This window comes from Bradyrhizobium sp. USDA 4472, assembly GCF_054058595.1.
Map to the genome: position 1 here is coordinate 4,197,555 of NZ_JBSSAM010000001.1, position 224,566 is coordinate 4,422,120.

The window sequence follows — 224,566 nt, forward strand, 5'->3', positions numbered from 1 at the left end:
AGTATCAGCCGCTGACCAAGCGCATGTTCACCGCGCTCCGCGACGAGATCGACCCTACCATTGCCGCGATCTCGACGCTGATGACCGCTGCGTCCTTCATGCTGGTGCTGCTGGCGAGCGCGCGACGGAAGAAGAGTGGGTGAGGGGCTTGATGTCGACCCGGCCTGGTGCGCAATTCGCGCGGGGCCGCGACGCATACTCTGCTTCACAGGTTGTTGCGCCGATCCGCGCCAGATGAGATCAGGCCCCGCGTCCGCGCGGCCGGCTTCGGAGCTGGCGATGATTGCTGCACTGGCAAGAGCAAAATCCGCGCGACGGGAACCAATGTCGACATCGAACCCCCTGTAGATCGTCGTGATCTTCTCGGGCGCGGGCCTGCTGGCCTCCTTCGTGGCCGCGATGATCCACGGACAGGCTCTCAACGCGCTCTGTTCCGAGCGCCGCGATCCGTCATGCCACCGGGTCCCTCGCACGATCCGCACGCGTCCGGTTCTCCGGCGCCTGTGCTGGCGCGGGTCTGACCGGCTCGTTCTCGCGAGGTGCGGAGGCGTCGCCCGAGCCGGGCTTGACCGCAGCCGGGCCGGTGTCGCGATAGGCGACGATCCAGATCAGAAAGCCCAGGAGCGCGAGTCCGGCGCCGACGGGGCCGGTGGAGGTCCAGCCCAGCCCCTGGCGAATGGCGAGGCCGCCGAGGAACGGGCCGAGCGCATTGGCGGTGTTGAATGCCGAATGGTTGAGCGCGGCCGCGAGCGCCTGTGCGTGCCCCGCGACATCCATCAGGCGCGTTTGCAGGATGGCACCGAGTGCGACGCTGGCGCCGATGGCGAAAATATCGATCGCCAGCAGCCAGGGATTGCCGGCGACGAGCGGAAACACCAGCAGCGCCACGGCCGCAAACAGCAGGATGCCTCCCGCCGTCGGCATCAGCGCGCGATCGGCGAAGCGCGGCACGAACAGATTGCCGAGCGTGGCGCCGACGCCGAAGATCGCGAGGAAGAACGGGATGACCTCGGTGCTGACCTTGGTGACCTCGATCAACGTCGTCGCCAGATAGGTATAGACGGCGAACATGCCGCCGAAGCCGATGGCGCTGATCGCGAGCGTGATCCAGACGCGGCGGCTTTTGAGCGCGCCGAGTTCGCGCAGCGGATCCGACCGGCCGGCCTGGTCGCGCGGCGCAAACAGCGCGCACAGGAGCATCGTGAGCAAGGCCAGTCCCGACACGAGGCCGAAACTCGCGCGCCAGCCGGCCATCTGGCCGATCAGATTGGCCATCGGCACGCCGATGATGGTGGCGACGGTCAGGCCCAGCATCACCTGGCCGACTGCCTGCGAGCGGCGATGTTGCGGAACGAGCGAGGCCGCGACCAGCGCAGCGATACCGAAATAGGCGCCGTGGGGCAGGCCTGACAGGAAACGGGCCGCGATCATCGCGCCAAAGCCCGGCGCCAGCGCGGTGAGGGCGTTGCCGAGCGCGAAAATGGCCATCAGCGCCAGTAGCTGCGTGCGTCGTGCGAACCGTGCGCCGATCACGGCAATCAGCGGCGCGCCCAGCACCACGCCGAGCGCGTAAGCGCTGATCGCGTGTCCGGCCGTCGGCTCGTCGATATGAAGGTCGGCCGCGAAGAACGGCAGCAGGCTCATCGATGCGAATTCGGTGGTTCCGATCGCAAAGCCGCCCATCGCGAGCGAGAACAGGACGATGGCGAGATGAGGGGGCGTTGAATTGCGCGGCGAGGTCGCGTGAGGCGAGGTCGTCATGTGTCCTGCTTAGGTGACGGCAACGGGAACCAGCCCAGCAAACGTCGCCATCCCTGCAGTCTTTGTCCCACCTACTTAAACGCGTCAGGATTCGCGTCAACACCGCAGGCCCACGTAAAGCGGTCCGCATATCAGCGTCCCGGTTTGCTCAGGGCATCCGCGTCAATCTGTCTCGTGACATCCACTCAAGAACGTCTCCAGCCGCTTGCACGGCTGGAGACGTCCAAGACACAAATGACCGATCAGAACTGCACCTCGCCGGGAACGTCGATATGGTGCCGCTCAATGAAGGCCTGCGCTATCGCGGTCAGTGTACGACCAACACCGGCACGCTTCCGTCGGCCAGGACCTCCGATGTTTGACTTCCCAGGAATAGCTTCTTGAGCCCCCGGCGCCCATGAGAGCCCATAACGATCAAGTCGCAGCCTCCTGACTTTGCTGTTTCGATAATCGCGGTGGCCGGGTGCGCATTCGGAACGTGCAGGAGTTCCGCGGTTATCCCGGCTTGCTCTGCCATGGCTCGCGCTTCGTCGAGGACTTTGCGCGCACGCTCCCTGCAGGCCGCATCGAAGCTGTCGATTTCCTGCTGCGACGGGATCCATCCCGGGGCGTGTCCGCTCCCGTAGTCGATTGGCAGTGACTCCGTCACGGCAATGACGGTCGCTTTGGCCTTCAAGGCCTTTGCCAAGGCAATCCCATGCCTGATGCCGTTTCTTGCGACGTCCGATCCGTCCGTGCTGAGGAGAATCCGGGTGTACATTTGGCGGCCTCCTTTCTCGACAACCCGTCGCCATCTCCCGGTGCGGTTGTTTGACCTTAACAGGCGCCTCCCATTCAAGGACAGACCAGGACGGGGGTCTTTGCGTGTGTAAGCACCTTGTTCGTCACGCTCCCGATGAGAAGCGCGGTAAGTCCGCTGTGCCCATGCGACGACATGACGATGAGATCGCAGCCCTTCTCCGCGGCGGCTGCGATGATGGCCTGATGGGGTTGCCCGCTCTCCGCTTGAATCGTCTCGCAGGAAACACCGGCCGTCCTGGCCGCCTTTGCCGCGCCGTTCAATACGCTGGCGGCCTGTTCCTTGCGCAACTCGGCATATGTTGCGACCGCTTCGAGGAACCGGCCTGAGACTTCGGAAAACGCTTCCACAACGAAGATGAAGGATACGGTGGCCCCGAGGGATTTCGCCAGCGCCAATCCGTGCGCAACCCCACGCTCCGCTAGCTTAGACCCATCTGTCGGAATGAGAATGTGCCGGTACATGCTCTACCTCCCGATTGTCCGGACGTATCGCTGCCTTGCAAGGCCAGGTTAGCTCGCGTTGCGACTGCAGTCTTGAGATAAGTCAACCTGTTGGTTCATCCTATCGTGATCCAGATGTCCGCAATTGGCACAGGGTGTCTCTGCAAGCGAGAGCCGCTGTGCGGAGAGAACCCTCACCCGGCGCGTCGTGCCGACCTATCCCGCAAGCAAGCGGGAGAGGCCAGGTGCCCGTAGCTGGTCGATTCAGCTGCTTCAGACCGCCGGTCTAGAACTGCACTTCGCTCGGGATGTCCTCGGCGCTGAGGCCGACGGTTTCATAGGCCTTCAGCAGCCATTCGCGGGTCTGGCCGAGCGAACGGTTGTAGTCGGCCCAGGCGCTGAGGAAATCCTTGTAGCGGCGATCGGATTCGGCACGGATGCCGAGGTTCGTCGGCAGGGTCAGCAGCGGCCGCGGGATCGCGAGATCGCCAAGCGTCGGATTCTTCTTCAGCGTGAAGACCGACAGCACCGCCAGCGAGACGTTGCAGTCGGCGCGGCCGGTCGACACCGCGAGGATCGCCTCGTCGCGCGTCTTGAAGCCGAGGATGGTTGCCTTCGGGCAATAGTGGCGCGCGATGGTCTCGTGGGTCGAGCCGATGTCGACGGCGATCTTGACCTCGGGCTTGTTGAGCTCGGCCCAGCTCTGCGGCTTGGCAAAGCCCTTCTTTGTGATGACGGTGAAGGAGTGCACCAGGATCGGCGTTGAGAAGTCGATCACCAGCGCGCGCTCTGGCGTCGGGTTCACGGCAAAGGCGAGATCGATCTTGTCGGCCTGAAGATCCAGGATCTGGTTGCCCCAGGTCGATTCCAGCGTCTCGACCTTGGCCCCTAACTTGCCGGCGATGTCGTTCGCCATGTCGATACACGCGCCTGACCATTGATTGGTCGCGAGGTCCTTGTGGAAATAGGGATCCTGGCCGGCGATCACAGCGATCCGCAGCACACCGCTCTTCTTGATGCGATCGAGCGTTGAGGCCGGCGCGGTGTCGGCCCGGGCCGAGGCGGTCGCGGCCATTGCGGCGCCTGCCAGCGCGACGGTGGTGAGTGCGTCCCTACGGTTCATGGTCAGTGCTCCCTGGGAATGATCAGCAGCTCCGGCTGGGCACTATTTCTGTATTCAGGGTATAATGCAATATGGTATTACAGTCTTGCCGGGAGTTGTGCGATGAAGCAGGTTAGAGCCTAGTCCTCTGGCAAAGCGAGAGAAAATTGCGTCAGAGGAGGAAGTCTGTGCGCGCTGTTTTCGTCGATGCCAACGACACGCTGGCAGCGGTCACCGAGAAGCTGCTGGGCGGGACCAAGCTGCCTGTTGGCATCAACCGCAATCCTTCCATCAAGTCGGACGATCTGCCCGACCTGCTCGGCGATGCCGAGATCATGATCGTCGACCATACGGCCGTGCCATCAGCGATCGCGGAGAAGTGCGCGAAGCTGAAGCACGTCATCTTTCTCGGCACCGGGGCGCGCAGCTACATGAATCCGGAGGAGCTCGCTGCGCGTGGAATCGCCGTCCATACCATCAAGGGCTATGGCGACACCGCGGTGGCCGAATGCGCGATCGCGCTGATGTGGGCCTCGGCCAAGAATTTTGGCGAGATGGACCGCGGCATGCGTGAGGGCAACTGGCTGCGGCGTGATGCCGTGCAGCTCACCGGCAAGACGCTCGGCCTGATCGGCTTCGGCGGCTCGCGGCCGAAGCCGCGCGCATGGCGGCCGGCTGCGGCATGACGGTGATCGCCTGGAACAGGACGCCGAAGACGCATCCCGGCGTCGAGTTCGTCTCGCTGGAGAAGCTGCTGGCGGAGAGCCACGTCGTCTCGCTGCATCTCTTGCTCAACGACGAAACCAAGGGTTTCCTATCGCGCGAGCGTATCGCCCGGATGCGCAAGGGCAGCATCCTGATCAACACGGCGCGCGGCGCTGTCGTCGACGAAGAAGCAATGCTGGATGCGTTGCGCTCGGGCCATATCGCGCATGCCGGCCTCGACGTCTTCACCGTCGAGCCGCTCCCCGCAGGCCACGCGCTGACAAAGCTGCCGAACGTGACGCTGTCGGCGCATTCGGCGTTTCGTACGCCCGAGGCCAGCGACAATCTCATCGGCGCGGCGCTCGATCACTGCCGCCGCGTCATCGCGACCGGCACGTAAAGGACATCCATGTCTGATATCACGCGCATCGACCAGAACGCCCGTCGCAGCCGCGCTTCCGTGTTCGGTGATCTCGTTTTCCTCGCCGGCCAGGTAGCGGATACCAAGACCGCTGACATCGCCCAGCAGACCCGCGAAGCATTGGCGAAGGTCGATGACATGCTGGCCCGCGCCGACACCGACAAGTCGCGCCTGCTCAGCGTTCAGGTCTGGCTGAAAACCATGGACGATTTCGACGCGATGAACGCGGTGTATGATGCCTGGGTCGTTCCGGGCAACGCACCGACGCGTGCCTGCGGCAAGGTCGAGCTCGCCGATCCGGCCTACCGCATCGAGGTGATCGCGATTGCCGCGCGCCGCTGACATGCGCGCCGCTGCCCTCTGAACCGTTTGCATCGGCCTTGCGCGTTGTTTCCGCCTGTCCTACGCCACCTCGGAACAAAAACGCATTCGCTAAAGCCTGCAGGGAGCTGTCAATGACCATCAGAAACACCCGCACCGGGGGCCAGATCCTGATCGACCAGCTGGTCGCGCAGGGCGTCGACCGCGTCACCTGCGTGCCCGGCGAGAGCTACTTGGCGGCGCTCGATGCGCTGCATGACAGCCCGATCGACGTCGTGATCTGCCGCGCCGAAGGTGGCGCGGCGATGATGGCCGAAGCCTATGGCAAGCTCACCGGCCGGCCCGGTGTCTGCTTCGTCACCCGGGGTCCCGGCGCGACCAATGCCAGCCATGGCGTCCATATCGCGATGCAGGATTCGACGCCGATGATCCTGTTCGTCGGCCAGGTCGATACCGGCATGCGCGAGCGCGAGGCGTTCCAGGAACTCGACTACAGGGCGGTGTTCGGCTCAATGGCGAAATGGGCGGTCGAGATTGATCGTCCCGACCGCATTCCCGAACTGGTCGCGCGCGCCTTCCGCGTCGCGATGCAGGGCCGCCCCGGTCCCGTCGTGATCGCGCTGCCCGAGAACATGCTGACCGAGACCGCCGCTGTCGCCGATGCCATGCGCATCGAGCCGGCGGTGAGCTGGCCGGCGCCATCAGATCTCGAGCAGGTCGGTGCAATGCTGGCGAGCGCCAAGGCGCCGCTGGTCATCCTCGGCGGTTCGCGCTGGACCGATGAGGCGACCAAGAGCGTCGCGCGTTTCGCCGAGCGCTTCGACCTGCCGGTCGCGACCTCGTTCCGCCGGGCCTCGCTGATCGATGCCGACCATTCGCACTATGCCGGCGACCTCGGCATCGGACCGAGCCCGAGTCTCAAGGCCCGCGTCGACAATGCCGATGTCATCCTTCTCGTCGGCGGCCGCATGTCGGAGATGCCGTCGTCGTCTTACACGCTGCTCGACATTCCCGCGCCGAAGCAGAAGCTGATCCATGTGCACCCAGGCTCGGAAGAGCTCGGCCGCATCTATCAGCCTGATCTCGCGATCCAGGCGACGCCGGCCGCATTCGCCGCCGCCGTCCAGGCGCTGAAGCCTTCAGGCGCGGTTGCCTGGAAGGGCGAAGCCGCCAAGGCGCATGCCGACTATCTCGCCTGGACCGACAAGGCGCGTGAGCTGCCGGGCACGTTCCAGTACGGCCAAGTCATGACCTGGCTGCGTGATCGGCTGCCGAAGGACGCGATCGTCTGCAACGGCGCCGGCAATTATGCCGGCTGGATCCATCGCCATCACCGCTTCCACAGCTTTGCGTCTCAGCTCGCGCCGACCTCGGGGTCGATGGGGCTATGGCGTGCCGGCGGGCGTGCTCGCCAAGCGGCAGTACCCGGATCGTGTCGTCGTCGCCTTCGCCGGTGACGGCTGCTTCCTGATGAACGGCCAGGAATTCGCGACCGCCGTGCAGTATGACGCGCCGCTGATCGTGATCGTCGTCGATAACTCGCAATACGGCACCATCCGCATGCATCAGGAGCGCGACTATCCCGGCCGCGTCGTCGGCACCCAGCTCAAGAACCCTGATTTTGCGATGTATGCGAAGGCGTTCGGCGGTCATGGTGAGCGCGTCGAGCGCACCGAAGAATTCGCGCCGGCGTTCGAGCGCGCGCTGGCCTCGGGCAAGCCGTCGATCCTCCACTGCATCATCGATCCCCGGGCGATCTCGGTCGGCAAGGACTTTACGCCCGCGATAAAGGCTTAGGCGATGTCGGAGAGCCGTCACGTCGCCATCATCGGAGCCGGCGCGATCGGCGTGATCAGCGCCATCGAGGCACTGCGCGAGGGACATCGCGTTACACTGATCGATGCCGGCGCGCCCGGTGGCGAACAGGCCGCCAGCTACGGCAACGCCGGCTGGCTCTCCTCGCATTCGGTGATCCCGCCGGCCGAGCCGGGCACCTGGAAGAAGGTGCCTGGGTATCTCATGGATCCGCTCGGCCCGCTCGCGATCCGCTGGTCGTATTTGCCGAAGGCGCTGCCCTGGCTGCTCAAGTATCTCCTTTCGGGCTGGACCGAGGCGCGCGTCGAGAAGACGGCGCTTGTGCTGCGCGATCTCCTGAAGGACGCGCCGCTGTTGCACCGGAAGCTCGCGGAAGAGGCAGGCGTTCCCGAACTGATCGAGCGCAACGGCGTGATGCACGTCTTCCCGTCGCGCGGCAATTTCGATGACGATCTCGGCTGGCGGCTGCGCAGGAAGGTCGGCATCGAATGGCTGGAGCTCAATGCCGACGAGATGCGTCAGCGCGAGCCGGATCTGCATCCGCGCTACACTTTCGGTGTGGTGGTGGAGGAAGCCGGACGCTGCCGCGATCCCGGCGCATACGTTGCGGCGCTCGCCCGGCATGCGCTGGCGAACGGTGCCAAGCTGGTGCATGCGAAAGCCACGGGGCTCAAGCTTGCGGGCAACAAGGTCGTCGCCGTCTTTACCGAGACCGGTGAGATTGCTTGCGATGCCGCGGTGGTCGCAGCCGGCGCGCGTTCAAAAAAACTCACCGCATCGGTCGGCGATCCGCTGCCGCTCGAAACTGAGCGCGGCTATCACGTCATGATCGAGAATCCGGAAACGGGACCACGCAGCTCGATGATGGCGTCCGACGCCAAGATGGTGGTGAACTGGACCAACAAGGGCCTGCGAGCCGCCGGCACGGTCGAGATCGCGGGCCTGGAGGCCGCGCCGAACTGGAAGCGCGCCGAGATCCTGCGCAACCACCTTCTCAGCATGTTTCCGAAGCTGCCGAGGGACATTCCGGCGTCGCGTATCAAGACCTGGTTCGGTCATCGCCCCAGCATGCCTGATGGTATTCCCTGCATCGGCCATGCGCGCGCCTCGCGCGATATCGTCTATGCCTTCGGCCATGGCCATATCGGGCTGGTCGGCTCGGCCCGTACCGGCCGTCTTGTCGCCCAGCTCCTGAGCGGCAAGCAGCCGGAAATTCCGCTCGCACCGTTCTCGCCCAATCGCTTCCTCTGAGATCGCACCATGACTCAAGCAGCCAGCTCATCTTCCCGCATCGCCCGTGGCGGCAAGGCCATCTACGGCGCACCTCTCGGCATCCTGATGCTGGAAGCGCGCTTCCCCCGCATCCCCGGCGACATGGGCAATGGCACGACCTGGCCGTTTCCCGTGCTGTATCGCGTGGTGAGCGGCGCATCGCCGGAGAAGGTGGTGCTGAAAGGCGCCGCCGGCCTGCTGCCCGATTTCATCGATGCTGCCAAGGATCTGGTGCGGCTCGGGGCCGAAGCCATCACCACCAATTGCGGCTTCCTCTCGCTGTTCCAGAAGGAGATCGCGTCGGCTGTCGGCGTTCCCGTTGCGACCTCCTCGCTGATGCAGGTGCCGTGGGTACAGGCGACCTTGCCGCCGGGCAAGCGCGTCGGCCTCGTCACGGTGTCGGGCTCGACCCTGACGCCGGCCCATCTCGAAGGCGCAGGCGTGCCGCTCGATACACCGCTGGTCGGCACCGAGCACGGCAAGGAATTTTTCCGGGTTCTGATCAAGGCCGAGAAGGACGACATGGATGTGGCCCAGGCCGAGCGTGATGTCGTCGAGGCGGGAAAGCAGCTGGTTGCGAAGAATCCGGACGTGGGCGCCATTGTGCTCGAATGCACCAACATGCCGCCTTATGCGGCCGCGTTGCGGGCCGAGGTGGGGTTGCCGGTCTACGACATCTATTCCATGATCACCTGGTTTCATGCGGGGCTGCGCCCGCGCGCCTTCAGCTGATTCTGGATGTCACCCTTCACGACCTCCACTTTCGTTTGCATTGCAATCATTCCTGCAGCCCCAGTATATTGGCTGTGTTCGAGCATGAATGCTGCTGATGATGAGTAACGTGGAACTGGCTTCCGACAGTATCGTCGATCGCGTCTATGAACAACTCAAGGCGATGGCCGTGAGCTACGAGTTCAAGCCGGGCGAACGGCTCAACGAGGGTGAGCTGGCCAAGCGGCTTGGCGTCAGCCGCACGCCGCTGCGCGAAGCCCTCAACCGTCTCAACACCGAAGGTTTCCTGCGCTTCACGCCAGGCAAGGGCTTCTTCTGCCGCGAACTCGACGCGCACGAGATCTTCGATCTCTACGAGCTGCGCAAATCGATCGAGGTCGCCTCGGTCCGCCTCGCCATCAGGCGCGCCAGGGACGAGGACATCGACTCGCTCCTGAAATTCCTCGAAGCCACTGGCCCCGATCCCGGCGAGCGCTCTTCCGTGGAGTTGGTCGAACTCGACGAGACGTTCCACGAGCGGCTGATGGCCATGTCGAACAATGCCGAGATGCTGCGTGTCTTGCGCAACGTCAATGCCCGCATCCGCTTCGTGCGCTGGATCGACATGGACAGCATCAACCGCTCCAACACCCAGGCCGAGCACCGCGCCGTCCTCGAAGGCCTGAAGGCGCGCAACGAAGAGGTCTGCGTGTCCGTGCTGGAGAAGCACATCGATCGCCGCCTGGATCGCATCACGTCGGCGATCAAGGAAGGCTACGCGCAGATCTACATGCCGGCCGCGGTGAGGTCGGCGGCGAATTGAGGTTCTCACCTCGTCCGGGGTGGGGAGAACGCATCTGTAATTCACCAGAGGGAGGCGGTCGGTGGCTCCATGCTCCCAGCTATACAATCCCTCGATACCTGATCGTCCCAGACAGTCAGAGCTTTCGTTCGCAAACATCGCTAGCATCTCTCCTGAAATTCACGGAGACTCAGGTGCAAAGCCCCAAGCCCCATCCCGAAATCGACTGGCCATCCGAGCTCTATCGCGTCCTGAAGACGGCCGACGTCAAGCAGATGTCCTACGTGCCGGATGCCGGCCACAGCCAGCTGATCCGCTTGTTCTCCGCCGACGCTGACGTCACCACCAATGTGCTGACGACCGAAGAGGAAGGCATTGCGATCGCCGCGGGCGCCTGGCTTGGCGGTCAGCGCAGCGTGCTGCTGATGCAGTCGAGCGGGGTCGGCAATTGCATCAACATGCTGTCGCTGTCCGCGATTGGCCGCTTTCCGCTCTTGATGCTGGTGACGATGCGCGGCGAATGGGCCGAGTTCAATCCCTGGCAGGTGCCGATGAGCCGGGCGACGCAGCCTTCGCTGGAGGCGATCGGCCTGAAGGTGATGCGCGCCGAGACGGCAGGGGACTTGGTCGAGACAGTCGAATCCGCGGCAGCGCTCGCCTACGAATCCGACCAGCAGATCGCTGTTCTGATCGGGCAACGCCTGATTGGCAAGAAGAAGTGGTGATACCGATGAGCGTTCCCTCCGAACTCGATCGTCGTGCAGCGGTTGCGGCCCTTCTCAAGAATCGCAAGGACACGTTGGTTGTCGCTGGCCTCGGCTCGCCGACCTACGATCTGCACGCGGCCGGCGACCGCGACGACAATTTCTATCTCTGGGGCGCCATGGGCGGCGCCGCGCTGATCGGCCTTGGTCTTGCCCAGGCGCAACCTTCCAGGCGCGTCCTCGCGTTGACCGGCGACGGTGAGCAGTTGATGGGCCTCGGCGGCATCGCCACCATCGGCGTCGCCCGGCCGCGCAATCTCGCCATCGTCGTGATCGACAACCAGCATTTTGGCGAGACCGGAATGCAGGCGAGCCACACCGGGCGCGGTGTCGATCTCACGGCGATCGCAACCGCCTGCGGTTTTGTCGCAACGGCGACCGTTCGGACGTTGGAGGAGGTGCGAGGCCTGGCCGCTGACATCGCCGAACCGGCCGACGGCCCGCGGCTTTTTGTCGTCAAGGTCAGGGCCGAAAATCCGCCGCGCTCGCTGCCGTCCCGCGATGCCGTCTTTATCAAGAACCGGTTCCGGGCTCATCTCGGATTTGCGACGGCCTGATGGCGGGCGATTGCTCCTAACTACACTGTGCCGGTGAAGGACGAGTAGGTCTCGCCGGTGCATCTCAGTCGTCATGCCCGGCTCGACGCGGGCATCCGCGTGCTTTGGCAATTGTGGCGCTGCGTGGATGGCCGGGACAAGCCGCCATGACGGCCTACTCCGCCGCCAAGGTCATCCCATAACCGAGCCGCTTCGAGATGCCGCCGGCACAATCGCGCAAGGCATGCGCGATGGGGCTATCCCAGCGCGCATCGAACGTCCCTTCCGGCCCCATCGCGGTGATGACAAGCGCGACATGGCCGGAATGATCGAATACCGGCGCGGAGAACGCATTGACACCGGGCAGGGGATCGCCGAGCGCGCGGGCGAGACCGTGCTTGCGGACCTCGGTGAGCATGTCGGCGACCTTGGCGCCTTTCACGGCGCGCTTCGGATTGTAGCCGACGCCCTGGCGATCGAGGCCGCTTTCGAGCGCGGCATTGATCGTCTTCTCCGGCAGGAAGGCCGCGAAGGCGCGGCCGGTGGCGGTCTCCAGCAGCGCCATCACCGAGCCCGCGCGCATCACGACGTGCACGGGCTGGCCGGGCTCTTCCAGCTGCACCACGGTCGGGCCGTACGTGCCCCACACCGCGAGCGAGACGGCGTGACCGACCTGGCTCGCGAGCGCGGCAATCTTCGGCTGCGCGATGCGGACGCCGGAGAGGCGGCGCAGGCTGATCAGGCCGAGCTCCAGCGCCAGCGCGCCGATCTCGTAGCGGCCGGTGGTTTCGTCCTGTTCAATCAGGCCGATGCGCGAGAAGCTGGCGAGATAAGGATGCGCCTTGGCGGGCGTCATGCCGGCCTCGCGCGCGAGATCGCGCAGCATCATCGGCTCGCCGCTCCTGGCGAGCGCACGGAGCAATTCTCCGCCGACCTCGATGGACTGGATGCCGCGGCTTTCTCTCTTCATGCGCCTCCGATGCGCTTCGCTTAGGCCGCGTCGCGCTTGGCGGCGCTGTCGGCGAGATGACGGCCGGCAATGTAGCCGAAGGTCAACGCTGGCCCAAGCGTGATTCCGGCGCCGGGATAATTGCCGCCCATGATGCTCGCCATGTCGTTGCCGGCCGCGTAGAGCCCGGGAATCACCCGGCCCTCGGAATCCAGCGCGCGGGCGTTCTCGTCGGTGACGATGCCGGCATAGGTGCCGAGGTCGCCGATGACCATCTTGATGGCATAGAACGGCCCGTTCTCGATGGGCGCGATGCAGGGATTCGGACCATGCATGGCGTCGCCCTGATAGCGGTTATAGGCTTTTGATCCCTTGCCGAAGGCAGCGTCGTGACCCAGCGGCGCAGTTGCGTTGAATTGCTTGATCGTCTCGGTGAACGCCTTGGCATCGATGCCGGCTTTCGCCGCCAGCGCCTCCAGCGTCTCGCCGCGCATGAGGTAGCCGGTCGCGAGATGATGACCGAGCGGCATCGGGAACGGCGGCACGCAGCCAAGTCCGTATTTGCGCAGCGTTGGGTGATCGCAGACGAGATAGGCCGCGATCTCCTCGCCGGGCTTTGCCGCCTTGATCATGGCCTGGACGAAGTCGTGATAGGAGTTGCCTTCATTGGTGAAACGCTTGCCGTCGCGCATGACCGCGATCACCCCGGGCTTGGCGCGATCGATGAAATGCGGCATCACGCCCTTCGAGCCGTCTCTGCGCGTCGTCAGCGACACGGGCACCCAGGCCGCCGCGTTCGGCAGCCGATCCTCGACATGTCCGCCGGCGCTTTCCGCGAGGCGCAGACCGTCGCCGGTGTTGCCGGTCGGGCCGGGCGAAAAATGCTCATGACCGGTCGGTGCGTGCGGAAACAGCTTTTTGCGGCGCTCGACATCGTGCGGAAAGCCGCCGCAGGCGAGCACGACGCCCCGCCGCGCGCGGACGCGCACGTCGCGGCCGTCGCGCGAGACGATCGCGCCGATCACCGCGCCGTTCTCGACGCTCAGCTTGCGTACCGGCGATGACAGCCACATCGGAATCTTCAGATCCTGCGCGGATTTGGCGAGACGCCCCGCGAGCGCATTGCCGTTGGTCAAGGTCATGCCGCGGCCGTAGCGCAGCACGTCCATCAGATGCCGAGACAGCCGCTTGGCGACGTAGACCGCCGATGTCAGCGACTTCGTTACGCGCATGAAGTGGATGATCTCTTTGCCGCTTCCGAGCATCATGCCGAACACGGTGAGCTCCGGCAGCGGCATGCCCAGCGTCGTGATCTGGTCGCCGAGTTCGCGGCCGTCGAACGGCCGCGTCACCATCGAGCGACCGCCTTGCGCGCCGCCTGGCGCCTCGGCGTGATAGTCCGGGAACACCAGCGGCATGTCGAAACGCAGCGCGGTCTTGGTGGTGAAGAAATCGACAGCCTCAGGGCCAGCGCTCAAGAACGCATCGACGCGCGCGGCGTCAAAATTGTTGCCGGCCTCGTGCCGCAGATAGGTGCGAGCCTGCTCCGGCGTCTCCGCGATGCCGTAGGCCTTCGCCAGCGAGGTCCCGGGGATCCACAACCAGCCGCCGGAGCGCGCCGTGGTGCCGCCGAAGCGCGGCTCCTTCTCGACGATCAGCACCTCGAGGCCGCGATATCGTGCGGTGATCGCGGCCGACATGCCCGAGCAGCCCGATCCGGCCACGAGCACATCGCACTCGTAACTCTCAATTGCGTTGTGCGCGTTGCCGGTCATGTCTCACCTCAGTTCTTCAGAAGCGGACATTTGGATTCGGAGACCGGGCGGAAGGCGTCCTCGCCCTTCACAGTCTTGATGATGTCGAGATAATCCCAGGGTTCCTTCGACTGCTCGGGCGACTTCACCTTGGCCAGATACATGTCGCGGACGACGCGGCCGTCCTCTCGCAACTTGCCGCCGTGAACGAAGGTGTCCTCGATCGGCAGCTCGCGCATCTTGGCCATGACCTTGGCCGGATCGTCGGTGCCGGCGGCCTTGATGGCTTTGAGATAGTGCAGCACCGAGCCGTAGACGCCGGTATGGATCATGGTCGGCATCACATTGGTGCGGGCGAAGAATTTTTTCGACCAGGCGCGGGTCGCCTCGTCCATGTTCCAATACGACGCCGTCGTCATGTAGGTGCCCTGCGCGGCCTTGAGGCCGACCGCGTGCACGTCGGTGTCGAACATCAGGAGACCGACGAGCTTCTGGCCGCCCTGGACCAGACCGAACTCGCCGGACTGCTTGATGGCGTTGTCGGTGTCCTGGCCGGCATTGGCGAACGCGACGACGTCAGCCTTGGAACTCTGCGCCTGCAGCGCGAACGAGGAGAAGTCGGCCGTGTTGGTCGGATGCCGGACGCCGCCGAGCACCTTGCCGCCCATCTCGTTGATGAAGCGCGTGGCGTCCTTCTCGAGTTGCTGGCCGAAGGCGTAATCCGCGGTGATGAAGTACCAGGATTTGCCGCCTTCCCTGATCACGGCGGACGCTGTGACCTTGGACAGTGCGTAGGTGTCGTACGTGAAGTGCACGGTGTTCGGGCTGCACAGCTCGTCGGTGAGCGAGCTCGCGCCGGGGCCGGAGAGCAGGGCGATCTTGTTGCGCTCGCGCACCATGTTGTGCACGGCGATCGCGATGCCGGAATTGGGGATGTCGGCGACGGCGTCGACCTTGCCGTTGTCGAACCAGCCGCGCACGATGTTGACGCCGACGTCGGTCTTCATCTGGTGGTCGGCGCTGATGATCTCGATCGGCTTGCCGAGCACGGTCGGGCCGAATTCCTCGACCGCCATCTTGGCCGCCTCGACGGATCCCGGCCCCGAGTTGTCACGGCCCCAGCTCGACAGGTCGGTCAGCACGCCGATGCGCACCACGTCGTCGGAGACTTGCGCGCTCACGACCGTGGTCATGGCAGCAGACATCATGGCGGCGAGCATGGCGCAGGCCAAAAGCCCTCTCATGTCATTCCCTCTCTTTCATGGCCGCTCGGCGCGGCGGGTTGTTTTGATCCAAATTAAATAAAGACGAATGAGTTTGTCAATAACGAATAACGAGGCGGGATCGGTCGAATGCGCCGCACGTTGCAGCCCCGACCGTGTTTGGCCATGATGCCCTCCGGAATTGTGGGGCGGATGGCAATGACGGCAGCAGCGGGAGTCTCCGGCGCAACGGAGCGATCGACGACGGCCCATGTGGTGTGGGCGAGCGCGCTCGGCACCGCGATCGAGTGGTACGACTTTCTGATCTATGGCACGGCCGCCGCACTCGTGCTCAACAAGCTGTTCTTCCCGGGCTTCGATCCCTTCGTCGGCACGCTCGCGGCATTCTCGACCTACGCGGTCGGCTTCGTGGCACGGCCGATCGGCGGTGCCATCATCGGGCACTATGGCGACCGGCTCGGCCGCAAGACAATGCTGGTCGCGACCATGATCGCGATGGGGCTCGGCACGTTCCTGATCGGCTGCTTGCCGGCCTACAGCCAGATCGGCGTGTGGGCGCCGATCCTGCTCGTCGCGCTGCGCTTTATTCAGGGCATCGGTCTCGGAGGCGAATGGAGCGGCGCTGTGGTCATGGTGGTCGAGCACGCCGGCAGCAGGCGCGGCTTTTACGGCAGCCTGGTGCAAATAGGCTTTCCGGTTGGCGTTGCCGCTTCCACCGGCATCTTCGGGCTGATGACGCAATTGCCCGAAGCGGATTTTCTGAGCTGGGGCTGGCGTGTGCCGTTCCTGATCAGCGTCGTGCTGGTCGGCATCGGCTTCATCGTACGTCTCAAGCTCGCGGAGACGCCGCACTTCAAGAAGGTCGTCGAACGCAAGGAAGTCTTGGCGCAGCCGGTCTGGGACGTGCTGCGCCGCGACTGGCGAAGCTTTCTGCTGGCGATCGGCATCACGGTGTCGGAAGTCGGGCTTGCGTATCTCCTCACCGTTTTCGTCGTGGTCTATGCCACGGCAACGCTCGGCTTGCCGCGCCAGGTGATCCTGAATGCAGTCGTCTACGCCGCGATCGTCGAGTTCGCGACGCTGCCGCTGGCCGGCTGGCTATCGGATATCTTCGGCCGCAAGGCGTTGTATCTCGCCGGCGGCGTGTTCTCGGTGGCGCTGGCGTTTCCGCTGTTCTGGTTCCTCGATACCAGGGATCCGGTGCTGATCACGTTCGCACTCGTCGTCACCATGACCCTGACACATGCGCTGCTGTTCGGACCGAAAGCCGCGTTCATGCCGGAGCTGTTCCGCACGCAAGTGCGCTACAGCGGCGCCTCGCTGGGTGCCAATGTCGCAGCCGCACTGAGCGGCGGCTTCTCGCCGTTGATCGCAACCGCGTTGCTCGCCTGGGCCGGCACTTACTGGCCGGTGTCGCTCTACATCATCGCGTTGTCGATCATCACCATCACCGCGACGCTGATGACGCCGGAGACGGCGCGCGAGACGCTCAAGTCCTGACAGGACTCGTCGTCAGCTCCGCTGTGTGAACGGGCGGGCGAGCCCCATTGCCGCGCCTATTCTGCACGGTCTGGCGCCTTCTTATGCGCTTCTGCCAAAAGCAAATGCAGCGGGCCGATCCATTAGCCGCGTTTATGCGGCGAATTTTTACTTCCAATTTTACTTCGCAAAATCTCAGCCATAGCCTCACGCGCAACTGATCCCATCTGCAGCCGGTCAATGGCGATCGGTGCGAGCGTTCATCGTAGCCAACGAGGGTTGCCATGTCTGACGAGACGAAGGGGAATTTCACGTCCGATCCGGCGGGAACGGCAGCGAAGCCCGTGAAAAAGCTGAGCCGGCGCACGCTATTGAAGGGGGCGGCCGCGGTTGCGGGCGCAGCCGCAGGATCGGATGCGATCCGCGGATTCCCGACCATCTGGGCGCAGGAGATCAAGGACATCGAGTTGCGCCATGTCGGCGTGTCCTATTCGGTGGTGAAGGCGATCGGTGACCAGGCCGCCAAGGATCTCGGCTTCAAGGTGACGATGCAGAACCTCGACACCTCCGCTGCCATCAACCGCTTCATAAGCCAGCCTAATACGGTCGATATCGCCGATCTCGAGGGCTGGCAGGCCAAGCTCGCCGCGAAGCGAGCCGTCATCCAGGGCATCGAAGTCAAGAAGATCAAGGAGTTCGACAACATCCTGCCGATCTTCACCAAGGGCGAGATCGACGGCCACAAGATCCCGCGCCAGGGAATCTCGCCCTATGAGGCCATGTACATCGCCAAGCCCGACGCGACCGATTTGAATGACGGCGTCACCGAATGGGCGACGTTCCTGCCGCAGGTCTACAACGCCGACTCCATCGGTTATCGCCCCGACCTCGTCGGCCACGAAGTGACCGAATGGAAGGATCTGATCGATCCCAAGTTCAAGGGCAAGGCCGCGATCCTCGACGTGCCCGCGATCGGCATCATGGATGCCGCGCTCTGCTTCGAAAGTGCCGGGCTGATCAAGTACGGCAACAAGGGCAACATGACCAAGGAGGAGATCGACTTCACCTGCAACAAGCTGATCGAGCTGAAGAAGCAGGGCCAGTTCCGCGCGACCTGGACCACCTTCGACCAGTCGGTGCAACTGATGGCCGCGGGCGAAGTGGTGATCCAGTCGATGTGGTCGCCCGCGGTCGCTGCCGTCCGCGTCAAGGAGATTCCCTGCGTCTACGCGCCTGTTAACGTCAAGGACGGCAAGGAAGGCTATCGCGGCTGGTGCAACGGCATGGGCCTGATGAAGCATCTCTCCGGCAAGAAGCTGGAGGCGGCTTACGAATATCTCAACTGGTATCTCTCAGGCTGGCAGGGCGGCTTCGTCGCGCGCTACGGCTATTACAGCCCGGTGCCTTCGACCGCGAAGAAATTCCTCACCCCGGCCGAATGGGCGTTCTGGTACGAGGGCCAACCCTCGCCTGAAGTCGTCAACGATCCCTATGGCGTTGCGATGGAGAAGGCCGGCACCAGGCGCGACGGCGGCTCGTTCCTCGATCGCGTCAAGAACATCTCGTGCTGGAACACGCTGATGGACGAGGCGGCGTACATGAACAAGCGCTGGAACGACTTCAAGGTGGCCTGAGGCCTGCATTCCCTGACGTCAACGAAGCACCGGCGCCGTGACGCGCCGGTGCTGATAAGACCGCCATCGAGGCCATTGGTCATATGCAGCCGAGTCCAGGTCCATTTCCATCACGCTCCAATCTCGCCGGCTGGCTCTATGTTTCGCCGCTGGTCATGGTTCTCGTGCCGTTCTTCGTGGCGCCGATCCTGGTCGTGCTGGCTGCGAGCTTCTTCGCCACCGACGGCTTTGGCGGGCTGACCCCGGGCTTTACGCTGGCAAGCTATGTCGAAGTGCTGCATTCGGCGCTGACGTTGAAGCTGTATCTGGCGACGATCAAGTTCACCGCGCTGACGTGGGTCCTCACGCTGGTCATCGGCTTCCTCGTCGCCTATTTCCTCGTCTTCCACGTTCGAAACCAGCTCTTGGCGATCGGCCTTTTCCTGCTCTGCACCGTTCCGTTCTGGACCTCGAACATCATCCGGATGATTTCCTGGATCCCGTTGCTCGGCAAGGAGGGCCTGATCAACCAGGCGCTGCTGGCGATGGGTTTGATCCATCAGCCGCTCGAGGTGTTGCTGTTCTCCGATCTCGCCGTCGTCATCGCCTATGTTCACCAGCTCACGATCTTCATGATCGTGCCGATCTTCAATTCCATGGCCCGGATCGACAAGAAGCTGATCGAAGCCGCGATCGATGCCGGCGCCAGCCGGTTCGACATCATGCGCCTGATCGTGGTGCCGATGTCCAAGAGCGGTATCGCGCTCGGCACCATCTTCGTGGTCTCGATCGTGATGGGCGACTTCTTCGTGGTCAAGGTGATGTCCGGCGGCGGCTCGGCCTCGGTCGTCAGCGCGTTCTACGAGGACGTCGGCGTGCTGCAATATCCGACCGCCGCGGCAAGCGCCGTGCTGCTGACGCTGGTCCTGGTTGCGATCGTCTCGCTGATCCTGCGCACCGTCGACATCAGGCAGGAGATCACGCGATGAGCGCTGTCATTGCCGACATGCCCGAAACGGTCACGCCCGCGACGACCAAGGCGATCGCGCCCAGCAAGGGCGGCCGGCCCTGGACGTTCTACGTGCTGGCGACGCTGTTCGCCTTCTACGTCATCGCGCTCTACGGCCCGATGTTCTGCATCTACGTCCTGTCGTTCCAGGACATCCGCGGCGGCCTGGTGTTTCCGATGAAAGGCTATTCGCTGCACTGGTTCGTTGATCTCTTCACCCAGGTGCGGACCGGCGACGTCAAGGGCTCGTTTGATCGCTCGATCAAGCTCGCCGTCGTCGTCACCATCATCACCGTGGTGGTCTCGTTTCTTGCAGGCCTCGGCTTCCGCAGGCGCTTTCGCGGCGACACTTTTGTCTTCTACATGATGATCGGCAGCCTGGTGGCGCCCGGGCTCGTGCTCGGCCTCGGCACGGGTCTTCTGTTCCAGGCGCTCGGTCTGAACGCAAGCTGGTACACCTCGGCGCTGGGGGCGCAGCTGTCCTGGACGCTGCCGTTCGGCGTGCTCGTGATGTTCGCGGTGATGTCGCGCTTCGACCACGCCTGGGAGGAGGCGGCCTACGATCTCGGCGCCAGTCGCTGGCAGTCGATCCGGCTGGTGATGATCCCCGTGCTGGCGCCCGGCCTCGTCGCAGTCGCATTGTTCGGCTTCACGCTGTCCTACGACGAGTTCGCGCGCAGCCTTCAGACCGCGGGTTCGCTGAACACGCTGCCGCTGGAAATCTGGAGCATGACGCTGAACGTCACCTCGCCCTCGCTCTATTCGCTCGGCACGGTGACCACCGTCGTTTCCTTCATCGTCATCGGCGCAAGCCTCGGCAGCATCGTGTTGATCCAGAAGAGACGCGGCAGCCAGGCCAAAGGTTGAGCAAGGGTTGAGACGGGAATGAAATGCGATCGTGGCGATATCGAACTTGCAGGCGTCTGCAAGAGCTTTGACGGCATCACCAACGTGGTCGACGGCGTCAATCTCAGGATCGCAGATGGCGCCTATTGCTGCTTCATCGGCCCGTCCGGCTGCGGCAAGACCACGATCCTGCGCATGATCGCCGGTCACGAGGATCCGACCTCAGGCGAAATCGTCATCGGAGGCCAGAATGTCGTCGGGCTCGCGCCCGTGCAGCGCCGCACCGCCATGATGTTCCAGTCCTACGCGCTATTCCCGCATCTGACGGTGCGCGAGAACATCGCCTTTGCATTGCGGGTCCGCGGTCAGTCGAAGGCTGATCGCCTGCGGGCGGCCGACGCCATGATCGAGAAGGTGCGGCTGACGCAGTTCGCCGACCGTCTGCCGGCCCAGCTCTCCGGCGGCCAGCAGCAGCGCGTTGCGCTGGCGCGGGCGGCGATCACCGAACCAAGGGTGCTGCTGCTCGACGAGCCGCTGTCCGCGCTCGACGAGCAGCTTCGCGTGCAGATGCGCCAGGAGCTCCGGCGCATGCAGCAGGAGCTCGGCATCACCTTCATCCATGTCACCCACACCCAGCTCGAGGCGATCGCGCTCGCCGATCTCGTGGTGGTGATGGAGCACGGCAAGATCAAGCAGGCTGGTGCGGCGCGCGACGTCTACGCGCATCCGCACGATCGTTATGTCGCCGAGTTCATGGGCGGGCAGAACGTGCTGTCCGGTCGGGTCGAGAAGGTCAACGGTGCAAGCTTCACCCTCTCGCAGGCCGCACCTGATGGCATCGAGGTGCCGCTGCAGGCGCGCGCGACCGTCGCCATCGGTGACATCGTCGATATCGCGGTCCGCCGCGACGACGTTGCTCTTGTCAGGCCGGGCAGGGACCTGCCGCCAGGTTGCACCACGTCGCTGCCGAGCCGCGTGCTCGCGATCGAGTACCAGGGCTATTTCGTCAAGGTGATGCTCGACACCGTGCCCGACGACGAGTTCGTCGCCTACGTGCCGGAAAAAACCTTCTTCGCAGATCCCTTCACCGTCGGCGATGTCGTGATGGCCACATGGGCCACCGGCAGCGCGTTGCCTCTCGCCTGAAGACCCCTGCGCACAGGAGCATGACCGTGCAGATATCCTTCACACTCAACGGCCGGCCCATCACTGTCGAGGTCGAACCGGCAACGCTGGTCGCCGAGCTGCTGCGGGAGCAGCTCAACCTCACCGGCACCCATATCGGCTGCGACACCAGCCAGTGCGGCGCCTGCGTGGTCCATCTCGACGGACTGCCCGTGAAGAGCTGCACGTTGCTGGCGCCCGCGCTCGACGGAGCGACGCTGCTCACCATCGAGGGTCTGGAAGGCGCGCCCGGCTCGAACCAGATGCATCCGATGCAGGAGGCGTTTCGCGAGCATCATGGTCTGCAATGCGGCTTCTGCACGCCCGGCATGCTGATGACCGCGGTCGCGCTCGCGACCGAGAAGAGGGATCTGACCGAGGCCGATGTCCGTCACGGCCTCGAAGGCAATATCTGCCGCTGCACCGGCTACCAGAATATCGTCGTTTCGGTCATGGCCGGCGCTGCCGCCATGAGCGCCGCCAAGGGAGAATGACCATGGCCAATGTGATCGGCATCGGCGCCGCACCGAAGCGAAAAGAAGACCAGCGTTTCCTCACCGGCCGCGGCAATTACGTCTCGGACATCAAACGTCCCGGCATGACCGCGGGTGTGTTCGTGCGCTCGCCGCATGGACACGCGATACTGCGCGGCATCGACAAGGCTGCGGCGCTGGCATCGCCTGGCGTGATCGCGGTCCTCACCGGCGATGACGTCAAGGCCGACGGCCTCGGCTCACTGCCCTGCGGCTGGGGCATTTCGGATGCCAAGGGCGTGCCGATGAAGGAACCGCCGTTCCCGATGCTGGCGCAAGGCAAGGTGCGCTTCGTCGGCGATATGGTGGCTTTTGTCATCGCGGAGACGCCGGAGCAGGCGAACGCCGGCGCTGAGCTGCTGAGGATCGATTACGAGGTGCTGCCCTCCGTGATTGGCGTGCTCGAAGCGGTCAGGCCGAATGCGCCGCAACTGTTCGACGATATCCCAAACAATATCTGCTGTGACTGGGAGCTCGGCGACAGGGCTGCGGTGGAATCCGCGTTTCGCAGGGCCACCCATGTCGCCAGGCTCAGCCTCGTCAACAACCGCCTGATCGGCAATCCCATGGAGCCGCGCGCGGCGATCGCGGAATACGAGCCCGGCACCGATCGCTTCACGCTGTGGACCACCAGCCAATTCCCGCATGTCGTGCGCTTCCTGATGGGCGCGCTGGTGCTGAACATCCCGCAGCACAAGCTGCGCGTGGTTGCCCCCGATGTTGGCGGCGGCTTCGGCGTCAAGCAGTTCCACTACGGCGAAGAGGCCGTGGTCACCTGGGCTGCCAAGCGCGTGAAGCGGCCGGTGAAATGGGTGGCGAGCCGCTCGGAGGGGTACGTCTCCGATCGCCACGGCCGCGATCACGTCACCGAGGCCGAACTGGCGCTGGACGAGACCGGAAAATTCCTCGCCTTCCGCGTCAACACGCTCGCCAATATGGGCGGCTATCTCTCGACCTTCGGGCCGAACATTCCGACCAATCTCTACGGTCCGCTGCTTGGCGGCGTCTACACCACGCCCGCGATCTATTGCAACGTGAAGGTGGTCTTCACCAACACCGTGCCTGTCGACGCTTATCGCGGCGCCGGCCGCCCCGAAGCGACCTTCGTGCTGGAGCGCATCGTCGATGTCGCAGCCGCCGAGATGGGAATCGACCGCGTCGAGATCCGCCGCCGCAACATGATCCCGAAGGAAGCCTATCCCTATCAGACGCCAGTGCTGGTGCAGTACGATTCCGGTGATCCCATGGGCTGCCTCGACGGCGCGCTTGTCGCCGCCGACGTCAAGAATTTCGGCGTGCGCAAGGCGGCCTCCGCCAGCAAGGGCAAATTCCGCGGGCTCGGCTATTCCACCTATGTCGAAGCCTGCGGCCTCGCGCCGTCGCGGTTCGCGGGACGGCTCGGGGCGCGCGGGGGCCTCTATGAGAGTGCCACCGTGCGCGTGCATCCCACCGGCCAGGTGACGGTCATGATCGGCACCCACAATCACGGCCAGGGCCACGAGACGACCTTTGCGCAGATCGTCTCCGACAAGCTCGGCGTCGCCTTCGAGAATGTCGACATCGTGTTCGGCGATACCGATCGGGTGCAGTTCGGCATGGGCACCTATGGCTCGCGCTCACTCGTGGTCGGGGGTGCCGCGCTGTCCAAGGCGACCGACAAGGTGATCGCCAAAGGCAAGAAAATCGCCTCGCACCTGCTCGAGGCGGCCGAAGCGGATATCCAGTTCGAGAGCGGAAAATTTTCGGTGGCCGGCACCGACCGTATGAAGACGTTCGAGGAGATCGCGGGCGCGGCTTATGTGCCGCACGATTATCCGCTCGAGGTGCTGGAGCCGGGCCTGGAGGAGCAGGCCTATTACGATCCTGTCAACTTCACCTATCCCGGCGGCTGCCATATCGCCGAGGTCGAGGTCGATCCGGAGACGGGCACGGTGACATTGGTCAGTTACACGGCAGTCGACGATGTCGGCACTGTCATCAATCCGATGATCGTCGAGGGGCAGTTGCACGGAGGTATCGTGCAGGGCGTCGGCCAGGCCCTGTTCGAAAACGCGGTCTATGACGAGGGCACCGGTCAGCTCTTGTCGGGCTCGCTGATGGACTATTGCATGCCGCGCGCCGACCATATGCCGATGATGAAAGTTGCGACCCACTCGACGCTCTGCACGCATACGCCGATGGGCGTGAAGGGTTGCGGAGAGGTCGGCACCATCGGTTCGCCCGCCGCCGTGATCAACGCGGTGGTCGATGCGCTGTCGCATCTCGGCGTCACCCATGTCGACATGCCCGCGACGCCCAACCGGATCTGGCGCCTGCTGCAAAATGCGTCGCTGCCGGTCGCCGCGGAATAGGGAGGACAACAATGAAGCCATTTGCCTATCATCAGCCCGTCCAAATTCCCGATGCGGCCAAGCTGTTGACCTCGATCGAGGACAGCAAGCTCCTCGCTGGCGGCATGACGCTGATCCCGACGCTCAAGCAGCGGCTGGCCAATCCGCCCGCGCTGGTCGATCTGTCGAAGCTTGGATCCCTCAAGGGCATCACCGACGACGGTGAGACCATCACCATCGGCGCGATGACGCCGCATGCGGTGGTTGCAGCCTCGAAACTGGTGCAGGCGAAAATCCCCGGGCTCACGGCATTGGCCTCGATGATCGGTGATCCTGCCGTGCGCAGCCGCGGCACCCTCGGCGGCTCAGTCGCCAACAACGATCCGGCCGCGGACTATCCCGCCGGCGTTCTCGGTCTCGGCGCCACCATCATCACCAGCATGCGTGAGATCGCGGCGGACAAGTTCTTCCTCGGCTTGTTCGAGACCGCTCTGGAAGCGGGCGAGATCATCACCGCGATCCGTTTTCCGGTGCCGCTCAAGGCGGGCTACGCAAAGTTCAAGGCGCCGGCCTCGCGCTATGCGCTGGTCGGCGTGTTCGTCGCGAAGTTCGCCGATGGTGTTCGCGTCGCGGTCACGGGCGCGGGGCCGGGTGTGTTCCGCGTGCCCCCGATGGAAGCGGCGCTGTCGCAAAATTTCGATCCATCCGCGATCGCGGCGATCAAGATCGACACCGACGGTCTCACATCCGACATCCATGCCGAAGCCGATTACCGGGCGCATCTCGTCACTGTCATGGCCAAGCGCGCCGTCGACGCGGCGCTCGTCTAGTTCCGTAGGGTTGATGATGACTGATGGTTCCGGCCGAACGGCCCTCCCGCCGGCGCCGACTGGCCTTGGCGCGCTTTCCGCAACCGAGATCATGGCCGGCTACCGGCGCAAGGCATTCACGCCGCGCGATGTCGTTGACGACACCATCGCCGCGCTGGAGGCGACGAACGAGACCTGCAACGTGGTGGTGACGCCGATGTACGAGCAGGCGCGAGCGGAGGCCGATCGCCTCACGAAGACAATGCACGCGGGCGAAGACCAGGGACCGCTCGCCGGCGTGCCTGTCACGATCAAGGACCTCATCTTCGTCGCGGGCGTGCCGGCCTATGCCGGCTCGCCGATGAACGCAGGCTTTGTTCCTGAAGCCGATGCTGCCGTGGTGTCGGCGCTGAAGGCAGCAGGCGCGATCATCACCTGCAAGACCACCACTTGCGAGTCCGGGTACAAGTTGACGGCGGACAGCCCGGTCACCGGCATCACGCGCAATCCCTGGAATCCTGGTCGCACCAGTGGTGGATCGAGCGGCGGTGCGGCAGCGGGCGTCGCTGCCGGCTGTGGCCCGATCGCAATCGGCACCGACGGCGTCGGCTCGATCCGTGTGCCTTCCTCCTTTTGCGGTGTGTTTGGCCTGAAGCCGACTTTCGGTCTCGTGCCACGCTCGCCCGGCTTCTCGCCGCCGTCCTGGGCCTCGCTCGCGCATACCGGGCCGATCACGCGGACCGTTGCCGATGCCGCGCTGACGCTGGAGATCATCGCTGCTTACGATCTGCGCGATGCCGCAAGCCTTCGCGTGTCCGCGCGCCGCTTCGATACGACTGCAGGGCGCCTGGATGGTATTCGTGTCGGCGCCAGCGCCGATCTCGGCTATGCCGCCGTCAGTTCCGACGTATGCGCAGCTTTCGGCAGGGCGCTCGCGATTCTCGATTCGTGCGGCGCGCGAGTCACCATGGATGAGCCGGGTCTCGATCCTGATATCCTCGAGCATACGTTGAAGCCGATCGCATTTACCGAGCAGGCGGCCGCGGTCTCGACCAAGACGCGGGCCGATCTCGCGGACTCCGAAGCGCACTATCGCGATGTCGTCAGCGCCGGCCGGCGCTACAGCGGTACGGATTACATCGAAGCGAGCTATCGCCGCGGCCAGGTGCGCAATGCCTTCATCAAGCTGTTCGAACGCGTCGATGTGCTGGTGACGCCGACGGTTGCCGTGACCGCGTTCGGGGCCGCCAAGATCGGCGTCGACACCATCGACGGCAGCAAGGTCGATCCGCATCTCGGCTGGTCGCCGTTCACCTGGCCGATCAACCTCGCCGGGCTTCCGGCCGCGACACTGCCCTGCGGTCTCGATCGTGACGGCATGCCGATCGGGCTTCAGATCATCGCGCCCTGGCTCGACGAGCCCACGATCTTCCGGATCGCCGCCGCGTTCGAGCAGACGCAGCCCTGGGCGAAGTTCTGGCCGCAGGTGGCACTGCGTGGACGGCCCAAGGCGTAGGGCTGGAACCGGCCCGGCCTCTCGTCTGCCGGGATTCGAAAATTTTTCGAGGCGACCTCTTGAAATCGACAGCGGTTTTTATAAGTCGTTTTTCGCCGCGAGAGCGGTGTGCCGGGTGCCAGATCGGGCCCGGCGCGGGCGCCGGACCGGTCATCGGACCCGTCTGATACCTGTCTTGCGCTCCTTCGTATCCATCTTGCTCTTTGGAGGACTTGGTTATGAGGACCAGTTTCGACTTCGCGCCGCTGTGGCGCTCCACCATCGGCTTCGATCACCTGGCCGACCTCGTCGACAGCACGTTGCGCCAGGCGAACGAGGACAACTATCCCCCCTACAATATCGAACGTTCCGGTGAAGACCATTACCGGATCAGCCTTGCCGTGGCAGGTTTCGGTCCCAGCGATATCAACGTGACGGCCGAGCAGAACGCGCTCACCATCGAGGGCAAGAAGCCCGAGACCGCTGCGCGCGAATACCTGTATCAGGGCATCGCCGCCAGGCCATTCCGGCGCGTGTTCAACCTCGCCGACTATGTCCAGGTGAAGCAGGCCTCGTTCCAGGACGGGCTCCTGATCGTCGACCTCGTCCGGGAGGTTCCGGAAGCCATGAAGCCGCGCCGGATTCCGATCGCGGGCGGCACTCCTGCGGCATCGCAGATCGAGCAGAAGAAAGCAGCCTAAGCGCTCGATCGGTTCAGTGGCGGAACGCGGCGTGCGAATGCGCGCCGCGCTCCCGATGCATCAAGGAGAGAACAATGGCTTTTCGTGATCTCATTCCCTGGTCGAAAAACCAGGAGCTCGCGCAATCGCGCGACAATTTCGACCCCTTCCTGACGCTTCACCGCGAGATGAATCGCCTGTTCGAGGACGTCTTCCGCGGCTTCGGCGGGACCAGCCTGTCGCCGCTGATGGAAGGCCGTTTCGGCTGGCCCAAGGTCGAGCTCAGCGAGACCGACAAGACATTGACGGTCTCGGCCGAGCTTCCCGGCCTCAACGAGAAGGACGTCCAGGTGGAGATCGCCAACGGCGTCCTGACCGTGCGCGGCGAGAAGAAGGCTGAGCGCAACGGCGATGGCCGGTACTTCACCGAGCGCTATTATGGCGCCTTCGAACGGCAGATCCCGCTGGATGGCGTCGAGGAGGACAAGGCAGAGGCTTCGTTCAAGGACGGCGTCCTGACCGTATCGCTGCCGAAGTCCGAGAAGGCGCGGGAAGGCGTCAAGCGCATCCCGATCAACACGCATTAGCGTCAACCCGGACGGCGGCGATCGACGCCGCCGTCCCCGTCAACAGACCCTCGATTTGAAAGGAGTATGAGGGAGGCACCGCCAATGACCAACGTGAATGCCAATTCCGGCGATCTCAATCCGCTGTTTCATCCCGCAGCCCATTACGATTCGCCTGCCGAGGTCCTGAATGCGCAGGAGCTCTCCACCCCGGAGAAGCGGATCATCCTGTCGTCCTGGGCGTCCGACATGTACACCGTGGAATCCTGTCCCGCCTTGCGCGAAATCCCCGGCATGAACCACGCGGTCCGGCTCGCCGATATCCTGGCCGCCCTGCGCAAGCTCGGCGGTGACAACGACAATGACGACCCGCCGCGCGGCGGCGGCGTACCGATGCGGCTGCGGCGGCCACGGGCCGCCGCAGAGGGGCAAAGCACATGATGCTCACGCAGACTGTTCTCGGGCTCGTGCTGCTCGGTCAGGCCTCGGCGGTCTGCGTCGTTCCGTTTCTCGCTCTGCAAGGCCTCATCACTGCGCCCCGGGCTGGCTAGCTAAATCCCCGATGTTGGGTGTCGAGGGCTTTGCGAAACGCTGGCGAGCATCACTGAATCGCAGGAGTTACGACAGCTCGATCGGCGTGCCGCGGCCGCTGAGCTCGTCGTCGAGCCGCAGATAGTGCGCGAGATAGTCGTGCAGCGCGGTCGCGGCCTTCGAGGTGGCGCCGTTGGATTTGTACAGCAGCAGCTCGATCTTCGGCAGCGGGGGCAACCCTTCATTCGGCCCGATCTCGCGCATCGCCGGCACCAGGGCGCTGCGGCCGAGCACGGTGACGGCCATGCCGGCGAAGGCGGCGGCTTGCAGTCCGCCGACGCTTTCGCTGACGCAGGCGACGCGCCAGCGCAGGTTTGCGCGTTCCAGCGTATCGATGGCGTAGTCGCGATAGATGTTGCCCGGCGGCAGCAGTGCAAGCGGGATCGGTCGCTCCTGATGCGCCGTGGACTGCTCGCCCGTCATCCACACCAGCTGCTCGCGCCGCACCACCTGACCGCCGGTGAAATCGTTCATGCGGGTGACGAGTGCGATGTCGACATCGCCGCGCTTGACGAGGCCGACGAGCGGCGTCGACAGCGCACAGTTAAGCTCGACCTGAACGCGCGGGAAAGATTTCCGGAACACGCTGAGGATCTGCGGCAGCATGAACGCCGCGTAGAGGTCGGGCGTGCCGAGCACGACCTGGCCCTCGATCTCCTGCCAAGCCAGCTGCGAGATCAGCTCGTCATGCAACCTCAGGATAGACTTGGCGTAGGTGAGGACGACAGTGCCGTCGTCGGTCAGCGTCAGCCTGCGGCCGGCATGGTCGAACAATTGCTTGCCGGTGAGCTCCTCCAGCCGCTGCAATTGCAGCGTGATCGCCGGCTGGGTGCGGCCCAGCCGTCGCGCAGTCTCGGTGATGCTGCCGGTCTCGACCACCGAGATCAGCGACCGGAGCATGCGGATATCGAGACTGATGAGGTTCATGCGGCGTCCATGTCGCCCAGAATCTATGCAAGTTCCATGCTAGCACATTTGGGCGGACCGGCCTGGGTGGATCTGGAGCGCCGCCGAGCAGATCGCAAAGTCGTCGGAAGCGTTCGAGCTGAAGGCCGGCGACATCATCTATTCCGGCACGCCGGAGCATGTCGGCCCCGTGGTGAAGAGCGACGCGCTCGGTGCAAGCCCGAGGCTTGCCGGACATGTCGCTCAACGTCGTCTGATGATCTTGCCGCGTGGCGGCATTTCCGTCGAACATGGCCGCATGCGTGGTACATCTACCTGACGGGGGCGTTCAGGTCTATGTACCGAGCTTCAAGTCAACAGCGCGAGCAGGGCGATCAGGGAGATCAACACCGATGGATTTCGCGCTCACCGATCAGCAGGAAGCCATTCGCGACGCCATCGCAAAGATCTGCGAAGGCTTTCCCGATGCCTACTGGCTGAAGAAGGACCACGACGGCGGCTTCCCGCACGACTTCCACAAGGCGCTGGCCGACGCGGGCTGGCTCGGCATCTGCGTGCCGGAAGCCTATGGCGGCTCCGGGCTCGGGATCACTGAAGCCGCGATCATGATGCGCACCATCGCGGAGTCAGGCGCCGGCATGTCCGGCGCCTCTGCGGTGCACATCAACGTGTTCGGCCTCAATCCGGTGGTCGTGTTCGGCACCGAGGAGCAGCGCAAGCGCATGCTGCCGCCGATGGTCGAGGGCCGCGAGAAGGCGTGCTTTGCCGTCACGGAGCCCAACACCGGCCTCAACACCACGCAGCTCAAGACCCGCGCGGTCGCCAAGAACGACCGCTACATCGTCAATGGCCAGAAGGTATGGATCTCGACCGCGCAGGTCGCGCACAAGATCCTGCTGCTGGCGCGGACCACGCCGCTCGAAGACGTGGGCTCGCCGACCCACGGTCTCAGCCTGTTCTACACGGACTTCGACCGCAACAAGATCAAGGTCCACGAGATCGAGAAGATGGGCCGCAAGATCGTCGATTCCAACGAACTGTTCTTCGAGGACTTTGAAATTCCCATGGAGGACCGCATCGGCGAAGAGGGCAAGGGTTTCGAGTACATCCTCGAAGGCATGAATCCCGAGCGTATCTTGATCGCGGCGGAGGCCGTCGGCCTCGGCAAGCTCGCACTGTCGCGCGCGACCGAATACGCCAAGACGCGCGTCGTGTTCAATCGCCCGATCGGCAAAAATCAAGGCATCCAGCATCCGCTCGCCGTGAACTGGGTCGAGCTCGAGGCGGCATGGCTGATGGTGATGTCGGCGGCCTGGCAATACGACAAGGGCATGCCCTGCGGCGCCGCGGCCAACGCTGCGAAATATCTCGCCGGCGAAGCCGGCTTCTCGGCGTGCGAGCAGGCGGTGATGACCCATGGCGGCTTTGGCTATGCCAAGGAATTTCACGTCGAGCGCTATTTGCGCGAGGTGCTGATCCCCCGCATCGCGCCGGTCAGTCCGCAGCTCGCGCTCAGCTTCATCGCGGAGAAGGTGCTGGGCCTCGCCAAATCGTACTGAGCAGGTTGCTCTGAAGGTTTCTATTCGGCGGCGATCCGTTCCATCGCCATGGCGCGGAGTTTTGCGCGCTGGATCTTGACGCCATTGGCGCTGTCGGTGACCGGGAAGGCATCCACGACATAGATGCGTGCCGGCACCTTGTAGCCGGCGAGCCGCTCACGCAGGCGCGCGACCAAGGTTTCCTGCTGCGGCGGTCGACCAGTAGGGATCACGAAGGCGACGCAGCGCGCCTGGCCTTTCAGATCGACAGCGACCGCCTGGGCGTCGGCGACACCGGCACAGGACTTGAGCTCGTCCTCGATCTCGCCAGGCGCGACCAGAAAGCCGCCGAGGCGCATGGCGTCGCCGGCGCGGGTCTCATAGACGAAGGCGCCGTTGCCGCGGAGACGGCCGATATCGCCGGTCCGGAAGAAGCCGTCCGCGGTGATGGCCTCGCGCGTCGCTTCCGGGTTGTTGAAATAGCCGAGGAAGCGCGATGGCGCGCTGATCTCGATCTCGCCGGAGACGCCGGGAGCGGTGAGCTCGCCGCTCTCGGTATCGCGCACGCGCACCTTCGCCTCTGATGACATCGGCCAGCCGCCGCCCTCGATGCGATCGGCGAAAGCGTCGCCGTGGCGGCCGATCGAGAACAACGCCTGCACCTCGCTCGAGCCGTAGAGGCCGAACAGCGGCAGGCCGCGCGTCTCGGCCTCTGCAGCCAGCTCGCGCCAGCCGGGCTGGAACGCGGCATAGCCGCAGACTTCGAGATGCGGGAACGGCCGCGGCGCGTGGGTCAGTGCGAGGATGCGGCGAAACATCTCGTCGGAGCCGAAGGCGTGTGTGATTTGCTGCTTGCTGAGGATGTTCAAAGCCGGTGCCGCCTCAAAAGCGTCGAGCACGTGGACGGTCGCGCCCGCCGCGATGAAGCCCAGCAGGCTCGTCATGCCGAAGGTGCCGCAGAATGGCAGCATCGCCAGTAGAGCGTGACGCTGCGGCGAGAGCTGGAGTGCCTTGGCAACGGCTTTCGCGTGGCTTGCGAGCGTTCGCTGCGAATGCGCCACCAGCTTCGGGCCTTTTGTCGTGCCCGATGTGGTGTAGAGCAGTACGGGCAGGTCGATGTCTTCTTGGGCGGGAGTCAGCGGATAGGGCTTATCGAACGCATCGAAGCGCGTGCAGGACCATTTTGCGGCGATCGCATCCGCGCCGACCGTCGCGACCTTCTGCAGGGCCGGCACCTCTTCGCCGGCGATGTCGGCGAGAATGGAAGCGAAATCGATCGAGCGAAACGCGGCCTCGACCACCAGAAGCTTGGCGCCGGACAGTTTCAGAAGATGCACCACCTCCGCGCTGCGATACCGCGTGTTGACGGCGGCGACGATCGCACCCAGCCTGGCGGCGGCGAACAGCAGCGCGATCCATTCGACCCGGTTGACCAGCCAGACCGCGACGACGTCGCCCTTGTCGATGCCCTGCGCGGCAAGCCAGGCAGCGGTCTGCTCGACCTTCATCGAAAATTCCGTGCGCGACACGGACGTGCCGTCGAACACGAAGGCGGGCTCGGCTGATGTCTCCGATTCGATCAGCGATTGCAGCGAAACATCGTCGGCGTGCATGGCCACCGGAGTAGCCCGATCGCGCAAACCTGTCTACTTGGTGCCGAACATCCGGTCGCCGGCATCGCCCAGGCCCGGCACGATATAGCCGTGGTCGTTGAGCCGCTCATCGATCGCGGCGGTCCAGACCGGCACGTCCGGATGTTCGTCCTGGAACTTCGCAACGCCTTCCGGCGCTGCCAGCAGGCAGACGAAACGGATGTCGCGGGCGCCGCGGTCTTTCAGCAGCGAGGCGCCGGCGCAGGCCGAATTGCCGGTCGCCAGCATGGGGTCCATCAGGATCACGGTGCGGTCCGACAGGTCCTGTGGTGCCTTGAAATAATATTCCACGGCCTGCAGCGTCTCGGGGTCGCGGTAGAGCCCGATATGGGCGATGCGGGCCGAAGGCATCAGCGCCAGCATGCCGTCGAGGAAGCCGACGCCGGCGCGCAGGATCGGCGCCAGCGTGAGCTTCTTGCCGGCGATCTTCGGCGCCTGCATCGGCGAGATCGGCGTCTCGATCCCGACCAGCTCCAGCGGCAGGTCGCGCGTCACCTCGTAGCCGAGCAGCATCCCGATCTCGTTCAGGATCTCGCGAAAGCTCTTGGTCGAGCGATCCTTCTCCCGCATCAGGGAAAGCTTGTGCTGGACCAGGGGGTGGGCGACGACGTTGACGCTGCTTGTGCTCATGCAGCCCGTCTAACACGGTTCCGTGAAACTGCGCCAGATCGGCCGGGCGTTTTCCGCAAGGACCGGGGCGGCCTGTCCGTCATCGCGATCGCCGTTCTTGCCCGGTTGCTCGCCTGATGGGCAGCCTTGGTCACTTCGCGGTCGGCCCGCGGAAGTGATCGAAGGCTCTAGACCCCGAGCCCACGCGCTGCGAGCGTGATCACGATCGTCAGGACCGCCCCCCAGATCAGGCTCAGCGTCATGGTCAGGATGGTCGTGGTGACCGCGTGCTCGAGAGGTCCCCTGAAGAGCGGCATATGCTAGCTGTCCGCGGTGGGCACCGCGGTGAGGCGAGCCAGCAGCCGCCTGGCTCGTTCGGCCAGCACGATCAGCGGATTGCCGCGGTTCTCGATGTCGAGCTCGAAGGTCTCGGCGGGAAACACCAGCGCACACCGTGCCGGCGCGCTCTGGCGGTTGGCGAAATCGACGGCCGAGCTCTTGAACAGGAACAGGCCGCCGATGCGTCCGCGCGCCTCGCGGACGACCCAGAGGCCGACCTTGTTGCGGCCGATGAAAAAGGCGGGAATGGCGGCGCTGACGACGTCGGGATCGAGCGGCGTCAATTCCGCCGCAGGCCGCTGCCGCGGCTGGCGATCAACAGCTTGAAGAGCAATCGCGGCCATGGCGGCCTCCTCACACGTCTGCAAGGTCATCATAGCGCCCTCAGGCGTGGAGGTGCCAGACGTGGATGGCGGTCTTCAGCACGATGAGCGCCGTGAGCACGCTGCCCATCGTGAGCACCGCAAGTGCACGCCGCGCGACGCGCTTGAGCTCGGCCCTGCGTTCCCTGGCCGGGCCTTCGGCCCAGCGGAAGGGGCGTTGAAAGCCCTGTGTCAGCATCGACATATGGAAGTCCTTGTCTCTCGGGCGACGAGACAGTCGCCCTATCTGGCTTCTGATAGTGAGCATCGCAGCATAGGAATGCGAGACGGGTGTGGGTGTTGTCGTATAGGAGCGCTATAGGCGCGCTCTCTAAGCGCCGATGCTGTCGATCAGCTCCTCGTCGGTAATCGCCATGAAGGCTCTCCGGACCTCGGCCCGAGCCAGATCATCCAGCGGCACGATCGGCAGCCTTGTCGCGGGCGACATCAGGCCCAGCGTGCTCAGTGCGTATTTGAGTGCAGCCGGGCTTTCGCGGGACAGGCAGGCGATGAGCGGCACGAGGCGCTTGTGCAGGTAGCGCGCCGTTTGCAGGCGACCCTGCCGGATTTGTGAGAAGATCGTGCGGCATAGATCTGGCGCGATGTTGGAAACCTCCGAGATTGCGCCGTCGCCGCCGCCGGCGAGGGTGCCGAATGTGGAGACGTCGTCGCCCGATAGCAGGCGAAAGCCAGATGGCAGCAGCCGGCTCAGGCGCATCGGGCGGGTGCTGTCACCGCTCCCATCGCGCAGGCCCACGAACTGGCGGGCTTCGACCAGACGCAGCAATGTCTCGTCGGCGAGCGGACGCAGCGTGCGGGAGGGGACGTCGTGCAGGATCACGGGCAGGCCGATCGCGCCGGCTATGGCGCGGAAATGCGCGAGCATCCCCTCCTGCATCGGCTTGTTGTAGGCGGGCACCACCGACATGACGGCATCGGCACCGGCTGCCTCTGCGCGCCGCGCAAGCTCGACAGCGCGGCCGGTCGCATTCGACATCGCACCCGCGATGACCCGCGCCCGCCCGCGGGCAACTTCGACCGCGGTGCGAATGACGAGTTCCTGCTCGGCGGCCGAAAGCGTCGGCGCTTCGCCCGCCGTCTCGCAAACCACGATCGCAGGCACGCCGGCTGCAACCTGGCGCTCACACAGTGCGGCGAACGCCCTGAGGTCGATCGTGTCGGCTGCGTCGAACGGCGTCGGCAGATCCGGGATGAAACCGGTGAACCAGGCTGAAGGAGGAATGAACATGGCTTGCTTGCCCGGATGCGCGGCGCTCAGGCCGCGCGCTGCGAGAGGTCGGGGTGTTTACCCATGTCGAGCTCGATCTCGCGCGGCAGTTCGACGATGGTCTCGGGATGATGTCCGTTCTCGAACAGCACGTATTTGATCGCCTGGGCGCGGCGGACGAACAGGCCGCCATAGAGGCCGTGCTGCTCCTGCGCAATCCATTGTCCGCGATGGTTCCGGCCGATGAAGACGATGCTGGAGAGCGAGCTGCACGAGGGAGGTTCGACGAGTTTCACGGATGAAGTCCTTCCAATTGACGCGAGGGGCGGAATTTCGTCCCGCAACCTCCCGATCAATATCTTTCTCGATGGATAGGATTTCGAGAGAGGGCGCTCGGCGATCTCATAGGAACGCCATAAGGCTTCGCGCTCAGTTGAAATTCTCGCAAGCCGCCGGCTCGTAGAGCGCATCCGCAGCGGGACGCACGCTGGGAACGCTCGGCCGCGAAGTTTCGACGGCCAGTGCCTGTATCTCCACGAAAGCCGACATCAGCGCGACCGCGAGGTCGCCATGGCATCCCTCGACCGCCGCGTCGAGCCAGTCCGGCAGTTCGCGTTCGCGCGACAGTGCGCAGTGCCATTCGCCCTCATCGTAGGCGATGCGGCGGACCTGCCACAGCGGCAGTTCGAGTTCCATCAGCGCCAGCGCGGCATCGGTCCACGCCTCGGCATCGATCAGGCGCATGACGCGCGCGGTGCGCTCGGTCTGTCCGAGAGAAGGGAAGCGGCGGCAGGCCTTGTCCATGATTTCGAGCATCAACGGCCGCGTCATGCCTTGCGCGTTGCGGAGGCGGTCGGTGAGGGCCGGTGGATCATAGTGTTGGAAAGCGACGGTCATATCAGGCCTCCTGGAGCGGGCGTCGGTCCGTCGGCCGGCCTGTTCAGGATGGCGGGAAGAGCATTGGAAAACGAGACGGGAAGGGGTTGGGAGATATAGGAATCTCATAAGCAATGGCCCCATCCGCGCGGGATGCAACGCGTCGCCGGCGCGCCGTCCTTTATGAGATTCCTATAACTTCGCCAGAGCCCACGTCTCGAAAACCTATGTGCGTGGTGGCACGTGAAGGCGGTGAAAGTCCCGGCCGGCAACTGCTGCACATGCGTTGCACTTGATTCAACGCAAGCTGCCTGCCGGGGAAGTGAGACACAGTTGCCTCCGCCACGGAGCGCAACGAGGAGTTTTCCCATGATGGACATTCTCATGCTGGCGCTGGGCTTCGGCTTCTTTGCCCTAGCGATCGGCTACACCTACGCCTGCGAACGGCTGTGACGGAGCGGATCATGATGTTCGATTATGCGCTCGCCGGTGCCGTCTCGTTCGGCCTTCTGGTCTATCTCACCTATGCGCTGCTGCGGCCGGAACGGTTCTGAGCCGTGCGGCTGCCGCTGTTGCGGCGGACAAAATGCCTGAAGGGTTGATTCCATGACTGTGATCGGTTGGCTCCAGATCATTCTTTTCTGCGTCGTCATCGTCGCGCTGACAAAACCGCTCGGCTGGTACATGACGCGTGTGTTCAGTGGCGAGACAACGTTTCTCTCGCCGGTGCTGCGTCCGATCGAGGCCGGCATCTACTGGATCTCAGGCGTTGACGAGAAGCGCGAGCAGCACTGGCTGACCTATACGGTTTCCATGCTGCTGTTCCATGTCGGCGGCTTCCTGATCATTTACGGTGTGATGCGCCTGCAGGCGGTGCTGCCCTTCAATCCGGCCGGGCAGACCGCGGTTGCCGAGGATCTGTCCTTTAACACCGCGATCTCCTTCATCACCAATACCAACTGGCAGAACTACGGTGGCGAGAGCACGATTTCGTATCTCGTGCAGATGGTCGGCCTGACGCACCAGAACTTCCTGTCGGCCGCGACCGGCATCGCGCTCGCCGTGGCGCTGATCCGCGGCTTCTCGCGCGCCTCGATGCGCACGGTCGGCAATTTCTGGGTCGACGTGACCCGCTGCACCCTTTATGTGCTGCTGCCGATCTGCGTGGTCTATACGCTGTTCCTGGTCTCGCAGGGCATGCCGCAGACGCTCGGCGACTATGTCGAGGCCACGACGCTCGAAGGCGCCAAGCAGACCATCGCTGTCGGGCCGGTGGCCTCGCAGGTCGCGATCAAGATGCTCGGCACCAATGGCGGTGGCTTCTTCAATGCCAATGCGGCGCACCCCTTCGAGAATCCGACCGCGCTGTCGAACTTCGTGCAGATGCTGTCGATCTTCGCGCTGGGCGCCGCGCTGACCAATGTGTTCGGCCGCATGGTCGGCAACCAGCGCCAGGGCTTCGCGATCCTCGCCGTGATGGGCGTCCTGTTCGTCGCCGGCGTCGCGATCACCTATTGGGCGGAAGCCAACGGCACTTCGATGCTTCAGGCGCTCGGCCTGACCGGCGGCAACATGGAGGGCAAGGAAGTTCGCTTCGGCATCGTTGCGTCCTCGCTGTTCGCCGTGATCACCACGGCGGCGTCCTGCGGCGCGGTGAACGCCATGCATGATAGTTTTACCGCGCTCGGCGGCATGATCCCGCTGATCAACATGCAGCTAGGGGAGATCATCATCGGCGGCGTCGGGGCCGGCCTCTACGGCATGCTGCTGTTCGTCGTGCTCGCGATCTTCGTCGCGGGCCTGATGGTCGGCCGCACGCCGGAATATGTCGGCAAGAAGATCGAGGCGCGCGAGGTCAAGATGGCGATGCTCGCGATCCTGGTGCTGCCGCTGATGTATCTGGGCTGGACCTCGGTCGGCGTGGTCTATCCCGCGGCGGTGGCCTCCATGGCCAATGCCGGCCCCCACGGCTTCACCGAGGTGCTCTACGCCTATACGTCGGCGACCGGCAACAACGGCTCGGCGTTCGCGGGCCTCACCGGCAACACGCTGTTCTACAATCTCACCCTCGCCAGCGCGATGTTCGTCGGCCGCTTCTTCATGATCGTGCCGGCCATGGCGATCGCGGGCTCGCTCGCCGCCAAAAAATCCATTCCGCCGTCGGCGGGCACGTTCCCGACCACCGGCGGCCTCTTCGTCGGCCTCGTCGTCGGCGTAATCCTGATCATCGGCGGCCTCACCTTCTTCCCGGCGCTCGCACTCGGCCCCATCGTCGAGCATCTCGCGATGAATGCAGGCCAAGTGTTCTGATCGAACCTCTTCTGATTGTCTGGAGTGACCTCCATGGAAACCATGAAACTGCAGAAGCGCGCGTCCGTCTCGGCGATGCTCGATCCCAAGATCGTCGTGCCGGCGATCCGCGCTTCCGTCACCAAGCTCGACCCGCGGCTGATGATCAGGAACCCCATAATGTTCGTGGTCGAAATCGTGGCCGCGCTCACCACGGTGATCTTCCTGCGCGATCTCGTCACTGAGGGCACCAATCTCGGCTTTACCTTCCAGATCATCGTCTGGCTCTGGTTCACAGTGCTGTTCGCGAACTTCGCTGAGGCGGTGGCCGAAGGCCGTGGCAAGGCGCAGGCCGATTCGCTGCGCAAGACCCGCAGCGAGAGCCAGGCCAAGCTGCTGAGCGGCGCGGGTAAGGACTTCAAGCTGGTGCCGGGCACGAGCCTCAAGGTCGGCGACATCGTGCTGGTCGAGGCGGGTGACACCATCCCGTCCGACGGTGAGGTGATCGAAGGCGTCGCGTCCGTCAACGAGGCCGCCATAACAGGCGAATCCGCACCCGTGATCCGCGAGTCCGGGGGCGACCGCTCCGCGGTGACAGGCGGAACCCAGGTGCTATCCGACTGGATCCGCGTCCGCATCACGGCGGCGCAGGGCTCGACCTTCATCGATCGCATGATCAAGCTGGTCGAGGGGGCCGAGCGCGCGAAGACGCCGAACGAGATCGCGCTGAACATCCTGCTCGCGGGCCTCACCATCATCTTCGTGTTCGCGACCGTCACCATTCCGAGCTATGCGGCCTATGCGGGCGGCTCGATCTCGGTGATCGTGCTGGTCGCGCTGTTTGTGACGCTGATTCCGACCACGATCGGCGCGCTGCTCTCGGCCATCGGCATCGCCGGCATGGACCGCCTGGTGCGCTTCAACGTGCTCGCGATGTCCGGCCGCGCGGTCGAGGCGGCCGGCGACGTCGACACGCTGCTGCTCGACAAGACCGGCACCATTACGCTCGGGAACCGCCAAGCCACCGCGTTCCGACCGGTGCGCGGTGTCGGCGAGCAGGAGCTGGCGGACGCCGCTCAGCTCGCCTCGCTTGCCGACGAGACCCCCGAGGGCCGCTCCATCGTCGTTCTCGCGAAGGAGAAATACGGCATCCGCGGCCGCGACATGGCCGAGCTCGGGGCGACTTTCATCCCGTTCACGGCTCAGACCCGCATGAGCGGTGTCGATGCCGGCGGCTCTTCGGTGCGCAAGGGCGCGGTTGATGCCATGCTCAACTATGCCGGCGGCGGCGCGCCGATGGCCGTGGCGTCGGGCAATACGGCGCGCGCCATCCAGCCTGCACCACTGTCCGAGATCGGCCGCGAGATCCAGACCATTGCAGACGACATCTCGAAAGCCGGCGGGACGCCGTTGGCCGTCGCCAGGGACGGTAAGCTGCTCGGCGTCATCCAGCTCAAGGACATCGTCAAGGGCGGCATCCGCGAGCGCTTTGCCGAGCTGCGCCGCATGGGTATCCGCACCGTCATGATCACTGGCGACAACCCGATGACGGCGGCGGCGATCGCCGCGGAAGCCGGTGTCGACGACTTCCTGGCGCAGGCAACGCCCGAGGACAAGCTCAAGCTGATCCGCGACGAGCAGGCCAAAGGCAAGCTGGTGGCCATGTGCGGCGACGGCACCAACGACGCGCCGGCGCTCGCCCAGGCCGACGTCGGTGTCGCCATGAACACAGGCACGCAGGCTGCGCGCGAGGCCGGCAACATGGTCGACCTCGATTCCAATCCCACCAAGCTGATCGAGGTGGTCGAGATCGGCAAGCAGCTCTTGATGACGCGCGGCGCGCTGACGACCTTCTCGATCGCCAACGACGTCGCAAAATATTTTGCGATCATCCCGGCCATGTTTCTGGCGTTCTACCCACAGCTCAACGTGCTGAACGTCATGAACCTGTCGAGCCCGCAGAGCGCCATCCTGTCGGCGATCATCTTTAACGCGCTCATCATCATCGGCCTGATCCCCCTGGCGCTGAAGGGCGTCGCCTATCGCGCCGTCGGTGCCGGCGCGTTGCTTCGGCGCAACCTCCTGATCTACGGGCTCGGTGGCATCATCATTCCCTTCATCGGCATCAAGGCGATCGACCTCGTCGTCGTTGCCCTGCACCTCGCCTAAAGGAGCCCCAACATGCTCAGAGAAATCCGCCCCGCCATCGTCCTCCTGCTGGTGCTCACCGCCATCACGGGCCTCGCCTATCCGCTCGCCATGACCGGCATTGCCGGCGCGATCTTTCCCGCCAAGGCGCAAGGCAGCCTGATCGAGAAGGACGGCAAGGTGATCGGCTCCGCCCTCATCGGGCAGGAATTCAAGGACGACAAATATTTCCACGGCCGTCCCTCGGCGACGCTGGCGCCGGACCCCAATGATTCGAGCAAGACGGTCCCGGCGCCCTACAACGCCGCCAATTCCGGAGGCTCCAATCTCGGCCCGACCAGCAAGGCGCTGGCCGACCGGCTGAAGGAGGACGTGGAGAGGCTTAAGGCCGAGAACCCGAATGCCGCGGTGCCGGTCGATCTTGTCACGACCTCGGCCAGCGGACTTGATCCTGATATCTCCCCTGCGGCGGCGGAATTCCAGGTCGCGCGCGTCGCCAAGGCGCGGAGCATGTCGGAGGACCAACTGAAGCAGCTTGTCGCCGCCAACACCCAGGGCCGTCTGTTCGGCCTGCTTGGCGAACCCAGGGTTAACGTTCTGGCGCTGAATCTCGCGCTGGATCGTGCTTCCACGAAGTAGCGCTCTATGCCGGGAATATCTGGATGATTATATTGGCCTGATGGTTCAACAGCGCCGCGATCCCGAACAACGACCGTCGCCGGAGGCGCTGCTGGAAGCCGCGCGCCGGGAGGAGAGCGCGAACGGCAAGCTGAAGATCTTCGTCGGCGCCGCCCCCGGTGTCGGCAAGACCTACGAGATGCTGCAAAGCGCCCATGCCAGGCGCAAGGCCGGCATCGATGTCGTGGTCGGCTTTGTCGAGACCCATGGCCGGGCCGAGACTGAGGCGCTGGTTCGCGGGCTTGAGGTGGTCCCGCGCAAGCGGCTCGACTATCGCGGCCAGATCGTGGAGGAAATGGACCTCGATGCCGTGATCGCGCGGCGACCGAAGATCGCGCTGGTGGACGAGCTCGCCCACACCAATGCCGCCGGCAGCCGTCATCCCAAGCGTTATCTCGACGTCGAGGAGCTGCTCTCCCACGGCATCGACGTCTACACCGCCGTCAACATCCAGCACATCGAGAGCCTGAACGACGTCGTCGCCCAGATCACCCATGTGCGGGTCCGGGAGACCGTGCCGGATTCGATCTTCGACCGCGCCGACGCGATCGAGCTGATCGACCTCACGCCCGACGACCTGATCCAGCGCCTGCGTGAAGGCAAGGTCTATGTCCCCAAGCAGGCCGAGCGGGCGCTCGAGCATTACTTCTCGCCGGGCAATCTGACCGCGCTGCGCGAGCTCGCGCTGCGGCGCACGGCCGAGCGGGTCGACGAGCAGCTGCTCACTCACATGCAGGCAAACGCCATCGCCGGTCCCTGGGCCGCGGGCGAGCGCATCCTGGTCTGCGTCAGCGAGGATCCCCGCGCGGCAGGCCTGGTGCGCTACACCAAGCGGCTGGCCGACCGGCTGCATGCACAGTTCACGGCGATCTCGATCGAGACGCGACGCTCGCTCCAGCTCTCGGACCAGGAGCGTGACCGGCTGGCGGACACGCTGCGGCTCGCGGAATCGCTCGGCGGCGAGGCGCTGACCATTCCCGCCGTCGGTCGCCGCATCGCCGACGACGTCATCAATTTCGCGCAAGGCAACAACGTCACCCAGATCGTGATCGGAAAATCGACCCGCTCGCGCTGGTTCGAGATGACGCGCGGGTCTGTCGTGCACGACCTGGTGCGGCGCGCCGGCAATATCAGCGTTCACGTCATTCCCGGCGACGAGCTGACGGACGAGGCGGTGCCGAAGACGGCGGTGCAGACCGCGGCGCGGGCCGAGCCGTTCAATCCGCTGCCCTATCTGAAATCGCTCGGCGTCGTGCTGGTCGGCCTTGGCGCCGCAGAGTTGCTCCAGCCTCGCTTCGGCATCGAGAACGTCGACCTCGTGCTGCTCACGGCCGTGGTTGCGGTCGCAGTGCGCTACGGCCTTTGGCCGTCGCTGCTCGCGAGCCTGGCGGCCTCGCTCGCCTATAATTTTTTCTTCCTGCCGCCGGTCTACACCTTCACCATCACCGATCCGACCAACGTCGCGGCGTTCTTCTTCTTCATGCTGATCGCGATCCTGGTCTCGAACGTCGCCGCACGCGTGCGCACGCAGGCCGACACCGCGATCGGCCGCATCAGGACCACCGAGCAGCTCTATGCCTTCAGCCGCAAGCTTGCCGGCACGGCGACGCTCGATGACGTGCTGTGGGCCTCGGCCTATCAGATCGCGCTGATGCTGAAGGTCCGCGTCGTCCTGTTGCTGCCGGAGGACGGGCTTTTGACCGTGAAGTCAGGCTATCCGCCGGAAGATCAGCTCGACCAGGCCGACCTCGCCGCCGCCAACTGGGCCTGGAGCAATGACCGCTCCGCCGGCCGCGGTTCGGATACGCTGCCGGGCGCCAAGCGCCTGTTCCTGCCGATGCGCACCGGGCGCGGCCCGATCGGCGTCATCGGTATCGACGACGACCGTACTGGCCCTTTGCTGACACCGGACCAGCGCCGGCTGCTGGATGCGCTGGTCGACCAAGGCGCTCTCGCGATCGAGCGCGTGCTGCTGGTCGAGGACATGGATCGCGTCAAACGCACGGTGGAATCCGAACGCCTGCGCTCGGCGCTGCTGACCTCGATCTCACACGATCTGAAGACGCCACTTGCTTCCGTGCTGGGCGCGGCCTCGACCATGCGCGATCTCGCCGGCGCACTGTCCGACACCGAGAAGCGCGATCTGCTCGCGACCGTGATCGACGAGTCCGAGCGCCTCAACCGCTTCATCGCCAATCTGCTCGACATGACCAAGCTCGAATCCGGTGCCATCGTGCCCAACACGGCGCTGCACGATCTCGGCGAGATCGTGGGCAGCGCTCTGCGGCGGGCGTCCAAGATATTGGCCGCGCACAAGGTCGAGCTGGTCCTCGCCGCCGATCTTCCCATGCTCGAGCTCGATGCCGTGCTGTTCGAGCAGGTGCTGTTCAACCTGCTCGACAATGCGGCAAAGTATTCGCCGCCCGAAACCATGATTGCGATCAAGAGCCGGCGCGAGCACGATCAGGTGGTGCTTGAGATCGCCGACGAAGGCGCCGGCATCCCGGCCGACGAGGTCGAGAGCGTGTTCGACAAGTTCTACCGCGTGCAGAAGGGCGACCATGTTCGCCCCGGCACCGGGCTTGGGCTTGCGATCTCCCGCGGCTTCGTCGAGGCGATGCGCGGCACGATCACGGCAGCCAATCGCAGCGATCGCAGCGGTGCGGTTCTCACCATCCGTCTGCCGGTCCCAGCACAGACCCAAGCATTGGATACCGCCGCATGAGCGCTGCCCCGATCAAGGTCCTGGTGATCGACGACGAGCCGCCGATCCGCAAATTGCTGCGGATGGGGCTTTCAACGCAGGGCTACGAGATCCTGGAGGCATCGAACGGCAAGATCGCGCTGGAGAAGCTCGCCGAGGAGCCCGCGCTGATCATCCTCGATCTCGGCCTGCCCGACATTCAAGGCCATGAGTTGCTGCGCACCATCCGTGCCCGCCATGACAGTGTGCCGATAGTCGTGCTGTCGAGCCGCGGCGACGAGGCCGGCAAGGTCCAGGCGCTCGACCTCGGCGCCGATGATTATCTGACCAAGCCATTCGGGATGGACGAGCTTTTGGCGCGCCTGCGCGCCGCGCTGCGGCACCAGCTTCAGGTGCAGGGCGAGCGGCCGGTGTTCCGCACCGGCGATCTCTCGGTCGATCTCGTTCGTCGCATCGTCAAGCTCGGCGAGCGCGAGGTCAAGCTGTCGCCGAAGGAATACGACCTGCTGCGCGTGCTGGTGCAGCACGCCGGCAAGGTGCTGACCCATCGCTTCCTGCTCAAGGAGCTCTGGGACGAACTGACGGATGCGCAATATCTGCGCGTCTATGTTCGCCAACTGCGCCAGAAGATCGAAGCCGATCCGGAGCGGCCGCAATACGTGCTGACCGAGACGGGAATCGGGTACCGGCTGAAGGCGGCGGATTGACGTTCCTATCGGGAGCGATGCTCTATCCACATCGTGATTGTGAGCGCAGCGAGGCAATCCAGGGTCCCTCGTCTGGATTGCCTCGCTGCGCTCGCGATGATGCGGAGCTACCCGGCCTTCCTGTGCCGCGCCGTGGAACGATGCGCCTTCTTCGCAGGACGGTGCCGCCCGGTCGCACGCCGCGGATGCGACTTCGCCGTCGTCTTCTTCGCAGCCCGCCCCTTCAGGCTCTGCTTCAGCGCGTCCATCAGGCTGACGACATTGCTGGGGCGTTGCTCCGGCTCCGGCAGCTCGATCGTCTTGCCGCTCGCCTTGCGCTTCACCAATGACTTCAGGGCGGTCTCGTATTCGTCCTTGAACTCGCTCGGATCGAAATGCGCGGCCTTGGTGTGCAGGATGTGGCCGGCGAGCTCGACCATGTCCTTGGTGATCTTCGGGTTCTTGATGTCGCCAAAAAATTCGTGCTCGTCGCGCAGCTCATATGGGAAGCGCAGTGTGGTGCCGAGCAGGCCCTTGCCGAGCGGTTCGATCGCGATGATGTGCTCGCGGTTCGTCAGCACGATCTTGGCGAGCGCGACGCGATCCTGGTCCTTCATGGCGTCGCGGATCACGGCAAAGGCGTCGATCGCGGCCTTGCCGTCGGGCGCGATGTAATAGGGGTGATTGAGATAGCGCTGGTCGATCTCCTCGCTCGGCACGAAGCTCTCGATGTCGATGGTGTGGTTGCTCTCGATTTGCACCGCCTCGAGCTCCTCCGGCTCGATCTCGACATATTTGCCCTTGGAGAGCTCATAGCCGCGGCCCTTCTGGTCACTCTCCACGACGTCGCCGGTCTCGGAGTCGATCATCTGCTGCTTGAGGCGGTTGCCGGTCTCGCGGTTGATCAGGTGAAACCGCGTCTTCTCGGCCGCCGTCGTGGCCGGATAAAGCACGACCGGGCAGCTGACCAGCGACAGCTTCAACGTCCCCTTCCAATAGGCGCGCGGAGCCATTCCATTCTCCAGTGATTTCAAGGCCTTTCAGGAACTCCAACCGACCTCCGGGGTTTTGGTTCCGGGCGGGACTTTGGCCGTGATAGGCTGAATGCCGAAAGTGAAGCGGGACGGGTCGTGCTGCAAAAACTCTCCACCTATCGAAAGAAGCGTGATTTCGAAAAGACGCCCGAGCCGTCGGGCAAGGCGGCAGTTGCGCCGTCAGAACAGCGGCGTTTCGTGATCCAGAAACATGATGCAACCCGGCTGCACTACGACCTCAGGCTTGAGTTCGACGGCGTCTTCAAGTCCTGGGCGGTGACGAAGGGTCCATCGCTCAATCCGCAGGACAAGCGACTGGCGGTGGAAGTCGAGGACCATCCCCTCGACTATGGCGATTTCGAAGGCACCATTCCGGAAGGACAATATGGCGGCGGCACGGTGATGCTGTGGGACCGCGGCACCTGGGAGTCCGATGATCCCGAAGCCGGCTTCAGGAAGGGCGACCTCAAGTTCACCCTGCATGGCGAAAAGCTGCATGGCAGCTGGGTGCTGGTGCGCATGCGTAACCGCGGCAGCGAGAAACGCACCAACTGGCTCCTGATCAAGCACCGCGACGACTATGCCAGCGAGGACGAGGATATCCTGGCCGAGGACAAGTCCGTGGCCTCCGGGCGCGCCATGGACCAGATCGCCGGGGGCAAGGGGCGGGCGCCCAAGCCGTTCATGCTGGCAAAGGGAACGAAGGGCAAGGCCGATGCGGTCTGGCAATCCAATCGCGCCGAGGAGACCAAGGGGCGCACGCTCAAGCCGGCGCCGCGGGCCGCTTTGAAGAGCGCCAAGACCTCGAATACGAAGGCGACGACCGCGACAACGGCCAAGAAAGTCTCGGAGATGCCGGACTTCGTCGCGCCGCAGCTCTGCACCTCGGTCGAGCGGCCGCCTGCAGCCGATGGCTGGTGCCATGAGATCAAATTCGACGGCTACCGTGTGCAGCTCCGCGTCGAGGACGGAGAGGCGACGCTGAAGACCCGCAAGGGCCTCGACTGGACCGATAAGTTCGCGTCGATCGCGAAGGAGGCGGGCGCGCTGCCGGATGTGCTCATCGACGGCGAGATCGTCGCGCTCGACCACAACGGCGCGCCGAACTTCTCCTCGCTCCAGGCCGCGTTGTCCGACGGCAAGACCGAGAACCTGATTTTCTTCGCCTTCGATCTGCTGTTTGCCGAGGGCCTCGACTATCGCCGTCTGCCGCTCAGCGACCGCAAGGACCGGCTGAAGGAATTGCTGGAGGCGCGCAGGAAGAAGTCGAGCCAGATCCGCTATGTCGAGCATTTCGAGAGCGGCGGCGATGCGGTGCTGCAATCGGCCTGCAAGCTCGAACTCGAAGGCGTGGTGTCGAAGAAGCTCGACGCACCCTACCGTTCGGGCCGCACGGAGAGCTGGACCAAGGCGAAATGCCGCGCGGGCCATGAGGTCGTGATCGGCGGCTACAAGACCACCAACGGAAAATTCCGTTCGCTGATGGCGGGTGTGCATCGTGGCGACCATCTCGCCTTTGTCGGCATGGTCGGGACTGGTTTTGGCGCCGACAAGGTCGCTCGGATCATGCCGTCGCTGAAGGCCGTGGAGGCCAAGGAAAGTCCCTTCGGCGGCAAGAATGCGCCGAAAAAGACCCGCGACGTGCACTGGCTCAAGCCGGAGCTCGTGGCCGAGATCGAATTCGCCGGTTTCACCGCCGACGGCAATATCCGCCAGGCAGCCTTCAAGGGCCTGCGGCAGGACAAGCCGGCCGAGGAGGTCCAGGCGGAGACGCCTGCCGATACCAAGCTGGCAAAGCCCTCCGCCCGGAAGCGCGTCGCGCCGCAGGCTGACAAGTCATCGAAGACGACCGGCACCGCCGAAGTGATGGGCGTCGTTATTTCCAAGCCTGACAAGGAGCTCTGGCCTGACGACGGAGAGGGGGCTCCGGTCACCAAGCTCGACCTTGCGCGCTATCTCGAGGCCGTCGGCGAATGGATGATCGTGCACCTCAAGGGCCGGCCATGCTCGCTGATCCGTGCGCCCGATGGCATCAAAGGAGAGTGCTTCTTCCAGCGCCATGCCATGCAGGGCACGTCGAACCTGCTCGAGCTCGCAAGAGTCTCGGGCGATCGCAAGCCTTACCTGCAGATCGATCGCGTCGAGGGGCTCGCCGCGGTCGCACAGATCGGCGGCGTCGAGCTGCATCCCTGGAATTGTGCACCCGACGCTTATGACACGCCGGGCCGACTGGTGTTCGATCTCGATCCCGCGCCGGACGTCAAGTTTACCGAGGTCGTGGACGCCGCCAAGGAGATGCGCCAGCGGCTGGTCGATGTCGGGATGGAGAGTTTTTGCAAGACCACCGGCGGCAAGGGGCTACACCTGGTGGTTCCGCTGCTTCACGGCGCGCGCGACAAGGTGAGCTGGAAAGAGGCGAAGGCGTTCGCACAAGGCGTCTGCCAGTGGATGGCCGATGACGATCCCGAGCGCTATCTGCTCAACATGTCCAAGAAGCTGCGCAACGGGAAGATCTTCCTCGACTACCTGCGCAATGATCGGATGTCGACGGCGGTGGCGCCGCTATCTCCGCGTGCGCGTGCCGGTGCCACGGTGTCGATGCCATTGACCTGGGCGCAGGTGAAGAGCGATCTCGATCCGAAGCGATATACGGTGCGGACGGTGCCGGGCCTGCTGGCGCGCTCGAAAGCCTGGGAGGGCTATGACGATGCGGCCACCTCGATCAAGGCGGCGATGAAGAAGCTGGCGGGGACGAAATAGGTGCTTTCCAAAAGGTCATCCCGGGCTGCGCCGAGCGCAAACCCGGAATCCAGAGATTTGTGGTGCGAGATTCCGGGTTCACGCTTGTGCGCGCTCCGGAAATGACGGCCTGCCTAGATTCGTCCCATCAGCAGCAGGATCAGCAGAATGATGATGACGAGCCCAAGGCCGCCGCCGCCGTAATAGCCGGTGCCGTAGAACGGGCCGCCGCCGATGCCACTGAAGCCGCCGAGCAGCGCGATGACCAAAATGATCAGAATGATTGTACCGATAGACATGCGAATCTCCTCCAGCCCTTTGTTGAAAGGGTCGTTGCATCTGTCCGATATGCGGGGGGCAACTTGCCGCAGGTTCTAAAGTTCCAGATTTGAAACGCGACGACAGGTTCAACTTGCATGGAACCTTTGACCGTCCGGCCGGCATGACTATGTGAGGATCCGTCACCACAGGGCAGAGGCCATGTCAGCACCACTTGTCGTCTCCATTCCGCATCGTCTCGGCCGCGAGGAGGCGGTGCGCCGGCTCAAGACCGGGCTCGGTCGTGCCGCGGCCAGCATTCCCGTGATGCAGGTCGAGGAGGAGCGCTGGAACGGCGACACCATGAATTTTCGCATCCGCGCGCTCGGGCAGATCGCGAGCGGGCAGGTCGATGTCACCGACGACCATGTCGCGGTGCAGGTCGTGTTGCCGTGGCTGCTGCAGCGCTTTGCCGAGATGGCGCAGGCGACCATCCGCAAGCGCGGGCAGTTGCTGTTGACCAAGGACGACGGGAAGTGAGGGTCAGGCGAGGGCGCGCTGGCGGAGCGATTTGGCCTGGCTTTTGGTGCGGGCTTCGATGATGCCCGCGGGTAGATCGCGAAAAACCTGAGCCACGGGCAATTCGTTGCCGGCAAGGCCCGGCGCCTGGTAACCGCTGATGTCGACAGTAGCGTCGAAGCTGTCAAACGCAGGCCATTCCCGACCTGCTTGCGTGAAGGGCGCGAACTGCCGCCCGACCACGACGATCACCGCATCACGGCCGTGCTGGCGGGCGAAGGCGATGACATGGCCGGCGTGCGCGCCGCGCACCTCCAGCGGCTGGTAGTCGCCTTGCGCGAAGACGTCTGCGCGCGCGTTGCGCAGCTTGAGCAGGTGCCGTGTCCAGGCCAGCTTGAGCTCGCCATCCGGCCAGCTCTTGATCAGTCTATTCCAGTCCGGCGCGTCCAGCGACGTCAATGCCGCGCTGCGCGCGACAAAATCCACGGGGCGGCGATTGTCGGGATCAACCAGCGAGAGGTCCCAATATTCGGTGCCCTGGTAAAAATCGGGAACGCCGGGGAGCGTCGCCTTCAGCGTGAGCTGGCTCAGCGAGTTCAGCGCACCGAGCTGTGCGACGCGGCGGCCAAGCGTCTGCAGCGCATCCAGGAATTCACCTGACAGCGCCGGATCGAGAATCTTCTCGATAAAGCTTTTCACCCCGTTCTCATACGCCTCATGCGGATTGAGCCAGCTCGTCTCCTCCTTGCCCTCGCGCGCCGCCTTGAGCGCATAGGCCTGGATTCGCTCGACGAAGCTCGCATTCGGGCCTTGCAGCGGCCAGGCGCCGAGCAGGGTCTGGTAGAGCATGTATTCGAACGTCGTCGACGGCGCGCGCAGATTGCCGTTGAGGGCAAGGTGCGACGCGTTCAGCACCTTCCAGCGCGCCACCGCGCTGGTCCACTCGCCGGGGATTTCGCTGAGCGCCGCGATGCGCGCACGCGCATCCTCGCCGCGCTTGGTGTCGTGGGTCGCGGTCGCCGTCATCCCTTGCGGCCATTCCTTGGCGCGGGCGCGCATCGCTGCGTGGAAGGCGGGAATTGCGAGGCCTTTGCTGGCAGGATCGCCGCCGACCTCGTTCAGCGCCAGCAGCCGGTGGAATTGGTAGAATGCGGTGTCCTCCAGCGACTTCGCCATGACGGGCCCGGTGAACTGCTGCACCTTCAGCGCAAAGCGGCGCACGCGGGGAGCGCTGTGTGGCGGGCGGCCGGGCTTGAGCAGGTCCATGGTCAGGGCATCATGCAGGAACTCGAAGATGCCTTCATCGGCGGCGAACCACTCCGCGCGGGCGCGTTCGATGGTGTCATCGATCAGCTTTCGGTCGAGCACCGTCGGGCCGCTGTGCGTCAGATAAGTGCGGTAAACCGGAAAATGCAGCACGTACAATTCGAGTGCCTGCCGCAAACTGTCGGCGGAGAAGTCGCGGGTCGAATAATGGCCGTTGGCGATGCGTGCGAGCAGGCGCGTCAGCACGGTGAATTCGCTGGTGAGCAGCGTCTCCAGCACGCGCCGCTTGGCCTCCTTGACGTAGGGTCCGAGCTGCGGCGAGCGGTTGCTGATCTGCCGCCAGGTCTCGTCCAGCGCCTCCAGCCCCTTCGCATCCACCAGCACCTGGGTGATGGCATTCATCCACTCGTATCCGGTGGTGCCCTGGACGCCGGCGAAGTGCGGCAGTTTTTCGTGCTCGCACAGGATTTTTTCGATCACCGTGTAGAATGGCTTGGTGTTGCCTTGCGCATCGCGCACCAGCCGGCGCAATCGTTGGCAATATTGAGCGGGGTCGCGCAGGCCATCGATGTGATCGAGGCGGATGCCCTGCAGCTTTCCCTCGGCGACGAGCTGCTTCACCAGCCGGTGCGTGGCGGCAAACGTGCTCGCGTCCTCGACGCGCAGGCCTGCGAGCCCGTTGACGTCGAAGAAGCGGCGATAGTTGATGTCGCTCGAGGCGAGCCGCCAATGGCCGAGCTTGTAATGCTGCCGCTCGAGCAGATGATGAAGCGCCAGCGTTTGCGCCGGGCGGTCCTTGGCCGCACGATATGCCGCTAGGCCGTGGGTGATGATGTCGGCGCTGCCAGCGATCTCCTTCAGTTCCGCCTTGAAGGCGGGCGCTTCCTTGCGGTTGGGACGGCGCAAGCCCGTGTAGTGTGCGGCGAGCGAGAGCAGGCGTTTGCCGGCGACCGTATCGGCAGCGTCCGCTTCCTTCACGATCATCCGCAAGATCTCGCCATAGCGCTCCGGCGCGATCGGCAGGCGGTGCTCGAAATACCAGGCGGAAAGGCTGCCCTCATCGGGATCGTAGCGTAGCTCGATCTCGCCGCGCTCGAGTGCCTCGCCGTAAGACGAGCCGAGGATCGGCAGCAGCACGCCGCCGCGGGCACGGAAGGCCAGCTGATCCCAATCGATATCGAATGAGGCCGCGTGGGGCGAGGCCTGGCCCCATTCCAGCACGTCGAGCCACCAAGGATTGTCTGCAAAGTGCACGCCGACATGGTTCGGCACGAAATCGATGATGAGGCCGAGGTCGTGCTGGGCCAGCGCCTCGCTCAGCCGTGCAAAGCCGGCCTCGCCGCCGAGCTCGGGATTGAACTGGCTGTGATCGACCGTGTCGTAGCCGTGAGTCGAGCCCTTGCGGGCCTTCATCAACGGCGAGGCATAGAGGTGTGTGATCCCCAGCGCCTTCAGGTAAGGCACCACCGCGGCGGCCTTGTCGAAGTCGAAGTCCGCAGTCAGCTGGAGCCGGTAAGTTGCGAGCGGAATCGCCGAAGGCATATCAACCTCCGAGATGCCAGACCACCGACCAGGGCGGAAGCCGGTCACCGGTCGCGCCGCCCCAGATCGGCGTGCCAGCATTGTCGTTGGAAAGCGCGATAGCCTTGTCCGACAGATTTGCGGTGAGCCGCAGCGTCGTGCCATCGCCCATGCGCCAATGCGCGGTGAGGAGGCCGCTGTCTGCTGCCTCGGCAGCACCGAAGCTTGCCCCGTTCAGCCGCGGCATGATTTCCTTGCGGCGAACTGCGAGCAGGTCGCGCACGCGCGCGAGCCGCGCGTCCTGGTCCGGGGTGTGGCCGGTCCAATCAAGCACGGCCGATTGCGCTGTGGCCGGATCGAGCGGGTCGGGCACTTCCTCGCCGTATTTCTCATAGGCCCAGGCATATTCCTTCTTGCGCCCCTTGCGCACGGCGTCCGCGAGGCCGCCCTGAAAATCGCAGAAAAACGGGAAGGGCACCTTCGAGCCCCATTCCTCGCCCTGAAACAGCATCGGCACCATCGGTGCGAGCAGCGTCACCGCGAGCGCGGCGTCGATTTGCTCGGGCGAGGCCAGGCTCTCCAGCCGGTCGCCGAACGGGCGGTTGCCGATCTGGTCGTGGTTTTGCAGGAAATTGACGAAGGTTGCCGGCGGCAGATCGCCGCTCGGCTCGCCGCGCGGCTTCTTCCCCCAGAATTCCGAGATCTCGCCCTGATAGACGAAGCCGGACGCGAGCGTGCGCGCCAGATCCATGCGCGGCGTCTGGTAGTCGGCATAGTAGCCGTTGTGCTCGCCGGTCAGCATGACGTGCCAAACGTGGTGATAGTCGTCGTTCCACTGCGCGCGATATTTACCGTTTGGCGGCTCCTGCGCGGCATCGAGCAGGCTGGCGCGGTTGTCGCCATTCTCCAGCACGAGATGGATGTGGCGGCCGGTGGCCTTGGCGAGCTCGCCGGCGGCGACGCTGAGGTCCTGCAGCATCGACGACTGCTCGCCGGGGACCGCCATGATGTGGTTCGCGGCATCGAGCCTTAAGCCGTCAAAGCGATAATCGGTGAGCCAGGAGAGTGCATTCTCGACGGCAAAGGCCCGCACCTGCGGCACGCGGTAGTCGATGATGCTGCCCCAGGGCGTGTGTGCGTCGGTGAAGAAATCGGGCGCATAGCGGCCGAGATAATTCCCCTCGGGGCCGAAATGATTATAGACGACGTCGAGGAAGACCATCAGCCCGCGCTGATGCGCCTCGTCGATCAGCGTCTTCAGCTCCTCGGGGCGGCCATAGGCGCTGTCGGGCGCGTACCAGAGCACTCCGTCATAGCCCCAGCCGCGACGCCCGGCGAAGTCGGCGAGCGGCATCAGCTCCAGCGCCGTGATGCCGGTCCTCACGAGATGATCGAGCTTGTCGATCATGGCGCGATAGGTGCCATCGCGCGTGAAGGTGCCGACATGGGCCTCGATCAGCACCGTCTCTTCCCAGGGGCGACCGCGCCAATCCTTGGCGCGCCACGCAAAGGCGTCGTGGTCGATCACCTCGCTCGGGCCGGAGACGTCCTCGGGCTGGAAGGCGGAGGCCGGATCCGGCACATCGATCTCGTCGTCGATCCTGAACTTGTAGGAGCTGCCAGCAGGAAGGCCCGCAATCTCAGCGACATACCAGCCATCCTGCCGGCGCTGCATGGCATGTCGCCCCTCGAGCAGCAGATCGACGCGACGCGCGCCGGGCGCCCACAAACGGAACGACACGCCGTCGTTGGTCGGCTTCGCCCCGAAGGATGGTCTCATAGCGCCCCCGTAAAGGCGAGCACGGAACGCGGCGGCGCCTTGCTGTCGCTCCCGGGCAGGAAGTCAGTGCTGTTCAGCTTGGCATCGGTCGTGTTCAGGATTTGCTGCCAGCTCTTGTATTCGGGCATCTTTGGCAATTTGAATGCGATCTCTTCGGGGGCGGCGTTCAGTACGATAAAGATCGCCGCGCTGCCCGGTTCCACGGGGCCCACCACATAAGAGAGGAAGCGCCCGTCCGGGAAGGTCCAGTCGCTTTCCGTCATCTCGTTGCCTTCAGGCGTCAGCCATAAAGCACCATAGGAGATGCCATCCTTCGGCCGACCGTCGAGCCAGCGATGGCTGCGGAGCTGGGAGAAACGGTTGCGGATGCCGGTCAGATGGGAGACGAAGTCGATCATGTCGTCGCCGTCCTTGCCGAGATTGTCCCAGCCGACCCAGCCGATCTCGTTGTCCTGACAATAGGCATTGTTGTTGCCGGATTGCGTGTTGCCGACCTCGTCGCCGGCGAGGATCAGCGGGATGCCCTGCGCCAGCATCAGGCAGGCCAGCACGTTCTTGCGCAGCTGCCGCCGCAGCGCGAGGATGGCGGGATCGTCGGTCGGGCCCTCGACGCCGCAATTGTTGCTGTGGTTGTCGTTGGAGCCGTCGCGATTGTCCTCGCCATTGGCCTCGTTGTGCTTCTCATTGTAGCTGAAGAGGTCGGCGAGGGTGAAACCGTCGTGCACGGTGATGTGGTTGATGCTGGCGCGGGGCCGCCGACCGTCATGGTTGAACAGGTCGGAGGACGCCGTCATGCGGCTGGAGATATCGCCGATCAGGCTGCCTTCGCCGCTCCAGTAGCGGCGCATCGCGCTGCGATAGCGATCATTCCATTCCGACCATTGCGATGGGAATGCGCCGACCTGATAGCCGCCGAGGCCCAGGTCCCACGGTTCTGCGACGAGCTTGACGGTGGCGAGCACCGGGTCCTGCCGGATCGCAGTCAGGAACGAGATGCCGCGATCATATCCGTTGGGCCCGCGCGCAAGCGTGGTTGCGAGGTCGAAGCGGAAGCCGTCGACGTGGCAGACCTCGACCCAGTAGCGTAGCGAATCCATCACCATCTGCAGCACGCGCGGATGGGTGAGGTTCACGGACGACCCGCAGCCGGTGAAGTCGTCGTAGTAGCGCGGGTTCTCGCGGCTCAGCCAGTAATAGGAGGCGTTGTCGATGCCACGATAGCACAGCGTCGGCCCGAGGTGATTGCCCTCGGCGGTGTGGTTGTAGACGACGTCGAGCATGACCTCGATGCCGGCATCGTGGAGCCGCGCCACCGTGGTGCGGAAGGAATCGAGCGCGTTGTCCTGGGCGTAGCGCTGCTCCGGCGCGAAGAAGGACAACGTGTTGTAGCCCCAGTAATTGGCGAGCTTCTTCTCGACCAGGATGCGATCGTCGACGAAGCTGTGGATGGGCAGCAGCTCGATCGTGGTGACGCCGAGCTTCTTCAGGTGCTCGATCATCGCCGGCGACGACAGCCCGCCATAGGTGCCGCGTAGATTCGGCGGCACGTCGTCGCGCTTCTGCGTCAGGCCCTTGACGTGGGCTTCGTAGATGATCGTGTCTTCCCAGGCGACGTGGGGCCGGATCTCGCGCCGGCCCCAGTTGAATGTCTCGTCGACCACGACCGCCTTGGGCATGCCGCGCGCATTGTCGCGGCGGTCGAACGACAGGTCCTCCCGCGCCGAGCCGGTGCGATAGGCGAAATGCGCATCGCTCCAGACCAGGCGTCCGGCGAGCCGCTTGGCGTAGGGGTCGAGCAGCAGCTTGTTGGCATTGAAGCGGTGGCCGTGCTCTGGCTCGTAGGGGCCGTGCACGCGGTAGCCGTAGAGCTGTCCCGGCGAGACGTCGTTGAGATAGCCATGCCAGACGTCCTCGGTTCTTTCAGGCAGCTCGATGCGTTCGAGCTCACGGCGCCCCTGCGCATCGAACAGGCAGAGCTCGACCTTCTGCGCATTGGCGGAGAACAACGCGAAATTGGTGCCGCGTCCGTCCCAGCTTGCGCCGAGGCGTGCGGGCGATCCAGCAGTCAGGCGCATCGGTCAGCCTTCCGGAACGAGGAAGATCGCGGCGAGCGGCGGAATGGTGAGGCGAAGCTCGGGTGCCTTGCCTTCGAGGGTTTGCACCTCGCCGACGTTCCCGACATTGGTTCCGCCGTAATGGGCGGAGTCCGAATTGAACACTTCCTTCCACTTGCCGGCGAAGGGTACCGGAACGCGATAGTTGCGATAAACGTTGGGCGAGAAGTTCGTGACCACGAGACATCGCGCGTGCTCGTCAAAGCCCTTGCGCAGCCAGGCAAAGACGTTGCGGTTGGCATCATCGGTGATCAGCCATTCGAAGCCGGCATGGTCGCAATCCATCTGGTGCAGCGCCGGCACCGCGCGGTAGAGCCGGTTGAGGTCGCGGATCAGGGATTGGATGCCGGAATGGTACTTGTATTCGAGCAGGTGCCAGTCGAGTGACTGGTCGTGATTCCACTCCCGGCTCTGAGCGATCTCGCCGCCCATGAAAAGCAGCTTCTTGCCGGGATGACCGAACATGAAGCTGTAATAGGCGCGCAAATTGGCAAAGCGCTGCCATTCGTCGCCGGGCATGCGGCCGAGCAGCGAGCGTTTGCCGTGCACGACCTCGTCATGCGACAGCGGCAAGATGAAGTTTTCGGAGAACGCGTAGTGCAGGCCGAACAGGATGTCGCCGTGATGATGCTTGCGGTGGATGGGATCCTTGCTGATGTAGTTCAGCGTGTCGTGCATCCAGCCCATGTTCCACTTGTAGCCGAAGCCGAGCCCGCCGAATTCGACCGGGCGCGAGACCTGCGGCCACGCCGTGGATTCTTCCGCCGCCGTGGTCGCCTGCGGAAAGCGTGCGAACAGCTCGGTGTTGAAGCGGCGCAGGAAGTTGATCGCCTCGATGTTCTCGCGGCCGCCATACTGGTTCGGAATCCAGGCACCGGGCGGCCGACTGTAGTCGAGATAGAGCATGGACGCGACCGCATCGACGCGCAGGCCGTCGATGGCGTAGCGCTCCAGCCAGAACAGCGCATTCGACACCAGGAAATTCGTCACTTCGGTCCGGCCGTAATTGTAGATCAGCGTGCCCCAGTCGAGGTGGCGGCCCTGCAGGGGATTGGCGTGCTCGTAGAGCGACGTGCCGTCGAAGCTGCCGAGCCCATGCGGATCGTCAGGGAAGTGACCCGGCACCCAGTCGAGCAGCACGCCGATGCCCTCGCGGTGGCAGGCATCGATCAGCGCGGCGAAATCCTCCGGCTTGCCGAAGCGGCTGGTCGGCGCATACAGGCCGGTCGGTTGATAGCCCCAGGAGCCGTCGAACGGATGCTCGCTCACGGGCAGGAATTCGAGGTGGGTAAAGCCCATGTCGCGGGCATAGGCCGGGAGCTGCTCGGCGAGCTCGCGATAGGTCAGCCATTCATTGCCGTCCTTGCGCCGCCATGAGCCGAGATGAACCTCGTAGATCGACATCGGCGCCGACAGCGCATTGATGCCGTCAGGCGCCGGGCGCGGCCGCGGCAAATGCGCCTCGTCGAACACGATGGAAGCCGTCTTCGGCCGCAGCTCGCTCGCGAATGCCATGGGATCGGATTTCAGCGGCAGCAGATGGCCGTGCGGGCCGATGATCTCGAACTTGTAGTGATCGCCGGGCTTGGCGTGCGGAATGAACAATTCCCAATAACCGGCGCCGCGCACCCGCATCGGATGGCGCCGGCCGTCCCAGAAGTTGAAATCGCCGACCACCGACACGCGCCGCGCGTTCGGCGCCAGCACGACGAAGCCGATGCCGTCGATGCCCTGCAGCCGCATCGGATGCGCGCCGAGCTTGTCGTAAAGGCGCTGGTGCGTGCCTTCGCCGAGCAAATAGAGGTCGAAATCGCTCAGGATCGGCGGAAAGCGGTAGGCGTCCTCGAATTCGACGACGTTGTCGCCGAACTTGGCGCGGAGCTGGTAGTGCTTGGAGCCATTGGGCAGGGGGCCGATGAACAGACCGGAAGCGTGGACGCGATCGAGCTTTGCGACCTCGCCGTGCTCGCCGACCGCTTCGACATTGGAAGCATCGGGCAGGAAGGCCCGCACCACGCTCTTGTCGCCCTCCGGATGCAGCCCGAGATAGTGGAAGGGGTCGGAATGGCGGCCCTCGATGATCGCGTAGGCCTCGGCTGGCAGTTTAGGCATGGGCTTCGCTCTCATTGGACAAAATGCGAAGCAGCCCGGTCAGCGCCCCATTGAGCCCCTCCGGCCGGTGGGACAGCTCGTACTCTACTTCGTCGAACGCTTGATCAAGCAGGAAATACCTTAACATGTTTTCCGCAGCGTGCCTCTGTTGCGGCCAGATCCGGCGATCGGTCATGGCCTCGCGGTAGGCGGTCAAGAAGGTCGAGGTGGCATGTTCGCGCCATTCGCGGAGCGCGGCGGCAAGCCGGCCCTGTTCGTCACTGGCACCCGACAGGGCGCGGTGAAGCGCCGCGTTAACCGAAAGATCAATCGAGCGGACCAGGCCGGCGACGTCGCGCGCGGCAGGCAGCTTGCGGCGCCTGTCGGCCAACGTAACATGCGGATCGCCGTCGAAATCGATGATGAAGATGTCGTCCTTCACAATCAGAGTTTGCCCGAGCCGGAAGTCGCCATGATGACGGATGTTCAACCCGCCGATGCCGGATGGCAAGAGCGCGTTGATATGGTTCGGCACGGTCGCGCGCACCGCCACCAGCCGGTCGATCAGGGGCCGGTCGCCCTCGCGCAGGCCGTCCCTGATGTCGGCAAGGCGCTCGAACACCCGCTCGGCGCGTCCCTTGAGCTCGGATGTCCAACGCTTGACATCCGCAGGGCCGATCGTTTCGGGGGCGAGGTCGGTCGTCTTGGCGGCCGCGAGCGCCATGTGCAGTTCGGCGAGACGCCGGCCGATCTGCGCCATGAAGTGCAGATAGGGCGCCTGCTCCTGGGTCACCCGGGGCATCTCGCCCACCGGCCCTAACCGCTGCTCATCGATGTAGCGGTCCAGATAGCCCGTCGTCACTGCCCAGCCGTCGCCCTGGTTCTCGACATAGGCATGCAGAACGCCGATCGCGCTGTGGGTATCGCCTTCGACCAGCTCGACGCTGCCGAGCAGCGCCGGCGCGTTGGCAAAGCGGGCAACTTCAGTGAGGTAGTGACCGATCTCGATCTCGGGATTGATGCCGCTCTCGAGCCGGCGATGGATCTTGGCCACATACTGATTGTCGACCAGCGCCGTGCTGTTCGACTGCTCGACGGCGCGGATGCGGGCGGGCTCCTTGATGGTGTATTCGGCGAACCGGCTGGTGGCCTTGAATTCGAGCCGCAGATTGTTCTCGTCCACGACCAGGTTCTGCGACAAGCCTCGCAGGAACAGGCCAATGAAGATCTGGTCGGTCGCGACGTCGAGCAGCGTGCCTTCGCGCGCACCCTGGCGCACGGCGGCGAGCGCCTTCGGGTTGAAGCGCTCGCGGTCGAACCGTACCCACTCGATCTGCATCGGTAGCACATAACGCGCCGTGATGTCGGCCTGCGCCGTCTCGAAGAACGCGATCCAGGGCCTGTTGTCGCCGATGTCGCTGAACGGCACCGCCGAGGTCAGCGTTGCCTTGATGTGCTTGGGATTGTGCTCGGGATACCAGCGTGTCCGCGACAGGAAACCCGGCAGAACGTCACGCTCGAACACGCCGCGCTCGCGGGCGAGCGAAACCCAGTTCGAGTTGACGGGGACCACCAGCGTCTCGAATTCCGGCACCGCCCGCGGCACGACCGGCTCGGACTTGTCACGCTCCTGGAGCTGGAACCAGTAGAAGCCGTAGGGTCCCAGCGTGATCATGTATGGCACCTCCCCGATCGCGGGGAAGCGGGTGCGGCCGAGCATCTCCTGAGGGATGCGATCTTTCCACGGCGACAGGTCGAGCTCGGTGGCTTGCGCCGCGCGCGACAGATTGGCGACGCAGAGGATCACCTCGTCGCCATATTGCCGGACATAGGCCAGCACGGCGCGGTTGGCCGGGCGGATGAAGGTCATGGTGCCGCGGCCGAAGGCGAGCGTCGACTTGCGCACGGAAATCAGCCGCTTGGTGGCGCTGAGCAGCGACGACAGGCTGCGCGACTGCGCCTCCACGTTGACCGAATCGTAGCCGTAGACCGGATCCATGATCGGCGGCGCATAGAGGCGGGCCGGATCGGCGCGGGAGAATCCGCCGTTGCGGTCGGGGCTCCACTGCATCGGCGTGCGCACGCCGTTGCGGTCGCCGAGATAGATGTTGTCGCCCATCCCGATCTCGTCGCCGTAATAGATGATCGGCGTGCCGGGAAATGACAGCAGCAGCGAATTCATCAGCTCGATCTTGCGGCGGTCGTTGTCCATCAGCGGCGCAAGCCGCCGGCGAATGCCGACATTGATGCGGGCGCGGGGATCGTTGGCGTAGGTGGTCCAGAGATAATCGCGCTCGACGTCGGTGACCATCTCCAGCGTCAGCTCGTCATGGTTGCGCAGGAACAGCGCCCACTGGCAGCTCGCGGGAATGTCCGGCGTCTGGCGCAGGATGTCGGTGATCGGGAAGCGGTCCTCCTGCGCGATCGCCATGTAGATGCGCGGCATCAGCGGGAAGTGGTAGGCCATCTGGCATTCGTCGCCGCGGCCGAAATATTCCTGCACGTCTTCGGGCCATTGATTGGCCTCGGCCAGCAACAGCTTGCCCTTGGAATAGGCGTCGAGTTCCTGGCGCAGGCGCTTGATGATCGCATGCGTCTCGGGCAGGTTCTCGTTGGAGGTGCCCTCGCGCTCGCAGAGATAGGGAATGGCGTCCAGGCGGAAGCCGTCGACGCCGGCGTCGAGCCAGCGCTTCATCACCTGGATGATTGCGCTGACGACGCGAGGATTGTCGAAATTGAGATCGGGCTGGTGCGAGAAGAAGCGGTGCCAGTAGAACGCGCCGGCCTCGGGATCCCAGGTCCAGTTCGACTTTTCGGTGTCGGTGAAGATGATCCGCGTGCCCTGGTATTTCTGGTCGGTGTCGCTCCAGACGTACCAGTTGCGGGCGCTCGAGCCTGCGGGGCTGCGGCGCGCGCGCTTGAACCAGTTATGCTGGTCGGAGGTGTGGTTGATGACGAGCTCGGTGATGACGCGCAGGCCGCGCTTCTGCGCTTCCTGGATGAAGCGCTTGAAATCCTTCATCGTCCCGAAATCGGGATTGATGGAGCCGTAGTCGCCGATGTCGTAGCCGTCGTCGCGGCCGGGCGAGGGGTAGAATGGCAGCAGCCACAGCGCGGTCACGCCGAGGTCCTGCAGATAGGGCAGCTTCTCGGTCAGCCCGACGAAATCGCCGATGCCGTCATTGTTGCTGTCGGCAAAGGCCTTGACGTGGAGCTGGTAGATGATCGCATCCTTGTACCACAGCTCATCCACGACCTCGGCGGCCTCGGCTTTCTGGGTGTCGACGGAAGACAGTACATTCATGGCGTGATCCTTACGCCAGGCAGCGGAATAGCAGTGCCGGATCGCAGTCGGGATCGATACGCAACCTGATCCCGCCCCATTCGATGCGGGACTGTTCGCCTGTCATGAGATTTTCGAGTGCGGAGATGCGGCGGCGTTCGCCGCCGACGTCGATGGTGAGCTCGCCGAGCGACAACCAGACTTCGCGCACGGGGCGCGAGAGGGCGATGGCCACGACGACGATGTTGGCCGGCTCGGTCGCTTCCTTCACGAAAGCGATCGTCTCGCCGTCCTCGATGCCAAGGAAGCGCAGATCAGTGGTCTGCTGGAGCGCGGCGTTGTCGTGACGGATGCGGTTGAGCGCGGTGATGTAGGCCTTGATGTTGCCGGGCTTGTCCCAGTCGCGCTGGCGGATCTGGTACTTTTCGGAATCCTGATATTCTTCATGGCCGGGGATGGCCGCGTGCTCGAGCAGCTCGAAGCCGCTGTACAGGCCATAATTGCCCGACAGCGTGGCCGCCAGCGCGACGCGCGACTTGAACATCCAGGCTTCGCCGCCTTGGAGATGGTAGGGCAGCAAATCCGGCGTGTTGACGAACAGGTTCGGCCGAATGAAGTCCCGTTCCGGATATCGCGTCAGTTCGCCGAGATATTGCTCGAGCTCCCATTTCCCGGTGCGCCAGGGGAAATAGCTGAAAGACTGCGCGAAGCCGAGCTTGGCGAGGCCCCTCATCAGCTTCGGCCGCGCAAACGTCTTCGAGAACAGGATCACCTCGGGATGGCGCGAGCGAATGTCGCGGATCAGCCACTCCCAGAACGGTAGTGGCGCGGTGTCGTGATTATCGATCGCGAAGATGGTCACGCCGTGGTCGATCCAGAACAGCATGGCGTCGCGAAATGCGTTCCACAATCCAACCCGGTCGACGGAGGCGAAATCGGGGATGACGATATCCGAATAAGCACCGTCCGCCGTCCGCACCGAGCGGTCCGGCCGCCATTTGAACCATTCCGGATGCTGCGTCAGCCAGGGATGATCCGGTGAGCATTGCACGGCGAAATCGAGCGCGATTTCGAGGCCATATTCCAGACAGGTCGCGACCAGCGCGCGGAAATCCTCGATGGTGCCGAGTTCTGGATGTAGCGCATCATGGCCGCCCTCGGCCGCGCCGATCGCGTAGGGCGAGCCGGGCTCGCCGTCGCTCGCGACCGGTGAATTGTTGCGACCCTTGCGCCGGGTTTTGCCGATCGGGTGGACAGGCGTGAAATAGAGCACGTCAAAGCCCATCGCCGCGATGTCGGGCACCCGCGCGATGCAGTCGCGCAGCGTGCCGTGCTGGCCGGCGACCGCGCTCTGACTTCGTGGCATCATCTGATACCAGGCGCCGAAGCGCGCTCTGTCACGGTCGACGACAAGCGGGAAGTTCGGCGATCGCGTGAGGTCGGGCCGCGCCTGGCTTTCCGCCATGGCCTCGCCAAGTTCGGTGGCGAGCAGCGGCGTGACATCGCCGCTGCCGAGATAGTCCTCGCATTGCCTGAGGATGACAGCCGCCGCGTCCTGCCGCGCTCCTTGCGCCTTGGTCAGGAGGCCGGCGCCTTCGATCGCATCGAGCGTGATGTCGCTGCCTGACAACTGCTTGCGCTCGACGCCGTGCCGCCAGGTGGCGAATTCGTCGGTCCAGGCTTCGATGGCATAGACATAGAGGCCGGGCTCGGGCGGAACAAATGCGCCGGACCAGCGGTCATCGCCATGATGGATCATGCTCTCTCGCCGCCATTCTCGCTCCTGCTCGCCGCGCCAGATCAACGCGGCGCTGATCGTGGCGTCGCCGTGGCGATAGATGTCGGCCCACACCTCGACCCGATCGCCCGCGATCCGCTTCACGGCGAAGCGGCCGCCGTCGATCAGGGGATAGACGTCTTCGATCAGGAAAGCGCTGCCGGCCGCGGCACTCTCGACAGTTTGAATTGTCTTGTTCACGGTGATGCCATTGACAAGAAAGCAGGAGCCCGTTTCCCTTGCCGGGGATCCACGCTTGGTACCAGTATAGAAAGCCGGTTGTGTGGCATTGGTTCCCTCGGAACAGCAGGCGCAGTTTGCGAGTTAAGCGTGACTAACCTCTTCCACGACCTCATTAAAATCGATGACCCCGGCCTGACAATGGCCTGCAAGCTGCGTGCCGAATGGATCTTTTAGCTCAAGCCCGGATCAAGGGCGTTCAGTCCGAATTCATCGACGCCCTTGGAAAGCTGCGGGTCACCGCGCCCGAGGCGCTCAAATCCATCCTCGATGCCCTGCCGGAAAAGCGGGTCTACCGCTTCGTCAGCGGGCCGGTCGTGGTGCGCGCGCTGGGCAGTCCGCGCACCGAACTCGCTTCCGTCGGCGCGGTGCCGCTGCAATGGAAGATCACCGGCAACGGCGATTTGATCGCACAAGGTGAGACGCGCGAGCCCGTGATCGCCTGGCCCGCCGGCCTGCCGCTCGGCTATCACCGCCTGACCCTGACCGATGCGGCAGGTGCGACGGAAGAGGTGCCGATGATCGTGGCACCGGAGCGTGCCTTTGGTGGTGATTTCGACCGCGGCTGGTTGCTCGCCGTACAGCTCTACAGCGTCCGTTCGGACCGCAATTGGGGCATCGGCGATTTCACCGATCTGGCGGGGCTCGTCCGGCTCGCCAAACAGCTGGGTGCCGATGGCGTCGGGCTCAATCCGCTGCATGTGCTGTTCGACGATCACCCGGCCGATTGCAGTCCCTATTCGCCAAATAGCCGGCTTTTTCTCAATCCGCTTTATATCGATGTCGAGGCCATCCCGGAATTTTCTCCGGACCTCATTCCGAACGCGGCCGCGACCGCTGCGCGGCTGCGCGAAGGCGATCGTGTCCCTTACGCCGACACGGCGGCGCTGAAATGGCTGGGCCTGCGCGCGGCCTTTGACACTTTCGTGAAGTCGGCGAGCGGTGTACGCCGCAACCAGTTCGATGCCTTCCGCGCCGAGCGTGCGCCGCTGTTGTCGCGCTTTGCCTGCTTCGAGGTGCTGCGGCATCGTTTCGCCGCGCCGTGGTGGGAATGGCCGCCGGAATGGCAGCAACCCGATGATGCCAAATGCGCCGGCTTGCGCAACGGCCCTGACAAGCACGAGGTCGAATTCGTCGAGTTCGTGCAATGGACGGCCGACGCACAATTGCGCGCCGCCAAGGATCTGTCAGCGGAACTGGGCATGCGCGTCGGCCTCTATCTCGATGTTGCCGTCGGCGTGCAGTCGAACGGTTTCGATGCCTGGAACGAGCAGACCGCGATCTCGCGTCACCTCGCGGTTGGCGCGCCGCCCGACGTGCTCAACACGGTTGGGCAGGATTGGGGCCTCGCGGGATTCAACGCCGGCGGCCTGGAGGCGCAATCCTTCGTGCCGTTCGCCGACATGGTGGCCGCCTCCATGCGGCATGCCGGCGCGATCAGGCTCGATCACGTACTCGGACTGAAGCGGCTGTACCTGGTGCCGCGCGGCTTCAAGCCCGACAACGGCGCCTATGTGCAGATGCCGCTCGAGGCGCTGCTGGCCGCGGTGGTCAGGGAGAGCGTCACCCATAAATGCATCGTGATCGGCGAAGACCTCGGCACCGTGCCGGAAGGTTTCCGCGAGACCATGCAGGATTTCGGCATCTGGTCCTATCTCGTCATGATGTTCGAGCGCGACGATGCCGGCCATTTCCGCAATATCGACCATTACCGGCCCAACGCACTGGTCACGCTGAACACACATGACCTCTGCACCTATGCGGGCTGGCGCTCGTTCAGCGATCTCAGGATGAAGCGCTCGCTCGGGCTCGATCCAGGCGAGGACGATCAGGCGCGCTGGAACGCGCTCGGCGGGCTCGACGCGATCCTGCGCCAGAACGGCATCAACGCCAACGATCTCTACTCGGTGCTCACCTTCCTGTCGCGCACGCCGTCGCGGCTGCTCGCGGTGTCGATGGAGGACCTGCTCGGCGTGATCGACCAGCCCAATATTCCCGGCACCATCGACGAGCATCCGAACTGGCGCCAGCGCTTGCCCGTTGCGCTCGACAAGATCGCCGCCAAGATCGATCTCGCGGCTTTGAAGGCGGCGACGCGGGAACGTTCGCTGCCCGGCGGGAGTTGATCCGGCGGGATTTCCAAGGTTCGGAAAGCCAGGGCTCGCACGACATTGTCACAGAGGATCGAGGACTATGCGTTGATCGGCGACTGCGAGACCGCAGCGCTGGTCGGGCGCAACGGCTCGATCGACTGGCTGTGCTGGCCTGCCTTCGATTCCGACGCCTGCTTTGCCGCCATCCTCGGTACGCCCGGGAACGGCCGCTGGCTGATTGCGCCGAGCGAGGACGTCACCACGATCTCACGCCGTTATCTCGGCGACACCCTCATCCTGGAAACACGCTTTGAGACCAAAGGCGGCACCGTGTCGCTGGTCGACTTCATGCCGCCGCGCGGCAAGGCCTCCGACATCGTGCGGCTGGTGCGCGGCGTCACGGGCACGGTGAAGATGCGGATGGAGCTGGTGATCCGCTTCGGCTTCGGCGTGAACATTCCCTGGGTGCGGCGGATCGACCACTCGCTGCTGGCGGTCGCGGGCCAGGACATGACGGTGCTGCGCACGCCGGTCGAGACGCGCGGCGAGGATCTGACCACGGTCGCGGAGTTCGAGGTCAGGGACGGCGAGACCGTGCCGTTCGTGCTGACCTACGGTCCGTCGCATCTCGATCCGCCCCAGGCGATCGACCCCGAGATCGCGCTCCGGGAGACCGAGAAATTCTGGAAGCAGTGGAGTGAGCGCTGTGATCGCGAGGGCGATTACCAGAATCTCGTCATGCGCTCGCTGATCACGTTGAAGGCGCTGACCTTCGCCCCCACCGGCGGCATCGTCGCGGCGCCGACCACGTCGCTGCCGGAAAAGCTCGGCGGCGCCAGGAATTGGGACTATCGCTTCTGCTGGCTGCGCGACGCCACCTTCACGCTGCTGGCGCTGATGAACGCCGGATATACTGAGGAGGCCTCGGCCTGGCACAGCTGGCTCCTGCGCGCCGCGGCCGGCTCGCCCGAAAACATGCAGATCATGTACGGCATCTGGGGCCAGCGGCGCCTCCTGGAATGGGAGGCGGGCTGGCTCGGCGGCTATGAGGGCGCGCAGCCGGTGCGCGTCGGCAATGCCGCCCATGCGCAGCTCCAGCTCGACGTCTACGGCGAGTTGATCGATGCCTTCCATCAGTCGCGGATGGCCAAGCTCAAGCTCGATGATGAAGCGACCTGGGCGCTGGAATGCGCGGTGCTCCAGCATCTCGCCGAGGTCTGGGACCAGCCCGATCATGGCATCTGGGAGCGGCGCGGCCAGCCCAGGCACTACGTCTTTTCCAAGGTGATGACCTGGGTCGCCTTCGATCGTGCCATCAAGAGCGCCGAGACATTCGGCTTCAAGGCACCGCTGCTGCACTGGCGCACCTTGCGCGAGGCCATTCACCACGACGTCTGCAACAAGGGTTTCGACGCGGAGGAGAACGCCTTCGTCGAATGCTACGGCTCGAAAATGCTCGATGCCAGCGTGCTGCTGCTCTCCGGCGTCGGCTTTCTGCCGGCAGACGATCCGCGCATCCGCGGCACCGTCACTGCCATTGAAAAGCACATGATGCGCGACGGTTTCGTGCTCCGACACGATCCGCGCGAGATGTCCGGGGAGACCCAGCCAATCGAGGGCGCGTTCCTGGCCTGCACCCTGTGGCTTGCCGATGCCCATGTGCTGGCCGGCGACACCGACAAGGCGCAGCTGCTGTTCGATCGCGTGGCCGCTCTCGCCAACGATGTCGGATTGTTGGCCGAGGAGTATGATTCGATCGCGCGTCGCCAGACGGGCAATTTCCCGCAGGCGCTGACCCACATCGCGCTGATCAACACCGCGCACAATCTGTCAGCCGCGCGGCACGCGAGCGCGAAGCCGGCGATGCAGCGATCGAAGTAAAGGTTCGATTTGGTTGCTTCCACGAAAGTGGTGCGCCCCTTCTCCCGCGAGCGGGAGAGGTTAAGAGAGCCCGCGGCTCGATCGACCCGCTCGATGCAATTTCGCCTCAACCAGCCCCGTTCCGCTTCAAGATCATCTCCATCGCCTCCGCAAAACCGTCCTGCTCGTTGGTCGCGGTGACGTTTGTGGCCTGGTCCTTGACGTTGTCGGTGGCATTGCCCATTGCAATCGAGACGCCGCTGACGCGGAACATGGCGAGGTCGTTCTGCATGTCGCCGATGGTGGCGACCGCATCCAGGGAGATGCCCAGGCGCTTGGCCATGGCCTGCACGAAGGTGCCCTTGTTGAAGCCGGGCGGGGTGATGTCGAGATAATAGGTCTGCGAACGGACGGCGGTCGCCTCACTGCCGAGCGCTTCCTGCATCACCTTTTCGCAACGCTCGAGACCTGCCGCATCGGCACTGGCACCGACGATCTTGCAGGCGCTGGCAAGATACGGCGTAAAGTCCGTCACGATGGTCGGATCGGCGCGGATCGTGTGCTGCTCATGGGCGACATATTTACCGCTCGGATTGTCGATCAGCCATTTGTCCGCGGTGAAGATCCAGATATCGGCGCCGAAATCGCGCAGGATCTGCAGCGATGTCTCGGCCGCGCTTGCCGGGATGAGATGCTGCTCGACCGGATTCATCTCGGGATCGATGATGGAGGAGCCGTTGAACGGACCGACCGGCAGCCACAGCGCCAGTGGCTCGATCAGGAAGCGCATGCCGATCGCAGGCCGGCTGGAGGTGATGGTGAAGGCGACCCCGGCCTGGTGCAACCGCTGCACCGCGGACCGCGCGCGGTCCGTCAATGTCTTGTCCTTGGTCAGCAGCGTGCCGTCGACGTCGGAAACGACCAAAGAGATTTTCGTCATGGTTGAGCCTTGGTTTCCTTGGCCTTGCCTGTCGCGCCGTCGATCTTCAGCTGTCGCATGATGCCGTCGACGATCTCTTCGACGGATTCGTCGATCGACGCCGTGATGACGTGCTCGTCCGCGTCCGGGGGCTCCAGCGTGTTGAACTGGCTGGCGAGAAGCCCGGGCGGCATGAAGTGACCCTTGCGGTGCGCGAGCCGGTCGGCGATCAGCTCCTGCGTGCCCTTGAGGAAGACGAAGCGGACGTCGTCGCGGCCGCGCAGCAGCACGTCACGATAGCTGTGCTTGAGCGCCGAGCAGGCGATGATGACGTGCTCGCCCTTGTTGCAGACCCGCGCGACTTCGTCGGCAATGGCGTTGAGCCAGGGCCAGCGGTCCTCGTCGGTCAGCGGATGGCCGGCTCTCATCTTCTCGACGTTGCTGACGGGGTGAAAGCTGTCGCCATCCTCGAATCGCCAGCCGAGACGCTCGCTGAGCGCCTCTGCAATTGTACTTTTGCCCGAACCCGACACGCCCATCACGATCAACGCACAAGGTGCTTTAACGCCCGCCACGAATCCCCTCCGGAAGCGCGGCCTGGTCGACCAGCCAGACGGTCTCACCATTCGAGCGCGCGCGTACAGCCGGCAGATTCTCGCCATTGAGCAGGCGCGTCAAGATCGCCTGCTTGTCATGGCCTGCAATCTCGAACAGCATTTCACGGCAGGCGGCCAATGCAGGCAGCGTCAACGAGATCCGCGGCACGAAGGGCGCGACATTGGCTTTGGGGACGCCGACGACCCAGCGCGCGGTCTCCTCGACCGCGGGATAGCCGGGAAAGAGCGAGGCGGTGTGCCCGTCGGGTCCGGCGCCCATGAGGACGACGTCAAACAGCGGTCGGGCCGGGTCGAGCTGGTCCGCCCCATAAAAGGCCTTCAACTCGCGCGCATAGGCCTCGGCGCCAACCTCGGGGCTCTCGGCCGCGGTCGGGATCGGATGGATGTGGTCAGACGGCGCGTTGCGATCCAGAAACGTGGCGCGAGCCGCCGCCATGTTGTTGAGGGGATCGCTCTCGGCGACAAAACGCTCGTCGCCAATGAACCAGTGCACGCGGTCCCAAGGGATCCTGCCGCGCCAGGCATCACTGCCCAGCAACTGGTAGAGCTTCTTCGGGCTGGAGCCGCCCGTGAGGCAGATCGCAATGCGGCCGGGATTGGCTGATATCCGGGCCATCACGCGTTCGGCTGCGGCTTGCGCGAGGGCCTCGGCGTCGGCGACGACGATCAGGTTTGGCTTCCCGGCCGCCGCCATCACGTGAACTTCCGCCAGCTGCGGCCGTCGCGTCGCAGCAACTCGTCGGCGCAGGCCGGACCGTCGCTGCCGGCCTCGTAGGTCTCGATACCGTTGGTGCCGGCGTTCTTCCAGGCATCGAGGAACGGCTGCACCGCCTGCCATCCGGCCTCGATGCCGTCGGCGCGCTGGAACAGGATGTTGTCGCCGATCATGCAGTCATAGATCAGCGTTTCGTAGCCGGTCGACGGATCGGCCTGAAAATAGTCGCCGTACTTGAATTTCATCTCGACGCCGTCGATCGTGATGCTCGGTCCCGGAATCTTGGCGTTGAACTGAAGCTCGATCGTCTCGGTCGGCGCGATGCCGATGGTGAGGAAGTTCTGCGAGAGACGGTCGACCGCCGTGCCTGAGAACATCGACAGCGGCGCTTGCTTGAACTTGATCGCGACCTCGGTGCGCTTGTGGGCCAGCGCCTTGCCGGTGCGCAAATAGAACGGCACGCCGGCCCAGCGCCAATTGTCGATCATCAGCTTCAGCGCGACAAAGGTCTCGGTGGTGCTGCCGGGCTTGACATCGCAGGTCTTCCGGTAGTCCGGGATCTGGTCGTCGCCGATGCGGCCTGCGAGATACTGCGCACGAACCGAGCTCCTGACCGCTTCTTCCTGGTTCGGCTGCTGCACCGCGCTGAGGACCTCGGCCTTCTCGGAGCGCACGGAATGCGCGTCGAAGCGCGCCGGCGGCTCCATCGCCACCAGCGACATCAGCTGGAACAGATGGTTCGGCACCATGTCGCGGAGCGCGCCGGTGGCGTCGTAGAAGCCGCCGCGATGGCCGACGCCGAGCTTCTCCTCAACCGTGATCTGGACGTGGTCGATATGGTTGCGATTCCAGATCGGCTCGAACATGCCGTTGGCGAAGCGCAGCACCAGGATGTTCTGCACGGTCTCCTTGCCGAGATAATGATCGATCCGGTAGATCTGGTGCTCGTCCATGATCTTCAGCAGTTCGGCGTTGAGCGCGCGTGCCGAGGCGAGGTCGGTGCCGAAAGGCTTTTCGATCACCAGCCGGCGCCAGGTGCCGTTCTCCTTCATCATGCCCGTGCGGCCGAGCTCGCGCGCGGTCGGTGCGAACGCAGCCGGGGGGGTCGCGAGGTAGAACAGCCTGTTACCGCCGGTGTCCTGCGCGCAGTCCAGCGCATCCAGATGCTCGCGCAGCCGGTCGAACGATGGCGGATCCTTTGCATCGGCCTCGACGAAGCTCACGCGCTCCAGCAGTCTCCTGGCGACGACATCGTCCACCGGACGGGTCGCGAACTCGCGCAGTCCCTTCAACAGGCTCTCGCGCAATTCCTCGTCGGACATGGCGCTGCGGCCAACGCCGACCACGCAGAATTTCTCCGGCAGCAGATGTTCGGCGGCAAGATTGTAAAGCGACGGGATCACGAGACGGTGTGTGAGATCGCCGGTGGCACCGAAAATGACGAAAGCGCAATTTTCCGGCTTGCGCTTGGCTTGCTGGTCTTTTGTCACGAACGAGCGGCCTTCGCTTGATGGTGTCTCTTATTTGATCTTCGAGGCATCGGGCTGCGTCGGCTCCTTGTGGCCACCGAAACCCGCGCGCATCGCGGAGAGAATTTTTTCGGCGAAAGTGTGTTCCCGACGCGAACGGAAACGAGTGTAGAGCGCTGCAGTCAGGACTTCGGCCGGCACGGCCTCGTCGATCGCCGCATTCACGGTCCAGCGGCCCTCGCCCGAATCCTCCACGAAGCCGGAATATTCTGCGAGCTGCGGGCTGTCGGCGAGCGCGGTCGAGGTGAGGTCGAGCAGCCAGGACGGGATCACTGAGCCTCGCCGCCACACTTCGGCGATGTCGGCGAGGTCGAAATCATAGCGATGATCGGCCGGCAACGCGTCGATATTGGCGTTCTTGAGGATGTCGAAGCCTTCGGCATAGGCCTGCATCAGGCCGTATTCGATGCCGTTGTGGATCATCTTGACGAAATGGCCCGCGCCGACCGGGCCGGCATGGATGTAGCCCTGCTCGATGCGGGCGTCGCGGCCGTCGCGTCCCTTGGTGCGCGGAATGTCGCCGGCGCCGGGCGCAAGCGCTGCGAAGATCGGATCGAGCCGGTCGACCACCTGCTTCTCGCCGCCGATCATCATGCAGTAGCCGCGCTCGAGCCCCCAGACGCCGCCCGACGTACCGACGTCGACATAGTGGATGCCGCGCGCCTTCAGCGCCTTGCCGCGGCGGACGTCATCCTGCCAGAAGGTGTTGCCGCCGTCGATGATGACGTCGCCCTCCTGCATCACGCCTGCGATGGTGTCGATGGTCTCCTCGGTGATGCGGCCTGCAGGCAGCATCACCCAGACCGTGCGCGGCCGCTCGAGTTTCGAGACGAACTCTTCCAGCGTTGCCGAACCGGCCGCGCCCTCCGCAGCGAGGCCGGCGACGGCCTTGCTGTCCTTGTCATAGACCACCGTCGAATGTCCCTGGCGCATCAGCCGGCGAACGATGTTGCCGCCCATCCGGCCGAGGCCGATCATGCCGAGTTGCATTGAGATATTCCCTTAGTTCAGTGCGTCGTTGAGCGCCGCATTGAGCGCCGCGAGACCTTTCTCGAGCGGACCCTTCAGGTGCACCCGAAGTGCGCGCCGGCCCCGCTCGGTGAGCACATCGAAGTCGCCGCGCGCCTGCGCTGCCTTGATCACGCCGAAGCTCGCCTTCTGGCCCGGCACCGCCAGGTCCTTGGCGTCATCTGCGGTGATCTGGAGGAACAGGCCGCTGTCGGGGCCGCCCTTGTAGGCTTGTCCGGTGGAGTGCAGGAAGCGCGGCCCGAATTCGGCGCAAGTTGCGACATGCCGTTTCTCGCGCACCTCGAGACGCATGGCCTGAAGCGCGTCGACATTGGCCTTGTCGCGTTCGATGTAGCCGAGCAGGGCGACATAATCGCCGCGGTTGGAACGCGACAGATGCGCCTTCAGCCAGGAGGTGAGGTCGCCATCGGCGCCGGCTGCGCGCAGCGCCTTGGCGTTGGCGGCGTCGGTGTAGAGATCGGCTTCCTTGGTGCTGACGACAGGCTCTTCGGCCGGCAGCGCGCCGGTCTTCTCATAGGCTGACGTCAGTTCGCGGGTCTTGATCTTGGCGGCTTCCACGTCCGGCTGGTCGAACGGGTTGATGCCGAGGATCGCGCCCGCAACGGCAGTTGCCATCTCGAAGCGGAAAAATTCCTGGCCGAGATGCTCGATCGACTTCATGACGATGCGCACGACCGGATGGCCGGCGGCCTCGATTCCGGCCAGGGCCGAGTCGTGGGCAGCGTCGGTCTCTCCTTCGGTACGGATATCGATGAAGAAGCGGTCGTTGCCGTAGAGAGAGGACTCGCCGAGCGGCTCGCCGGCGATCGGGATCAGGCCCTTGCCTTCCTTGCCGGTCGATTCCGCGATGAGCTGCTCGGCCCAGGCACCGAAATCGGCGATCTTCTTCGACGACAGGATCGTCACCTTGTCGCGGCCTTCGAGGCCGGCAAGTCCCATGGCGAGGCCGAGCTGCACGCCCGGATTCTCGGCTGGCGGCACGTCCGGTCCGCAGGAGCGCGCCATCGAGAGGGCATGCTTGAGGAAGGTCTTGACGTCGATGCCGGCCGTGGCCGCCGGCACAAGGCCGAACGGCGACAGCACCGAATAGCGGCCGCCGATCGACGGCTCGCCGTGGAAGATGCGGGCGTAATTCAGCTTCTTGGCGGCCTTTTCCAGCGAGGAGCCGGGATCGGTCACCGCGATGAAGCGGAAGCCGGTCTTGGCCTTGGGGCCGAGCGCCTGCGCGACCCGCTCGTGGAAATAATCCTTCATCGCGTTCGGCTCGGTGGTGCCGCCGGATTTGCTCGAGACGATGAAGACGGTATTGGCGATGTCGATCTTGGCCTCCATCGCCCGCACCTCGGCCGGGTCCGTGGAGTCAAGCACGTGCAGCTTCGGGAAGCCCGGCTTCCGCGCAAAGGTCTCGGCCAGCACCTCCGGACCCAAGCTCGATCCGCCCATGCCCAGCACGACGGCGTCGGAGAATTTCTGGCCCTTCACGCGGTTGGCATAGTCCTCATAATCGGCGACGTCGGCCTTCGCCGCGCTGTCGAGCCAGCCGAGCCATTTGTCCTCGTCCGTCCCGGTCCAGACCGACTTGTCGCGCTGCCACAGCCTGCGGATCTTGGCCGAGGCGCGCCACTCTTCGGTGCTCTTGGCCACCGCCTTGGCGAGGCTGTCACCCAGCGAGAGCTGCTGGCGGTCGATTGCCGGCCCGAGCACGGTTGCGCGCTTGTGGGCGACTGCGCCGTAGAGCTTGTCGGCGGCATCCGCGAACTGCTTGACGCCGTCCCTGACGAGCTCCTCGGTGATCGCGTCGAGCGAGATGCCGGAGCGCTCCAGCTCTTCCAGCACGCGGCGGGCGTCATCGACGTTCTCTTCCAGGCTGTCGCGCGCTTTGCCGTGGTCGCGGAAAGCATCGAGCGTCGCCGGCGGCACGGTGTTGATGGTGTCGGGGCCGATCAGCTCCTCGACATAAAGGACATCGCTGTAATCCTTGTTCTTGGTGCCGGTGGAGGCCCACAGCATGCGCTGCGGCCTGGCGCCCCTGGCGGCGAGCTTCTCCCAGCGCGGACCGGAGAACAGCCGCTTGTAGTCCTGATAGGCGAGCTTGGCGTTGGCGATCGCGACCTTGCCCTTCAGGGCGGCGAGCCGCTCCTTTTCAGATGGGTCGTTGGCGCGGGCAATCTTCTCGTCGAGCTGCTTGTCGACGACGGAGTCGATCCGGCTGACGAAGAAGCTCGCCACGCTCGCGACATGGGAGGGGTCGCCGCCGCCGGCAACGTATTTTTCGAGACCCGCGAGATAGGCCTCGGCCACCTTCAGGTAGACCGCTCTGGAGAACAACAGCGTGATGTTGATGCTGATGCCCTCGCCGATCAGCGTTTCGATCGCCGGCAGCCCCTCAGGCGTCGCCGGCACTTTCACCATCAGGTTCTTGCGGTCGACGTCCTTCCAGAGCCGCCGCGCCTCGGCCACCGTGCCGGATGTGTCCATTGCGAGATAGGGCGAGACCTCGAGGCTGACATAGCCGTCATGGCCCTTGAGCCTGTCATAGACCGGGCGCAGCACGTCGGCGGCGTTCTGGATGTCCTCGACCGCGACCGCCTCGAACAGGTCGGCCACGGTCCGGTCTCCCCGCTTCAGCGCTTTGCCGATCGAGGCGTCGTACTCGTCCGAGCTGCCGATCGCCTTCTCGAAAATCGCGGGATTGGAGGTGATGCCCTTGACGCCGTCGGAGTCGATCAGCCGCTTCAGGTCGCCCTTGCCGATGAAGCCGCGGGCGAGGAAGTCCAGCCAGACGGCTTGTCCGTGCTTTTCCAGTTCTTTGACGGGATTCATGATGCTCTTATCTCCAAGCCTGCGGGCGGAGGGGGTTTCCGCGACGGTCCTGACGCGCTATCCTTTAGCTCACATGCTCCCGGGAGGGAACCAATCAAGGGTACAGGCGTCATACTCCAGGTGTAACTCCGTCACGATCATGGCGATCCAGGCGGCGGTCGCCGTTTTGCGTAATAAAAGATTTGGCCGGATGGTCTGGCTGGATTGCTGCGTGAGATTGATCTGTCGTGCCGCTGAGTGTCATCGGCGGATAGCGCCGACAGTCATTGGCTCGGTCGCGAATGGCCATGCTGGGGGAAAGCATACATGCTTGTCCTGATGGTATTGCCGTCGCCGATAGCCGGGCATCGATTGCGCCGGCCGGCTGTGTGGGTGCATCCCATGATCTCGAAATCGGTCCATGCGTCACGCGTCTGCGGCCGGGGTCGCTGTGAGCCTCGTCGCGACGCTGCTGAGCGCGAGCTTGGCCTTGGAATGGCGGGGTGACTCAGCTCTCACGATGCGACGGTCGGCTATGCCGGGGTCGCGCTGTTCGCCCGGTGACGGACTGTCTTGCACCAGGAAGATGAACGCGACACCCAAGGCATCGCCCTACAAGCGTCATAAGTTCGCCGCGCGCAGATCGTTCTATGTTGCAGTGCCGGATGGAGCGATCCCCGGTATTTGCCCGGATGTGGCGAGCCAGTGACAATTTCTGGAAATGAGCCAAGATAGACGAAGATTCGCACAAATTACAGGCAAGTGCCTGTTCGTAATTCAGCGAGTGCCTACCTTGTGCATTGCGTCGTGTTGGCAGCCGGGTGTCCAATGATCGTCATGTGCTCACGCTGATTCGAAACGCGGCCTGAGGAACGGTCCAGCAACTGCTTTCGTTTCAGCTTGTAGCGGAACTCACGCGGAGAGGGATCATGTACAACGATTCTCTATTCAACGCTTTCGCTCGGTCGTTCGAGGCGAGAAGCCAGCACGACATGTCGATGGCGGAATATCTGGAATCGTGTCGAAGCGATCCCATGAAATACGCGAATGCGGCCGAACGGTTACTAGCGGCGATCGGCGAGCCTCAGACGATTGACACGGCCAAGGACCCACGCCTTGGCCGTATTTTTTTGAACCGCACCATCCGTACCTATCCGGCCTTTGCCGGCTTCTACGGCATGGAAGAAACCATCGAGCGCATCGTCGGCTTCTTCCGCCATGCGGCGCAAGGACTAGAGGAGCGCAAGCAGATTCTGTATCTGCTCGGGCCTGTCGGCGGCGGCAAATCCTCTCTCGCCGAGCGGCTGAAGTCGCTGATGGAAGTGCATCCGATCTACGTGCTCAAGGCCGGCGATGAACTCTCGCCGGTGTTCGAGAGCCCCCTCAGCCTGTTCGATCCCGATCATCTCGGTCCGATGCTGGAAGAGAAGTATGGCATTCCGCGCCGGCGTCTCACCGGTCTGATGAGTCCGTGGTGCTACAAGCGGCTCGAAGCTTTCGGCGGCGACATTTCTCAGTTTAGAGTCGCAAAAATCCAGCCGTCGCGGTTGCGCCAGATCGCAATCTCCAAGACCGAGCCCGGTGACGAGAACAACCAGGACATCTCCTCGCTCGTCGGCAAGGTCGATATCCGCAAGCTCGAGACCTACGCTCAGAACGATCCCGACGCCTACAGCTATTCGGGCGGCCTCAACCGCGCCAATCAGGGCGTGCTGGAGTTCGTCGAGATGTTCAAGGCGCCGATCAAGATGCTGCACCCGTTGCTGACCGCAACGCAGGAAGGTAACTATATCGGCACCGAGAATATCGGCGCGATCCCGTTCACCGGCGTCATCCTCGCGCACTCCAACGAGGCGGAATGGGCGAGCTTCAAGTCCAACAAGAACAACGAAGCCTTCATCGACCGCATCTGCGTCATCAAGGTGCCGTACTGCCTGCGCGTCACCGAAGAGCAGAAGATCTACGAGAAACTGATCCAGGGCTCCGAGCTCGCGTCCGCCCCCTGCGCGCCCTCGACCTTGGAGACGCTGGCGCGATTCTCGGTGATGTCGCGCCTGCGCAAGCACGAGAACTCGACGCTGTTCGGCAAGATGCGGGTCTATGACGGCGAGAGCCTGAAGGAATCCGATCCCAAGGCGCGCAGCGTCCAGGAATATCGCGATGCCGCTGGCGTCGATGAGGGCATGGACGGCGTCTCCACCCGCTTTGCCTTCAAGATCCTGGCTGCGACATTCAATCACGATCCGCAGGAAGTCGCCGCCGACGCCGTGCATCTGATGTACGCGCTGGAGCAGTCGATCCGCAGGGAGCAGCTGCCCGAGGAAGTCGAAAAGCGCTACCTCGAATTCATCAAGGCCGAGCTCGCGCCGCGCTACGCCGAATTCATCGGCAACGAGATCCAGAAGGCCTATCTGGAATCCTACTCGGATTACGGCCAGAACCTGTTCGACCGTTACGTCGATTACGCCGACGCCTGGATCGAGGATCAGGACTTCAAGGACCCTGATACGGGCCAGCTGCTCGATCGCGAGCTTTTGAACCAGGAGCTGACGAAAATCGAGAAGCCGGCGGGCATCGCCAACCCCAAGGACTTCCGGAACGAGGTCGTCAAATTCTCGTTACGCTCCCGGGCCCAGAACGGCGGCAAGAATCCGACCTGGACCTCCTACGAGAAGATTCGCGATGTGATCGAAAAGCGGATATTCTCTCAGGTCGAGGACCTGCTTCCGGTCATCTCGTTCGGTTCGAAGAAGGACGGCGAGACGGAGAAGAAGCACGGCGAATTCGTCGCACGCATGGTGGAGCGTGGCTACACCGAGCGTCAGGTTCGCCGACTGGTCGAATGGTACATGCGCGTGAAGCAAGCCGGTTGAGGCGGATGAGAAAGTGGCCATTCACATCATCGACAGGCGCCTGAATCCAGGCGGCAAGAGCCTTGAGAACCGCCAGCGGTTCTTGCGTCGGGCCAAATCCCTGGTGCAGGGCGCCGTCAAGAAGACCTCGCAGGAACGCGAAATCAAGGACGTCCTGGAGGGTGGTGAGGTCACGATCCCGCTCGACGGGATGCACGAGCCGCGTTTCCGCCGTGAAGGCGGAACGCGGGACATGGTGCTGCCCGGCAACAAGAAGTTCATCGAGGGCGACTATCTCCAGCGCCAGGGCCAGGGCAGCGCCAAGGATTCCGGACCGGGTGAGGGCGACAGCGAAGATGCCTTCCGCTTCGTGCTGAGCCGCGATGAATTCGTCGATCTCTTCCTCGATGATCTCGAGCTGCCCGATTTGGCCAAGCGCAAGATCGCGCAGACCGAGAGCGAAGGCATCCAGCGCGCCGGCTACACCACGTCGGGTTCGCCCGCCAACATCTCGGTGAGCCGAACGGTGAAGCTTGCGCTTGCCCGCCGCATCGCGCTCAAGCGTCCGCGCAAGGACGAGGTCGAGGAGCTGGAAGCCGCGATTGAGGCCTGCACCGACGAGGACGAGCGCGCCGAGCTTGTCGCCCGGCTCGAAAAGCTGAAGGCCAAGACCAAGCGCATTCCCTTCATCGACCCGCTCGACATCCGCTACCGCCGCTACGAGAAGATGCCGCGGCCGGTCGCGCAGGCCGTGATGTTCTGCCTGATGGACGTGTCGGGCTCGATGTCCGAGCACATGAAGGATCTGGCAAAGCGCTTCTACATGCTGCTCTACGTGTTCCTCAAGCGGCGCTACAAGCATGTCGAGATCGTCTTCGTCCGCCATACCGATCGCGCCGAAGAGGTCGACGAGCAGACCTTCTTCTACGGTCCGGCCTCCGGCGGCACACTGGTCTCCAGCGCGCTGCAGGCGATGCACGAGATCGTGCGCGAGCGCTTCAATCCCTCGGACTGGAACATCTATGCCGCGCAAGCCTCCGACGGCGACAATTCCTATTCCGACGGCGAGCTCACCGGTCTCTTGCTGACCGAAAAGATCCTGCCGGCCTGCCAGTTCTTCGCCTATCTCGAGGTCGGGGAATCCGGCGGCAGCGCCTTCGATCTCTCCGATTCCTCGCTCTGGACCCTCTACGAGCGCCTCCGCAACTCCGGCGCACCGCTTTCGATGCGCAAGGTCTCTGAGCGCAGCGAGATCTTTCCGGTGTTCCACGACCTGTTCCAGCGCCGCGAAACTGCCCAGGAGAAAGCCGCTCCATGACGGAACGCTTGTTCGAAGGCGCCGATTGGGATTTCCACACCTTGCAGCGCATTACCGATGCGTGCGAGGAGGTGGCGCTGAAGGGTCTCGGTCTCGACGTCTACCCGAACCAGATCGAGGTCATCACCGCCGAGCAGATGCTGGATGCCTATTCCTCGGTCGGCATGCCGCTGTTCTACAAGCACTGGTCGTTCGGCAAGCACTTCGCGTATCACGAGGCCTCCTACCGCAAGGGCCTGATGGGCCTTGCCTATGAGATCGTGATCAACTCCTCGCCCTGCATCTCCTACCTCATGGAGGAGAACACGGCGACGATGCAGACGCTGGTGATCGCGCACGCGGCCTTCGGTCACAACCACTTCTTCAAGAACAATTATCTGTTCAAGCAGTGGACCGATGCCGAGGGCATTCTGGACTATCTGGATTTCGCCAAGAACTACGTCATGCAGTGCGAGGAGCGCTACGGCCGCACCGAGGTCGAGCGCACGCTGGATGCCGCGCACGCGCTGATGTCGCACGGCATCGACCGCTATCCCGGCAAGAAGCAGTTGGATCTGCGCGAGGAAGAAAAGCGGGCAGGGCGTCGCCGGCAGCACGAGCAGGAAGTCTTCAACGACCTCTGGCGCACGGTACCCAAGGGCGCCTCGAAGGCCCGGACCGCGATCTCGCTCGAACGACGCCGCAAGCTGCTCGGCCTGCCGCAGGAAAACCTGCTCTATTTCCTGGAGAAGAGCGCGCCAAGGCTGGCGCCCTGGCAGCGCGAGCTCCTGCGCATCGTCCGCCACATCGCGCAATATTTCTATCCGCAGAGCCAGACCAAGGTGATGAATGAGGGGACGGCGACCTACGTCCACTATCGCATCATGAGCCAGCTGCATCAGCAGGGCCGCATCACCGACGGCAACTTCCTCGAATTCCTGGGATCGCACACCAACGTGGTGTTCCAGCCCGAATTCGACGATCCGCGCTTCTCCGGCTTCAATCCCTATGCGCTCGGCTTCGCAATGATGCAGGACATCGAGCGCATCGTCACCAATCCGCAAGATGAGGACCGCGAGTGGTTCCCCGATATCGCCGGCAGGAACGACGTGATGGGCGTGCTGCGCGACGTCTGGGCCAATTATCGTGACGAGAGCTTCATCGGCCAATTCCTGAGTCCGAAGCTGATGCGGCACTTCCGCATGTTCCACCTGCACGACGATCCCGAGGAGCGCGCCGGCATCCGCGTCGATGCCATCCACGACGAGCGCGGCTTCCGCCGGGTTCGCCGCGAGCTGGCGCGGCAGCACGACGTCGGCTTCATCGATGCCAATATCGAGGTGGTCGACGTCGATCTCTCCGGCGACCGCCGGCTGATCCTGCATCACCGCGTCATCAAGGGTTCGCAGCTCAACGAGACCGATGCCAAGCGGGTGCTTCAGCATCTCGCCGATCTCTGGACCTACGACGTCTCGCTGATCGAGGTCGATTCCAGCGACAAGGTGCTGCGGGAGTATGTCGTCAGCCCGCGTCCGATCGCGGCGGCGGTGGCCTGAGGCGGGCGCGCGAAGCGACATGGCGGGATGTGCGTTGATGTGCCCTCGCCCCTTGCGGGAGAGGGCAGCGACGGCGGGAGACACAAGCTCGCTCGGGTGAGGGGTATTCCCGGCACACTTTGGTGTTCGTGGATACTCACATCCGGCGCTTCGCGCCACCTTCTCCCGCAAGGGGAGAAGGAAGGCGCCGTGGCTGCATGGCGTGCCTACGCCGGTCGCTTCTTCTTCGACCCATTCAGCTCCACGGCCGCGCGGATGAGCGCCTTCAAGGCTTTCTCGTTGATCTTCGCACCCTCGCCGATATCGATCGCGCGCCGCACATTCCCGTCGAGGCTGGAGTTGAACAGGCCGGCCGGATCGTCCAGCGCCGCGCCCCTGGCAAAGGTCAGCTTCACCACGGTCTTGTAGGTCTCGCCGGTGCAGATGATGCCGTCGTGCTCCCACACGGGAACGCCGCGCCATTTCCATTCCTCGACGACATCAGGATCGGCCTCCTTGATCAGCGCGCGGATTCGCTTCAACGTCTCGCCGCGCCAGTCGCCGAGCTCCTTGATCCGACCGTCGATCAGCTTTGACGGCGACGGCCCGTCCGTTTCTTTCTTGTTTGCGGTCACGGCCTTCTTCATCATCGCGCCTCGCTGGAGCGGCCGAGATAGGGCTGCGCGAACATATAGAGCCCGGTCGCGAGCAGCGGGATCAGCGGCACGAAAGCCAGCAGTCCGATCCATGTCGCCTGAATCTGCATGGTCAGCGCAACGATGTTGGCGATCACGGCAATCGTGAAGGCAATCGACAGCCAGCGATGGATCTGCCGGATCCACGTGTTCGAACTCATCTCAATCTCCTTCGGCAATGTGTGGGATGGACGGAATCAGCCGGACTATTCGGTCCGCGCCAGCAGCTCGTCCAGCTTGGTGAAAAACTGCTTCCAGCCGGCATGCGCTCCGCCATAGGCCTGCTTCTGGCTGGGACGGAAGCCTGCCTGCTCGACGCGCAGATGCGTGCCTGATCCCCGTGGGGTGAGTGTGAACGTCACGACGCTCTTGAGGTCGTAGGCCGCGTCCTCATGCGTGAAATTCCAGGTGTAGGCGAGCGAGCGTTGCGGTTCGATGGCGAGCACCTCGCAGTCCAGCACACCGCCCCATTCGCCGCGCAGATTGAAGCGATGACCGACCGATGGCTTGAAGTCGTTCTTCATCAGCCATTCCTCGATCAGATGCGGCTGCGTCAGCGCGCGCCACAGCCGCTCCGGGGGAAAGGCAAATTCCCGCTCGATCACCACGGAACGTGTTTCGGTCGCAGCTTCAGTCATTGGTCCATCCTCTTGAGGAGATCGTCGAGCGCATCGAGCCGGTTCTGCCAGAAGCCCGCCATCTGGCTGGTCCAGTCGATCAGTGGATCGAGCGCACCGGGCTGCGCGCTGTAATGGGTTTGGCGTCCTTCGTGGCGGTCACGCACCAGGCCCGCCTGCTTCAGCGCGCCCAGATGTTTTGAGACCGCCGGCTGGGAAACGCCTGATGTCGCCGTCAGTGCCCCGACCGTCTGCTCGCCCTCGCGGCAAAGCCGCTCGAAGATCGCCCGCCTTGTGGGGTCGGCGAGCGTCCGGAACAGGAGGTCGGGGGCGGCAGACATCGGGAATCCATAACTCAGAAGTTATGGATCAACCCATAACCGTGGAGTTATGGGTGTGTCAAGTGCGATCGAAGTGAGTAGGCGACTCTGCGGGCTCCGCCTTCCCTCGCCCGCTTGCGGGAGGGCTTTTTGCTCCGGGGGATTGTCCCGTCGCGGAGACACCCCCTCCCCCGCAAGCCGGGAGAGAGCGCGAATTCGCGGCAGCCGTTACGGCCGCAAATACAGATACCCCTGCGACTGAAGCTCAGCGAGATGAACCACGCCGCCCTTCTCCGCACTCACGAACCCCGGCAGCAGATCGGTCAGCTTGATGTTCTGCGCCTTCATGGTGTTGCCGCAGGCGGCGAGCTCGACGCCGTCCTTCGCGAAATTGCTGATCCGCCGGCTGACGTCGGGGTTGGCGTGCGCCCAGTGGAACGCCTTCAACGCCGGCCCGTGGATGACAAGCGCGAGCTTGACGTGGTCGGGACCGCCGACGCCGTCGATGTGGTTCTGGATGTTGCCGAGCACGAGATTGACCTTGTCGGCGTCAGCGAGGTGATAGACGACCTTCAGCTTGTCGGGCTTGGTGGGTTCAGCCGCCGCTTTGGCGCGCGAGGCCGCAAAGGTTGCGCCAAGCGCCGAGACGGTGCTCCACAACATGTTCCGGCGGTTCATGATGATCTCCTGATTTTGCCGGAGGCATATCACTTGTGGCGCAGCGCAGCGAGTTCCTTGCGGTCGGTCACCAACGCGGCGCACTCGCTGTTGTCGGTCCGATCGAGCCGGAAAATCCCGTCGTCCTGGCCTGCGACCAGGGATCGGTCTTTATCTTCAGTCGGGTTGTTGTGCAGCCAGATCCTGATGCTTTCGAGCCGCACGATGGCTGACTTGTCGTCCTTTGACAGTGCAATGCCGACGCCGCCGCCCTCGCAATCGACGCCGCAGTCGAGGCGCACCTCGCTGCCGTGCTTGGTAAACACCGCGTGGTGGCAGGAGCCGCTGGAGTCGAAAGCGCCGCTGCGGTGGCGATAGTGGAAGCCGATCCGGAACGAGTTGCGCAGCTGATTGTCCACTGCGTCGGTCTCGGCCGAGACCAGCAGCTTCATCGAGGCAACCTTCTGCTTCGGATGCTGCGCCAGATGTGCGGCATCGTAACGGCGAACGAAGCAGGCATAGGCCGTCTTGCCGGGTGGGCCTGCATAGATGCGCGCGTTGAAGGTATCGGCTTCGGCCGTGGTGGCCTCGTGGATATCGTCGACCTCCTCGGCCCGGGCGGCGCCGATGAAGGCGGCGAGGGCAAGCGGGAGGATGAGGGCAAGCTTCATGATCGCACCGGGGACGTTGGCCATTGACGGCCCGTATCGGGAAGGAAGCGGGCCGTTGCGGTTTAGTCGCAAGCCGCTCGCCGAGCGTTCATCTGCCCTCGCTCCGGCAGCCTCGCTGAAGTAGTGTGGAGCTTTCCGAGGTCGAACAGGTTGTCGCGCAACGTGTCGCGGAGAATAGACGCAGGTTAATGGGTGCGCTCGCGTCAGCCTTAGTCGCCGTCGGACCAGGAAGGTTCAGCGGCGCTTGTATCTGGGAACCGCGCGCGGTCCGCTACGACGTTGTCGCGGTTCATCGATGTGATACTCTTCACAGGCAATCGCATTTCGGAGTTTTAAGCTGATCCGTCTTTGCAAGTTTGTGGAGCCCCGTCATGGGCGAAATTCGCAACTTCAGATCCGGAAATCACGGCGAGCCGCCTCCGCAGGGCTCAATGCCCCGTCGCCTCGCTGCGATCATTGTCGGTGACATTGCTTCCTACAGCCGCTTGATGCAAGCCGACGAGGAAGGCACGCATGTCCGTGTCAAGCGGATCGAGCGAGACCTCATTGGGCCCAGCATCATCGAGCATCATGGCGCGCTGGTGAAGACGACCGGCGATGGCTTCATCGCGATTTTCGACAGTCCTGTCGAGGCTGTCAGGTGCAGTATCGTCATTCAGCAGAATCTCATCGGCCGCAACGCTTCGCTGCCGAGGGAATCGCGGATCGAATACCGGATCGGCATCAACCTGGGTGACGTGATCGTAGAACCGGACGACGTGTATGGCGACGGCGTCAACATTGCCACGCGCATCGAGGGAATCGCCGATCCCGGTCAGGTCTACATTTCGGGCGCGATCTACGAGCAGATCAAGCACAAGGTCGTGTGCGGCTACGAGTCGCTCGGAGACCGCAAGGTCAAGAACATCACGGATCCCGTTCGCGTCTATCGCGTCCTGCCGGACGCCGATGCGGTCGGGAGGACACGGGGCCGGCGCGAGAACACGCTGATCTTTCTCCTCGCGGTCACGCTGCTGGTGATTGCTGCCGGCGTGCTGGGATATCTGCTGGCGCAGCAGCCGGGCAAGACAGGCGAGCGCGCCGCCGCGCCGGCCGTCCCTCCGGTCGCATCTCCAAGTCCGCAACCGCCGCCACGCGAAGCGGCGGCGCCGACACCTCAACCGTCTCCGTCAGTGGCCGCCTCAACTCCGTCATCCGCGCCGTCGCCGAGCCCATCGGCGACGCCCGCCCGCGAACCCGAGATGATCGCCATTCGCGGCGGCAGCTTCGCGATGGGAAGCAATGACGACCCGACCGAGCGGCCTGTCCACCAGGTGACGATCAAGCCATTTTCAATCGGCAAGTACCCGGTGACGACCGCCGAATGGAACGAATGCGCTGCTGCGAAGGCATGCGGATTTGTTGCGACCGGAAAGGACGATGCGCCCGTCACCAATGTGAGCTGGACCGACGCGCAGCAGTACGTGGCCTATCTCGCGCAAGCAGCCAAAAAGCCCTATCGGCTTCCGAGCGAAGCCGAATGGGAATTTGCCGCCCGCGGCGGAACGCAGACCAAATACTGGTGGGGTGACAAGCTCCAGTCGGGCATGGCCGGATGCAAGGATTGCGGTGATCTCGCGGCCGAGCAGCCGGCGAAGGTCGGCAGCTTCAAGCCGAATCCATTCGGGCTCCATGACATGGGCGGCGGCGTCGACCAGTGGGTCGAGGACTGCTGGCACAGAACCTACCAGGGCGCGCCTGGTGACGGCTCGGCGTGGAACGGCGGGGACTGTACATCGCATGTCTTGCGCTCGGGCTCGTGGAAGAACGATTCGAGATATGTGAGGCCATCCAACCGCGATGGCTACGACACCAATGTTCGCTATCCGACGCATGGATTCCGAGTCGCTCTTGGTCCTTAGTCAGGGGAGTGGGTTTGATGCAAATCCTTCGTTGCATCACGTTGTCGATGGCGCTTGCGTTGCTTCCGGGCACAGCACTTGCGCAAGGCAAGACAGCTCCAAAGGACGCAAAGCTCTACTTCATCACCCCGTATGACGGGCAGAAGGTCCGCGGCGGATTCTGGGTCCGGTTCGGCTTACGCAACATGGGGGTGACGCATGCCGGTGATGATTACCAGAACGCCGGTCATCATCATTTGCTTGTCGACGTCACCGACCCGATTGACCCGAAGGAGCCGATTCTCCAGGACAAGTCGCATCTGCATTTCGGCGCGGGACAGACCGAAACGTTTCTGGAGCTCCCGCCCGGCACCCACACCCTTCAGCTGCTGCTGGGCGATGCCAAGCACTATCCGTTCGATCCGCCCGTCGTCTCAGACAAGATCACCGTGCGTGTCAGGCCACCGTCGCAGCGCAGCCAGTGATTCAGCGCAGGCTGGCGTTGATCTTGTCCAGCACCGCCGAGCCCGGGCACAGCGTGTCCGCTTCGAGCCTGTTGAGCGGCGTCTCGACCGTGTTGAGATGGGCGTGCAGATCTTCCGCATCGGGATCCACATAGAGCAGGCCGGTGACGATCTGTCCCTTGGCGGCGTGCTTGGCGAGGAAGGTCTGGGCCCCCAACCGGTCATGGGGATCGTAGTCGGCATCGATCTTGCGCAGCGCGATCTTGCTGCCGTCATGTTGTTCGACCACCTGCACCGTACCAGGCGCGTAGTCGACCGCAATGGGGTCGCGGCCGACCAGCACGTCGAGCCGGTTCACGGCGTCGTTGTGCTCACGGACGTAATCGAAGCTCTTGGTCGAGCCGGCGTGATTGTTGAAGGCGATGCAGGGGCTGATGACGTCGATGAAGGACGCGCCCTTGTGGCGGATTGCGGCTGCGATCAGCGGCACCAGCTGGGTCTTGTCGCCGGAGAACGAGCGCGCCACGAAGGTGGCGCCGAGTTGCAGTGCGATCGCGACGAGGTCGATGGCGTTGTCGGTGTTGGTCACGCCCTTCTTCGACTTTGAGCCGCGGTCGGCGGTGGCCGAGAACTGACCCTTGGTCAGGCCGTAGACGCCGTTGTTCTCGACGATATAGGTCATGTTGACGCCGCGCCGGATCGAATGCGCGAACTGGCCGAAGCCGATCGAGGCGGAATCGCCGTCGCCGGAGACGCCGAGATAGATCAGGTCGCGGTTGGCGAGATTGGCGCCGGTCAGCACTGACGGCATGCGGCCGTGCACGGAGTTGAAGCCATGCGAATTGCCGAGGAAATAGTCTGGCGTCTTGGACGAGCAGCCGATGCCGGAGATCTTTGCCACCCGGTGCGGCTCGATCGAGAGCTCGTAGCAGGCCTCGATGATCGACGCCGTGATCGAATCATGGCCGCAGCCGGCGCACAGCGTCGAGATCTTGCCCTCGTAGTCGCGGTGCGTGTAGCCGAGCTCGTTCTTCTTCAGCCCGGGATGATGAAATTTCGGCTTTGCGATGTAGGTCATGACAATTTCTTTCTGCTTCCTCGCCGCAATCCCACGTCTTTCAGCCCCGCCCGGGCTGTTGCTGCGGCAACCCGTCATTGCGAGCGCAGCGAAGCAATCCAGAATCCCTCCGCGGCAAGGCTCTGGATTGCTTCGCTGCGCTCGCAAAGACGATGTAGATGCAGCCGGCCATCATGACACGGCCTTGCGGAGCGGGGTCACCTTGAGGTGATCCTGGTGGTCGCCAATGGCTTTTGCGATGAAACGTGCGGTGATGGGGGTGCCGTCATAGTGCACGATCGGCACGAGGCGGACGGGGTCGATGCCGTTCTCGTTGACGATGAGCTGCCGAAGCTGGCTGTCGCGGTTCTGCTCGACCACGTAGACGAAGTCGTGCTCGGCAAGGAAGCTCGCCACGCTCGAGTGGAACGGAAAGGCGCGGATGCGCAGGCGATCGAGCTGGTGCCCGCGCGCTTCCAACAAGCCGATCGCCTCGTCCATGGCCGGCGAGGTCGAGCCGAAATAGATCACGCCATATTTGGTCGGCCGTTCCGCATTGGCCTGCAGCGGTCGCGGCACGAGGTCTTGCGCGGTCTCGAACTTGCGCACGAGGCGTTGCATGTTGTCGGCATAAACGGTGCCTTCCTCGGAATAGCGCGCATAGCGGTCGCGAGAGGTGCCACGGGTAAAATACGAGCCTTTGGTCGGGTGCGTGCCGGGATAGGTGCGGTAGGGGATGCCGTCGCCGTCGACGTCGAGATAGCGGCCGAAATCGCGGCCTTCCTCCAGCATCTCCGCCGTCATCACCTTGCCGCGGTCATATTGCTTGGCATCGTCCCATTTCAGCGGGCGGCAGAGCCGGTGGTTCATGCCGATGTCGAGATCGAGCATCAGGAAGATCGTGGTCTGCAGCCGCTCGGCGAGATCGAAGGCGGCCGCCGCGAACTCGAACGCCTCGGCCGGGTCTTCCGGGAACAGCAGCACATGCTTGGTGTCGCCATGCGAAGCATAGGCGCAGGCGATGATGTCGCATTGCTGGGTGCGGGTCGGCATGCCCGTGGACGGGCCGGCGCGCTGGATGTTCATGATCACGGCCGGAATCTCGGCGAAGTAGGAGAGGCCGATGAACTCGGTCATCAGCGAGATGCCGGGCCCTGAGGTCGCGGTGAAGGCGCGGGCGCCGTTCCAGGAGGCGCCGATGACGATGCCGATCGAAGCCAACTCGTCCTCGCCCTGCACGATCGCGTATTTGGCCTTGCCGGTTTCAGGATCGTGCCGGTACTTCTTGCAATGCGCGGTGAAGGCCTCCGCCACGGAGGACGATGGCGTGATCGGATACCAGGCGCAGACGGTCGCGCCGCCATAGACGGCGCCGAGCGCGGCGGCGCTGTTGCCCTCGATGAAGATGCGGTCGCCGACCTTGTCGGACTTCTTGATGCGTAAGCCCAGCGGGCATTTCAGGTTTTGCAGCGCCCAGTCGCGCCCGAGATGCAGCGCATGGACGTTGGAGGACAAGAGCTTCTCCTTGCCCTTGTACTGCTCGCCGATCAGCTGCTCGATCAGCTTCGGATCCATCTCGAGCAGCGCGGACAGCGCGCCGAGATAGATGATGTTCTTGAACAGCTGGCGCTGGCGCGGATCGGTATAGGTCGAGTTGGTGATCGCGGTCAGCGGCACGCCGATCACGGTGATGTCGTCGCGGAATTTGGTCGACGGCATCGGCTTGGTGGAATCGTAGAACAGATAGCCGCCGGGCTCGATGCCGGCGACGTCCTTGTCCCAGGTCTGCGGGTTCATCGCCACCATCATGTCGACGCCGCCGCGGGCGCCGAGATGGCCGGCTTCCGTGACGCGCACCTCGTACCAGGTCGGCAGGCCCTGGATGTTGGAGGGGAAGATGTTCCGCGGCGACACCGGTACGCCATGGCGCAGGATCGCGCGGGCGAACATCTCGTTGGCGCTGGCCGAGCCCGAGCCGTTGACGTTGGCGAAACGGACGACGAAGTCGTTTACGCTGCTGATCGGCTTTTTGTCGGACATGTCGAACCTGCGTGAGTCATCTCGATGAAGTATTTCTGCATGTCCCAGGCCCCGGTTGGACACCGCTCGGCGCACAACCCGCAATGCAGGCAGACGTCCTCGTCCTTGACCATCACGCGGCCGGTCTTGAGAGCGGAGGACACGTAGAGGTCCTGGTCCTGATGCGGCGAGGGCGCCTTCAGGCGATGGCGCAGATCGTCTTCCTCGCCGTTGGCGGTGAACGTGATGCAGTCCATCGGGCAGATGTCGGCGCAGGCATCGCACTCGATGCAGAGCGAGGTCGAGAACACCGTCTGGACGTCGCAGTTCAGGCAGCGATGCGCCTCGCCGAGCGCGAGCTTGACGTCGTAGCCGAGCTCGACCTCGGTGCGGATGTCCTTCAGCGCGACGACCTTGTCGCGATGCGGCACCTTGAAGCGCTTATCGATGGAGATGTCGTTGTCGTAGCTCCATTCGTGGATGCCCATCTTCTGCGATGAGACGTTCACCTCCGGCAGCGGCCGCTCGGTGATGTCCTCGCCCGAGAGCAGCTTGTGGATCGACAGCGCGGCGTCGTGGCCCTGCGCCACCGCCCAGATGATGTTCTTCGGCCCGAACGCGGCATCGCCGCCGAAGAACACCTTTGGGTTGGTCGAGACGAAGGTTTTCGGATCGACCTGCGGCATATGCCATTTGTCGAACTCGATGCCGCAATCCGGCTCGATCCAGGGAAAGGCGTTCTCCTGGCCCACCGCGACCAGCACGTCGTCGCAGGGGATGGTCTGATCGGGATCGCCCGAAGGCACCAGATTGCGGCGACCTTTTGCGTCGTATTCGGCCTTGACGTGTTGGAAGGTGACGCCGATCAGCTTGCCTGCGACATGCTTGAATTCCACCGGCACCATGTAGTTGAGGATCGGGATGTCCTCGTGGATGGCGTCCTCCTTCTCCCAGGGCGAGGCCTTCATCTCCTCGAAGCCGGAGCGCACGATCACCTTGACGTCCTCGCCGCCGAGGCGGCGCGCGGTGCGGCAGCAATCCATCGCGGTGTTGCCGCCGCCGAGCACGATCACGCGTTTGCCGATCTTGTCGGTGTGACCGAACGACACGGAGGAGAGCCAGTCGATGCCGATATGGATGTTGGCGGCGGCCTCCTTCCGCCCGGGAATGTCGAGCTCGCGGCCGCGCGGCGCGCCGGAGCCGACGAAGATCGCGTCATATTTTTCCGCGAGCAGCGCCTTCATGCTCTCGATGCGGTGACCGCCTTTGAACTCGACGCCGAGACCCAGGATATAGCCGGTCTCCTCGTCGATCACGGAATTGGGCAGGCGGAATTTCGGGATCTGCGTCCGCATCATGCCGCCGGCTTCAGGATCACTGTCGAACACGGTGCAGTGATAGCCGAGCGGCGCGAGGTCGCGGGCCACCGTCAGCGAGGCCGGACCGCCGCCGACGAACGCGACACGCTTGCCGTTCTTCGCAACAGGGTGCGGCAGGCGCTGCTTGATGTCGTCCTTGAAGTCGGCAGCGACGCGCTTGAGGCGGCAGATCGCCACCGGCGTTTCCTCGACGCGTCCGCGCCGGCACGCCGGTTCGCATGGACGATCGCACGTGCGTCCCAGGATTCCGGGAAACACGTTCGACTTCCAATTGATCATATAGGCGTCGCTATAGCGGCCTTGTGCGATCAGTCGGATGTATTCGGGAACGGGGGTGTGCGCAGGACAGGCCCACTGGCAATCGACCACTTTGTGAAAGTAGTCGGGGGCCGCGATATCGGTCGGTTTCATTCCTACCATGTCCGCACAGGCTCAAAGACCCGGCGGCCTTTTCTCGAGCTTGTCGAACGCTTAACGCGTCGCAATCTGGTTTCTGAATGACGTCATTGGGTTAGCTTATTAGAACCGCTCCGGAGTACAACGGCAAATTTTCGCGATCACCTGCTTTCATGGGAGCTCCGCGCAGACAGCATTAACGGCCGCGCGCAGTCATGCGGCGGTGCAGCATCACGCGGTGCTCTATCTCCGTCGCTGCGAGGTGCATCCGCGAAAAGATCTGGCGGGCAGCGTAGCGATCGTCCGACTTCAGCCGCGCACCATATCGCTCTTCGCGAGGCCCCACATGTGCGCATAGGTGCCGAGGGAGACGGGCAGCGGGAAGGGCGCGTCAGCGCGCGGCCTTCGACGCGAGATCGGCGATCGACTTCATGACCGCGTCCCGCACGCCGGCATCATAGAGCGAATGCCCGGCGCCTTCTACGATCCTGACCTCGGAACCCGGCCAAACCTGCGCAAGCCGCGCGGATGTCTCAGGGGGACACAACAAATCGTAGCGGCCCTGCACGATGATGCCGGGAATGCCGGCGAGCTTGTCTGCATTCCGCAGCAGCTGGTCTTCGCTCATGAAGGAGCTGTGGGCGAAATAATGCGCCTCCATGAACGGCGTCGCGGGCAGCGTACGCCAGACGTTGAGCGAGGCGAGGTCGATGCGGGTCTTGGTCGCCTTGTGTTCCGACAGGGCGCGCTCGGTGTCGTGCCAGGCGCGCGAGGCCGGCCCATGCACGGCGGGATCGGCATCGAGGATGCGGCGATAATAGGCTTCCACCGGATGCGCGCGCTCCTCCGGCGTCAGCACGCTCAGGAAATCCTCGTGCAGCGCCGGATAGAACTGCGCCAGGCGCGAGGTGAAGGCGATCTCGACCTCCGCCTGCGTGCCGAGGAACGTTGCGCGCAGCGCAATGCCACAGACGCGCGCGGGATGGGCCTGCGCATAAGCCAGCGCCAGCGTCGCGCCCCAGGAGCCGCCGACCACCATCCAGCGGTCAAGACCGAATTTCTCGCGAATCTTCTCCATGTCGGCGATCAGATGCGCCGTGGTGTTGTGCTCGCGCGATCCCTTCGGCCGGCTGCGGCCGCAGCCGCGCTGATCGAACAGCACGGCGTGCATGCGTTCGGGATCGAACAGCCGGCGGTGATCGGGCTGGCAGCCGCTGCCGGGGCCGCCATGCAGGTAGATCGCGGCGATGCCGTCAGCGCGGCCGACGCTCTCGACATAGAGCTCGTGGCCGTCGCCGACATCGAGCATGTCCGATGTCAGCGGCGCAAAGGGATCGGCACGTCTCGCGGATGCAGCCGCGTCCGCGTCAGGCACCATTCTCGTCTTCCAGAGTGCCGCCGGCGAAGTTGCGATAGAGGAAGCGGTTGGTCTCGCCCTCGGCCTCCCGCTCGGCCTGCTTGAAGATGGTCTCGTGCAAGGGCGACAGCGCGCAGGCCGGGTCGGTGTTGGCGGCATCGCCTGTCAGCGCAAAGGCCTGGCAGCGGCAGCCGCCGAAATCGATCTCGCGGAACTCGCAGCTCCTGCACGGCTCCTTCATCCAGCCGCTGCCGCGATAGCGGTTGAAGGCCTCGGAGTTCCGCCAGATCCAGGCGATCGAATGGTTGGAGCGCACCGATTCGAAGTCGAGCCCGGTGATGCTCTCGGCGGCGTGGCAGGGCAGCACCTTGCCGGCCGGCGAGATGTTGAAGAACTGCCGGCCCCAGCCGCCCATGCACTTCTTCGGCCGCAGCGCGTAGTAATCAGGGACGACGTAGTCGATCGCCAGCGTGCCTTTGAGCCGCTCGCGGGCCTCCTCGACGGTGCGGGTGCATTGCTCGAGCTGCGCGACCGTCGGCATCAGCGCGGCGCGGTTCTTCAACGCCCAGCCGTAATATTGCACATTGGCGACCTCGAGCCGGTCGGCGTCGAGATCGACCGACATCTCGATGATCTCAGGCAGCTGATGCAAATTCTGCCGGTGCATCACCGCATTCACCGTCAGCGGCAGATCCAGCTCGCGCGTCCATTTCGCGACTTCGAGCTTCTTGCGGTGGCCGCCCTTGTAGCCGGCAACGCGGTCGGCGAGGCCCTCTTCGATGCCCTGGAAAGAGATCTGCACATGGCAGAGCCCGGCGTCGGCGAGATCGCTGAGCCGCTCGCGCGTCAGCAGCACGGCCGAGGTAATGAGGTTGGTGTACAGGCCGACATCGCTGGCATGCTTGACCAGCTCGACGAGGTCCTTGCGCGCCGTCGGCTCGCCGCCGGAGAAATGCACCTGGAGCACGCCGATCTCGGCGAGCTCGCTCAGCACCTTCTTCCATTCCTCGGTGGTCAGCTCGTTGCCCGAGCGGTCGAGCTCGAGCGGGTTGGAGCAATAGGGGCATTGCAGCGGGCAGCGGTGCGTGATCTCCAGCAGCACCGCGAGCGGAATGCCGAAGGTCTCGGCCGTCGAGCGGCTCTTCTCCAGCACCGCGAGACTGTCGCCGGTATCAAGCGGGATGGTCGGGAGCACATCGCTCATGGCGTCTTCTCCCTGACTTCGGTGAGGAAGCCCTTGTCCGCGAGATCCTGGAGCATGACGATGACGTCGGCCAGGATCGCCTCTCGGGGGGCGGCGTATTTCGCCGCCAGCTGATCGGATACCTCCCCGACACTGCGCCTGCCGTCGCAGAGCTGCAAGACCTCGACCGCGATTTCATCAGGCGCCAGCACGCGTTCCGGCGCCAGGATCACCCAGACTTGTCGCGTCTCGTCATATTTGAGCTTGGCGTGCCGCGGCAGCACGGGGCGGCTTGCCTCGCTGACGCTGATGTTCCGCGGCCGGGCCATGCTCTTATTCCTCAGCTCGCCTTCTCAGTTTTCTTTGGGCACGAACGCGCCCGGCGGAATGTTGCCTTCGACATAGGCGTGCTGGAGCGCATCGAGCTGCACCCACAACACGTTGGTCTTGAAGATCAGCGCGTTGCAGACCTGCGCGCGCTGCTCCGGCGTCGTGGCATGCGTCTTGACATAGTCGAGCGCGAAACCGGCATCGCGCGGCGCCTGCGTGAGGCGGCGCTTGAAGTAGCTCATGATGTCGGGATTGACGAAGTCGTAATGCTCCAGCATGCCCGAGATGCGTTCCTCGTGCAGGTTTGGCGCGAACAGCTCGGTCAGCGAGGAGGCGATCGCCTCCAGTGGGCTCTTCTCGCGGCAGTAGTGCACATAGGCCTCCACCGCAAAGCGCGTCGCCGGCAGAATGCCTTCGGTCGATTCCACATAGGCCGTGTCGAGGCCGAGACCTTCGGTCAGCTTCAGCCAGCGCTCGATGCCGCCTTCAGAGCCGACATCCCCGTCATGATCCTCGATGCGGTGGCGCCATTCCAGCCGCGTGGCGCGGTCGCGGAAGCGCGAGATCACCACCGCGTCCTTGATCGGGATGGTGCTCTGGTAATAGTAGCGGTTCAGCGCCCAGGCCTGCACCTGGCCCTTGTTCAGCTTGCCGCCGTGCAGCAGCTTATGGAACGGATGCAGGCTGTGATAGCGCGTGGCGCCGATGTGACGCAGCGTCGCCTCCAGTTCCTCGGCGGTCGTGAGCCGGATGTCCTTGCCGACAGAGAGCGCAGTGATTCCAGTCATGTTCATTTCAGGCTTGGACGCGGCAGTCACAGCACGATCTCCGTTCCGTCGGCGGGTATCTGCCATCCCGCCGCCTCGGCCGTCTTGCGTTCAGGCGTACCGGGCAGCAGCGCCGGGTTCGAGTTATTGATATGCAGGAACATCTTCCTGTCGAGTGAGAGATCGGCCAGCCGCGCGATCGCGCCATCGGCGCCGGACATCGCGACATGGCCCATGCTCTTGCCCGTCTTGTGGCCGAGCCCGGCCTTGATCATCTCGTCGTCCTGCCAGACCGTGCCGTCGAAGAACACCAGTGCGGCGCCGTCGATCTCGGCCTTCAGCGCATCGGTGACCTCGGCGCAGGCGGCGATGAAATAGAAGCACTTGCCGGTCGATTTGTCGGTGATCTTCAGGCCCAGCGTGTCGCCGTCGCCGCTCTCGCCGCCGGGATGCGTTTTGCCTTCGAGATACCAGGCCGATTTGCCCGGCACGGCGAAGGCGAGCACTTCAAGGCCCGAGCGCGCGCCGTCCGGGAATTTCGGTTCGAACGGCTCGCAAATGCCGATCGGCTGGCGCTTGACGCTCTTCTCGTTCAGCACGTTGAAGATGCTGTTGCTGGCCAGGATCGCCAGAACCTTGTCATGCGCATAAACAGTGAAGGGCGAGCCCTCGCGCATCGACAGCAGGCCCGCGACCGCATCGACTTCGCTGTTGGTCAGGATCACGCCGGCAACGGGCGTATGGCGCAGCGCGCCCGCCTTGGGATGCAGTTGCGGCGTGGCATTCAATTGCTGGCGGAGATCGGGAGAGGCGTTGATCAGGAACCAGTGCTCGCCGTCACCGCTGAAGGCGACCGAGGCCTGGGTTCGATAAAGCTCATGGCCATTGGCACGGGCCGCCCGGCAACCGTCGCAACCGCAATTCCATTGCGGAACACCGCCGCCGGCGCCGGCGCCCAGGACGACGACGCGAAGCATGATCCGTCTCCTGGGGCAAATTCGCGAAGGGGATCTCAGACCGACACGGTTTCCATCGTCGGGAAACCGCTCGCGACCGAAAAACCCATGCGCAGAACGCTTAACTCGCCGACCGCTTACTTACGGGTGGCGCTCACATACATGTTGATTTCCATGCCGCAGGGCACTTCGACGATTTTGGGGGCTTTCCAGGCCATTTTGGTTCTCCATTTCTGCGAACTCGGACGTGTCCGACCATGGGTAAACTAATGCGGGCGAAAAAGTTCGCCAGAGAAATCTTCCCGAGAAACGCCATGTTGCGACGCGAAAAATGACACTGGGAACATTACTTCCGGGGATGCGGCCTCGCGCTTGGCACATTCGGTCGCGAACCCTGTCCTGATAAAGCAGTTGTGAGTGCAGTGCAGCTTTCAATCCGATACAGGCGCCTTTAGCTGGATCTCGTGATGCCCAAATATTTCTTCAACACCCGTATCGGCGACGAACTGATCGTGGATCCCGACGGCGAGGATCTGCGCAACCCGGATCGCGCCTGGGAGGTCGCCCGCCAGATGATCCTGGAGGTCGTGAAGTCCGAGGGCGCGCAGCCGGCCCTGCTCGAGGCGGTCATCGAGGTCACCGACGATGACGGCGAGATCGTTCTGGAATTTCCCTTCAGCGAGGCGCTGCTGGACATGCCGGGCGAGTCCGCGACGCGGCATTAGAGGGGCCGCCGCTCCCTCCCGTCATTGCCAGGAGCGGAGCGACGAAGCAGTCCAGACTGCCTCCGCGGCGACAGCCTTGATTGCTTCGCTTCGCTCGCAATGACGGTTTCCCTGCGAAATCCGCATGGCTTTGCCGCGTTCCCGGCGCTAAAAGACGCCGGTTACACGGAGCATGTCATGCAAGATCTCTGGCGCCTCTCGGCAGCCGACCTCGCGAATCTCGTCAAATCCAGGAAGGTGTCGGCCCGGGAGGCGGCCAAGGCCGGCCTCGACCGCCTGGACGCGGTCAACCCCCAGCTCAACGCCGTCATCGACCACCGGCCCGAGGACGTGATCAAGCAGGCCGACGCCGTGGATGCCGCCATTGCCAGGGGGGAAGACCCCGGCGTGCTCGCCGGCGTGCCCGTGACCATCAAGGCCAATGTCGACCAGGCGGGCTTTGCCACCACCAACGGCCTCAAGCTGCAGAGCGACTTGATCGCCCGCGAGGACAATCCCGTCGTCGCCAATTTCCGCAAATCCGGGGCTGTTCTCCTTGGCCGCACCAATTGCCCGGCCTTCTCCTATCGCTGGTTCACCACCAATCTCGTCCATGGCGACACCAAGAACCCGCGCGATGCTTCGCTGACCCCCGGCGGCTCGTCCGGCGGCGCCGGCTCGGCGGTCGCTGCCGGCATCGGTGCAATCGCCCACGGCACCGACATCGCCGGCTCGATCCGCTATCCCGCCTATGCCTGCGGCGTGCATGGCCTGCGCCCGACCTTGGGCCGCATTCCCGCATTCAACCCGGCGCTGCCGGAACGCCCGATCGGGCCGCAGCTCATGGCAGTGTCGGGCCCGCTGGCACGCACCGTGAATGACCTGCGCATTTCGCTCGCCGCGATGTCGGCGCGCGACGTGCGCGATCCCTGGTATGTGCCGGTCCCGCTGGAAGGCCCCGCGCGCGACAAGCGCGCTGCGATCTGCCTCAACCCGGACGGCCTCGCCACCACGCCTGAGGTGAAGGCGGCCGTGACCGACGCCGGCAAGCGCCTCGAGCGCGCGGGGTGGACCGTCGAGGTGATCGAGAACACCCCGCCGATGCGCGAAGCCGTGACATGGCAGCGAAAACTCTGGCTTGGCGAAGCCTATGAGGCGCAGCTTGAGATGGCCGAGCGCGAGGGCGATCCCGGCGCGCTGGCGTGTCTGCGCGGCAACCGCGCCAAGGTGACGCCGATGGACCAGGCCGACTACGCGCAGGCGCTGACCCGCCGCGCCACGCTGACCCGCGACTGGATGCTGTTCTTCGAGAAATACGCCGTCGTGCTGACGCCGGTGTCCGGCGAGCTGCCGTTCCCCGATCATCTCGACCGCAAGGACGCTCAATCCTTCGAGCGCGTCTGGGAAGCGCAGCTGCCGCAGATCGCGACCCCCTTCATGGGGCTGCCGGGCCTGGTCGTCTCGACAGGCCTCGTCGGCAAGATTCCGGTCGGCGTCCACATCGTCTCCGGCCGCTATCGCGAGGATCTCTGTCTGCTCGCCGGCGAAGCGATCGAGGCGGGCGGCGTGCCGCCGTCGCCGATCGATCCCGTGGGTTAGCCATGTCCGCGTTTTATGATTTCAAGGCCAATTCTCTTGCCGGCGACGAGGTGTCCATGCGCGCCTACGAAGGGCAGGTGCTGCTGATCGTCAACACCGCCAGCAAATGCGGCTTCACGCCGCAATATCGGGCCTTGGAGGATCTGCATCGCGATCTCTCGCCGCGCGGCTTCGCGGTGCTCGGCTTTCCCTGCAACCAGTTCGGCGCGCAGGAGCCGGGGCAGGCCGACGAGATCCAGGCGTTCTGCTCCACGAACTACGACGTCACCTTTCCGCTGTTCGAAAAGATCGACGTCAACGGCGCACGGGCGCACCCCCTGTATGAGTACCTGAAACGCCAGCAATCCGGACTCCTCGGCGCTTCCATCAAATGGAATTTCACCAAATTCCTGGTGGATCGTGCCGGCCACGTGACTGCGCGCTACGCGCCGACCGCGCGGCCGGAAGGATTGCGGCAGAAGATCGAGACCCTGTTATGAGCGAGACATCAATGAGCGACGAATTTCCCGACCGTCTTTCGGTCGATCCCAACAGCCCCTACTACAACGCCGACATCCTGTCGCGCGACGTCGGTATCCGCTTCAAGGGCATCGAGAAGACCAACGTGGAAGAGTACTGCATCAGCGAAGGCTGGGTCCGCGTCACCGCCGGCAACGCCAAGGACCGCTACGGCAATCCGCTGACCATCAAGGTGCATGGGCCCGTGGAGCCGTATTTCAGGGATAAGAAGTAAGCGTCGCGCACTCTCCTCGTCATTGCGACGGGCGCTCTCTGTCCTCGTCATTGCGAGGAGCCCCACTCCCTCTCCCCGTCATTGCGAGCGAAGCGAAGCAATCCGGACTATTTCCGCGGATACACTCTGGATAGCTTCGCTACGCTCGCAATGACGAAAGTGAAAGGCCGTCCCCATGTCCGTCCGCATCGTCGACATCCGCGAGATCACCAAACCGATCTCGTCCCCAATCCGCAACGCCTATATCGACTTCACCAAGATGACGACGAGCCTCGTTGCCGTCGTCACCGACGCGGTAGCGGACGGCAGGCGCGTCGTCGGCTACGGCTTCAACTCCAACGGCCGCTACGGGCAGGGCGGCCTGATCCGCGAGCGCTTTGCGTCGCGCATCACGGAGGCCGATCCGAAGTCGCTGCTGAATGCATCGGCTGACAATCTCGACCCTGACAAGGTCTGGGCCGCGATGATGACCAACGAGAAGCCGGGCGGCCATGGCGAGCGCTCGGTCGCGGTCGGCACCATCGACATGGCGGTGTGGGATGCGGTGGCGAAGATCGCGGGCAAGCCGCTGTTTCGTCTGCTCGCCGAGCGCCATGGTGTGAAGGCCAATCCGCGCGTCTTCGTTTACGCCGCCGGCGGCTATTATTATCCCGGCAAGGATCTCGCGATGCTGCGAGCTGAGATGCGCGGCTATCTCGATCGCGGCTACAACGTCGTGAAGATGAAGATCGGCGGCGCCGATATCGACGAGGACCGCAAGCGCATCGAGGCGGTGCTGAAGGAGATCGGCAAGGACGCGCAGCTCGCCGTCGACGCCAACGGTCGCTTCAATCTCGAGACCGGTATCGCCTACGCAAAAATGCTGCGCGATTATCCGCTGTTCTGGTACGAGGAAGCAGGCGATCCTCTCGATTACGCGTTGCAAGCCGCGCTCGCCGAATTCTATCCCGGTCCGATGGCGACCGGCGAGAATCTCTTCAGCCACCAGGACGCCCGCAATTTGATCCGCTACGGCGGCATGCGCCCGGATCGCGACTGGCTGCAATTCGACTGCGCGCTGTCCTACGGCCTGTGCGAGTATCAGCGCACGCTGGAAGTCTTGAAGACCTACGGCTGGTCCCCCAGCCGCTGCATCCCGCACGGCGGCCACCAGATGTCGCTCAACATCGCAGCCGGCTTGGGGCTCGGCGGCAATGAAAGCTACCCCGACCTGTTCCAGCCCTATGGCGGCTTCCCCGACGGCGTCCGCGTCGAAAACGGCCACATCACCATGCCTGAGCTCCCGGGCATCGGCTTCGAAGGCAAGTCCGAACTCTACAGGGAGATGCAGGCGCTGGCGGAGTAGGCCGACACGCTGCCGCATACTCGGTCATTGCGCGCGAAGCGAAGCAACCCGGAGTCTTTCAGCAGAGGCAGTCTGGAGTGCTTCGCTGCGCTCGCAATGACGGCGGGCGTGAAGAGTGAGTCCGCCCGCCCCCCTACGACAACCGCATATCCAGCAACCGTCGTCCTTCGCCCCGCAGCAGCTTCTTCACCGCGCTCGACGCCACGACTTCGCCGTCATTGGCGTAGGCTTCGTGGTTCTTCTCGATGTCGTCGAGGCGGTAGAGATAGTTCACCATGACGCCGGCGGATTCGCGCAGGCCCTTCGGCGAGAGGTCGCCGAGCCAGTTGATGCGCTCGAGCCGCGCGCCGTTGCCGAGGTGGAAGCGGGCGACGGAATCGATCAGGCGGCCTTTCGACGTCCGCGCCTTCAGGAAATAATAGGCGGCGAGCGGCTCGATGACGGCGCGCAGCTGCGTCGTCGTCTCCGGATTCTCGTACCATTTGGGATCGTCGAGCCGCTTGAGGATCTCGCGGTCCTCGTCCGAGAGCGGCAGGTCCTTGTCCTGCTTCAGCCATGACATGAAGCCCGGCACCGGCGACAGCGTCACGAAACTGTCGAGCTTGGGCAATTCGCGGCGCAGCTCCTCGACCACCTGCTTGATCAGGAAGCTGCCGAACGAGATGCCGCCCAGGCCGCGTTGGGTGTTGGAGATCGAATAGAACACGGCGGTGCGCGCTTTCTCGATCGGAAGATACTGTCGATCGACGGCCAGCAGCGGCGCGATCGCGCCGGGAATCGTCTCGGTCAGCGCGACCTCGACGAAGATCAGGGGTTCGTCGACCATCGCGGGATGGAAGAAGGCGTAGCAGCGGCGGTCGACCGGATCGATGCGACGGCGCAGATCGTCCCAGTCCCTGATTTCATGCACGGCTTCGTAGCGGATGATCTTTTCGAGGATGTTGGCCGGGGTCGACCAGTCAATCCGGCGCAGCACGAGAAACCCCCTGTTGAACCACGAAGAGAGAAGATGCGAGACGTCGCGATCGAGCGCGGCGAGGTGGGTGTGTCCGTTCATCATGCCGAGCAGATCGGCACGCATGGCGACGAGGTCGCCGGTCCCGCCAGGCGCGCGGTTGAGACGCCGGATAAGCTCCTGCCGCCGCGGTTCCGAGGCGAAGTGCAGCGAGCTCGCATCCTCGTCATCAGGTTGAGTGCGCCACCTTTCGATCGCCTTCGACAGCCGCTCCCGATCGGGACCGAAATCGCGCAGCAGGCCTTCGAAGAAGGCGCGGCGTCCTGCCGCATCCAGCTGCCGGTAGATGTCGAGCACCTCGCGCGCCATGGCGGTGCCGGAAGCTTCGCCCCGGCCCGACAGCAGCGCACCGCAGAGCGCGATCAGTCCATCGGCGTCCTGCCGGGTATCGGCTGAATTCCCCCGGCGCAGCAGGGTGCGGCCGCGCTCGGAGATCGTGGCGAGCAGGTCGGAGAAGAAGGCATTGGCCATCTGGGCTTTCGAATCCGGGTTTGTGCGGTGCGGAAGCTTACATCGGATTTAGGCGGAAGCCGATCACAATCAAGCGGTGGGATGCGGCATCTTTAGTCGGGCCGTGCATTTCCGAGACTGCCGCTGTGCCGGGCTGGGGGCAGTTGCCTCACAACGCCATTGCGAGCGAAGCGAACCAATCCAGAGTCCCTTGGCCGGACAGTCTGTATTGCTTGGTGGCATCAGCGCAAAATTGCTGCCAATTTTGTCGCGAGCTCCTCGCTGACAGGGACGCGGGCGCGTTCGCCTCAATCCTTCCCCGCAAACTCCGTCGGCGTCCGACCCGTCACCTGCCGGAAGGCGGCCGAGAACGCCGGCACGCTGGCATAGCCGAGTTGCGTCGCGAGCTGCTTCATCGAGACATTCGCATCCGTGGATATCCGCCGGATCGCCGCGGCAATCCTTGCTCGCTGGCACCAGCTCTTGAAGCTGAGCTGCGTCTCGCTCGAGAACAGCCGGGACAGCGTGCGCGCGGAGGTGCCGACCTCGCGCGCCAGCGTGTCGATGTCGTGCAGGCCGGTTGGATCGTCGAGCACGATCATCGCCGCGCGCCGGCAGCGCGGCTCGTGCGGCAGCGGCACGAAGGTCGCGGAATCCTCGGCCTGGTGCAATTCCAGCATCGCCAGGCGCACCAGCAGCTCGGTGCGCTCCTCGGTGTTGCGCGCGTCGAACAGCGCGAGGATCGCCTGATTGAGCAGCGGCGACACCCGCACCACGAATTCTTTGGTCAGCCCCTCGTAGCGCTGCTCGCGCTTGAGCCAGGCGAGGTCGAAATACAGCGTGCGCATCTCGATGTCGGCGAGCAGGTCGATGGCATGTTCGAGCCCGGCCGGCACCCAGACCGCGCGGTCCGGCGGCACCAGCCAGCGTCCTCCTGGCGTCGTCACCTGCATCGTGCCCTTCGCCGCATAGATCAGCTGCGACTCGCGGTGCATGTGCGGATCGATCCGCATGCCCTTCGGATAATCGCGCGCGACCAGGTGCACGCCCGCGGTGGAGCGATGATTACCCTGGACCTCCCGGAGGATTGGCGTTTCGACGACAGTCATTGGCAGCATTCCGTCATGCCCATGACATATAACTCCTTTCGGAGCAGGAGAGAATTCCGAATGAACAGCCCCGCCAGGGTCATCAGTTTCGTCAACGCAGGCCATTTCATCGACCATTATTCGATGCTGATCTTCGCCGCCGCCGTGATCATCATGGGGCCGGCGCTGGGCATGGCCTATTCGGAACTGCTTCCCTACGCGACCCCCGGTTTCATCGCCTTTGGCGCCGGCTCGCTGTTGACGGGCTGGCTCGGCGACCGCTGGAGCCGCCGCCACATGATGCTGATCTTCTTCATCGGCATCGGCGCCGCCATGATCTCGGTCGGCTTCGTGCAGACCCCGCTGCAGCTCGGCGGCGCGCTGCTTGCGATCGGCGTGTTCGCCTCGATCTATCACCCTGTCGGCACGGCGATGATCGTGTCCTATGCCGAGAGGCTCGGCCGCGAGATGGGCATCAACGGCGTCTGGGGCAATCTCGGCGTGGCCTCGTCCGCCCTGGTCACCGGCGTGATCGGCCAATATCTCGGCTGGCGCTCTGCCTTCATCATCCCCGGCATCGTCACCATCCTGATCGGCCTCGCCTTCGCGATGATGGTGGTGCACGAGGACCGCAAGGGCAGCAAGCAGGCGGCGGCGCAGGCGCGGGTGGCAAAACAGGACATGTGGCGCGTGGTGCTGTCGCTGCTCATCGTCGTGATCGCGATCTCCACCACGTTCAATGCCGTCACCGTCGCGCTGCCAAAGCTGTTCGCCGAGCGGCTCGCGGACCTGACCAGGAGCCCCGCGTGGCTCGGGGTCATCGCCGCCTGCGTCTACGTGTTCGGCGCGATGACGCAGTACACGATCGGCCGGCTGCTCGACCGTTACTCATTGAAGACGGTGGCGCTGCCGCTGTCCTTCATGCTGGCGCCGTTCCTGTATCTGGCCGCGAGCCTGTCGAATCTGCCGCTGATCCTGGTCTCGATCGGCATCGTCATGGGCGCGTTCGGCCAGGTCACGGTCAACGATGCCATGGTCGGCAAATACACCAGCGAGGAATGGCGCTCGCGCGCCTACGCGGTGCGCTATTTCATCGGCTTCACCGCGGCGGGCGCTTCGGTCGGCCTCGTCGCCTGGCTCTACGGGCAGGGCGGCTTCGTCACCATGCTGCACGCCTTCGCCGGCCTCTGCCTGCTCGCGATCGCGGCGGCGATCATCCTGCCGCGCGAGATCGAGGCGCCCGCTGCGGCGTGAGGGAAGGGCTAGGCGACTTCCCGCATCGCCTCCTGCGGCGCGGCCAGGCATGATCTGACGCAGGCCCGTGCGAGAAGGTCGGTCGGGTCCAGCAATGCCGCGCCGATATCGCTGTCCGGCGTGGCGAGGGCCAGGGGGATTTCGGTGCAGGCCATGGCGACGTGCGAGCAGCCCCTGGCCGCGAGCGCCTCTGCTTCCCGGCCCAGAATGCCGGCCGCTTCGTCCGTGTGTCCCGCCTTCACCAGTCGGATCGCGCGCATGACCTCGGCTTGCGCCTTCGCGCCAGGCACCACACAGGCATAACCGCGTTCGGCCAGGCGCTGCTGGTAGATTCCGGCGTGCACCGTGCCGTCGGTCGCAAGCAGGCCGATGGTCGGGTTGCTCGCCTGCTGCGCAGCGAGCCCGTCGGCAACGGCGTCGACGATGTGGATGATCGGCACCGGCGTCTCGCCCTGCAGCGCGCCGTGCCAATGGTGGGCGGTGTTGCAGGGGATGGCGATCCGGGTCGCGCCGGACAGCTCGAGCCGGCGCAAGGCATTCAGCATGGCGGGAAGCGGATCCGGGCCCCGGCCGAGAATGGCGGCGGTTCGGTCGGGCACATCGGTTGCCGCGCACACCACCATCCGGATGTGGTCCTGGTCGCAGGATGCGGGGGTGTTCCTGACGATCTTGCCCATGAAATCCACGGTCGCCATCGGGCCCATGCCGCCCAGAATACCAAGCATCGAAGTCTCCTTGTTGGAGCCACGATGCATGCTTGCTTCAGGCAAATCCAATGCCTGTTCAGAACGGCATATGCGGCCTCTACATAGTTTCGGGGCTGGCCGCCTGCGCGGCGCTCCAGACCTTCTCCACGATCGGCCGCGTCCTCCGCGCGCTGCGATAGAGCCGGACTTCCAACGGAATCTCGGGGCCGACAATGGTGAGGGTGCCCTCGTCCAGCTCCCGGGCGACCAGGCTGCGCGGCAGCCACGCCAGGCCATAGCCCTCCAGCGCCATGAATTTCAGCCCCTCCGCCATGGCGTTCTCGTTGGTATGCGTCACGTGCGCGGGCGGCGAGCCGGCCTGGGCCTGCGCGAAGGTGGCGACCCGCCCCAGGAAAGAGTTCGAGGCATAGCTGAGCAGGGGAAGCGAAGCGGCATCGTCCGCCGCGGCCGCCAATCTTGCACTGCGCACGGCGACGAAACTGTCCATGCCGACGACGACATGGGGGTAGAGCTCCGGCTCCAGCAGGATCGGCACATTGGCGTGATGGAAGGTGAGCAGGAAGTCGTAGCTGCCTTCGACGAGCGCCTGCAGGCAACTGTGAAAATCGTCGGGCAGCAACCGGCTGCCGATCGGCCCGACCTCCTGCTCGATGTTCCTGAACCAGCGCGGAAAGAAATGCAGCGACAAAGTGTGCAGGGCCGCGACCGAGACCATCTGCGTGTTCGGCCGTTTGCTGGCCTGAAGCGCGAGACGGCTCGCATGCAGCATACGAACCGTTTCTTCCGCGGTCTCCAGGAATTCGCGGCCCTCGGTGGTCAGCGTGGTCGGATAGCTGCTGCGGTCGACGAGGGACACGCCGAGCCAAAGCTCCAGCGCCTGGATCCTGCGGCTGAACGCCGATTGCGTCACGTGCCGCTCATCGGCCGCGCGCGAGAAGCTGCGGGTGCGGGCGAGGCTGAGAAAATCCTCCAGCCATTTCAACTCCATCGTGCCTGCTCCGGTCAGCCTCGCTCGCCGGAAGATGCCCTGACGCGCCGGGGAAATCTATGCAAATTCGGAATAGAACTTGCCGGCATAACATTGGACGGCCCTCCGTCCCTCGGCGCATGCATCCCCTGCCGCTGTCTGCGGACAACGGAGCCGATTTGCGGGAGAAAACATGCGGACGGAACATGATCTGCTTGGCGAGCGCGAGGTGCCGCTTGAGGCCTATTACGGCGTTCACACCATGCGCGCCGTCGAGAACTTTCCGATCTCGGGCACCGCGATCTCGGCCTATCCCGAGCTGATCAATGCGCTCGCTGCCGTCAAGCAGGCGGCGGCGCTCTCCAACATGGAGCTCGGTCTGCTGGACCAGCGCCGCGGGCGGGCGATCGTGGCGGCCTGCGAGGAATTGCGGGCCGGCCGCCTCCACGACCAGTTCGTCGTTGACGTGATCCAGGGCGGCGCCGGCACCTCCACCAACATGAACGCCAATGAGGTGATCGCGAACCGGGCGTTGGAAATCCTCGGCCATGGCAGGGGCGAGTACGCCGCGCTGCATCCGAACGAGCACGTCAACATGAGCCAGAGCACCAACGACGTGTACCCCACCGCGCTGAAGATCGCGACGTCTCATGGCCTGCAGAATCTCGTGGAGGCGATGGACGTGCTGCGTCTCGCCTTCGCCGGCAAGGCCTGTTCTTTCAAGGATGTCCTGAAGATGGGCCGCACCCAGCTGCAGGATGCGGTGCCGATGACGCTGGGACAGGAGTTCAACACCTACGCCGTCATGGTCGGCGAGGATCAGGAGCGGCTGCGCGAGGCGGGGCTGCTGATCCACGAGATCAACATGGGCGCGACCGCCATCGGCACCGGCATCAACGCGCATCCCGATTATGCGCGTCTCGTCTGCCGCTATCTCAATGCGATCACCGGATTGCCGCTGGTCACCGCGCCTGATCTCGTCGAGGCGACGCAGGATTGCGGTGCGTTCGTTCAGATCTCGGGCGTGCTGAAGCGCGTCGCGGTCAAGATCTCCAAGATCTGCAACGATCTCCGGTTGCTCTCGAGCGGCCCGCGGGCCGGCTTCGGGTAGATCAATTTGCCGGCCGTCCAGGCCGGCTCCTCGATCATGCCCGGCAAGGTCAACCCCGTGATCCCTGAAGTCGTGAACCAGGTCGCCTTCGAAGTCATTGGCAACGACATCACCGTGACGATGGCCGCCGAAGCCGGCCAACTCCAGCTCAATGCGTTCGAGCCGATCATTGCGCACAGCCTGTTCAAGAGCATCAGCCATCTCAGCCAGGCCTGCCTGACACTGGAGCGGAGCTGCGTCGCGGGGATCACAGCCAACCGGGACCGGCTGCGGGCCGATGTCGAGAACTCGATCGGCCTGGTGACCGCACTCAATCCATACATCGGCTATGCCGCCGCCACGGCCGTCGCCGTGGAGGCTCATGCGTCGGGTCGCGGCGTTGCCGAGCTGGTGCGCCAGCGCGGGCTGCTCACCGAGGCCACCCTCGCGGCGATCCTGAAGCCCGAGATGCTGACGCGGCCGCAAAGTCTGGCCGCCGCGGACCAGGATGGCCGCCAGATCCAACCGTCGTGAACCAAAGCGTCCAAGGGAGGAAACAAGGAAATGACATCAAGCGCCGATAATTCACCTGCGCGGTCCAACCGTCTGACCAATGCTCTCGTGCTCAGCCTGCTGCTCGGCATCCTGGCGGGTTACGCCTGCCACGAACTGGCTCCGACGCCGGAGATGGCGAAGACCATCGCCGGCTATTTCTCTGTTGTCACCGATGTGTTCCTGCGCATGATCAAGATGATCATTGCGCCGCTCGTCTTCGCCACGATCGTGTCAGGCATCACCAGCCTCGGCTCCGAAGGCGGAGCGGTCGGCCGCATTGCCGCCAGGTCGATGGGCTGGTTCGTCTCGGCCTCGCTCGTCTCGCTCGGCCTCGGCATGGTCTTTGCGAACCTGTTCGCGCCGGGGCACGGCCTGCAGCTGCCGCTTCCCGATGCCGATGCCACCAGCACGTTGCAGACCGCCGGCTTCAATCTGAAGGACTTCATCACCCACGTCTTTCCGACCAGCATCGCCCAGGCCATGTCCGCGAACGAGATCCTGCAGATCCTGGTCTTCGCCGTGTTCTTCGGACTGGCGCTGAGCAGGCTGAAGACCAGCCATGCCGGGACCATCGCGGCGTCGATCGACGAACTGGTCCACATCATGCTGCAGATCACCAGCTTCGTGATGAAGTTCGCGCCGCTCGGCGTGTTCGCATCGATTACGGCTGTCATCACCACGCAGGGGCTCGGCGTGCTCCTGACCTACGGCAAGTTCATCGCCACCTTCTATTTCAGCCTGGCGGTGCTCTGGACCGTCCTCGTCCTCGCCGGTCTGCTGGCGCTGGGCCGGCCCGTCCTTCATCTCATCGGCCTGCTGCGCCAGCCGATGCTGCTGGCCTTCTCGACGGCGAGCAGCGAGGCTGCCTATCCCAAGATGATCGAGCAATTGACCAGGTTCGGTGTCAGCGAGCGCATCTCCGGCTTCGTGCTGCCGCTGGGCTATTCTTTCAACCTCGACGGCTCGATGATGTACCAGGCGTTTGCGGCCTTGTTCATCGCCCAAGCCTACGGCATCGAGCTGGGCGTCACGCAGCAGCTCGTCATGCTGCTGGTGATGATGGTGACCAGCAAGGGCATCGCCGGCGTGCCGCGCGCCGGGCTCGTCGTCGTTGCCGCGACGCTACCGATGTTCAACCTGCCGGTGGGCGGCATGCTTCTGATCATGGGTATCGACCAGTTCCTCGACATGGGGCGGACCATGACCAACGTCATCGGCAACGGCATCGCAACGGCTGCCGTGGCGAAGTGGGAAGACGAGCGAGGTCTGGTCGAAGAGGGCACGTCGGAGACCGTCGTGCCTGGCGTCGCCGCGGTTGGTGCAGCGGGGGGATAAAGGCGTTGGTCCGCCCCCTCGGGAAATTCTGCGCGTGATCGAAGGGCCCCGGGAGAGACCCCGGGGCCTTTGGGCTTGGCGGCGGCTTTCGGCGACTTGCTTTTCGCCGGGCAACTTGCCTGGATGTGCGGCACGGCAGTTCGTCTGTCAGCCCCCGGGCCCGTCCTTCATGATGTAGCCCATCAGGTCGTCCACGTTGTGCTCCAAGTCCCGGATGATGTTCTTGACAACGTCTCCGATCGAGATCACTCCGACGACCTTGCCCGCGTCCAGCACCGGCAGATGGCGAAAACTGCGCTGAGCCATCATTGCCATGCAGCCGTCCAGTGGATCGTCCGGCTTGACCGTCACCGGGTTGCCGGTCATCACTTGGCCCACCGGTGTCTGCTTCGCATCGAGCCCGGGCAGCAGCACTTTGATCGCGCAGTCACCCTGGGTCACGATGCCGACAAGCACGTCGTCGTCGATGACCAGCACCGACCGGACCCGGTCGTCGCGCATCTTGCGCAAAGCTTCGACGACCATGTCGCCGGAACCGACGTGGATCAGGGCGCCACCCTTCTGGGCCAGAGCGTTTTTTACGGTGCTCATCGGTCTCCTCTCGTGGGCCCCGCCTTGAATGCCCGCATGGAAGGATAGTCGAAATATCTCGTCTCGTCAGCACCGCGCCGAACGCTCGACTCGAACGATTTGTGGCCCCTGCGCGCCGCAACGCCCTAAAGGCAATAAGCGACGTCGACCCGCCTGTTCGAGCACCTCGTCGGCGCTGAGTAGAATGGATGTCGGCATCGTTAAATCCAGTTCTCGCGCCGTCTTGCGCGTAAACTGCGACAGGCCAGCCTGCTGTAAATGAAGAGCATTCCATGGGCAGCAGTGTCGACGGTTTCGCACAACACGAGATCCGACGTACGATCCGGGTCGGGAGCGGGCATCCTGATGCTGTCCGACCCTGCGGCCCCAAGGCAAGCATCAGGACGATTGGGATGACAGAGGACAGCTCAACAGCAAAGCGACAGCCAGTCGGACCCTTTTAGCTCGGGCCAAGAGCCGCCCTCCGCGAATGCAGTTGTCTTCTTGTTCCGGGGCATTCGCGAAACGGTATCGGCGTCGAGATCCTGATGCTAGATTTCCCGGGTCATGTCGGACAGGAGGATGACATGCCTGATAGCGTCTACAAGGTCATAGAACTGGTCGGTACCAGCAGTGACTCGTGGGAGAAAGCGGCCGCCAATGCGGTCGAGCAAGCTGCAAAATCTCTCCGCGATCTTCGCATTGCAGAGGTCGTCAAGCTCGATATGCAACTTGATGAAAAGGGAAAGGTTGAAGCCTATCGCGCCAAGCTCAACGTGTCGTTCAAGTTCGAGGGCTCCTAAGCCTCCGCACCTCGCCCGCGCTTGTGGGCGAAGATGGCTCATTGGAAACAGGCGCGTTGCGCGGTCCGCCCAACCGGGCGGTGTGACAGCTCGGAAGTTGGCCCCTAGCCTGACGGGGGACCGATATGCTTTGATGCGAGCGGCGTTTGGCAGCGTGGTGACGTCATGTACATGCTCATTCGCAAGTACACCAAGGTTCGTTCGGTAGCGGACGCCGCTCGCCGCGCCAGGAGTGGGGTCGGCCAGATCCTGAGGCAATCGCCGGGATTCAGATCTTACTATGTGCTGGATGCGGGCGAGGGTGTCGGTATCGCCGTGATGATCTTTGACGACCGCGAAAGCGCCAATACAGCGAACGACAAGATAATGGCGTTTGCTCAAGCAAGTCTACATGACCTCGATCTTGGAGTTCCCGAAATTACCACCGGCGAAGTGTTGGTGAACATAGAGCCCGATGCGTCCTCTGGCATAAGGTAGGCGCAAACGTCACAAGGTTACGTGGCGGGGGCCGCCCGCGGCTGATGCAGTCGACCTGATCCCGTCGCGTTTGCGCGCCTTCGGCATCTGCACGTCATCGGCCAGGGATATGCGACTGCGCGTTCTTTTCGAGGAGTGGCAACACCATGAAGCAACACACCTCCGAAACATTTTTCGCCGCCGCGATCGGCTGGACACCGCTCGTGCTCATGGGCACCGCGATGCCGCCAAGAGACCCCGATGAAGACGACGAAGACGAAGACGACGATGAGGAAGATGACGCTGATGAACCGCCGGTCGTGCGCGAGCCGGACGAAGACTAGACTGGTGCGCGTTCGGCAGTCTGCGCTATGATATCTCCCATGGGCTGGGATGCGAAAGACATCGCGCTTCTCACTGAACTCTGGTCCGCAGGACAGAGCGCCGCGCAGATTGCGCGCCGTCTCGGGTGCAGCCGTAATGCGGTCTGCGGCATGCTGACCCGAAGGGGCCTGAAGCGCGGCCGCAAGCCACCTACAGCAAGACCGAGCATAAGGCCGCCCCCGAAGCTGAGGCCGGCATCGTCGGCAGCCTGCGCCCGTCCAGTCGCAAAGAAGGTGTCGCGAAACACAGGGAAGAGGCCGCAGCAAGACGAATTCAGCAAGCCGCAGCTTTACGCCATTCTGGCTGAGGCGGTCAGAAACACTCGCTGATAGCTCACCCTCAAACTCGTTGCGCTCCGTCCGTGCCTGGCCCAACTCGAGGGGGCGGCCGTCGTGTACCAAGGCTTCGTCCGCTTCGCGGCTACGAAACCAGGCCCGGCACCAGACCATTGCCCATGACCTGATAGGCGATGCTCACGTCACCGCTGAGCGCGTACTGCGCCGCAGGTAAGGCGAAGTCATCCAGTCGTGCCTGCTCCAGCCGGGACGGCTTAGCTTCCTTACACTCCGTCAGTTTGTCGGGGATAGTCATGCCGGGATGAACCGCCAACACTCCGCGCCGTGGCCGGTGCGGATCAGACCATTCACTTAGTCGTGTGGTTCTCGTCCCAATGCAGTGTGGCCCGCTCTGTATCAAGGTCCTTGACGACTTCAGCCATCAGAGCCAGCGCCAGCTGATCGTCTACAAGAGGTCTCACACGTTTGAGCGCGGCAAGCTCTTTGTCGATGCTGATGCACCTATCGCACATCGGGAGACCGATCCGCCTCAGCCAATTGCCGCTCCAGCCAATCGGCTATGACTTTGTACTCCCTTTGCATCTTCTTCAATTCCTCTCTCGTTTCTTTGTGCTCTGTAAGGGCCGCCTGCAGCTGGCAATCCCGCTCTAACGCACGGTACATACGATGAGGCATTGTGACTTCCCCGTCACGCAGGATGGCGCAAGCAAACAACCTGTTCCTGATTCGGGAATTTACCTATGTGAATCATTCGGAATTTTCGAGCGGCCATTTGCGGTCTCTTGCGGGAACGGCTCCTGTGTTTTCCTCCCGAGGAACGTGTCCGGCACAGGAAATCGCATCAGGGTGTCTCGGGCTTCCGTGACGAGCTCTCGTAATCGTTCTATTTCGTTGAACTCGTGTTGGGACGGACGACAAATTCCGCGGCGCACTAGCATGGCTGCGCTCCCTGGTTGTGCAGGCGGGAGCGCAATCGGTCTCTCAGCCACCGGTGCCTACGAACAGAGCCGCTGCTGGTGATGGGCAACATCTATCATCGCGAGCAGAACTCCCCACTAACATGGGATACTTTTGGTGGTGCTTGCGGCATGCAATTAGCGAACAAGTCAATGGTTTGGAACGTTGCGCCACTCCGGAGGTTGGCCGACCAGCGTCCGAGGAGCAACAATGGTCCCCCAAGAGCAGCTGAAGAGTGAGCGCGTGAGGGTTTTGCTCGTGGAGGACGAATGGTTCATCCGATTCGACGTCGCTGAGCAGCTTCGAGGCGTGGGGCTTGAGGTTGTTGAGGCGAGCACCGCAGATGAGGCGATGGACTACATTGCATCAGGCGAGCGGATTGACGCGCTTATAACCGACGTCCGAATGCCGGGAACCCTTGATGGCCTTGCGTTGGCTGGGAGGGTACGCGATATGCAACCGATGCTCCTTATCCTCGTTGCCTCCGGAAGCATAGAATTGGAGAGCGCAGCGAGCCGCGTAGGTAGGTTCATCCGCAAGCCCTACGATCCCAAGCAGATCGCAATGCTGATCGCGGAGATGCTCGGCCCGGCGCTGTAATCTGCATGCAAACAACAACTGTGTTGATTGTCGAGCAAGATGTGCTCGTGCGCCATCCGCTGGCGGAGTACCTTCGCGAGTGTGGCTACCGCGTTGTGGAAGCAACTCACCACGACGACGCTCGTGAATGCCTCGAAGGCGGGAAACACTTTATCGATGCCGCCTTGATCGACGTAGGCGGCCCCACCGGTTCGGGGTTTGCTCTTTCTGCGTGGATTCGGAGCAACCAGCCGACTGTGAAGACGATGCTGGGCGCGACAGTCGGGAGGGTTCTCGCGTTGGCAGGTGATCTTTGCGAGGACGGTCCGCACGCCGCGAAGAGGCTGGATTATCGACCCGTGCTGGACCACATCCGCCAACTGTTGGCGACGCGAAAGCGGACGTGAGGTCCTCCGATTAGCCAGCGCATATCGCCGACATGGGGTCCGCTGTGTGACAAGAGCGGCTGTTGGCACAGGCGCGCTCCCGTGTCCGCTCCACTGCTGCCGGAAGCCGACACCACGATGGGATCAGCGTGGTTCGGCTGAGGGGCCATTGCCGCACCTCAGGACTTGGTTGTTATCCGTACTTCGTGAGACCAAGCCTGATCTTGCACGGGTCTAAATCCAATCGCCTCCCAAAACTTGGCGGCCCCATCGTTTCCTGCGTGCGCAGTCACGATGGAAACCTTGGTTGCCGCTTGCAACATCAGCGCGCTCGCTATGGTGCGGGCAATTTCGCGCCGTCTAAATCGACGGTGCACGTAAGCCGGCGCATCCGCCTGCCGGGATGCACGGTCATCGCAGGTTCGTCCGTAATTGCCCCAGTCCCAGCCAATTGGCCATCCACGCGACACGTGTAAATCGCGTGGAACATGGCTCGCTCAGACGCAAACTCCGCGGCGAAGCGGGTCAGATGCCGGTGACCATCCAGTGTCGCATCCGCCTCTAGTTCGGAAAAGTCCGCAGGCAGGGTGGCGGCGATGAGTGCGAGCGAAATGTTCATTAGGCTCCCTGCCGGACGCGACCACCTGAAGTGCTGGCTCGCCTGAAAGGTAGCGAGAATTTCTTTCGATCTGAAGGCCGCTCCGGGTCAATTACGTCACTTTGGCCGTCTGCCGTTCTCTTCCGGTCTGCCCTTGTGAACGAACCTCGTGACACCGCACCTGCTCGGCTCACACCGGCCAAGCGCACACCTCCGGTAAGATTGCAGATTCGTCTCGGGCGCCGGTACCTTTTTGCCCGACGAAGCGTGGCCGCGGCTTCCGTCGCGGCCGGCATCCCCATCGCCTTTCGATGCGAGATCCGACTGGCCGATGCAAATTACGCATAACATTCTGCAGAAGACGCCGCCTTCCGCTCCCTGAGTGAAAGTCCTCGTCAAGCTTTCGGCTGCAAGCTTCGGCATTCATTGCAGCGACAAGGGATTTCGCATGAAGAAGATCAAGATCGCGTGGCGGCTGGGCATGCTCACGCTTGGCAGTGTTCTGGCGATGATGGTTCTCGTCGGCGTGTCCCTCATCCAGTTGCGCGATCAGATGGAGGCCGAGCGGACGAGGGCGCTGCGCGGCGCGGTGGATGTGGTGGCATCGCAGATCGCAGCCTATCAGCCAGAGGTGCTGTCGGGCCGCATGAGGCGCGACGAATTGGTTGCGAGGATCAGGGAGATCGTCGCGCCATCGCGGTATGACGGCAACAACTACTTCTTCGTTTACGATTGGGACGGGCTCAATCTGGCCGACGGGGGCACGCCCGAGAACGTCGGGAAGAACCTGATCGACAAGGGCGACGTCAACGGGCGCCTGTTCCGCCGCGAGATCGTCGATCTCGCCCATAGCGCCGGCGCCGGGACCGTCACCTATCATTTCCCCCGCAACGGCCAGCCGGAGCCGCTGCGCAAACAGGCCTTCGTCAGGGCGGTTCCGGACCTGAAGCTGATGGTCATCAGTGGCATGTATGTCGACGATCTCGACGCGTCGTTCAAGGCCGCGGCGCTGCGGCTCGGAGGTCTCGCGCTGCTTGTCGTGCTCATGAGTGTGGCGTTTGCGGTTCTGATCGCAGGAACCATCTCCCGGCCGCTGCGGCGGCTCGAGGAGCGTCTGCGCAAGATCGTGTCGGGTGAGATCGAAGGGAGCATTCCAGGCTTGGACCGGCGTGACGAGATTGGCGCGATGGCCGCGGCGGTCGCCGTCCTGCGTGACCATTCGGCCGATCGGTTGTCGCTTCAGACGTCGCAAGCGCAGCTCAAGATGCAGGCGGAAAGCGAGCTGAGAGATGTTCTTGCGCGTGCGACCTCGTCCTTTGAGGAGTCAGTCGTCGGCTCGGTGGACGAGGTCGTTGCGGCGGCCGGACACATTGCCGATGCGATCCAGGAACTCGAGCGGTTCAACGCCGACAATCTATCGTGCAGCCGCACGGCGTCGGCGTCCGCAGAGGGCATCGCCGGCAGCGTGCAGACCATGGCTGCCGGAGTCGAGCAACTCGATGCCTCCACGCGCAACATCAATGGACGGGCCCAGGAAGCAAGCCAGGTGGCTGACATCGCCAGCGGCCGCGCAACCCAGGCCGGGTTAATGGTGGAGAGCATGGTGCAAGCCGCGACAAAGATCGGGAGCGTCGTGGAATTGATCAGCGATATCGCCGGTCAGACCAATTTGCTGGCGCTCAATGCGACCATCGAAGCGGCGCGCGCGGGCGAAGCGGGCCGTGGCTTTGCCGTCGTGGCGGCGGAGGTCAAGACGCTCGCGACGCAAACCGCACGCGCGACGGAGGACATCTCGTCCCAGGTGCTCGGCATCCAGTCGGCGACGCAGGCGGCGGCAAGCGAAATCGCCGCGATCGTCGACGTCATCAGGGACATCAGAGAGCAGAGCGCGACGATTGCGAGAGCGGTCCAGGAACAGAGCGGCGCCACAAGCGACATCAATCGCGCCGCCCGCAGCGCCGCGGAGGGCGCCGAGCATCTCCGGAAGTCAGTGGAGGATGTATGTTCGAAGGCCGTCATGGGCCAGTCGATTGCGCAGGGCGCGGGCTCACGCGCCGAGGCGCTGCGCAGCAGGTTTGGCGATCTGAACGAGGCGGCGTTGGGATTCGTGCGGAGACTCCAGGCTCTCCAGTCGGCAGCCTAGAGCTCCGCCTGCCGTGCCTGCGCTCCCTTTCCCGCTTGCGGGACCCGAACCCCGCCGCGACACGCAGGGAACCCGCTCCGCCTCCCGCGGGTTCTATCGCCGTGGCCCCGGCACTTTGCCGGGACAGCAAACGGGGGAAAGACGCCTGCATGCAGTGGAGCCTGCTCCGGCCGGTCGGCCTTGTCCCCGCGGCGCTTGTCCTCACCACCATGGCGGCCGGCGCCGAGGGCGGCAAATCGGCGGCGCCTTCCGAATTCCTGCTGGTGGCCCAGATCGTGCTGCTGATCGCGGTCGGCCGCGGCCTTGGCGAGATCATGCAGCGCATCGGCCAGCCTTCGGTGATCGGCGAGCTGCTCGCCGGCATCATCCTCGGTCCGTCGCTGTTCGGCTGGATCTGGCCGGAGGCGCAGGCCGCGATCTTTCCCAAAACCCCCGAGCAGAAGGCGATGCTCGACGGCATCGCGCAAGTCGGCATCCTGCTGCTGTTGTTGCTGACGGGCATGGAGACCGATCTCAAGCTGGTCAGGAAGGTCGGCAAGGCCGCGATCGCGATCTCGATCGCCGGCATCCTCGTGCCGTTCGCCTGCGGCTTCGCGCTCGGCGAATTCCTCCCTGATGCGCTGCTGCCGAAGCCGGAGCAGCGTCTCGTCGCCTCGCTGTTCATGGGCACGGCGCTGTCGATCTCCTCGGTCAAGATCGTCGCCGTGGTCGTGCGCGAGATGAATTTCATGCGCCGCAATGTCGGCCAGATCATCGTCGCGACCGCCGTGATCGACGACACGATCGGCTGGATCATCATTGCCGTCATCTTCAGCCTGGCCTCGCAGGGCACGCCTGACATCGCCTCGGTGGCGAAAGCCGTGCTCGGCACGCTCGCCTTCCTCGCCGTCAGCTTCACCATCGGTCGAAGGCTGGTGTTTCAGCTCATTCGTTGGGCCAACGACAACCTCGTCAGCGTGGCGGCGGTCATCACCGTGATCCTGCTGTTGATGGGCGTGATGGCGCTGATCACGCATGCGATCGGGGTCCATACCGTGCTCGGCGCCTTCGTCGCCGGCATCCTGGTCGGGGAGTCGCCGATCCTGACTCGGCAGATCGACGAGCGGTTGCGCGGGCTGATCTCGAGCTTCTTCATGCCGGTGTTTTTCGGGCTTGCGGGCCTCAGCGCCGATCTCTCGGTGCTGCGCGATCCCGGTCTGTTGATGCTCACCGGCCTGCTCGTCGTGATCGCAAGTCTCGGCAAGTTCGGTGGCGCCTTCGTCGGCGGCACTGTCGGCGGCCTGAGCACGCGGGAATCGCTGGCGCTGGCGAGCGGGATGAATGCGCGCGGCTCGACCGAGGTCATCATCGCCACCATCGGCCTCTCCATCGGCGTGCTCAGCCAGAATCTGTTCACGATGATCGTGACCATGGCGATCGTGACCACGATGGCGATGCCGCCGATGCTGCGCGCGGCGCTGGCAAAGCTGCCGATGAACAAGGACGAGAAGGAGCGGCTGGAGCGCGAGGAGTTCGAGAAGCGCGGCTTCGTCGCCAATCTCGAGCGTCCGTTGCTCGCGGTCGATGAGAGCGTCAATGCCACCTTCGCCGCCCACGTCGCGGGCCTGATCGCCGGCATGCGCGGCTTTCCCGTCACCGTGCTGCATATCGGCATGCGCGCCAAGCAGCAGGCCGAGGCGGAGAGCCACGAGACCGTCGTGAAGAAGGCCGCCGAAACCGTCGCCCCCAGCGGTGACGCCGGCAATGTCGACGTCGTCACCCGCGCGCGGCGCGCGGAGCTCGGCGAAACCATCACTGAGGAGGCGCGCAAGGGTTTCGATCTCCTCGTCGTCGGCGTCGACAAGGTCACCGCGACCAAGGACCGCTTCGACCGCAAGATCGAGGACATCGCTGCAAAGTTCGAGGGGCCGCTCGCGATCGTGGCGGCCAAGGGCAAGCATCTGAAGCAGCCGGTTCCCGATGGGCTCAACATCCTCGTTCCCATCTCGGGCAGCAGCATTTCCAAGCGCGGCGCCGAGGTTGCGGTGGCGCTGACGCAGGCGGGATCGGGCTCGCTGCGCGTGATCTATGTCGCGACGACGCGCGACAAGGGCGCGCAGCGCGGCGCCTCGCGCGGGCTGACCCAGGAAGCAGGCATCCTCAAGGACGCCAGCGATCTCGCCGCCCGCTACGACGTCGACCTCACCACGACCCTGCGCGTGAACCGGGCGCCGGAGGCGGCGATCCTGCGCGAGATCGACACCACCGACGTCGATCTCGTCGTCATGGGCGTCGACCGCATCCAGGGCGAGCATCTCTCCTTCGGCGGCGTCGCGGACGCGGTGCTCAGGCAGTCGAAGGTCTCGGTGCTGCTGGTCTCGAGCGGCGAGGCGCGGCAGGTGGCGAGCGAGAAGGGTTGAACGACGGTGCGCTCTTCTGCGCCCGCAATGACGGAGCAGGCACCTCACGCATGCCGCCGATGATGCCATCATGCCGGTGTTTTGCCCGACGGTGCAAGCTAAATTCTGCAAAAACGAAGTCCTTGGGCCTTTTCAACCCCATCCCTACTGTGCATGGGGTTGTTTCAAGATTTCACCGCCGCGGCCGGCTGCGCCTTCGGTGTCTTGCGTTGCTCCAGCCAGTTCTCGAATCGCTGCACCACCACGAAGAAGGCCGGCACGAACAGCACCGCGAGGCAGGTCGAGGCCAGCATGCCCGAGAACACCGTGATGCCGATCGACTTGCGGGCGCTGGCGCCGGCGCCGGTCGCGATCACCAGCGGCACCACGCCGAGGATGAAGGCGAACGAGGTCATCAGGATCGGGCGGAAGCGCGCGCGCGCCGCATCGACCGCGCTTTCCAGCACCGGCCTGCCGTCGCGGCCGTGCAGCTCGAGCCCGACCTCCACGATCAGGATCGCGTTCTTGGCGGACAGCGCGATCAGCAGGATCAGGCCGATCTGGCAGTAGAGGTTGTTCTCGATCTTCAGCCCCGAGAGGATCAGCATCGGCCCGAGCAGCGAGAGCGGCACCGCCAGGATCACCGAGATCGGCGCGTACCAGCTTTCATACTGGCCGGCGAGCACGAGATAGACCAGCAGCATGGCGAGCCCGAACACCCAGTAGATCTGGTTCGAGACCGCCTTCTCCTGGTACGACATCGCCGTCCACTCATAGCCGGTGCCCGGCGGCAGCGTCTTGTCCGCGATCTCCTCCATCAGCTCGAGCGATTGGCCGGACGAATAGCCCTGCGCCGGCAGGCCGACGATGGTCGAGGAGGGGTAGAGGTTGTAGAGGCTGATCAGCGACGGCCCGGTGACCGGCGTGATCGTGGCCACCGTGCCGATCGGGATCATGTCGCCGTTCGAGTTGCGCACCTGCATGTTGGCGATGTCGCGCTCGGTGACGCGGAAGCCGGGATCGGCCTGGGTATAGACCTGGAAGACGCGGCCGAATTTGTTGAACTGGTTGACGTAGGACGAGCCGAGATAGGTCGACAGGGCCGAGAACACGGCGTCCGTCGTCAGGTGCAGCGTCTGCGTCTTGACGCGGTCGATCTCGACGTTGAATTGCGGCACCGCCGAGCGGAACGAGGACGAGACGCGCTGGAGTGCGCTCTGGCTCTGGGCGTTGGAGACCATCGCGGCGGTGATGGCCTGCAGCTTGCCGAAATCGCTATTGCCGTCGCGCAGCTCGACCTGCATCGAGAAACCGGCGGCATTGCCGATGCCCTGGATGGGGGGCGGCGGCAGCACCAGGGTGCGTGCCTCCATGATATCGGCGACCTTGTCGTTGAGCCCGTACACCAGCGAGCGCAGGTCCTCGCCTTTGCCGCGCGCATCCCAATCCTTCAGGATGATGTAGGCGACGCCGGCATTGGCGAGGCTCGCGCTGTTGTCGAGCGCGGAGATGCCGGCGATGGTGATGACCTGTTGGACGCCGGGCGTGGCCTTGATGATGTCGGCGGCCCTGTCGAGCACCTTCTGGGTCCGCTCGAGCGAGGCGCCGTCGGGCAGTTGCACGGCGGCGATCAGGTAGCCTTGATCCTCGATCGGCAGGAAGCCGGTCGGCACCCGAGACAGGCCGTAGCCGCCGATCCCGATCAGGATCAGTGCGAATACGACCGAGACGGTTGCATGCTTGACCAGGAAAGTGATCAGCCGCGCGTAGCCGCGCTCGACGCGGTCATACACCGCATTGAAGCCGCGATAGAAGAAATTGCGCCGCTCCGGGGGCACGGCCGGACGCAGCCACAGCGCGCATTGCGTCGGTTTCAGGGTCGCCGCGTTGATGGCCGACAGCAGCGCGGTCGCCGCGATCACCAGCGCGAATTGCGAGTAGATGCGGCCCGTGAGGCCGGCGAGGAACGAGGCCGGCAGGAACACCGAGATCAGCACCAGTGTGATGCCGACGATCGGCGCGAACAGCTGGTCCATCGCCTTGATAGCGGCGTCGTGGCCGTTCATGCCCTGCTCGATATTGTGGGCGGCGCCTTCCACCACGACGATGGCGTCGTCGACGACGATGCCGATCGCCAGCACGATCGCAAACAGCGTCGACATGTTGATGGTGAATCCGAGCGCCGCCATCGCGGCGAACGCGCCGATGATGGTCACCGGCACCGTGGTCGCCGGTACCAGCATCGCGCGCCAGTCCTGCAGGAACACCAGGATCACGACCAGCACCAGCAGGCCGGCCTCGATCAGGGTCATGTAGACCTCGTGGACCGAGGCGTTCACGAATTTCGTCGTGTCGAACGGCGTGTCGTATTTGATTCCTTCCGGAAAGCGCTTGGCGAGCTCCACCATCTTCCTCTCGACCGCCTGTTCGACTTGAAGCGCGTTGGCGCCCGGCGACTGGAAAACGCCGATGCCGGTGGCGGGCTGCTTGTTCAGAGAGAAGATCTGGCTGTAGGTCTGCGCGCCGAGCTCGACCGAGCCGACGTCGCGCACGCGCGTGACGTCGCCGCTGCTGCCCGTCTTGACGATGATGTTCTCGAACTGCGTGGCGTCGTCGAGCCGCCCGTTGACGTTGAGCGTGTACTGGAACGCCTGTCCCGGCGGCGTCGGTGGCGCACCGACCTGTCCGGCCGAGACCTGCTGGCTCTGCTGCTGGATTGCCTGGATGACATCCTGCGGCACCAATCCGCGCGCCTGCAGCTTGTTCGGATCGAGCCAGATCCGCATCGAATACTGGCCGGCGCCGAACACCGTGACGTTGCCGACGCCGGGCAGGCGGGAGAGCTCGTCGCGGATGTTGATGGTGGCGTAGTTGCTCAGATAGAGGCTGTCGAAGGTCTTGTCCGGAGAGGTCAGCGTGACGAACAGCAGGATCGAGGTCGACCTCTTCTGCACGGTGACGCCCTGGTTCTGTACCGACTGCGGCAGTTGCGACAGCGCGCTGGAAACACGGTTCTGCACCAGCACCTGCGCGAAATTGAGATCGGTGCCGATCTTGAAGGTCACCGTCAGGGTGTAGGTGCCGTCGGAGCCGCTGTAGGACTGCATGTAGAGCATGTCCTCGACGCCGTTGACCTGCTGCTCGATCGGCAAGGCCACGGTGTCGATCACGGTCTTGGCGCTGGCGCCGGGATAGCGCGTCGTCACCTGCACCGTCGGCGGCACCACATCGGGATATTGGGCGATCGCGAGATTGAACAGCGCGACGCCGCCGATCAGGATCATCAGCAGCGCGATGACGTTCGAGAGGACCGGCCGCTCGATGAAGAATTTTGAGATCATGGCCGGCGCTCCTAATTGGCTGACGCCTGCGGCTGCTCGATCTTGGTTTGTTGCGGGTCGATCTTCTGGCCCGGGATCACACGCAGCAGCCCCGAAATGACCACCCGGTCATCAGGCTTCAGGCCGCTTTCGATCACGCGCAGGCCGTTGTCGGTCGGCCCAATCTGCACCTTGCGCTGCTCGACGACATTGTCATTGTTGGCCACCAGCAGATAGCGCCCGCCCTGGTCGCTGCCGAGCGCGCTGTCGGGGACGAGGAGGGCGTTCTTGTCCTGGTCGAACGGCACGCGGACGCGGACGAAATAACCGGGAAGAAGCACGCGCTTGTCGTTGGGCACGAGGCCGCGCACCGCGAGCGTGCCGGTCGACGAATTGAGGGTGGGCGCGACGTAGTCGAGCTTGCCCTCATGCGGATAGCCCGTCTCGGTCTGCAGGCCGATCTCGATCGGGAATTGCTTGAGGTCGGCGGCGGTCAATCCGCGCCGCTGCGCCTCGGCGCGGATCCGCAGCACGTCTTGCTCGTTGACAGTGAAGTTGACCCAGATCGGGTCCATCGCAACGATGGTCGCAAGCTGCGTCGGGGAGGCGACGCCGACGAGTTCGCCGACCGAGACCATGTGCGCGCTGACGATGCCGTCGAACGGCGCGCTCACTTTGGTATAGCTGTAGTTGAGCTCCGCGATCCCAGTGTTGGCACGGGCCTGCTGGAGATTGGCCTGGGCATTGTCGCGGGTCGATGTCGAGGTGTCGAGTGTCGCCTGCGAGACGGCCTGCCGCTGCACCAGTTCGGCCTGTCGGTTGAAATCGGCTTCAGCTTGCCGGACCGAGGCCTCGGCGCCAGCCTCGGCCGCCCGCGCCTGATCCAGCTTCAGCTTGTAGGTCTCCGGCTCGATCGTGAACAGCTGCGTGCCCTGCTTGACGAACGTGCCGTCCGTGTACTCGATCGTCTGCAGAAACCCCTGCACGCGTGCGACGAGATCGACGCTCTTGATCGGCGCGGTGTTGCCGGTGGCTTCGACATAGCGCGTCACGGGGCGCTGCACCGGCGTTGCGACATCGACCTTGGGTGGCGGCGGCGCCACGAAGGTGTTTTTCTCCTCGCAGCCGGCCAGCGCGACCATGGCCATAGTTGCCGCCAAAGCCTGCCCGATAGGTCTCCACGCGTGACGGCGTTGCGCGGGATAGGCGGGATACACTGAGGTCATCGGTCGCCCCCATGATTGCCTGTCGGCGCGCCAAGCTAGCAACAAATCGCCGGCCGTGGAACAGCATAGCCCTGGCAGTCACCAGCCCGCCTTGGCTGAAACGCCGACGGAACGGATACAAGGTGGAGAACTAGCGCGGCTTGATCTCCGCGTATTTCGTCATCGCCTTGTCGAACTTCCGCTTGAACAGCCACATCGCGCCCAGGATCTCGCGGAAGCTGGCCGAGCTTCGCGCCCGGTCGGCCTTGCCGAAAGCGAAGATGCTGTTGTTGCGCAAGTGCTTCATGATGGTGGGATCGGACACTCTGTAGTTCAGGAGGTCGCCGGATTTCAGCGCCGACCGCGTCGGGCTCGGGATGATCTGGGATCAGTTCGAACAGCTTCATCTGCTCGATCGGATCGGGCAGCGTCTTCACGATCGCGGGGATTTCAGCGAACAGCTCCGCATGCGCGTTCATGAGACCGTCGCGCACATTGGTCCAGTGATTGAAGCGACGATCGGTGCCGCGGGATCGCGCCTCTTCCTTGTCGTCGCGCGCGTTCAATGCGGGATTGGCGGCCGCAATCGCACCCTTGATCGCATCCCATTTGCGCTGGCCGTTGCGGTCTTCGGACGGGCCGGTCTGCAGGCTCCCCATATAGGTGTTCGAGCGCGCATTGCGGACGTTCTGCTTGCCATTCGTCTCGGCATAGAACAGCCCCAGGCTGATGCGGCCCGCAGCGTCGGCTTCAGCCGGTGCAAGTCCCTTGGCGCGCGCAATCGCGGTGCCGAGATCGACGACGTCCTTGAACGGTGTCACTGAGGCCTGCGCGCTTGCGGGCGGCGCCTCCATGATCTCGAAAATATCTGCATATTCGTCGACCAGCGGCTCGATCGCGGCGTCGAAATAAGCAGGCGGAATCCCGAACTTGTTCGGCTTACCGATGCGCGACGGCACGGCGTCCGTAAGATCCTTGTAAGTGCTGATGACAGCGACGCGCGCGAGATAAAGCGCCTGGCCGGGCAGGTTCGGCAGCTTCTGCTTCGCCTCGATCTGGCTGCGCCGTTCGGCGAGAACCGATTTGAAGTCACCGAGCGCGCGATCGTAGGCGGCTTGCGCCTCCGATTGCGTCGGGGTCAGCGCTTGCGCCTGGCTCGGGGAGGGCGCCGCGAGGAACAGCCCGAGCACCGCCATGGCCGCAGCGATGTGAGGTGGTGGTCGCATGGCGGTTCCCATGTCCCGGAGATTCGTTGGTCATGGGATCGTAAACATCAAACCCGCGATCTGGCGAGCCGCAAATCGGCCTGTCTGATCTCATCCCGCGGTCCTGTATTCCGGCGCCGATGCCAGGAATTTTGCATAGGCATCAGCGTCGGGTGGCTGGAAATGTCCGGCAAGCCCGCCGCGCTTCTGCGTCTTTGCGCCAATATCGGCCATCAACTCGTCGAAATGACGGTAATGATATGGCGCGACACACAGGCCGCCATAGACACCGGCGGCGGGCCGCTCGACGCGCTTGAAGTGCAGCATCATCTCGATGTTGTCGCGCATCTGCTGCGCCGTCGGCTGGTTCTTGAGTTGTCCGTCGGCATAGCGCACCAACCAGTTCGCGGCGAGATCGGCGCAGAGCACGGTGCAGAACGACGAGTTGAAGCCGACGAAGCCGAGGTCGGGCAGATCAGGGTTGGCGATCAGGCGGTAAAGCCGGTACTGCCCGTCCGGATCGACCAGCTTTGACTGATAGGTATCGGGCAGGAATGGCACGCCGAGCTTGTAGCCGATCGCGAGCACCGCGACGTCGGCGCCGACGCGCTCGCCGCCGCTCATCACGATGGTGTCGCCTTCATAATGATCGAACGTGCCGAACACCGCCTTGATTCGGCCGTCGGCGACCATTGGGTAGAAGCCCGGCGTTGCAAGCGGCACCGAGCAGTTGACTCCGTCCTCGATCCGCTCCTTCGGCACCATGTTGCACTTGTTGAGCTTGAGCTGGGCCTTCAGCAGGCTCTCCAGCCCGCGCCAGTTCGCCCAGATCAGCGGTCCAGCGAGACGGTATGCGAGCCTCGACATTGCGCCGATGCCCCAGCCCGGAAACATCTCCTCCTGCGCGCGGATGTAGAGGATGCGCTTGAAGTTCACGAGCCCGCCGATGAAATAGGGCAGGCGCCAGACCGGCTCGCGCATCACGATTGTGACCTCGCGCGCGCCTGACTTCACCGCGTTCACGGCGATGTCGGTCGCCGACTTCGAACCGCCGAGCACGACGACGCGGCGTCCTTTCGCCAGCGTGGGATCGTTGTATTTCGACGAGTGCAGGGTCTGCCCGCCCTGCGCAACAAAGCCGTCTTCGCCCGGGCAATGCAGCGCGCGCGGCTCGTTGAACTGCCCGGTGCACACCGCGACGAAATCGAAGTCCTCGTTCGTGGTCGCGCCGTCCTTGTTCGTCAGCGCGAGCGTCCAGCCCGGTTTGCCGTCGGCGCGTCGCGCCATGCCGGCAACGTTCGTGTTGAGGCGCAGCATGCGGTCGAGGCCGAAACTTTCCGCGTAGCCGGCGAGATAGGCATGAACCTGCGGCCCGGTTGGCCATTCCGGATAGGCCTGCGGCATGGCGCGATCGGTGTAGCGGTAGAGATCCTTGGGACTTTGCGTCTGCACGTCAGGATAGGAGCGCGCCGGCTCCCAGACGCCGCCGAGATCGGCGCTGCGCTCGACGATGGTGACGCGGTGGCCGCGGGCAGAGAACGCCTTTGCGGTGGCGAGGCCGGAGACGCCGGCGCCGATCACGCAGACATGCTTGGAGCTGACCATGGGATGGCTCGCAATCGAAGTGTTTCGCGCGCAAGCGGCCTCGTTCGGCCGCGAGGCGCGGCCGCCGGAACCGCGAGCAGGTGGGACGAGACGAGGACGTTGCTAGTCGTTGGCCTCGGGTGGCAGGAACTCGACCTCATGCAGCGCCGAGATGCGCACGACTTCGGCGGGGTCTGTCAGATTGTGGAGCTGGTTGAACAGCGCCTCCAGCTTCTGCATCGGCGAGACCCAGAACAGTGCGCGGCATGGCTTGTCGGACTTGTTGAAATAGCCATGCGGGATGCCGCGAGGCATGCGCACGAGATCACCGGCATGCGCCTTGACCCAGGCGCCGTCGAGCTTGAGGTCGAGTGTGCCTTCCTGCACCAGGATGAACTCGTCCTGGGTCGGGTGGATGTGCACCGGCACGAACTGGCCGGGATCGCTGTTGGTCTCGAACGCGAAGGTGGACTCGGTCACGGCCTTTGGGAAATAGACCTGACCCAGGATATTCCAGGTCTTGCCGCCATAGCCTGTGCCGTTTGCGGTAATGCCCTTTTCGAGTGCAGTCATGCTCGCCTCCATGTGAACTCCGGCGAGGAAGCTTCCGCCGGGACCGGTCGCCTGTCTATCCGCTAAACGAATCCCGTCGTGTTGTTGCTGTGCAGCACGACGATTTTGCCGGCGTGCCCCTTTTCGTCTCCGCGGAACTATTATAGGCTTAAAACAATTCAGCGACACGAAGCGTGGGTCGATGATGTCCGCAGCCGTGCAGCAAATGAGCACACGCTCGTCGCCAGCTGATAGGCTTGCGGCGTTCGCCCGCGTCACCACGAACGACGTCGACGAAGCGGCCGAGCAGATTGGACGCATCTTCTGCCCGCACCATCTCAAGCCGGCGCAGGCGCGTGCTTCCGGATTTTCGGCCCGACACAATTGCGCAGGGTTCGACGGGTTTTCCATCAACTACGTCGCCTATGGCGGGACCGTCAGCATCGATCCCGGCTGCCTCGACCGGTTCTTTCTTGTGCAGATCCCGCTCACGGGCACCGCCCATATTTCTGTGGGCGCCACCGGTTTTGATGTCGGGCCCGGCAGCACGGCGTCGCTTCTGTCGCCGACCCTCCCGACCCGGATGATGTGGCATGACTGTGCGCAAGCGATTTTGCTGTTTGACCGTCGTATGGTCGAGCAGCGCGCCGCAGCGCTGTCCGGCGGGGTGGCCGGTGCGGTCGAATTCGATCCCGCGATAGACCTGAACGCGCCCTCCGGCCGCCAGCTGCAGACCAGTCTGGCCGAGCTGATGATGCTCGCCGAGCGTCTCGGACCGTCCGCACGGCCCTCGCCGGCAGCGATGGCCGGCTGGCGCGAGACGCTGCTCGAACATCTTCTCAACCGCCAGCGGCATGGCCTGTCGGATGCCATAAGGACCTTCTCGGGCCGAGCCGAACGCCTGCCGCGGGCACTTCGCGCGGCGCGGGACCATCTCGCCGACAATGCCGGCGAGGCGCTTGACCTCGCACAGCTGGCCGCTGCGTCGGGGATAGGCATCCGCGCGCTCCAGCTCGGCTTCCGCCGTCACTTCGGCGTGTCGATCTCGGAGATGTTGCTCGATATCAGGCTTGCCGGCCTCCATGCCCGGCTCGTGCTGGCATCGCCAGGCGTGTCCATCACCGACATCGCTTTCGATCTCGGCTTCACCCATCTCGGCCGCATGTCCGGAGCCTACCGCCAAAAATTCGGCGAAACGCCGTCGGCAACGCTGCGACGGCGGATGAGCTCGCGTTTATTGTCCTGATCGCGTTGCCCGCTCGTCGCTCTCCTGCTTCCGCAAGAAGCCTTCGAGCTCGGCCTGCACCGAATAGGGCGTCGGGATCGGATCGCCGGCGGCATCGACGGCGGTGTCGAGCGAGCGGCGCAGCATGCGTGCCAGCTCGGCCTTGCGGTAGGGCTTTGTCAGAAGCGGCGCACCCATGGTGGCGCGTATCGGTCCATGCGGGGCGTCGTGGGCATAGCCCGACGTGAACAGCACCCGCAACGAGGGCCGCGCGGCGACCATCTCGTCGGCGAGCTCCCGTCCATTCAGGGCGCCGGCCATCACGATGTCGGTGAACAGCAGATCAAACTGCGTCCCCTTCGCCGCGATGGCCAGCGCGTCGCTGGCGTTGGCGGCCGGGATGACCTTGTAGCCGAGGCTTTCGAGCTGGAGCGTGACGTAGTGACGGACATCGCGGTCGTCCTCGACACAGAGGATGGTTTCCGTCCCGCCCACGATCTTGCGTTCGTCGTAGCCGGCCGGGCGGAGCACACTGGTCTCGGCTTTCGGGAGATAGATCGTGAACGTCGTGCCGCAGCCCTCGGCTGAATCGACCTTGATGCCGCCGCCCGACTGCTTGACGAAGCCGAACACCATGCTGAGGCCGAGCCCCGTGCCCTTGCCGACGTCCTTGGTCGAGAAGAACGGATCGAAGATGCGTTCGGCGATCGCCTGCGGAATGCCCGTGCCGGTGTCGGCGATCTCGATCTCGACATAGTCGCCGGCGTAGCCGGCGCCGACCGCGACGGCTTCGCGGACGCCGAAGACGACGTTGCGCGTCGACAGCGTCAACCGGCCGCCCTCGGGCATCGCGTCGCGGGCGTTGATCGCGAGGTTGAGCAAGGCCGATGAGAGCTGGCCGCGGTCGGCGAAGGCGAGCCAGGCGCTGCCGTCGAGCCTGGTCTTGATCGCAATCTTCTTGTCGAAGGTCGCCAGCAGCAGTTTTGAAAGCTCTTCGAGCAGGTCGTTGACGTCGATCTCGGCCGGCTGGAGCGCCTGCTTGCGCGCAAAGGACAGCAGGCTGGACGTCAGCGCGGCGCCGCGATCGGCGGCCTCGCTGATCAGCTTGGTGATGGTCGCGAGCGGTGGATTGTCCCTCACGGCGTCGGCGAGGGTCTCGATCGTGCCCGTGATCACCGTGAGCATGTTGTTGAATTCATGCGCGATGCCGCCGGTGAGCTGGCCGACCGCTTCCATCTTCTGCGCCTGGATCAGTTGCTCCTCGGCGGCGCGCTTTTGCGTCACGTCCTTGATGAAGACGTTGATCATGGTTTGACTGCCGAGGCGGAGCGCGGTGCTCGACGCCTCGATCAGGATCTCGTTCCCTTCCCGGTGCAGCAGCGTCGCCTCGAACCGGATGCCGATCGGCGTATTCGAGAGTTCCGGCAGGAGGCGCATCATGCGCTGCCTGAACACGTCGCGGAGCGGCTCGGCGATGAGAAGGTCGACGACATCAGAGCCGAGGGCCTCCCTGCGCGTCCATCCGGTCAGCGCCTCGGCCTGAACGCTCCACTCCACGATGATCCCGTTGGCGTCGGTCTGAACGAAAGCATCCAGCGCGGTCTTGATGACGGCCTGGGTCATTTGCGCACTCGACAGCGCCTGCTCGGCCAGTTGCGCTGCAGCGCGCTTGTCCTGCACCGTCTCGATCGTGCGCGTGCAGAGCCGCGCGAGCAGCATCGCGCCGGCGCCACTTGCGAGCACGGCGACGATCTGGGCAACGCCGAACCCGGGTCCGGCCACAAAATTGGAGACGAGGAGAGCGACGGCGGTCATGATGACCTGAGCGGTCATCGCGACTGTCAGAAGCCCCCTGAGTTTCATGCTCTCACACCAACGACGTCAGGCGCGGCGGATCCCGAGGTCCGCCTGGTCAAGTGAGTCCGGCTCCATGTCAGCTCCAGACTCCCTGCGCGCCGCGCATCCCGGCACTGATTGACAGCTTTGTCAGCCGTGATGCATTTTGGCAGAAAATTTAGAAACACGAAAGCGACCCCTCTGATGTCTCCGCCGCTCAACCATATCGACAGCGATGAACGCCTGCGGGCGCAGGTGGACGTCGTCGTCATCGGCGGCGGCGTCATCGGCGTCTCCGCGGCCTATCATCTGGCCAGGAGAGGCCTCTCCGTCGCGCTGATCGAGAAGGGACATGTCGGTGGCGAGCAGTCGAGCCGCAATTGGGGCTGGTGCCGTCAGCAGGGCCGTGCGCGTGAGGAAATTCCGCTCGCGCGCGAAGCGCTGCGGCTGTGGGAGGACATGCAGAACGACGCCGGCGTCGATGCCGGCTTCCGCCGCACCGGCGTGCTGTTCCTGACCAAAAGCAAGGACGAACTCGCCAGCTGGGAGCGCTGGGCGGCGGTCGCACGCGAGATGCAGGTGCACTCGACCGTGCTGACGCCCGCCGAAATTGCCGAGCGGATGCCGGGGAATATCGACAAATGGGTCGGCGGCCTGCACACACCGAGCGACGGGCGCGCCGAGCCGTCGATGGCCGTGCCTGCGCTCGCGATGGCTGCGCGCAAGCACGGCGTCACCATTCATCAGGGCTGCGCCGCGCGCGGACTGGAAACGACAGGCGGAAAGGTCAGCGCCGTGGTCACCGAGAAGGGCACCATCCGCACGCAGGCGGTGCTGCTGTCGGGCGGAGCGTGGTCATCGCTGTTCTGCCGCCGTCATGGCATCGAGCTGCCGATCGGCCTCGTCAACGCCACAGCGTGCCGGACCACGCCGGCGCCGGAGATCACGACCGGCGCAGTCGGAACTGACCTCTACTGCATCCGTCGCCGCCTCGACGGCGGCTTTACGCTGGCGCTGCGCAATCGCGGCACGGTCGAACTCTCGCCGGACCTGTTCCGCTACGCGCGCACCTTCTGGCCGACCTATCTGCACCGCCGCAACGGCCTGAAGATGTCGTTCGGCAAGTCGTTCTTCAATCAACTGGCCCGCGGCACCAACTGGAGCTTCGACAAGCCGTCACCGTTCGAGGCCGAACGCGTGCGCGATCCCGAGCCTGATATGTCGCTGGTCAATGCGGCGCTGGCCGCGCTGATCAAGGCGAACCCGGAGCTCAAGGACATCGAGATCGCGGAAGCCTGGGGCGGCACCATCGACTGCACGCCGGATACCATCCCCGTGATCTCGCCGGTCGATGCGCTGCCTGGCTTCTTCCTTGCCACCGGCTTCTCCGGCCACGGCTTCGGCATCGGCCCTGCAGCCGGCAAGCTCGCCGCCGACATCGTCACCGGCGCGACGCCGCTGGTCGATCCCGCGGCCTACAGCCACAAGCGCATGATCGACGGAAGGCGGCTCGCGCCGGTCAGCCCGTTCTGAAGGCCGCATCACGGCTTTCGACGACGCCGACATGATGCGCGGAGGGCGTCTCACGAATTCACGTGCACGAAATCCCGAAGCAGCGGATAGATCTCGTTGTTCCAGCGCTTGCCTGAGAACACGCCATAGTGGCCGACGCCGGCCTGCATGTGATGCACTCGGCGATAGGCGCGCACGCCGGTGCAGAGGTCTTGCGCCGCGAGCGTCTGGCCGATCGAGCAGATGTCGTCCTTCTCGCCCTCGACCGTCATCAGCCCCATGCGGCTGATGGCCCTGGTGTCCACGGGACGGCCGCGATGCATCAGCCTGCCCTGCGGCAGCAGATGTTCCTGGAACACGTCGCGCACGGTCTCGATGTAGAACTCGGCCGGCAGGTCCATGACCGCGAAATATTCGTCATAAAAGGTCTTGATGCTGGCCGCCTTCTCCTTCTCGCCCTTGGCGATGTGATTGGCGAGATCCATGTGCTGCTTGATGTGGCGCTCGAGATTCATCGAGACGAAGGCGGTGAGCTGCACGAAGCCGGGATAGACTTTGCGGAGCGCGCCGCGGCACTGCACGGGCACGTAGTTGATCAGGTTTCGTTCGAACCATTCAATCGGCTTGCTCTTGGCGAACTCGTTGACCTTGGTCGGCTGGATCCGGGTGTCGATCGGCCCCGCCATCAGCGTCAGCGTTGCCGGCCGCGACGGATGATTGCCCTCGCACATGATGGCGGCAGCCGCGAGCGCCGAAACCGAAGGCTGGCAGATCGCAACCATATGCGGGCGCGGCCCCAAGTGCCCGAGAAAGTCGATCAGGTGCTCGGTATAGTCGTCGAGCCCGAAACGGCCCTCGCTGCGCGGAATGTCGCGCGGATTGTGCCAGTCGGTGATGTAGACGTCGTGGTCCTGCAGCAGCGTCTTCACGGTGCCGCGCAGCAGCGTCGCGAAATGGCCGGACATCGGCGCCACGAGCAGCATGCGCGGCTGCTCGCTCACGCCGTCCTTTCTGAAGTGCAGCAGCGAGCCGAACGGGGTCGCGTAAGCGACCTCCTCGGTGACGCCGATTTGGCGATTGCCGACCATCACGCTGTCGATGCCGTAGGCCGGTCGGTCGTAGGTGAGGGTCGAGCGCGAGATCAGCTCCATTGCCGCCGAGAGCCGGCCGACGACGTGGTCCGACATCCCCTGCGGTACCAGATTGAGGAATTTCAGCGCCGACGAGGCTCCCGCCCGCCACGGGGCGGTCAGGTCCATCTGGTTCTGAAACGCCTGATAATACATCGACATCATACTGAAGCGCCCACCCTATCCCCTGCATCCATGCAATATCGGAGCCAAGCAGAAGAGGCTTGCCCGGAATTGGCACGTCACTTGCTGCGCGTTTGGCTGGATACGTGAGGGAAGCGCCCCATGGCGAAGGCGACACTGACCATCAGCAGCAAGAATTACTCGTCCTGGTCGCTGCGGGGCTGGCTGCTGACGAAATTTTCCGGGATCGATTTCGAGGAGATCGTCACCGCGCCGGATGACGCCTCGGCGCGTGCTGAAATCCTGTTGCTGTCGTCCTCGATCCTGGTGCCCTGCCTGCGCCATGACGGCGCCACGGTCTGGGATACGCTGGCGATTGCCGAATATCTCAACGAGGTGATGCCTGATGCCGGCCTGTTGCCGGCCGATCGTGTCCAGCGCGCGCATTGCCGCTCGATCTCAGGCGAAATCCATTCCGGCTTCAGCACGCTGCGCGCCTCGCTGCCGGTCAATCTGAAGGGGCACTTCCCCGGCTTCAAGATCTGGTCGCGCGCGCAGGCGGACATCGACCGGGTCTGGTCGATCTGGCGTGATTGTCTGGCCAGGTCAGGTGGTCCGTTCCTGTTCGGCGAGACGCGCACCATGGCGGACGCGATGTACGCCCCCGTGGTGACGCGCTTCGCCACCTATGACGTCAGGCTCGAGCCAGTTCTCAAGGCCTACGCCGACACCATCATGGCAATGCCGGAGATGAAGGAATGGGTGGCGGCGGCGAGGGAAGAGCCGGCCGAGATCGAGGAGCTCGAGGTCGAATATTAGGCAGGCGGCGGGCGGCTCTGCCCGTTTCCGGGGCGGGGACAGCCAGGGTCCTCGCCGACCTCCATGCCCTTGCCATCGTTAACCTTTGGCGCCGGTCGGCGGCGTCGGGCCGCAATTGCCCTGCGCAGATCTTGTGCGTGGCGGCAGGGCCTTGTCGAGATCTAGCCGTGAACAGGCGCGTACGAGACGATCAGGCTGATTCGGACGCGATTCGTTCGGGCCGCGTTCCCTTGGTTAAGGCAGAGCGCGGCCCCGTTGCATTTTGAGACAGAAGCTGGCCGTCAGGCCACGCCGGAATGCTTCATGCGGGGCACTCGCCATCCGATGACGGTTGCCTCGACCGGGACGCCGGCCGCATGGTTCTGCCAGCGTCCCTCGACATAGCGGCAGGCAAACGGAAGCTGATACGTTCCGCTGTGATCCTCACACAGCACTTCGACCGGCAGGCCGGGAGGCGGTTCTCCGGCGCCATCGAACTCCGCCAGTCGTCTATCGCGCGTTGCCATTCCAAAAATCTCCCCTAATCAAAGCCGCGGAGAGAGCGCCCACTTCTTCCGCGCGCGGTTTACTGCTCCCCCTCCAAGGGGAACACGCCAAGCTCAACGCGAGAATGCGGTGCGAGTGTGGTAGCCTCGCGCGGCGGCGCGCAATCGGCGCACATTGCCGTGATCATCTTGATGAGGAACCTGAATGCTGCGCCGGACCATCGTCGTTTGCGTCGCCATGTTACCGTTCGTCGCGCACATGCCGGTGCGGGCGCAGGACGTCCCGGGCATCGAGATCTGCACGGTCGAGAAGACCATGGAGCGGCGCACCAGCTGTCTCCAGAGCAACGTCGACTTCCTCCAGAAGACCATCGCCCGGCTCAATCTCGATCACCAGCAGAAGCTGGACGCCGCGAACCGCCAGATCGACGCGCTGAAGGTGACGCTCGCAGGCCTCCAGAAGACCATCGGCGATCTCCAGGCCGCGCAGACGAAGCAGGCCGAGGATCTGAAGAAGAAGCAGGACGCACCACCGCCGAAAGAGGCGAAGGACAAGTAAGCCCGAGGCGCGAGAGCAATCCCGATCAAGCGCAGCGGAGAGCGCAAGCGCAGCATCGCATCGCTTCGAAGGAGAAACGTGATCCATGAACCCGGCCCAGCGCGCGCTCTGGTATATCGAGAGCCATCTGGCCGAGCCGATGACGCTCGACGAGATCGCTGCGATCTCAGGCGTGTCGCGGTTCCACCTGGTGCGTGCGTTTGCCGCCGCCACCGGCTTGCCGGTGATGCGCTACGTGCGTGCACGGCGGCTGAGTGAGGCGGCGCGCAGTCTTGCCAAGGGCGCGCCGGACATTCTGTCACTGGCGCTGGAGGCGGATTACGGCTCGCACGAAGCATTCACCCGCGCGTTCCGCGACCATTTCGGAACCACGCCCGAAGCGGTGAGGGCGGCGACGTGCACCGACCAGCTCAAGCTACAGGAGCCGATTCTCATGGATTCCACCATGTCAGACAATCTCAAAGCCCCGCGTTTCGAAACCGCGAAAGCCTTCCTCGTCGCCGGCCTTGGCGAGCGCATCTCCTGCGACAACGGCGCCATCATTCCCGGAATGTGGGCCCGCTTCCACCAGGAGGTCGCCGACATTCCCGAACGCATCGGCCGAGGGAAGGATCAGGTCGCCTACGGGGTCTGCTGCAACGGCGATGATTCCGGCAATTTCGATTACATTGCCGGCGTCGAGGTCGCTGATTTCTCCGACCTGCCGCGCGGTCTCACGCGTATCCGCATTCCCGAGCAGCGCTACGCGGTGTTCACCCATACCGACCACGTCGCCTCGGTCAGGCGCACCGTCAACGCGATCTGGAATCAATGGCTGCCGGCCTCCGGCCTGAAGGCCGCCGACGCGCCGAACTTCGAGCGCTACGACGGGACGTTCGATCCGGTGACCGGCAATGGCGGCTTCGAGATTTGGATACCGGTGCGAGAATAACGCGCAACGCTGGCATACCGTGCCGCTTGCTTGGCAAGGGAGATCGACTTTGTCATAACCGCTGGCAAAACTTGCCAGCGGGGCCCGTGCCGGACATCCCGAGCAAGCGATAACAAGCAGCCGGGAGGGTCCCCAAATGCCTGACGTCCGTGTTCTCGCCACCGATCTCGAATTTCCCGAAGGTCCGGTCGTGATGCCTGACGGATCAGTGGTGCTGGTGGAAATCCGCGGCCAGCGTCTGACCCGCGTTTACCCTGATGGCCGCAAGGAGATCGTTGCGAAAGTGCCAGGTGGCCCCAACGGCGCAGCGCTGGGCCCCGACGGAAAAATCTACATCTGCAACAATGGCGGCTTCTCCTGGATCCCGACCGGCAAGATGATCATGCCGGGGCCGCAGCCCGATGATTACCTCGGCGGCTCGATCCAGCGCATCGACCTGCAAACCGGCAAGATCGAAACCGTCGTCACCAAATGCGGCGAGCACGATCTGCGCGGGCCGAACGATCTCGTGTTCGACAAGCACGGCGGCCTCTGGTTCTCCGATCTCGGCAAGCGCCGCCCGCGCGAGATGGACGTCGGCGGCATGTATTATCTCAAGCCCGGGATGACAGAGATCGTGGAAGTCGTGCACGGCGTGCTGCCGGCCAACGGCATCGGGCTCTCGCCCGATGAAAACACCGTCTACATCGCGGAGACGCCGACGGGCCGGCTCTGGGCCTATGAGCTCTCCGCGCCCGGCACGCTGAAGCCGCGCGACGCCGTCTATCGCGGCGAGCGGGGCAAGCCGATCTGCGGCCTCGGCGGCTACCAGATGTTCGACTCGCTCGCGGTCGAGGCCAACGGCAATGTCTGCGTCGCCACGCTCGTCTCCGGCTGCATCTCGGTGATCGCGCCCGATGGCACCCTGGTCGAGCAGATCCCGACCGGCGATCGCGTCACCACCAACATCGCCTTCGGTGGCCCCGAGCTGAAGACCGCCTACATCACGCTGTCAGGCAAGGGCGAGCTCGTCAGCATGAACTGGCCCCGCGGCGGTTTGCCTCTCAATTTCCTAAACAAATAAAGGGTGCTAGTTACGGTCATTGCGAGCGGAGCGAAGCAATCCAGGAATGCCTCGGCGTGCCAGCCTGGATTGCTTCGCTCCGCTCGCAATGACGAGACGTAAGGAGAGACTTCAATGCCCTGGCCTGATCCCATCACCCTCCGCGGACAGCATGCCCGCCTCGAGCCGCTCTCGAAAGAGCATCTCCAGGGGCTGACGGAGGCCGTCAAGGACGGCGAGCTCTCCAAGCTCTGGTACACGGCGATCCCGCTGCCGGAGAACATGGGCAAGGAGATCGATCGTCGCCTCGACCTCCAGGCCAAGGGCTCGATGCTGCCGTTCACGGTGTTCGACGCCGGCGGCACCATCGTCGGGATGACGACCTACATGAACATCGATGCCACCAACCGCCGCGTCGAGATCGGCTCGACCTGGTACGGCAAGAGCGCGCAGCGCGGCCCGCTCAACACGCAGTGCAAGCTCTTGCTGCTGCGGCACGCCTTCGAGACGTTGGACTGCATCGCGGTCGAATTCCGTACGCACTTCTTCAATCACCAGAGCCGCCGCGCCATCGAGCGCCTCGGGGCCAAGCAGGACGGTATTCTGCGCAGTCACCAGGTCGCCCCGAACGGTTCGCTGCGCGACACCGTCGTCTACAGCATCATCGCCGCCGAATGGCCGACGGTGAAGGCGCATCTCGAATATCAACTCAACGACAAGCCGCGCTGAAGGCGGCCGAGGCACCATGGATAGATTCGACTATGTGATCATCGGCGCGGGCTCCGCCGGTTGCATTCTCACCTCCAGGCTGAGCGAAGATCCCAACACCAGCGTCTGCGTGCTGGAGGCAGGTCCGTCCGACTGGCACCCCTACATCCATCTGCCTGCGGGTTTCATCAAGACCTTCCACATGAAGAGCATCAACTGGGCCTACCAGCAGGAGGTCGGGCCTTACACCGGCGGCCGCAGCATCTACGCGCCGCGTGGCAAGACGCTCGGCGGCTCGTCTTCGATCAACGGACACATCTACAACCGCGGCCAGCGCATGGATTTCGACACCTGGGCGCAGATGGGCAATCGCGGCTGGGGCTATGCCGACGTGCTGCCTTACTTCAAGCGCCTGGAGAAGCGGGTCGGCGAGGGCGACAACACCTTCCGCGGCCGCGACGGCAAGCTCACGGTCACCACGATGGAGTGGCGCGATCCACTTTGCGAGGCCTTCATGGAAGGCGCGGTCTCGCTCGGCATCCCGCGCAATCCCGACTACAACGGCGCCAAGCAGGAAGGCGTCTCCTACTGCCAGCGGACCATCGACAACGGCCTGCGCGTCTCGGGCTCGACCGCCTTCCTCAAGCCCGCGATGAAGCGGCCCAACGTGCACGTGCACACCCATGCACACGCGACCGAGATCATTTTTGAAGGCAAGCGCGCCGTCGGCGTGCGCTACAGCAAGGGCGGCCGCGGCGGCACGCCGGTGGAAGTGCGCGCCAACAAGGAAGTCATCCTGTCCGGCGGCACCTATAATTCGCCGCAACTGCTGCAGCTCTCCGGCATCGGCTCGCCGGAGCTGCTCGGCGCCCATGGCATCCAGGTGCGTCACGCGCTGCCGGTCGGCGAAGGACTTCAGGACCACTACGCGCCGCGCACGGTGGCGCGCGTCAAGGACATCAAAACCATCAACGAGCTCCGCCGCGGCTGGCGTCTCTGGGTCGAGGCGATGAAATGGGCGACCGCGCGCCGCGGTCTGCTCTCGCTGTCGCCGACCATGGTCTATTGCTTCTGGCACTCCGGCGAGAGCGCCGACAGCTCCGACTTGCAACTCACCTTCACGCCGGCGAGCTACAAGGAAGGCGTGCAGGGCCAGCTCGAGGACGAGCCCGGCATGACGGTCGCTTCCTGGCAGCAGCGCCCGGAGAGCCGCGGCTACGTCCGCATCCGCTCCAACGATCCGTTCGCGCCGCCGATCATCCAGACCAATTATCTCGATGCCGAGCTCGACCGCCGCGTCATCGTCGGCGGCATGAAGCTCGCGCGGCGGCTTCTGAAGTCGGCGCCGCTGTCGCCGTACTACGCGTACGAGGATTTCCCCGGTCCGAACATCAACACCGACGACGAGTTTCTCGCCGCCGCCACCGAACGTGGCACCACCACTTTCCACCCCGGTTGCACCTGCCGCATGGGTCCGGCGGATTCGACCTGGGCGGTCGTCGACGACCAGCTCCGGGTCCACGGCCTCGAAGGCCTTCGCGTGATCGACGCCTCCGTGATGCCGCGCATGATCTCGGCAAACCTCAACGCCTCCACCATGATGATCGCCGACCGCGCCTCGGATCTGATCCGCGGCAAGGCGCCGATGGAAGCGGCACGGATTCCGGACGCCGCGGTGGCGTGACATCTTCGGAGCATGGGTTGGCGAGCGACTGCGCGAAGCGCGGTCGTTCGAGGATGCGAAGGTGTGTCTGGGACTGAGATGCGGGTTGGAGGAGGGAGCAGCCGCCTCACACTCGCTCGTTGCGAGCGCAGCGAAGCCATCCAGAATCCCACCGCGGAAAGACTCTGGATTGCTTCGCTGCGCTCGCAATGACGTGGAGGAGAGAGCGGGCGCCTCTATCTATCACCGTCACCCTGAGGGCGCCGCTTCTTCAGCGGCCCTCGAAGGGCGACGGCCCAGCTGCATCTCGGCCGTTCATCCTTCGAGGCTCGCCTCGCGACGCTTCGCGCCGCGCGGCTCGCACCTCAGGATGACGGGATCTACACTTCCCGTCGGCTCAAGAACGCCAGCCGCTCGAACAGGTGCACGTCCTGCTCGTTCTTGAGCAGCGCGCCGTGCAGCGGCGGGATCAGCTTGCGCGGGTCGCGTTCGCGCAGCTGCTCCACGCTCATGTCCTCGTTGAGCAGCAGCTTGAGCCAGTCCAGCAGTTCGGACGTGGACGGCTTCTTCTTCAGGCCGGGCACCTCGCGCACCTCGAAGAAGATGCGCAGCGCTTCCTCGACCAGGCGCTTCTTGATGCCGGGGAAGTGGACGTCGACGATGCGCCCCATCGTGTCGGCGTCGGGGAACTTGATGTAGTGGAAGAAGCAGCGGCGCAGGAAGGCGTCCGGCAGCTCCTTCTCGTTGTTGGAGGTGATCATCATGATCGGGCGCTGCTTCGCCTTGATCGTCTCGCCGGTCTCGTAGACATGGAATTCCATGCGGTCGAGCTCGAGCAGCAGGTCGTTCGGGAATTCGATATCGGCCTTGTCGATCTCGTCGATCAGCAGCACCGGGCGCTGCCCGGCGGTGAAGGCTTCCCACAGCTTGCCGCGCTTGATGTAGTTCTTGATGTCGGAGACCCTGCTATCACCGAGCTGGCTGTCGCGCAGGCGCGACACTGCATCGTATTCGTAGAGGCCCTGCTGCGCCTTGGTGGTGGACTTGATGTGCCAGGTCAAAAGCGGCGCGTTCAGCGCCTTCGCCACTTCCTCCGCCAGCACCGTCTTGCCGGTACCGGGCTCGCCCTTGATTAGGAGCGGGCGCTCCAGCACGATCGAGGCATTGACGGCCACCTTGAGATCGTCGGTCGCAACATAGTCCTTGGTGCCGGTAAATTTCATTGCGCGTCCCTGTTGGTCGTCGTGCCGGACATTGCCAATTCATGGCCCGGCCCCGACATGGGAACGGCCGCAGATGGCGGCCGTTCCTGGTTCGGTCATGCTTTCAGACCCGTCTTATCAGCGAAAGGATGACGAGCACAATCACCGCGCCGATCGTGGCATCGACGATGGCGCCGATCGTACCGGTCGCGACCTCGATATGCAGCTGCGGCAGCACCCAGCCGGCGACCAGCGCGCCGATGATGCCGACCACGATGTTGCCGATCAGCCCGAATCCCGCCCCGTGGACAATCTTGCCCGCGAGCCAGCCGGCGATCGCGCCGATGATCAGTGCTGCGATGATTCCCATTGCAAACGCTCCCCGAACAACCCCTTCAGAGCCGCAATTCTAGAGCAAAAAGCCTCCCGGTCCAGCGCTCCGCGCCGGTCTCCGCCCCTTGACGTTCGCCATCCGACGGGCAATCTGTCACCCATGTTCCTGCAATTCTTCACGTCTCTGCGCGATGCGCAGGTCCCCGTCACGCTGCGCGAATACCTCACGCTGATGGAGGCGCTCGACGCTGACCTGTCGGACTATTCCGTCGAGAATTTCTATTACCTGTCGCGCACTTCGCTGGTGAAGGACGAGCGCAATCTCGACAAGTTCGATCGCGTCTTCGGCACCGTGTTCAAGGGGCTGGAGAGCCTGCTCGACGCCATGGAGAAGGCGGAGATCCCCGAGGAGTGGCTGAAGAAGCTCGCCGAGAAATACCTCAGCGAGGAAGAGAAGAAGCAGATCGAGGCCATGGGCTGGGACAAGCTCATGGAGACCCTGAAGAAGCGGCTCGAGGAGCAGAAGGGCCGGCACCAGGGCGGTTCGAAATGGATCGGCACCGCCGGCACCTCGCCGTTCGGCGCGCACGGTTACAATCCCGAGGGCGTCCGCATCGGCCAGGAGAAGAACCGCAACAACCGCGCCGTGAAGGTGTGGGACAAGCGCGAGTTTCGGGATCTCGACGGCAATGTCGAGCTCGGCATCCGCAACATCAAGGTGGCGCTGCGCCGCCTGCGCAAATTCGCGCGCACCGGCGCGCCTGACGAGCTCGATCTCGACACCACCATCCGCGAGACTGCCAATCACGGCTATCTCGACGTTCACATGCGCCCCGAGCGGCGCAATGCGGTGAAGCTCCTGGTGTTCTTCGACATCGGTGGCTCCATGGACTCGCATATCGAGCAGGTCGAGGAGCTGTTCTCGGCGGCGAAGAGCGAGTTCAAGCACATGGAGTATTTCTACTTCCACAACTGCCTCTATGAAGGCGTGTGGAAGCAGAACAAGCGCCGCTTCACCGATCGCACGCCGACCTGGGACGTGCTGCATAAATATCCGCACGACTACAAGGTCGTGTTCGTCGGCGATGCCTCGATGTCGCCTTACGAGATCATGGTGCCCGGCGGCTCGGTCGAGCACGTCAACGAGGAGCCCGGCTCGGTTTGGCTCGACCGCATCATCCGTACCTATCCGCACACGGTGTGGCTCAATCCGGTCGCGCAGAAGCACTGGGACTATTCGGAATCGACCACCATCATCAAACGCATCTTTGCCAACCGCATGTACCCGATCACGATCGAGGGTCTCGAAGGTGCGATGAAGGAACTGACGCACTAGCACGCGCGCCTGGGAACGACGACAAGAGGGAGAACCACATGCCCCAAAACATCACCCGCGGCATCAAGCAGCTTTGCGACGAGGCCAATGCCGAGATCGAGACGCTGTCAGCCAAGGACGCCATCGAGATCTCCAAGAACGGTGACGTCGTCATCGTCGATATCAGAGATCCGCGCGAGATCGAGCGCGACGGCCGCATCCCCGGTGCATTCTCCTGCACGCGCGGCATGCTGGAATTCTGGATCGATCCGCAGAGCCCGTATGCGAAGCCGATCTTCCAGGAAGACAAGAAATTCGTCTTCCACTGCGCCGGTGGCCTGCGCTCCGCGCTCGCCGCCAAGACCGCAAAGGACATGGGCCTCAAGCCCGTCGCTCACATCGCCGGCGGCTACGCCGCCTGGCGAGATGCCGGTGGGCCCACGGAAGCGTGGGAGCCGAAGAAGAGAGCCTAGATTTGGACGCACACAACGAGGCACGACGTCCTGCCCGGGCTTGTCCCGGGCATCCACGTCTTTGCCGCAAGAAGAACGTGGATGGCTGGGACAAGCCCGGCCGGGACGACTGAGAAAACTGCCGGAGCACGCCAATGACCGCCGCCATCGACCCCCTCGTCTCCACCGAATGGCTCGCCGCCCACATCAACGATTCCAACGTCAGGGTGCTCGATGCCAGCTTCAAGCTGCCGGGCGTGCTGCCGCTGCCGAAGGATGACTATCTGGCCGCGCATCTGCCGGGCGCTGTGTTCTTCGACGTCGATGCGGTGTCGGATCATTCCAACCCGCTGCCGCACATGTATCCCAGCGCCGAGCAGTTCGGTCGCGATGTCGGCAATCTCGGCATCTCCAATGCCGACACCGTCGTCATCTACGATGCCGGCGGCTGGGTTGCCGCGCCGCGCGCGTGGTGGATGTTCCTGGCCTTCGGCCACCGCAATGTGCGCATCCTCGACGGCGGCCTGAAGAAATGGCGCGCCGAGGGGCGCGCCGTGGAGAGCGGCGAGGTCAAGCCGAAGCCGGCGTCGTTCGAGGCGAGCTACGATCCGAAGCGCGTGCGCAGCATGGAGCAGTTGATCGCCAACGTCGAAAGCAGCAAGGAGCAGGTGATCGACGCACGCGCCGCCGATCGCTTCGAAGGCCGTGCGCCCGAGCCGCGTGCCGGCATCCGCTCTGGCCACATTCCCGGCGCGCGCAACGTTCCCTATGGCCAACTGTTCGACGCGGCGACTGGCACGATGAAGCCGCTCGACGATCTCCGCGCCGCCTTCACCGGCGCTGGCGTCAAGCTGGACAAGCCGATCGTGACAAGCTGCGGCTCCGGGGTTTCGGCCGGCGTGCTGACGCTCGCGCTCTATCGGTTGGGAATCACCGACACCGCGCTCTATGACGGCTCATGGTCGGAATGGGGTCAGGAAAAAGGCCCGCCGATCGCGACCGGGCCTGCGTAACGTCAGCGCGTTCGGGCGGCCGTGGCGGCCAGCGTCTGCTGTTGCTGGCCGAACGGATCGAGCGCCTGCTGGAGTTGCTGAGGCGGCGGGCGCCGCACGATCCGATGACGCTTCTTCGGCTTGTGCGCTCGCGGCTTGCTCTGTTGCGCCGCGCTGTCGGCCTTGGACTTCGCCGGCGACTTCTTGGCGGCCCTGGGCGCAAGCTCGTTCAGCGCGGCCAGGCGGGCCGCCGCGATGTCGCTCACGCGCGAGGCCAGCGCCGGTGTCGCGGTTCGCGGCAGGTCGGTGGCAGACAGCGTCGGGGCCGGTGGGATGGCGGCGATGGCAGCCGTCGTGTCGGCCGGAGTGAGTGTGTCGGTGGGCGAGGGTGCTGCTGCCTCGCTCTTCGTCGGCTCGGGGGCTGGCGCTTCGGTGGGGGCGGGAGCCGCCTCGATGTCAGGAGCGACAGCGGCGACCTGAGGCTCAGGCTGGGTTGTCAGCGTCACAGCGGCCATCTGCTCGGGGCCGGTCTCCACCGCGGGCAGGGCGATGGTCGGGACCTGATCCGGCACCACGGACGTCGCCTCAATGGCGACCGCTGCGGCGGGCTCGACGCGCAGGGTCGCGAGCACCGGCTCGGCCGGCTCGGGACCTTGCGCGAACACCTGCTCCTGCGGGCCGTTCCGCCAGGACGGATTGCTGACATATTGCTCATGGGTCGCGCGCAGCAGCGAGGTGGCCCCTAAGCCGAAGACCAGGATGGAGGTAGACAGCAGGATCGCGGCAAGCAGGAAGCGAAAGCCGGGAAGCATGGACAGGTTACGAATTTCCGCCCCGGCGGTGTGTGGCCAGGGCCCATGAGCCATCCGAACGCGGTGACGGTACTGGGTGCCGCGTTCGCCAGGCGGGAATTCGAACTCGAGGCAGTGGCGAATCAGGCTGATTCGACCATATCGCAACACCTCAGTGCCGTTTCGTAAAAAACGGGGCGGATAACTCCGGCAATCAACGGCGTGATGCGATTTCCACCCCGTGATGCAACGGGGCAACTGTGTGCGATCACATCACAAATCGCTACATCAGGCACAAATCGGCCTGTTATGTCTTGAATGTGCCGCTATCTTCGGTCATCTGGCGCGTCAGTGGTCCGGACGGGGCCCGGGGTCTATACAAGAGCGATGATGATCAAACATTTTCTGACGATATGCGCTGCCGCAACAGTCGCTGCGGCGGGAACCTCGCTTGCACACGCCCAGAGCTATCCGGTTCAGCAGGCGCCGGGCTACGGCGCCCCGGCCGAATATCGGCCTGGCGACCGCACCCCGAATTTCGACTCGCTGGACGACGACGAGGATGCGGCGCCGCGGGCTTCGTTGCCGCCGCCCGGTCCGGCTGAGGATCCGCGCTATACCGGCCCGGCCGGCGCTCCCCCCGTCTACTCCGCCGCCCCGCCGCAGGGCCCGGTGATGTCGCCGGATGATCCGCGTTACGGCCGTCCGGCTGGCGCTCCGCCGGTCTATTCCGCCGCCCCGCCGCAGGGGCCGGTGATGTCGCCCGACGATCCCCGCTACGGCCGCCCCGCCGCTCCGCCCGCGGTGATCTATGCCGACCGCCCGGGCCAGGCGCCCGCCAGCGACGGCATGCGTCCGCCGGAAGCCGTTGGTGGCCCGACCGCGACCGGAGCGGTCCCGCAGCAATCCGGCGCCGATGGCCGGCCCATGTCGGTCGCCTCCCTGCCGCCTGAGGAGCAGCCGGACGCTGCCCCGGCGCAGCTGGCGCCGAACCTGCGCCGCCAGGAAGTTGCGTTCCAGACGAAGGAGCCGGCAGGGACCATCGTCGTCGATACGCCGAACACCTACCTCTATTACGTCCTCGGCAACGGCCGGGCGATCCGCTACGGCGTCCGCGTCGGCCGCGACGGGTTCACCTGGACCGGCGTGCAGAAGATCACCCGCAAGGCCGAGTGGCCGGATTGGCATCCTCCGGCGGAAATGATCGAGCGTCAGCCCTATCTGCCGCGCTTCATGGCCGGCGGTGAAGGCAACCCGCTGGGCGCCCGTGCAATGTATCTCGGCTCGACCGTGTACCGGATCCACGGCACCAACCAGCCTTCGACGATCGGCAAATTCGTCTCCTCGGGCTGTATCGGCATGCTGAATGAGGACGTCTCGGACCTGTTCGATCGCGTCAAGGTCGGCACCCGCGTGGTGGTAATGCCGGGCAATCCGCCGCAGGCAACCGCATCGGCCGCGCCTGTGCCCGGTGCACCGGCTCCGATGGCCGCCCAGGCGGGCCCCGTCCCCGGCACGCAGCCGACCGTCGTGCCGCCGCTGCCCGCGCCGGTCACGGTACGCTAGCTAGACCGGCTCGAAACGCTCGATCAATTGCGGCGCGTATGCTTCGGCCACGCGCCGCAATCATTTGACGCATGCGCGTTCCCGGCTTCGCTCGCCTGAATCCATGTCCGGCTCCACGACGTCCCGGCTGATTGCAACGGATGTGAAGCGCACAGGATGCGAATCTTTGTCGCGGGCGCCACGGGTGCCTTGGGCCGCCAGCTCGTCCCCCTCCTTCGAGCCGCCGGTCACTCGGTCGTCGCTTCGACGCGAAGCGCGGCAAAAACAGCTAGCGCGATGACTGATCATCCCGACGTCATCGCGCTCAGGCCAGCTTGCGCGGCGGCTCGCTGCCCCTGGTGAAGGCGTCGATCGCCTCGACCATCTGGCCGTAATGGATGCGCAAGCCGTCCTCGGTCGCGTAGCCGAGATGCGGTGTCAGCACCAGATTGTCGAGCTTGCGGAAGGGATGATCGACCGGCAGCGGCTCGACCGAGAACACGTCAATGCCCGCTCCCGCGATCTTGCGCTGCTGCAAGGCCTCGAGCAGCGCCTGCTCGTCCACGATCGGCCCGCGTGCGGTGTTGACGAGGAAGGCGGTCGGCTTCATCCGCGCAAGATCTGCGCGGCTGACAAGGCCGCGTGAGCGATCGCTCAGCACGACATGAATGGTGATGATATCGGCCTTGGCGAACAGCTCCTCCTTGGTGGCGTAGCCGACGCCCGCCGCGGCGCACTTCTCCGGCGTCAGGTTCGGGCTCCAGGCGATCACGTTCATGCCGAACGCCTTGGCGATCCCCGCCATCTTGGTACCGAGCTTGCCGAGCCCGAGGACGCCGAGGGTGAGGCCCTCGATCTCCACGCCGGCGAAAGTCTGCCAAGGCTCGCCCGCATGCATGCGCGCATTCTCGCGGCCGATGCCGCGGGTCAGCTCCAGGATCAGGCCCATGGCCAGCGGTGCGGTCGGGTCGCGCGAATATTGCGTGCCGGCGACGGCTACGCCGCGCCCCTTGGCGGCCTCCATGTCGATCGCGGCGTTGCGCATGCCTGACGTCAGCAGCAGCTTCAGCTTGGGCAGCTTGTCGAACAGGCTCCTGGGGAACGCCGTACGCTCGCGCATCGCGCAGATGATGTCGAAATCGGCGAGCGCGCTGGCCGCGGCCTGCTCGGAGTTAAGGGGATGGCCGAACACCGTGGTGTCGATACGGTCGGACAGTTTCGACCAGTCGGCGACGTCCAGGGCGAGCTTGAAATAGTCGTCGAGAATTGCACAGCGCAGCCGCATCATCAGCGTCCATCCATGGCGAGAGGTGACGGCGCCGACCGGGGCGACACGTCGGAACCGGGCCATGGTTGCGCGTAATCAGCGTCGCGCGCAAGCAGTCTGGGGTCTTCAAAAGTCCGATAGCGGAGCGCGGCTTAGCGATCGCGTGGCTTCAGCCGGATCGGCGCATCCATGCCGTGCTTGGCGCGCCAGGCGGGGCCGGGGCCGCGCATGTAGTGCAACTCGGGCCGGTACGGGTTGAAGGCCGTTGCGAAGAAACGCTTCCAGAAGCCCTTGACCTCGGACACGAGCGCCGAGGCGCGACCGGTTCCTGCCGGAACGGGAAGACGATGGGTCTCGATCAGAGCCATGGTGGGCCTCGCTGTGCTCCCCGTTCGTTCTGAGCGGGTGGCGCTGTTGCCGCGCGAAACCGAGCTTTGGCCTGATTTATTAAAAGATAGTTTCAATTGTCCGGATCTGGTCCGGATGGTGTCCGCCCAGTATTCATCCGTGGTGAACGGAGGGAAAACGTTGCCCTTTGGAGGCAGGATCGTTACATCGCTGGCTAAGCAAATCTCCTCAAATTGAAGGTTTCACGGGACCGATGGCGCGCCAGTTCGTCTACTTCATGGAAGGCCTGACCAAGAGCTACCCGACCCGCAAGGTCCTCGACAACATTCGCCTGAGTTTTTATCCGGACGCCAAAATCGGCGTTCTCGGCGTCAACGGCTCCGGTAAGTCGACCCTTCTCAAGATCATGGCGGGTCTCGACAAGGAATATACCGGCGAGGCCTGGGTCGCCGAGGGGGCCCGTGTCGGCTATCTCGAGCAGGAGCCGCAGCTGGACCCTGCGCTTTCCGTACGTGAGAACGTCATGCAGGGCGTCGCCAAGCAGAAGGCGATCCTCGACCGCTATAACGAGCTCGCCGTCAACTATTCGGACGAGACTGCCGACGAGATGACCAAGCTCCAGGACGAGATCGAGGCCCAAGGCCTCTGGGATCTCGACAGCAAGGTCGATCAGGCCATGGACGCGCTGCGTTGCCCGCCTGATGATGCCGACGTGACCAAGCTCTCCGGCGGTGAGCGCCGCCGCGTGGCGCTGTGCCGTCTTTTGCTCGACCAGCCCGAACTTCTTCTGCTGGACGAACCGACCAACCATCTCGACGCGGAGTCGGTGTCCTGGCTGGAAGGCCATTTGCGCAACTATCCCGGCGCGATCCTGATCGTCACCCATGATCGCTACTTCCTCGACAACGTCACCGGCTGGATCCTCGAGCTCGATCGCGGCCGCGGCATCCCCTATGAGGGCAATTACTCGTCCTGGTTGATCCAGAAGCAGAAGCGGCTCGAGCAGGAAGGCCGCGAAGACGCCGCGCATCAGAAGACGATTGCGCGCGAGCAGGAGTGGGTCGCCTCCTCGCCGAAGGCCCGCCAGGCCAAGTCGAAGGCGCGCTACCAGCGTTATGAAGAGCTGCTCAAGCAGGCAAACGAGAAGCAGACGCAGACCGCGCAGATCATCATTCCCGTCGCCGAACGCCTCGGTGCTAACGTGGTGGATTTCGAAGGGCTCAGCAAAGGCTATGGCGATCGCCTCCTGATCGATGATCTCACCTTCAAGCTGCCGCCCGGCGGCATTGTCGGCGTGATCGGCGCGAACGGCGCCGGCAAGACCACGCTGTTCAAGATGATCACCAAGCAGGAGACGCCGGATAAGGGCACCATCACAGTCGGCGAGACCGTGCATCTCGGTTACGTCGACCAGTCGCGTGACGCGCTCGACGGCAAGAAGACCGTGTGGGAGGAAATCTCCGGCGGCAACGAACTGATTCTGCTCGGCAAAAAGGAAGTGAACTCACGCGGCTATTGCTCGTCCTTCAACTTCAAGGGTGCCGACCAGCAGAAGAAGGTCGGCGCGCTCTCGGGTGGTGAACGCAACCGCGTGCATCTCGCCAAGATGCTGAAATCAGGCGCCAACGTGCTGCTGCTCGACGAGCCGACCAACGACCTCGATGTGGACACGCTGCGCGCGCTCGAAGAGGCGCTGGAGGATTTCGCCGGCTGCGCCGTCATCATCAGCCACGATCGCTGGTTCCTCGACCGCATCGCGACCCACATCCTGGCCTTCGAAGGCGACAGCCATGTCGAATGGTTCGAAGGCAACTTCCAGGATTACGAGAAGGACAAGATGCGCCGACTCGGCCAGGACAGCATCATCCCGCACCGCGTGAAGTACAAGAAGCTGACGCGGTGATGGCATGATGCGGCGGGCGCTCATCGCAGTGGTGATCGTTCTCACCTGCGGATGGTCGTCCGCCCGCGCCGCCGATGCTGCCTTCACGCAGTTCATCGCCTCGCTCTGGCCGGAAGCGCAGGCCGCGGGCGTTTCGCGTGCGACGTTCGAGCGAGAGACCCGCGGGCTCGAGCCGGACTACAAGCTGCCCGATCTGATCCTGCCGGGGCGGCCCGAGACCGGCGCGCCGTCGCAGGCCGAATTCGTGCAGGTGCCGGCGGACTATGTCAGAGAAGCCTCCATCGCCAATCTCGCAAGCGAGGGGCAGCGGCTGCTGCAAAAATACAACGCCGCGCTGATGAAGATCGAGAAAAGCTCCGGCGTGCCTGCAACCGTCATGCTGGCGATTTGGGGACGCGAGACCGACTACGGCCGCTACACGCTGCCCTACGATCTCGTTCGCGTGCTGGCGACACAGGCCTATGTCGGCCGCCGCAAGGACACCTATCGCAACGAGTTCATCCTCGCGTTGAAGATCCTGGGCGAGGGCGTGGTGACGCGCAAGGACATGCGCTCCTCGTGGGCGGGCGCCACCGGGCTCACCCAGTTCCTGCCATCCGAATATTACAAGCATGGCGTCGATTTCGACGGCGATGGCCGCATCGACATCTGGCACTCGGTGCCGGATGCGCTGGCCTCGGCCGCGCAGCAACTCGTCAACAAGGGCTGGCAGAGCGGCGTGCGCTGGGCCTATGAGGTGCAGGCGCCGGCGAAAGTCGATTGCACGGTCGGCGTGCCCGAGGTGACGAAACCGATCGGCCAGTGGCTGCGTGAAGGCTTTGTGCCGGTGCGTGGCGAGAAGCTCAGTGCCGCCGAGCAGGCACAGCCCGCTTCGCTGCTCCAGCCGGAGGGCATCTACGGTCCGGCGTTCCTGACGACGAAGAACTACTTTGTCATCAAGGAATACAATTTCTCCGACCTCTACGTGCTGTTCGTCGGCCATCTCAGCGACCGCATGACGAGCCCGCTGCCGTTTGCGACGCCATGGTCGGCGTCGAAGCAGCTGCGCACCACGGATGTCGAGGCGATGCAGCGTGGGTTAACGCGCGCCGGCCTCTACAAGGACAAGATCGACGGCAAGGCGGGGATGCAGACGCGTGCCGCGCTGGGCGCCTATCAGAAGTCGGCGGGGCTCAAGGTCGATTGCTGGCCCAGCGAAGCCGTGCTGCGATCGATCCAGGCAGCGCGCTGAACCAGCTTCCCAAAAGAAAAAGCCCGGCCGATGGTCTCGGCCGGGCATCGATCGCGGCGCTCGGGAGCGTCTCACGATCAGATCAGTAGCAAACGCGAACCGGGCGAACGACCCAGCCGTAGCCGTCCCAGTACCGCTGGCGCTGCCAGTAGCAGGGTGGCGGGGGCGGAGCGGGCTCGGCGACGTAAACCGGGCCACCGTAGGCCGGACGGCTCGAGGCGATAGCGCCGCCAATGATCGCGCCGCCGAGCAGGCCGGCTGCGATGCCGGCGCCGACGCCGTCATGGGCCTGGGCGGACGGCGTGGCGGTCACCAGCGAACCGGCGACCGTCGCAACCGTGAGGGCGGCAACAATAGTCTTCTTCATGCTCTTGGCTCTCCTGGGAGAAGGACGTCCCTTGTTCGGAACGTCCGGGGTTCAAAGGTCTACGTACACGCTGATGGAATTGGTCTTGCAGCTAGGAAGCGCGCAAATGGTCAATCCACGGTAAACGCGCACGGAGCTGTGACGAGAAAAAGCGGTCTTTTTCGGGCCCGGAAATGAACGGCGCATCCGTACTGAACCGGCCCGGCTGAATGGGGCAGGGCGAGCGGTCGGGTGCGCCTCAGCCACAGACTCGGACGCGGCGGACGCGCCAGGCGTAGCCGTCCCAGAAGCGCTGCTTCTGCCAGACACAACCGCCGCCATAATAGTCATCGGCGACGTAGCCGGGACCCGGCGCGTAGTAGCGGGGCGGATAGTAGCCAGGATCGTATCCCGGACCATAAGCATAGCCGGGGCCGGGTCCGTAATAATACGGAGAAGCCAGAGCGCCGCCGACAATGGCCCCACCGATAATCCCGGCAGCAACCCCAGCAGCGACGCCGCGCTGAGCATGGGCCGGCGTTCCCGCGGTCAGGACCAGGGTGGCGGCGGCAGCGACTGCCATAAACGTCGTCTTCATTGGCTCGGCCCTTTCACAGCGAATGCGGAACTCTCGGGGCTAAAGTTCCATATTTCGCTTGAACGATCAATGAACGGTCTGTGGGCCATGTGCGACCAATTGGACGAGATCCAAGCCCAGGAGACGGGATGAGCGCCCTGACCAATGCCCTGATCGCGCTCGGCGCCGTCGGCGTGGTTGGTTATGCCCTGATCACCCATTTGCAGAACCGCGTGCCACGTCCGCGCGCCCGAACGAGTGGCGACGGCAGCGGAAGCGGCGACAGCTATTCGGGTACGTCGAGTGACATCTTCTCACCGGGAAGCTGGTTCTCCAGCGACAGTTCCGGAAGTTCGACCGACAGCGGCAGTTGCTCCGCCGGCGATAGCGGTAGCAGCGGCGGAGATTGCGGAGGCGGTGGCGGGAGCGGCGATTAAGCCCGTCGGGATTATCTTGATCCGGCGCAGCTCCCTGCTTTAGAGCCGTTCTAGACTGCCTGCGGGCCAGTTTGGAATAGCTTGAAATACCGGTTTTTCCTTTTGCATCCGGGCGGCCCCTTAAATATCGATGACGACGCATCACTGAAGGGCCTACCGCTTCCATGATCGTTTGTTCCTGTAACGTGCTGAGCGATGACGACATCCGCGCCGCCGTCGCCGAGTCCGATGATGCTGTGCGTCATGCCAAGCAGGTCTATGGATGTCTCGGCTGCAGCGCCGAGTGCGGCCGGTGCGCCCGCACCATCAAGGCGATCATCGACGAAGCGCTCGGTCCCTGCGCCGCTTCGTGCTGTTCCGGTTGCCCGCACAGCCACACCGTGGCCGCCAACGACGAGACGGCCGGTCCCGTCCAGTTCGCTCTCGCGGCCTGCTGAAGAGCTTCCGCAACTTCGGCTCAGCTTTTCCACGGCTGCGTCCTGTCGCTGATTGCTCTGATGTTTAATGTCATTTAGAAGCTTTCTAAAGTCGGACGGGTCCGATTTTGGACTGCAAGAGCTGGAGTGAACCATGCAGGGCGACGCAAAAGTCATCGACTATCTCAACAAGGCGCTGCGTCACGAGTTGACTGCGATCAATCAGTACTGGCTGCACTACCGGTTCCTCGACAATTGGGGCCTCCTCGACATGGCCAAGGTCTGGCGCAAGGAGTCCATCGAGGAGATGGAGCACGCCGACAAGCTCACTGCCCGCATCCTGTTCTTCGACGGCTTCCCGAACATGCAGGTGCTCGATCCCCTCCGCATTGGCCAGAATGTGAAGGAAATCATCGAATGCGATCTCGCTGCTGAAATGAGCGCGCGCGCGCTCTACCAGGAAGCGGCGACCTACTGCCACGGTGTCAAGGACTACGTCACGCGCGACCTGTTCGAGAAGCTGATGAGCGACGAGGAGCACCACATCGACTTCCTGGAAACCCAGCTTGATTTGATCGGCCGCATCGGCCTCGAACTCTACACACAGAAGCACGTTGGCGGGCTCGAGGGCGAGGGACACTAACCTTCGGCATCCATGTCAGCAGCACCCTTCAATGTCGTCCCGCCTTCCGGGGCGACATTTTAGTTTGGGCGCTCGTTACAATTGCGTCTTGTAACGCTCTTCCACGATCTCCTGGCTTTCCGGCTCGCCGAGACTGGTCTGGTCGTGGATGACCTGGCTGATGCTCGGCATTACCGAGCGCTGCACCTTCTCCGGTGACCACAGCTTTGAGCGCATCAGCGCCTTGCCGCAATGAAAATAGACTTCGCTGACGGCGACGTTCAACACCGCGCGTGGGGGCTTTCCGAACTCAACCATCGAGGCGAGCAGATCCGGATCGGCCGCTAGCGTACCGCGCCCGCCGACGCGCAGCGTCTCATCGATGCCGGGTACGAAGAACAACAAATGGACGAAGCCCGAGCCCTCGACGACGTTGCGAAAACTGTCGATGCGGTTGTTGCCGGCGCGGTCTGGCATCAGCAATCGATTCGGGCCAGCGACATGGACAAAGCCAACGCAGCCACCACGCGGTGACGCATCGACGCTGCCATCGAGGCCTGATGTCGCGAGCACGCAGAACGGCGACATCTCGATAAATCTCCTCGCATGCACGTCGATCGCAGGACGCGCTTTCGCGATCACGCGCGGCGTCGGTTTCGCATAGATGGTGGCGAGGTCTTCAGCGCAAAGATCGGTCAACGGCGTGCCTCCGCATGGGTTCGGAGCCAAACTACCCGATCGGCTGTCCCCAGCCAACGAAATCAGAGCCGCGTCCGCGGGTACGAGCGATGCTGATGATGCCGCTGCGGCGAGTTCCGACGACGCCTACATCGTGCGCTGCGGCGCGGTTTGCAGCAATTGCCGGACTTGCTCGCTGTAGAATTTTGCGTTGGCGGTGGTGCCGTGGCCGCGCGTCTCGGTGCTTGCGGGGATGAGATACAGCTTGCCGTTCTTGACCCGTTTCATCGCGGCGTCCGTGATGCCGGTCTCGGGAGGGTTGCGTTCGTCATCGGCAGAATTGATCAGCAGCAGCGAAGCCTCGATTGTCTCCAGCTTCTCGGCGGCATTGTAGTCGTGCGAGGAGTCCCACTGGTAGACGTAGTCGTTGGCATCCGTCGTGATCGGCGTCGCAAGGCGCTCCCCGACGATCTCATCGGCCTTGGCCGCGGTCGGCGCCTGTTGCTGATAGGCCAGCGTGCCGCCGCTGCTGGCGATGCCGTAGGCGGTGATGGCGTATTTCATCATGCGGGGCTGGCTGGTGTAGTTGCCGCCCTCGTAATCCGGGTCGTTCCTGATGGTGTCGAGCATGATCCGCCTCAGCATCCAGTTCCGCGACGCCATCTCGGTCGGCTGCGAAGCCATCGGCACCAGCGCGTCCATGTCCTTCGGATATTTCTCGCCCCACATCCAAGTCTGCACGCCGCCCATCGAATTGCCGATCACGAGCCGCAGGCCGCGCAAGAAGCTTTCATGTTCCTCTCCCTTGCGGCTCACACCAAGCGGCCGCGTTGACATGGACCTTAGCAGAACGAGCCGGAAGGATGTAGGATTTCGGCTCCGCCGATCGTCTTAAGAGGAAGCCGCCGGAGAGACTGGAGAGACTGCATGTGCCGTAACATCAAGACCCTGTTCAATTTCGAGCCGCCGGCGACGGAGGATGAGATCCATGCCAGCGCGATCCAGTTCGTGCGCAAGCTGTCAGGCTTCAACAAGCCTTCGCAGGCGAATGAAGCGGCCTTCGATCGCGCTGTTGCGGAGGTCTCGGAAGCTGCGCGGAAGCTTCTGACCTCGCTGCACACCCATGCACCGGCCCGCGACCGCGAGGTCGAGGCGGAGAAAGCGAAGGAGCGTTCGCGGCTGCGCTTCGGCTAGGTGCTACCGTGATCTGGCTCACGGAGGCGGCGACCCTCACGCGCAATGATGTGGGCCGGGGTTTTGACAACCGGAGCACGATGATGAGCCGACCGTTTCTTCCGCTGAAAGCAGGTGCCATCGTTTTCACGATGTTGTGGACCTCGTGGATGATGTGGTGGAGCGGCTCGTTCTCGAGCGAGTACGTGGTGATCTTCGCTGTCTGCGGCGCTGCGGTCGGCTATCTCTGGTACCGTGCCATGCGCTGGCAGTTCGAGCGCATGGGCATGGTGCCGCGGCGTGAGGACCAGGCGAAGTAGCAGCGCCATCAGCCCTTGTGAGCGTGCTTCTTCTTTTTCTTCTTTTTCTTGTGCTCGTCGCCTTCGGCTTCGTCGCTCGCGGTGTCGTCGTCGCTGACCGTGGCGTCTTCACCCTCGTGGACCGCGGCTTCGAGGGCGGCGCGCTCGGCGGCCTCCTGCTCGCGCTGGCGGCGGCGTTCGTCCCAGGCGTCGAACAGCTGCTCCAGCCACGGCAGAATCTGCTCGATGGATGGCAATTGTCCGGCCGGACCGGCCTCGCCGCGCGGGCCCTGAGGACCGGCGGGGCCTTGCGGTCCGGCGGCTCCGCGCGGACCGGGGTCGCCTGGCTTGCCCGGCAGACCGGCCTTGCCTTGTGGACCGGCCTTTCCGACTGGTCCCGGCTTGCCCTGCGGGCCGGGCTTGCCGCGTGCGCCGTCAGGGCCACGCTTGCCTGGATGACCCTGCGGTCCCGGCCGTCCCGGCTCGCCCTGCCGCCCGCGCGGACCCGGAGGTCCCTGCCGTCCCTGATCGTCTGCCACGCCGCCGCTCCTTCTGCGCACGCAAGCTACTTAGCGGCGTTTGACGACAGCAGCAATTCCGCCCACGCATCATGCCGGGCTGGATCAACATCGATCGGCGGGACGGCGCGCGGCCCTCACGCGTCAATCGTGATAAGCCGGCACCTTGATGCCGGACGCCGCGTAGGTCCTGATCTTGTTGCGCAGCGTGCGCACCGACAGGCCGAGCACGCGCGAGGCCCGCGTGCGATTGCCGTCGCAGCGTGCCAGCGTCTGGAGCACGAGCTCGCGCTCGATCTCGCCGACGGTCGCACCGATCAGCAGCGGAACGATCTTGTTGGGGGGCAGCAAGTATCCGCCCTGCTCGGGCGCGGCGACATGAACAGTGGTCATCAACGAACTCCCCGATCAACGCCCGCTTCCACCGTTGGAAGCGGATCGAGAACAAGCGATCCCCAAGCCGTAGATCTACGGTCGATGGTTTTGGTTAACGAAAGGTTAAATCGCGAGACATCGCACGAATTGACCTTGAGAATGCCGCCGCGACGCCGCGATTGGCGCAAAATGCATAGCAAGGTGGCCCGATCTCGCTCACACTGTCCGATATCCGCCGTCCACCATCACGATCGTTCCCGTGACATAGGCCGACAAGTCCGACGCAAGGAAGAGCGCGGGGCCGACGATGTCCTCGGGCTTGCCGGCGCGTGCGAGCGGGGTGTGCTCGATGAAGGCCTGTACCAGCGCCGGATTGGTGGCGCGCACATTGGCGTTCAGGTTGGTCTCGATGAAGCCCGGGCCGATCGCGTTGACGCGCACGCCTTCCCTGCCGAGCTCGACTGCGAGTGCCTTGGTGAAGCCCAGCACACCGTGCTTCGAGGTCGTGTACGCCGCCGAGCTTGGTGTCCGCAGATGCATGAATGACTGGATCGAGCCGATATTGACGATGCGGCCCTTGCTGGCGCGCAGGGGAGCGAGCAAGGCCTGCGTCATGTTGAAGACGCCGTTGAGGTTGAGCGAGATGATGTCGTTCCAGTCTTTCGCCACCGCTTCGGTCTCGGCGGTAAAGGCGTTGCGGCGCGTGATGCCGGCATTGTTGACGAGGATCGAGACCTGCCCGACCTTTTCGGCGACCTGCTTCGCCAGCGCGAAACAATCGTCGCGCCGGGTCACGTCGAGCACAAAGCTCTCGGCCTTGCCGCCGGCCTTGCGGATCTCCTCGGCGGCCTCGGCGACCGTGTCGGCGTTGACGTCGAGCAGCACGACTTGCGCGCCCTCGCGGGCGTAGCCGGCGGCGATCGCCCGGCCGATGCCGGAGCCGGCGCCCGTGACAACGGCGATGTGGTTTGCGAGCAATGCCATGGCGATTTCCTTCCGGATTCGTTTCTAAGTTTCATGAAAGGCTAACTCGAAATTAAGCGGTCGGAAACGGCGGCCTTGGCATACTGATTTCCGTTGCTAAACGTTGCGCGCATGATGGAACGGCTTGAATCCTGGAAACTCGCTCTCGAGCGGCTGCGGTCGACGGACGGCGCCGATTGGGCCGAGGCCGCCCGGCTGGTGGCCGAGATCATCAGGATGAGCACCGATGTGATGTTGCGGCAGGCCGCCGAGCAGGCGCTGCCCGTGCTGCGTCAGGCCGCGGACACCGACGACCACGGCGTCGCGTTGGCGGCCCGGCGCCGTGTCGGGGTGATTCTCGACGTCATCCACGATCTGACCGCGCCACGCTTCGGCCGGCGCAACGCAGCACCGAAGAAACTGTCGAGCGAGGATCGTGCGCGCAAGATGCTCGGCCTGCCGCTCGCGGTGCAGCTCACCTGCGACGACATCAACCAGGCCTATCGCCGTGCCGCCAAGGGCATGCATCCCGACCGGGGCGGCAGCGCACAGGCCTTCATCGACCTCTCCGCCGCGCGCGATGTTCTGATCCATCCCGGCGCGCACAAGGACGCGTGACGACGCTCAGCTCGTCTGCGAGGTAAAAAACGCACGGGCAAGGATGCTGGCATCGCATCCTGGCCCGCTTCTTGTCGTCCGCCGATCGAATTCCTACCAGCTGCAGTGGCCGGCCTTCAACGCGTGATCCTTCAGCGCGAGTGCGTCCAGGAAGGTCGGCACCGAGGCGCTGGCGCGATGATACCCGGCCGGCCACGGCGTGGTCGGGATGCTCTCGTCCCAGATCTGGCACACGCCGCTGTCGTGCCAGCGGACCAAATGATAGCCGGCTTCGGCAGGGCTCGCGGCCACGAAGGCGGCAGCGGCGAGACCGGCGGCAGCGCAAAGCATGGAAATACGACGCATGGATCAGCTCCTCAAAATGAAAGATGTGATGCGCCTCCCGACAATGACGGGGAGGGGGATCGCGGGGCGCCTCAGCTGCGCCCCGGACAAGATGTGAGTAGTTCGGTGTGCTGATCGGGTTCAAAGCGCACGCGCAAAAGCAAAGGGCGGGCTGCTCACGCAACCCGCCCCCGAACCGGACTGGCCGGACCCGATCAGAGCGTGCAGCGACGCTCGCCGCGCATCTTGATCTGGAGGTCGGACGCCTCAGTGAAAGTGGGGAGCGGCTTGCTGACGACCTTGTAGGTCGAGACGCCCCACTGCAGCGGCTTGTAACGGAGGTCCTCGTTCCAGACCTGGCAGATGCCGGTGTTGTCCCAGCGGATCACGTAATAGCCGGTCTTTGCGGACGCGGGCACGGCGAAGACGGAGCTGGCGATGCCGGCAACGGCACAAAGGGCGAAAACGCGACGCATGAAAAAAATCTCCTATGGGAACGTGGCGAGGAAACTGGTGCGGCAAAACGGCGCCTCTGGCAAGCCGCGGCAGGGCCGTTCACGGATATGTCAGAAGCGGGGCCGCGTGCTCCGATACGAAAGCGCGAAAACAACCCCATGCACAGTAGAAATCAATGGCCGGCCGAATTCGGTAAAACAAAAATTCGTCTTGACCCGTCGGGCAAAACATCGGCAGGATGGCATCGTGGGGTGATGCGGGTGCCCCTTCATGTTGCCGCCGCGATCGATCAGGTAAATTGCGGTTTCTGATTCGCTATCCCCTGCAGAAAAATAGCCTCCGGAGACGCCCCATGAAGTTTGCTTCCACCTTGCGTGCCGCGCTCGTCGCTTTGGCCGCGCTGGCCGGCCTCACGACCTCGGCGATGGCCGATGGCGGCACCGTGGTGCTGACGATCTACAAGGCGGGCTGGATCATCGGCGGTTCGGGCGGCTCGGGCGTGCTGAACTTCCGCGGCCGCTCCTATGCACTCTCGACCGGCGGCCTCGACTACGGCCTCGTCTTCGGCGGCTCCAAGACCGTGTTGCGCGGCCGTGTCTCCAACATCATCAGGCCTTCCGATGTCGCCGGCGTTTACGGCGCGGCCGGTGCCGGCCTCGCGGTCGGCCGCGGCGCCCGCGCCATCGTGCTGACCAACCAGAAGGGCGCGGTGCTGGAGCTGTCGGGCTATCAGACCGGCCTGATGGCGAATGCGGATCTGAGCGGGCTTGCGATCACGATGCGCTAAACGGTGCATCAACGCCGTCGTTGCGAGCGAAGCAATCCAGAGTTCCTCCGCGGCAACAGTCTGGATTGCTTCGCTACGCTCGCAATGACGGATCGAACTACTTTCCCCCCACCATTGCATGAACCCGCTCGCAATGCGTGACGAGGTTCTTCTGCGCTTCGACGAACGCCTTCAGCGGCGTCGGGATCGGAAAATAATGGATGTTCGCGATGAAGCCGTAGATGCCGGCATCGCAGCTGGTCGGCCGCTCACCATCGACGAAACCGGTCGCCGGAACGATCTCGGCGAGTACCTGTAAATCGGCAAGCCCGCGCGCATAGGCCTGCTCCGGCGTGTAGCGGCCGATGCCCTGATAATGATAACGCTGCGCGTTGTAGGCCTTCGCCTTCTCGAATCCATCTACGTCGATCTGCGGATGCTGCGCAATGAAGCCGTCGCGAAATGCCGGATAATAGCGCTCGTCCTTCCAGCGCGAATAGGACATCACCCAGTAGAGATCATCCAGCATGCGCGTGACGAGATGATGGGTGCGGCGCTGCGCCGGCGACAGCGCGGCGTCGATGGTGAGGTGATATCTGGCGATCGCATGCGCAATGATCGTCTCGCTGTCGCCGATGGTCTCGCCGTCGTCGACGACATAGGGAAGTTGCCCGCGCGGAGCCGCGGAGGCATCGAACACATGCTCATGCACGAACGGAACGCCCGACAGTTTCAGGAAGGCGTAGACCTTGAGCCCGTAGCCGTTGTTGTCGGCGACGCCGAACAATTGCGGGTAGGAATAGAGGGTCAGCATGATGGCACCTCTTTGCGCATATCAATCAAGCCGGCCGCCTCTTGAACACCTCTCCCTCCGGGAGGAGGTGATCCAAGTCCACGGCTCACATCGGTTCAATCAATCTCATCTCGCTCTCAGCGCGCTGACAGCTTGGCCTTGTCATCGGTGGTGGCAGCCTGCGCGCGCTTGCTGGAGCGGATCATCAGGAACGAGCCTGAGGTGCCGGGCAGCCGCCAGCGACCGTCGATCTCGGTCGCCTCTCCATTCATGATGCCGTCGTACTGGACGATGTCGAAGCCGTAACCCGGCGGCTCGTAGCGCTTGACGAACGACACGGCGTGGCCTGAGCGATGGCCAGTAATCGAGGCGCTGTGGGTACGCAGCGGGCAGCGCGGGTTCGAGCAGGGCTCGGTCACGCTGCCGCTCAGCGCACCGCCGGCCTCGACCAGCGTCGCCGTGAACGTGACCATTCCCGTGCCGGGCTGGATGTACGTGCCGTCCCAGACACCGGAGAGATCGTCGCTCATTTGCGGCGGCTTCCTCGACATATGCGCGCCGGGTGAGGCCCGGCCGGACCACTCTGTGCTTCCTCTCGAAGTCGTATCGCTGCCGTGAGGCGCTTGCAAGTCTCTGCGTGCGACGTCGATCGATCGGAGAAGGCCTGACCGGCCTTACGAAGCCGGTGATCCGCGTCGCCAATTCGTTTGAGATCGCTATACTGTCTGACCTCAGCAGGATGGTGATCTCATGGCAAGACAATTGGAAGGCAAGATTGCCGCCGTGACCGGGGCCGCGTCGGGCATCGGGCTCGCGAGCACCGAGGCGATGTTGGCCGCCGGCGCGCGCGTGGTGATGGTCGACCGCGATGAGGCGGCTCTCAACGCGCTCTGCGACAAGCACGGCGAGGCCGTGATGCCGCTGGTTATCGACCTCCTGGATCCCGGGGATTGCGCAACGCTGCTCCCGCGCGTCCTGGAAAGGGCAGGGCAGCTCGATATCCTGCATGCGAATGCAGGCAGCTATGTCGGCGGCGATCTGGTCGATGCCGACGTGACGGCGATCGACCGGATGCTGAACCTGAATGTCAACGTCGTAATGAAGAACGTGCACGACGTGCTGCCGCACATGATCGCGCGCCGGACCGGCGACATCATCGTCACGAGTTCGCTGGCGGCGCATTTTCCGACGCCATGGGAGCCGGTCTACGCGTCGTCGAAATGGGCGATCAACTGCTTCGTCCAGACCGTGCGGCGCCAGGTCTTCAAGCACGGCATCCGCGTCGGCTCGATCTCGCCCGGCCCGGTCGTCACCGCGCTGCTCGCGGACTGGCCGGCCGAGAAGCTGCAGGACGCGAGGGACTCGGGCAGCCTGCTGGAGGCCAGCGAAGTGGCTGAAGTCGTGATGTTCATGCTGACGCGCCCGCGCGGCATGACCATCCGCGACGTCGTGATGATGCCGACGAACTTCGATTTGTAGGCGCGGGCTCGTAGGGTGGGTTAGCCGCCCGCAAGCGCGATCGTGAATCAGGCGAAAAATGCAAGGCGTAACCCACCACGTATGTTTCCGCGGCGACAGAAGCGGTGGGTTACGCCGCGCGGCCCGCGCTTCGCGCTTCCGCGCAGCTAACCCACCCTACGAATCAGAACCAATCCACCTCGCAAGCTCCCGCCACGGCTCCAGCGTCCAATGTCCCGACGCCGCCCCCGATGGCGACGGCAGCACGAAGATCTCCGGCAAGCTCGCATCGCGCACCTGCCGCCCCAGCGAAATCGCAGCTGACGCCCGGCCGTAAAACAAGCTCGCTGCCTTCTTGCTCGTGAACGCAATCGTCCGCGGCTGGTACGTCTTCATCTTTGCCCTGAAGCCGGATACGTCGATCGTGTCAGGTGCGATCTGATGATCCATCCCCGCGCCCGATTTGGAGAGATCGGTGAAGCCGATCCCGAGCTCGATCAGCGCGGCGAACTCGCTTGGCTGATAGCGCCGCGGCGTGATGCCGGCCTCGTGGATCGCGCGCCAGAAGCGATTGCCGGGATGGGCGTAGTAGTGCCCGAGCTCGGCCGAACGCGTCGACGCGGCGGTGCCGACGAAGACGAGGCGCAGATTTTCGCGGAGCTGGTCGGGGAGGCGGTGCAGATCGCTATCGGACATCTTGAGCCATGGCTACCATCTCCGCAGCATTCATCCTATACCTCGGCGATGGACCGCCAAGCACTGGCCGCCGCCTATGCGGCACCCGGCCGCCATTACCACAACCTCGCACATATCGAGGACTGCCTCGCCGTGCTCGCGCAAATCGAGGGCCTCTCGGCGAGCGAGCGCGAGATTTTGTCCGAGGCGATCTGGTGGCACGATGTCGTCTACGATCCGACCCGCTTCGACAACGAAGAGCTCAGCGCACAACTGGCCGAACGGCACGTGCGCGCCGACATCAGCAGCGAGGTCGGCCGCCTGATCCGCCTGACGCGGACGCACGAGGTGAAGGCCGACGATCGCCTTGGGGCCATCCTGATCTCGATCGACCTCGGCATCCTGGGCGCGGAGCCGGCGCGCTACGACGCCTATGCCGCCGCCATCCGGCAGGAGTTCATCCATGTCAGCGACGCCGACTATCGCGCCGGCCGCGCCGCGGTGTTGCGCCGGTTCGCCGCCCGCCCGGTCATCTATCCCGACTCCAGCTTCGCCGCCACATACGACCGCCGCGCCCGCGCCAATCTCGCGCGTGAATTGGCGGCGCTGAGCTGAGCCGCGTAGCTGCGTAGGGTGGGTTAGCCGCCCACACGCATGGACTTTCAACGCGCGACGGCGCAAGGCGTAAACCCACCATGTCTAGAGAGGCTTTGAATGCAAGATGGTGGGATACGCTACGCTAACCCATCCTACGGACTGGGCGCCTATGCCGCCGCCATCCGGCAGGAGTTCATCCGACGCCGACTATCGCGCCGGCCGCGCCGCGGTGTTGCGCCGGTTCGCCGCCCGCCCGGTCATCTATCCCGACTCCAGCTTCGCCGCCACATACGACCGCCGCGCCCGCGCCAATCTCGCGCGTGAGTTGGCAGCGTTGATCTGAGCTGCGTAGGGTGGGTTAGCCGCCCACAAATTTGGTCGTTCAACATGCGACGGCGCAAGGCGTAACCCACCATGTCTAGAGAGGCTTTGAATGCAAGATGGTGGGTTACGCTACGCTAACCCACCCTACGAGCTGGGCGCCGAGCCGGCGCGCTGCGACGCCTATGCCGGCGCCAGCGGTGTTGCGCCGGTTCGCCGCCCGCCCGGTCATCTATCCCGACTCCAGCTTCGCCGCCACATACGACCGACGCGCCCGCGCCAATCTCGCGCGTGAATTGGCGGCGCTGAGCTGAGCCGCGTAGCTGCGTAGGGTGGGTTAGCCGCCCACACGCATGGACTTTCAACGCGCGAGGGCGCAAGGCGTAACCCACCACGTCTAGACTGGCCTTGGATGCAAAGTGGTGGGTTACGCTACGCTAACCCACCCTACGAGCTGGGCGCGGAGCCGGCGCGCTGCGACGCCTATGCCGGCGCCAGCGGTGTTGCGCCGGTTCGCCGCCCGCCCGGTCATCTATCCCGACTCCAGCTTCGCCGCCACATACGACCGCCGCGCCCGCGCCAATCTCGCGCGTGAATTGGCGGCGCTGAGCTGAGCGGCGTAGCGTGGATCAAAACATGATTTACGTTGGTGTAAGCAATAGTACTCGTAAAAGAGGTCGGGCTGTCAGCCCGACCTCGGTTTGAGTAAGTGCAGAGTTCCCCTCACAACACCCGATTGCTCTCTTTCACCTTCTCCGCATCGAGATACAAGCTCTCGCCCATCTCCTTGAACTTCGCGCTCATCTTGGCCATGCCGTCTTCGGCGGTGCCGGCCATCGACATGCCCACGCTGTTCGGATCGTTGAGCGTCGCCGCGTAGTCGCGCACGTCCTGCGTGATCTTCATCGAGCAGAATTTCGGGCCGCACATCGAGCAGAAATGCGCGACCTTGTGGGCTTCCTTCGGCAGGGTTTCGTCGTGGAAGCTTTTTGCGGTATCGGGGTCGAGGCCGAGGTTGAACTGGTCGGTCCAGCGGAATTCGAATCTCGCGCGGGAGAGGGCGTCGTCGCGCAGTTGCGCGGCGGGGTGGCCCTTGGCGAGATCGCTGGCGTGGGCCGCGATCTTGTAGGTGATGACCCCGGTCTTGACGTCGTTGCGATCGGGCAGGCCGAGATGCTCCTTCGGCGTGACGTAGCACAGCATGGCGCAGCCGAACCAGCCGATCATCGCCGCACCGATGCCCGAGGTGATGTGGTCATAGCCCGGCGCGATGTCGGTGGTCAGCGGTCCCAACGTGTAGAACGGCGCTTCGCCGCACTCCTTCAGCTGCTTGTCCATGTTGATCTTGATCTTGTGCATCGGCACGTGGCCGGGGCCTTCGATCATGACCTGGCAGCCCTTGTCCCATGCGATCTTGGTCAATTCGCCGAGCGTTTCGAGTTCGGCAAATTGCGCGCGGTCATTCGCGTCCGCGATCGAGCCGGGACGCAGGCCGTCGCCGAGCGAGAACGAGACGTCATACTTGCGCATGAGGTCGCAGATCTCGTCGAAATGCGTGTAGAGGAAGCTTTCCTTGTGATGCGCCAGGCACCACTTCGCCATGATCGAACCGCCGCGGCTGACGATGCCGGTGACGCGGCTGGCGGTGAGGTGGATGTATTGCAGGCGGACACCGGCGTGGATGGTGAAATAATCGACGCCCTGCTCGCACTGCTCGATCAGCGTGTCCTTGTAGAGCTCCCAGGTCAGCTTCACGGGATCGCCGTTGCACTTCTCCAGGGCCTGGTAGATCGGCACCGTGCCGATCGGCACGGGCGCGTTGCGCAAAATCCATTCGCGGGTGGTGTGGATGTTGCGCCCCGTCGAGAGGTCCATCACGGTGTCGGCGCCCCAGCGGATCGCCCACACCATCTTCTCGACCTCTTCCTCGACCGACGAGGTCACCGCCGAGTTGCCGATATTGGCGTTGATCTTGGTCAGGAAGTTGCGGCCGATGATCATCGGCTCGAGCTCGGAGTGGTTGATGTTGGAGGGGATGATGGCGCGGCCGCGCGCGATCTCTGAGCGCACGAACTCCGGCGTGATGAAGGCGGGCACCGCGGCGCCGAAGCTCTCGCCATCGGCCAGCGCGGCTTCGGCGCGCTCGAGCTGCTGCTTGCGGCCGAGGTTCTCGCGTGCGGCGACGTAGATCATCTCCTTGGTGATGATGCCGGCGCGGGCGAATTCGAGCTGCGTGATCTTGTGGCCGTCGAGGCCGCGCAAGGGCTTGTGATAGGCGCTGAACGCGCGCGCGGCGTTGTCGGTGGAGACGCTGCCATTGTCCTCCGGCTTGATCTGCCGGCCCTCATATTCCTCGACGCCGCCGCGCTCCAGTACCCACTGCTTGCGGTTGCGGGGAAGGCCGGCGTTCACGTCGATGGTCACGGATGGATCGGTGTAGGGGCCCGAGGTGTCGTAAACCGGCAGGTTCGGCTCGCCGGCACCTTCCGACAGGATGATCTCGCGCAGCGGCACGCGCAGATCGGGCGCGGCGTCGGGCGAGGCGAAGATTTTTCGCGAGGAGGGAAGCGGGCCGGTGGTGACGGCGGGGACGGTCTTGTCGGGATTGGAGCGGATGTTCATGGGATCCTCCTTCTAATTGGTATGAATGCTGTCGCTCTCGTCATCCTGAGGTGCGCGCACTTGCGTGCCTCGAAGGATGAAAGAGCCGGGCCGTCGCCCTTCGAGGGCCGCTGAAGAAGCGGCCACCTCAGGGTGACGGATCAAATGGGGACGGACATGCATCATGCCGCCTCCGTAGCCTGGCCGAGCCACTGCCGTACGCGGGCATCGGGGTCGGCGTTCTGGGTGACGTCGCTGACCACCGCGATGGAATCCGCGCCCGCGGCAAAGATCTCCGCGGCGTGCTCGAACTTGATGCCGCCGATCGCGACCAGCGGGATGTCGCCGATGCGCTTCTTCCATTCCGTGATCTTCGGAATGCCCTGCGGTTCGAAACGCATCGATTTCAGCGTGGTGAAGAAGATCGGACCGAGCGCGACGTAGTCCGGTTTTGCCTTCAGCGCGGTCGCGAGCTCCTCGTCGTCATGGGTGGAGATGCCGAGCGACAGGCCGGCCTCGCGGATGGCCTCGAGGTCTGCGTCGGCGAGATCCTCCTGGCCGAGATGCAGATATTTTGCGCCGGCGACGATCGCGGCGCGCCAATAGTCGTTCACCACCAGCTTGGCCTGCGTGCCTTGCGTGATCGCCAGCGCGTCGGTGACGATCTGCAAGGCGTGCGCGTCGTCGAGATTTTTCGCGCGCAGCTGGATGGTGCCGACGCCGAGCTTGGTCAGGCGCTCGACCCAGGGGAGGCTGTCGACGACGGGGTAGAAGCGATCAGGATACGCGTTGCGATCAGGATACGGCATGCCAGAACGGGGTCCCAACGACAGGGGTGGAGGGGGAGGCGAAGTCGCGGGCGTTCATCAGCCCAGCCTCAAAGGCGGTGCGGCCGGCCTCACAGCCGAGGCGGAAGGCTTTCGCCATGGCGACGGGATCGGCGGCCTTGGCGATCGCGGTGTTGAGCAGCACGGCGTCGTAGCCGAGCTCGAGCGCTTCGGCGGCGTGGCTCGGCGCGCCAATGCCGGCGTCGACCACGAGCGTGATGTCGGGCAGCCGCTCGCGCAGCAGCTTCAGCGCATCGCGGTTGATGATGCCCTTGGCGCTGCCGATGGGAGCTGCCCAGGGCATGACGACTTTGCAGCCGGCATCGACCAGCCGGTTCGCGACCGAGAGGTCTTCGGTGCAATAGGGGAACACTTCAAAGCCGTCCTTGATCAGGATGGTGGCGGCTTCGACGAGGCCGATGACCTCAGGCTGCAGCGTGTCGTTGTCGGCGATGACTTCGAGCTTGATCCAGGTCGTGCCGAACAATTCACGCGCGAGCTTGGCGGTGGTCACGGCCTCGCGCACGCTGCGGCAGCCGGCGGTGTTCGGCAGCACTGATACGTCGAGCTCGCGGATGAGCTTCCAGAACGCGTCCCCGGCCTTGCCGCCGGCGGATTCGCGCCGCAGCGACACCGTGACGATGTTCGAGCCCGACGCGCGGATCGCGTCCTGCATGATCGCGGGCGAGGGATAGAGCGCGCTGCCGATCAGCAGGCGGGAGGCGAAGGTTTTGCCGTAGAAGGTCACCATGTCCGAGGTGTCTCCTTGAATGACAGTGTCATCCCCGCGAAAGCGGGGATCCAGTACTCCGCGGCGGCGCGGCTGGAATCGCGAAGCCGCGGCGTACTGGATCGCCCGGTCAAGCCGGGCGATGACAGCTGAGTGTGGGGCGCGAGCTGCATCTTCCTCACCCTCCCTGCCGCGGCGTGATGATCTCGATCTCGTCGCCGGCCTTGAGGTGGGTCTCGGCCCAGCGGCTTTTCGGCACGACGTCGTAATTCAGCGCGATGGCGAAATGGGTGCCCTCGTAGTTGAGCTCCGAGAGCAGCGCGTCGACGCTGGCCGAGCTTATCTCCCGCTGCTCACCATTCACGATCACGCGCATTGCATCACCTCATTGTCGATCTGGCCGCGCTCGACATGGGCGAGCGTCAGCTCGGCAAGCGCGGGGGCAAGCAGGAAGCCGTGGCGGTAGAGCCCGTTGACGCTGATCTTGCCGCCGCGCACGCCGATGCGCGGCAAATTGTCCGGATATGCCGGGCGCAGGCCCGAGCCGAATTCGACGATGCGCGCCTCGCCGAACGCCGGATGCACGGCATAAGCCGCGCCCAAGAGCTCCAGCGCGGAGCGGACGCTGACGCCGGTATCCTCGGTCTCGATCGAGGTCGCGCCCAGCATGAACAGATTGTCCTCGCGCGGGATCACGTAGAGCGGCCAGCGCGGATGGATCAGGCGGACCGGGCGCGCCAGCTGCACCTCGCTGGTCTCGATCAGGATCATCTCGCCCTTGACGCCGCGCAGCTCGCTTTGCTCGTCGCGCGCGGACAGGCCGCGGCAGTCGATCACCAGGCCTTCGGGATCAAGGTTGGCGAGATCGTTCGCGCTGACATCGCTGCCGAACCTGATGGTGCCGCCGGCGGCGACGATGCGCGCGTGCAGTTTCGGCAGCACGCGGCGCGGCTCGACATGACCCTCGGTCGGGAAGAACAACGCATCGCGGAAGCGGCCCTCCAGCGACGGCTCGAGCGCGGCAAGGCCTGCGGCATCAAGCCGGCGGTGCCCCTCGGTCATCCGGGCAAAGCGCTCGAAGTCGTTGCGCTCGCGCGGATGGGCGACGACCAGCGAGCCGTTGAAGGGCGTATCCGGCAGCTCGCGCCGCCAGATGTCGAGCGAGCGCAGGCCGAGCCTGGAAATGACGGGTTCGGCGACCTCCGCCTCGCAATAGGGCGCGAGCATGCCGCCCGCCCAATGGCTGGTGGAACCGGCCATGGCGGCGTCACCGCGCTCGTGGAGCGTCACGGCATGGCCGGCCTGCGCGAACAACAGCGCCTGCCACGCGCCCGCAATGCCTGCGCCGATGATGGATACCGGTGAATCCGCTCGCTTGGTCGTCTGTAACATCCCTGTCCCTTCGCCGGCATGACCCGGATCAGGTTCAAAGGGTCACCGCGGTCCTGGGCAGGCTTGCTGAAGTGCAGGCTTGCCCGTTTAGCGGTATCTCAGCTCCTCCTCGGAGCACCCCTCGGAACGGCTCTAATGTAGGCTTGTGGGGGCCTGTGTCAACGCGTTATCGGTCGTCATGCCCGGGCTCGTCCCGGCCATGACGGTGGCTAGCGGTTGGGCGCCTGCGCCCGCGCGTTGCGGAGGTGATCGGCGAGCTTCCGGTGCGGCACGGTGCCGAACATCGGCTGCGGATTGCCATTGGGCTCGAGCCAGGCCTGGTTGCTCGTCTCGAAGCTCGCCTGTTGCACCATCTCCTGCCGCTGACGCTTTGCAGCGTAGTAATAGCCGCCCGCGAAATAGCGCACGGCGCGGTCGTGGTCGCCATTGGCGGCGTGGTAGGCGCCCGCGAGATATTTCACCGCATAGGTGAGATTGGTGTTGGGGTCGCGCAGGCCGGCGGCATCGCCGGTGTAGCCGAGGCCGCGGGCGGTCGCGAGCTTGATCTGCATCAGCCCGATGGTGCCGCCATGGCCGACCAGGCCCGGCTGATAGCGGCTCTCGCGCATGATGACGCGATGCACCAGCGCCTCCGGCACGCCGTTGGCGTGCGCATGCATCGCGACCATCTCGGCGTATTCGGCCTGGCCTGCGAATGCGGCTTGCGGCGACACCAGTCCGGCCGCAATGAAGGCGGCGACGCGTAAGATTTTCATTTAAATGTTCCTCAGCCGAACGGACCTGCACCCATGCGCTTTAGGCCGTGGGAACACGGCGATGATGTGGCGAAACGCCGCCAGCGGTGATTTTCGCCGAGCCGTCGTTTTTACGACTCAAACCTGGGTTAGGTTCAGCGCCGGCGGAGTGCAGGACGCGACAGCAGGTCTGTCCATTCCTGCATTCGCCCAAAAATCCCTAAGCAGCATTCGGGAGGACGTCCATGACCCGAGCAGAAATCGGCGACATCCCCACGCAGAACCCGTGCGCACAATGCGGCGCGCCGATCGCGCAACCCGACTGGATCGAGCAGGGCGAAGGGCGAGTGTCCTATCTCTGGACATGCCACGCCTGCAACTATCGGTTCGAGGCCATCGCGATCTACGACGAGCCCGCCGTCGAATATCCGCCGCTCGCAGCCTGAGTTGCCTTAAGAGGGCATGATCGTTCCGGAAAGCCGCTTCACGCTTTCCCGATCATGCCTACGCAGCCAGCCGCGGCTGCTGCCGAACAGGCAATTGCATCCGCACGATCAGCCCGTGCGGCTGGCCGTCGTGCAGCGACAGCTCGCCGCCATGGGCGAGCGCGATCGCGCGCGCGATCGACAGGCCGAGGCCGAAGCCGGTGGAATCGTCCATCGTGCGCGCGTCGTCGCCGCGCACGAACGGCTCCAGCATCTCGTGCTTGCGCGCGTCCGAAATGCCGGGGCCGTCGTCCTCGACGTCGATGACGAGCCTGGTGTCTGATACGTCGAGGCGGATCGTCACCTCGGCGCCGAAGCGCACGGCGTTCTCGACCAGATTGGTGACGCCGCGATGCAGATCGTCGGGGCGCGCGGCGGCCGTCGCCGATGAAGGGCCGTCATAGTGCACGACGTGGCCCATGTCGCCGAACTGGTCGGCAATGAGCTGCAGCGTGCTGGCGATATCGACCAGCGTGATCGCTTCGATCTTGCGGTCGTTGCGCAAGAGCGACAGCACGCTTTCCAGCATCGAGCGCATCTGGTCGAGGTCGATCAGCATGCGCTTGCGGTTGCTCTCGTCCTCGATGAACTCGGCGCGCAGGCGCAGCCGCGTGATCGGTGTGCGCAGATCGTGGCTGATCGCGGCCAGCATCTTGGTGCGATCCGACATCAGCCGTGCGATCCGCTCATGCATGCGGTTGAGCGCGCGGGCGACGGAGCGGATCTCCTCGGGGCCGCGCTCGGGCAGCGGATCTGCCTCGCCGTCCAGGCTGAAATTCTCGGCCGCCTTGGCAAAGGACGACAAGGGCGTCGCCAGCGCGCGCGCCGCCCACAGGCCGAGCACGCTGATGCAGATGAAGGCGGTCATCAACGTGATCAGCCACGGCGCGCCCCAGAACCACGGACGCTGACTGCTCTCGACATGGCCCGCGATCACGGTGCCGTCAGGCAATTGCACGCCGATGCGACGGGCGCCGCCCCGGGGCGCGAGCTGCACCACCTTGTAGCCTCGGCCGAGATGGCGACGCAGCCCGTGCAGGTGCTGGCTGTCGCCGTCCTCGATCACGTCAGCCGTGCCGGGCGCGTGCGTCTCCAGATCGAGCTTCGGGAAGGCGCGCGCGAGATCCGCGATCAGGCGCGGTCGGTCGTCCGGCCTGGCCGAGCCGAGCAGCAGCGCTGCATCGGTCAGCTGATGCGCGCCGTCGGGCGGCGTGTCGGCATGGTCGGGCCGGCTCATCAGGAACGCGGTGGTGACGACGAGATGCAGCGTGACGGTCGAAGCCAGCACCAGCGCGGCAATCTGGCCGCTGATGCCCTTGAGGTGGAAGAACCCGAACGGCTTCATCGTCCAAATCCCCCTCAGTTGCTCGGGGGCGTCGTAACCGCTTCCGTTCTGGGCGTAAACAGATAACCGCCGGAGCGCACCGTCTTGATGATGGTGGGGTCGGCCGGATTGGGCTCGATCTTGCGGCGGATGCGGCTGACCAGCACGTCGATGGAGCGCTCGAACGCGCCGGTGCTGCGGCCCTGGGTCAGGTCGAGCAGGCTGTCGCGCGACAGCACGCGGCCGGGACGCTCGCAGAAGGTCCGCAGCAGGTCGAACTCGGCGCTGGTCACGGCGACGCGTGCGCCTTCCGGATTGCGCAGCTCGCGCAGGCGCAAATCGATGCGCCAGCCTTCGAAGGCGAGCGTGGATGCGCCCTCGATCGAGCTTGCGGCCCGGGCGGAGGCCTGGCGCCGCAGCACGGCGTTGATGCGGGCGAGCAGCTCGCGCGGGTTGAACGGTTTCGGCAAATAATCGTCGGCGCCCATCTCGAGGCCGACGATGCGGTCGACGTCCTCGCCGCGCGCGGTCAGCATGATGATCGGCGTCTGTGCTTCCGAGCGCACCTTGCGGCACAGGCTGAGACCGTCCTCGCCGGGCAGCATGACGTCGAGGATGATGAGATCGACGCGGTGGTCGGCCATGGCACGCGACATCTCGCGGCCGTCACTCACGGCGGTGACGTTGCAGGCGTTGTTGCGCAGATATTTCGCGATCAACGTCCGGGTTTCGCGGTCGTCCTCGACGACCAGGATGTTGGGAGAGGGAACGGCCATGGGCCTTGTTTGTCCAAGATTCGGGCCAAAAGGCGAAGATTTTTGTTTCAGTTTGTTTCCGGCCTCATCTCCGCAACACCCCGCAAACGAGCGTCTCCGCACGGCAAGGTCGCGTTAAGCCCGTTAACCATAGCGTGGCGCAGTCGCGTACGAAACCCGCAAAAGCCACCGTGCCATCATGACTTCGATTTCAGCGGCCTCCGCCAGCCAACACCCGCCTTCGCCAAGCGCCCCGGCGGGGCGGGCGGCCCGCCCCCCGGTCCGCCGCCGTCGGATGACGGCTCTTCGGATTCGTCGTCGACGGATCCGACGAGCAGCAACTCCACCGACGGCAGCACGGCCAAGATCCTCGAGCAGGTTCTCCAGGCGCTGCAGCAGTCGCAATCATTCGCGCTCGTCCTACGGCGCCAATGGCAGCGCGACGGGCTCGTCGAACAGTTCGGATTTTTCGGCGCTGCTGATCGACGCCAGGAGCTGACCTGCGCGACCCCGGTCGGCGCGTTCCTCGCCGCGAACATGCTTCATCCCAGGGCGCATGATCGTCGGCGGGGAACCGTCGTCCCCACGTTCCTGAGCAGGAACTTTCTTCGCGCCGCACCGCCGCGAGCATGCAACGGATGGGGCAACGAAATTGCCGCACGCGAGGAACTGGGCGTGGCCGTGGCTGTTCTCTCCGCACAAGTTTTCTGCTGAAGGAGAGGACAACAATGTTGATCAAATCAATCGCCGCCGGCCTTGCCGGCACCGCTTTGCTTGCGACCGTTGCGTTTGCGCAAAATCCCTCCACCACCGACAAGGCGCCCACCGCTTCGACCGCGACCACCCCGGCGACGAGTACGTCCGGTGAATGGCGTACATCGAAGATGGACGGCATCAAGGTCTATAACGATGCCAACGAGAACATCGGCTCGATCAACGATCTGCTGATGGACAAGAGCGGCAACGTCAAGATCGCCGTGATCGGCGTCGGTGGCTTCCTCGGCATGGGCGAGCATCTCGTCGCCGTGCCCTATGAGAAGCTGAAATTCGTCAATGAGGCCGTGGCCTCAACCAGCACCACGACGAACCCGAACGCCAAGCCGGCTGCGACCACGACCACCGGTGCTGCGACCGGCACCGAAAAGACGGCGACCACCACGAGCAGCTCATCGTCCAAGTGGTATCCTGATCACGCCGTGTTCAACGCGACAAAGGACCAGCTGAAGAACATGCCCGAGTTCAAGTACTCGGAGTAAATAGGATCACGTGAGTGCCTAAAGCGAAGCGCGCCCGGTTCGTCACCGGGCGCGCTGTCGTGTCTTTTTCTCACTTCACCAGCGGGCAGCCGCCTTTGTCGAGCGGGCGGAAGGCTTCGTCGCCGGGGACGGTGGCGATCAGCTTGTAGAGATCCCAGTCGCCCTTGGACTCTTCCGGCTTCTTCACCTCGAACAGATACATGTCGTGGACCATGCGGCCGTCGATGCGGATCTTGCCGTTCTTGGCGAAGAAGTCGTTGACCGGCGTCTTGCGCATCTGCTCCATCACCTTCGGCGCTTCATCGGTCTTGATGGCTTCGATCGCCTTCAGATAGTGCATGGTCGCTGAATAGAGGCCGGCCTGGATCATGGTCGGCATGTGGCCGACCTTGTCGTTGAAGCGCTTCGAGAAGGCGCGCGTCTCGTCATCCCTGTCCCAGTAGAACGCGTCCGTGACGATCAGGCCCTGGGTTGCCTTGATGCCGAGGGAGTGGACGTCGGTGATTTCCAGCAGCAGCGCGATCATCTTCTGTCCGCCTTGCGTGAGACCGAACTCGGCCGCCTGCTTCAGCGCATTGGTGGTGTCGCCGCCGGCATCCGCCAGCGCGACCACCTTGGCCTTGGAGGCCTGGGCCTGGAGCAGGAAGGAGGAGAAGTCCGAGGAATTGAGCGGATGCCGGACGTCGCCGAGCACCTTGCCACCGCTCTCCTTGACGACGTTGGCCGCGTCGCGCTCGAGCGCCATGCCGAAGGCGTAGTCGGCGGTGATGAAGAACCAGGTATCCTCGCCGCGCTTCACCATCGCCTTGCCGGCGACGTTCGACAACGCATAGGTGTCGTAGGTCCAGTGCACCGTGTTGGGTGAGCAGGCCACGCCGGTGATGTCGGAGGAGCCGCCGCCGGAATTGATGTTGATCTTGTTCTTCTCGCGCGTCAGCGCCGAGATCGGCAGCGCCACCGAGGACGTCGGCACGTCCATGACCGCGTCCACCTTGTCGTTGTCGTACCAGTTGCGGGCGATGTTGACGCCGACGTCGGGCTTGTTCTGGTGATCGGCGGACACGATCTCGATCGGCACGCCTGCGACCTTGCCGCCGTAATCCGCCACCGCCATCTCGACAGCGGCGAGCGAGCCCTTGCCGGTCGCGTCGGCATAAAGGCTCGACATGTCGGTGAGCACGCCGAGCTTGACGACGTTATCGGAAATCTGCGCCTGCGCCGTGCCGCAGGTGGCGGCGATGGCGAAGCCGGCCGTGACCGCGGCGATGAGTTTTTGCATGTCGTTTCTCCCTCAGCGTTGTTGTTCGGGGCTTGTTTGCGGGGACCGTTGTAGCGAGAAACGGTCGCGCGGGCAAAGGCAGGGAGGCATGCGGAGGGCTAGGAAATAAGGAGAGAGCCACGGTGTTCCCTTCGCCTCTCGCTGCAAGCGGGAGAGCGAGTAGCGGCGCCTCCCGTTCAGCCTTCGCCACTCCTGAGCCTCTCGTTGCGCCGGCGCAGGCCTTCCAATGTGGCAAGCAGGATGACCGAGACCGTCGTCAAAATCACCGCCGCGGCCGTGATGGTCGGGCTGATGTTTTCACGGATGCCGCTGAACATTTCGCGTGGCAAGGTGCGCTGCTCCGGTCCCGCCATGAACAGCACGATCACCACCTCGTCGAAGCTGGTCGCGAAGGCGAACAGTGCGCCTGAGGCGAGGCCCGGCAGGATCAGCGGCAGGATCACGCGGCGGAACGCTTCGAGGGGCGAGGCGCCGAGCGAGGCGGCGGCACGCGCCAGGTTGGTGTCGAAGCTTTGCAACGTGGCGCCGACCGTGATCACCACGAAGGGCGTGGCGAGCGCGGTGTGAGCCAGGATCAGGCCGAGATAGCTGCCGGTCAGTCCGATCGGCGCGAAGAAGAAATAGAGACCGACCGCGGTGATGACACCGGGCACGACGACCGGCGACAGCACGAAAGCCAGCACCAGCGGTTTGAACCGGCTCTTCCATTGCGCGAGCCCAAGGGCTGCGAGCGTGCCGAGCACCATCGACAGCGCGGTCGAGGCGACGCCGATGATCATGCTGTTCTTCAACGAATTCATCCAGCGCGGCGAGCTGATGAAGTCGTCGTACCAGCGCAAGGAGAGGCCCGGCAGCGGATAGGTGAGGTACGAACCGGAGCTGAAGGACAGCGGCATGATCGCAAGGATCGGCGTGATCAGGAAAATGAACACCAGCGTGGAGATCAAGATCGTCGCGGTCCAGGCGATGCGCTGGCTGGGCGTGCGGAGGGAAGCGGTGTCGCTCAATTCTTCATTCCTCCCGTGACCTGCTGGCCCTGCACCAGCTTGCCGTAGACGAGCGCGAGCAGAACTGTGGCGAGCAGCAGCACCGCGCCCAACGCCGAAGCAAGGCCCCAATTGGCTGTTTCGGTGGTGTAGAGCGCGATGAAGTAGCTGATCATCTGGTCGGCTGCGCCGCCGACGAGGGCCGGCGTGATGTAGTAGCCGAGCGCCAGGATGAAGACGAGCAGGCTCCCCGCGCCGATGCCGGGCAGCGTCTGCGGCAGGTAGATCCGCAGGAAGGCGGTGAGGGGTGGCGCACCGAGCGAGGCTGCGGCGCGCATATAGGCCGGCGAGATCGCCTTCATGCTGCTGTAGAGCGGCAGGATCATGAATGGCAGGAGAACGTGGGTCATGGCCACGCAGACGCCGAAGCGGTTGTAGATCAGGCGCAACGGCTCATCGATGATGCCAAGCCAGTGCAGGCTGTCGTTGACGACGCCCTTGCTTTGCAACAGCACGATCCAGGCGCAGGTCCGGACCAGAAGCGAGGTCCAGAACGGCAGCAGTACGAAGATCATCAACAGGTTTGACCGCCCCGGCGGCAGCGTCGCCAGCAAATAGGCGACCGGAAAGCCGAGGATCAGGCACAGCGCCGTGACACCGAGGCTGATGAGGAAGGTGCGGGCGAAAACCTCGCGGTAGATTGCCTGATCCGGCGGGGCCGCGACGATCGCGCCGTCGACGTTCCTGACAAGGTCGAGCGCCGCCAGCAGATAGAAGCCGGTCACCGGGCCACTGGCCCCCTTGATCGTCGTCCAGGTAGCGCGGTCGCGCCAGGCTGCGTTGATCTTGCCCAGCGTCTCCTTGGCCGTGCCCGGCTCCGGCATTGTCTTCAGATTGCGCGCCGTGCTGGTGAGGATGGTGCGAAAACCGTTTTGGGCGTAGTTGAGCCGCTTGGCCGCGATCGCAACGGTGCCGGCGGCGCGGGCGGCCTGGATGTCGCTTGCCAGGGCCGCATAGGTCTTTTCGTCCGGCAGATCCTTGCCGTCCCAGCTGGCGAGAGCCGCGACCGTTTGCGGCAGAACCTGCCGCACCTCGCGGTCATCGACCGCGTGCCACAGCATGCCGGCGATGGGTCCGGCGAAGGTGAACAGCAGAAACAGCAGCAGGGGCACGACCAGTGCGAGGGCCTTGAACTGGCGCGCGCGCTCCGCCCGCTTGAGGCGGCGCTTGAGCGGCACGCTAGTCCCGGCATCGGTGGCGGTCAGGGACGCTACTGTCATGCGGTGATCATTTCAGGCAAGAGGCCCAGGCGAAGGAGCGCGCTTCTTCGCCTGGGCCACGCGGCCGCGCTACTTCGCGGCCCATTTGTTGAAGCGCTCGGTCAGCTTGTCGATGTTCTCGAGCCAGAAGGCCACGTTGATCTCGACTGCGTTCTTGATGTTGTCAGGCGCGGTCGGCAGGTCCTTCAGAACGGCGGCCGGCAACAGGCCGGCTGCGTCCTTGTTCGACGTGCCATAGGCGATGTTCTCCGACAATTTCGACTGGTTCTCCGCCTTGCCTGCGAAGTCCAGGAACTTGTAAGCCGCGTCCTTGTTCGGGCTGCCCTTCAGGATCACCCAGCTGTCGATGGTGAAGAGGGCGCCGTCCCACACCATGCCGAAATTCTTCTTCTCGTTCTTGTTCGCGGTGTCGATGCGGCCATTGTAGACCGAGGTCATCGCCACCTCGCCGGAGGCGAGCAGTTGCGGCGGCTGCGCGCCGGCCTTCCACCAGACGATGTCGCCCTTGATGGTGTCGAGCTTCTTGAACGCGCGGTCGACGCCCTCGTCGGTCGCCAGCACCTTGTAGACGTCCTTCGGTGCGACGCCGTCGGCCATCAGGGCGATCTCGAGTGTCGTCTTCGGGCCCTGACGCAGGCCGCGCTTGCCCGGGACTTTCTTGGTGTCGAAGAAGTCCGCCCAGCCCTTCGGTGCGTCCTTCAGCTTGTCCTTGTCGTAGCCGAGCACAAAATCATAGAGGATGGCGCCGACACCGCAGGGATTGACCGCCGGCGGAATGTAGGCGGCCTCGCCGCCGATCTTGGAATAATCCAGCTTCTCGTACAGGCCTTCCTCGCAGCCGACCGCAAGCTCGTCGCTCTCGACCTGGACGAGATCCCAGGTGGCGGCGCCGCCCTGCACCTTGGCGCGCAGCACGCCGACGCCGCCATCCCAGGACTCGTCGTTCATCGGAATGCCCGATGCCTTCTTGAACGGCTCGAAATAGACCTTCTTCTGGGCGTCCTGATACGCGCCGCCCCACGAGACGACGGTGAGGTCGCGCGCCTGCGCGATCGGAGCCAGCGCAGCGCTGGCGCTGAACGCCGCGGCGAAACCCAGAGCAATCTTGCCAATCTTGCGCTTCAGCATGGTGTTTGTTCCTTCTTCATATGCGTTGCGTTGAGGTTGATGGATGGATCAGACGGGATCGAGGGCCAGGCAGTCCTCGGGGCGGAAAGTGATGAATATGGTCTCGCCGGGTCTCAGGCGGTCATGCGCGCCCGGCTGAACCTTGACCATGAACTCGGCATTCCCCGCGACGTCGAGCACGGCGAGCGCGTGGTCGCCGAGATAGATGGTGTTCTGCACCCTGGCCGGCAGCCGGTTCGCTCCGTCGCTGGAGCTGCCATCAGGGACAATGTTGATCCGCTCCGGCCGCACTGACAGCGAGGTCAATGCGCCCGCGCCCGGGACATTGACGGCCCGCGCAGTCACGGCCCCGCCACCATCAAGGGCGACGCGGCAATATTGCTTGTCGACGGTCTCGACGGTGCCTGTCAGCACGTTGTTCTCGCCGATGAAGTGGGCGACGAAGCTGTTCACCGGATGCTCATAGAGCGCGTCTGGCCTGTCGATCTGCTGGACGATGCCGTCGTTGAACACGGCGATGCGGTCCGACATGGTGAGCGCTTCGCTCTGGTCGTGGGTGACGTAGACGATTGTGATGCCCATCGTCTCGTGCAGCTGCTTGATCTCGAGCTGCATCTGCTCGCGCAGGCGCTTGTCCAGCGCGCCGAGCGGCTCGTCCATCAGCACCAGCTGCGGATTGAAAACCAGCGCGCGGGCGAGTGCCACGCGCTGCTGCTGGCCGCCGGAGAGCTGCCCGGGCCGCCGCTGCGCCAGGGTTTCCATCTTGATCATGCGCAACGCCGCGCTGACGCGGTCCTGCGTTTCGGCCTTGCTCGTGTTGCGCACGGAGAGCGGGAAAGCGATATTCTCCGCGATCGTCAGATGCGGAAACAGGGCATAGTTCTGGAATACCATGCCGATGTCGCGCTTGTGGGGCGGCACGTTCTTGATCGGCCGGTCCGCGAGATAGATCTCGCCCCGGGTGGGGACCTCGAAGCCCGCCAGCATCATCAGCGTGGTCGTCTTGCCCGAGCCCGACGGGCCGAGCAGGGTGATGAACTCGCCCTTCCTGATGTCGAGATCGAGGTTCTTCACCACGAGGTGCTCGCCATCGTAGGTTTTCTGAATGCCGGAAAAGCGCACCAATGCCGGCGCAGATGTGACGATGCCGGCTTCCATGTCCCGCAGTGTCCCCTAAAAAGCTGTGAGCACCTCGTTCGAGGTTACGACGATCAGCTTAGCATCCTCCAACGAGAATGCCAGCGGCGCAAGCGATAACGGGCCGCGCGGATTCCGTGCATCGAACTGCACTACATCCCCGACAGCTTCGTCACGGCCACATTCAGCGTGCCGCCGGCTTCCGCGACCACGCGCAGCGTCTTGGAATCGAAGGCGATGTCGGCCAGCGTGAGACTGCTGATGACGGCTTCGACCCTGACGCCGTCCTCGCTCTTCTGGAAGTCGGCGATGACGGCCGCGATCTTCTCGCGCGCGTTGGCGGCGATCGGCTTCAGATCGAGCGTCGCCTTCTGCACCAGCGCCTGCTGCATCTGCGGCACCACCGCGCGGGCGGCGGCCCCTAACAGGCCGAACGCTGCTTCGGATTCCACCGCGAGCTGGATGTCGGCGAGCCGCAGCGTCTGCTGCTCCTGGTCGAGCATCGGCCGGCCCCAGATGTGCACGGTCGCCTCGGCGCCGAGCCCGAGCCAGCTCTTCTTCTCCTTGGCGCGCACCAGCAGCGAGATCAAGAGCCGATCGCCTGACGGTACGACGTTGACGCTCTTCACGGTGACCTCGACCGGACCGGAGCCGTCCTCGGGATAGGTGTGGCCGACCATTTGCGCCGCGATCAGCTTGTTGATCTCGGTGAAGGGGACGTCGATGGGAACGCCGATGTTCACGCCGGTGCCGGTCGGCGGCACGATCGAGATCTTGTCGGGGAACGGGCAGTCCGGCTTGGTCTGGGTCGAGGTCACGCGCGTCTCGGCCTCGAGGCCCAGCAGCAGCGTCACGTTCTGCGCGTCGACGCGGGGCTGCGCCGCGATCGCGCGGGTGGGCTTCATCTCGAGCCAGAGCGGCGGCAGCGCCGCCGAGGAGCCGCTGCCTTGCAGCGGGATCGAGCGGCAGGCCTTGGCCCATTGCACCCTCGCGTTCTCGCGCAGGCTGGGGTCGTTGCGGATGCGTTCGGCAACGACGTTGAGCTGATCGTTGACCGTCTTGTCGATCAGCGGCTTCACCTGGGCCGGCACGTTGACCTTGGCGCCGGCGACCGAGAGATTGGTGTCGCCGAGATTGACCTGCGCGCCGATATTGGGCTCGAGATGCCAGGCGGCCGCGAGCTTCGGGCGCGAGGTGACGACGACGTTGCCCTTGATCTCGGCGCTGGCGTTCAAATTCTTGATGTTGATCGCGCCGATCCGTTTCGCCGCGTCGCCGCCGAGCACGCTGCCGAGCGCGTCGCCGAGCGCGCCGGTGGCCTTCCCCGACAGCGATCCTGTCACGTTCAGCTTGCCGGTGATCGGGGTCGACAGCGTCAGCACGTCCTTGTCGCCTGTCACCGACATCGGCCCGCGGGCGGCGGCCCAGCCGATATCGGCGTCTTGCAGGATCTGCGAGGCCGGGTTCTCGGCCTTGCCGGCGAAATTGCGCGGCGAGGCCTTCTCGGCCTGCTCGCGGATCGCCGACAGCGCGATCGTGACCGGCGCCACCACGATCGAGCTTTTCGACGCCGGCGGCAACGGCGGCAGCTCTGCGACCGGCGGCGCGGAATTGGTCGCGCGCGGCGATAACAGGTCCATCGCCTTCAGGCTGATCAAGAACGACGCCGCGAGCACGCCAATGGCGATCAGCACAGTCTTCAAGTTCAGTGTCGGACGCATCAATCCCCCAAGCCGCCGCGGTGAGGATTTTACAGGGCAGGCGAGCAGGGCGCTAGAGCGCACGGATGGGGTGGAATTGCGGCGGATGAGTTAATGGCGGCAGCCCGTCACTCAGGGGTAGCCCGTCGCATGCGTGCGGCATTCGCCTGTTAGGTCGATACTCAGCAGCGTCCGCGCCAGGCAGTCGACGAACCAGAGCCGCCCGTCATGCCAGCGCGGGGCTTCCTAATATTTGCCGCCATCGAGCGACGTGGTCAGCCCGGTTTCGGTCATTTGGCGAGGAACGACATCGTCGACAGCTCATCAAAGCTAGCTGCGCCCGGGGCGGCGGACCGCGCGCACCTTGCCGCTGGCGCCGCCGCCGCAGAAGAGCCGATCGCCGCCGTCCGATTCCAGCCCTGAAACCATCGTCCCCTCCGGCAGGTCGAGCTGCTCGAGCACCTTGCCGGTATCAGGATCGATCCGCCTGATGTCGCTGTCCTCGCCCTCCCATGTGCCATGCCAGAGCTCGCCGTCGACCCAGGTCACCCCGGTCACGAACCGCTTGCTTTCGATGGTGCGCAGAATCCTGCCGCTGTCAGGGTCGATCTGGTGGATCTTGCGCTCGCGATATTGCCCGACCCAGAGCGAGCCCTCGGCCCAGGCCAATCCTGAATCGCCGCCGCCGCCGGGCGCCGGGATCGTGCTGAGGATCGCGCCGCTCGCCGCGTCGATCTTCTGGATGCGGTCCTCGGCGATCTGGAACAGATGGCGGCCGTCGAACGCCGTTCCCGCATGCGCGGCGACATCGAGCGAGCGGGTGATCCTGCCGCTGTCAGGATCGACCGCACTCAGCCTGTCGCCGGACGCGAACCAGACCTGGCTGCCGTCATAGCTGACGCCATGCACGGCCTCGACGCCGTCGAAAGGCCCGTACTCGCGGATGATCTCGGCGGCTGATCGCTTCATGGCATGGTCCTTGTGCGGCGGTTCACATCTTAAGTCTTGAGCAGCGGTCCGGGGAGTAACAAGCCTGTCGGGAAACCCGGAACTGGCGGCGTCATCCAGCGCCGCGCCCGGCCGTGTCCGAACGACTGCACCTTGTTCGATCGGGCGAGCTCCTCGAGCGCCCGCTGCACCGTGCGTGCGCTCATGCCAAGCGCGAGCGCCAGCGCCGAGCTTGCCCATGGCTCGCCGTCGGCGAGAAAGGCGAGCAGCGCGGCGTGCTTCTCCTCGACGGGGCGCGCCAGCACGATCACGTCGCGGGTCCTGCGCGGCGCCAGTTCGAACCCTTGCTTGGTCGCGCTGATGTCGGCCAGCGGCTTGAGCTCAGTCCGGAGCCGTCCGATCTCGACGCGCAAGCGGGCACGGTGCGATTCATCGACGTGCCTGGCCTGGAAAGCACCTGATATCAGCGCCTCGCGCGAGACGTCCGCGGGCCAGGCTTGCGCCAGGAGCCGGGCGAGCGCGAACAGCACCGGCCGCGTTCCCAGTGACACGGCCGTGCCTTGCCTGCGCACGACATGATGGAAGGTGTCGACGACGAGCGCGGTCGAGGTTGCCAGCCTCTCGACCTCGCCGAGCAACAACGGGTGTTCGCTGCCGCGCGCGATCAGGCGTGCGGCCGGCGTGTCGAGGACGAGCCTCGCGCCGTCGACCTCGGCCACCAGCGCCGGGATGTCAGCCTGCCTCGCGGCGCGAGCCGCCAGGTCGAGCGCCGCGCGCGCGTCTTTCGATTTCAACCGCCTGATGGCGATGCCGGCGACCACGAGCTCGCGAACGACCCGGGATGCGGGCGGGAGCGCGGCGCCGCCGAGTTCGCCCATGATGCGTTCGGCCTCGTCGATCCTCCCGAGCAGGACGAGACGGCGAGCCTCGATATGACCGGCGTGAGCGGCATTGGCGAGATCGCCATGGCTCGCGAGCGTCGCCCGCGCCGCCGTGAGCGTCTTCGCCGGCCAATTCAGGTCGCGCGAGACCAGCGCGATCTCGGCTTCGGCCACCACGCACCGCGCGCGCGCGACCGCCTCACGCGGACCGAAGGCGCGCGCGGCGCTGCGCAGCAGCGTTTTGGCTTTCGCGAGATCGCCGAGCTGGGCCATCGCGATGCCGCGCAGCGCCAGCGACGGCGCATCGTTGCGCAACGCCACGCGGTTCAGGGCGCCGAGCGGATCGCCGGCCTCCAACGCCCGCGCGGCGGCCGTGATCAGCGAGTCCATGAAAATCCGCCACACTTGTTACTCCCACCGTGCCGCCATCAGGTGCGAGAACTCTCCCAGGGCCGACGATGTGCGGCGAGCGAGAGATTTGGAGAGCCATGATGACATCAGCAGACAAGGCAGCGACGAACGGACAGCCCGCCATGCTAACACCGCCCGTGGTGTCGCCGGAGGAGTGGGAGGCTGCCCGCCAGCTGCTGCTCGTGAAGGAAAAGGCGCATACCCGTGCCCGCGACGCACTCGCCGCCGAACGCCGGCGCATGCCGTGGATGGAAGTGACCAAAACCTACGCATTCGAGGTGCCCCAGGGCAAGGCCAGTCTGCTCGATCTGTTTCAGGGCCGGCGCCAGCTGATCCTGTACCGGGCCTTCTTCGAGCCGGGCGTGTTCGGCTGGCCCGACCATGCCTGCCGCGGCTGCTCCATGGTGGCCGACCAGGTCGCCCATGTCTCGCATTTGAATGCCCGCGACACCACGCTGGTGTTTGCCTCGCGCGCACCGCAAGCCGACATCATCAGGCTGAAGGCGCGGATGGGCTGGAACATTCCATGGGTCACCATCACCGACAGCTTCGATGCCGATTTCGGCGTCGGCGAGTGGCACGGCACCAACGTGTTCTTCCGCGACGGGACCCGCATCTTCCGCACCTATCTGATCAAGAGCCGCGGCGACGAGCAGATGGGCGGCACCTGGAACTATCTCGACATCACGCCGCTCGGCCGCCAGGAGGTCTGGGAGGACTCGCCGGCAGGCTATCCGCAGACGCCGACGTACAAATGGTGGAACTGGAACGACAATTACGAAGCCGACAGCGCGCCGGACAAGAAATGGGTCGAGGTTTCGGACGCCGGCGAGATCGCGCTTCGCGCCAAGGGCGCGCAGTGAGCACCGTCCATTCCGCCGGCGCCGGCCGCGATCGCCGCGAGGCCACAGCCCACCTCGTCCGATGGCTGGGCCTTGCGGCCACCCCAACGTTCGCGATCATGGCCGTGCTGACCGCCGCCTTCAGCGGCGGCCCGGCGGACATGCTCTGCTCCGCCGGGCACGGCCTGTCGCTGGGCGGGATGGTGCCGATGTATCTCCTGATGAGCGCGTTTCATTCCGCGGCATGGCTGCGGCTGCTCTCGGGCCGGAAGTGAAGGTTGGACAGCCACGACACCAAACGGAACGGCCCCGGTCCTGCCGGGGCCGTTGGTCCTCAAGCTCGTTCGCGGCGCGTTACCGAAGCTCCGCGCGGCGCTCGGTCATCGGCAGCACGACCACCTTGGTGCCGACGCTGACGCGGGAGTAGAGATCGGAGACGTCGTCGTTGGTGAGGCGGATGCAGCCGGAGGAGACGTGCTTGCCGATCGTGTCGGGGGCGTTGGTGCCGTGGATGCGGTAGACGGTGCCGCCGAGATACATGGCGCGGGCGCCGAGCGGGTTGCCGGGGCCGCCGGCCATGTGGCGCGGCAGATAGGGCTGGCGCTGAATCATTTCCGGCGGCGGGGTCCAATCCGGCCACTCCGCCTTCTTCGTCACCGACTGGGTGCCCGACCAGGTGAAGCCGTCGCGGCCGACGCCGATGCCGTAGCGGATGGCCTGGCCGTTGCCCAGCACGTAATAAAGATAGGTATTGGGCGTATCGATGATGATGGTGCCCGGCGCCTCGCGCGTCGCATAGGAAACGGTCTGGCGGCGGAAGCGCGCCGGCATCTCCACGGCATCCTGATCTTCGGACGGTGCGGCCTGGTAGGTCGGTGCCTGATAGGGCTGATAAGGCTGAAGCGGCTGCGGGGCGGTCATCGCCGGCAGCGGCTGGAAGAACGGAAACAGCTGCACGGGCGCGGCTTTGGCCGGGCCGGCAAACGCGATTGCGGTCACAGCCACTGCGTTGAAGGCAACGGCGCGCGAATAGCTCTTGAACGTATCCAGATCGAACATTGGTCGCCCCTGTTTGCTCGGTGTCGAGAGATCACCGCGGCACCGTTTCGGTGCTCCGTTGGCTAAATCACTAATGGAAAGAAGTTTCGGGAGCTTTGCGCCGAAAACCGAAAACGGTTTCGTCGCGGCAAGGATTGTTTCATGACGGTTTCGTGGCCCGGCCGGGCTGTTAACGAACAAAACAGCGGGCCGACACTTCTGTGACGTCACACGCCTGAAATATCCGTGGTTGATGGTCCTAAGCCGAGAATCATCAAACTCTCGGGATTTCCCCATGCGGGTATTAATCGCGACCGACGCCTGGCATCCGCAGGTCAACGGAGTGGTCCGGACGCTGACCTCGCTCGCTGCGGCCGCCAAGGCCCTCGATGTCGAGATCGACTTCCTGACGCCTGACGGCTTCAGGTCCTGGCCGCTGCCGACCTATCCGGGCCTGCGCATCGCGCTGCCGAGCGGCAAGGAGATCGCGCGGCGCATCGAGAGGTCCGCGCCGGAAGCCCTGCACATCGCGACCGAAGGCCCGATCGGCTGGGCCGCGCGTGCCTATTGTCGCCGCAACCACCTCGCGTTCACGACGTCCTATACGACGCGCTTTCCGGAATATGTTTCGGTGCGGACCGGCATCCCGGCGAGCGTCGGCCATGCCGTGCTGCGTCACTTCCACGATGCCGCAGCCTTGACCATGGTGGCGACGCCGTCGCTGCGGCAGGAGCTCGCAGGTCGCGACTTCAGGCGGCTCGGCTTCTGGGGGCGCGGCGTCAACACCGAGCTGTTCCACCCTGACGCTCCGGCCAGGCTCGACCTGCCGGGCCCGATCTTCATGACCATGGGCCGCGTGGCGGTCGAGAAGAATCTCGAAGCGCTTCTTTCGCTCGACCTGCCCGGCACCAAGGTCGTCGTCGGCGATGGCCCGCAGAAGCCGGCGCTGGAGAAGAAATATCCTGAAGCCGTTTTCCTCGGCGAGAAGAAGGGCGCCGATCTGACCGCGCATCTCGCCGCCGCCGATGTCTTCGTGTTCCCGAGCCTCACCGATACGTTCGGCGTGGTGCAGCTCGAGGCGCTCGCCTGCGGTACGCCCGTCGCCGCGTTTCCGGTGACGGGTCCGAAAGACGTCATCGCCGATCATCCGATCGGTGCGATCGACAATGATCTGCGCGCCGCGTGCCTGCGCGCGCTCACCATGTCGCGGGAGACCTGCCGCAATTTCGCGCTGGAGCGCTCCTGGGAGAACAGCGCGCGCCAGTTCGTCGGCAATCTCACCTCACTCCAGCCCAGCCGTGCCTTGCGCGCTTCGCCTCGCGTGGCGCGGCGGCCGGTGCGCGGCTGATCCATATTTTTGACCCACAGCGAGAACCTCATCGATGGCTAAGATCATGAACCTTGACGGCACCCAGCAGCTCGACCTCACCCGTGGCTCGGTCGAGCAGGCGTACGACCGCTGGGCGCCCGTCTACGATCTCGTGTTCGGCGGCGTGTTCGCCAAGGGCCGCCGGGCCGCGATCGCAGCCACCAACAAGATCGGTGGCCGCGTGCTCGAAGTCGGCGTCGGCACCGGCATTTCGCTGCCACTGTACGCTCCGCATCTGCGCATCTTCGGCACCGACATTTCGGACGCGATGCTTGACAAGGCCCGCCGCCGCGTTCGCGAAGGCAGCCTCAAGAACGTCGAGGGCCTTGCGGTGATGGACGCCGAGAAGCTCGAATTCCCCGATAATTCCTTCGATGTCGTGATGGCGCAGTACGTCGTCACCGCCGTGCCGAACCCGGAGAAGGCGCTCGACGAATTCGCCCGCGTGCTGCGTCCGGGCGGCGAGTTGATCATCCTCACCCGCGTCAGCGCCGACACCGGCATGCGCCGTTTCATCGAGCAGAAGCTGCAGCCGGTGGTGCGTCCGCTCGGCTTCCGCACCGCCGAGTTCGCCTGGTCGCGCTATGCCAAATGGCTGGCCGGCGCTGAGGGAATCGAGCTCGCGGAGCGCCGCCTGATTCCGCCGCTCGGTCATTTCTCGCTGGTGCGCTTCCGCAAGGTCGACATCGCCAAGGCGGCGTGAGTCGAGGCTGCCGCCGCTCACGCGTTCGCGTCCGTCACCGCGTCGCTGCACATCGTCACATGACAAAATGATGATGTCACACGAGCTACATCGAATCCCTGTAAATCCGGAACCCGAAAGCATTTTGGGGGAGAGCATGATCAAGAATTACCTCGAACAGCTGCGGATCCAGCGCTGGGACGACCATCGCTATTATCATCACAGCCGCATCAATCAGAGCCTGCACTTCGTCAGCGCGCTGAGCTTCCTCTTTGCCTATCTCTGGCTGTTCGTCGATCCCATGATCTCTGCGCTGGTCGGCTGGCTGGTCTCGATGACCTCGCGCCAGGCCGGTCACTTCTTCTTCGAGCCGCATGACTACGACCACATCAACCAGGCGACGCACGAGTACAAGGAAGACATCAAGGTCGGCTACAACCTTCAGCGCAAGGTGGTGCTGATGGCGATCTGGGCGGCGTCCCCGCTGGTGCTGTTCGTCGATCCCACGCTGCTCGGCCTGTTCACGCCGTGGGCGAGCGCTGCCGACTTCATGCGCCAGGTGGCGAAGATCTGGCTCGTGATCGGCGGCGGCGGTCTTCTGTTCCGCACCGTGCACCTGTTCTTCATCCGCGATGTCGAGACCGGCCTGGTCTGGATGACCAAGATCCTGACCGACCCCTTCCACGATTTGATGCTCTATCGTAGCGCACCGCTCGCTTTGATGCGCGGCGAACTGATGGACCCCGGCTTGCATCTCAACCCCGAGCACACGCTGGGTCTGATCGGCGAGCCCGACCTCGAAGAGCAGCACGCCTGATACGGCATCTGCCCAGAACGCAAATGTCCATGATCTGCGTCATGCCCGGGCTTGTCCCGGGCATCCACGTCTTCTTGCCGTCGCGTGGAAACGCGTGGATGGCCGAGCATGGGCGAGCGGAAGCGACGCCGTCCTTTGGACGGCCATGCGGGGCCATGACGGCGTCGGAGAAGCTCGTCTCAGCCTCCGAAGCGCTTGGCCAGCATCTCTTTCAAAATCTGCCGCTTGATGGTCTTGTTGGTGAGCGCGCCGTCGTGCCACCAGAAGCCGTCGGCCTTCATCTTTTCGGCGGCGCGGACGAAGCGGTCGGCGACCTCGCCGAAGTCCGCGTCGGTGTAGTTGAGGCTGAAGATCAGCCGGCCGGTGCCGACCCAGCTCAGCGCCAGGCCTTCGGCACGCAGGTAATATTGCAGCATCCAGTTGTAGCGGGACGGCGTGGTGTATTTGACCGTCCAGATCGACGAGAGGTTGGCGAACTGCACCGGCAGCTTGGCATCACGCATCATCTTGTTGAGCCGCTCGACGCGGCCGTTCCAGGTCGCGTCCAGGCCGTCATAGATGGCGCGGAAGTTCGGCGAGGCGAGCCGGCTCAGGAACTCGTCCATCGCCGTCATGACATAGGGATGCGAGTTGAAGGTGCCGCGGGCGAAGCAGATGTCGGCGGGACGATCGTCGCGGAAGCGGCGCATCAGATCCTTCCTGCCGCAGACCGCGCCGACCGGCAGGCCGCCGGCGAGGCTCTTGCCGTAGGTCACCATGTCGGCCTTGATACCAAAATATTCCTGGGCGCCGCCGGCGGCGAGACGGAAGCCGACGAAGACCTCGTCGAAGATCAAGACGATGCCGCGCTCGGTGCAGACCTCGCGCAGCTTCTTCAGCCACTCGGTATACGCCGCGCGGTCGAAACTGCCGCCGCGGGAGGAATCGACCAGCGAGGAATCGCCCGGCGCGTTGCCGTTCGGGTGCAGCCCCTGCAGCGGATTGACCAGCACGCAGGCGATGTCCTTGCGTGTGCGCAGCACGTGCAGCGTCTTCTCCGACATCTCGGAGAGGGTGTAGGTCTCGTGCGCGGGAAGCGGATTGCCGACGCCGGGTTGCACGTCCCCCCACCAGCCGTGATAGGCGCCGGCGAAACGAACCAGATGCGTGCGCTTGGTGTGGTAGCGTGCGAGCCGTACCGCCTGCATCACGGCCTCGGTGCCGGACATGTGGAACGAGACTTCGTCGAGGCCGGAGATCTGGCACAGCCGCTGCACGTTCTCGAGGATGACGGGGTGGTAGGGGCCGAGCACCGGACCGAGCGCATGCGCCCGCTTCTCGGAGCCCTCGATGCACTCCTTGTAGAAGTCATTGCCGAAGATGTTGACGCCGTAGGACCCCGTGAGATCGTAGGACGTGTTGCCGTCGACGTCAGTGACGGTGACGCCGCTCGAGGATTCCATGAAGGTCGAAGTGCCCAGGTGCTCGCGGACGAGACGCGAGAACTGGAACGGCACGCGGTAGCTTTCGGTGAAGTTGAGGTCGGAGATCGTTTCGGCCGCTTCCTTCGTCATCGCGCGGCCCCTGGGGTAGCGCTCGGCGTAGAGGCTTGCGAGACGGAAGAAGGCGTCCTTGCGCTGCTTCACCACGTCGTCAGGCGCGCCGTCGCAGCCGAAATAGCGATCGCCCTCGAACTCGTAGAACGGCAGCAGCTTTGCCACCCGGCGCGACATCTTGGAGTGCCCGGCGAGCGAGCGATGCTTGGCGCGGGACAATTCGACCCGCGCCTTGATCTTCGGGAGGACGGCGGCAGCGGAGGCTGCGGCGGCCACGGACATCGAGAGAATCGGGAGTGTCGTTTCCATGACAACAAGCGCTAATACTGCGAGCTGACAGATTCATGACAGTCAAGGCCCTCATCGCCTCTTTCACCCAGCAGGAAGATCTCAACTTCCTGTTGACCAACCGCATCCCTCGCGCGGCGCTGACCCGCTTCATGGGCTGGTTCTCCAAGATCAGGAATCCGCTGGTGCGGGACGGCTCCATCGCGCTGTGGAAGCTGTTCTCCGACCTCGATCTGTCGGAGGCGCGCAAGACCTATTTCACGAGCTTGCACGACTGCTTTACGCGTGAGCTGAAGCCTGGCCTCCGTCCGTTCGATCCGGATGCCTCAGTCATCGCGAGCCCCTCCGACGGCATCGTCGGCGCTCATGGCCGGATCGCCGATACCGAGCTGTTCCAGGTCAAGGGCGCGCCCTATTCGCTGCTCGATTTGCTCGGCGATCCCGCGCTGGCCGAGCAGCACCGCAACGGCAGCTTCGTGACGCTGCGGCTGACCTCGAGCATGTATCACCGCTTCCACGCGCCTTACGATGCGCGTGTCGAGCGGGTCACGCTGATCCACGGCGACGTCTGGAACGTCAATCCGATCGCGCTGAAGCGGGTGGAGCGGCTGTTCTGCAAGAACGAGCGCGCCGTGATCCGCACGCACTTGTCGAGCGGCGAGGCGGTCACGCTGGTGCCGGTCGCGGCGATCCTGGTCGCCAGCATCCGGTTGCACTTCCTCGACATGGTGCTGAACGCGCAGACCAAGGGCCCGGTCAATTTCCCCTGCGACGTCAACGTGACCAAGGGCGAGGAGCTCGGCTGGTTCGAGCACGGCTCGACCATCATCATCCTCGCGCCGGGCGACTTTTCATTCTGCGACGGCATTGCCGAAGGGACGCGCATCCGTGCCGGTCAAGCGCTGCTGAGAAGAAGCTAGCCTTCAATCCGCCGTCCCCGCCGCCTATATCGTCGCCGGGGACGATTTCGATGCTACGGACTTGGTGATGGCACGAGCGCCGGTGATGGCGGCGGGTGGTATTGTGCTGCTGCGGCGTGGCGACACGCCGCTGATCGCCATCGTGCGCCAGCGCAAGCGCAATGAGTGGGTTCTGCCCAAGGGCAAGCTCGACGACGGCGAGACGCCGAAACAGGCGGCGCACCGCGAGGTGCTGGAGGAGACCGGCCACGACGTTGCCATCCACGAATTTCTGGGCACGCTCGGCTACCAGTCGGGTGGCCGATCCAAGATCGTGCACTTCTGGCGGATGGAGGCCGTGGGCGGCCAAGTCCGCAAGCTCATGAACGACATCAAGGCGGTCGACTGGGTGACGCTGGACGACGCGCTCGCGCGTCTGTCGCGCGAATATGAGCGCGCCTTTCTCACCGAGGTCGGCCCGATCGCGATCGCGGCGGCCCGGCTCGCACCGTCACCCCCGGCGGAGCCGACGACGACGTTGGCGGCCGACAACATGGATGCGGTCGTGCAGACCCTGACGCCGGCTGAGGCTGATTCGGTCGATGAGCCGCGGCCCGGCCTGTTGCAGAGGGTGAAGGCCTGGTTGCGCGGCGAGGCCTGAGGTCTCTCCACATCATCATTGCGAGGAGCTCTTGCGACGAAGCAATCCAGACTGCTTCCGTGGAGACAGTCTGGATTGCTTCGCTGCGCTCGCAATGACGCGGAGGGGCTGGTGCGCCTTCTCTACCGTTTTTTCCTCTCCTTCGGCGCTGGAGCCGGCGCGGGCTTGCGCGGCACGGCGGGGCGCGCGCCGGGGAGGCGCTGCTGGAAGCCGGGCTGGCGCGGCGCGGCGCCCTGTTGCGGCTGGACGGCTGGCTGTGTGCCGGGCTGCAATCCGGTGCGCGGCGGTTGCGGCGTGGTGCCATTCGGCTGCGCCGGCGTAACCGCGCCAGGCTGCTGCGGAGATTGTCCGCTGCGCTTTGGCTGCGTCGCCCCGCCCGGTTGCGTGGTGCGCGGCTGGGCGGGCGGTTGCGCAGTGGCTGGCTTCTGGCCCGGTTGCTGCTGACCTCGTTGCGTGCCTTGTTGCGTGCCTTGGCCCGTGCGCGGCGTGCCGGGCTGTGCGGCGCCACCTTGCCGTTGCGGCTGTTGCTGAGTCGGCGGCTGCTGGCCCGGACGGTTGTTTTGACCAGGCTGGCCGTTCGGCCGCTGCGGCTGTTGCTGGTTCGGCGCCGGGTTCGGACGCAATTGCTGTTGCTGCGGCGACTGCGCCGGCCGAGGAATCCGGCTGACCGCGCTCGGGTTGGCGCGGCGGAAATCGCGCTGCTCGGTGACGATCTGGCGGCCCGTGGTCTGCGCCGCGTGGACCTGGCTGACGATGCCGCGATCGCGCTCGATCTGCTGCGGCGGGATGGTGATCGGCACCGCCGCAAAGCGCATGCCGCCCGGGCCGGCCGCACCGGGCCGGATCGCAAAGCCGCTCGACCCTTGCGTCAGCGAGCCGAGCCGCGTGCCACTGGCGCGATCGTTGACGTCGATGTGGCCGACCCGGCCGTCAGCGTCGGGGTAGAGCTTGATGTTGACGTTGCTGGCGCTGGTTGCGGCCGCGTTCTCGGGAACGTCGACGACACCGGTGGTGCCGCGGATGCCAAGCGTCGCGGTCGGCGTCGCGATCTTCATGTCGCCGGTCTTGGCCACTGCAGCGGCGACGAAGGCGACCGTGCCCTTGCCGATGTCGAAGATCGCCGAATTCTGCTTGCCGCCATCCTCGTAGACGTAGGTGTCGATGGTGATCTTGGCGCTCGCGGAGAGGTTGAACGTGGTGGCGTCGTTGAAGGTGATGCCGAGCGACGAATTCGAGGACGTCTGCACGATGTCATTGAGATAGATGTCGTCGCGTACTTTCAGCGGATAAGAGTTCTTGTCGCGGACCACGGTCGCAATGCCCGTCACGGTCGCGACGTTGCCGATCGGCTCCGCGGCGGCGGATTGCGCATCAGTTGACGGCGTCGGCGCTGCTGAAGGTGTTGGGGAGGTGGCAGGCGTCGGTTGGGCCTGCGGCTGTGTTTGCGCGAGCTCGATCGCGTCGGACGCGCGCGCATGATCCGCGCCGGCCAGCGGCAGCGCCAGCAGCGGCAAAGCAAACACGACGCGGCGCCAAGCCACCAGCATAGCCACGAATGAGGTCCCCATGAGAAGGCGAGGCAAATCTGGCCGATATCAGCCGGAGATTGCTGAATGGCGGATGAACATCTGTTGCATGGAAACGGTGAACGTTCAAACGCCACGTCCCTGAAACAGGGACGTGGCGTCCATAAGAACAAGAAGGCTTGCCGATCGAAGTCTCAGCTCACCCGCTTCCAGGTCTGGCCGCCGCAGAACATTCCGCCGAACGCGCAGCCCTGCACGCGCATCGCGTTCGGGCCCTTCATGGCGATCGTCGAGTCGTAATTGCGACCGGAGTCGGGATCGTGGATGCGGCCGCTCCACTTGGCGCCGTCGGGCTTCATGTTGATCAGGATCCGCTCATTGGTCTTCTCGGCATAGCCGCAGAGATTGGGACCGCATTGTTCGACCCGGACATTGCCCTTGTTCTCTTCGGTCGCCCATACGCCGATCGGCGTGGTGGCGGCCTGTACCGGTGCTGCCGCAGCGGGAGCAGGCGGCGGCGCATAAGCGGGAGCCGCGGCAATCGGCGCGGGCGCGACCACGGGAGCGGGGGCTGCAACCGGCGCAGGCTGCGAGAGCGTGTCGACGGACGGCGCCGCGGTGACATCAGTGGCTGGCGCAGCGGGAGCAACGGTGGGCGCGGCCGGCGCTGTGGCCTGCATCGGCGCCTGTTGCACGGGCGGCTGCGGCGGAGCCGGCGCAGGCTGCGCAGTCGTCGTCGATGGCGTGGTGGCGTCATCGTCCTTGGAGCCGCCGAGGCTGTTGAGGTTGATGTCGTTGAGCCTGATCGGCTTGTTCGACAGGCCCGGTGCCACGATGGCGACGCAATCGAGCGAGGCACAGTTGCGCGGCGTCTCGATGCGGATGTGCTGGCCTTGGATCTGGAACGAGATCGAATTCCCGGCATGCGCGACGGCAGTCGAGGCGAGGAACAGTGCGGTGGCGGCGATGGTGAGCTTGTTCATGACAATCTCCGAAAGAGCGTGGTCCCGAGATGGACTGAAGTCGGCCGTAGACCGGATGTGGTTCGACCCTATGCCTGACACACCAGGCCTTCTGTGATGGACCTCACAACGCCTGCCCGGGTGGCTGACGGCGCATGCGAGGGAGATTGCGCATGAACGTCTCGCCCGCATCGCGGCGCCTTGCCCACCATCACGACGGCCGCCCTGCGCGCGCGCGGCCGGTATGGTTAAGGAAAGCTGAAATCAACGTGTTGAAGAGTCTTTAAGTAAATTCACCGAACGTGCGTACATGACGCGCGGAGTTCGTTTGTATCTCGTCGGCTCCATCGTCCTCGCATCGCTCGCGGGTTGCGGACGCGGCTTGTTCCAGGCCGAACGTGAACCGTGGCGGGCCGAGGCCGAAGCGGCGTGCCTGAAATCAGGCGCCGTCAAAGAGAGCCCCGACATCGTCCGGATCGATCCGATCTCCGGACCCGGCATGTGCGGCGCTGAATTTCCGCTGAAGGTCGCCGCGATCGGCGAAGCCACCGGCAGCTACGGTTTTGCCGACGAGGAACTGCGCCCGCCCGGCAATGTCGGCAACCAGCCGCGCTGGCCGGTGACGCAGCCGCAATCGAATTATCCCGCATCCGGCTATCCGCAGCGGTCGAACTATCCCGAGAGCGCGGTGCGCCAGCCCGCCGGCTATGGCGCGTCGTCGGCTCCGGTGTCGCTCAGCGCGCCCGGCGTCGCGCCGCAGGAGGACGAGATCGATCTGCCGCCCGAGGGCACCGATGCCGAAGGCGCGGCGCGCTACATGAATGCGCCGAGCTATCCGGCACGGCCGCCCGCGCCTTACTCCCAGGCGCCCGCGCAGCAGCCGCTGCCGCGTCTCGGTCCCGCGCAGGGCAATGCTGTCGCCGCCGTCGGTCCGGTCATGGTGAAGCCGACGGCGACGCTGGCCTGTCCGATTGTATCCGAGCTCGACCGCTGGTTTGCCGACAGCGTGCAGCCGTCGGCGATGCGCTGGTTCGGCGCCCGCGTGGTCGAGATCAAGCAGATCTCCGCCTATTCCTGCCGCGGCATGAACGGTAACCCGCACGCTCATATCTCCGAGCACGCCTTCGGCAACGCACTCGACGTCGCCGCATTCACGCTCGCCGACGGCCGCCGCATCACCGTGAAGGACGGCTGGCACGGCATGCCGGAAGAGCAGGGCTTCCTGCGCGACGTCCAGGCGGGCGCGTGCGCGCATTTCACCACCGTGCTCGCGCCGGGCTCGAACGTCTATCACTACGATCACATCCACGTGGACTTGATGCGCCGCGCCAGCCGCCGCCTGATCTGCCAGCCGGCCGCGGTGTCCGGCGAAGAGGTGGCCGCGCGTGCGCAGCGGCGCAGTCCGTATGCGAGCAATCGCGATCCCGCCGTGACCGGCTCGCTCGGCACGCACAAAGGCAGGCACGACAGGGGCAGCGAGGAAGACGAGTCCTCGGACGATTAAACGCGCGTGCTTACCTCGAGGTCGGCTTCGACGGCGCCGCGAGCCCCATGCAGCGCTGCACTTCGGCGGGGACATCGTACGTCCGCATGATATGCCTGCTGTCGCGCAGCCCCGTCGCCTCGCGTTGCACGACGAACATCCAGAGCGCCTGTCCGGCTTCCATCACCAGCTTGCGCCTCGCCGGCTGCCTCGATGCCGGCGTCTCTGAAACCGCGTGGGTCGCGTCGAATTCGCGCAATCGCGCCAGCGCCTGCTCGAGCGTGCGGCCCATCCGTCCAAGCGCCGAGGCTTGTTCCTGGACGATCTCATAATGGAGGATATCGACCGGCGGGCGAAGATCACGGGACATGATCCCCAATATAGCGGCGCAAGGCACATGCGCAACGCGCGGCGGCTGCCGTCACTTCGCCTTGTAGGCCCCCAGGAACATCCGCGTCGCGCTCTCGATCACTTCCGTCATGCGCTGCTCCGACGGCGGCGGAGCGGCCTGGAAGACGAAGGGCAGGAACAGCGAGGCCTTGCACAGTTCCATGAACTGCGACGCCGCCAGGTCGCAATCGTCGATCGCCAGATTGCCGGAGACGACATGGGCTTTGAGATAGTCGGACAGGCGGTTGATGGTCTTGTCCAGCACGCGCAGATAATAGCGGCGGCCGACGTCGGGCATGCGCTCGGCGATCGCCATCACGGTGCGGATCGCCGATCCGCCGCCGGGCCGGCAGAGCAGATGCAGATAGGCCTGGCCGAAATCCTTCAAGGTCGTCTCGGCGTCCCGCCCGGGGTCGAAGTTGAACGCGACCTGGCCGTGAAATAGCGCCTCCTCCTCGAGGATGGCTTCGAACAGCGCGGATTTGTCGGCGAAATAAACGTAGAGCGTGCCCTTTGAGACGCCGGCCGCACGCGCAATCTCGCCCATGCTGGCGCCGTCAAAACCCAGGTCCATGAACACTTTGTGGGCGCCGGCCAGGATCTGGCGGCGCTTGGAGCTGTCCTCTTCGGAGACGACGTGCAGATGTTCGCGGTCGGCTGCAACCATTGGTTCAGGGTCTCGAACGGTTTTGGCTCGGAGCATGGACCATGAAACCCAAATAAAGGATTCGGGCCAGTAGGGTCCGGCTCGGACTAATATGTATATTGACCGAACCGTTCGGTCAATGATATTTGGATGGGTGGCAGGGACCAGGCCGCAGGACGGCCGCCCTGGCGCTTTTTTTGGGGAGGCCTTTATGGCCACATCGAGAGACCAGGCTGCGCGCGTGCTTCGCCAGGAAGCGGTGGAGACGACTGCGAATGGTGACGCTGCGCCTGAGAAGTCCGCAGCGCTTGCCGAGCAGTTGCGCTCTCACGTGGCCGAAGAGACCAAGCGCCGTACCAGCGAGGCCCCGGAGAAGCCCGTGATCGACCAGCCGGCCCCGACGGCCTCCGCGCCCGCGGCGCCGAAATCCCGCAAGCGCAAGTTCATCATGACGGGCATCGGCCTCGTGCTGGCGCTCGCGGCGGCGAGCTATGCCGGCTACTACACGCTGGTCGGCCGCTTCTTCGTCTCCACCGACGACGCCTATGTCCGCGCCAACAACACCATGCTGGGCGCGCGCGTGTCGGGCCACGTCTCCTCGATTCTCGCCGGCGACAACACGCTGGTGCATGCCGGCGACACCATCCTGCGCATCGACGACGGCGACTACAAGATCGCGGTCGATGCGGCTGCGACCCGGATCGCGACCCAGCAGGCCACGATCGATCGCATCGGTCGCCAGATCGCGGCGCTCGACAGCCAGGTCGCGCAAGCGAAGGCGCAGCTCGTCTCCGCGGAAGCCGGCCTCAAGCGCGCCGATCTCGATTATGACCGCCAGCAGGCGCTGAGCAGCAAGGGCTTTGCCTCGCGTGCGACGTTCGAGAGCTCGGAAGCCGGACGCGACCAGGGCGCTGCCGCGGTCAAGGCCGCGCAGGCGGCGTACGACGTGGCGGTGAGCAATGTCGACGTCGCCAAGGCCCAGCAGGCCGAAGCGCAGGCGCAGCTCGCCGAGCTCAAGACCACGCTCGCCAAGGCCGAGCGCGACCTCGGCTTCACGGCGGTGCGCGCGCCGGTCGACGGCATCTTCTCCAACCGTCTCGTCAGCGCCGGCGACTTCATCGCCGTCGGCCAGCGGCTCGGCAATGTCGTGCCGCTCGACGACGTCTACATCGACGCCAATTTCAAGGAAACCCAGCTCAAGCGCATCCGTCCCGGCCAGCCGGTGACGATCAAGGTCGATGCCTATGGCATGCGCAAATTCTCGGGCGTCGTCGACAGCATCGCCGCCGGCGCGGGCTCGGTGTTCACGCTGCTGCCGCCCGACAACGCCACCGGCAACTTCACCAAGATCGTGCAGCGCGTGCCGGTCCGCATCCGCGTCCCGAAGGCGGTTGCGAAGCAGAACCTGCTCCGTGCGGGCATGTCGGTCTACGCCACCGTCGACACCAACAAGGGTGCCGCCGACGCCGACAGCGAGATCGATCTCGACGATCCCACCATGATCCATCCGCAGTAAGCGCCATCAGGCGCTGCGAGGTCAGACCATGGCGAATGCCGCGACCGCTTCCCCTGCCATGATGGCGTCAGACGCTTCGGAGCGCATTGCGCCGAAGCGGCTGCTCGCCTTCATCATCATGGTGTTCGGGATGTTCATGTCGATCCTGGACATCCAGATCGTCTCCGCCTCCTTGAGCGAAATCCAGGCCGGCCTGTCGGCGAGTTCGAGCGAGGTCTCCTGGGTCCAGACCGCCTATCTGATCGCCGAAGTGATCGCGATCCCGCTCTCCGGGTTCCTGTCGCGCGCCTTCGGCACGCGGCTGCTGTTCGCGATCTCGGCGGCGGGTTTCACGATGTCGAGCCTGCTCTGCGGCTTCGCCACGACCATCGAGGAGATGATCCTCTGGCGCGCGCTGCAGGGCTTCCTCGGCGCCGGCATGATCCCGACGGTGTTCGCCTCGGCCTACACCGTGTTTCCGCGCTCGAAATTCCACATCGTGGGCCCCATCATCGGGCTTGTTGCGACCCTGGCTCCCACGATCGGACCGACCGTCGGCGGCTACATCACCGATTTGATGACGTGGAACTGGCTGTTCTTCATCAACGTCGTTCCCGGCATCGGCATCACCTTGGGCGTTTGGGCGCTGGTCGATTTCGACGAGCCGCATTTCGAACTGCTCGACCGCTTCGACTGGTGGGGGCTGATCTTCATGGCCGGCTTTCTCGGCACGCTGGAATATGTGCTGGAGGAAGGCCCGCAATATGAATGGATGCAGGACACGTCGGTGGCGATCTGCGCCTGGATCTGCATCATCTCGGCGATCGCCTTCTTCTGGCGCGTGTTCACGGCGGCCGAGCCGATCGTCAACCTGCGCACCTTTTCCAACCGCAATTTCGCCGTCGGTTGCGTCCTGCAGTTCTGCATCGGCATCGGCCTCTACGGCCTGACCTACATCTATCCGCGCTATCTCGCGGAGGTGCGCGGCTACAGCGCGCTGATGATCGGCGAGACCATGTTCGTCTCCGGCATCACGATGTTCCTGGTCGCGCCCCTGGTCGGCCGCCTCATGGTGAGGCTCGACATGCGCTACATGATCGCGTTCGGCCTGATCGTGTTCGCGATCGGCTCCTACCAGATGACCTGGATCACCCGCGACTACGATTTCTATGAGCTGCTGGTGCCGCAGATCCTGCGCGGCATCGGCATGATGTTCGCGATGGTGCCGACCAACAACGTCGCGCTGGGCACGCTGGCGCCCGACAAGGTGAAGAATGCGAGCGGCCTGTTCAACCTGATGCGCAACCTCGGCGGCGCCGTCGGCCTTGCCGTCATCAACACCGTGCTCAACGATCGCACCGATCTGCACATCACGCGCCTGCAAGAGCGCGTGACGTGGGGCAATGCGACCGCGACCGAAACCCTGACGATGCTGATGCAGAAGTTCCAGGGGCTTGGCGATTCCACGCTGATGGCGATGAAGGAACTCAGCCAGATCGTGCATCGCCAGGCCGTGGTGATGAGCTTCGGCGACGCCTTCTTCGTGCTGACGGTGTTCTATCTCGGCCTCAGCCTGCTGGTCACCCTGCTGAACAAGCCGGCTCCGATGGCCGGCGGTGGCGGCGACGCGCACTGAGGCGAAGCGATCGGCCGCGCACCAAAAAGCAACACTCGTGCGTGATCTCGCACGGCACCCGTTGCAAATCGCGAATGCCACATCTATAAAGCGCGCCTCATTCAATCGAACCGGGGAGAGATTTGCATGATTTCGTCGCATTCGCAGATCGCGTTTCCGCGCTCGATGATGGTCTGGCTCGGTAATTTTTCGGCCTAGAGGCCACTTCCGCCAGCTTCGATCGGGCCGGGGTTTAGCCCAGAGGCCCCGATCGCCTCGCTTCCCTAGTCAAACTCAGTTTTGAGTGACGCCGTCTCGGCCTTCGCGGCCGGCCTGCGTCCATCGATGGAGCCGGTCCGCGCCGAAGCGGCCGGATGACGCCATGACCGCATCGTCAAAAAAGCCCGCGGCGATCCGCGTGGTGCTGCCCTTCGTGTTCCGGCACTGGCTCAAGCAGCCGGGGCGCGCGCTCGCCATCGCCGTCGGCCTGTTGGGTGCGACCGCAGCCGATCTGTTCATGCCGGTGTTCTCGGGGCACCTGATCGATGCGCTGACGCGCGGCCCGTCGGATGCCGCCGCGCGCCACGCCGCGCTGGTGGCGTTGGGCGGCATCGTGGTGCTGGGGACGGCCTCGATGGTGTTGCGTCTGAGCGGCCTGCAGCTGATCGTGCCGTTCACGCTGAAGATCATGTCCGATGTCGCGCACGACGCCTTCCTGCGCGTGCAGCGCTTCTCGACCGACTGGCACGCCAACTCCTTCGCGGGCTCGACCGTGCGCAAGATCACGCGCGGCATGTGGGCGCTCGACCTCCTGAACGATACCATCCTGCTGGCGCTGATGCCGTCGCTGGTCGTGCTGATCGGCTCGATGATCCTGCTCGGCGTGCACTGGGTCTCGCTCGGCGCGGTGATCGCGCTCGGCGCGGCGATCTATGTCACGATGACGGTGCTGTTCTCGACGCGCTACATCGCGCCTTCCGCGCGTGTCTCCAATGCCTGGGACACCAAGGTCGGCGGCACGCTGGCGGATGCGCTGACCTGCAACGCGGTGGTGAAATCGTTCGGCGCCGAAGCGCGCGAAGACGCGCGGCTTGCCCGCGTCATCAAGCGCTGGCGCGTGCGGGTGAGGCGGACCTGGTTTCGCTACAACTACACCGCCATCGCGCAGCTCTCGCTGCTGCTCTGCCTGCGCGGATCCGTGATCGGCGGATCGGTGCTGTTGTGGATGTCCGGGCGTGCCTCGCCCGGCGACGTCACCTATGTGCTGACGAGCTATTACGTGATCCACGCTTACCTGCGGGACGTCGGCATGCACATCAACAACCTCCAGCGTTCGGTCAACGACATGGAGGAATTGGTGGCGATCCATGATGAGCCGATCGGGATTGCCGATGCCGCTGATGCACGACCGATCGCGATCGAGGGCGGCGAGATCAGGTTCGACGACGTCACGTTCCATTATGGCGGCCATCGCGCGCCGCTGTATGACGGGTTGTCGGTCAGGATCCGCGCCGGCGAACGTGTCGGTCTCGTCGGCCGCTCCGGCTCCGGCAAGACGACCTTCGTCAAGCTGGTGCAGCGGCTCCACGACGTCAGCGGTGGTCGCGTGCTGATCGACGGGCAGGACATCGCGCGGGCGACGCAGCAATCGCTGCGCAGCCAGATCGCCATCGTGCAGCAGGAGCCGATCCTGTTTCACCGCTCGCTTGCCGAGAACATCGCCTATGGCCGGCCCGGTGCCAGCCTGGAGGCGATCGAGCAGGCGGCGCGGCTTGCCAATGCGCACGATTTCATCCTGCGCCTGCCGAAGGGCTACGGCACGCTGGTCGGCGAGCGCGGGGTGAAACTGTCGGGTGGCGAACGGCAGCGCGTGGCGCTGGCGCGTGCCTTCCTGGCGGATGCGCCGGTGCTGATCCTGGACGAGGCGACGTCGAGCCTCGATTCGGAATCGGAAGCGCTGATCCAGCAGGCGATGGAGCGGCTGATGAAGGGCCGCACGTCGATCGTGATCGCGCACCGGCTGTCGACGGTGAAGAGCCTCGATCGCATCCTGGTGTTCGACCATGGCGAGATCGTCGAGCAGGGCACGCACGCCGTGCTCGCGGGCAAGCCCGGCGGCATCTATCGCAGCCTGTTCGAGCGCCAGGTGGTGGAGCTCGGGCATATCGCAGCAGCGGAATGACGTGCGGGGCGGCAGGGCGGAAGTCCTGCCGTCAGGTCGCCAAAGGTGGAATGAGATGAAAGACCTGACGCGCGGCTCGATCGTGAGCCACATCCTGAGCATGGCGCCACCGATCGTAGCGGGCATGATCTCGATCATGATCTGCCAGTTGGTCGACCTGTATTTCGTCTCGGGCCTGGGCGATGCTGCCGTTGCGGGTGTCGCCGCGGCGGGCAATGCCGGATTTCTCGTCAACGCGCTGCTGCAAGTGCTCGGTGTCGGCGCGGTGGCACTGATCGCGCATGCCGTAGGACGCAAGGATCGCGACGACGCCAATCTGGTGTTCAACCAGGCGGTCGCGCTGTCGGTGATCTTCGGGCTGTTGACCCTGGCCGCGGGAGCCGGCCTTTCACCCCTCTACATGCGCTCGGTTGCGGCCGATCAAGCCACCATCGACGCGGGGACCACGTATCTGTTGTGGTTCATGCCGGATCTGGCACTGGAATTCGTCATGCAGGTGATTGCGTCGGCGCTGCGTGCGACAGGCATCGTACGTCCCGCCATGTTGGTGCGGGTCCTTGCGGTCGTCATCAACATCGCGCTGGCGCCGGTGCTCATCTCGGGCTGGGGCACCGGCTACGCGCTCGGGGTCGCCGGAGCAGGGCTGGCGAGCTCGATTGCTGTGGCGCTCGGCGTTCTGATGTTGCTCGCGTATTTCATGAGATCGGAGCGCTATGTCGCGTTTCATCCCGTGCAGTGGCGGCCGCAGCTTCGGCAATGGAGGCGGATCCTCAATGTTGGCCTGCCCGCCGGCGGCGAGTTCGCGATGGTCTTTATCGTCATGGCGGTGGGCTATTACGTGCTGAGCGTGTTTGGCTCGGCGGCGCAGGCAGGGTTTGGCATCGGGACGCGGCTGCTCGGCCTGATTCAGATGCCGGCGCTCGCCATCGCGCTCGCTGCAGGCCCCATCGCCGGCCAGAATTTCGGCGCCGGCAATGGCGCGCGCGTGCGCGAAACCTTTGTCAAGGCGTCGTTCATGGCGACCACCGTGATGCTGGCTTTTCTGATCCTCGCGCAGCTCGCGCCCCGTCTGCTGCTTGCAGGGTTCTCCAGCGATCCGGAGACGACGGCGGTTGCGTCGCTTTTTCTGCGCATCGTCTCGTTCAACATGATGGCGCAGGGGCTGATCTTTGTCTGCTCCAGCATGTTCCAGGGGCTTGGGAACACCAAGCCGGTGTTGTGGACCTCGGCAATGCGGGTCCTCACCTATTCCCTGCCATCGGTCTGGCTCTCGACTTTGCCGGGCTTCCGGATGGAGCACGTCTGGTACTTGTCGATCGCGACCAACGCGCTGCAGGCCACCCTGAGCGTGTCGCTGTTGCTGCGCGAATTCAGGAAGCGTCTTGCATTGCCAACACGGCAGAAGGTTACGCAGGCGCCGGATCCTGAACCCGTTGCGCCGCCGCTGCGCGAGCCGGCGTAGCGAGGCTCACTTGCCTGGTCCCCCATCCACGGCTCCGGCTGGTCTGCCGCGCAGTGGAAAAGGAAGACTAGAGCGCGCTGATGCTGTTCCAGACCAGGGTGGCGCCCGACAGGAACAGCAGGCCGAGCACGACGTCGCCGAAATGCTTGTCGCTCAGCGCGTGATAGACGCGCGCGCCGACCCATGCGCCGATCAGCGTGCCCGGGAATGCGACCATCGCGAGCCAGACCACCTTGAATGCGACCAGGCCTGATGCCGTCTGCAGCACCAGCGCGGTCGCAAGCACCGTGAAATTGAACAGCTGGAAGATGCCGCGCCGCTCGTGCTTGTTCCAGCCGCGAATGTTGGCCCACAGGATCGGCAGCGGCCCGGACAGTCCGGCCAGCCCGCCCAAAATGCCGCCGGCAAAGCCGATCGCACCGTCGGCGATGCGACCGCCGAAGGTGACAGAAAACTGCCTCTTGTTGAGGTACAGCGCACTCGAAAAGATCAGCAGCAGCACGCCGACGCTGAGCTTGAACACCTTTGGATCGGCGGAGGCGACCAGCTTGGTCCCGAGCGGCACGCCGATCAGCCCGCCAATCAGGAACGGCCACACCAGCGACAGGTCGAAGCTCTTCCACATCGCGGGCAATGTCGAGGTCTGCGCAATCACCGAGCAGATCAGCACCAGCGGCACCGCGAGCGAGGGTGGCAACACGTAGAGCCAGATGCCGAGCGCCATCAGCGCCGTGCCGAATCCCGCCAGCCCCGAGACGAAGCCGCCGGCCAGTGCGCCGAACAGGATCAGTGCGTAAGTGAGCGTTTCCACCAATGAGTCCCTGCGTTGCGCTGGGCCGCGAGCGGCCTCATGGCCCATAGCACAAAGGCACGGCCGTCAGCATCAATCAACATTTGCTACACGATCTGCCTGGTGTCAGCGGGCTTGTGCAAGGCGCCGACGAGGATGCGCAGGGCCTCGCTCAATTCCGATCTGTTGCGCGCCGCGCCGAGTGAGACGCGCGCCGCATGCGGCGATGTTCCCTCGACGGTGAAGGCGTCGCCGCCAACGATCGCGAGCCCGTTGCGCAAGAGATGCGCGGGGACGTCGTGCCGCCCTTCCGGCAAGTGCAGCCATAAATGATGCGCGGCGGGATTCGCCCGGAACCGAAACTCCTTCAATGCGCGCTGAGCCAATTGTTGGCGGCCGACGGCCTCGTTGCGGATGGCGGTGATGATGTGGTCGGCGACGCCGCTCTCGAGCCAGTGCGTCACCAGCGCGACCATCAGCGGTGCCGGCATCTGCACGGTGGCTTGCAGATAGCCGCGCATCAGCAGCTGCGCGCCGCTGTCGGGCGTCAGCAGATAGGCGACGCGCAGTGCCGGCGCGATGCATTTTGACAGCGTGGTGGCGAGATATGTCCGCTCCGGGATGAGGTTGGCGATCGGTGAGGCCGATCGGTCGAGCAGCCCGTAGGCATCGTCCTCGATCAGAACGACATCGGCATCGCGGATGATTTTTGCGATTGCGTTGCGGCGATCCGGGGCAAGCGTCGCCGTGGTCGGATTATGCAGCGTCGGGATGAGATAGACGGCCTTCGGCTTGTGGGTGCGGCAAGCCTTCGCCAGCGCGTCGGGCAGGATGCCGCCGTCATCCATGGCGACACTGACGAGCTTGACGCCAAGCTGCGCCGCGGCCGCCTTGATGCCGGGGAAGGTGAGGGCCTCCGTCAGCACGACATCGCCGGGACGTGCGAGACAGGCAAGCAGGTTGAAAAGGATCGTCTGCGCGCCGGGAAAGATCACGAGCTTGTCGGCGTGGGCGTGCGGAACGCGGGTACGCATCCAGCGCACCGCGACCTCGCGCTCATGCGCGCTGCCGCCGGGCGGCTGGTAATTCAGGAATGCAGTCAGGCCCGATTGCGCGCGAATGGCCTCGAAGCCAGTGATGATGCGCTCGTCGAGCCGCGCTTCGAGCGGGTGCGGCGGCACGTTCATGGAGAGGTCGATCGCGACCGGATGCGGCAGGTCGATTGCCCGGCGCGCGCTGGTCTCCGACACGAAGGAGCCCTGGCCGACGCGGGCCTCCATGATGCCGCGGCGCCGCGCTTCGGTGTAGGCGCGGGTCACCGTGGTCAGGTCGACGCCGAGCGCCTTGGCGAGCGCGCGCTGGGTCGGCAATTGCTGTCCCCGCATCAGCCGGCCCGCGGCGATGTCCGCCTCCATGGCCGCCACGATGCGCTGATAGCGCGGGCCAGGCAGCTCCGAGATTGTAGGGGTCCAATCCATGCAATTAAGCCCCATATCCTTTGAATGTATGGATGCAATATACTATTGTATGGATCAGCACAACGGAAGGGGTGCCATCATGGCGACCGGTTCAATTTCTCTGGCAAAGGCGATGTGGCACGGCTTTCGGGGCAAGTGCCCGAACTGCGGCCAAGGACATCTGTTCGGCCGTTTCCTGAAGGTGGCCGACGCCTGCGATCATTGCGGCGAGGAGCTGTTCCACCAGCGCGCCGATGATTTCCCGGCCTATCTCGTCATGGTCGTGGTCGGCCACCTCGTGGTGCCGGCGATCCTCGCGGTCGAGACCGCTTATGCGCCGCCGGTGTGGCTGCAACTCGCGGTATGGCTGCCGGTGACGCTGTTTGCTTCGCTGGCGCTGCTGCAACCGACCAAGGGTGCGATCGTCGGCCTGCAATGGCAGATCGGCATGCACGGCTTCGAGGCGAGCAAATTGCGCCGGGAAGCCGGTCAGCTTGCGCCCGTGCTGGTGAAGGCGTCGCGCGCGGCCTGAGGCGCGTCGCGTCGTTTACATCGCGGAGCTGCCCGCTACACTCCATCGCATCAAACAAGAAAGATGGAAACGCTCATGGCCGCACGCGCGAGAACCTTCCTGCTCTGTCATGGCGCGTGGTCCGGCGGCTGGTCGTGGCGGAAAATGCATCCGCTGATGGCGCACGCCGGCCACCGCCTGATCGCGCCGACCTATACAGGGCTCGGCGAGCGGTCACATCTCGCCAGCGCCGCTGTCGATCTCGAGACGCATATCCAGGACATCCTCAACGTCATCAAATTTGAGGACCTCAGCGACATCGTGCTGCTTGGTCACAGCTATGGCGGCATGGTCGCAACCGGCGTTGCCGATCGTGCGCGCGACCGCATCACGCAATTGATCTATCTCGACGCCTTCGTGCCGCGCGATGGCCAGTCGCTGTTCGATCTCAACGAAGGCGGTCGCGAGCCGATGCGCAAGGCGGCTGCCGCCGGCGACGGCTACCGCATCCCGCCCAATCCGCCGCCGCCGGATACACCGCAGGCCGATCTCGACTGGCTCAACGCGCGCCGCATCAACATGCCGCTCAAATGCTTCGAAACCAAGCTGAAGCTCGGGTCCGGCGAACCCGCAATGCCGCGCAGCTATATCTATTGCAGGCGCATTCCGCCGGGCGATGTGTTCGGGCAATTCGCAAGGCGCGCGAGGAGCGAAGATGGCTGGCGCTATTTCGAGCTCGACGCCAGCCATGCACCGAATGTGACGGCGCCGGAGGCACTGATGAGTGTCCTGAACGAGATCGCGGCCTAACTCACAGCCGTCATTCCGGGGCTCGCGAGGCGAGAGCCCGGAATCCATTCATCCACCGTCTCTGTCCCACGAGGGATTCCGGGCTCGTGCTTCGTACCCGCCGGAATGACAGTGGTGAAATTGGTGAGGGGTCCGATGCGTCGGCATCGAACCCCTCCCTGTAAGATATCAGCCGGCCTGTAAGCCGGGTTCTGTAGGGCACCGCCCGCTTGCGCAGACGATACGTGACGGCCATTCCTCTGGGACCATGTTTGCACATGGCCTCGAGCAACCTACCCGGACGGCGGGCCTGACATCGCCCCGCGGCGTTATCGCTTTCGCGAACTGCCCGCTACGCCGTCCCTATTCGGTTTTGCTCCCGGTGGGGTTTACCATGCCGGCTCCGTTGCCGGACCCGCGGTGCGCTCTTACCGCACCTTTTCACCCTTACTTCCTCCGAGGAGGGAGCGGTTCGTTCTCTGTGGCACTTTCCCTGGGGTCGCCCCCGCCGGATGTTATCCGGCACCGCATGTCAAGGGAGCCCGGACTTTCCTCCCCGGCGGCCTTTCGGCACTTGCCGGAGCGGCCGTCCGGCCGACTGACTGACAACGCAATGGGCATTTGTGACGTTTTCGTCAAGCAGAGATCGTCGCGCACGCCGCCGCGTAAATAATTTATCCTGAAGATGTCGTTGGGCGCGGACCCCGTTCGACTGGATGCCGGCAATCCAGCCGAACAACAGGAGAGAAGCGATGCAGTATCTGCTGCTGATTTATCGGAACGAAGCACAACAGAGCCAGATGGCACCCGCGGATTACGAGAAGCTGCTGGCGGAGTATTCCACCTACACCCAGTCGATCGTCCAGAGCGGACATTTCAAGGCCGGCGACGGGCTGCAGCCGACCTCCACCGCCACCACCGTCCGCGTTCGCGACGGCAAGACCATGACCACCGATGGTCCCTTCGCGGAGACCCGCGAACAGCTCGGTGGCTACTATCTCGTCGAAGCCAGGGATCTCGATGCCGCGATTGAACTCGCCGCGCGGATTCCCGGCGCCAGGCACGGCTCGATCGAAGTGCGGCCGGTCATGATCTACCAATGATCGGAAAAATAGTTTCGCGATGATGTCGTTTGGCGTCGGCCCCATTCGACAGATGTCGGCGATCCAGCCGAACAACAGGAGTTAAGCGATGCAGTACCTGCTGCTGATCTACCGGAACGAAAGCTATCTCACCGACATGACGGCCGCCGACCGTCAGAAGCTGGCGGGCGAATACGGCGCCTACACGCAGTCGATCATCCAGAGCGGCCATTTCAAAGCGGGCGACGGGCTGCAGCCCACGACGACCGCGACCACGGTGCGCGTGCGCGACGGCAAGACCATGACGACCGACGGCCCGTTCGCGGAAACGCGCGAGCAGCTCGGCGGCTACTATCTGATCGAAGCCAAGGACATCGACGAGGCCATTGCGATCGCGGCCCGCGTTCCCGAGGCCAAGCGAGGATCGATCGAGGTGCGGCCGGTCATGATCTACAAGTGATCGCCGCCACCGACATCGACAAGGTCTTCCGCGACGAGGCGGGGCGGGCGCTGGCCACCCTGATCCGCCTCGTCGGGGATTTCGACTTGGCCGAGGATGCGCTTCAGGATGCATTTGCTGTCGCGCTGGAGCGCTGGTCGTCAGGTGAGCGGCCAGACAATCCGCGCGCGTGGCTGGTCAATGTCGGTCGCAACAAGGCGATCGACCGTATCAGGCGCCAGGCCGCCTTTCGCGGCAAGCAGCAGGCGCTGCTGCACGAGCTCGCGCTGAACGAGCAAGGTGCCGACGAGCCGCCGGCGATGCTCGACGACGACATGCTGCGGCTGATCTTCACCTGCTGCCATCCGTCGTTTGCGGCCGAGGTCCAGGTCGCGCTGACGCTGCGCACCGTCTGCGGCCTCTCCACCGCGCAGGTCGCGCGCGCCTTTCTGGTCGGTGAGGACGCGATGGCGCAGCGCCTCGTCCGCGCCAAGCAGAAGATCAGGCTCGCCGGCATTCCCTATCAAGTGCCCGAGCGCGACGCCCTGGCGCCGCGGCTCGACGGTGTGCTCGCCGTGATCTACCTCGTCTTCACCGAAGGCTATGTCGCGACCTCGGGCACCGATCTGATGCGGCCCGATTTCGCGGCCGAAGCGATCAGGCTCGGCCGTCTGCTCGACCGGCTGATGCCCGATCGCGCCGCGATCAAGGGCCTGCTCGCCTTGATGCTGCTGCACGATGCGCGCCGCGCCGGGCGCGCGACCGCGGCCGGCGACATCGTGCTGCTGGAAGAACAGGATCGCTCGCTGTGGGATCGCGCGCAGATCGAGGAAGGCCTGGCTCTCGTCGACGATGCGCTGCGCGTGCCGGGTCGGCCGCAGCCCTATGTGGTGCAGGCCGCGATTGCCGCGCTGCATGCCCGCGCGCCGAGCTACGCGCAGACCGACTGGCCGCAGATCGCCGGGCTCTACGAAGTCCTGCTGCGCATCAATCCCTCGCCGGTCATCGAGCTCAACCATGCCGCCGCGATCTCGATGGTCGACGGCCCGGCGCGCGCGCTCGATCTCGTCGACGCGATCTCCGCGCGCGGTGGTCTCGACGGCTACGAAATGTTGCCGGCGGTGCGAGCGGATTTGTTGCGACGGCTGGAGCGGAAGCAGGAGGCGCGCGAAGCCTATGCTGCGGCGACCGAGGCGACCCAACTCGAGCCGTTGCGAAGGCTGTATGCGCGGCGGCTGCGGGAGATGGAGTAGCCGACACATCCTCCGTCATTGCGAGGAGCTCTTGCGACGAAGCAATCCAGACTATCTCCGCGGTGACAGTCTGGATTGCTTTGCTACGCCCGCAATGACGGCGCCGCCGTCACTTCGACGCGACAGCCGTCCCGTCCGCCGGCAGGCTCGCCAGCAGAGCCTGCAAGGTCGACAGCGTCGAGTGATCGGCAATACCATCCAGCCGCGCGGGACGGAAGTGGCGCTGGAAGGCGGTGACGACTTCCATGGTCGAGGCGTCGTATTTGCCCGACAGCGGCACGCCATAGCCATAGCGGGCGAGCGCCTGCTGAAGGCTCAGCACCTCGTCGCTGATGGTGCCGAGCATCAGGGTTTCGCCGCGCACGACCGGCGCCGGCGTCACCCAGTGACCCACACCGGAATTGGCGAGGGAGTGCCAGGGAAATTTCTCGCCGGGATCCTTCTTGCGCGCGGGCGCCACGTCGGAATGACCGAGCACCCGTTGCGGCACGATCTTGCGGCGGAGCATGATGCCGCGGCACAGCGCGATCACGGCGGCGATCTGGCGCAGCGGATATTCGGGATAACCCCAATCGTGACCGCGATTGATGATCTCGATCCCGATCGAGCAGGAGTTGATGTCGTCCTCGCCGGCCCAGGACGAGACGCCCGCGTGCCAGGCGCGCCGCGCCTCCGGCACGCATTGCACGATGCGGCCGTCCTCCAGCACGACATAATGCGCCGACACTTCGGTGCCGGCCGTGCACAGCCGCGCCAACGCGCCCTCGACGTCGGGCATGCCGGTGTAGTGCAGCACGATCATGTCGGGCTGGCGGCCCTTGTTGCGCTCGCCATGGTTGGGCGAGGGGATGATGTCGGAGACGATCGACGAATCCGGCTCGAATGTCCGCATGCTCGCCGCGGTCTTGGGAACCGGGAGAACGCGCTGACGCTTCGAATCAGCTCCAGGCGGCGTGGACGAACCGGACGACATAAACGACTCAAGTCGGACAGGAGAATGGGCCAAGCCCTTCTCTTTACTATTCCTTTACCGTCTGCTTCGCGCAATCGCGCGATGCGGCTGCCGGGTGCATTTTGGGCTCAGTGTGTGGATGACGCATCACTGCCCAAGGAACCGCGAAAGCACCTTTTCGAGATGTAACGAACCGATCAACGCTTTCTTAACGCTAAGGGCCGTTACTGAGAGATGAAGAGCCGACCCGCGTCCGGAGCCGGCCAAAGCGTTTTTGGCTCGAATCCCATGGTTGCCCGACATATTCCACTGGGAACAGCGGGTTTGCCGCCCGGGAAGCTCGGGCTCGGCGTACATGGTGGATTGGGGTTGGGTCGTGGAACCGCCGCGACGCGGAATTATTCGAGGCGTGATGGGCTTTCTGGCCCCCAGATTGAGCTGCCCGTTTTCTTGCACACCCGGCAGGCGCGACGCATGAACGACGCACCGCACATTCCCGTGCTTGGCCGCGAAGCGATCGCGCATCTCGCGCCGCGTGCGGGCGGCATCTATCTCGATGCGACCTTCGGGGCCGGCGGCTACAGCCGCGCCATTCTCGAGACATCAGGGACCCGCCTGATCGCGATCGATCGCGACCGCACCGCGATTGCCGGTGGCGCCGAGCTGGTCGCGCGCGCGGCCGGCCGGCTGACACTGGTCGAAGACCGTTTTTCGAATCTCGCCCAAGTCTGCGCCGCGCAGGGCATCGATGCGGTCGACGGCGTCGTGATGGACGTCGGCGTGTCCTCGATGCAGCTGGACCAGGCCGGTCGCGGCTTCTCGTTCCGCCTCGACGGTCCGCTCGACATGCGCATGGGGCAGACGGGACCGACCGCGGCCGACATCGTTGCGCGCGCCTCCGAAAGCGATCTCGCCGACATCATCCATCTCTTCGGCGAAGAGCGGCATTCGCGCCGCGTCGCCCGCGCCATCGTGGCTGACCGGCAGGAGGCGCCGTTCACCACCACGCGTGCGCTCGCCGATCTGGTCGGGCGGGTGGTGCGCTCGAAGCCCGGCGACATTCACCCGGCGACACGGACCTTCCAGGCCTTGCGCATCTTCGTCAACGAAGAGCTCGAGGAGCTTCAAACTGCGCTCGCTTCCGCCGAGCGCGTGCTGAAACCCGGCGGCCGCCTGGTGGTGGTCTCGTTCCATTCGCTGGAAGACCGCATCGTCAAGAATTTCCTTGGCCAGCGCTCCAAGACCGGCGGCGGTTCGCGGCACCTGCCGGAGGTGGCGCAAGGCGTGCCGAGCTTCCAGCTTCTGACGCGGCGGCCCGTGATTGCCGGCGAAGAAGAGGTTGCGCATAATCCTCGCGCCCGATCCGCAAAGCTGCGCGCCGCCGAGCGCACCGCGGCGCCGGCGCATGCCGACGACGAGCGGTCGTCCTGGCCAAAACTCTCCGAAGTGATGAGGGGCGGCTAGCAGATGCGCATCATCCACCTTCTCGTCATCGGCGCGCTGATCTTCGCGGCCGCCTATGTCTACCGTATCAAGATGGACTCCACCGCGCGCACCGAGAAGGTGCTGCGGCTGCACGCGGAGATCCGCGAGCAGCGCGACGCGATCGCCCAGTTGCGCTCCGAATGGGCCAAGCTCGATGCGCCCTTGCGCCTGCAGGGCCTCGTTGAGCGACATCTGCCGCTCAAGCCCGTCAACGGCACGCAATATGATTCTCTGAAGAACCTGCCGGACCGTCCGCCGCGGATGTTCCGGCCGGGCGAGCCCGATCCGATCGGGTCCATGATCAATACCATCGAAGCCGCGAGCGATCCTGACAGCGTGACGGGCTCGGTGCCGCAGCCCGAGGACAAGCAATGAGCGCTGTTCCGGCCAAACCCGCAGGACGACCCGCAGGGCGTCCAACCGAACCCTGGCGGCAGCGGCTGGTCCGCAGCCTGCTTTACGGGCGTAACGTCGATCGCGCCGCGAAGGCGCGCGCGCGCGTGGGCCTCGCCATGCTGGCCTTTGCCGCCGTCTACGCCATGATCGGCGGACGCCTCGTGATGTTCGCGATCGGCGCCGACGCCCACAGTGCGCGGCGCGCCGCCTCTCAGGAGGTGGTTGCGACCGCGCGGCCCGACATCGTCGACCGCAACGGTGCGATCCTGGCGACCGACGTCAAGGCCGCCAGCATGTTCGGCGAGCCCCGCCGCATCATCGACAAGGACGAGGCGATCGAGCTTCTGACCGCGACCGTGCCCGATCTCGACGAAGCCGAGGTGCGCGACCGCCTGTCATCGCGCAAGGGTTTCGTCTGGCTGAAGCGCGAGATCACGGCCAAGCAACAGCTCGACATCCACAAGCTGGGCCTGCCCGGCATCGGCTTCCTGCGCGAGAACAAGCGCGTCTATCCGACCGGCAACGAGGTCGCCCACCTCATCGGCCTCGTCAACATCGACAACCAGGGCATCGCCGGCATGGAGAAGTGGCTCGACAACCAGGGCCTCGCCGATCTCCACCGCGCGGGCTTTGCCATCGACCGGTTGCAGAAGCCGATCGAGCTGTCGGTCGATCTGCGCGTCGAGCACGCGCTGCGCGACGAACTGCTCAAGGCCAAGGAAAAATTCCACACCAAGGCGGCCTCGGGCCTCGTCACCAACGTCAACACCGGCGAGATCGTGGCCATGGTATCGGTTCCGGATTTCGACCCGAACAATCCGAAAGAAGCCCACGATCCCGACCGCATCAACCGCCTGACAACAGGCGTCTACGAGATGGGCTCGACCTTCAAGGCGTTCACGCTCGCGATGGCACTCGACACCGGCAAGTACGGCCTCGATTCGCTGTGGGACGCGCGCGGGCCGCTGCACTACGGCAAGTTCGCGATCCATGACGACGAGCCGAAGGGCCGCTTCCTGAACATGAAGGAAGTGTTCACCTTCTCCTCCAACGTCGGTGCGGCGCGGATTGCGCTGTCGCAGGGCGTGGAAGCGCACAAGGCGTTCCTGCGCAAGATGGGGCAGCTGGATCGGCTGCGTACGGAATTGCCCGAGAGCGCGTCGCCGATCGTGCCGCGGCATTGGGGCGATCTCAACACCATTACCATCGCGTTCGGCCACGGCATCGCGGTGGCGCCGTTGCAGGCCGTGATGGGCGTCAGCGCGCTCGCCAATGGCGGTCTGCTGATTCCCCCGACCTTCCTCAAGCGCTCCGAGGAGGAGGCACGGGCGATCGCAAAGCGCGTGATCAAGCCCGAGACGTCGGACAAGATGCGGTTCCTGATGCGGCTGAACGCAGAGATCGGCACCGCCAAGAAGGCGAATGTTCCCGGTTACTACATCGGCGGCAAGACCGGCACAGCAGAAAAGGTGGTCAACGGCCGTTATGCCAAGAAGAAGGTGCTGACTGCGTTTACGGCGATCATTCCGGCAGACAAGCCGAAGTACCAGCTCCTGATCATGCTGGACGAGCCGCAGCCGCTGAAGGAGACCTACGGCTTCATCACGTCGGGCTGGAACGCCGTTCCGACCGCAGGCAACGTGATCAGCCGTATTGGACCGCTGCTCGGCATCGAGCCCCGCTACGACCTGCCGCCCGCGGACCGCCTTATTCTTGCAGCATCCAGGACAACCCAGTAATCACAGGGGGTAGGGCCGTAGCCGCTGCTGAGTCGGGGATTTCCCTCAGAATTCGGCTTTCCGGCAAGGCAACTGGAAGATCATGAAGCTGCGCGACCTCTTGGGTCAGGATGTTTTGGGCAATGATGCCGCGATCGAGCCCGCTGTCGCGGCGATCGAGGTCACAGGCGTTGCGCTCGATAGCCGCGTGGTCAAGCCCGGCGATGTGTTCTTCGCGCTATCAGGCAGCAAGACCGACGGTGCGCGCTTCATCGATGCGGCCATTGCGGCCGGTGCGGTGGCGGTGGTCGGCGATCACGCGCCTGAAGGCAGCAAGGTGCCCGTCGTCACCGTGCCCAATCCGCGCCGCGCGCTGGCGCTGGCTGCGGCAAGAGTCTTCCCCGCACAACCTGCAACCATCGTCGCGGTGACCGGAACCAGCGGCAAGACATCGGTTGCCGCGTTCACGCGGCAGATCTGGGAGCGGCTGGGCCACGCCTCGGCCAGCATCGGAACAATCGGGCTCGTCTCGCCGAAGCGCACCGTTTACGGTTCGCTGACGACGCCGGATCCGGTCGCGCTGCATCGGCAGCTCGATGAGATCGCGCGCGAAGGCGTGACGCATCTTGCATTTGAAGCCTCGTCGCACGGGCTCGACCAATACCGCCTTGATGGTGTCCGTGTCGTGGCCGGCGGCTTCACCAATCTCTCGCGCGACCACATGGACTATCATCCAACCGTCGCGCACTACCTGTCCGCAAAGCTCCGGCTGTTCCGCGAGCTCGTGCCATCAGGCGGAGCGGCGGTGATATCGGCCGATCATGATTGCTCGGCGCAAGTGCGCGACGCGGCGAAATCGCGTGCCTTGCGCGTGATGGCGGTCGGCCGCCACGGCGACGGGGCAGGCGAGGGCATCCGCCTCACCGAGGCCGTGGTCGAAGGCTTTTCGCAAAAGCTTGGCCTCGAACATCGCGGCAAGACATACGCGGTGCGGCTGCCGCTGGTCGGCGAATTCCAGATCGAGAACGCGCTGGTCTCGGCCGGTCTTGCGATCGGCACCGGCAGCGATGCGGCCGATGTGTTTGCGAGCCTCGAACATCTCGAAGGTGCCAAGGGCCGGCTCGAGCGCGTCGGTGAGCGCAACGGCGCGCCGATTTTCGTCGACTACGCGCACAAGCCTGATGCGCTGGCGAAGGCGTTGCAGGCGCTGCGTCCTTACGCGAAGCGCAGGCTGGTCGTCGTGTTCGGCGCCGGCGGCGATCGCGATGCCGGCAAGCGGCCGATCATGGGTGAGATCGCGGCGGAGAATGCCGATCGCGTCATCATCACCGACGACAATCCGCGCAGCGAGAAGCCGGAAGCCATCCGTGCCGCGATCCTCGCCACCGCCAAGGGCGCGCGCGAGATCGGCGATCGGGCGGCCGCGATCCGCGCCGCGATCGAGGAGCTGGAAGATGGCGATGCGCTGCTCGTCGCGGGCAAGGGCCACGAGACCGGGCAGATCGTAGGCCACGAGGTCCTGCCGTTCAGTGATCACGAGGCGGTCGCCGCCGCATTAGCATCGAGGGTCGCATGAGCGGGCCATTATGGACGGTTGCCGGGGTGGCGCGCGCGCTGGGCGCGGCCGGATCATTCCCGGACACGGGAATTGACTTCGTCACCCAGGACAGCCGTCTGGTGAAACCGGGCAGCCTGTTCGTCGCGCTGTCAGGTACGCCGAGCGGCGGCTTCATCTCGGCCTTCGCCAGCGCGCGCGACGGCTGGGAGTTCGCGGACAGGGCGGAAGCCTCAGGCGCAGTCGCGATGATCGTGCCGCACGAGATCGCGGGCATCCGCATTCCCCAGATCGTCGTGAAGGACACGCTGATCGACGGTCTCTGGGGCCTCGCCCGCGCCGCGCGCGCGCGTTTCAACGGGCCGGTGATCGGGCTCACCGGCAGCGCCGGCAAGACCAGCACCAAGGAATATCTGGCGGCCTATCCCAATGCCTATGCGAGCCCTTCGAGCTTCAACAATTTCTGGGGCGTGCCGCTGACATTGTGCAATGCCCGGCCTGACGCCAGCCTCTGGGTCGTCGAGATGGGCATGAACCAGGCTGGCGAGATCGCGCGCCTGAGCGAATTGACGCGGCCGACCGTCGCGCTCGTCGTCAACGTCCAGCCGGTGCATCTCGAAAAGCTCGGCTCGCTCGACGCCATCAGGCGCGAGAAGGTATCGATCGCGCTCGGGCTACCCGAGGATGGCGTGCTGGTGCTGCCTGTAGGCATCAAGGCGCCGGACTGGAAAGGCAAGGTGGTGCGCTTCGGCGAGAAGGCCGAGGTGTACGAGGTTGCGCACGCCCCTCACGGCGACAGCTGGCAGGTCGTGGCCGGGATCGGCAAGAAGCAGATCGCCTTCAGTCTCACGCCCGGCGCGCCGCACCGCGTGCAGAATGCGCTCGCCGCGCTCGCTTCAATCCATGCTGCGCATCTCGACGTGGCGACGCTCGCGATCAAGCTCGACCGCGTCGGCATCATGTCCGGCCGTGGCGTGGAGCAGGCAGTCGGCGGCGTCACCGTGATCGACGACAGCTTCAACGGCAATCCCGCGAGCGTCGCTGCCGCGCTGCAAAGTCTGCAGGCGCGCAACGTGACGGGCGGGCGTCGTATCGCGGTGCTCGGCGATATGCTGGAACTGGGCGACGACGCGCCAAGCTACCACGCCGGCCTCACCGCCCATCTCGGCGGCATCGACGGTATCTATTGCGTTGGCCCGCTGATGCGGCACCTTTATGACGCGCTTCCCGCGGGCAAGGGGCTGGGCTGGCACGACGATCCCGCCACGCTGAAGCCTGGTGAGGTCGCCGGTTTGCTGAAGGCAGGCGATGTCGTGGTTGTCAAGGGCAGCAAGAAGATGTTCTGGGTCAACAAGTTTGTGCCGGCCCTAGTGGCCGCCTTGCAGGCAAAGGCGTAAACTGCTTGGAAGGCGCTGTTCCCGAATCCCGCCGTTTTGCGGCGCTAAGCCGGCCGGTTTCCTAGAGGTCGCCCGACCGATGATGAAGACCAGCGAATGCGCTTGAGGCGAAATCTGCGTCTCGAACAAGCCTGCGTGCGAAAGGCGCCATAGGACCGTCTGAATGTTTTACTGGCTGATCGAGATCTCCAACACATTTCCCGGTTTCGGTGCGGTGCGCACCGTCCTGAACGTCTTCCGCTACATCACCTTCCGCACCGGCGGCGCAATCGTCACTGGCGCGCTGTTCGTGTTCCTGTTCGGGCCCTGGATCATCGATCATCTGCGCATCCGCCAGGGCAAGGGCCAGCCCATCCGCACAGATGGTCCGCAATCGCATCTGTCCAAGAAGGGCACGCCCACCATGGGCGGGCTGATGATCCTGTCCGGCCTGACGGTCGGCACCGTGCTGTGGTGCAATCCGCTCAATCCCTATGTCTGGATCGTGCTGGCGGTGACGCTCGGCTTTGGGTTTGTCGGCTTCTATGACGATTATCTCAAGGTCACCAAGCAGACCACGACCGGCTTCGGCGGCAAGCTGCGGCTGCTGATCGAAGGGCTCATCGCGCTGGTCGCCTGCTACGCGCTGGTGCGGTTGAACCGCGACCCCGCGTCGACCGCGCTGACGATTCCCTTCCTCAAGGACACGGTGTTGCATTTCGGCTGGTTCTTCGTCGTGTTCGGCGCCTTCGTCATCGTCGGCGCCGGCAATGCGGTGAACCTCACCGACGGTCTCGACGGCTTGGCCATCGTGCCCGTGATGATCGCGACCGCGAGCTTTGCGATGATCGCCTATCTCGCCGGCAACGCCGTGTTTGCCGATTACCTCCAGATCAAATATGTCGCGGGCACCGGCGAGCTTGCGGTACTCTGCGGCGCGCTATTGGGTGCCGGCCTCGGCTTCCTCTGGTTCAACGCGCCTCCGGCCTCGATCTTCATGGGCGACACCGGCTCGCTCGCACTCGGCGGCATGCTGGGCTCGATCGCGGTCGCGGTGAAGCACGAGATCGTGCTCGCGGTGATCGGTGGCCTGTTCGTGCTGGAGGCGGTCTCGGTCATCGTGCAGGTGGTGTCGTTCAAGCTGACCGGAAAGCGGATCTTCCGGATGGCACCGATCCATCACCATTTCGAGCAACTCGGCTGGACCGAGCCGCAGATCGTGATCCGCTTCTGGATCATCTCGGTGATGCTGGCGCTGGCCGGCCTCTCCACGCTGAAGCTGCGCTGACGGGTCCACGATGATCCCGGTCACATCCTTTGCCGGCAAGACGGTCGCGGTCTTAGGCCTCGGCGGCTCCGGGCTCGCCTCGTGCCACGCGCTGAAGGCTGGCGGCGCCGAAGTGATCGCCGCCGACGACAATGCCGAGAACGTCGCCAAAACGGCTCAGGCCGGTTTCATCACCGCCGATCTTCGCAATGTCTCCTGGTCGAAATTCGCTGCGCTCGTGCTCGCGCCCGGCGTGCCGCTGACCCATCCGGTGCCGCACTGGAGCGTGCTGAAGGCGCGTGAGGCGGGTGTCGAGGTGATCGGCGACATCGAGCTGTTCTGCCGCGAGCGCCGGCGGCATGCCCCCAACGCGCCTTTCGTCGCCATCACCGGCACCAACGGCAAGTCGACCACGACAGCCTTGATCGCGCATCTCACGAGGGTTGCCGGTTATGACACCCAGATGGGCGGCAACATCGGCACCGCGATCCTGTCGCTGGAGCCGCCGCGCATGGGCCGCGTCCACGTGATCGAGATGTCGTCCTACCAGATCGACCTCACGCCCTCGCTCGATCCTTCCGTCGGCATCCTGCTCAATGTCAGCGAAGACCACATCGATCGCCACGGTACGATCGAACACTACGCTGCGGTGAAGGAGCGCCTCGTTGCAGGCGTGCAGGCGGGTGGCACCTCGATCGTCGGCGTCGACGATGGCTATTGCCGCGACATCGCAGACCGGCTCGACCGCGCCGGCAAGACTGTGGTGCGCGTCTCCGTCAGGAATCCGCTGGCCTCCGGCCTCCATGTCGAGCATGGCACCATCGTTCGTACGTCCGGCGGCGCTCGTAGCGAGGTGGCCACGCTTGGCGGCATCGGTTCGCTGCGCGGGCTGCACAATGCCCAGAACGCGGCGTGTGCCGCCGCGGCTGCGCTCGCGATGGGCATCAGCCTTGACGTACTGCAGAATGGCCTGCGCAGCTTTCCCGGTCTCGCGCATCGCATGGAGCAGGTCGGCCGCCGCGGCAACGTGCTGTTCGTCAACGATTCCAAGGGCACCAATGCGGACGCGACCGCGCATGCGCTGTCGTCCTTCGCCGACATTTTCTGGATCGCCGGCGGCAAGCCGAAGGCGGGCGGCATTACCAGCCTCACCGGATTCTTCCCGCGCATCCGAAAGGCCTATCTGATCGGCGAGGCCGCGCAGGAATTTTCCGGCACGCTTGGCTCGGTCGCACACGAGATCAGCCAGACGCTCGATCTGGCCGTCGAGCACGCGGCGCGCGATGCGGAAGCGTCAGGTCTCGCCGATCCGGTCGTGCTGCTGTCGCCCGCCTGCGCCTCCTTCGACCAGTACCGCAACTTCGAGATCCGCGGCACCAAGTTCCGCGAACTGGTGCAGGCGCTGCCGGGCGTGAAGCCGGTGGTGTGAGAATGTCGCCGCGACGCTGGACCGGACTTATCGCTGCTCTTGCTATTCCCGTCGGCTTCCTCTGCGTCGTCCTCATCGACGGCGTCATGCACCAATTCGGCGCGTGTCGCGTCGTTCGCCAAAGTGCGTTCGCCTCCCCGAGCGGCAGCAAATTGGTTGTCGTGGTCTGGAAGTCGTGCGGAGCGAGTGTGCCCGACAGTACGCAGGCCAGCATCGTGGCGCGCGGCCGGACGTTCTCGCCCGAGAGCACGCCGACCTTTGTCAGCGTGCGCGGGCATCTCGATGCCGTCGTCGTGTGGAGCAGCGAGCGGGCGGTCAGGATCGGTTTCATTCCCGGAGCAGACCAGATCGACAAGCGCGACCCCCGCGCGGGGGATGTCGCGATTACCTACGAATAGGCCTCCGTGTCCCGGACGCGCACCGGACGATGCTTCGCATCGCCGGGGGCAAGTGGGTTGCGTCCGGGGCACGAGACTGTTCACAACTTCATCCGCTTCCTTAACCTCCCGGTAACCAACCTCGGCGACCAATGAACGGACCTCTGTCCGAAAGCGGCCGCCCATGCTCTCCCGTGAAGAACGCACCCCCTTTACCGAGTGGTGGTGGACCGTCGACAAGCCGCTGCTCGGCGCGATCCTGGTGTTGATGCTGACCGGCGTCATCCTGTCGCTCGCGGCAAGTCCGCCGGTCGCGACCCGCATCGGGCTCGATCCGTTCCACTTCTTCAATCGACACGTGATGTTCCTGGCGCCGTCGTTTCTGGTGCTGATCGGGGTGTCCTTCATGTCGCCGCGCTCGATCCGGCGAAGTGCGCTGATCATCTTCGCGATCAGCATCATCCTGATCGTGGTGACGCTCGCCATCGGCCCCGAGGTGAAGGGCTCACGGCGCTGGATCACGCTCGTCGGCGTCAACATCCAGGCCTCCGAGATCGCAAAGCCCTCATTCGTCGTCATTGCGGCCTGGTTGTTTGCGGAATCGACCAAGCGGCCCGAGATGCCGGCGACCTCGATGGCGCTGGTGCTGCTCCTGATGCTGGTGTCGCTGCTGGTGATGGAGCCGGACTTCGGCCAGACCATGCTGATCCTGATGGTGTGGGGCTCGCTGTTCTTCATCGCGGGCATGCGCATGATCTGGGTGTTCGGCCTTGCCGGCCTCGGTGCGGCCGGCCTGTTCAGCGCCTATCTCTTCGTTCCGCACGTCGCGGGCCGCATCAAGCGCTTCATGAATCCGGCCTCCGGCGACACCTTTCAGGTCGACACCGCGATGGAGGCCTTTTACAACGGCGGCTGGTTCGGCCTCGGACCCGGTGAGGGCATCGCCAAGCGCAGCCTGCCCGATAGCCATACCGACTTCGTGTTCGCAGTCGCGGCCGAGGAGTTCGGCATCATCCTGTGTCTCGCCATGCTGGCGCTGTTCGCCTTCGTCGTGATCCGCACGCTGTCGCGCGCCTATGCCAACGAAGACATGTTCTCGCGCTTTGCGGCCTCGGGTCTTGCGATCCTGTTCGGCGTGCAGGCGGCCATCAACATGTCCGTCAACCTCCAGCTCATCCCCGCCAAGGGCATGACGCTGCCGTTCATCTCCTACGGCGGCTCCTCGATCGTGTCGCTCGCCTATGGCGTCGGCATGATGCTGGCCCTGACGCGGCTGCGTCCGCGCACCGAGGTCGAGGCCAGCGGCCATGCTGACGCGATGCGGAGTTACGCGTAGTTCTTCGTCATTGCGAGTTAGCACCGGCCAGAATCCCTCAGCGGGGGCAGTCTGGATTGCTTCCCTGCGCTCGCCATGACGGCAAAGGCCTTGTAAAAGGGCATTGATGGACACTTCCCCCTTGATTCTTCTCGCCGCGGGCGGCACCGGCGGCCATCTGTTTCCGGCCGAGGCGCTCGGCGTCGAGCTGATCCGGCGCGGCTTTCGCGTGCGCCTCGTGACCGATGAGCGCGCGCTGCGCTATAGCGGGCTGTTCAGCAAGGACATGATCGACGTCGTCGCCAGCGAGACCGCGCGCGGCCGCAATCCGTTCCAGCTCGCCTATGCCGGCCTCACGCTCGCCACCGGCACGTTGTCCGCTTACAGCCTGATCAAGCGATTGAAGCCTGTGGCCGTCGTCGGCTTTGGCGGCTATCCGACATTGCCGCCACTGGTTGCGGCAAAATTCGCCGGCGTGCCCGGCATAATCCATGACGCCAATGCGGTACTCGGCCGTGCCAACCGTTTCCTGTCGAGCCGCGTCCGCGCGATCGCGACATCGCTGCCGGGTGTGCTGGACCGCGATCCGGCGCTCGCAGGCAAAACCACGACGGTCGGTACGCCGATGCGCCCCGCAGTCCTTGCTGCGGCGGCGGTGCCTTACGCCGCACCCGAAGCGAATGGGCCGCTGCGTCTGCTCGTCGTCGGCGGCAGCCAGGGGGCGCGCATCATGGCCGACATCGTGCCGGGCGCGATCGAACGGCTCGAGCCGGCGCTCTGGGGTCGGCTGATCCTCACCCAGCAGGTCCGCGACGAGGACATGACCCGCGTGCGCGCGGTCTACGACAAGCTCAAGATCAATACCGAGCTCGCGCCGTTCTTCACGGATCTGCCGGCTCGGCTCGCGTCCAACCACCTGGTGGTGTCGCGCTCCGGCGCCGGCACCGTGGCCGAGCTCGCCGCGATCGGCCGGCCCTCGATCCTGGTGCCGCTGCCGGGCTCGATCGACCAGGACCAGTTCGCCAATGCCGGCGTGCTGGCCAAGGTCGACGGCGCCGTCCGCATCCCGCAGACCGAGTTTACCCCCGATCGTCTCGCCGCCGAGATCTCCGCCTTCGCCGCCGAGCCGGCGCGCCTCGCCGCCATGGCAGCCGCCGCAAAAGGGGCAGGGCGGCTCGATGCCGCCGAGCGGCTGGCCGATCTGGTGGTCAAAGTCGCGGGAATCTGAGCCCAAACGGGCCGATTTTCGTATTTTTGCCGTCATGGCCGGGCTTGTCCCGGCCATCCACGTCTTGCATGAAGTAGATCGGGATTCGTGGATGCCCGGGACGCCTTGCGTAAAGACGCGCTTGGCGCTTATGCCCGGGCATAACGACGGAACCATAGGATAAAGCATGAGACTGCCGCGCGAGATCGGACCCATCCACTTCGTCGGGATCGGCGGGATCGGCATGAGCGGCATCGCCGAGGTGCTGATCAATCTCGGCTATACCGTGCAAGGCTCGGACGCCTCGGACAATTACAATCTCGATCGCCTGCGCAAGAAGGGCGCGAAGGTTTCGGTCGGCCACAAGGCCGAGAATGTCGATGGCGCCGAGGTCGTCGTGGTGTCGACCGCGATCAAGCGCGACAATCCCGAATTGATGGCGGCGCGCGAGCGGCGTATTCCCGTGGTGCGCCGCGCCGAAATGCTGGCCGAGCTGATGCGGCTCAAAAGCTGCGTCGCGATTGCCGGCACGCATGGCAAGACCACGACGACCACGATGGTGGCGACGCTGCTCGATGCCGGCGGGCTCGATCCGACCGTCATCAACGGCGGCATCATCAACGCCTATGGTTCCAACGCGCGGCTGGGCGCCGGCGACTGGATGGTGGTGGAAGCCGACGAGAGCGACGGCACGTTCTTGAAGCTGCCGACGGACGTGGCGATCGTCACCAATGTCGACCCCGAGCATCTCGACCATTTCAAGACGTTCGAAGCCGTGCAGGACGCCTTCCGGCATTTCGTCGAGAATTTGCCGTTCTACGGCTTTGCGGTGATGTGCATCGATCATCCCGTCGTGCAAAACCTCGTCGGCAAGATCGAGGATCGTCGCATCATCACGTATGGCCAGAACCCGCAGGCCGACGTGCGGCTTGTTGACCTGAGCCCGATGGGCGGCGGCTCGAAGTTCAAGGTCGCATTCCGCGATCGCAAGACGGGTGCCGTACACGAGATCGCCGATCTCATGCTGCCGATGCCGGGCCGTCACAATGCCTCTAACGCGACGGCGGCGATCGCGGTGGCGCGCGAGCTCGGCGTTTCCGACGAGGCGATCCGCAAGGCGATCGCCGGCTTTGGCGGCGTCAAGCGCCGCTTCACCAAGACGGGCGAATGGAACGGCGTCACCGTGATCGACGATTACGGCCATCACCCCGTCGAGATCGCGGCGGTGCTGAAGGCGGCGCGGGAATCCACCAACGGCAGGATCATCGCCGTGGTGCAGCCGCATCGCTACACCCGCCTGCAATCGCTGTTCGAGGAATTCTGCACCTGCTTCAATGATGCCGATGCCGTGGTTGTCGCTGACGTCTATGCCGCGGGCGAGACGCCGATCGACGGTATCGACCGCGATCATTTCGTGGCGGGCCTGCGCGCGCATGGGCATCGCGAGGTGGTGCCGTTGCCGGGGGCTCCGGAGCTTCCGGGGATCGTCAAGGGGCTCGCGAAGTCGGGCGATCTCGTCGTGTGCCTCGGGGCCGGCAACATCACGCAATGGGCGTACGCCTTGCCTGACCAATTGAAGGCGCTGGGGTGAGGTGTTGGCTTTGATCGTATCGATCGCCACTCGGCACACTGCGCTCCCTCCCCCCCTGTGGGGGAGGGTGGGGGAGAGGGGTAGCCACACACTCCGATCTCGCTTGGGGCTACCCCCCTCCCTGCCCCTCCCCCACAAGGGGGGAGGGAACGGAGAGAATGTGCGCCCCTTACTTGAGGTCGCCGCATGAGCTTCCCTGACATCACGCCAGAGCTCAAAGCCGCAATGCCAAACCTGCGCGGCCGGCTGCTGGCCAACCAGTCGCTGGCCGAGCTGACCTGGTTTCGCGTCGGCGGCCCCGCGCAGGTGCTGTTCACCCCGGCGGACGAGGACGATCTGGCTTATTTCCTCGCGCATCTCGCAGGCGACATTCCGGTCTATGTCGTCGGGGTCGGCTCCAACCTGATCGTGCGCGATGGCGGGATTGCCGGCGTGGTGATCCGGCTCGCGCCGCGTGCTTTCGGCGAGGTCATTGCGAGCGGCGATGTCGTTACCGCGGGCACCGCGGCGCTCGACAAGCGCGTGGCGGAAGTGGCGGCCTCTGCCAATATCGGCGGACTTGAATTCTATTTCGGCATTCCCGGCACGATCGGCGGCGCGCTGCGCATGAACGCGGGCGCCAATGGCGGCGAGACCAAGGACGTGCTGATCGAGGCGCGCGGCGTCGGCCGCGACGGCACCAGCTACGTCTTCTCCAACGCAGACATGAAATTCGTCTACCGCAACAGCGGCGTCGATCCTTCCATCATCTTCACGTCCGCGCGCTTTCGTGGCGAGATCAGGGATGCTGATGCGATCCGCGCGCGGATGGCGGAGGTGCAAAACCATCGCGAGACGGCGCAGCCGATCCGCGAGAAGACCGGTGGCTCGACCTTCAAGAATCCGCCGGGCCATTCCGCCTGGAAACTCGTGGACGCCGCCGGCTGCCGCGGCTTGCGCCTCGGCGGCGCGCAGGTCTCCGACATGCATTGCAACTTCCTGATCAACACCGGCGATGCCACCGCGCACGATATCGAGACGCTGGGCGAGACGGTGCGCGAACGCGTGAAAGCGAATTCCGGAATCGAGCTGCACTGGGAAATCAAGCGGATTGGAATTCCCGGCTAATTTGGACAGACGAGAGAACATGCGCATCACCATCCTCTTCGGCGGCTCCAACCGCGAACGTCTGGTTTCCGTCGCCTCAGCCCAGGCGCTGCATCAGGCGCTGCCCGAGGCCGATCTCTGGTGGTGGGACGTCGAGGACAAGGTGCATGTGGTACAGTCGGAGCAGCTGCTCGAACATGCTCGCCCATTCGAGGACGAGTTCAAGCCGGGCACCTCAGGCATTCCGCTGGCACAGGCGCTCGACAAGGCCAAGGCAGAAGATCGTGTGCTCGTGCTCAGCCTGCATGGTGGGGCTGCCGAGAACGGCGAGTTGCAGGTGATGTGCGAGGCACGCGGCCTGCCGTTCACCGGGTCCGGCTCGGCTTCCTCGCATCTCGCCTTCGACAAGATCGCGGCCAAGCGCTTTGCCGCGCTCGGCGGCGTCACGCCGCCTGCGGGCATCGCGCTCGAGAACATCGACGAAGCCTTCGCCGAATACGGCAGGCTGATCGCAAAGCCGGCGCGCGACGGCTCGAGCTACGGCCTGATCTTCGTCAACGCCAAGCAGGACCTCGTCGCCGTCCGCAATGCGGCCAGGCGTGAAGAGTACGTGATCGAACCCTACATCGCCGGCGTCGAGGCGACCTGCGGCGTTTTGGAGCGCACCGACGGCTCGCTCATCGCGCTGCCGCCGATCGAGATCATTCCGGGCGAGGGCAATTTCGACTACGCCGCAAAATATCTCTTGAAGTCGACCCAGGAGATCTGCCCCGGCCGCTTTTCGCTGGAGGTCACCGCCGCGCTCAAGGCCCAGGCCATGCTGGCGCATCGCGCAATGTCCTGTGCCGGCTATTCCCGTTCCGACTTCATCGTTGCGGAGAAGGGGCTGGTCTATCTCGAAAACCAACACGCTACCCGGGCTGACCAAGTCCTCGCTGTACCCCAAGGCGCTGAAAGCCGAAGGCATCGCCTTCGTCGACTTCCTTCGCGACCTGATCGAGCTCGCCGAGCGGCGGGTGCGGAAATAGTTAGGATTGGTTAACGGCCGGGCAGGCGAAAATGCCCGGTTTGGTGCCCAAAACCGGTAAAATACCGGACTTCGTGGCGGAAGTGCCTCAGTCAACTGGGCAAAAAGCATCCCGCGTTAACGAACTTTACCTTTTGTTTACCAGGACATCCGAAGGTTAACGCTGGCGGCGCATATGGCGTTTTGGCTGCCGGCGCGTGAACCGTTTCGGATGTTTCCGATCGGCGAACGCTTTGTAGGGGAGCGGTTTCTTCTGCCGAAGACCATTACCCGGCCCGGCACGACCGAGACGTCATGTTCGCCAGGACCCGCGCGGCGTCGCGGGGCAAACTGTTGACGAGCTCGTGCAATGGATGGTGCAGGAAGCCTCACCCGATCGCCTGTGAGATCGCTGAGGCCCCAAGCTGATCTGAAGGCGGCCGCGATCGGAGCGGTCGTGCTTCTGCGCGAGTGGGTGCAGGACAGGCTCGACCACAGGCGCGCGCAAAAGCACGCCGCCGCCGAGCGGAA

At 64.5% G+C, this 224,566-nt stretch carries 208 protein-coding genes, 1 other RNA gene, 8 pseudogenes and 1 riboswitch (2 of these 218 only partly in view); of the genes and pseudogenes, 114 read left to right on the forward strand and 103 right to left on the reverse strand.

Annotated elements, in window-relative coordinates; genetic code table 11:
- Positions 1–143, forward strand: the 3' end of a protein-coding gene (locus ACVWZ4_RS19445) for an ABC transporter permease (RefSeq protein WP_456740971.1). Its footprint begins 643 nt before the window's first position; the window shows 143 of its 786 coding nt (coding positions 644–786); its start codon lies beyond the left edge, outside the window; its stop codon occupies positions 141–143.
- Positions 144–450: 307 nt separating this feature from the next.
- Here ACVWZ4_RS19445 and ACVWZ4_RS19450 read toward each other — a convergent pair whose 3' ends face one another.
- The 4 genes from ACVWZ4_RS19450 to ACVWZ4_RS19465 all read right to left on the reverse strand — a co-directional run bounded on the left by ACVWZ4_RS19450 (position 451) and on the right by ACVWZ4_RS19465 (position 4,126).
- Positions 451–1,761 carry an MFS transporter gene (locus ACVWZ4_RS19450; protein ID WP_456740972.1) on the reverse strand — a complete coding sequence of 437 codons (1,311 nt, stop codon included), beginning with the start codon at positions 1,759–1,761 and terminating at the stop codon, positions 451–453.
- Between the two features lie 307 nt (positions 1,762–2,068).
- Complete coding sequence (locus tag ACVWZ4_RS19455) at positions 2,069–2,521, reverse strand: universal stress protein (RefSeq protein ID WP_456736120.1); 453 nt, start codon at positions 2,519–2,521, stop codon at positions 2,069–2,071.
- A gap of 74 nt (positions 2,522–2,595) precedes the next feature.
- Positions 2,596–3,024 (reverse strand): universal stress protein, encoded by a 429-nt coding sequence (locus ACVWZ4_RS19460; RefSeq protein ID WP_456740973.1) that lies wholly within the window; start codon positions 3,022–3,024, stop codon positions 2,596–2,598.
- A gap of 265 nt (positions 3,025–3,289) precedes the next feature.
- On the reverse strand, positions 3,290–4,126 hold the full coding sequence (locus ACVWZ4_RS19465; RefSeq protein WP_456699230.1) for a transporter substrate-binding domain-containing protein: 837 nt from the start codon (positions 4,124–4,126) through the stop codon (positions 3,290–3,292).
- Positions 4,127–4,293: 167 nt separating this feature from the next.
- Here ACVWZ4_RS19465 and ACVWZ4_RS19470 point away from each other — a divergent pair.
- The 8 genes and pseudogenes from ACVWZ4_RS19470 to ACVWZ4_RS19505 all read left to right on the forward strand — a co-directional run bounded on the left by ACVWZ4_RS19470 (position 4,294) and on the right by ACVWZ4_RS19505 (position 11,473).
- Positions 4,294–5,210 (forward strand): annotated as a pseudogene (locus ACVWZ4_RS19470) (NAD(P)-dependent oxidoreductase).
- Positions 5,211–5,219: 9 nt separating this feature from the next.
- A complete protein-coding gene (locus tag ACVWZ4_RS19475) occupies positions 5,220–5,573 on the forward strand; it encodes a RidA family protein (protein ID WP_456699228.1) in 354 nt (117 codons plus the stop codon).
- Between the two features lie 113 nt (positions 5,574–5,686).
- Positions 5,687–7,349: pseudogene (locus tag ACVWZ4_RS19480) on the forward strand (thiamine pyrophosphate-binding protein).
- Between the two features lie 3 nt (positions 7,350–7,352).
- Positions 7,353–8,618, forward strand: coding sequence for an NAD(P)/FAD-dependent oxidoreductase (locus ACVWZ4_RS19485; protein WP_456740975.1), 1,266 nt, complete (start codon positions 7,353–7,355; stop codon positions 8,616–8,618).
- Positions 8,619–8,627: 9 nt separating this feature from the next.
- Positions 8,628–9,371 carry an aspartate/glutamate racemase family protein gene (locus ACVWZ4_RS19490; RefSeq protein ID WP_456736115.1) on the forward strand — a complete coding sequence of 248 codons (744 nt, stop codon included), beginning with the start codon at positions 8,628–8,630 and terminating at the stop codon, positions 9,369–9,371.
- 97 nt (positions 9,372–9,468) lie between these two features.
- A complete protein-coding gene (locus tag ACVWZ4_RS19495; RefSeq protein ID WP_456736114.1) occupies positions 9,469–10,173 on the forward strand; it encodes a GntR family transcriptional regulator in 705 nt (234 codons plus the stop codon).
- Positions 10,174–10,346: 173 nt separating this feature from the next.
- Positions 10,347–10,877, forward strand: a complete 531-nt coding sequence (locus tag ACVWZ4_RS19500; protein WP_456699224.1) for a phosphonopyruvate decarboxylase — start codon at positions 10,347–10,349, stop codon at positions 10,875–10,877.
- Between the two features lie 5 nt (positions 10,878–10,882).
- Complete coding sequence (locus ACVWZ4_RS19505; protein ID WP_456736113.1) at positions 10,883–11,473, forward strand: thiamine pyrophosphate-dependent enzyme; 591 nt, start codon at positions 10,883–10,885, stop codon at positions 11,471–11,473.
- A 154-nt stretch (positions 11,474–11,627) separates the two neighbouring features.
- On the opposite strand, the gene ACVWZ4_RS19510 is transcribed toward ACVWZ4_RS19505, so the two are convergent.
- Genes ACVWZ4_RS19510 through ACVWZ4_RS19520 form a run of 3 tightly spaced genes read right to left on the reverse strand, consistent with a single transcriptional unit; the run spans position 11,628 to position 15,399 of the window.
- A complete protein-coding gene (locus ACVWZ4_RS19510; RefSeq protein WP_456699222.1) occupies positions 11,628–12,422 on the reverse strand; it encodes an IclR family transcriptional regulator in 795 nt (264 codons plus the stop codon).
- A gap of 20 nt (positions 12,423–12,442) precedes the next feature.
- Complete coding sequence (locus ACVWZ4_RS19515) at positions 12,443–14,176, reverse strand: FAD-dependent oxidoreductase (RefSeq protein ID WP_456740976.1); 1,734 nt, start codon at positions 14,174–14,176, stop codon at positions 12,443–12,445.
- 8 nt (positions 14,177–14,184) lie between these two features.
- The gene (locus ACVWZ4_RS19520) at positions 14,185–15,399 is read right to left on the reverse strand and encodes an ABC transporter substrate-binding protein (RefSeq protein WP_456740977.1); all 1,215 of its coding nucleotides are present in this window, start codon (positions 15,397–15,399) and stop codon (positions 14,185–14,187) included.
- Positions 15,400–15,576: 177 nt separating this feature from the next.
- Between ACVWZ4_RS19520 and ACVWZ4_RS19525 the strand changes: the two genes are divergently transcribed.
- The 12 genes from ACVWZ4_RS19525 (at position 15,577) to ACVWZ4_RS19580 (ending at position 28,343) form a co-directional block, all read left to right on the forward strand.
- The gene (locus ACVWZ4_RS19525) at positions 15,577–16,878 is read left to right on the forward strand and encodes an MFS transporter (protein WP_456740978.1); all 1,302 of its coding nucleotides are present in this window, start codon (positions 15,577–15,579) and stop codon (positions 16,876–16,878) included.
- A 263-nt stretch (positions 16,879–17,141) separates the two neighbouring features.
- Positions 17,142–18,491: an ABC transporter substrate-binding protein gene (locus ACVWZ4_RS19530; protein ID WP_456740979.1), complete on the forward strand. Its 1,350-nt coding sequence runs from the start codon at positions 17,142–17,144 to the stop codon at positions 18,489–18,491.
- A gap of 83 nt (positions 18,492–18,574) precedes the next feature.
- A complete protein-coding gene (locus ACVWZ4_RS19535) occupies positions 18,575–19,459 on the forward strand; it encodes an ABC transporter permease (RefSeq protein ID WP_456740980.1) in 885 nt (294 codons plus the stop codon).
- Positions 19,456–20,346, forward strand: coding sequence for an ABC transporter permease (locus ACVWZ4_RS19540; RefSeq protein WP_456740981.1), 891 nt, complete (start codon positions 19,456–19,458; stop codon positions 20,344–20,346). Before ACVWZ4_RS19535 ends, ACVWZ4_RS19540 begins: the two co-directional genes overlap by 4 nt.
- Positions 20,347–20,364: 18 nt before the next feature.
- Positions 20,365–21,471, forward strand: coding sequence for an ABC transporter ATP-binding protein (locus ACVWZ4_RS19545; RefSeq protein WP_456740982.1), 1,107 nt, complete (start codon positions 20,365–20,367; stop codon positions 21,469–21,471).
- A 20-nt stretch (positions 21,472–21,491) separates the two neighbouring features.
- Complete coding sequence (locus ACVWZ4_RS19550) at positions 21,492–21,983, forward strand: (2Fe-2S)-binding protein (protein ID WP_456740983.1); 492 nt, start codon at positions 21,492–21,494, stop codon at positions 21,981–21,983.
- 2 nt (positions 21,984–21,985) lie between these two features.
- A complete protein-coding gene (locus tag ACVWZ4_RS19555) occupies positions 21,986–24,373 on the forward strand; it encodes a xanthine dehydrogenase family protein molybdopterin-binding subunit (RefSeq protein WP_456740984.1) in 2,388 nt (795 codons plus the stop codon).
- An 11-nt stretch (positions 24,374–24,384) separates the two neighbouring features.
- Entirely contained in the window at positions 24,385–25,182 is a 798-nt protein-coding gene (locus tag ACVWZ4_RS19560; RefSeq protein WP_456736103.1) for an FAD binding domain-containing protein, read from the forward strand.
- Between the two features lie 16 nt (positions 25,183–25,198).
- Complete coding sequence (locus ACVWZ4_RS19565; protein ID WP_456742238.1) at positions 25,199–26,677, forward strand: amidase; 1,479 nt, start codon at positions 25,199–25,201, stop codon at positions 26,675–26,677.
- Positions 26,678–26,895: 218 nt separating this feature from the next.
- Positions 26,896–27,357 carry an Hsp20 family protein gene (locus ACVWZ4_RS19570; RefSeq protein ID WP_456699210.1) on the forward strand — a complete coding sequence of 154 codons (462 nt, stop codon included), beginning with the start codon at positions 26,896–26,898 and terminating at the stop codon, positions 27,355–27,357.
- Positions 27,358–27,431: 74 nt separating this feature from the next.
- A complete protein-coding gene (locus tag ACVWZ4_RS19575) occupies positions 27,432–27,923 on the forward strand; it encodes an Hsp20/alpha crystallin family protein (RefSeq protein ID WP_456699209.1) in 492 nt (163 codons plus the stop codon).
- Positions 27,924–28,007: 84 nt separating this feature from the next.
- Positions 28,008–28,343: a hypothetical protein gene (locus ACVWZ4_RS19580; RefSeq protein ID WP_456740985.1), complete on the forward strand. Its 336-nt coding sequence runs from the start codon at positions 28,008–28,010 to the stop codon at positions 28,341–28,343.
- Between the two features lie 177 nt (positions 28,344–28,520).
- On the opposite strand, the gene ACVWZ4_RS19585 is transcribed toward ACVWZ4_RS19580, so the two are convergent.
- Positions 28,521–29,420 carry a LysR substrate-binding domain-containing protein gene (locus ACVWZ4_RS19585; RefSeq protein ID WP_456740986.1) on the reverse strand — a complete coding sequence of 300 codons (900 nt, stop codon included), beginning with the start codon at positions 29,418–29,420 and terminating at the stop codon, positions 28,521–28,523.
- 64 nt (positions 29,421–29,484) lie between these two features.
- Here ACVWZ4_RS19585 and ACVWZ4_RS19590 point away from each other — a divergent pair.
- Positions 29,485–29,656: pseudogene (locus ACVWZ4_RS19590) on the forward strand (fumarylacetoacetate hydrolase family protein); the annotation flags it as partial.
- A 135-nt stretch (positions 29,657–29,791) separates the two neighbouring features.
- Positions 29,792–30,958: an acyl-CoA dehydrogenase family protein gene (locus ACVWZ4_RS19595; protein WP_456740987.1), complete on the forward strand. Its 1,167-nt coding sequence runs from the start codon at positions 29,792–29,794 to the stop codon at positions 30,956–30,958.
- A 20-nt stretch (positions 30,959–30,978) separates the two neighbouring features.
- Here ACVWZ4_RS19595 and ACVWZ4_RS19600 read toward each other — a convergent pair whose 3' ends face one another.
- The 8 genes from ACVWZ4_RS19600 to ACVWZ4_RS19635 form a co-directional block, all read right to left on the reverse strand.
- Positions 30,979–32,550 (reverse strand): AMP-binding protein, encoded by a 1,572-nt coding sequence (locus ACVWZ4_RS19600; protein WP_456742239.1) that lies wholly within the window; start codon positions 32,548–32,550, stop codon positions 30,979–30,981.
- Between the two features lie 33 nt (positions 32,551–32,583).
- Positions 32,584–33,219, reverse strand: a complete 636-nt coding sequence (gene upp / locus ACVWZ4_RS19605; protein ID WP_456736099.1) for a uracil phosphoribosyltransferase — start codon at positions 33,217–33,219, stop codon at positions 32,584–32,586.
- A 167-nt stretch (positions 33,220–33,386) separates the two neighbouring features.
- Positions 33,387–33,515 (reverse strand): hypothetical protein, encoded by a 129-nt coding sequence (locus ACVWZ4_RS19610; protein ID WP_456699205.1) that lies wholly within the window; start codon positions 33,513–33,515, stop codon positions 33,387–33,389.
- Between the two features lie 3 nt (positions 33,516–33,518).
- Entirely contained in the window at positions 33,519–33,911 is a 393-nt protein-coding gene (locus ACVWZ4_RS19615) for a hypothetical protein (RefSeq protein WP_456738219.1), read from the reverse strand.
- Positions 33,912–33,921: 10 nt separating this feature from the next.
- The gene (locus ACVWZ4_RS19620; protein ID WP_456790308.1) at positions 33,922–34,104 is read right to left on the reverse strand and encodes a hypothetical protein; all 183 of its coding nucleotides are present in this window, start codon (positions 34,102–34,104) and stop codon (positions 33,922–33,924) included.
- Positions 34,105–34,230: 126 nt separating this feature from the next.
- Positions 34,231–35,148: a 4-hydroxy-tetrahydrodipicolinate synthase gene (gene dapA, locus ACVWZ4_RS19625; protein ID WP_456740988.1), complete on the reverse strand. Its 918-nt coding sequence runs from the start codon at positions 35,146–35,148 to the stop codon at positions 34,231–34,233.
- A gap of 26 nt (positions 35,149–35,174) precedes the next feature.
- Positions 35,175–35,423, reverse strand: a complete 249-nt coding sequence (locus ACVWZ4_RS19630) for a hypothetical protein (RefSeq protein WP_456740989.1) — start codon at positions 35,421–35,423, stop codon at positions 35,175–35,177.
- Between the two features lie 133 nt (positions 35,424–35,556).
- Positions 35,557–36,024, reverse strand: coding sequence for a hypothetical protein (locus ACVWZ4_RS19635; RefSeq protein WP_456699200.1), 468 nt, complete (start codon positions 36,022–36,024; stop codon positions 35,557–35,559).
- Positions 36,025–36,467: 443 nt separating this feature from the next.
- Between ACVWZ4_RS19635 and ACVWZ4_RS19640 the strand changes: the two genes are divergently transcribed.
- The 6 genes from ACVWZ4_RS19640 to ACVWZ4_RS19665 are packed head-to-tail and all read left to right on the forward strand — an operon-like array spanning position 36,468 to position 44,529.
- Positions 36,468–36,557: a K(+)-transporting ATPase subunit F gene (locus tag ACVWZ4_RS19640; RefSeq protein WP_456699199.1), complete on the forward strand. Its 90-nt coding sequence runs from the start codon at positions 36,468–36,470 to the stop codon at positions 36,555–36,557.
- 52 nt (positions 36,558–36,609) lie between these two features.
- Positions 36,610–38,313: a potassium-transporting ATPase subunit KdpA gene (kdpA, locus tag ACVWZ4_RS19645; RefSeq protein ID WP_456740990.1), complete on the forward strand. Its 1,704-nt coding sequence runs from the start codon at positions 36,610–36,612 to the stop codon at positions 38,311–38,313.
- A 33-nt stretch (positions 38,314–38,346) separates the two neighbouring features.
- Positions 38,347–40,461 (forward strand): potassium-transporting ATPase subunit KdpB, encoded by a 2,115-nt coding sequence (kdpB, locus tag ACVWZ4_RS19650; RefSeq protein WP_456740991.1) that lies wholly within the window; start codon positions 38,347–38,349, stop codon positions 40,459–40,461.
- Positions 40,462–40,473: 12 nt separating this feature from the next.
- On the forward strand, positions 40,474–41,079 hold the full coding sequence (locus tag ACVWZ4_RS19655) for a K(+)-transporting ATPase subunit C (RefSeq protein WP_456740992.1): 606 nt from the start codon (positions 40,474–40,476) through the stop codon (positions 41,077–41,079).
- A 40-nt stretch (positions 41,080–41,119) separates the two neighbouring features.
- Complete coding sequence (locus tag ACVWZ4_RS19660; RefSeq protein ID WP_456699195.1) at positions 41,120–43,843, forward strand: DUF4118 domain-containing protein; 2,724 nt, start codon at positions 41,120–41,122, stop codon at positions 43,841–43,843.
- Complete coding sequence (locus ACVWZ4_RS19665) at positions 43,840–44,529, forward strand: response regulator (protein WP_456699194.1); 690 nt, start codon at positions 43,840–43,842, stop codon at positions 44,527–44,529. The genes ACVWZ4_RS19660 and ACVWZ4_RS19665 overlap by 4 nt, the downstream gene beginning before the upstream one ends.
- A gap of 107 nt (positions 44,530–44,636) precedes the next feature.
- Here the strand turns inward: ACVWZ4_RS19665 and ku are convergent, their stop codons facing one another.
- Positions 44,637–45,521, reverse strand: a complete 885-nt coding sequence (gene ku / locus ACVWZ4_RS19670) for a non-homologous end joining protein Ku (RefSeq protein ID WP_456699193.1) — start codon at positions 45,519–45,521, stop codon at positions 44,637–44,639.
- Positions 45,522–45,638: 117 nt separating this feature from the next.
- Between ku and ligD the strand changes: the two genes are divergently transcribed.
- On the forward strand, positions 45,639–48,302 hold the full coding sequence (ligD, locus tag ACVWZ4_RS19675) for a DNA ligase D (protein WP_456740993.1): 2,664 nt from the start codon (positions 45,639–45,641) through the stop codon (positions 48,300–48,302).
- Positions 48,303–48,415: 113 nt separating this feature from the next.
- Here the strand turns inward: ligD and ACVWZ4_RS19680 are convergent, their stop codons facing one another.
- Positions 48,416–48,580 carry a DUF3309 family protein gene (locus ACVWZ4_RS19680; RefSeq protein ID WP_084298933.1) on the reverse strand — a complete coding sequence of 55 codons (165 nt, stop codon included), beginning with the start codon at positions 48,578–48,580 and terminating at the stop codon, positions 48,416–48,418.
- Between the two features lie 181 nt (positions 48,581–48,761).
- Here ACVWZ4_RS19680 and ACVWZ4_RS19685 point away from each other — a divergent pair, with 181 nt between their 5' ends.
- Positions 48,762–49,079: a polyhydroxyalkanoic acid system family protein gene (locus ACVWZ4_RS19685; protein ID WP_092237566.1), complete on the forward strand. Its 318-nt coding sequence runs from the start codon at positions 48,762–48,764 to the stop codon at positions 49,077–49,079.
- A 3-nt stretch (positions 49,080–49,082) separates the two neighbouring features.
- Here the strand turns inward: ACVWZ4_RS19685 and treY are convergent, their stop codons facing one another.
- The 6 genes from treY to ACVWZ4_RS19715 are packed head-to-tail and all read right to left on the reverse strand — an operon-like array spanning position 49,083 to position 63,091.
- Entirely contained in the window at positions 49,083–51,866 is a 2,784-nt protein-coding gene (gene treY, locus ACVWZ4_RS19690) for a malto-oligosyltrehalose synthase (RefSeq protein ID WP_456740994.1), read from the reverse strand.
- Between the two features lies 1 nt (position 51,867).
- Positions 51,868–53,625 carry a malto-oligosyltrehalose trehalohydrolase gene (gene treZ, locus ACVWZ4_RS19695; protein WP_456736092.1) on the reverse strand — a complete coding sequence of 586 codons (1,758 nt, stop codon included), beginning with the start codon at positions 53,623–53,625 and terminating at the stop codon, positions 51,868–51,870.
- Positions 53,622–55,700 carry a glycogen debranching protein GlgX gene (gene glgX, locus ACVWZ4_RS19700; protein ID WP_456699189.1) on the reverse strand — a complete coding sequence of 693 codons (2,079 nt, stop codon included), beginning with the start codon at positions 55,698–55,700 and terminating at the stop codon, positions 53,622–53,624. The genes treZ and glgX overlap by 4 nt, the downstream gene beginning before the upstream one ends.
- 3 nt (positions 55,701–55,703) lie before the next feature.
- Positions 55,704–57,851, reverse strand: coding sequence for a 1,4-alpha-glucan branching protein GlgB (glgB, locus tag ACVWZ4_RS19705; RefSeq protein ID WP_456699188.1), 2,148 nt, complete (start codon positions 57,849–57,851; stop codon positions 55,704–55,706).
- Positions 57,844–61,134, reverse strand: coding sequence for a maltose alpha-D-glucosyltransferase (gene treS, locus ACVWZ4_RS19710; RefSeq protein ID WP_456740995.1), 3,291 nt, complete (start codon positions 61,132–61,134; stop codon positions 57,844–57,846). The genes glgB and treS overlap by 8 nt, the downstream gene beginning before the upstream one ends.
- A 10-nt stretch (positions 61,135–61,144) precedes the next feature.
- Complete coding sequence (locus ACVWZ4_RS19715; RefSeq protein ID WP_456740996.1) at positions 61,145–63,091, reverse strand: maltotransferase domain-containing protein; 1,947 nt, start codon at positions 63,089–63,091, stop codon at positions 61,145–61,147.
- 203 nt (positions 63,092–63,294) lie between these two features.
- On the opposite strand from ACVWZ4_RS19715, the gene malQ reads away from it, so the two are divergent.
- A complete protein-coding gene (malQ, locus tag ACVWZ4_RS19720; RefSeq protein ID WP_456740997.1) occupies positions 63,295–65,256 on the forward strand; it encodes a 4-alpha-glucanotransferase in 1,962 nt (653 codons plus the stop codon).
- A 45-nt stretch (positions 65,257–65,301) separates the two neighbouring features.
- On the forward strand, positions 65,302–67,104 hold the full coding sequence (locus ACVWZ4_RS19725; RefSeq protein ID WP_456740998.1) for a glycoside hydrolase family 15 protein: 1,803 nt from the start codon (positions 65,302–65,304) through the stop codon (positions 67,102–67,104).
- A gap of 106 nt (positions 67,105–67,210) precedes the next feature.
- On the opposite strand, the gene ACVWZ4_RS19730 is transcribed toward ACVWZ4_RS19725, so the two are convergent.
- From ACVWZ4_RS19730 to ACVWZ4_RS19755, 6 genes are read right to left on the reverse strand one after another with little or no spacing between them, the layout of a single operon-like run.
- Entirely contained in the window at positions 67,211–68,023 is an 813-nt protein-coding gene (locus ACVWZ4_RS19730; RefSeq protein WP_456740999.1) for an HAD family hydrolase, read from the reverse strand.
- Positions 68,020–68,577 (reverse strand): gluconokinase, encoded by a 558-nt coding sequence (locus ACVWZ4_RS19735; RefSeq protein ID WP_456699182.1) that lies wholly within the window; start codon positions 68,575–68,577, stop codon positions 68,020–68,022. The genes ACVWZ4_RS19730 and ACVWZ4_RS19735 overlap by 4 nt, the downstream gene beginning before the upstream one ends.
- Complete coding sequence (gene pgl / locus ACVWZ4_RS19740; RefSeq protein ID WP_456741000.1) at positions 68,564–69,313, reverse strand: 6-phosphogluconolactonase; 750 nt, start codon at positions 69,311–69,313, stop codon at positions 68,564–68,566. Before pgl ends, ACVWZ4_RS19735 begins: the two co-directional genes overlap by 14 nt.
- Entirely contained in the window at positions 69,313–70,824 is a 1,512-nt protein-coding gene (zwf, locus tag ACVWZ4_RS19745) for a glucose-6-phosphate dehydrogenase (RefSeq protein ID WP_456741001.1), read from the reverse strand. Before zwf ends, pgl begins: the two co-directional genes overlap by 1 nt.
- A 30-nt stretch (positions 70,825–70,854) precedes the next feature.
- Positions 70,855–71,853 carry a phosphogluconate dehydrogenase (NAD(+)-dependent, decarboxylating) gene (gene gnd / locus ACVWZ4_RS19750; protein WP_456736082.1) on the reverse strand — a complete coding sequence of 333 codons (999 nt, stop codon included), beginning with the start codon at positions 71,851–71,853 and terminating at the stop codon, positions 70,855–70,857.
- A gap of 12 nt (positions 71,854–71,865) precedes the next feature.
- Positions 71,866–74,715, reverse strand: coding sequence for a bifunctional transaldolase/phosoglucose isomerase (locus ACVWZ4_RS19755; protein ID WP_456741002.1), 2,850 nt, complete (start codon positions 74,713–74,715; stop codon positions 71,866–71,868).
- A 908-nt stretch (positions 74,716–75,623) separates the two neighbouring features.
- Here ACVWZ4_RS19755 and ACVWZ4_RS19760 point away from each other — a divergent pair.
- Genes ACVWZ4_RS19760 through ACVWZ4_RS19770 form a run of 3 tightly spaced genes read left to right on the forward strand, consistent with a single transcriptional unit; the run spans position 75,624 to position 80,399 of the window.
- Positions 75,624–77,567: a PrkA family serine protein kinase gene (locus ACVWZ4_RS19760; protein ID WP_092237520.1), complete on the forward strand. Its 1,944-nt coding sequence runs from the start codon at positions 75,624–75,626 to the stop codon at positions 77,565–77,567.
- 19 nt (positions 77,568–77,586) lie between these two features.
- Entirely contained in the window at positions 77,587–78,864 is a 1,278-nt protein-coding gene (locus ACVWZ4_RS19765; RefSeq protein WP_456705062.1) for a YeaH/YhbH family protein, read from the forward strand.
- Positions 78,861–80,399: a SpoVR family protein gene (locus tag ACVWZ4_RS19770; RefSeq protein WP_456699176.1), complete on the forward strand. Its 1,539-nt coding sequence runs from the start codon at positions 78,861–78,863 to the stop codon at positions 80,397–80,399. Before ACVWZ4_RS19765 ends, ACVWZ4_RS19770 begins: the two co-directional genes overlap by 4 nt.
- A 206-nt stretch (positions 80,400–80,605) precedes the next feature.
- Here the strand turns inward: ACVWZ4_RS19770 and ACVWZ4_RS19775 are convergent, their stop codons facing one another.
- The 6 genes from ACVWZ4_RS19775 to ACVWZ4_RS19800 all read right to left on the reverse strand — a co-directional run bounded on the left by ACVWZ4_RS19775 (position 80,606) and on the right by ACVWZ4_RS19800 (position 83,338).
- Positions 80,606–81,025: a DUF1801 domain-containing protein gene (locus tag ACVWZ4_RS19775; protein ID WP_456705061.1), complete on the reverse strand. Its 420-nt coding sequence runs from the start codon at positions 81,023–81,025 to the stop codon at positions 80,606–80,608.
- A complete protein-coding gene (locus ACVWZ4_RS19780; protein ID WP_456699175.1) occupies positions 81,025–81,234 on the reverse strand; it encodes a hypothetical protein in 210 nt (69 codons plus the stop codon). The genes ACVWZ4_RS19775 and ACVWZ4_RS19780 overlap by 1 nt, the downstream gene beginning before the upstream one ends.
- Positions 81,235–81,279: 45 nt before the next feature.
- The gene (locus ACVWZ4_RS19785; protein WP_456736080.1) at positions 81,280–81,711 is read right to left on the reverse strand and encodes an SRPBCC family protein; all 432 of its coding nucleotides are present in this window, start codon (positions 81,709–81,711) and stop codon (positions 81,280–81,282) included.
- Positions 81,708–82,031: an ArsR/SmtB family transcription factor gene (locus ACVWZ4_RS19790; RefSeq protein WP_456736079.1), complete on the reverse strand. Its 324-nt coding sequence runs from the start codon at positions 82,029–82,031 to the stop codon at positions 81,708–81,710. The genes ACVWZ4_RS19785 and ACVWZ4_RS19790 overlap by 4 nt, the downstream gene beginning before the upstream one ends.
- A gap of 207 nt (positions 82,032–82,238) precedes the next feature.
- On the reverse strand, positions 82,239–82,688 hold the full coding sequence (locus tag ACVWZ4_RS19795) for a DsrE family protein (protein WP_456741003.1): 450 nt from the start codon (positions 82,686–82,688) through the stop codon (positions 82,239–82,241).
- A gap of 29 nt (positions 82,689–82,717) precedes the next feature.
- A complete protein-coding gene (locus tag ACVWZ4_RS19800; RefSeq protein ID WP_456738218.1) occupies positions 82,718–83,338 on the reverse strand; it encodes a hypothetical protein in 621 nt (206 codons plus the stop codon).
- Between the two features lie 371 nt (positions 83,339–83,709).
- On the opposite strand from ACVWZ4_RS19800, the gene ACVWZ4_RS19805 reads away from it, so the two are divergent.
- Complete coding sequence (locus tag ACVWZ4_RS19805) at positions 83,710–85,239, forward strand: SUMF1/EgtB/PvdO family nonheme iron enzyme (protein ID WP_456699171.1); 1,530 nt, start codon at positions 83,710–83,712, stop codon at positions 85,237–85,239.
- Positions 85,240–85,256: 17 nt separating this feature from the next.
- The gene (locus tag ACVWZ4_RS19810; RefSeq protein ID WP_456699170.1) at positions 85,257–85,703 is read left to right on the forward strand and encodes a DUF4399 domain-containing protein; all 447 of its coding nucleotides are present in this window, start codon (positions 85,257–85,259) and stop codon (positions 85,701–85,703) included.
- A 1-nt stretch (position 85,704) separates the two neighbouring features.
- Here the strand turns inward: ACVWZ4_RS19810 and ACVWZ4_RS19815 are convergent, their stop codons facing one another.
- The 9 genes from ACVWZ4_RS19815 to pqqA all read right to left on the reverse strand — a co-directional run bounded on the left by ACVWZ4_RS19815 (position 85,705) and on the right by pqqA (position 95,344).
- A complete protein-coding gene (locus ACVWZ4_RS19815) occupies positions 85,705–86,760 on the reverse strand; it encodes a 2-oxoacid:ferredoxin oxidoreductase subunit beta (protein WP_456699169.1) in 1,056 nt (351 codons plus the stop codon).
- 171 nt (positions 86,761–86,931) lie between these two features.
- Positions 86,932–88,779, reverse strand: coding sequence for a 2-oxoacid:acceptor oxidoreductase subunit alpha (locus ACVWZ4_RS19820; protein WP_456741004.1), 1,848 nt, complete (start codon positions 88,777–88,779; stop codon positions 86,932–86,934).
- Positions 88,749–90,548: an FAD-dependent oxidoreductase gene (locus tag ACVWZ4_RS19825; RefSeq protein WP_456699167.1), complete on the reverse strand. Its 1,800-nt coding sequence runs from the start codon at positions 90,546–90,548 to the stop codon at positions 88,749–88,751. Before ACVWZ4_RS19825 ends, ACVWZ4_RS19820 begins: the two co-directional genes overlap by 31 nt.
- A 376-nt stretch (positions 90,549–90,924) precedes the next feature.
- Entirely contained in the window at positions 90,925–91,911 is a 987-nt protein-coding gene (pip, locus tag ACVWZ4_RS19830; protein WP_456699166.1) for a prolyl aminopeptidase, read from the reverse strand.
- Positions 91,901–93,094, reverse strand: coding sequence for a pyrroloquinoline quinone biosynthesis protein PqqE (pqqE, locus tag ACVWZ4_RS19835; RefSeq protein ID WP_456741005.1), 1,194 nt, complete (start codon positions 93,092–93,094; stop codon positions 91,901–91,903). The genes pip and pqqE overlap by 11 nt, the downstream gene beginning before the upstream one ends.
- Positions 93,091–93,402 carry a pyrroloquinoline quinone biosynthesis peptide chaperone PqqD gene (pqqD, locus tag ACVWZ4_RS19840; RefSeq protein ID WP_456699164.1) on the reverse strand — a complete coding sequence of 104 codons (312 nt, stop codon included), beginning with the start codon at positions 93,400–93,402 and terminating at the stop codon, positions 93,091–93,093. Before pqqD ends, pqqE begins: the two co-directional genes overlap by 4 nt.
- A 24-nt stretch (positions 93,403–93,426) precedes the next feature.
- Positions 93,427–94,197, reverse strand: a complete 771-nt coding sequence (gene pqqC / locus ACVWZ4_RS19845; protein ID WP_456738217.1) for a pyrroloquinoline-quinone synthase PqqC — start codon at positions 94,195–94,197, stop codon at positions 93,427–93,429.
- 20 nt (positions 94,198–94,217) lie between these two features.
- The gene (pqqB, locus tag ACVWZ4_RS19850; protein ID WP_456790311.1) at positions 94,218–95,147 is read right to left on the reverse strand and encodes a pyrroloquinoline quinone biosynthesis protein PqqB; all 930 of its coding nucleotides are present in this window, start codon (positions 95,145–95,147) and stop codon (positions 94,218–94,220) included.
- Between the two features lie 116 nt (positions 95,148–95,263).
- A complete protein-coding gene (pqqA, locus tag ACVWZ4_RS19855) occupies positions 95,264–95,344 on the reverse strand; it encodes a pyrroloquinoline quinone precursor peptide PqqA (RefSeq protein ID WP_007595659.1) in 81 nt (26 codons plus the stop codon).
- 249 nt (positions 95,345–95,593) lie between these two features.
- Here pqqA and ACVWZ4_RS19860 point away from each other — a divergent pair, with 249 nt between their 5' ends.
- The 5 genes from ACVWZ4_RS19860 (at position 95,594) to ACVWZ4_RS19880 (ending at position 99,507) form a co-directional block, all read left to right on the forward strand.
- Positions 95,594–95,851: a DUF6894 family protein gene (locus ACVWZ4_RS19860; RefSeq protein ID WP_456699162.1), complete on the forward strand. Its 258-nt coding sequence runs from the start codon at positions 95,594–95,596 to the stop codon at positions 95,849–95,851.
- 177 nt (positions 95,852–96,028) lie between these two features.
- Entirely contained in the window at positions 96,029–97,429 is a 1,401-nt protein-coding gene (locus ACVWZ4_RS19865; RefSeq protein WP_456741007.1) for an amidase family protein, read from the forward strand.
- A 2-nt stretch (positions 97,430–97,431) separates the two neighbouring features.
- Positions 97,432–97,908, forward strand: coding sequence for a glutathione peroxidase (locus ACVWZ4_RS19870; protein WP_456699160.1), 477 nt, complete (start codon positions 97,432–97,434; stop codon positions 97,906–97,908).
- A complete protein-coding gene (locus tag ACVWZ4_RS19875; protein ID WP_092237479.1) occupies positions 97,905–98,162 on the forward strand; it encodes a DUF3297 family protein in 258 nt (85 codons plus the stop codon). Before ACVWZ4_RS19870 ends, ACVWZ4_RS19875 begins: the two co-directional genes overlap by 4 nt.
- Positions 98,163–98,337: 175 nt before the next feature.
- The gene (locus ACVWZ4_RS19880) at positions 98,338–99,507 is read left to right on the forward strand and encodes a mandelate racemase/muconate lactonizing enzyme family protein (protein ID WP_456741008.1); all 1,170 of its coding nucleotides are present in this window, start codon (positions 98,338–98,340) and stop codon (positions 99,505–99,507) included.
- Positions 99,508–99,640: 133 nt separating this feature from the next.
- On the opposite strand, the gene ACVWZ4_RS19885 is transcribed toward ACVWZ4_RS19880, so the two are convergent.
- Together ACVWZ4_RS19885 and ACVWZ4_RS19890 are read right to left on the reverse strand one after the other, a co-directional pair.
- A complete protein-coding gene (locus ACVWZ4_RS19885; protein ID WP_456741009.1) occupies positions 99,641–100,993 on the reverse strand; it encodes a malonyl-CoA decarboxylase in 1,353 nt (450 codons plus the stop codon).
- A gap of 287 nt (positions 100,994–101,280) precedes the next feature.
- Positions 101,281–102,081: an AraC family transcriptional regulator gene (locus ACVWZ4_RS19890; protein WP_456741010.1), complete on the reverse strand. Its 801-nt coding sequence runs from the start codon at positions 102,079–102,081 to the stop codon at positions 101,281–101,283.
- Positions 102,082–102,141: 60 nt separating this feature from the next.
- Between ACVWZ4_RS19890 and ACVWZ4_RS19895 the strand changes: the two genes are divergently transcribed.
- Complete coding sequence (locus ACVWZ4_RS19895; RefSeq protein WP_456699156.1) at positions 102,142–103,314, forward strand: MFS transporter; 1,173 nt, start codon at positions 102,142–102,144, stop codon at positions 103,312–103,314.
- Positions 103,315–103,322: 8 nt separating this feature from the next.
- On the opposite strand, the gene cuyB is transcribed toward ACVWZ4_RS19895, so the two are convergent.
- Both cuyB and ACVWZ4_RS19905 read right to left on the reverse strand, forming a co-directional pair.
- Complete coding sequence (gene cuyB, locus ACVWZ4_RS19900; RefSeq protein ID WP_456741011.1) at positions 103,323–104,039, reverse strand: cysteate racemase; 717 nt, start codon at positions 104,037–104,039, stop codon at positions 103,323–103,325.
- Between the two features lie 79 nt (positions 104,040–104,118).
- On the reverse strand, positions 104,119–105,009 hold the full coding sequence (locus ACVWZ4_RS19905; protein ID WP_456741012.1) for a LysR family transcriptional regulator: 891 nt from the start codon (positions 105,007–105,009) through the stop codon (positions 104,119–104,121).
- A gap of 172 nt (positions 105,010–105,181) precedes the next feature.
- Between ACVWZ4_RS19905 and aspA the strand changes: the two are divergent.
- Together aspA and ACVWZ4_RS19915 are read left to right on the forward strand one after the other, a co-directional pair.
- Positions 105,182–106,612, forward strand: a pseudogene (aspA, locus tag ACVWZ4_RS19910) (aspartate ammonia-lyase).
- Positions 106,613–106,642: 30 nt separating this feature from the next.
- Positions 106,643–107,968: a dicarboxylate/amino acid:cation symporter gene (locus tag ACVWZ4_RS19915; protein ID WP_456790312.1), complete on the forward strand. Its 1,326-nt coding sequence runs from the start codon at positions 106,643–106,645 to the stop codon at positions 107,966–107,968.
- Between the two features lie 147 nt (positions 107,969–108,115).
- Here the strand turns inward: ACVWZ4_RS19915 and ACVWZ4_RS19920 are convergent, their stop codons facing one another.
- Positions 108,116–108,559 carry a CBS domain-containing protein gene (locus ACVWZ4_RS19920; RefSeq protein ID WP_456736068.1) on the reverse strand — a complete coding sequence of 148 codons (444 nt, stop codon included), beginning with the start codon at positions 108,557–108,559 and terminating at the stop codon, positions 108,116–108,118.
- Between the two features lie 566 nt (positions 108,560–109,125).
- Here ACVWZ4_RS19920 and ACVWZ4_RS19925 point away from each other — a divergent pair.
- The 4 genes from ACVWZ4_RS19925 (at position 109,126) to ACVWZ4_RS19940 (ending at position 110,510) form a co-directional block, all read left to right on the forward strand.
- Positions 109,126–109,341, forward strand: coding sequence for a dodecin family protein (locus ACVWZ4_RS19925; protein ID WP_456699149.1), 216 nt, complete (start codon positions 109,126–109,128; stop codon positions 109,339–109,341).
- Positions 109,342–109,506: 165 nt separating this feature from the next.
- Positions 109,507–109,818: a hypothetical protein gene (locus ACVWZ4_RS19930; protein ID WP_456736067.1), complete on the forward strand. Its 312-nt coding sequence runs from the start codon at positions 109,507–109,509 to the stop codon at positions 109,816–109,818.
- Between the two features lie 146 nt (positions 109,819–109,964).
- Positions 109,965–110,141: a hypothetical protein gene (locus ACVWZ4_RS19935; RefSeq protein ID WP_456699147.1), complete on the forward strand. Its 177-nt coding sequence runs from the start codon at positions 109,965–109,967 to the stop codon at positions 110,139–110,141.
- Between the two features lie 39 nt (positions 110,142–110,180).
- Complete coding sequence (locus tag ACVWZ4_RS19940; protein ID WP_456741013.1) at positions 110,181–110,510, forward strand: GcrA family cell cycle regulator; 330 nt, start codon at positions 110,181–110,183, stop codon at positions 110,508–110,510.
- A gap of 91 nt (positions 110,511–110,601) precedes the next feature.
- Here the strand turns inward: ACVWZ4_RS19940 and ACVWZ4_RS19945 are convergent, their stop codons facing one another.
- Positions 110,602–110,772: a hypothetical protein gene (locus ACVWZ4_RS19945; RefSeq protein WP_456741014.1), complete on the reverse strand. Its 171-nt coding sequence runs from the start codon at positions 110,770–110,772 to the stop codon at positions 110,602–110,604.
- An 872-nt stretch (positions 110,773–111,644) separates the two neighbouring features.
- Here ACVWZ4_RS19945 and ACVWZ4_RS19950 point away from each other — a divergent pair.
- Both ACVWZ4_RS19950 and ACVWZ4_RS19955 read left to right on the forward strand, forming a co-directional pair.
- Entirely contained in the window at positions 111,645–112,034 is a 390-nt protein-coding gene (locus ACVWZ4_RS19950; protein WP_456699144.1) for a response regulator, read from the forward strand.
- Between the two features lie 5 nt (positions 112,035–112,039).
- Entirely contained in the window at positions 112,040–112,420 is a 381-nt protein-coding gene (locus ACVWZ4_RS19955) for a response regulator (protein ID WP_456741015.1), read from the forward strand.
- Positions 112,421–112,733: 313 nt separating this feature from the next.
- On the opposite strand, the gene ACVWZ4_RS19960 is transcribed toward ACVWZ4_RS19955, so the two are convergent.
- Positions 112,734–113,018, reverse strand: a complete 285-nt coding sequence (locus tag ACVWZ4_RS19960) for a hypothetical protein (RefSeq protein WP_456736064.1) — start codon at positions 113,016–113,018, stop codon at positions 112,734–112,736.
- Between the two features lie 427 nt (positions 113,019–113,445).
- Here ACVWZ4_RS19960 and ACVWZ4_RS19965 point away from each other — a divergent pair, with 427 nt between their 5' ends.
- On the forward strand, positions 113,446–115,140 hold the full coding sequence (locus ACVWZ4_RS19965) for a methyl-accepting chemotaxis protein (RefSeq protein ID WP_456790313.1): 1,695 nt from the start codon (positions 113,446–113,448) through the stop codon (positions 115,138–115,140).
- Between the two features lie 149 nt (positions 115,141–115,289).
- Entirely contained in the window at positions 115,290–117,539 is a 2,250-nt protein-coding gene (locus tag ACVWZ4_RS19970; protein ID WP_456738216.1) for a cation:proton antiporter domain-containing protein, read from the forward strand.
- A gap of 164 nt (positions 117,540–117,703) precedes the next feature.
- Here ACVWZ4_RS19970 and ACVWZ4_RS19975 read toward each other — a convergent pair whose 3' ends face one another.
- From ACVWZ4_RS19975 to ACVWZ4_RS19995, 5 genes and pseudogenes are all read right to left on the reverse strand, one after another.
- Positions 117,704–120,859 (reverse strand): efflux RND transporter permease subunit, encoded by a 3,156-nt coding sequence (locus tag ACVWZ4_RS19975; RefSeq protein WP_456741016.1) that lies wholly within the window; start codon positions 120,857–120,859, stop codon positions 117,704–117,706.
- Positions 120,860–120,870: 11 nt separating this feature from the next.
- The gene (locus tag ACVWZ4_RS19980) at positions 120,871–122,064 is read right to left on the reverse strand and encodes an efflux RND transporter periplasmic adaptor subunit (protein WP_456741017.1); all 1,194 of its coding nucleotides are present in this window, start codon (positions 122,062–122,064) and stop codon (positions 120,871–120,873) included.
- Between the two features lie 130 nt (positions 122,065–122,194).
- Positions 122,195–123,239: pseudogene (locus ACVWZ4_RS19985) on the reverse strand (hypothetical protein).
- 120 nt (positions 123,240–123,359) lie between these two features.
- Complete coding sequence (locus ACVWZ4_RS19990; RefSeq protein ID WP_456699136.1) at positions 123,360–124,853, reverse strand: flavin-containing monooxygenase; 1,494 nt, start codon at positions 124,851–124,853, stop codon at positions 123,360–123,362.
- Between the two features lie 102 nt (positions 124,854–124,955).
- Entirely contained in the window at positions 124,956–125,405 is a 450-nt protein-coding gene (locus ACVWZ4_RS19995; RefSeq protein WP_456699135.1) for a cupin domain-containing protein, read from the reverse strand.
- Positions 125,406–125,589: 184 nt separating this feature from the next.
- Here ACVWZ4_RS19995 and ACVWZ4_RS20000 point away from each other — a divergent pair, with 184 nt between their 5' ends.
- A complete protein-coding gene (locus ACVWZ4_RS20000; RefSeq protein ID WP_456790508.1) occupies positions 125,590–126,630 on the forward strand; it encodes an AraC family transcriptional regulator in 1,041 nt (346 codons plus the stop codon).
- On the opposite strand, the gene ACVWZ4_RS20005 is transcribed toward ACVWZ4_RS20000, so the two are convergent.
- On the reverse strand, positions 126,619–128,472 hold the full coding sequence (locus tag ACVWZ4_RS20005) for an ATP-binding protein (protein WP_456699134.1): 1,854 nt from the start codon (positions 128,470–128,472) through the stop codon (positions 126,619–126,621). The two genes, ACVWZ4_RS20000 and ACVWZ4_RS20005, sit on opposite strands and share 12 nt — an antisense overlap.
- Before the next feature lie 177 nt (positions 128,473–128,649).
- Between ACVWZ4_RS20005 and ACVWZ4_RS20010 the strand changes: the two genes are divergently transcribed.
- Entirely contained in the window at positions 128,650–129,978 is a 1,329-nt protein-coding gene (locus ACVWZ4_RS20010; protein WP_456741019.1) for an NAD(P)/FAD-dependent oxidoreductase, read from the forward strand.
- Between the two features lie 50 nt (positions 129,979–130,028).
- Here ACVWZ4_RS20010 and ACVWZ4_RS20015 read toward each other — a convergent pair whose 3' ends face one another.
- Positions 130,029–131,252, reverse strand: a complete 1,224-nt coding sequence (locus ACVWZ4_RS20015; protein WP_456699132.1) for a polyhydroxyalkanoate depolymerase — start codon at positions 131,250–131,252, stop codon at positions 130,029–130,031.
- Between the two features lie 120 nt (positions 131,253–131,372).
- Here ACVWZ4_RS20015 and ACVWZ4_RS20020 point away from each other — a divergent pair, with 120 nt between their 5' ends.
- Positions 131,373–132,029: a glutathione S-transferase family protein gene (locus ACVWZ4_RS20020; RefSeq protein WP_456699131.1), complete on the forward strand. Its 657-nt coding sequence runs from the start codon at positions 131,373–131,375 to the stop codon at positions 132,027–132,029.
- Between the two features lie 281 nt (positions 132,030–132,310).
- On the opposite strand, the gene ACVWZ4_RS20025 is transcribed toward ACVWZ4_RS20020, so the two are convergent.
- Positions 132,311–132,535 carry a hypothetical protein gene (locus ACVWZ4_RS20025; protein ID WP_092239630.1) on the reverse strand — a complete coding sequence of 75 codons (225 nt, stop codon included), beginning with the start codon at positions 132,533–132,535 and terminating at the stop codon, positions 132,311–132,313.
- Positions 132,536–132,719: 184 nt separating this feature from the next.
- On the opposite strand from ACVWZ4_RS20025, the gene ACVWZ4_RS20030 reads away from it, so the two are divergent.
- The 5 genes from ACVWZ4_RS20030 (at position 132,720) to ACVWZ4_RS20050 (ending at position 137,438) form a co-directional block, all read left to right on the forward strand.
- The gene (locus tag ACVWZ4_RS20030) at positions 132,720–133,073 is read left to right on the forward strand and encodes a hypothetical protein (RefSeq protein ID WP_456699130.1); all 354 of its coding nucleotides are present in this window, start codon (positions 132,720–132,722) and stop codon (positions 133,071–133,073) included.
- A gap of 85 nt (positions 133,074–133,158) precedes the next feature.
- Positions 133,159–134,004, forward strand: a complete 846-nt coding sequence (locus ACVWZ4_RS20035; RefSeq protein WP_456741020.1) for an AraC family transcriptional regulator — start codon at positions 133,159–133,161, stop codon at positions 134,002–134,004.
- 136 nt (positions 134,005–134,140) lie between these two features.
- On the forward strand, positions 134,141–135,067 hold the full coding sequence (locus ACVWZ4_RS20040) for an SMP-30/gluconolactonase/LRE family protein (RefSeq protein WP_456741021.1): 927 nt from the start codon (positions 134,141–134,143) through the stop codon (positions 135,065–135,067).
- Positions 135,068–135,181: 114 nt separating this feature from the next.
- Positions 135,182–135,775 (forward strand): GNAT family N-acetyltransferase, encoded by a 594-nt coding sequence (locus tag ACVWZ4_RS20045; RefSeq protein ID WP_456699127.1) that lies wholly within the window; start codon positions 135,182–135,184, stop codon positions 135,773–135,775.
- A 16-nt stretch (positions 135,776–135,791) separates the two neighbouring features.
- Positions 135,792–137,438, forward strand: coding sequence for a GMC family oxidoreductase (locus ACVWZ4_RS20050; RefSeq protein ID WP_456699126.1), 1,647 nt, complete (start codon positions 135,792–135,794; stop codon positions 137,436–137,438).
- Positions 137,439–137,797: 359 nt separating this feature from the next.
- On the opposite strand, the gene ACVWZ4_RS20055 is transcribed toward ACVWZ4_RS20050, so the two are convergent.
- Complete coding sequence (locus ACVWZ4_RS20055; RefSeq protein ID WP_456741022.1) at positions 137,798–138,640, reverse strand: AAA family ATPase; 843 nt, start codon at positions 138,638–138,640, stop codon at positions 137,798–137,800.
- Between the two features lie 103 nt (positions 138,641–138,743).
- The gene (locus ACVWZ4_RS20060; RefSeq protein WP_092239638.1) at positions 138,744–138,989 is read right to left on the reverse strand and encodes a GlsB/YeaQ/YmgE family stress response membrane protein; all 246 of its coding nucleotides are present in this window, start codon (positions 138,987–138,989) and stop codon (positions 138,744–138,746) included.
- A 123-nt stretch (positions 138,990–139,112) separates the two neighbouring features.
- Here ACVWZ4_RS20060 and ACVWZ4_RS20065 point away from each other — a divergent pair, with 123 nt between their 5' ends.
- The 3 genes from ACVWZ4_RS20065 (at position 139,113) to sseA (ending at position 141,732) form a co-directional block, all read left to right on the forward strand.
- On the forward strand, positions 139,113–140,288 hold the full coding sequence (locus tag ACVWZ4_RS20065; protein WP_456699125.1) for a vWA domain-containing protein: 1,176 nt from the start codon (positions 139,113–139,115) through the stop codon (positions 140,286–140,288).
- Between the two features lie 38 nt (positions 140,289–140,326).
- Positions 140,327–140,740, forward strand: coding sequence for a rhodanese-like domain-containing protein (locus ACVWZ4_RS20070; RefSeq protein ID WP_456699124.1), 414 nt, complete (start codon positions 140,327–140,329; stop codon positions 140,738–140,740).
- A 134-nt stretch (positions 140,741–140,874) separates the two neighbouring features.
- Positions 140,875–141,732, forward strand: a complete 858-nt coding sequence (gene sseA / locus ACVWZ4_RS20075; RefSeq protein WP_456741023.1) for a 3-mercaptopyruvate sulfurtransferase — start codon at positions 140,875–140,877, stop codon at positions 141,730–141,732.
- A 2-nt stretch (positions 141,733–141,734) separates the two neighbouring features.
- On the opposite strand, the gene ACVWZ4_RS20080 is transcribed toward sseA, so the two are convergent.
- Positions 141,735–142,523, reverse strand: a complete 789-nt coding sequence (locus tag ACVWZ4_RS20080; RefSeq protein WP_456736054.1) for a hypothetical protein — start codon at positions 142,521–142,523, stop codon at positions 141,735–141,737.
- 369 nt (positions 142,524–142,892) lie between these two features.
- Here ACVWZ4_RS20080 and ACVWZ4_RS20085 point away from each other — a divergent pair, with 369 nt between their 5' ends.
- A complete protein-coding gene (locus ACVWZ4_RS20085) occupies positions 142,893–144,068 on the forward strand; it encodes a L,D-transpeptidase family protein (protein ID WP_456699121.1) in 1,176 nt (391 codons plus the stop codon).
- 156 nt (positions 144,069–144,224) lie between these two features.
- On the forward strand, positions 144,225–144,410 hold the full coding sequence (locus ACVWZ4_RS20090) for an NAD-dependent epimerase/dehydratase family protein (protein WP_456699120.1): 186 nt from the start codon (positions 144,225–144,227) through the stop codon (positions 144,408–144,410).
- On the opposite strand, the gene ACVWZ4_RS20095 is transcribed toward ACVWZ4_RS20090, so the two are convergent.
- Together ACVWZ4_RS20095 and ACVWZ4_RS20100 are read right to left on the reverse strand one after the other, a co-directional pair.
- Positions 144,373–145,335, reverse strand: a complete 963-nt coding sequence (locus ACVWZ4_RS20095) for a D-2-hydroxyacid dehydrogenase family protein (protein ID WP_456742240.1) — start codon at positions 145,333–145,335, stop codon at positions 144,373–144,375. The two genes, ACVWZ4_RS20090 and ACVWZ4_RS20095, sit on opposite strands and share 38 nt — an antisense overlap.
- 131 nt (positions 145,336–145,466) lie before the next feature.
- The gene (locus ACVWZ4_RS20100; protein WP_456699119.1) at positions 145,467–145,682 is read right to left on the reverse strand and encodes a hypothetical protein; all 216 of its coding nucleotides are present in this window, start codon (positions 145,680–145,682) and stop codon (positions 145,467–145,469) included.
- Positions 145,683–145,915: 233 nt separating this feature from the next.
- On the opposite strand from ACVWZ4_RS20100, the gene ettA reads away from it, so the two are divergent.
- Together ettA and ACVWZ4_RS20110 are read left to right on the forward strand one after the other, a co-directional pair.
- Positions 145,916–147,565, forward strand: a complete 1,650-nt coding sequence (ettA, locus tag ACVWZ4_RS20105; RefSeq protein ID WP_456699118.1) for an energy-dependent translational throttle protein EttA — start codon at positions 145,916–145,918, stop codon at positions 147,563–147,565.
- Between the two features lie 4 nt (positions 147,566–147,569).
- Positions 147,570–148,796, forward strand: a complete 1,227-nt coding sequence (locus ACVWZ4_RS20110; RefSeq protein WP_456741024.1) for a lytic murein transglycosylase — start codon at positions 147,570–147,572, stop codon at positions 148,794–148,796.
- 82 nt (positions 148,797–148,878) lie between these two features.
- Here ACVWZ4_RS20110 and ACVWZ4_RS20115 read toward each other — a convergent pair whose 3' ends face one another.
- Both ACVWZ4_RS20115 and ACVWZ4_RS20120 read right to left on the reverse strand, forming a co-directional pair.
- On the reverse strand, positions 148,879–149,163 hold the full coding sequence (locus tag ACVWZ4_RS20115; protein ID WP_456699116.1) for a hypothetical protein: 285 nt from the start codon (positions 149,161–149,163) through the stop codon (positions 148,879–148,881).
- A 238-nt stretch (positions 149,164–149,401) separates the two neighbouring features.
- Positions 149,402–149,740, reverse strand: a complete 339-nt coding sequence (locus ACVWZ4_RS20120) for a hypothetical protein (protein WP_456699115.1) — start codon at positions 149,738–149,740, stop codon at positions 149,402–149,404.
- 128 nt (positions 149,741–149,868) lie between these two features.
- Here ACVWZ4_RS20120 and ACVWZ4_RS20125 point away from each other — a divergent pair, with 128 nt between their 5' ends.
- From ACVWZ4_RS20125 to bfr, 3 genes are all read left to right on the forward strand, one after another.
- Positions 149,869–150,156: a hypothetical protein gene (locus ACVWZ4_RS20125; RefSeq protein WP_456699114.1), complete on the forward strand. Its 288-nt coding sequence runs from the start codon at positions 149,869–149,871 to the stop codon at positions 150,154–150,156.
- 164 nt (positions 150,157–150,320) lie between these two features.
- The gene (locus tag ACVWZ4_RS20130; RefSeq protein ID WP_456699113.1) at positions 150,321–150,593 is read left to right on the forward strand and encodes a (2Fe-2S)-binding protein; all 273 of its coding nucleotides are present in this window, start codon (positions 150,321–150,323) and stop codon (positions 150,591–150,593) included.
- Positions 150,594–150,726: 133 nt separating this feature from the next.
- A complete protein-coding gene (gene bfr / locus ACVWZ4_RS20135) occupies positions 150,727–151,215 on the forward strand; it encodes a bacterioferritin (protein ID WP_011089420.1) in 489 nt (162 codons plus the stop codon).
- A gap of 75 nt (positions 151,216–151,290) precedes the next feature.
- Here bfr and ACVWZ4_RS20140 read toward each other — a convergent pair whose 3' ends face one another.
- The gene (locus tag ACVWZ4_RS20140; RefSeq protein WP_456741025.1) at positions 151,291–151,893 is read right to left on the reverse strand and encodes an MSMEG_1061 family FMN-dependent PPOX-type flavoprotein; all 603 of its coding nucleotides are present in this window, start codon (positions 151,891–151,893) and stop codon (positions 151,291–151,293) included.
- A gap of 126 nt (positions 151,894–152,019) precedes the next feature.
- A pseudogene (locus ACVWZ4_RS20145) lies at positions 152,020–152,655 on the reverse strand (alpha/beta fold hydrolase); the annotation flags it as partial.
- 144 nt (positions 152,656–152,799) lie between these two features.
- Here ACVWZ4_RS20145 and ACVWZ4_RS20150 point away from each other — a divergent pair.
- Together ACVWZ4_RS20150 and ACVWZ4_RS20155 are read left to right on the forward strand one after the other, a co-directional pair.
- On the forward strand, positions 152,800–153,066 hold the full coding sequence (locus ACVWZ4_RS20150; protein ID WP_456736053.1) for a DUF2277 domain-containing protein: 267 nt from the start codon (positions 152,800–152,802) through the stop codon (positions 153,064–153,066).
- 80 nt (positions 153,067–153,146) lie between these two features.
- Positions 153,147–153,365, forward strand: coding sequence for a hypothetical protein (locus ACVWZ4_RS20155; RefSeq protein WP_456736052.1), 219 nt, complete (start codon positions 153,147–153,149; stop codon positions 153,363–153,365).
- Between the two features lie 8 nt (positions 153,366–153,373).
- Here ACVWZ4_RS20155 and ACVWZ4_RS20160 read toward each other — a convergent pair whose 3' ends face one another.
- The 3 genes from ACVWZ4_RS20160 to ACVWZ4_RS20170 all read right to left on the reverse strand — a co-directional run bounded on the left by ACVWZ4_RS20160 (position 153,374) and on the right by ACVWZ4_RS20170 (position 155,221).
- Complete coding sequence (locus ACVWZ4_RS20160; protein ID WP_456741026.1) at positions 153,374–153,883, reverse strand: collagen-like protein; 510 nt, start codon at positions 153,881–153,883, stop codon at positions 153,374–153,376.
- A gap of 123 nt (positions 153,884–154,006) precedes the next feature.
- The gene (locus tag ACVWZ4_RS20165) at positions 154,007–154,255 is read right to left on the reverse strand and encodes a helix-turn-helix domain-containing protein (RefSeq protein WP_456699108.1); all 249 of its coding nucleotides are present in this window, start codon (positions 154,253–154,255) and stop codon (positions 154,007–154,009) included.
- Between the two features lie 198 nt (positions 154,256–154,453).
- Entirely contained in the window at positions 154,454–155,221 is a 768-nt protein-coding gene (locus tag ACVWZ4_RS20170) for an SDR family NAD(P)-dependent oxidoreductase (protein ID WP_456741027.1), read from the reverse strand.
- 111 nt (positions 155,222–155,332) lie between these two features.
- Between ACVWZ4_RS20170 and ACVWZ4_RS20175 the strand changes: the two genes are divergently transcribed.
- Complete coding sequence (locus ACVWZ4_RS20175; RefSeq protein ID WP_456699106.1) at positions 155,333–155,818, forward strand: J domain-containing protein; 486 nt, start codon at positions 155,333–155,335, stop codon at positions 155,816–155,818.
- Between the two features lie 93 nt (positions 155,819–155,911).
- Here the strand turns inward: ACVWZ4_RS20175 and ACVWZ4_RS20180 are convergent, their stop codons facing one another.
- Positions 155,912–156,163, reverse strand: coding sequence for a hypothetical protein (locus tag ACVWZ4_RS20180; protein ID WP_456699105.1), 252 nt, complete (start codon positions 156,161–156,163; stop codon positions 155,912–155,914).
- A gap of 194 nt (positions 156,164–156,357) precedes the next feature.
- Positions 156,358–156,618 carry a hypothetical protein gene (locus ACVWZ4_RS20185; RefSeq protein WP_456741028.1) on the reverse strand — a complete coding sequence of 87 codons (261 nt, stop codon included), beginning with the start codon at positions 156,616–156,618 and terminating at the stop codon, positions 156,358–156,360.
- A 332-nt stretch (positions 156,619–156,950) separates the two neighbouring features.
- Between ACVWZ4_RS20185 and ACVWZ4_RS20190 the strand changes: the two genes are divergently transcribed.
- Positions 156,951–157,385 carry a hypothetical protein gene (locus ACVWZ4_RS20190; RefSeq protein ID WP_456736049.1) on the forward strand — a complete coding sequence of 145 codons (435 nt, stop codon included), beginning with the start codon at positions 156,951–156,953 and terminating at the stop codon, positions 157,383–157,385.
- A 97-nt stretch (positions 157,386–157,482) separates the two neighbouring features.
- Here the strand turns inward: ACVWZ4_RS20190 and ACVWZ4_RS20195 are convergent, their stop codons facing one another.
- Both ACVWZ4_RS20195 and ACVWZ4_RS20200 read right to left on the reverse strand, forming a co-directional pair.
- A complete protein-coding gene (locus ACVWZ4_RS20195) occupies positions 157,483–158,178 on the reverse strand; it encodes a glutathione S-transferase family protein (RefSeq protein WP_456741029.1) in 696 nt (231 codons plus the stop codon).
- A gap of 116 nt (positions 158,179–158,294) precedes the next feature.
- Positions 158,295–158,687 carry a hypothetical protein gene (locus tag ACVWZ4_RS20200; RefSeq protein ID WP_456699101.1) on the reverse strand — a complete coding sequence of 131 codons (393 nt, stop codon included), beginning with the start codon at positions 158,685–158,687 and terminating at the stop codon, positions 158,295–158,297.
- A 220-nt stretch (positions 158,688–158,907) separates the two neighbouring features.
- On the opposite strand from ACVWZ4_RS20200, the gene ACVWZ4_RS20205 reads away from it, so the two are divergent.
- A complete protein-coding gene (locus ACVWZ4_RS20205) occupies positions 158,908–159,636 on the forward strand; it encodes an SDR family oxidoreductase (protein ID WP_456741030.1) in 729 nt (242 codons plus the stop codon).
- Between the two features lie 156 nt (positions 159,637–159,792).
- On the opposite strand, the gene ACVWZ4_RS20210 is transcribed toward ACVWZ4_RS20205, so the two are convergent.
- The gene (locus tag ACVWZ4_RS20210; RefSeq protein ID WP_456699099.1) at positions 159,793–160,311 is read right to left on the reverse strand and encodes a mismatch-specific DNA-glycosylase; all 519 of its coding nucleotides are present in this window, start codon (positions 160,309–160,311) and stop codon (positions 159,793–159,795) included.
- A 48-nt stretch (positions 160,312–160,359) separates the two neighbouring features.
- Here ACVWZ4_RS20210 and ACVWZ4_RS20215 point away from each other — a divergent pair, with 48 nt between their 5' ends.
- On the forward strand, positions 160,360–160,905 hold the full coding sequence (locus ACVWZ4_RS20215) for an HD domain-containing protein (protein WP_456741031.1): 546 nt from the start codon (positions 160,360–160,362) through the stop codon (positions 160,903–160,905).
- A gap of 151 nt (positions 160,906–161,056) precedes the next feature.
- Positions 161,057–161,230 carry a hypothetical protein gene (locus ACVWZ4_RS20220; RefSeq protein WP_456741032.1) on the forward strand — a complete coding sequence of 58 codons (174 nt, stop codon included), beginning with the start codon at positions 161,057–161,059 and terminating at the stop codon, positions 161,228–161,230.
- Between the two features lie 701 nt (positions 161,231–161,931).
- Here ACVWZ4_RS20220 and thiC read toward each other — a convergent pair.
- From thiC to ACVWZ4_RS20250, 6 genes are all read right to left on the reverse strand, one after another.
- The gene (gene thiC / locus ACVWZ4_RS20225; RefSeq protein ID WP_456699095.1) at positions 161,932–163,830 is read right to left on the reverse strand and encodes a phosphomethylpyrimidine synthase ThiC; all 1,899 of its coding nucleotides are present in this window, start codon (positions 163,828–163,830) and stop codon (positions 161,932–161,934) included.
- 161 nt (positions 163,831–163,991) lie between these two features.
- Positions 163,992–164,618 (reverse strand): thiamine phosphate synthase, encoded by a 627-nt coding sequence (locus ACVWZ4_RS20230; protein WP_456741033.1) that lies wholly within the window; start codon positions 164,616–164,618, stop codon positions 163,992–163,994.
- A complete protein-coding gene (locus ACVWZ4_RS20235; RefSeq protein ID WP_456741034.1) occupies positions 164,605–165,387 on the reverse strand; it encodes a thiazole synthase in 783 nt (260 codons plus the stop codon). Before ACVWZ4_RS20235 ends, ACVWZ4_RS20230 begins: the two co-directional genes overlap by 14 nt.
- A 157-nt stretch (positions 165,388–165,544) precedes the next feature.
- The gene (gene thiS, locus ACVWZ4_RS20240; RefSeq protein WP_456741035.1) at positions 165,545–165,742 is read right to left on the reverse strand and encodes a sulfur carrier protein ThiS; all 198 of its coding nucleotides are present in this window, start codon (positions 165,740–165,742) and stop codon (positions 165,545–165,547) included.
- Positions 165,733–166,758 (reverse strand): FAD-dependent oxidoreductase, encoded by a 1,026-nt coding sequence (locus ACVWZ4_RS20245; RefSeq protein WP_456741036.1) that lies wholly within the window; start codon positions 166,756–166,758, stop codon positions 165,733–165,735. Before ACVWZ4_RS20245 ends, thiS begins: the two co-directional genes overlap by 10 nt.
- Positions 166,747–166,890: riboswitch (TPP riboswitch) on the reverse strand. Its footprint overlaps the gene before it by 12 nt.
- A 77-nt stretch (positions 166,891–166,967) precedes the next feature.
- Positions 166,968–167,513 (reverse strand): transglycosylase SLT domain-containing protein, encoded by a 546-nt coding sequence (locus ACVWZ4_RS20250; protein ID WP_456736040.1) that lies wholly within the window; start codon positions 167,511–167,513, stop codon positions 166,968–166,970.
- 224 nt (positions 167,514–167,737) lie between these two features.
- Between ACVWZ4_RS20250 and ACVWZ4_RS20255 the strand changes: the two genes are divergently transcribed.
- Positions 167,738–167,938, forward strand: a complete 201-nt coding sequence (locus tag ACVWZ4_RS20255) for a hypothetical protein (RefSeq protein ID WP_456699090.1) — start codon at positions 167,738–167,740, stop codon at positions 167,936–167,938.
- Positions 167,939–167,996: 58 nt separating this feature from the next.
- Here the strand turns inward: ACVWZ4_RS20255 and ACVWZ4_RS20260 are convergent, their stop codons facing one another.
- Positions 167,997–169,322, reverse strand: a complete 1,326-nt coding sequence (locus ACVWZ4_RS20260; RefSeq protein WP_456763345.1) for an ATP-binding protein — start codon at positions 169,320–169,322, stop codon at positions 167,997–167,999.
- Positions 169,323–169,336: 14 nt separating this feature from the next.
- Positions 169,337–170,077 carry a response regulator gene (locus ACVWZ4_RS20265; protein WP_456741037.1) on the reverse strand — a complete coding sequence of 247 codons (741 nt, stop codon included), beginning with the start codon at positions 170,075–170,077 and terminating at the stop codon, positions 169,337–169,339.
- Between the two features lie 42 nt (positions 170,078–170,119).
- Here ACVWZ4_RS20265 and ACVWZ4_RS20270 point away from each other — a divergent pair, with 42 nt between their 5' ends.
- Together ACVWZ4_RS20270 and ACVWZ4_RS20275 are read left to right on the forward strand one after the other, a co-directional pair.
- Positions 170,120–170,770 carry a hypothetical protein gene (locus ACVWZ4_RS20270; protein ID WP_456790315.1) on the forward strand — a complete coding sequence of 217 codons (651 nt, stop codon included), beginning with the start codon at positions 170,120–170,122 and terminating at the stop codon, positions 170,768–170,770.
- A gap of 14 nt (positions 170,771–170,784) precedes the next feature.
- On the forward strand, positions 170,785–171,312 hold the full coding sequence (locus ACVWZ4_RS20275; protein ID WP_456699086.1) for a PRC-barrel domain-containing protein: 528 nt from the start codon (positions 170,785–170,787) through the stop codon (positions 171,310–171,312).
- Between the two features lie 70 nt (positions 171,313–171,382).
- Here the strand turns inward: ACVWZ4_RS20275 and ACVWZ4_RS20280 are convergent, their stop codons facing one another.
- The 8 genes from ACVWZ4_RS20280 to ACVWZ4_RS20315 all read right to left on the reverse strand — a co-directional run bounded on the left by ACVWZ4_RS20280 (position 171,383) and on the right by ACVWZ4_RS20315 (position 181,041).
- Complete coding sequence (locus tag ACVWZ4_RS20280; protein ID WP_456699085.1) at positions 171,383–172,591, reverse strand: ABC transporter substrate-binding protein; 1,209 nt, start codon at positions 172,589–172,591, stop codon at positions 171,383–171,385.
- A gap of 176 nt (positions 172,592–172,767) precedes the next feature.
- Positions 172,768–173,598, reverse strand: coding sequence for an ABC transporter permease (locus ACVWZ4_RS20285; RefSeq protein WP_456699084.1), 831 nt, complete (start codon positions 173,596–173,598; stop codon positions 172,768–172,770).
- Positions 173,595–174,857 carry an ABC transporter permease gene (locus tag ACVWZ4_RS20290; protein WP_456699083.1) on the reverse strand — a complete coding sequence of 421 codons (1,263 nt, stop codon included), beginning with the start codon at positions 174,855–174,857 and terminating at the stop codon, positions 173,595–173,597. The genes ACVWZ4_RS20285 and ACVWZ4_RS20290 overlap by 4 nt, the downstream gene beginning before the upstream one ends.
- 69 nt (positions 174,858–174,926) lie before the next feature.
- Complete coding sequence (locus ACVWZ4_RS20295; protein ID WP_456699082.1) at positions 174,927–175,985, reverse strand: ABC transporter substrate-binding protein; 1,059 nt, start codon at positions 175,983–175,985, stop codon at positions 174,927–174,929.
- A gap of 48 nt (positions 175,986–176,033) precedes the next feature.
- Positions 176,034–177,143: an ABC transporter ATP-binding protein gene (locus ACVWZ4_RS20300; protein WP_456741039.1), complete on the reverse strand. Its 1,110-nt coding sequence runs from the start codon at positions 177,141–177,143 to the stop codon at positions 176,034–176,036.
- 131 nt (positions 177,144–177,274) lie between these two features.
- On the reverse strand, positions 177,275–178,843 hold the full coding sequence (locus ACVWZ4_RS20305) for a DUF4403 family protein (RefSeq protein WP_456741040.1): 1,569 nt from the start codon (positions 178,841–178,843) through the stop codon (positions 177,275–177,277).
- 309 nt (positions 178,844–179,152) lie between these two features.
- Complete coding sequence (locus tag ACVWZ4_RS20310; RefSeq protein ID WP_456699079.1) at positions 179,153–179,791, reverse strand: Vgb family protein; 639 nt, start codon at positions 179,789–179,791, stop codon at positions 179,153–179,155.
- Positions 179,792–179,820: 29 nt separating this feature from the next.
- Entirely contained in the window at positions 179,821–181,041 is a 1,221-nt protein-coding gene (locus ACVWZ4_RS20315; protein WP_456742241.1) for a helix-turn-helix domain-containing protein, read from the reverse strand.
- Positions 181,042–181,139: 98 nt separating this feature from the next.
- Between ACVWZ4_RS20315 and ACVWZ4_RS20320 the strand changes: the two genes are divergently transcribed.
- Together ACVWZ4_RS20320 and ACVWZ4_RS20325 are read left to right on the forward strand one after the other, a co-directional pair.
- On the forward strand, positions 181,140–181,925 hold the full coding sequence (locus tag ACVWZ4_RS20320) for a DUF899 domain-containing protein (protein ID WP_456699077.1): 786 nt from the start codon (positions 181,140–181,142) through the stop codon (positions 181,923–181,925).
- Entirely contained in the window at positions 181,922–182,179 is a 258-nt protein-coding gene (locus ACVWZ4_RS20325) for a hypothetical protein (RefSeq protein ID WP_456699076.1), read from the forward strand. The genes ACVWZ4_RS20320 and ACVWZ4_RS20325 overlap by 4 nt, the downstream gene beginning before the upstream one ends.
- Before the next feature lie 79 nt (positions 182,180–182,258).
- Here ACVWZ4_RS20325 and ACVWZ4_RS20330 read toward each other — a convergent pair whose 3' ends face one another.
- Positions 182,259–182,963 (reverse strand): L,D-transpeptidase, encoded by a 705-nt coding sequence (locus tag ACVWZ4_RS20330; RefSeq protein WP_456741041.1) that lies wholly within the window; start codon positions 182,961–182,963, stop codon positions 182,259–182,261.
- Between the two features lie 274 nt (positions 182,964–183,237).
- Here ACVWZ4_RS20330 and ACVWZ4_RS20335 point away from each other — a divergent pair, with 274 nt between their 5' ends.
- From ACVWZ4_RS20335 to ACVWZ4_RS20345, 3 genes are all read left to right on the forward strand, one after another.
- Positions 183,238–184,290, forward strand: coding sequence for a glycosyltransferase family 4 protein (locus ACVWZ4_RS20335; protein WP_456790316.1), 1,053 nt, complete (start codon positions 183,238–183,240; stop codon positions 184,288–184,290).
- A 34-nt stretch (positions 184,291–184,324) separates the two neighbouring features.
- Positions 184,325–185,014: a methyltransferase domain-containing protein gene (locus tag ACVWZ4_RS20340; RefSeq protein ID WP_456699073.1), complete on the forward strand. Its 690-nt coding sequence runs from the start codon at positions 184,325–184,327 to the stop codon at positions 185,012–185,014.
- Positions 185,015–185,150: 136 nt separating this feature from the next.
- Complete coding sequence (locus tag ACVWZ4_RS20345; protein ID WP_456699072.1) at positions 185,151–185,810, forward strand: hypothetical protein; 660 nt, start codon at positions 185,151–185,153, stop codon at positions 185,808–185,810.
- Between the two features lie 179 nt (positions 185,811–185,989).
- Here the strand turns inward: ACVWZ4_RS20345 and ACVWZ4_RS20350 are convergent, their stop codons facing one another.
- Positions 185,990–187,654, reverse strand: a complete 1,665-nt coding sequence (locus ACVWZ4_RS20350) for an aminotransferase class III-fold pyridoxal phosphate-dependent enzyme (protein WP_456741043.1) — start codon at positions 187,652–187,654, stop codon at positions 185,990–185,992.
- 35 nt (positions 187,655–187,689) lie between these two features.
- Between ACVWZ4_RS20350 and asd the strand changes: the two genes are divergently transcribed.
- Both asd and ACVWZ4_RS20360 read left to right on the forward strand, forming a co-directional pair.
- Positions 187,690–188,553, forward strand: coding sequence for an archaetidylserine decarboxylase (asd, locus tag ACVWZ4_RS20355; protein ID WP_456790317.1), 864 nt, complete (start codon positions 187,690–187,692; stop codon positions 188,551–188,553).
- Positions 188,554–188,620: 67 nt separating this feature from the next.
- Positions 188,621–189,193: an NUDIX hydrolase gene (locus tag ACVWZ4_RS20360; protein ID WP_456699069.1), complete on the forward strand. Its 573-nt coding sequence runs from the start codon at positions 188,621–188,623 to the stop codon at positions 189,191–189,193.
- Positions 189,194–189,315: 122 nt separating this feature from the next.
- Here the strand turns inward: ACVWZ4_RS20360 and ACVWZ4_RS20365 are convergent, their stop codons facing one another.
- On the reverse strand, positions 189,316–190,737 hold the full coding sequence (locus ACVWZ4_RS20365) for a FecR domain-containing protein (RefSeq protein WP_456738212.1): 1,422 nt from the start codon (positions 190,735–190,737) through the stop codon (positions 189,316–189,318).
- 176 nt (positions 190,738–190,913) lie between these two features.
- Positions 190,914–191,702, reverse strand: coding sequence for a DUF2147 domain-containing protein (locus ACVWZ4_RS20370; protein ID WP_456736029.1), 789 nt, complete (start codon positions 191,700–191,702; stop codon positions 190,914–190,916).
- Positions 191,703–191,991: 289 nt separating this feature from the next.
- Here ACVWZ4_RS20370 and ACVWZ4_RS20375 point away from each other — a divergent pair, with 289 nt between their 5' ends.
- A complete protein-coding gene (locus tag ACVWZ4_RS20375; protein ID WP_456736028.1) occupies positions 191,992–193,185 on the forward strand; it encodes an extensin family protein in 1,194 nt (397 codons plus the stop codon).
- A 10-nt stretch (positions 193,186–193,195) separates the two neighbouring features.
- Here ACVWZ4_RS20375 and ACVWZ4_RS20380 read toward each other — a convergent pair whose 3' ends face one another.
- Entirely contained in the window at positions 193,196–193,534 is a 339-nt protein-coding gene (locus ACVWZ4_RS20380) for a DUF6665 family protein (RefSeq protein ID WP_456736027.1), read from the reverse strand.
- 51 nt (positions 193,535–193,585) lie between these two features.
- Positions 193,586–194,221, reverse strand: coding sequence for a TetR/AcrR family transcriptional regulator (locus ACVWZ4_RS20385; RefSeq protein WP_456736026.1), 636 nt, complete (start codon positions 194,219–194,221; stop codon positions 193,586–193,588).
- A 190-nt stretch (positions 194,222–194,411) separates the two neighbouring features.
- Here ACVWZ4_RS20385 and ACVWZ4_RS20390 point away from each other — a divergent pair, with 190 nt between their 5' ends.
- The 4 genes from ACVWZ4_RS20390 (at position 194,412) to ACVWZ4_RS20405 (ending at position 200,954) form a co-directional block, all read left to right on the forward strand.
- Positions 194,412–195,716, forward strand: a complete 1,305-nt coding sequence (locus ACVWZ4_RS20390; protein ID WP_456736025.1) for an HlyD family efflux transporter periplasmic adaptor subunit — start codon at positions 194,412–194,414, stop codon at positions 195,714–195,716.
- 28 nt (positions 195,717–195,744) lie between these two features.
- Positions 195,745–197,331 carry a DHA2 family efflux MFS transporter permease subunit gene (locus ACVWZ4_RS20395; protein ID WP_456741044.1) on the forward strand — a complete coding sequence of 529 codons (1,587 nt, stop codon included), beginning with the start codon at positions 195,745–195,747 and terminating at the stop codon, positions 197,329–197,331.
- 361 nt (positions 197,332–197,692) lie between these two features.
- On the forward strand, positions 197,693–199,492 hold the full coding sequence (locus ACVWZ4_RS20400) for an ABC transporter ATP-binding protein (RefSeq protein WP_456741045.1): 1,800 nt from the start codon (positions 197,693–197,695) through the stop codon (positions 199,490–199,492).
- A 55-nt stretch (positions 199,493–199,547) separates the two neighbouring features.
- Positions 199,548–200,954, forward strand: a complete 1,407-nt coding sequence (locus tag ACVWZ4_RS20405) for an MATE family efflux transporter (RefSeq protein ID WP_456699061.1) — start codon at positions 199,548–199,550, stop codon at positions 200,952–200,954.
- Between the two features lie 67 nt (positions 200,955–201,021).
- Here ACVWZ4_RS20405 and ACVWZ4_RS20410 read toward each other — a convergent pair whose 3' ends face one another.
- Positions 201,022–201,765 (reverse strand): sulfite exporter TauE/SafE family protein, encoded by a 744-nt coding sequence (locus ACVWZ4_RS20410; protein WP_456699060.1) that lies wholly within the window; start codon positions 201,763–201,765, stop codon positions 201,022–201,024.
- 86 nt (positions 201,766–201,851) lie between these two features.
- Positions 201,852–203,222 (reverse strand): aminotransferase-like domain-containing protein, encoded by a 1,371-nt coding sequence (locus ACVWZ4_RS20415; RefSeq protein ID WP_456741046.1) that lies wholly within the window; start codon positions 203,220–203,222, stop codon positions 201,852–201,854.
- A gap of 49 nt (positions 203,223–203,271) precedes the next feature.
- Between ACVWZ4_RS20415 and ACVWZ4_RS20420 the strand changes: the two genes are divergently transcribed.
- Positions 203,272–203,733, forward strand: a complete 462-nt coding sequence (locus ACVWZ4_RS20420) for a DUF983 domain-containing protein (protein WP_456699058.1) — start codon at positions 203,272–203,274, stop codon at positions 203,731–203,733.
- A gap of 75 nt (positions 203,734–203,808) precedes the next feature.
- The gene (locus ACVWZ4_RS20425; RefSeq protein ID WP_456741047.1) at positions 203,809–204,522 is read left to right on the forward strand and encodes an alpha/beta fold hydrolase; all 714 of its coding nucleotides are present in this window, start codon (positions 203,809–203,811) and stop codon (positions 204,520–204,522) included.
- Between the two features lie 164 nt (positions 204,523–204,686).
- On the opposite strand, the gene rnpB is transcribed toward ACVWZ4_RS20425, so the two are convergent.
- Positions 204,687–205,103, reverse strand: an RNA gene (rnpB, locus tag ACVWZ4_RS20430) — RNase P RNA component class A.
- Between the two features lie 150 nt (positions 205,104–205,253).
- Between rnpB and ACVWZ4_RS20435 the strand changes: the two genes are divergently transcribed.
- From ACVWZ4_RS20435 to ACVWZ4_RS20445, 3 genes are all read left to right on the forward strand, one after another.
- Positions 205,254–205,604 carry a YciI family protein gene (locus ACVWZ4_RS20435; protein WP_456699056.1) on the forward strand — a complete coding sequence of 117 codons (351 nt, stop codon included), beginning with the start codon at positions 205,254–205,256 and terminating at the stop codon, positions 205,602–205,604.
- An 88-nt stretch (positions 205,605–205,692) separates the two neighbouring features.
- The gene (locus ACVWZ4_RS20440; RefSeq protein ID WP_456736018.1) at positions 205,693–206,043 is read left to right on the forward strand and encodes a YciI family protein; all 351 of its coding nucleotides are present in this window, start codon (positions 205,693–205,695) and stop codon (positions 206,041–206,043) included.
- On the forward strand, positions 206,043–207,275 hold the full coding sequence (locus tag ACVWZ4_RS20445) for an RNA polymerase sigma factor (RefSeq protein ID WP_456705055.1): 1,233 nt from the start codon (positions 206,043–206,045) through the stop codon (positions 207,273–207,275). Before ACVWZ4_RS20440 ends, ACVWZ4_RS20445 begins: the two co-directional genes overlap by 1 nt.
- 109 nt (positions 207,276–207,384) lie before the next feature.
- On the opposite strand, the gene ACVWZ4_RS20450 is transcribed toward ACVWZ4_RS20445, so the two are convergent.
- The gene (locus tag ACVWZ4_RS20450) at positions 207,385–208,167 is read right to left on the reverse strand and encodes an N-acetylmuramoyl-L-alanine amidase (protein ID WP_456699054.1); all 783 of its coding nucleotides are present in this window, start codon (positions 208,165–208,167) and stop codon (positions 207,385–207,387) included.
- Positions 208,168–208,701: 534 nt separating this feature from the next.
- Between ACVWZ4_RS20450 and rsmH the strand changes: the two genes are divergently transcribed.
- The 15 genes and pseudogenes from rsmH to ACVWZ4_RS20525 all read left to right on the forward strand — a co-directional run.
- Positions 208,702–209,691, forward strand: a complete 990-nt coding sequence (gene rsmH / locus ACVWZ4_RS20455; RefSeq protein ID WP_456741048.1) for a 16S rRNA (cytosine(1402)-N(4))-methyltransferase RsmH — start codon at positions 208,702–208,704, stop codon at positions 209,689–209,691.
- A 3-nt stretch (positions 209,692–209,694) separates the two neighbouring features.
- Entirely contained in the window at positions 209,695–210,087 is a 393-nt protein-coding gene (ftsL, locus tag ACVWZ4_RS20460) for a cell division protein FtsL (RefSeq protein WP_456699052.1), read from the forward strand.
- Positions 210,084–211,847: a peptidoglycan D,D-transpeptidase FtsI family protein gene (locus tag ACVWZ4_RS20465; protein WP_456736016.1), complete on the forward strand. Its 1,764-nt coding sequence runs from the start codon at positions 210,084–210,086 to the stop codon at positions 211,845–211,847. The genes ftsL and ACVWZ4_RS20465 overlap by 4 nt, the downstream gene beginning before the upstream one ends.
- Positions 211,848–211,929: 82 nt before the next feature.
- Positions 211,930–213,402, forward strand: a complete 1,473-nt coding sequence (locus ACVWZ4_RS20470; protein ID WP_456741049.1) for a UDP-N-acetylmuramoyl-L-alanyl-D-glutamate--2,6-diaminopimelate ligase — start codon at positions 211,930–211,932, stop codon at positions 213,400–213,402.
- Entirely contained in the window at positions 213,399–214,778 is a 1,380-nt protein-coding gene (locus ACVWZ4_RS20475; protein ID WP_456741050.1) for a UDP-N-acetylmuramoyl-tripeptide--D-alanyl-D-alanine ligase, read from the forward strand. Before ACVWZ4_RS20470 ends, ACVWZ4_RS20475 begins: the two co-directional genes overlap by 4 nt.
- 163 nt (positions 214,779–214,941) lie before the next feature.
- Positions 214,942–216,045 (forward strand): phospho-N-acetylmuramoyl-pentapeptide-transferase, encoded by a 1,104-nt coding sequence (gene mraY / locus ACVWZ4_RS20480; RefSeq protein ID WP_456699048.1) that lies wholly within the window; start codon positions 214,942–214,944, stop codon positions 216,043–216,045.
- Between the two features lie 10 nt (positions 216,046–216,055).
- Positions 216,056–217,453 carry a UDP-N-acetylmuramoyl-L-alanine--D-glutamate ligase gene (gene murD / locus ACVWZ4_RS20485; protein ID WP_456699047.1) on the forward strand — a complete coding sequence of 466 codons (1,398 nt, stop codon included), beginning with the start codon at positions 216,056–216,058 and terminating at the stop codon, positions 217,451–217,453.
- A 188-nt stretch (positions 217,454–217,641) separates the two neighbouring features.
- Positions 217,642–217,851, forward strand: coding sequence for a hypothetical protein (locus tag ACVWZ4_RS20490; protein WP_456741051.1), 210 nt, complete (start codon positions 217,642–217,644; stop codon positions 217,849–217,851).
- Between the two features lie 163 nt (positions 217,852–218,014).
- Entirely contained in the window at positions 218,015–219,166 is a 1,152-nt protein-coding gene (ftsW, locus tag ACVWZ4_RS20495; protein ID WP_456741052.1) for a putative lipid II flippase FtsW, read from the forward strand.
- Positions 219,167–219,272: 106 nt separating this feature from the next.
- Complete coding sequence (gene murG, locus ACVWZ4_RS20500; protein WP_456699044.1) at positions 219,273–220,373, forward strand: undecaprenyldiphospho-muramoylpentapeptide beta-N-acetylglucosaminyltransferase; 1,101 nt, start codon at positions 219,273–219,275, stop codon at positions 220,371–220,373.
- 166 nt (positions 220,374–220,539) lie between these two features.
- On the forward strand, positions 220,540–221,943 hold the full coding sequence (gene murC / locus ACVWZ4_RS20505; RefSeq protein WP_456699043.1) for a UDP-N-acetylmuramate--L-alanine ligase: 1,404 nt from the start codon (positions 220,540–220,542) through the stop codon (positions 221,941–221,943).
- A gap of 186 nt (positions 221,944–222,129) precedes the next feature.
- Positions 222,130–223,050, forward strand: coding sequence for a UDP-N-acetylmuramate dehydrogenase (gene murB, locus ACVWZ4_RS20510; RefSeq protein ID WP_456736012.1), 921 nt, complete (start codon positions 222,130–222,132; stop codon positions 223,048–223,050).
- A gap of 19 nt (positions 223,051–223,069) precedes the next feature.
- Positions 223,070–224,057, forward strand: a pseudogene (locus tag ACVWZ4_RS20515) (D-alanine--D-alanine ligase family protein).
- Positions 224,058–224,324: 267 nt separating this feature from the next.
- A pseudogene (locus ACVWZ4_RS20520) lies at positions 224,325–224,442 on the forward strand (D-alanine--D-alanine ligase); the annotation flags it as partial.
- On the forward strand, positions 224,406–224,566 hold the beginning of the coding sequence (locus ACVWZ4_RS20525) for a cell division protein FtsQ/DivIB (protein WP_456699040.1). It continues 880 nt past the right edge of the window; only the first 161 of its 1,041 coding nucleotides appear in the window; its start codon is at positions 224,406–224,408; its stop codon lies off the right edge, out of view. The pseudogene ACVWZ4_RS20520 and the gene ACVWZ4_RS20525, both read left to right, overlap by 37 nt.

Coding starts and splice junctions, on each gene's coding strand:
- ACVWZ4_RS19450 (WP_456740972.1), bottom strand. CDS start 1,761: ATGACGACCTCGCCTCACGCGACCTCGCCGCGCAATTCAACGCCCCCT.
- ACVWZ4_RS19455 (WP_456736120.1), bottom strand. CDS start 2,521: ATGTACACCCGGATTCTCCTCAGCACGGACGGATCGGACGTCGCAAGA.
- ACVWZ4_RS19460 (WP_456740973.1), bottom strand. CDS start 3,024: ATGTACCGGCACATTCTCATTCCGACAGATGGGTCTAAGCTAGCGGAG.
- ACVWZ4_RS19465 (WP_456699230.1), bottom strand. CDS start 4,126: ATGAACCGTAGGGACGCACTCACCACCGTCGCGCTGGCAGGCGCCGCA.
- ACVWZ4_RS19475 (WP_456699228.1), top strand. CDS start 5,220: ATGTCTGATATCACGCGCATCGACCAGAACGCCCGTCGCAGCCGCGCT.
- ACVWZ4_RS19485 (WP_456740975.1), top strand. CDS start 7,353: ATGTCGGAGAGCCGTCACGTCGCCATCATCGGAGCCGGCGCGATCGGC.
- ACVWZ4_RS19490 (WP_456736115.1), top strand. CDS start 8,628: ATGACTCAAGCAGCCAGCTCATCTTCCCGCATCGCCCGTGGCGGCAAG.
- ACVWZ4_RS19495 (WP_456736114.1), top strand. CDS start 9,469: ATGATGAGTAACGTGGAACTGGCTTCCGACAGTATCGTCGATCGCGTC.
- ACVWZ4_RS19505 (WP_456736113.1), top strand. CDS start 10,883: ATGAGCGTTCCCTCCGAACTCGATCGTCGTGCAGCGGTTGCGGCCCTT.
- ACVWZ4_RS19510 (WP_456699222.1), bottom strand. CDS start 12,422: ATGAAGAGAGAAAGCCGCGGCATCCAGTCCATCGAGGTCGGCGGAGAA.
- ACVWZ4_RS19515 (WP_456740976.1), bottom strand. CDS start 14,176: ATGACCGGCAACGCGCACAACGCAATTGAGAGTTACGAGTGCGATGTG.
- ACVWZ4_RS19520 (WP_456740977.1), bottom strand. CDS start 15,399: ATGAGAGGGCTTTTGGCCTGCGCCATGCTCGCCGCCATGATGTCTGCT.
- ACVWZ4_RS19525 (WP_456740978.1), top strand. CDS start 15,577: ATGACGGCAGCAGCGGGAGTCTCCGGCGCAACGGAGCGATCGACGACG.
- ACVWZ4_RS19530 (WP_456740979.1), top strand. CDS start 17,142: ATGTCTGACGAGACGAAGGGGAATTTCACGTCCGATCCGGCGGGAACG.
- ACVWZ4_RS19535 (WP_456740980.1), top strand. CDS start 18,575: ATGCAGCCGAGTCCAGGTCCATTTCCATCACGCTCCAATCTCGCCGGC.
- ACVWZ4_RS19540 (WP_456740981.1), top strand. CDS start 19,456: ATGAGCGCTGTCATTGCCGACATGCCCGAAACGGTCACGCCCGCGACG.
- ACVWZ4_RS19545 (WP_456740982.1), top strand. CDS start 20,365: ATGAAATGCGATCGTGGCGATATCGAACTTGCAGGCGTCTGCAAGAGC.
- ACVWZ4_RS19550 (WP_456740983.1), top strand. CDS start 21,492: ATGACCGTGCAGATATCCTTCACACTCAACGGCCGGCCCATCACTGTC.
- ACVWZ4_RS19555 (WP_456740984.1), top strand. CDS start 21,986: ATGGCCAATGTGATCGGCATCGGCGCCGCACCGAAGCGAAAAGAAGAC.
- ACVWZ4_RS19560 (WP_456736103.1), top strand. CDS start 24,385: ATGAAGCCATTTGCCTATCATCAGCCCGTCCAAATTCCCGATGCGGCC.
- ACVWZ4_RS19565 (WP_456742238.1), top strand. CDS start 25,199: ATGACTGATGGTTCCGGCCGAACGGCCCTCCCGCCGGCGCCGACTGGC.
- ACVWZ4_RS19570 (WP_456699210.1), top strand. CDS start 26,896: ATGAGGACCAGTTTCGACTTCGCGCCGCTGTGGCGCTCCACCATCGGC.
- ACVWZ4_RS19575 (WP_456699209.1), top strand. CDS start 27,432: ATGGCTTTTCGTGATCTCATTCCCTGGTCGAAAAACCAGGAGCTCGCG.
- ACVWZ4_RS19580 (WP_456740985.1), top strand. CDS start 28,008: ATGACCAACGTGAATGCCAATTCCGGCGATCTCAATCCGCTGTTTCAT.
- ACVWZ4_RS19585 (WP_456740986.1), bottom strand. CDS start 29,420: ATGAACCTCATCAGTCTCGATATCCGCATGCTCCGGTCGCTGATCTCG.
- ACVWZ4_RS19595 (WP_456740987.1), top strand. CDS start 29,792: ATGGATTTCGCGCTCACCGATCAGCAGGAAGCCATTCGCGACGCCATC.
- ACVWZ4_RS19600 (WP_456742239.1), bottom strand. CDS start 32,550: ATGCACGCCGACGATGTTTCGCTGCAATCGCTGATCGAATCGGAGACA.
- upp (WP_456736099.1), bottom strand. CDS start 33,219: ATGAGCACAAGCAGCGTCAACGTCGTCGCCCACCCCCTGGTCCAGCAC.
- ACVWZ4_RS19610 (WP_456699205.1), bottom strand. CDS start 33,515: ATGCCGCTCTTCAGGGGACCTCTCGAGCACGCGGTCACCACGACCATC.
- ACVWZ4_RS19615 (WP_456738219.1), bottom strand. CDS start 33,911: ATGACCTTGCAGACGTGTGAGGAGGCCGCCATGGCCGCGATTGCTCTT.
- ACVWZ4_RS19620 (WP_456790308.1), bottom strand. CDS start 34,104: ATGTCGATGCTGACACAGGGCTTTCAACGCCCCTTCCGCTGGGCCGAA.
- dapA (WP_456740988.1), bottom strand. CDS start 35,148: ATGTTCATTCCTCCTTCAGCCTGGTTCACCGGTTTCATCCCGGATCTG.
- ACVWZ4_RS19635 (WP_456699200.1), bottom strand. CDS start 36,024: ATGACCGTCGCTTTCCAACACTATGATCCACCGGCCCTCACCGACCGC.
- ACVWZ4_RS19640 (WP_456699199.1), top strand. CDS start 36,468: ATGATGTTCGATTATGCGCTCGCCGGTGCCGTCTCGTTCGGCCTTCTG.
- kdpA (WP_456740990.1), top strand. CDS start 36,610: ATGACTGTGATCGGTTGGCTCCAGATCATTCTTTTCTGCGTCGTCATC.
- kdpB (WP_456740991.1), top strand. CDS start 38,347: ATGGAAACCATGAAACTGCAGAAGCGCGCGTCCGTCTCGGCGATGCTC.
- ACVWZ4_RS19655 (WP_456740992.1), top strand. CDS start 40,474: ATGCTCAGAGAAATCCGCCCCGCCATCGTCCTCCTGCTGGTGCTCACC.
- ACVWZ4_RS19660 (WP_456699195.1), top strand. CDS start 41,120: ATGGTTCAACAGCGCCGCGATCCCGAACAACGACCGTCGCCGGAGGCG.
- ACVWZ4_RS19665 (WP_456699194.1), top strand. CDS start 43,840: ATGAGCGCTGCCCCGATCAAGGTCCTGGTGATCGACGACGAGCCGCCG.
- ku (WP_456699193.1), bottom strand. CDS start 45,521: ATGGCTCCGCGCGCCTATTGGAAGGGGACGTTGAAGCTGTCGCTGGTC.
- ACVWZ4_RS19680 (WP_084298933.1), bottom strand. CDS start 48,580: ATGTCTATCGGTACAATCATTCTGATCATTTTGGTCATCGCGCTGCTC.
- ACVWZ4_RS19685 (WP_092237566.1), top strand. CDS start 48,762: ATGTCAGCACCACTTGTCGTCTCCATTCCGCATCGTCTCGGCCGCGAG.
- treY (WP_456740994.1), bottom strand. CDS start 51,866: ATGCCTTCGGCGATTCCGCTCGCAACTTACCGGCTCCAGCTGACTGCG.
- treZ (WP_456736092.1), bottom strand. CDS start 53,625: ATGAGACCATCCTTCGGGGCGAAGCCGACCAACGACGGCGTGTCGTTC.
- glgX (WP_456699189.1), bottom strand. CDS start 55,700: ATGCGCCTGACTGCTGGATCGCCCGCACGCCTCGGCGCAAGCTGGGAC.
- glgB (WP_456699188.1), bottom strand. CDS start 57,851: ATGCCTAAACTGCCAGCCGAGGCCTACGCGATCATCGAGGGCCGCCAT.
- treS (WP_456740995.1), bottom strand. CDS start 61,134: ATGAATGTACTGTCTTCCGTCGACACCCAGAAAGCCGAGGCCGCCGAG.
- malQ (WP_456740997.1), top strand. CDS start 63,295: ATGGATCTTTTAGCTCAAGCCCGGATCAAGGGCGTTCAGTCCGAATTC.
- ACVWZ4_RS19730 (WP_456740999.1), bottom strand. CDS start 68,023: ATGACGAAAATCTCTTTGGTCGTTTCCGACGTCGACGGCACGCTGCTG.
- pgl (WP_456741000.1), bottom strand. CDS start 69,313: ATGGCGGCGGCCGGGAAGCCAAACCTGATCGTCGTCGCCGACGCCGAG.
- gnd (WP_456736082.1), bottom strand. CDS start 71,853: ATGCAACTCGGCATGATCGGCCTCGGCCGGATGGGCGGCAACATCGTT.
- ACVWZ4_RS19755 (WP_456741002.1), bottom strand. CDS start 74,715: ATGAATCCCGTCAAAGAACTGGAAAAGCACGGACAAGCCGTCTGGCTG.
- ACVWZ4_RS19760 (WP_092237520.1), top strand. CDS start 75,624: ATGTACAACGATTCTCTATTCAACGCTTTCGCTCGGTCGTTCGAGGCG.
- ACVWZ4_RS19770 (WP_456699176.1), top strand. CDS start 78,861: ATGACGGAACGCTTGTTCGAAGGCGCCGATTGGGATTTCCACACCTTG.
- ACVWZ4_RS19775 (WP_456705061.1), bottom strand. CDS start 81,025: ATGAAGAAGGCCGTGACCGCAAACAAGAAAGAAACGGACGGGCCGTCG.
- ACVWZ4_RS19780 (WP_456699175.1), bottom strand. CDS start 81,234: ATGAGTTCGAACACGTGGATCCGGCAGATCCATCGCTGGCTGTCGATT.
- ACVWZ4_RS19785 (WP_456736080.1), bottom strand. CDS start 81,711: ATGACTGAAGCTGCGACCGAAACACGTTCCGTGGTGATCGAGCGGGAA.
- ACVWZ4_RS19790 (WP_456736079.1), bottom strand. CDS start 82,031: ATGTCTGCCGCCCCCGACCTCCTGTTCCGGACGCTCGCCGACCCCACA.
- ACVWZ4_RS19795 (WP_456741003.1), bottom strand. CDS start 82,688: ATGAACCGCCGGAACATGTTGTGGAGCACCGTCTCGGCGCTTGGCGCA.
- ACVWZ4_RS19800 (WP_456738218.1), bottom strand. CDS start 83,338: ATGAAGCTTGCCCTCATCCTCCCGCTTGCCCTCGCCGCCTTCATCGGC.
- ACVWZ4_RS19805 (WP_456699171.1), top strand. CDS start 83,710: ATGGGCGAAATTCGCAACTTCAGATCCGGAAATCACGGCGAGCCGCCT.
- ACVWZ4_RS19810 (WP_456699170.1), top strand. CDS start 85,257: ATGCAAATCCTTCGTTGCATCACGTTGTCGATGGCGCTTGCGTTGCTT.
- ACVWZ4_RS19815 (WP_456699169.1), bottom strand. CDS start 86,760: ATGACCTACATCGCAAAGCCGAAATTTCATCATCCCGGGCTGAAGAAG.
- ACVWZ4_RS19820 (WP_456741004.1), bottom strand. CDS start 88,779: ATGTCCGACAAAAAGCCGATCAGCAGCGTAAACGACTTCGTCGTCCGT.
- ACVWZ4_RS19825 (WP_456699167.1), bottom strand. CDS start 90,548: ATGAAACCGACCGATATCGCGGCCCCCGACTACTTTCACAAAGTGGTC.
- pip (WP_456699166.1), bottom strand. CDS start 91,911: ATGGTGCCTGACGCGGACGCGGCTGCATCCGCGAGACGTGCCGATCCC.
- pqqE (WP_456741005.1), bottom strand. CDS start 93,094: ATGAGCGATGTGCTCCCGACCATCCCGCTTGATACCGGCGACAGTCTC.
- pqqD (WP_456699164.1), bottom strand. CDS start 93,402: ATGGCCCGGCCGCGGAACATCAGCGTCAGCGAGGCAAGCCGCCCCGTG.
- pqqC (WP_456738217.1), bottom strand. CDS start 94,197: ATGAACATGACTGGAATCACTGCGCTCTCTGTCGGCAAGGACATCCGG.
- pqqB (WP_456790311.1), bottom strand. CDS start 95,147: ATGCTTCGCGTCGTCGTCCTGGGCGCCGGCGCCGGCGGCGGTGTTCCG.
- pqqA (WP_007595659.1), bottom strand. CDS start 95,344: ATGGCCTGGAAAGCCCCCAAAATCGTCGAAGTGCCCTGCGGCATGGAA.
- ACVWZ4_RS19860 (WP_456699162.1), top strand. CDS start 95,594: ATGCCCAAATATTTCTTCAACACCCGTATCGGCGACGAACTGATCGTG.
- ACVWZ4_RS19865 (WP_456741007.1), top strand. CDS start 96,029: ATGCAAGATCTCTGGCGCCTCTCGGCAGCCGACCTCGCGAATCTCGTC.
- ACVWZ4_RS19870 (WP_456699160.1), top strand. CDS start 97,432: ATGTCCGCGTTTTATGATTTCAAGGCCAATTCTCTTGCCGGCGACGAG.
- ACVWZ4_RS19875 (WP_092237479.1), top strand. CDS start 97,905: ATGAGCGAGACATCAATGAGCGACGAATTTCCCGACCGTCTTTCGGTC.
- ACVWZ4_RS19880 (WP_456741008.1), top strand. CDS start 98,338: ATGTCCGTCCGCATCGTCGACATCCGCGAGATCACCAAACCGATCTCG.
- ACVWZ4_RS19885 (WP_456741009.1), bottom strand. CDS start 100,993: ATGGCCAATGCCTTCTTCTCCGACCTGCTCGCCACGATCTCCGAGCGC.
- ACVWZ4_RS19890 (WP_456741010.1), bottom strand. CDS start 102,081: ATGACTGTCGTCGAAACGCCAATCCTCCGGGAGGTCCAGGGTAATCAT.
- ACVWZ4_RS19895 (WP_456699156.1), top strand. CDS start 102,142: ATGAACAGCCCCGCCAGGGTCATCAGTTTCGTCAACGCAGGCCATTTC.
- cuyB (WP_456741011.1), bottom strand. CDS start 104,039: ATGCTTGGTATTCTGGGCGGCATGGGCCCGATGGCGACCGTGGATTTC.
- ACVWZ4_RS19905 (WP_456741012.1), bottom strand. CDS start 105,009: ATGGAGTTGAAATGGCTGGAGGATTTTCTCAGCCTCGCCCGCACCCGC.
- ACVWZ4_RS19915 (WP_456790312.1), top strand. CDS start 106,643: ATGACATCAAGCGCCGATAATTCACCTGCGCGGTCCAACCGTCTGACC.
- ACVWZ4_RS19920 (WP_456736068.1), bottom strand. CDS start 108,559: ATGAGCACCGTAAAAAACGCTCTGGCCCAGAAGGGTGGCGCCCTGATC.
- ACVWZ4_RS19925 (WP_456699149.1), top strand. CDS start 109,126: ATGCCTGATAGCGTCTACAAGGTCATAGAACTGGTCGGTACCAGCAGT.
- ACVWZ4_RS19930 (WP_456736067.1), top strand. CDS start 109,507: ATGTACATGCTCATTCGCAAGTACACCAAGGTTCGTTCGGTAGCGGAC.
- ACVWZ4_RS19935 (WP_456699147.1), top strand. CDS start 109,965: ATGAAGCAACACACCTCCGAAACATTTTTCGCCGCCGCGATCGGCTGG.
- ACVWZ4_RS19940 (WP_456741013.1), top strand. CDS start 110,181: ATGGGCTGGGATGCGAAAGACATCGCGCTTCTCACTGAACTCTGGTCC.
- ACVWZ4_RS19945 (WP_456741014.1), bottom strand. CDS start 110,772: ATGACTATCCCCGACAAACTGACGGAGTGTAAGGAAGCTAAGCCGTCC.
- ACVWZ4_RS19950 (WP_456699144.1), top strand. CDS start 111,645: ATGGTCCCCCAAGAGCAGCTGAAGAGTGAGCGCGTGAGGGTTTTGCTC.
- ACVWZ4_RS19955 (WP_456741015.1), top strand. CDS start 112,040: ATGCAAACAACAACTGTGTTGATTGTCGAGCAAGATGTGCTCGTGCGC.
- ACVWZ4_RS19960 (WP_456736064.1), bottom strand. CDS start 113,018: ATGAACATTTCGCTCGCACTCATCGCCGCCACCCTGCCTGCGGACTTT.
- ACVWZ4_RS19965 (WP_456790313.1), top strand. CDS start 113,446: ATGAAGAAGATCAAGATCGCGTGGCGGCTGGGCATGCTCACGCTTGGC.
- ACVWZ4_RS19970 (WP_456738216.1), top strand. CDS start 115,290: ATGCAGTGGAGCCTGCTCCGGCCGGTCGGCCTTGTCCCCGCGGCGCTT.
- ACVWZ4_RS19975 (WP_456741016.1), bottom strand. CDS start 120,859: ATGATCTCAAAATTCTTCATCGAGCGGCCGGTCCTCTCGAACGTCATC.
- ACVWZ4_RS19980 (WP_456741017.1), bottom strand. CDS start 122,064: ATGACCTCAGTGTATCCCGCCTATCCCGCGCAACGCCGTCACGCGTGG.
- ACVWZ4_RS19990 (WP_456699136.1), bottom strand. CDS start 124,853: ATGGTCAGCTCCAAGCATGTCTGCGTGATCGGCGCCGGCGTCTCCGGC.
- ACVWZ4_RS19995 (WP_456699135.1), bottom strand. CDS start 125,405: ATGACTGCACTCGAAAAGGGCATTACCGCAAACGGCACAGGCTATGGC.
- ACVWZ4_RS20000 (WP_456790508.1), top strand. CDS start 125,590: ATGTCCGCAGCCGTGCAGCAAATGAGCACACGCTCGTCGCCAGCTGAT.
- ACVWZ4_RS20005 (WP_456699134.1), bottom strand. CDS start 128,472: ATGAAACTCAGGGGGCTTCTGACAGTCGCGATGACCGCTCAGGTCATC.
- ACVWZ4_RS20010 (WP_456741019.1), top strand. CDS start 128,650: ATGTCTCCGCCGCTCAACCATATCGACAGCGATGAACGCCTGCGGGCG.
- ACVWZ4_RS20015 (WP_456699132.1), bottom strand. CDS start 131,252: ATGATGTCGATGTATTATCAGGCGTTTCAGAACCAGATGGACCTGACC.
- ACVWZ4_RS20020 (WP_456699131.1), top strand. CDS start 131,373: ATGGCGAAGGCGACACTGACCATCAGCAGCAAGAATTACTCGTCCTGG.
- ACVWZ4_RS20025 (WP_092239630.1), bottom strand. CDS start 132,535: ATGGCAACGCGCGATAGACGACTGGCGGAGTTCGATGGCGCCGGAGAA.
- ACVWZ4_RS20030 (WP_456699130.1), top strand. CDS start 132,720: ATGCTGCGCCGGACCATCGTCGTTTGCGTCGCCATGTTACCGTTCGTC.
- ACVWZ4_RS20035 (WP_456741020.1), top strand. CDS start 133,159: ATGAACCCGGCCCAGCGCGCGCTCTGGTATATCGAGAGCCATCTGGCC.
- ACVWZ4_RS20040 (WP_456741021.1), top strand. CDS start 134,141: ATGCCTGACGTCCGTGTTCTCGCCACCGATCTCGAATTTCCCGAAGGT.
- ACVWZ4_RS20045 (WP_456699127.1), top strand. CDS start 135,182: ATGCCCTGGCCTGATCCCATCACCCTCCGCGGACAGCATGCCCGCCTC.
- ACVWZ4_RS20050 (WP_456699126.1), top strand. CDS start 135,792: ATGGATAGATTCGACTATGTGATCATCGGCGCGGGCTCCGCCGGTTGC.
- ACVWZ4_RS20055 (WP_456741022.1), bottom strand. CDS start 138,640: ATGAAATTTACCGGCACCAAGGACTATGTTGCGACCGACGATCTCAAG.
- ACVWZ4_RS20060 (WP_092239638.1), bottom strand. CDS start 138,989: ATGGGAATCATCGCAGCACTGATCATCGGCGCGATCGCCGGCTGGCTC.
- ACVWZ4_RS20065 (WP_456699125.1), top strand. CDS start 139,113: ATGTTCCTGCAATTCTTCACGTCTCTGCGCGATGCGCAGGTCCCCGTC.
- ACVWZ4_RS20070 (WP_456699124.1), top strand. CDS start 140,327: ATGCCCCAAAACATCACCCGCGGCATCAAGCAGCTTTGCGACGAGGCC.
- sseA (WP_456741023.1), top strand. CDS start 140,875: ATGACCGCCGCCATCGACCCCCTCGTCTCCACCGAATGGCTCGCCGCC.
- ACVWZ4_RS20080 (WP_456736054.1), bottom strand. CDS start 142,523: ATGCTTCCCGGCTTTCGCTTCCTGCTTGCCGCGATCCTGCTGTCTACC.
- ACVWZ4_RS20085 (WP_456699121.1), top strand. CDS start 142,893: ATGATCAAACATTTTCTGACGATATGCGCTGCCGCAACAGTCGCTGCG.
- ACVWZ4_RS20090 (WP_456699120.1), top strand. CDS start 144,225: ATGCGAATCTTTGTCGCGGGCGCCACGGGTGCCTTGGGCCGCCAGCTC.
- ACVWZ4_RS20095 (WP_456742240.1), bottom strand. CDS start 145,335: ATGATGCGGCTGCGCTGTGCAATTCTCGACGACTATTTCAAGCTCGCC.
- ACVWZ4_RS20100 (WP_456699119.1), bottom strand. CDS start 145,682: ATGGCTCTGATCGAGACCCATCGTCTTCCCGTTCCGGCAGGAACCGGT.
- ettA (WP_456699118.1), top strand. CDS start 145,916: ATGGCGCGCCAGTTCGTCTACTTCATGGAAGGCCTGACCAAGAGCTAC.
- ACVWZ4_RS20110 (WP_456741024.1), top strand. CDS start 147,570: ATGATGCGGCGGGCGCTCATCGCAGTGGTGATCGTTCTCACCTGCGGA.
- ACVWZ4_RS20115 (WP_456699116.1), bottom strand. CDS start 149,163: ATGAAGAAGACTATTGTTGCCGCCCTCACGGTTGCGACGGTCGCCGGT.
- ACVWZ4_RS20120 (WP_456699115.1), bottom strand. CDS start 149,740: ATGAAGACGACGTTTATGGCAGTCGCTGCCGCCGCCACCCTGGTCCTG.
- ACVWZ4_RS20125 (WP_456699114.1), top strand. CDS start 149,869: ATGAGCGCCCTGACCAATGCCCTGATCGCGCTCGGCGCCGTCGGCGTG.
- ACVWZ4_RS20130 (WP_456699113.1), top strand. CDS start 150,321: ATGATCGTTTGTTCCTGTAACGTGCTGAGCGATGACGACATCCGCGCC.
- bfr (WP_011089420.1), top strand. CDS start 150,727: ATGCAGGGCGACGCAAAAGTCATCGACTATCTCAACAAGGCGCTGCGT.
- ACVWZ4_RS20150 (WP_456736053.1), top strand. CDS start 152,800: ATGTGCCGTAACATCAAGACCCTGTTCAATTTCGAGCCGCCGGCGACG.
- ACVWZ4_RS20155 (WP_456736052.1), top strand. CDS start 153,147: ATGATGAGCCGACCGTTTCTTCCGCTGAAAGCAGGTGCCATCGTTTTC.
- ACVWZ4_RS20165 (WP_456699108.1), bottom strand. CDS start 154,255: ATGACCACTGTTCATGTCGCCGCGCCCGAGCAGGGCGGATACTTGCTG.
- ACVWZ4_RS20170 (WP_456741027.1), bottom strand. CDS start 155,221: ATGGCATTGCTCGCAAACCACATCGCCGTTGTCACGGGCGCCGGCTCC.
- ACVWZ4_RS20175 (WP_456699106.1), top strand. CDS start 155,333: ATGATGGAACGGCTTGAATCCTGGAAACTCGCTCTCGAGCGGCTGCGG.
- ACVWZ4_RS20180 (WP_456699105.1), bottom strand. CDS start 156,163: ATGCGTCGTATTTCCATGCTTTGCGCTGCCGCCGGTCTCGCCGCTGCC.
- ACVWZ4_RS20185 (WP_456741028.1), bottom strand. CDS start 156,618: ATGCGTCGCGTTTTCGCCCTTTGTGCCGTTGCCGGCATCGCCAGCTCC.
- ACVWZ4_RS20190 (WP_456736049.1), top strand. CDS start 156,951: ATGAAGTTTGCTTCCACCTTGCGTGCCGCGCTCGTCGCTTTGGCCGCG.
- ACVWZ4_RS20195 (WP_456741029.1), bottom strand. CDS start 158,178: ATGCTGACCCTCTATTCCTACCCGCAATTGTTCGGCGTCGCCGACAAC.
- ACVWZ4_RS20200 (WP_456699101.1), bottom strand. CDS start 158,687: ATGAGCGACGATCTCTCCGGTGTCTGGGACGGCACGTACATCCAGCCC.
- ACVWZ4_RS20205 (WP_456741030.1), top strand. CDS start 158,908: ATGGCAAGACAATTGGAAGGCAAGATTGCCGCCGTGACCGGGGCCGCG.
- ACVWZ4_RS20210 (WP_456699099.1), bottom strand. CDS start 160,311: ATGTCCGATAGCGATCTGCACCGCCTCCCCGACCAGCTCCGCGAAAAT.
- ACVWZ4_RS20215 (WP_456741031.1), top strand. CDS start 160,360: ATGGACCGCCAAGCACTGGCCGCCGCCTATGCGGCACCCGGCCGCCAT.
- ACVWZ4_RS20220 (WP_456741032.1), top strand. CDS start 161,057: ATGCCGCCGCCATCCGGCAGGAGTTCATCCGACGCCGACTATCGCGCC.
- thiC (WP_456699095.1), bottom strand. CDS start 163,830: ATGAACATCCGCTCCAATCCCGACAAGACCGTCCCCGCCGTCACCACC.
- ACVWZ4_RS20230 (WP_456741033.1), bottom strand. CDS start 164,618: ATGCCGTATCCTGATCGCAACGCGTATCCTGATCGCTTCTACCCCGTC.
- ACVWZ4_RS20235 (WP_456741034.1), bottom strand. CDS start 165,387: ATGGTGACCTTCTACGGCAAAACCTTCGCCTCCCGCCTGCTGATCGGC.
- thiS (WP_456741035.1), bottom strand. CDS start 165,742: ATGCGCGTGATCGTGAATGGTGAGCAGCGGGAGATAAGCTCGGCCAGC.
- ACVWZ4_RS20245 (WP_456741036.1), bottom strand. CDS start 166,758: ATGTTACAGACGACCAAGCGAGCGGATTCACCGGTATCCATCATCGGC.
- ACVWZ4_RS20250 (WP_456736040.1), bottom strand. CDS start 167,513: ATGAAAATCTTACGCGTCGCCGCCTTCATTGCGGCCGGACTGGTGTCG.
- ACVWZ4_RS20255 (WP_456699090.1), top strand. CDS start 167,738: ATGACCCGAGCAGAAATCGGCGACATCCCCACGCAGAACCCGTGCGCA.
- ACVWZ4_RS20260 (WP_456763345.1), bottom strand. CDS start 169,322: ATGAAGCCGTTCGGGTTCTTCCACCTCAAGGGCATCAGCGGCCAGATT.
- ACVWZ4_RS20265 (WP_456741037.1), bottom strand. CDS start 170,077: ATGGCCGTTCCCTCTCCCAACATCCTGGTCGTCGAGGACGACCGCGAA.
- ACVWZ4_RS20275 (WP_456699086.1), top strand. CDS start 170,785: ATGTTGATCAAATCAATCGCCGCCGGCCTTGCCGGCACCGCTTTGCTT.
- ACVWZ4_RS20280 (WP_456699085.1), bottom strand. CDS start 172,591: ATGCAAAAACTCATCGCCGCGGTCACGGCCGGCTTCGCCATCGCCGCC.
- ACVWZ4_RS20290 (WP_456699083.1), bottom strand. CDS start 174,857: ATGACAGTAGCGTCCCTGACCGCCACCGATGCCGGGACTAGCGTGCCG.
- ACVWZ4_RS20295 (WP_456699082.1), bottom strand. CDS start 175,985: ATGCTGAAGCGCAAGATTGGCAAGATTGCTCTGGGTTTCGCCGCGGCG.
- ACVWZ4_RS20300 (WP_456741039.1), bottom strand. CDS start 177,143: ATGGAAGCCGGCATCGTCACATCTGCGCCGGCATTGGTGCGCTTTTCC.
- ACVWZ4_RS20305 (WP_456741040.1), bottom strand. CDS start 178,843: ATGCGTCCGACACTGAACTTGAAGACTGTGCTGATCGCCATTGGCGTG.
- ACVWZ4_RS20310 (WP_456699079.1), bottom strand. CDS start 179,791: ATGAAGCGATCAGCCGCCGAGATCATCCGCGAGTACGGGCCTTTCGAC.
- ACVWZ4_RS20315 (WP_456742241.1), bottom strand. CDS start 181,041: ATGGACTCGCTGATCACGGCCGCCGCGCGGGCGTTGGAGGCCGGCGAT.
- ACVWZ4_RS20320 (WP_456699077.1), top strand. CDS start 181,140: ATGATGACATCAGCAGACAAGGCAGCGACGAACGGACAGCCCGCCATG.
- ACVWZ4_RS20330 (WP_456741041.1), bottom strand. CDS start 182,963: ATGTTCGATCTGGATACGTTCAAGAGCTATTCGCGCGCCGTTGCCTTC.
- ACVWZ4_RS20335 (WP_456790316.1), top strand. CDS start 183,238: ATGCGGGTATTAATCGCGACCGACGCCTGGCATCCGCAGGTCAACGGA.
- ACVWZ4_RS20340 (WP_456699073.1), top strand. CDS start 184,325: ATGGCTAAGATCATGAACCTTGACGGCACCCAGCAGCTCGACCTCACC.
- ACVWZ4_RS20345 (WP_456699072.1), top strand. CDS start 185,151: ATGATCAAGAATTACCTCGAACAGCTGCGGATCCAGCGCTGGGACGAC.
- ACVWZ4_RS20350 (WP_456741043.1), bottom strand. CDS start 187,654: ATGGAAACGACACTCCCGATTCTCTCGATGTCCGTGGCCGCCGCAGCC.
- asd (WP_456790317.1), top strand. CDS start 187,690: ATGACAGTCAAGGCCCTCATCGCCTCTTTCACCCAGCAGGAAGATCTC.
- ACVWZ4_RS20360 (WP_456699069.1), top strand. CDS start 188,621: ATGGCACGAGCGCCGGTGATGGCGGCGGGTGGTATTGTGCTGCTGCGG.
- ACVWZ4_RS20370 (WP_456736029.1), bottom strand. CDS start 191,702: ATGAACAAGCTCACCATCGCCGCCACCGCACTGTTCCTCGCCTCGACT.
- ACVWZ4_RS20375 (WP_456736028.1), top strand. CDS start 191,992: ATGACGCGCGGAGTTCGTTTGTATCTCGTCGGCTCCATCGTCCTCGCA.
- ACVWZ4_RS20380 (WP_456736027.1), bottom strand. CDS start 193,534: ATGTCCCGTGATCTTCGCCCGCCGGTCGATATCCTCCATTATGAGATC.
- ACVWZ4_RS20385 (WP_456736026.1), bottom strand. CDS start 194,221: ATGGTTGCAGCCGACCGCGAACATCTGCACGTCGTCTCCGAAGAGGAC.
- ACVWZ4_RS20390 (WP_456736025.1), top strand. CDS start 194,412: ATGGCCACATCGAGAGACCAGGCTGCGCGCGTGCTTCGCCAGGAAGCG.
- ACVWZ4_RS20395 (WP_456741044.1), top strand. CDS start 195,745: ATGGCGAATGCCGCGACCGCTTCCCCTGCCATGATGGCGTCAGACGCT.
- ACVWZ4_RS20400 (WP_456741045.1), top strand. CDS start 197,693: ATGACCGCATCGTCAAAAAAGCCCGCGGCGATCCGCGTGGTGCTGCCC.
- ACVWZ4_RS20405 (WP_456699061.1), top strand. CDS start 199,548: ATGAAAGACCTGACGCGCGGCTCGATCGTGAGCCACATCCTGAGCATG.
- ACVWZ4_RS20415 (WP_456741046.1), bottom strand. CDS start 203,222: ATGGATTGGACCCCTACAATCTCGGAGCTGCCTGGCCCGCGCTATCAG.
- ACVWZ4_RS20420 (WP_456699058.1), top strand. CDS start 203,272: ATGGATCAGCACAACGGAAGGGGTGCCATCATGGCGACCGGTTCAATT.
- ACVWZ4_RS20425 (WP_456741047.1), top strand. CDS start 203,809: ATGGCCGCACGCGCGAGAACCTTCCTGCTCTGTCATGGCGCGTGGTCC.
- ACVWZ4_RS20435 (WP_456699056.1), top strand. CDS start 205,254: ATGCAGTATCTGCTGCTGATTTATCGGAACGAAGCACAACAGAGCCAG.
- ACVWZ4_RS20440 (WP_456736018.1), top strand. CDS start 205,693: ATGCAGTACCTGCTGCTGATCTACCGGAACGAAAGCTATCTCACCGAC.
- ACVWZ4_RS20450 (WP_456699054.1), bottom strand. CDS start 208,167: ATGCGGACATTCGAGCCGGATTCGTCGATCGTCTCCGACATCATCCCC.
- rsmH (WP_456741048.1), top strand. CDS start 208,702: ATGAACGACGCACCGCACATTCCCGTGCTTGGCCGCGAAGCGATCGCG.
- ftsL (WP_456699052.1), top strand. CDS start 209,695: ATGCGCATCATCCACCTTCTCGTCATCGGCGCGCTGATCTTCGCGGCC.
- ACVWZ4_RS20465 (WP_456736016.1), top strand. CDS start 210,084: ATGAGCGCTGTTCCGGCCAAACCCGCAGGACGACCCGCAGGGCGTCCA.
- ACVWZ4_RS20470 (WP_456741049.1), top strand. CDS start 211,930: ATGAAGCTGCGCGACCTCTTGGGTCAGGATGTTTTGGGCAATGATGCC.
- ACVWZ4_RS20475 (WP_456741050.1), top strand. CDS start 213,399: ATGAGCGGGCCATTATGGACGGTTGCCGGGGTGGCGCGCGCGCTGGGC.
- mraY (WP_456699048.1), top strand. CDS start 214,942: ATGTTTTACTGGCTGATCGAGATCTCCAACACATTTCCCGGTTTCGGT.
- murD (WP_456699047.1), top strand. CDS start 216,056: ATGATCCCGGTCACATCCTTTGCCGGCAAGACGGTCGCGGTCTTAGGC.
- ftsW (WP_456741052.1), top strand. CDS start 218,015: ATGCTCTCCCGTGAAGAACGCACCCCCTTTACCGAGTGGTGGTGGACC.
- murG (WP_456699044.1), top strand. CDS start 219,273: ATGGACACTTCCCCCTTGATTCTTCTCGCCGCGGGCGGCACCGGCGGC.
- murC (WP_456699043.1), top strand. CDS start 220,540: ATGAGACTGCCGCGCGAGATCGGACCCATCCACTTCGTCGGGATCGGC.
- murB (WP_456736012.1), top strand. CDS start 222,130: ATGAGCTTCCCTGACATCACGCCAGAGCTCAAAGCCGCAATGCCAAAC.